Genomic DNA, 230,686 nt, shown 5'->3' on the forward strand with positions numbered 1-230,686 from the left:
AGGACACCGCCGAACTATTCTTTGAGGGTGCAGCCCCGGCCTGTTGGCCGGGGCTCACACGTGTTTAAGCGGGTGTTTCCCGCGCCCGCAGCCCAATAGCGGGTGGGCGGCGGTCAACCGGGGGTTCAGGGGCGGGTCTGTATGCGTAAAAAAAGGGGGCACGGGTCACCGCGATCAACACCGCGCCAGGGCGCGTGTGAAGAGGGCCGGGTGGCCAACGGCTCTCACGCAAGCGCCGTTTCTTATTGGCGCGCGATGTGAACTTGGCCCGAAAACCATTCCATAGTCGAGGCTACGGGGAAGTAGTCCACTAGCGTAGAGCTACGTTGTGTACCGCGAGTTGTCGCGGGACCGCCAACGGACCCTTATTCCTGCGGCCACGTTTACCTTCGTGGCTCGCCCCCTTGGAGGAGTTGCGGATTGTCCGACAACGAGAACTTTGAACCTGACTCGCGTTCTGCGAGCGAAAGCCGCGCCCGTACTCGAGGCGAGTATGGATCGCGAAAGCCGCGCACCGATGGTCGTCGTGGGGAGCATCGTGCGAGTAAGCGTGGTGACCGTGATTCTCGGGGAGAGCGCGGTCGTGACGGTAAGCGACGCTCATACGGTTCGGATCGACGTTCTCGTGACTCCCGTTCGGGACGCGACGGAGCTTGGAAGAATAACCGGAATGGGCGCGATGGCGGCGGCGGTAACTGGCGCGATCGTCGCGAGGGGGAAAAGTCTCGTCGCGATGGTGAACGTCGCTGGTCTAGGGATGACAGCCCGCGTCGTGATGGTGAGCGTCGCTGGTCCAGGGATGATAAGCCGCGTCGCGACGGGGATCGTCGCTGGAAAAAGGGTGAAAACAAGCACCACGATGGTAATCGGCGCCGCGGTGACGCCCAGGGCCGCGGGCAGCGCTTCAGCAAAGGGGAACGCGGCTATCGTGACCAGCGCGATAAGCGGCGTTTCGAGCAGCGTGCGCGGATGTCAAGCGCGGACGGGTTTGAGGCAGATCGCCAAGAACGCCTTCGCGAAGGGCGCGAACCATTCGTCCCGGCAGACATCACTGGAAACGAGCTGGCTCCCGAACTCCGCGCCACCCTCAAGGCCCTTACGAAGGAACAGATGGAGCGTGTGTCGCGCCACCTCGTCGCTTGCGCGATGCTGACCGAGAATGAACCGGAGCGGGCCCTCGAGCATGCGAAGTGGGCTGCGCGTTTCGGCGCGCGAGTCGCATCCGTTCGCGAGCTCTACGGCGCCCTGCTGTACGAGGCAGGCGACTACCGCGGCGCCATTCGGGAAATGCGCGCCGCCATGCGCATGAGCGGAAAAGTCGATCTCCTCCCGATCGTCGCCGACTGTGAGAGGGGCCTGGGGCGCCCTGAAAAAGCGTTCGATATCGCGCAGTCCGAAGAGGCAGCGAAGCTCACGAATGCGGAAACGATCGAGCTCATGATGGTCGTTGCCGGTGCATACGCCGATCTTGGAGATCTTGATACGGCCATCGCGACGCTCGAGATTCCGGCACTGCGCTCGAAGGTCGACGGCAAGTGGCAGTTCAGGCTGTGGCTGGCTTACGCCGACCTTCTCGAAGCCGCAGGGCGCGCCGATGAGGCGAAGAAGTGGGTTACGCTCGCTGCCGACGCAGACGTTAACGAGGAGTCCGATGCCTACGCCCGCCTTGGCCGTGCACCTCGACCGAGGGAAGCGGCCGTGGAACGGACGGAGGAAGAGATTGGCGTGTTCGACGTCGAGGCTGATTTTGAGCGGGCAGAGCGTGAAGCTGCTGAACGAGAGGCGGCGAAAGCCGAGCAAGCGTCGGATCACCACGATGTGAACGACGATCCAGATACGAGCGAGGACAGCGGTCCCTCTGAGCAGTCGCAAGGCGATGTTGACGCTCCGAATATGCCGAGTGGGGCCAACGCTGGCCTTGAGGCCTCGGGCGAGTCCGGCGATGAACCGGATCAAGCAATCGAGCCTCCGGTGCCCCCTCACGAGCCCACCGCACCAGATTCCCCATCCGACAAGGAGTAACGTGAAGCGCCCCGATCCAACGTTCCTCGACCTTTTCGATGCACTCCTGTTCGATATGGATGGGACGTTGATGAACGGTTCCACAGTGATCGAGCACGGGGTCGATGCCGTGGCAGCGGCTCGTGCGAGAGGGCTCGCGATTGCCTTCGCGACGAACAACGCCTCGCGCACCCCGGACATGGTTGTCGAGCACCTCGCGTCGCTCGGCTACGAAGCCCACGCGCACGAGGTCGTGAACTCGCCGATGGTTGCGATGAGCCTCGTGAGGGCGCACGTTGAACCCGGCAGCACAATCCTTGTCGTGGGCGGTCGAGGGCTCGTGGAGGAAGTTGAGCGGAACGGTTACACCGTGACGCGCGAAGACCGTGATGACGTCAAGGCCGTGATTCAGGGCTTCGCGCCGACCGTCGGGTGGGCAGATCTGGCGGAGGCGGCGTACGCGATTCGCCGCGGAGCATTTTTCGTCGCGACGAATATCGATTCGACCCTTCCCACCGAGAAGGGCTTCGCACCGGGCAACGGGTCGCTCGTGCACGCGCTCGAGTTTTCGACGGGGGTCAAGGCTGTAGCTGCGGGCAAGCCTGAGCCTGCGATGTTCAAGGTCGCGGCAGAAATCTCCAGCTCGAGCCGCCCCTTGGCAATCGGGGATCGCCTCGATACGGACCTCGAGGGCGGCAACCGCGCGAACGTTCCAACCTTCCACACGCTCACGGGGGTGTCGAGTTGGATCGATGCGGCACATGCGCCGGCTATTCAACGTCCCGTGTTTGTGCGGCCCAACCTTTCGTTCTTGGCGAAGAGCGCCGCGCACCCTGTCATTGACGCAGAGCGAGCGCATCTCGGCTCTACCGCGGCGCACCTCGAGGGCGGTGACATCGTCGTGACGGGCGACGCGTCGAGCTGGCGCGCGGCACAGGTCGTCCTGTCGCTCGTGAACGCGCGATTCCCCGAAAGCACGTTTGAGGGCGCGATTCGCGCTGCCTCGGGTGAGCTCTTTGGGCCATTTGGCGAATAAGGGTCCGCGCTGTGCCACGCCTCGATGCCGCACTCTTTGCGCGCAATCTCGCGTCCTCACGTACGCATGCGCGTCGCATCGTTGAGGAAGGGCGCGCACACGTCAACGGTAGCGTCGCCTGCAAACCCTCAATGAACGTGGCAGAGGGCGACGTTCTCGAAGTGCTCGGAGTTCCCGAAGGCGGCGAGTTCGCCTCGCGTGCGGCTTTGAAGCTCGAGGGCACGCTTGAGCGCCTTGGTGACCGGGCGCCTCGACTCGAGGGGGCTCGGGTTCTCGATTTGGGGGCCTCGACCGGCGGGTTTTCCGACGTTTGCCTGCGCCGGGGCGCTCGCCACGTGTGGGCTGTGGACGTCGGCCACGGGCAGCTCATTGCTCGCCTTGCAGGGCATTCGCGGCTGGCGAATCTCGAGGGGACCGACGCGCGCTGCGTGACCCGGACCATGCTCGCGGCGTATGAGCCCAGCGGAGTAGGCATTCCCGATGTCGTCGTCACCGACGTCTCCTTTATTTCTCTCACGCACATCCTTGGCGGCGCATCGCGCCTTGTCGAGCCGAATGCGAGCTTGCTCTTCATGCTGAAGCCACAGTTCGAGGTGGGACGAGCGCGATTGCCAAAATCGGGTGTCGTGACCGATCCGCAGGCGTGGCGCGATGCCCTTGTGAGCGTCACCGAGTGCGCGGCAAGCGTCGGCCTCGCGCTCCAGGCCCTGCACCCGAGCCCGCTTCCCGGGCAAGACGGGAATGTCGAGTTTTTTCTTCTGTGCGAAAAATTGCCCGCCGGCGCACGCGATCCAGAAGGCGAATGTGGAATGATCGAGGAGGCCCTCGCCGAAGCCGAGGGTCTTCGTCGTGAGGCACCCGCCGGCTCATGAGTGCCGCGAGTGCTGACCGTAAGGGAGGAGGAGAGCCCTGAGACGCTTTTTGCTGTACGTTCACTCGGGTCGAGGAGTGGCTCTCAAGGCAGCGCGTCAGGTCGCTGAGGACCTGCACGCCGCGGGCGTGAGGCCGATCGTGACCTCCGCGCAAGTGGAAGAAGTCTCCTCGCGGCCGGAAGATCCGGCTGCTCTCGCGCTTCTCGACACGATCCGTGCGGGTCGACTTGAGGTCCTCGACCACGAACAACTGCCGGCGGAAACGGAACTGTGCATTGTTCTCGGAGGCGATGGCACGATCTTGCGGGCGCTCGAGTTGATCCGCCCCTTTAGCATTCCCGTTCACGGTGTCAACCTTGGGCACGTGGGATTCCTTGCGGAGAGCGAGGTAGCGGAACTCGGGACAACGGTGCGCAGGCTTCTAACGCGCGATTACATTCTTGAGGCCAGAAGCGTCATCCGCACGAAAGCATATGCTGCCGATGGTGCGCTCCTGCATTCGGATTGGGCCCTCAACGAAGCGAGCCTCGAAAAGGGCGAACGCGAGCGCATGATTTACGTCGTCGTCGGCATCGACGGGCGTCCGGTATCCGAATTCGGCTGCGATGGGGTGCTCCTGTCGAGCCCTACGGGGTCGACCGCGTACGCGTTTTCGGCGGGCGGGCCCGTCATGTGGCCCGAGGTGGACGCGATGCTGCTCATTCCGCTCGCGGCGCATGCCCTTTTCGCACGCCCCCTCGTGATGGGGCGCTCCTCGGTCGTGGAGATCGAGGTGTCGCCTGAGTCGCCGTCGGCCGCAGTGTTGACGCTCGATGGACGGCGACAGGTTGAGCTTCCGCCCGGATCCAGGCTCGAGACGCACCTGTCGAAGAGTAGCGTTCATTTCGCCCGTTTCGCGGAGACCCCATTTGCCGATCGACTCGTCGAGAAGTTCAAGCTTCCCGTTGAGGGGTGGCGCGGCGGTAATCCCGATACGCGCTACGACTCGAACGCGGGGGAGAGCTGAATGCTGCGTTCTCTGTCGATTCGCCGGATCGGAGTTATTGACGACGCGTCGATCGAATTTGGGCCGGGTTTTACCGCGCTCACGGGCGAGACCGGCGCTGGTAAGACGATGGTTATCACGGGCCTCGGCCTCCTCATGGGGCGTCGCCTCGATTCCCGCCGCGCCGGTGTGTCAAGCACGGTGTCGGGCCGCGTAGGCCTCGCCCCGGGAACGCCCGTGCACGAGCGCCTCGATGAGCTCGGTGCCGAGGTCGAGGACGACGAAATTCTCGTCGTGCGCAGGGTGACAAAGGACGGACGCTCGCGTGCCCACATTGGTGGCGTTCCGGTTCCCGTGGGCACGCTTGGCGAGATCGTTGGCGGGGAGATTACGATTCACGGCCAAAGCGACCAGCTTCGCTTGCGCGAGCCGGCGGCGCAGCTTGGAGCGCTCGATTCGGTGTTGGGGGCGGAGGGCCGACGGTTGCTCGCCGAGCACCGCTTACTCTTTCGGGAGTTCGCTTCGCTCGAACGCGAGCTGAAGGAGCTGTCATCGTCTCTGCGCGATCGCGAGCAGCGCGAGGCGGAGCTCACCGAAATCCTCCAGGAGATAGAGCGGGCGGGCACGTTTGAGGGCGAAGATGACGCGCTGCGCGCGGAAATCGAACGCTTGGATGATACTGCTCAGTCGCTCACTGCCCTCGAAGGTGCGCTCATGCACCTTGCGGGCGACGAAGCCTCGAGCGTCCTGACCCATGCCGATGCCGCCGCGGCATCGCTTACTCAGGCGCCCGGTGCGTCGCAGGTTCTGGACCGCATTATTGCCTTGCGAGACGAGTCGAGCGATATTGCGCGCGAGATCTCGCTTCTGCGAGACGGGTGGGAGGCGTCGCCGGGCCGTCTCGAGGAGGCACAAGAGCGCTTGCACGAGCTCACAGTGCTCGTGCGTGAGTACGGGCCTCGCCTCGGCGGGGCGGAGAACGTGAGTGAGCTTCTGCTCCACTCGCGTGAGGCCCTCGAGGCCTTGCGTGCGCTCGAGGACGGCGCGGCGCGGCTTTCCGAGCTCGACAAGCGTCGCGTAGACCTTGACGCCGAACTCGCACGGATCGCCGATGCACTGAGCGGAGAACGCCACGAGGCCGCGGCGAAGCTTGCAGCCGAAATCGAGAACGAACTTGCCGGGCTCGAGATGCCCGGGGCATCTCTTCGTATTGACGTGACGCCGGCGCCTCGAAGTGCGAGCGGCACCGACGGTGTGTCGTTCACGATGCAGCCGCACCCCGGTGCCGAATACATGCCCGTCGCGACGGGCGCATCAGGCGGCGAACTTTCTCGCGTGATGCTCGCGCTTGAGGTGGCAATCGCCTCTCTTACGGACACTTCAGATGGCGGCACGCCCCCGGTATTCGTTTTTGACGAAATCGATGCGGGTATTGGCGGCCGTGCGGCGCGGGCGGTAGGAGAACGGCTTTCGAGGCTCGCCGAAAGTGCCCAGGTCATTGTCGTGACTCACCTGCCGCAGGTGGCTTCGTGGGCGAGTTGCCACGTCAGGATCGTGAAAGAGACACACAGCGATGGCGGCGAGGACCGCACGGTTTCGAGGATCGAACCGCTCGAGGGAGAAGCGCGGGTTCGCGAACTGGCGCGCATGCTCGCGGGAGATGCAGAAAGTGACGCCGCGCTTGAGCACGCCGCTGAGCTTCTCGCAACGTCAACGGAGGCTCGCGGCGCGTGAAACCTGGATTTACGTTCCCTATTGCCGGTCGAGCAAAGGTGGGCAAACGGACGAAGGACCTGACCAAGCGCGTCGAGGCTGGAGACATCGTGGTGATCGACCACGAGGATCTCGATCGCGTTGCGGCCGAGGCACTCGTTGATCGCGCGCCTGCGGCAGTCCTCAATGCGTCACCGTCGATCTCGGGGCGCTACCCGAACGCGGGCCCCCAGATCCTCGTCGAGGCGGGAATCCCGGTGCTCGATGTCCTGGATCAGGATCTGTTCGCGACGGTTCGCGAGGGGCGCTTCGTTGAGATCGACGAGAGCGGTGTATCTCTCAGCACGGGGGAGCGGCTCGAAGCGGAGCTTTACACGCCTGCGGTTCTCAACGACAAGCTCCACAAGGCGCGTGAGGGGCTCAGCGAGCAGCTTGAGGCGTTTGCCTCCAACACGATGGAATACATGCTTCGTGAGCGCGAGCTTCTCATCAACGGCGTTGGCACGCCGGAGGTCCGTACGCGATTCCAGGGCCGGCCCGTCCTTATTGTTGTGCGCGGCTACCACTACCGCGAGGACCTCGTGGCCCTCATGCCATTCATTCGTGAGAACCGACCTATCATTATCGGGGTCGATGGAGGAGCAGATGCCGTGCTCGATGCCGGCTACGGGCTCGACTTGATTATTGGCGACATGGACTCGGTATCCGATCGGGCGCTTGCGAGCGGCGCCGAGATTGTCGTGCACGCCTACCGCGATGGCCGCGCTCCGGGTATGGAGCGCATCCGTGAGCTTGGACTCGCCGACGATGCCGTGACTTTTGCGGCTTCGGGAACAAGCGAAGACATTGCGATGCTTCTTGCTGACGATCGCGGCGCCGACGTAATCGTCGCCGTCGGCACTCACGGAACGCTCGAGGAATTCCTCGACAAGGGGCGTGCGGGTATGAGTTCGACGTTCCTCACGCGGCTCCGAGTGGGCTCGAAGCTCGTGGACGCGAAGGGCGTCTCTCGCCTCTACAGGCAGCGCATCTCGACTTTCCAACTCGTTCTCCTCGTTGTTGCGGGGCTCCTGGCGCTCGCCGTCGCCATGGCGGTTACCGACGGTGGCCAGACGCTTATCCAGATTCTCGGTGCAAGGCTCGATGACACCTTGCGCTTTTTCACCGCTCTGTTTGTCCAGGGAGGACCGATCCCATGATCGACTTTCGCTACCACCTCGTTTCGCTCGTGGCGGTGTTCCTCGCACTCGCGATCGGCATCGTGCTCGGTGCGGGCCCTCTTCGCGACGGCGTGGGGCAAACCCTAACCGCGCAGGTCGAGCAGCTGAGGGTTGAGCGAGACGAAATGCGAGCCTCGAACGATGCCTTGAGCGCTGAGAACTCTGACCTCGAGGGATTCGTCAAAGCCGCGGGTGCGGGTCTGGTGACGGGCACCATGCACGGTGAGAAGGTCGCGACGATTGCCGATCATTCCTCGATGCATGACGAAGTCGAGGCGACGCGCACGCTCATTGAGGCCGCCGGGGGACAAACCGGACCCCAGATCGAGCTCGGTCAGGCGCTGTGGGATCCCGCGGCGGAAAGCGAACGGCGTTCGGCCCTGACGACAATCACCCAGACGTGGCCAGGCGTGAAGCCGAGTGGAACGTCGACCTCAGAAAAGCTTGCGTCCGTTATCGCGACGATTCTTGCCCCGAGCGAGGATCTTGACGATGCGGCTCGGCTCGAGATCGCAAAGGCTCTGAGCGCAAGCGGCGTTCTCACGCTCAAAGGTGATATTGAAGCGGTGGATTCCGTTTTGGTGCTTTCGGGCGAAGAGTCGCTCTTTTCGGTCACGAGTGACTCGCCGGAGGCGGCTGCGACCCGCTCGGACAACCTTGATAAGTCGCGCCGCGCGCTCGTGACGGCATTCGACGGCGAGGGCGTCACGGTAGCGGTTGGAGGTTCCTCATCCGTGCGCGGAGGTTCGGAGGGCCTAGTTTCGGCTGTGCGCACGAGTGATCTTCATGAGCGAGTCTCGAGCATCGACATGCTGACGTATGCGTCGGGTCCGGCGACGCTTACGCTCGCGCTTGCCGGTGCCCAGGTCGAAATGCCGGGAGCATACGGATCAGCGACCGATGCCGAGGCGCTCGTGCCCGATGCGTCCGCAATCCGCGAGAAGGTCGAAGAACGCAATGGTGATCGAAGCGAAAAGAAGCGCTCGGATGACACGGATGCGAGAGGGCAGACGAACGATGACGGGGCCTCCGCGAGCGACGGCGGTGGACAGTGACAAGTATCCTCCGACCGGTGGGTTTCGGTGCCGCAGCGGCAGCGCTTGCCTCGCGTGCATGCGCTCGCGCCCTCGCCAAGTGCCCTCCGTCGCTTCGTGCATACCTTGACCGCACCAATTTCCGCGGTGAGCCCGTCACTCTCGTCGAGGGGGTCGAGGTGGTCGGCGCGCTCTCGGCGGGTGCACTCGTAGGCCTCGGCGTGCCGTCGAGTGGTGCCGCTGCGCTCGTCGGTGCGGTGGGGCTCGCTGATGACATCGTCGAACCGATGCTCATGCGCAATGCTGAAAGCGCGCCCCCGAAGGGGCTGAAGGGGCATCTCGGTGCGCTTGCGCATGGGCAGCTCACCACGGGGAACATCAAGATTCTCGGGATCGCGGTGGCGGCGAGCGTGCTCGCGCGCGAGTGTGAGCGAGTCCGGGGCAGGGGCGAGTCCGACTCCGGCTTCGCCCGCAGTGCTCTTGCCGTCGTCGATCGTGGCCTCGACACCGTGCTGATCGCGGCCTGTGCAAACCTCGCCAACCTTTTCGATGTGCGGCCTTCGAGGGCGCTGAAGGCCACGAGCATTGGCGTCCTGATCGCCCTGTGTGGGCCCTCGCGCGAAGGAGCCTCGCGCTCTCGCAAGGCTCTCGCCGCCGCGCATGTGGCCGCGACACTCCTTGCCGCTCCGCGCGACTTCGGTGTGCGGGGGATGCTCGGGGATGCGGGAGCAAACGTCCTCGGGGCGAATGCGGGCACCCTCGCCGCGCTGTCGTCCTCGCGTGCCTTCCGCGCTGCGGCAGCCTCTGTGGCCGTGGGGCTCACGCTCGTGAGTGAACGGGTGAGCTTCACACGCATCATTTCCTCCTCGGAATTTCTGAGCGCGATTGACGAATGGGGGCGGTCATGAGCGCTACGTCACGGACACCGTCGCTCGTGCGAGCAACGGGTCTCATCGCTGTCGTCACGGTTCTCGCGCGGCTCGCAGGGTTCGCGCGATACCTCGTTTTCGGCGCGAGCGTGGGAGCGGGTGAGATTGGAACCGCCTATGCGAGTGCCAATCTTGTGCCGAGTGTCGTCTTCGAAGTTGCCGCTGGAGGGGCGCTCGCGAGCATGGTCATCCCGCTTATCGCGGGTCTTCTTGATGAGCCTTCCCGCCCGCGCGAAGGAGGCAGCCGCGTCGCCCCGCGCGAAAACGCCTCGAGCATCGTCTCAGCGTTGCTCACGTGGAGCGTTCTGCTCACGCTCATCCTCGCACTCGTGCTGTGGGCGCTTGCCCCCACACTCGCTCGAGCCATTCTTGGAACCGGTGCGCAAGCCGCCGATGCCGCAGCGATCGATCTTGGCGCTCGCCTCATGCGGGTTTTCGCCCTTCAGCTGCCGTTCTATGCGATTACGATCGTCCTTGGCGCGTACCTGCAGGCGCGACGCAAGTTTCTCTGGCCAGCTCTCGCACCGCTCATCTCGAGTCTCGTCGTCATGGCAACGTACGGCCTCTATGCCCTCACGGTCCCCGTGGGCGTGTCTGCGGGAACGCTCTCGAATCTCTCTGAAGCTGCCCTCGGGTGGGGGACAACTCTCGGGGTTGTCGCGATGGCGGTATGCGTAGTGTTTCCCGCGTTGCGATCGGGGTTTGTGTATACGCCCCAACTCGCCCTCACCAGAGGCGTGCGTGCGCGTGCCTTGGGACTTGCCGGCTCGGGTGTGGCAACCGTCGGCGCCCAGCAACTGACGACCGCCCTGATTCTTGCCCTCTCCGTTCGCGCGGGTGGAACGGGCACCCTTCCGCTGTTCCAGTACGGTCAGGCCGTGTACCTCCTGCCCTACGCGGTTCTCCTCGTCCCCGTTATGACGAGCGTGTTTCCCGAGCTTTCCGAGCTGCGGGCACTCGGTGATAGGGCAAAGTTTTCGGCGCTGACGCTTCGATCCGTCCAGGCGGTCGTGGCATTCGCAGCCGTGGGTGGGGCTGCGCTTTGGGGTGCGGGACTCCCCATCGATAAGTTTTTTGTGGCGATCGATCGCGCGGGGATCCGCGGCGTTGGCGCGGTCACGGCGGCGCTCGCCACAGGGCTGATCGCGTACGGCATCGTGATGCTGACCGCGAGGGTTCTCAATGCGGCGCTGAGGCCCGGGGAGTCTCTCGCGATCGGTGCGACCGGGTGGGGAATCGCGGGCGTGCTTATTCTCGTGACGGTCGTGACGTCCCCACCGCGATCGACGGCCACTGCCGGAGTCCTTTTTGGTCTGTGTATATCTATCGGCATGTGGATCGCGGCGATTGGCGGGCTCAACATCCTTCGCGAGCGGATCATGGTTCGCGAACACGTGCGTCCCCTTTTCACGACGGTCCTCGCCTCGGTTGTGGCGTCGGTCCTCGGCTCAATTGCGGGGCTCGCTCTCGCACAGCTCGCGAGTGACGCTTTTCGTGGCGCGTGGGGCTCGCTCGTGCTTGGCCTCGGGACGGGTACGGCTGGTGCAGCGGTGTGTCTGGGCGTGCTGATGATCGCCGATCGCTCTCTTGCGGCGCCAATCGTGGAGCTCGGCGCGCGAATCGTCAAGGCGACGAAGAAGGGGTAGGGCATGCGGCGTGTGATCCTCGTGCGGCCCCGCGCGGAAGGCGGTTTGCTCGCGCACGTGCGCGATGAGGCATGCGTGCTCGCTCGGGCAGGCGTACACGTTGTGGACGCGGGGGAAGCGCCGTGCTTCGACGACGCCACCTCGCATACCGCTGGGCCCGGAGTCGAACATCGGCACCTCGCGATCGCTTCGGGGGCTTCTCCGCTTGCGGCGCTTCGCGCACGGGCGAATCTGCGCGTGATCATTCGGGATGAACATCGCCGTGCACAGGGCGAACGGCTCACGGTTCATGCCCACGGCGCGCGTGCAGGAGCACTCACTGCCCTTGCGCTCATGACCGGGTTTCGCCCCCGCATTCGGCTCGTGACGACGCTTCATAATCGGATGCCGCGTACCGGCGTTGGCGCAGTCATCGGGCGAGCATTGTTCACGCTTGCCTCACGCCGTAGCGATCTTGTACTCGCGGTCTCGCCTGATCTCGCCGATGCCGCGCGCGCGAGTGGTGCACGCGCGGTTCAAAGGGCTCTCATTCCCGCTGCGCGCCCCGCGAGTTGCGGGTCGTTGCGAGCGTTCGACGGCGATGTCCTCGAGGTTCTGTGCGTCGCGCGCCTTGCTGCTCAAAAAGACCTCGCCTGCCTGTGTGAGGCAGTGCGGCTTGTGGAAGAGCAGTATCCGGGATCTCTTCGCGTAAAGATCGCGGGCGAGGGGCCGGAACGCGCACGGCTCGAAGAGTTTATCGAGAAACATGCGCTTCCCGTGGAGCTGCTTGGGCGTGTAGAGGACACCCGCGCCCTCATGCGCGAGGCGCACGTGGTGGTCCAAACGAGCGTGTGGGAAGGACAGCCGGTCGCGATTCAGGAAGCGATCGGTGAAGGCGCGGCGATCATCGCCACCGATGCCGGCGGGACGCGCTGGGTGACGGGCGAGCGCATTCCTCTCGTCGCGCCGGCGAATGCGCGCGAGCTGGCGGAACGGCTTATTGCCTTCGTGCCCGGACACCCGGGATCTGAGGAACGCCTCGACGAGCTTCGGGCTGCCTCCCGAGCACGCGCCGCTGAACTCCCAACCGAAGAGGACTTGATCGCTCAGCTCGAATCCGCGCTTTTCACGTTCGCCGACGACGAGGAGAACCAGCACTCATGACCACCTCCGAGAATTCGCTCGCCGACGATTTTTGCGCGCGACCCGTCGCTGAGAGTCGGACCGTGTATACGGGGCTCGTGTGGGATGTTGCGCGCGATACCGTCGATTTCGCGGCCGGTGTGAGGTTTACACGCGACTACGTCGCTCACACGGGCGCCGTCGCGATCCTCGCGCTCACGCCAGAGCGTGAAGTCGTCGTGATTCGCCAATATCGCCATCCGGCTCGCGCTCACATGTGGGAGCTGCCCGCTGGTCTACTCGATAAGGCCGGGGAAGACCCAGCCGTGGCAGCCGTCCGTGAACTCGAAGAAGAAACGGGCTACACGGCCGGCGCAGCGCACCACCTTCTCGATTACTACCCGAGCGCGGGCGGCTCGAACGAGAAAATCAGCGTGTATGTTGCGTTCGACTGCACGGAGGCGAAGGGCGTCGACTTCGAACGCGTCGACGAGGAAGCCGAAATCCTCACTCGTACGGTGCCCCTTGACGAGCTCGAGGATGCCGCGCTGTCAGGTCGCCTTCACAACAGTGCGCTGATCATCGCCACGCTCGCCTATACGGCACGCGTGCGCCGCGGCGAGGCCCCCGGCGCTTAACTGCGCGAGCGCGCGTACGAGCGCAGAGATTCGATGATCGCTGGCGTGACTTGAGCGGCTTGCCACGGGCGCGCGCCGACCGCTTCGAGCTCCTGCACGATCTGTTCGGGGCTCGCGTGTGGGATGCGATGCTCGGCCTCTGCACTGAAGTGATTCCACACCCAGTGGCGCATGTGACCGGGGGAGATGAGATTCTCGACGGGCATGTGAAGCTCTTCGGCGCGTGTGAGAAGCCCCTCGCGCACCTGTTTGTAGGCCTCGAGAACCTCGGGGTAGCGCCTAGACCACGAACGATGATTGGGGTAGGGGCCCAGGTCGCGCTTCGACGGCAAGTGAACGCGGGGCAGTTCTCGCGCTTCGCGGACGCATCGCCACCACTGCTCGCGGTGCTTGAGGTTCTTCGGTGCGGCGTTGTCGAACTCCTGGCGTCCCTTGCTCGAGGCTTTTGCCATGGCCACGAGTGCCTTGTCGCGCAGCACCATAAACGGCGCGACGTCCGAATTACGCGCGATTGCATCGCGCCTTTCCCACATCGATCGCGCGACCGCGAGTTGCAGGGGGCTTTTGAGCTGGCCGAGGCCGTGCAGGCCGCGCCACGGCTCGTCGGGAACTTCCGGGTGGGCGAACGTGGCTTCGAAGGTAAATTCCTCACGTGCCCACGACGTCTTGTGAGCGTCGTCGAGCATGCGTGTGAGCACGGTTTTGAGTTCGGCGAGGTACTCGACGTCGAGCGCGGCGTAGTCGAGCCACGATTCCGGAAGTGGGCGCTTGGACCAGTTGGCGCTCGAATGCTCCTTGGCAAGCCGAACTTCGAGCAGTTCTTCCGTGAGAGCCCCGAGACTCACCCTGGGAAGTCCGAGGAGGCGCGCAGCTACCTCGGTGTCGAAAAGTGCGACCGGTTCAAGCCCGAGCATGGCGAGTGAGGGAAGGTCCTGCCTCGAGGCGTGAAGAATCCACGGATGCGAGTTCATGATGTCCGTGAAGGTTCCAGGCAGTTGGCACGCGAGGGGATCAAGCAGCAATATCCCTGCCGCCTCCGTCTTGATCTGCACGAGGTAGGCCTTAGCGGAGTATCGGTAGCTCGAAGCGCGCTCGACGTCGATCGCTAGGTCCTCGTCGGCTTTGACACGCGCGCACCACTCGAGGATGCCCTGAACGGTCGTGACGAGGGGCGGCGTGCCACCCGCGGGCTTTTTAATGAGGGGCGCGCACTCGGGATCCGGCAACTGGTCGTGGGAATCAGTCATGAACGTTCTAGTGATCCTTCGAGGCTGAAAGATGAGGCGCCCTCGCGCGGTGGGACGGATGCAGAGGGCTCACGGAGAGTGGCTGGGGCGGAAGGCCACCTGCGGCGCAGAGGATCGCGGACCACGCGCCGAAATGGGCGCCGAGGTCGAGGGAGTCCGGGCTCCATGATGCGCGCATCTCGATGTCGACCGTCGTGGGGCGGGCGGCGAGTGAACCGTAGCTTTGGGAAACGACGCGCGTCACGGTACACCCAAGTTCGTGGGCTTCGGTCCCCGCAAGCTCAAGCGATTCGGTGACCCAGCTCCACGCCACATCGCCGAGCATGGACTCGAGCGCGAACTCGTGTTCGAGCTGGGCTTGCATCAAGGTGACGATTCGTGCGCGACCGCTCCAGTCCTCCCTGCCCTCAGGGTCGTAGAGCACGATGAACTTTCCGCTCGCGAGATCAGCGTCGTGCATGACGACATCGGCCTCGGCTGCCCACGAAAAGGGAGCGAGTCTGGAAGGAGCGGGAATCTCCTCCCACTTGACCTCGTGGCGAATGGGCGCAGCGGTGAGCGCATCGATCGCGCTCACGAATTCCTCGCGTTCCTGGGGAAAGTGATGAATGGCCACGGCCGCTAACTTATCGTTGACTTACCGCGTCGTGGCGGAGGCGCGCCGCGCCTCCATCAGTGCGCAGCCGGGTCCTCGTTTTCGCTGTGCACGAGGCAAATGGAATTGATGCAATAGCGTTCGTCGGTTGGGGTGGGGAAACCCTCGCCGGTGAAGACATGCCCGAGGTGTGATCCACATGAAGCGCAGCGCACCTCGGTCCGCACCATTGCGAGGCTGCGATCCTCGATAAGTTCCACGCGGTCGCTCTCGGCTGGCGCCCAGAAAGCTGGCCACCCGCAGTGCGCGTTGAACTGTTCGCTTGCGCGGAACAACTCGGCACCGCAGGCCCGGCACGCATACGTGCCTGCCGCGCGCACCTCTTCGTATTCACCCGCGAAGGGCCGCTCGGTCCCAGCCTCACGCAAGACGCGGTACTCATCTGGGCTGAGGCGCTTGCGCCATTCGTCGTTCGTAAACGAGATCGGGTAGCGGCCATCGCCGAGAGGCACGTTCATGGAGTCTCCTTGGGGTGAGTGCGGACGTAGCGTTCGATCTGGGCGCCGGGACTGTGGAAGAGATCCGCGAGGCGCCACGCGAGGTGGTGTGCGCTTCCGACGCTTGCGCGAGGCGCATCGCCTCCCACGGTAATCGCCGAGCGCGTCCAGACAAGTTCATCGAACGCTTCATCCTCGGCAAACATTCCATTTACCCGCGGGCCGCCCTCGACTTGAATGCCGAGAAATCCACGCTCTGCGAGTGCGCGTACGATCTCTTGGGCACGGCCCGCCTCGATAATGGCCTCGCTTTCAAAGCCACTGACACGGGCAACGTGAGCTCCGCGGCCAGGTGGACAGATGAGGAACGTCGGCCAGGCTTGGTCAATGTGCTCGGGAATCTCGCCGCTCGTCGTCACGATCGCGAGTGCGGGGAACTCCGCGCCGCGAGGACGTAGCGCCTCGGTGCGAAGCGCGGGCCTGCCAGAGGGACGACGGTAGTCTTCACTGCGCACCGTATTGGCGCCGCACACGATGATGTCCGCAAGAGCCCGAAGAACAGTGAGAGTGAAGAAATCCCACGGGTTCGAGAGCGAGGCTGACGTCCCATCGGCCCCCGCGATCGCGCCGTCAAGGCTCTGGTTCATCATCGAGCGCACGTGGACGCGGTCCGAGGGAAATGCGAGCAGGCTACCGAGCGCGCGGGCGCCCTCATCGTCGAGGCGAAACTCCTCGGGCGTAACCGGGACACCGGCGCCAATGAGGCGGGTGAGCGGCGTGTTTTTATCGTGAGCGTGTGAAGCCATCAGGCGTCGGACCTTTCGAATACGAGCGCTCCCGCACCGTCGAGCGTGAGCGCGCGACCATCACTTTCCCCACCGAAGGAGGCGAGCACCTGCACGCGGGAGCCTGGCTCCCATGTCACGGGTGCGTCCCCGCGCGAGGCGAGCACGCCGATGCGTCCGCGATGCATGAGGATTGCCCCCTCGCTGAGAACGTCCACCACGATCGAGTCGAATGCGCCTTTCTGGATGTCAGAATTCTTGCGCCGCAGCGAAAGAAGCGCCCGGTAAAACTCGAGCAGCGCCTCGTGTTCGCCGCTTTCGGCTTCACTCCAGTCGAGGAATGACTCCTCAAAGGTTGAGCGTGCCTGCGGATCGGGGACCGCATCGCTCCACCCCATGCGCGCAAACTCTTCCTTTCGACCTGCGCTGACGAGCGGGCCGATCCTTTCCCCGTGGTCGCTAAAGAATGCGAAGGGGGTTCGCGCGCCCCACTCCTCGCCCATGAAGAGCATCGGCGTGCTCGCGCCCAGCAGGTAGAGCGAGGCGATCGCCGCATGCGCGCCATAACCGATTGTGTCGGTGATGCGGTCGCCCGATGCCCTGTTGCCCACCTGGTCGTGGTCCTGGATGAAGGCGACGAAGGCATGAGCATCGTAGTGCGCACTCGCGGCGTCGATCTTTGCCCCCCAGTTCTTCTGCCTGAAGGTCGAATAGGACCCATCGTGCTCAAAGATGCGCTCGAGGGTCTTTTTCACGCCGGCCGCCGCGCCGAAATCGACGTAGTAGCCCGCGCGTTCGCCGGTGGCCCACGCATGAAGATGGTGGTGGATGTCGTCCGCCCATTGAGCGTGCATGCCGAAACCACCTTCGGCGACGGGGGTCACCATCGCGGGGTCGTTCAGGTCGGACTCCGCGATGAGGGTAAGCGGGCGAGCCACCTCTCGGCTCATATCCGCAACCGCGCTCGACAGTTCCGCGAGAATGTGCGTGGGGGAGCGATCTCGAAGGGCGTGCACCGCATCGAGTCGAAGGCCGTCGAGGTGGAAGTCGATGAGCCATTGGCGAGCGTTCTGAACAACAAACGCCCTCACCTCAGCGCTTTCTGCGGCATCGAAATTGATAGCGGGCCCCCACGGGGTGGTATGCGTGTGCGTGAAGTAGGGGCCGAATTCCCCAAGGTAATTTCCGTCGGGACCGAGGTGGTTGTAAACGACGTCGATGATGACGGCAAGCCCGCGCTCGTGCGCAGCGTCGATGAACCGCGCGAACGCTTCGGGCCCGCCGTAGGCCTCATGGGTGGCGAAAAGGCCGACGCCGTCATAGCCCCAACCGCGCTCGCCAGGAAACGCCGCGACAGGCATCACTTCAACGGCGTCGACGCCGAGTTCTACAAGCGCATCCAGGCGCGTGATCGCTGAGTCGAAGGTCCCCGATGCACCGGTTTCTCGATCCGCCGCGAACGTTCCGATATGAAGCTCGTAAATGACTTTCCCACGAAGGTCCATGCCCTCCCACGGAGCCGTGAAGGTGAATGCGCGCGGGTCGACGACCTCGCTTAAGGCGTGGACGCCCTCGGGTTGCGCCAGTGCGCGTGGATCCGGCAGCGCGACGGGGGAGTCGTCGAGAAGAAAGCCGTAGCGATCGCCCGGGTGTGCCTCGACCCCTGGGGCATGCCACCAGCCACCGTCCCCGCGTTCCATGGTGATTTCGCGGCGCTTTTCTTCGAACCGGGGCTCGAGGGCAAGCGTGACCGTGCCGGCCTTCGGCGCCCATACCTCGAAACGCGAATAGTCTCTCATCGGCCTATCCTTCCGAGTGCTCCGGTTTTTCGCGCACAAGGAGCGCGACGGGCCATTCGCGCACGAGGGAGTCGAGTTCGACAGTGCCGCCGTCCACACGCTCCCCGGTGAGGACGTTTGTGTAGCGCCCCTCGTCGACGACGATCCGCGCTTTGGTGCACCCGCGTCCCTGCGAAGCCTCCACGTGCGGCAAGCGCGTGGCGATAACCACGACATCGGCGGGGCTATCCGCGCATCCACGAGCGAAAGCGATCGTATGGGAGGACGTCGTTGGCAGCGGCGTGTAGGTGGCATCCGGGCCGACGAACGACTCGCGGTGGTGCCGTCGCGTGTCAAGAGCGCGTGAGACGAGGAGGAGCTTTTCATCGGCGATGCCCTCTGGTGCAGCACCTGAAAGGAGGTCCTCGAGCCGCGCCGCGTGCGCCGCGTGGTCGACTGGGCGTCGGTTATCGGGATCGACGAGGCTCAAGTCAAGAGTCTCATTGCCTTGATACACATCGGGCACACCGGGCATCGTGAGCTGGAGGAGTTTCTGGCCGAGAATAGCAGCGCGCTGCGAATCGAACGTCAGCGAGGTCCACTCGTCGAGGATCGCCCGCACGTCGTCGTTCCCGAGAGCCCACAGGGCAAAGTCGCGGATTTCGCGCTCGTACTCATCGTTGCCATCGACCCATCCCGTATGGACCTTTGCCTCGCGCATGGCCTTCTCGAGGTACTCCGCCAGGCGTTCCTCGCTCAGCGACGCAAGCCGCGAGCCGGGAAGGTCCCACATCCCCGCAAGTGTCTGCCACACAAAATACTCAAACGGCGCATCGACGAGCGGCCCCCGCTTCTGTGCGCTCACGGCATGAAGGCGAGCCACGTGTGTGGCCCATTCCGACGGATACTCGGTGAGTGCCGCAAGCCTTGCGCGCACGTCCTCGCTGCGCTTCGTATCGTGCGTCGAGAGCGTCGTCATCGATGCGGGGAAAGTGCCGAGCATCCGCTCGCAGAAGTGATGAAACTCTTCGGGATCCACGCCAATGCGGTTCGGGTCGGCAGCCACCTCGTTGACTGCGAGGAGCCGGTGGTACCGGTAGAAAGCTGTGTCCTCAAGAGATTTCGCGTGAACCGGCCCGCACGTTTGAGCGAAACGCGTGACAAACTCCGCGCGCAGCGGATCGAGTGAACCGTCGGACGTGAACTGCCCCTGACCACCCGCAAATGCCGTGACGATCTCGAGAGCGGCACGATCCCCCTCGTCGTCACCGATGGCCAAGGCTGCTCGATCTGCGGCCTCGGCAAGCACCTGGCGCTCACACGCGGGGGCCTTCTCCCCGGGGACTATATAGGCGCGGTAGCGATCCATCGCCATGAGGAGCTGGATGATCGCGTGTTCGAGCTGCCGCTCGGTCGTATCGCGCAGCATTATGTCGGCATCACAGATCCGCCGGGCGAGATTGACGAGACGTGCAATTTCGGCCCACAGCGAGGTGTCGATGACCTCCTTGGCGCTTGCGTGAGTGATCTCGTTGAAGGAACGCGAATCGTGGGTGAATGTCCGCCACGTGTGCGTGAGGGCTGCCGCGCCCGCAGGGTCGTGGAAAAGGCCCTGGACGCGCCAGAGGGCGTCGTAACCCGTCGTTCCGGCGACGGGAAAGTCCGGTGGGAGCGACTCGTTGCCTTCGAGAATCTTTTCGATCACGGTCCATGCGCCACCGGTGGCGCTCTCGAGGCGCCGCAGATACCCGCGCGGGTCGGCAAGGCCATCGGGATGATCGATCCGATACCCGTCGATCACGCCCTCCGATTGCAAGCGCAGGAGGGTCGCGTGAGTCGCGTCGAAGACTGCACGGTCTTCAACCTTGAGGGCCGCGAGAGTCTGGACGTCGAAAAAGCGGCGATAGTTCAACTCGTCATTGGCGACCCTCCAATAGGCAAGGCGGTAGTGCTGGGCCTCGAGAAGATCCACGATTGGCAGATTCTCGGTGCCCTCGGCGAGAGGGAACACATGATCGAAGTATCGAAGGACATGCTCGATTCGCCGCGAGCCATCAGGCTGAGGAACCTCCGCGGTCCCTCGCTTGAGCTCATCGTCGAGAATCGTCGCGCCGACCGGGCGGCCGAGAACCGGCAGGAGAATTCCGTGCTCCGCGTGAGGATCACTATCGAACCACGACGCGTAGGGGCTCGATGCCCCATCCCGCAAGAAAGACCACAGCGCGTGGTTATGCCACATGGGGGTGGGGATCGCCATGTGGTTGGGGACGACGTCGACGATGAGGCCCATGCCTCGCTCATGGAGAGCATCGGCGAGCCCTCGCAGGCCCTCCTCGCCACCGTTATCCATGCTCACGCGGGAATGATCCACGACGTCGTAGCCGTGCATGGACCCCGGCGCCGCCTGCAAGATCGGTGAAATAAACGCGTGACTCACCCCGAGTCGCTCCAGGTACGGCACGAGTCGTGTCGCATCTTGGAAGGTGAATTCAGGCGTGATCTGAAGCCTGTACGTGCTGATCGGCGCGCCGGGCATGGGCCCTCCTTCGTCGTGGGTGCGCTGTGGCTCCGTCAGAGCGCGGGGCCCTCATCGGCGCCGGGGCCAGTCGGTGCGACGGGCGTCAAAACGGACGTGGGTGGAGACAGGGGAGTTGAGAGAGCCGTCGCGTCGTCCTCTTCTCCCGGGGGCGTCATGGGGGCCCTGCCGAGCACGAGCGTCGTGTAGGCGGGGCGAATGAGGACCTCGCCCGCCTTGACGGTATCGCCGGGATTGAGCGACGAAGAGGTTTCTGCCGTGACCGTCCACTCTTCGCCATACTCGCCCTCCGGGATCGTGAACTCCACGTCCGTCTCGGAGGCGTTGAACATGAGGAGCGCGGAATCATCGACGATGTGTTCGCCTCGCGTGTTCGGCTCGGGGATCGCACTTCCGTTAAAGAACACCGTGAGGCACTTTGCCACCGGATCGTTCCATTCCTCATCGGTCATGGGGGTGCCGTCGACTCCGAGCCACGCGACATCGGGCAGGCTCGAGGACGCTCCGTCGCGGACCTCGCCCAAGAGAAAGCGCCGGCGACGGAAAATAGGGTGCGAGCGCCGCAGCTCGATAAGCATGCGCGTGAAGTTCAGCATGTCCTGCTGGCGCGTGCTGATCTCCCAATTCATCCACGCGATCTCGTTGTCCTGGCAGTACACGTTGTTATTGCCCATTTGGGTGCGGCCGAGCTCGTCGCCGTGAAGGATCATGGGAACACCCTGGCTGAGGAGCAGGGTGGCCATCATGTTTTTCATGCGCTGGAGGCGGAGGTCGAGAATCGCCTCGTCATCCGTGGCACCTTCCGCCCCCGAGTTCCACGAGCGGTTATTCGATTCGCCGTCGTTGCCGCCCTCGCCATTGTCCTCGTTATGCCTCTCGTTGTAGCTCACGAGATCTCGCAAGGTAAATCCGTCGTGGGCGGTAAGGAAATTGACGGAGGCGATGGGCGTGCGGCCCGTGTGCTGATAGAGATCGCTCGAGCCAGCAAACCGATTTGCGAACTTTGCGAGCATGCCTGACTCACCGCGGTGGAAGTCGCGCATGGCATCGCGGTATTTACCGTTCCACTCCGACCACAGGGGAGGGAAGCCACCGACCTGATATCCGCCCTCGCCGAGATCCCACGGCTCCGCGATGAGCTTGACCTGCGAAATAATTGGGTCCTGCTGGATGATGTCGAAGAAGCTCGAGAGTCGATCTACCTCGTGCAGCTCGCGGGCAAGAGTCGAGGCGAGGTCGAAGCGGAAGCCATCAACGTGCATCTCGGTAATCCAGTACCGAAGCGAATCCATGATGAGCTGAAGCACGTGCGGGGTGCGCATGCGAAGGCTGTTGCCCGTGCCGGTCGTGTCGTAATAGTGCGTGAGATCGTCGTCGACGAGGCGGTAGTAATTGGCGTTGTCGATTCCGCGGAAGCACAGGGTTGGGCCTAAGTGATTGCCCTCAGCGGTGTGGTTGTAGACCACATCGAGAATGACCTCGATACCCGCCGCGTGAAGGTTCTTCACCATTTGCTTGAACTCTTGGACCTGCTGGCCGGTCTCGCCCGCATACGCGTACTCGTTGTGCGGCGCGAAGAAGCCGATCGTGTTGTAGCCCCAGTAGTTGCGAAGTCCGCGATCCTGAAGGTGACCGTCCTGAACAAACTGGTGCAACGGCAAGAACTCAACCGCCGTGACCCCGAGGGACTTGAGGTAATCGATCGCGACCGGGTGCCCCATCGCCACGTAGGTGCCCCGGATACTCTCGGGGATATCCGGGTGCGTAGCCGTGAAGCCTTTGAGATGCGCCTCGTAAATGATCGAATCGTGGTACTCGTGGGCCGGAGGATGGTCGTTGCCCCAATCAAAGTAGGGCGAGACGACGACTGAATGCATCGTGTGATCCTTCGAGTCCAGGTTGCTCATCTGCGAAGGATCGTCGAGCTCGTAACTGAGCAGGCTCGCGTCCGTGTCGGGCATGCCCGCGATTGCGCGCGCGTACGGGTCGAGAAGGAGTTTCGAGGGATCGCAGCGGTGCCCGGCCGCCGGATCATAGGGGCCATGGACCCTGAATCCGTAGCGTTGACCCGGCTGGACGGCTGGAAGATACACGTGCCACACGAAGGCATCGACTTCCGTCATTTCTACGCGTCGCTCCGAAAAGTCGTCGCCGATGAGACAGAGTTCGACTCTCTCGGCAACTTCTGAGTAGAGGGCGAAGTTCGTGCCGCTGCCGTCGAAGGTTGCACCGAGCGGGTACGGGGAGCCTGGCCAAATCTGCACTGTCGAAGAATCCTTGCGCTGAGGCAGCCGATGGCTGCGCGAAAACACACTTGCATCGACATTGTGGCCCGATGGCCTGGCAGAAGCCCGAAGTTTCGTGGAATGAGAAAGGCCCCGTGCACGTGCACGGGGCCTTGGAGTGGAGCGGATGACGGGACTCGAACCCGCGACCCTCACCTTGGCAAGGTGATGCTCTACCAACTGAGCCACATCCGCGTGGGCGATACTGGGATCGAACCAGTGACCTCTTCCGTGTGAAGGAAGCGCGCTACCACTACGCCAATCGCCCGCATAAGAGCCGGCGGGAACTCGCCTGTTCACTCTTTGCGACTAGACAACAATACACCACCGGCGCGCGGCCCCAAATTGTCGCGGGGTTCGTGACGGTCTTTTGTGGTGAGGCTCGCAAGTGCGGCGCTCGCTCGCGGCTCGCGCTGCGCTATGAAGCTCCTCGCGCTGCGTCATGAAGCTCTATGGCTGGAAAATCGCCCGTCAGGGGCGAGTTGGCACGCTCGCAAAGCTGCTCGAGGTGATTTGAGTCAAAAGCGGGCGGCCTACTTTGCGCGGAACGCGATCCTGACGTAATGTATCTATTCGTTGGTTCGAGAGATCAACCAAAAATGCGGATGTGGCTCAGTTGGTAGAGCATCACCTTGCCAAGGTGAGGGTCGCGGGTTCGAGTCCCGTCATCCGCTCTGGAATCTCAGGTTTCCACGTGGTGGGTTGGCCGAGAGGCGAGGCAGCGGCCTGCAAAGCCGTATACACGGGTTCGAATCCCGTACCCACCTCTCGTGTGGCCCGCAGCCACGCAAAATAGACCGCACGGTCTCATAAGGGCGATTGGCGCAGTTGGTTAGCGCGTTTCCTTGACACGGAAGAGGTCGCTGGTTCGAGTCCAGTATCGCCCACAGATAAAGACGCCCCGCGGGGCGTCTTTTTTATTGTCATCTCTCGTTTCCCTTGCCGTGAGAGAGTACAAGTATGAGCGGACAGCACGCACTCTTTCTCGACTTCGACGGCACACTTGCCGACCACGGAATCGTCCCTAAGGCTCACGTCGACGCACTCGCGCGCGTGCGCGAAGCCGGTCATCTGGCGTTTCTGTGCACCGGCCGCCCGCACTCGCTCATTCCGCGCGACGTCGAAATGGCGCTCGACGGCGTCATCGGCTCGGCGGGAGCCTACGTCAAAGTGGGGGAGTCAATCCTTGAGGATTCGCGCTTCCCCGCGCACCTTGCCCGCCGAACCGTCGACACGCTCCTCGCAGCCGGCGATTTTCCCTTTGTTCTCGAGGCGCCCGAGGCGACCGTCGGAAACGCGACCGCAGAACAGTACATTCGCGAGCGCCTCGCCACGAGCTTTCGCAGCGGCACGGTCTCGCAAAAGGAAACGGGAACGCTCGGGCAGGGATCCGCGGATCTCCTCGGCGCCTTTGAGCGTCACAGTGATCTCTCGCAGGTCTCTTTTGCGAAAGTCGTCGCGTGGCGATGCCCGGTCAGCATTACCGAGATCGCACGGTCAATTGGCCCGGAGGTCCGCGACATGCCCTATTCGATTGGCGAGGATCAGGACACCTCTGGTGAACTGCAACTTTCCGCGATCGACAAGATCGACGGAGTTAAGCGCGTTCTCGAGCACACGGGGATTCCGCTCGAGCGTGCGGTCGGTTTCGGCGATGGCATGAACGATGTCGGCATGCTTCGCGGGGTGGGAGTCCCGGTGCCGGTCGAGGGGTCCGACGCCTCCCGCGCCATCAGCGACCCTGCTTATGTCATGAGTGGGCCGCGCGAAGACGGTCTTGCCGACGCGCTCGAAAAGCTGGGACTCGTGTAGCTCTACTCCAGCTCGAGGCCGAGCTTCTCCTGGATGGCGGAAAGCTGACCAGCCGACGCCCTCAACAGGTGGGTTTCGTGCTCATCGAGCGGGATGTCGAGCACGCGCTCGACACCGCCACGGCCCACGACGCTTGGGACGCTCATCGCCACACTGCTGACGCCACGGTAGTCATTCAGGACCGTCGAGACCGTCAGCACGGCTTTTTCGTCATTAATGATGGCCTCGCAAATCCGAGCCGCGGAAACCCCGATCGCCAGGTTTGTTGCGCCCTTGCCCTGGATGATTTGGTACGCCGAATTTGCGACCTCGTCGCGCACCGCGTCCAATTCGGTCTCAGTGAAGGCGAGGGAACCGTCGGAATTCCTCCACTCGCGAAGCGGAATGCCGCCGATATTGGCGTTTGACCACACGGCAAACTCGCTATCGCCATGTTCACCAATAATGCGTGCGTGCACGCTGCGTGGGTTCACGCCGATCCGCTTGCTCAAGAGCCATTTGAGCCGGCTCGAATCCAGCACGGTTCCCGAGCTAAAGATGCGAGACGGATCGAGCCCCGTGGCCTGCTGGGCGGCAACCGTGAGGACATCGCACGGATTCGTGACGAGCATGAACATCGCTTCGGGCGCCTGCTCGAGAAGCTGCGGCATAAGGGAGCGAAGAATCTTGACATTGGTGCCCGCAAGATCGAGCCGAGTCTGGCCGGGCTTTTGACGCGCACCAGCGGTGATCACGACGACGTCGGCGTCGGCCACGCACGAAATGTCGCTCCCGCCAAGGATCGTCGCTCCTGAGCCGAACTGTGCGCCGTGAGCGAGATCGAGAACCTCGGCCTCGGCCTTAGCGGTCGCGAGGTCGTACAGGGCAATCGTCTGCGCGCTCCCGCGCAGCATCGCGGCGTACGCGACGGACGAGCCCACACTGCCGGCGCCGATCACGGCGATCTTGGTGGGGCGAGTGGAGGGAGATCCAGCTGAAACAAGGGGAGCAGTCATGTTTTTATGGTTCGCTCGCGCGAGGCCCTTTGGCAAGTGAGTGATCCTCTTTTCACACGATCGATTCCCTCTCGCAGGCGCAGAAACCTTGAGACCTCACTCGTTAGACTGGGCGGTGGAGCCGGCAGTGTAGGTCGGTTCGCACCCGAGAACTAAAGGAGTCATCCGTGTCCCAGCTTTCCATCGTCCTCGACGGCTCACCCACCACGATCGAGCAGGGGGCCACGGGAGAATCGCTGTACGAGGGTCGCCGCGAGATCGTCGCCCTGCGCATCAACGGCGAACTGAAGGACCTGTACATCGCGCCCGCCGAAGGCGACACCGTCGAGGGCGTGGACATCGCGAGTGAGGATGGCCTCAACATTCTGCGTCACTCGTGCGCACACGTTCTCGCGCAGGCCGTTCAGCGTCGCGACAGCAACGCCAAGCTCGGTATCGGCCCGTTTATTACGGACGGCTTCTACTACGACTTCGACGTCGCCGAGCCTTTCACCCCCGAAGACCTCAAAGCGATCGAAAAGGACATGCAGCGTATCGTCAAGGAAGGGCAGCGCTTCCAGCGCCGCGACATCGATGACGCCGACGCGCGCGAAGAGGAAAAGGACGAGCCGTACAAGCTTGAGCTGATTGGCCTGAAATCAAATGCCGATACCGCCGCTGAAGGCGCGAGCGTCGAAGTCGGCGACGGTGGCCTCACGATGTACGACAATGTCAATAAGAAGGGCGAGGTCGTGTGGACCGACCTGTGCCGCGGGCCGCACCTGCCCTCTACGCGCCTCATCGGCAATGGCTTCTCCCTCATGCGCTCCGCCGCCGCCTACTGGCGCGGCAGTGAAAAGAACCCCATGCTCCAGCGCATCTACGGAACGGCGTGGGCGACGAAGGACGACCTGAAGGCCTACAAGTTCCGCCTCGAAGAAGCGCAAAAGCGCGATCACCGCAAGCTCGGGAGCGAGCTCGACCTGTTCAGCTTCCCCGATGAAATCGGCTCTGGCCTTGCCGTGTTCCACCCCAAGGGCGCCATGGTACGCATGGAGATGGAAAACTACTCCCGTCAGCGGCACGTCGAGGCCGGGTACGACTTCGTGTATACCCCTCACGCGACCAAAGGGCAGCTCTTCGAAACCTCCGGGCACCTCGACTGGTATCGCGACGGCATGTACCCCCCGATGCATCTCGATGAAGAACGCGATGCTGAAGGCAACGTCACCAAGCAGGGCCAGGACTACTATCTCAAGCCCATGAACTGCCCGATGCACAATCTCGTGTTCGCCGCCCGCGGGCGCTCCTACCGTGAGCTTCCCCTGCGACTGTTCGAGTTCGGCACCGTGTACCGCAACGAAAAGAGCGGCGTGATCCACGGCCTCACGCGTGCGCGGGGTTTCACCCAGGATGACGCCCACATTTACTGCACGCGCGAGCAGATGCGCGATGAGCTCACAACGCTTCTGACCTTCGTGCTCGACCTGCTCAAGGATTACGGCCTCGACGACTTCTATCTCGAACTGTCGACGAAGAACCCCGAGAAGTTCGTGGGTAGCGATGACGTGTGGGAAGAGGCGACGCGAACGCTCGAAGAAGTCGCGACCGCCTCCGGGCTCGATCTCGTTCCCGATCCGGGTGGCGCAGCTTTCTACGGCCCCAAGATTTCCGTTCAGGCGAAAGATGCGATTGGGCGCACGTGGCAGATGTCGACCATTCAGCTCGACTTCAACCTGCCCGAACGCTTCGATCTCGAATACACGGCGCCCGACGGCTCACGCCAGCGCCCCGTCATGATTCATCGCGCGCTCTTCGGCTCCATCGAGCGCTTTTTCGGTGTTCTCACCGAGCACTACGCGGGTGCCTTCCCCGTGTGGCTCGCGCCGGTGCAGGTCGTGGGGATTCCCGTAGCGGGAGAATTCGTGCCCTACCTCGAGGAGGTTGCAGCGAAGCTTCGCGCTCACGGCGTGCGCGTCGAAGTCGATGCGTCTGATGACCGCATGCAGAAGAAGATCCGCAACCACACCAAGGAAAAGGTGCCGTACATGCTGATCGCCGGCGGTGAGGATCGCGACGCCGGAGCCGTGAGCTTCCGCATGCGCGACGGAAGCCAGGACAACGGCATTCCGGTTGACGATGCAGTCGAGCGCATCCTCGAAGCGATCCGCACGAAGGCTCAAGTGTGAACCCGATGAACGGTGAGCAGGAGGCTCGAGTCGGGGAGGCCTTCGAGGACGCCCACGCATTCGCCGGCACCCCCGACTCACTCCAGCGCCTGTGGACACCGCACCGCGTGGCATACATTCAGGGGGAGGGAAAACCCTCGAGCGCGGAGGCTACCGACGAATGCCCGTTTTGCACGGGGCCGGACAAGAGCGATGAGGACGCACTTATCGTTCACCGAGGCGAATACGCGTTCGTGATTCTCAATCTGTTCCCCTACAACTCCGGGCACCTTCTCGTGTGCCCCTACCGTCACGTGAGCGACTACACCGACCTCACGCGCGAGGAATACCTCGAAATCGCCGAGCTCACGCGAACGGCGATGCGCGTGGTACGTGCCGTGTCCAATCCCGCGGGCTTCAACCTCGGGATGAACCAGGGAGAGGTTGCCGGGGCAGGAATCGCCGCGCACCTTCATCAGCACGTCGTACCGCGGTGGCTCGGCGATGCGAATTTCCTTCCGATCGTGGGGCGCACAAAGGCCCTCCCGTTCCTGCTCGCGGACACGCGCGACATGTTTGCTGAAGCGTGGCCCGAGGCAGGAAAGAAAGGCGCAAAGGAGCACACGTGAGCACTACAGGGCAGTCGCGCGGCTACGGCTACGACGTTTACCGCGATGTCCCTGAGGACATCGCCCATGCGATGCCATCGTTCGGGGAACGTGCGAAAAAGAAGCCGCGCGGCAAGGTCGCCACGTGGATCATCTTTTTTCTCGCCTTTCTCGCGCTCGCCATCACCGCACTGCTGCTCTTCTACTTTGTGATCCTGCCGCAGGGGATTGGGACGAGCCTCGTCTCGCTCACGGCCGCCCTCGTACCGTTCGGCATTGTGCTCAGCGCCGTGTGGTGGCTTGACCGTAATACCCCTCAGCCGCGCTTCACAAAGACCTATGCCTATTTGTGGGGATCTATCGGCTCCATTGCCATGACGTATATTTTCGGCACGGCCGTCATCTTTTTGATCGCCATGCAGGCCAAGGATGCAAGCTCTCAGGAATTCCTCGCGGTGGCATTCCAGGCCCCGGTCGTCGAGGAGTCGACGAAGGCGTTTGGGCTCGTGCTGCTCCTCCTTTTCGGGCGGCGCTACATTTCTGGGACGATCGACGGCGTTATTTACGCGATGCTCATCGCTGCTGGCTTCGCCTTTACCGAAAACATCACGTATTTCGCACGGTCATTCGCGGCTGCTCAAGTCGAGGGTAACTCGACTGTTTTCTGGCAGACCTTCTTCTTACGTGGGCTTCTTTCACCGTTTGCGCACGCGAGTTTCACCTCGCTCGTCGGGCTCGGTGTCGGTATCGCGGCGGAGCGCCGGAGCCTTCCTCTCTACTTTTTCTTAGGAGCCGGCGGACTGAGTCTCGGTATGGGCCTGCATGCCCTGTGGAATGGCGGTTCGATGCTCCTCGCACTCAATGGCGTGACGAGTCTGAAAGGGCTTTTGTTCTGGTACGCGATCATCGAGGTGCCGATCTTCCTCACACTTGCGCTGCTCTTCATTTTCCTTCGTTGGCGCGAGAGGCGGATTCTGCGCTGGCGTCTTTCCGACTACGGGCGTGCCGGGTGGTTTACCCCGAGCGAGGTTGACATGCTCGTGGGCCTGCGCCGCCGTCGCCGCGCCGTGGCCTGGGCCGCAAGCTATGGAGCAGTTACCGCTTGGTCGATGAAAGAGTTCCAGCGCGTGGCGCTGCGCCTCGCCGCACAGCGGCAAGCTGCGCTTGCGGGACACACGTCCTCCAGGATCAAGGAATCCGAAGCCATGTTGCTTTCGCAACTGACTGAAACGCGACGAGTGCTGGCCGCGCTCACGTATCCGGTTGCGCCGGCGCGTACAATGGTTCAGCGATAATTTCCGAAGAATGAGGGAAACCGATGTCAGGTCACTCTAAATGGGCAACAACGAAGCATAAGAAAGCTGCGATCGATGCTAAGCGTTCGAAGCTCTTCGCGAAGCTCATCAAGAACATTGAAGTTGCGGCGCGCATTGGCGGCCCCGACCCCGCCGGTAACCCCACGCTCTACGACGCGATCCAAAAGGCTAAGAAGAGCTCCGTCCCGAACGACAACATTGATCGCGCGGTTAAGCGTGGCGGCGGGCTCGATGGCGCTGGAGTCAACTACGAGACTCTCATGTACGAAGGCTATGCCCCCGGCGGCGTCGCGCTTCTCGTCGAGTGCCTTACCGACAACAAGAACCGCGCCGTTTCGGAGGTGCGCGTGGCCTTCACGCGCAACGGTGGAAACATGGCTGACTCCGGCTCGGTGTCCTATCTCTTCAACCGCAAGGGCGTTGTGACCGTCACCAAGGCCGGCCACACGGAAGATGAGCTGCTCGAGATCGTGCTCGACGCTGGTGCCGAAGAGATCAACGACGAGGGCGAGGTTTTCGAGATCATCTCGGAGGCGTCGGACGTCGTCAGCGTCCGCACCGCACTCCAGGAAGCCGGCGTGGACTACGACAGTGCCGAGGCCTCATTCGTGCCGACCATGCGAACTGCGGTGGATCTTGAAGGTGCCCAAAAGGTGCTGCGCCTTATCGACGCGCTCGAAGACAGCGACGACGTGCAGAACGTGTACTCAAACCTCGATATCCCCGAGGACGTTGCCGCGCAGCTCGAGGCCGAATAGTCGGCCCACACGAGGGCTGTATGCGAGTTCTGGGAATTGATCCCGGTCTCACCCGGTGCGGGTTTGGGGTCGTCGATGGCGGCCCCGCCCGATCCGTGCGCCTTGAAGCCGTTGGCGTGATCACATCGGCCCGGGACGCCGGCGTGGATGCACGCCTCCTCGAGATTTATCAGGGACTCGTGCACGTGATCGAGCAGTATGCACCGGATATCGTCGCGGTCGAGCGTGTGTTCTCGCAAAATAACGTTTCGACCGTCATGGGGACGGCGCAGGTGTCGGGTCTCGCGATTGTGCTCGCGGCCGAGAGGGGAATCCCGGTCGCGATGCACACTCCTTCCGAGGTTAAACGCGCGATCACGGGCAACGGCCGCGCCGACAAGGCGCAGATTCAAACGATGGTCCAGAAGATTTTGCATTTGGATGCGCCGCCCAAGCCCGCGGATGCGGCGGATGCGGTGGCGATCGGGATCACGCAGCTGTGGCGAGGCTCAGGTCCGGTCAAGTTAGGTTCCGACGGTGCCCGGCGAACAAGCGCCCAAGCTCAGTGGGCCGAGGCCGAGCGAAAGGCTCGACTCGCCCAGGAGAGGTCGACCTCCCGCCTGTAGTCGTACGCGTGTTCTAAAATCGGGGGCGTGATTGCTTCCCTTCGCGGCGCCGTGAGCGCCATCGCTCTCGATTCTTTCGTCCTCGATGTTGGCGGGGTGGGGTACCTGGTCAACACGTCACCACAAACGCTGTCTGCTGTGCGCACGGGGCAAGAGGTGCTCGTGCACACGGAGCTTGTGGTGCGCGAGGATTCGATGACGATCTACGGCTTCTTGACGAAAGACGAAGCCGATCTCTTCCGCACGATTCAATCGGTTTCGGGGATCGGTCCGCGAATTGCGATCGCCGTGCTTGCAGTCATGGACCCCGCAACATTCGCGCGCGCGGTCCTCAACGAGGACCTCAAAACCCTGACCTCGGTGCCTGGAATCGGAAAGAAGGGGGCTCAGCGCATGACCCTCGAGCTGAAGGACAAGGTCGCTCCCTTCGCGGCGGGCACGTCGGAGGGCGCAGCCCCCGTACCCTCGGCGCCGGAGACCAACGAAAGCTCGGTTCTCGATTCGCGCGCCGCGAAAGACGTCGTGCAGGGCCTTCAGGGCCTCGGATGGCCCGAGAAGGGAGCCAAGGAGGCCGTCGAGGCGGTGCTGCTGAGCTATGAAGAGTCCGAGCAAGGATCGAGTGCGAGCCTCGATTCGGGTGTGCTGCTGCGTCTTTCGCTCCGTCAGCTGGGTGGTCGCTCATGATTGAACATTCCGGGGTGAGCGGCGAGGGAGCTGAGACAGGCGAGACTCTCCAGCGGATCATCGGTGCGGAAGCCGGCGCCCTTGACCGCGCAGCAGAGGGTGCCCTGAGGCCCCGTGAGCTTGCCGACTTCGTGGGGCAGAAGAAGGTGCGCGAACAGCTCTCGCTTGTGCTCGATGCCGCATCGCTGCGGGGAACGCCTCCTGAGCACATGCTCCTCTCGGGGCCTCCGGGCCTCGGGAAGACAACACTCGCGATGATCATCGCGCACGAGCTGGGCTCGCCGCTCAAAATTACGTCCGGGCCAGCCGTCCAACACGCCGGTGATCTCGCCGCCATTCTCTCGTCGCTTGAAGAGGGTGAGGTGTTGTTCATCGACGAAATCCATCGCCTCGCACGCCCCGCCGAGGAAATGCTCTACATGGCTATGGAGGATTTTCGCGTCGATGTTGTGGTGGGCAAAGGGGTCGGGGCCACGGCGATCCCACTCGAACTTCCCCCATTTACGGCGGTCGGAGCGACGACGCGCGCCGGGATGCTTCCCTCGCCTCTTCGCGACCGGTTTGGATTTACGGGTCACCTGGACTACTACACGGCCGAAGAACTCGCCCTTGTCATCGCAAGGAGTGCCGCGCGGCTGGAGATAGATATCGATCCTCAAAGCGCGCACGAGATCGCCTCACGTTCGCGCGGTACGCCGCGTATCGCTAATCGACTTCTGAGGCGCGTACGCGACTACGCCCAGGTGCGCGGCGGCGGCGCGATCACGATGGATTCCACTCTCGAAGCGCTCACGGTGTACGAGGTCGACCCCGGTGGCCTCGATCGCTTGGACCGAGCAGTGCTGCAAGCACTGTGCACAAAGTTTGGCGGCGGACCGGTTGGCCTTTCTACCCTCGCGATCGCGGTAGGGGAAGAAACAGAGACCGTCGAGACCGTCGTCGAACCGTTCCTCGTTCGCGAAGGTCTCCTCGGCCGCACCCCGCGAGGCCGCATCGCGACACCCGCGGCATGGGAGCACCTGGGGCTTGACGTTCCCGCCGTCGACCCCGCGCGTGGCGGAACACTCTTCGATGAGCCCGGACGTGAGGACGGTCGCTTTAACTGAGTGGGGAATAGCGGCCATACGCGGGTACAGTGGAACGGATTGTGACTCCCGATGGAAGGCTCGTCTCGTGCAAAACCCCATGTTTTTGATGATCATCATGCTCGTCGTGATGGCTGTACCGATGTTTCTCATGTCGCGCGGTCAGCGCAAGAGGGTGCAGCAGCACCAGGAACTTGTGAAGTCTCTTGGCGTTGGTGATGAAGTCCGTACCCACTCGGGCTTTTACGGCATGATCGTCGAAGAAGAGGGCGACACGGTGATCCTGGAAACCGAGGACGGCTCGCAGCTCAAGTGGAACCGCAACGCGATCGCCGAGCGTGTCGACAGCTTCGGCGAAAACTCGACCGAAGCGACCTTGAGCGATGCTCCCGCCTCCGATGCCGACCTGCGAAGTGACGCGGAGAAGAGCTCGGACTTCCTCGCTGACGACAGCAAGAACTGAATCGAAGAAGGCGACGCGCGGTACCCACGTGCGTCGCCTTCGTATGACTTAAAGGACCGTTCATGCCAGCACGACGCATAGCGCTTACGACGCTCACCGTCCTGATTCTCGTCCTCGGGGGCATCCTTGGCTTCGGCGTGGCGAACAACGGGTGGAAGGCCGCCCCGAAGCTCGCGCTCGATCTCGAAGGAGGCACTCAGGTCATCCTGCAAGCCAAGTCTCACGGCGGTGAGGCGATCACTCCTGAGCAGATGGAGCAGGCACGCCAGATCATTTCCCAGCGCGTGAACGCGATGGGCGTGGCGGAGACGGAGATCTCCGTCCAAGGCGGCACGAATATTGTCGTGAACGTTCCCGGGAAACTCGATGAGGCTACGAGCGATGCACTGCGGCGCACCGCCACCATGAGCTTCCGTCCCGTGCTTCTGCAGGTGGCGCCCAACGCCGGTGTTTCCGATGCAGGCGGGGCAAGCGACGGGACGAGCGAGGATGCTGCGTCGCTCGGTCCCGTTGCGCAGGACGTTGCACCTGCCTCGGATGGCGGGGGAGAGGGATCCTCATCTTCTGCAAGCAAAGGCGTGAACACCTATAAAGGGGCGAAGGCCTGGAGTCAAGAATGGCTCTCAACGGTCGACCAAAAAGAGTTCGCCAAGCTCGACTGCACCGACCCCGACACGCTCAACAACCATTCGGTTACAGGCCGCGACGACGAGGCGGTCGTCGCCTGCGGAGCCGGTGGAACCTCGAAGCTGATCCTCGGTCCAGTTGTCGTCAGCGGCGAAGCGATCAAGGACGCGAGCGCCGGTGCGGACAAGAACAAAACCGGTCAGGATACGGGTTTCTATGCAGTCAATCTGACCTTTAACGATGCGGCCGGTAAGGCCTTCGGCGAAATGAGTTCGGCGCTCTACGGCGATCAGGGAGCGACTAAGCAGTTCGCAATCGTGCTCGATTCCCTCGTGATCTCTGCACCGCAGGTCCAGGCCGTGACGACAACCCAATCCACGATTACGGGCAACTTCACGGCCGATCAGGCGAAGGAACTTGCGAGCCAGCTCAAGTTTGGCGCGCTCCCGCTCGAGTTCACGGTGCAGTCAGAACAACAGATTTCCGCGACGCTCGGCTCCGATCAGCTCACCTCGGGCCTCATCGCGGGTCTTATCGGCCTTGCTCTCGTCGTCATCTATGCCGCATTCCAATACCGAGTGCTCTCAATCGTGACAACCGCATCGCTTGCCATCATGGGCGTGCTCGCTTACCTCATCATCACGCTCATGTCGAACATGCCTGAGATCGGCTATCGCCTTTCTCTTGCAGGAGTTGCCGGCCTTATCGTGTCGATTGCCTTCACTGCGGATTCGTTCATTGTGTACTTCGAACGTGTTCGCGACGAAATCCGCGATGGGCGCGGTATCGTCGCAGCGATCGACCACGGCTGGGACCGGGCGAAGCGTACGATCCTCGCGTCCGACGCCGTCAACGTCATCGCTGCTGTCGTGCTGTATCTCGTGAGCGCGGGCAGCGTACGCGGCTTCGCCTTCACGCTCGGTCTTACAACGGTTCTCGACCTTCTCGTGGTGTTCTTGTTTACGCACCCGCTCCTGCAGAGCCTTGGGCGCACGAACTTCTTCGGGAAAGGGCACCCAGCCTCGGGCCTCGACCCCGCACTGCTCGGGCGCGACGTTCCAGCGTATGCGGGCCGCGCGCGCTTCCGCAGCTCCGAAGAACGCGGAAAGGGGCGTAAAGCCAAGGGCGGCGATAGGGGCGCGGCTGGCGTCGGAACTGAAACCCTTGCCGAGCGCAAGGCGCGCCTCGCACGCGAAGCCGCGGAGGACTCGCATGGTGCCGACCACAACGCCACTCCTACCGGCTCGCACTCAGCGACCACCGAAGCCTCCTCGCCCGAGGACACAACCCCGAAGGAGGACCGCTGATGTCGCGCTTTTCCACGTTCGGCAACGAACTCCACTCCGGTCAACGCTCAATCCCCATCGTTCCTCGCCGCAAATGGTGGTACTTGGGCTCTGCGATCATCCTGGTGATCCTCGCAGCGATCACGGGGGTGCGGGGCGTGAACTGGGGTATCGAATTCACGGGTGGCAGCGAGTTCCAGATCTCGCACGTGAAGAACCCGGACCAAGCTCTCGCCCGTGATGTTGTGCGCGAACACGTGCCCTCGAACGAGCCGCGCATCTCGCAGGTGGGTGGCAATATTCTGCGCGTTCAAACGGAAGAGCTCTCCACCGATGCGACGAAGGCGCTCAGCGCAGACCTCGCGAAGGCCTACAACGTGCCTGCGGAGGATGTTTCGAGCTCATTCGTCGGGCCCAACTGGGGCGGGGACGTCACCGCGAAGGCTATCCAGGGCATCGTCATCTTCATGCTGCTCGTGACCATTGTGATGGCGCTCTATTTCCGAAACTTCAAGTCATCGGTTGCCGCGATGGCCGCGCTCACCCACGACCTTCTCTTCACAATCGTGGCGTATGGCGCGATCGGATTCGAGGTCACCCCCGCCACGGTGATCGGTTTTCTTACGGTCCTTGGCTACTCGCTCTATGACACGGTCGTCGTCTTCGACAAGGTGCGAGAGAACACTGAGGGCTTCCTCGAGCGCACTGACGCGAGCTTCGCGACCCTCGTCAACCGAGCGACGAACCAAACGCTCGTGCGTTCAATCAATACGTCGGTTGTTGCGCTCTTGCCCGTCGGCTCGATCCTGATTATCGGCGCATTTATTCTTGGAGCCGGAACGCTGAAGGATATTTCGCTCGCCTTGTTCGTGGGCATCATCGCCGGCACCTACTCATCCATCTTCCTTGCGCCGAGCTTCCTCGTGGACCTGCGTAAGGGCGAAAAATCTATCAAGGACCACACACTGCGCGTTGAGCGCACACATGAAAAGGACGTTGTCACGGCATGACCACTACGCCAGTACCCCCCGAAATTGCCGAAATCGAACGCACACACATCGGGCTCTACCAGGATTTTCCGCAGCCCGGCGTCCTCTTTCGCGATATCACCCCGCTTCTGCGTGACCCCAAAGCGATGAAAACCGTCATCAAGTACTGGGCGAGCACCGTTCCCGCCGAGGTTGATCTGGTTGTGGGAACGGAGGCACGTGGTTTCGTTTTTGGTGCCCCGCTCGCGTACGAGATGGACCGCGGTTTTGTGCCTGTGCGAAAGGCAGGCAAGCTTCCGGGGAAGCCGAACTCTCTCACCTACGACCTCGAATACGGTTCAGCAACGATCGAAATCGCGGAAAACGCCGTCCCGAAGGGGGCGCGCGTTCTCGTTCTCGACGATCTTCTGGCAACCGGCGGCACGGCCGCGGCGACTATCCAGCTCGTTGAATCGCTCGGTGCCGAGGTCGTGGCTGCCAGCTTCCTCATCGAGCTTCTCGGACTCGGTGGCCGTGAAAAGCTCGGTGACATCCCGCTGCACACCGTGTGGAGCATCCAGAACTGACTTTGAGTGCCCTGGACATGGCCACGGGCGTTTTTGGGTTTAAACTGGGATAATTCCGACACGAGGAAGGCGGTGAGCGGCATGGATGCGGATCGTGAGGACTCCCGCCCGCGCAAAGTTTGGGGAACGAAAGATGATCCCCTTCTCCTGCCGCTCATCGACGCAATCCGTGAACTTCATCCGGAAGCCGACCTTTCCCTCGTCTATCGCGCGTATAACGTCGCCGAGTACTGGCATCGCCCCCAGTTTCGCAAGAGCGGCGAGCCGTACATTACGCACCCGATTGCGGTCGCGACGATCCTCGCGGGCATGGGTTCCCCGCCCGATGTGCTCGCGGCGGCCCTTCTTCACGACACCGTTGAGGACACCGAATACACGCTTGAAGAGCTCACGACTGATTTCGGCGAGACAATCGCCGTCATGGTTGATGGCGTCACGAAGCTCGACAAAGTGCGGTACGGCGAAGCCGCGCAGGCCGAGACCGTGCGAAAAATGATCATTGCGATGAGCCGCGACATTCGTGTTCTGCTCATCAAGCTCGCGGATCGTCTTCACAACGCTCGCACATGGAAGTTTGTGTCGAGTTCGAGCGCCGAGCGCAAGGCAAAAGAGACACTCGAGATCTATGCACCGCTCGCGCACCGCCTTGGACTTAACGCGATTAAGTGGGAGCTTGAGAATCTGAGCTTCCAGGTGCTCTATCCGAAGCTCTATGACGAAGTGGTGGCGCTCGTTGCCGAGCACGCTCCGGCGCGCGAAGAGTACCTTGCGGGCGTGATCGGCACTATCGAGGAAGACATTAAATCCGCGCACATCGAAGGCACGGTGACGGGTAGGCCGAAGCATTACTACTCGGTCTATCAAAAGATGATCGTGCGCGGGCGCTCGTTCAGCGACATCTATGACCTTGTGGGGATCCGCGTGCTCGTGGACACGGTACGCGACTGCTACGCGGTTCTCGGTATTTTGCACGCGCGTTGGAGCCCTATGCCGGGGCGTTTCAAGGATTACATCGCTCTTCCGAAATTCAACCTTTACCAGTCGCTTCATACGACGGTCATCGGACCTGGCGGCAAGCCCGTTGAAATACAGATTCGCACGTGGGATATGCACCGCCGCGCAGAGTACGGCGTTGCCGCGCACTGGAAGTACAAAGCCGCTACGGCCCGCGGCGAAAAGATCGAGGATTCCCCGCAGAGCTCTGCCGTCGGCGGGGATATGTCGTGGCTTCGCCAGCTTCTTGACTGGCAGAAGGACACGACGGATTCCGATGAATTTCTCGAGTCGCTGCGCTACGAGATGGCCTCGAATGAAGTGTACGTGTTTACGCCCAAGGGCGATGTTGTCTCACTCCCGCAGGGGGCGACTCCCGTCGATTTCGCGTACGCGGTCCACACGGAGGTCGGCCACCGCACGATGAGCGCGCGCGTGAATGGCAAGATCGTGTCGCTTAAATCGGAGCTGAACACGGGCGACGTCGTCGAGGTCTTCACGTCGAAGGCAGAGGGTGCAGGTCCCAGCCAGGATTGGCTGAATTTCGTGGCGTCGACTCGTGCACGCACGAAGATTCGACAGTGGTTCTCGAAAGAGCGACGCGAAGAGGCGCTCGAGCGAGGCCGTGACGAGCTTGCGCTTCAGCTCCGCCGGCAGAATCTGCCGTTGCGCCGCATGCTCACGCACGAGATGCTCACAAACGTCGCGGCGGACCTCAATTACGACTCGGTCGACGCGCTGTATACGGCGATCGGTGAGCACCATGTGAGCGCCGAGAATATCGTGGGTCGCCTCATTTCTGAGGTGGGCGGCGCCGAGGGCGTTCAGGACGACATGGCCGAATCTGTCGTGCCATCGCGGGTGCTCGCGAAGCCGCGCCGCGCCTCACATGCCGATCAGGGCGTCGTTGTGGATGGTCAGCGTGATTTGTGGGTGAAGCTCGCAAAGTGCTGTGCCCCCGTGCCCGGTGATGACATCGTGGGTTTTGTGACGCGTGGCAATGGCGTGAGCGTGCACCATGCAGCGTGCGCGAATGCGGAGCAGATGCGTGAGAAGCAAGCCGATCGCTTCGTGCCGGTGAGGTGGTCTGGCGCGACGAACCAGGCCTACATGGTTCATATCAAGGTCGAGGCACTTGATCGATCACGGCTTCTTACTGATCTCGCTGACGTGATCTCCGAGCTTGAGGTCAATATCCTTTCGGCCTCAGCGCACTCGCTTCCGGATCGTATCGGTGTCGTCTTCTTCTCCTTTGAGCTTGCGGATCCCTCTCATCTTCGTAACGTGCTCACGCAGGTGCGGAAGGTGTCGGGCGTATTCGATGCTTACCGCGTGACGAGCGATGGCAAGCCGATGTGATCTGCGGTCTGATGGTGCGTTTTGGCAGCGCGACCTTCGAGCGTCTTTTCGATCTCTTTAGCGAGTGCTGCGAGCTTTTTGTAGCGGGCTCGCCCCGTCCGTGGTCCCGAGTAACCGTTGCCCCGGCCTGAGCGACACGCGCGATAGGCGATGCGCGTGAGGTCGCTGCTTGTCACCCATCCCTGAGCGACGAGCCTTTCGGCATAGATGCGGGCGGTTTCGTCTGCGCCTTTGCGTGCGAGTTCAGCGAAAGCGCGGTGGGGCGCGAGCGTGGGGATTCCCGCGGGATAGGCGATGTCTCCGGTGGCGAGGGTGATTTTGCGAAGCTCGAGGTCGTCATAGCGTTGGCTGTGCCGTTCTGAGGCGACGATGAGGCGTGAAGGCGAGTAATCGCCGCCGCACCATATCCAAGCCGCTGTGTGATCCGCGATGACTGCTCCCGGGGCGGTCGCGGTAGGGGAAATCCGCTCGATGGCAACGCCGACGGCGGCTGCCCGTTCGCGCACGCCGACTGTGGGAGTGAGGGCCAGGGCAAATCCCGAGCCAAGTGAGGCGAGCGGTAGGTCTCGCGCAAGAAACGGAAGCGATGCACCGGGCTCGAGGAGGAGTGCGTGCCCCACGTCGAAAGCGAACGGCGCGCGGCCTGCTTCGCGAAGGTGAGGCGCGAGGCATGCTGTCGCGGTGGCATGTGTGGGGCGAGTCATGGCACCAGAATCACACGAAAGGCGGGAGCCCGCAGGGCTCCCGCCTTTCATTGTGGAGAACTTTAGTTGTTGAGCAAGTTCAACGCCTAGCCAAGATCTTTAGCGCTACGCTCGATCACTTCGAGCCATTCGCGTCGGGCATCGAGAGCGGCCTGCGCCTTCTCGATTTTCTTTGCATCGCCCGTGGCTTTGGCCTTCTCGAGATCCTCTTCGTAGCTCGCGATGGCTGCGTGCAGCTGCGAGGAGGCGCCCTCGACGCGTGCCTTGGTGCGCGGGTCGGTCCGGCGCCACTCGTCGTCCTCAGCCTTCTGGAACGCGGCGCGAACGGCGCGGATACGGTCCTCGACGCGACGCATCGCGTTGCGGGGGACACGGCCAGCGGCGTCGTAGCGGTCCTCGATCGAGCGGAACTGCTCCTTTGCCTTGTCCAAATCGGTGATGGGCAAAAGAGCCTCAGCCTCGGCGAGGAGGGCTTCCTTCACTTTGAGGTTTTCGGACTGTTCCGCCTCGATTTTCTTGAGGTCGGCGTTGCGGCGATCAAAGAAGGAATCCTGCGCGGCTTTGAACTTTGCCCACTGGGCGTCGTCCTTCTTGCGGTTACCGCGGGGAGCAGCACGCCACTGATCCATGAGCGAGCGGAACTCTCGGGCCGTAGGGCCGAAGTCTTCAGAGTCCCGGATAGCCTCCGCCTGTTCGATGAGGCGTGCCTTGATCTTTTCCGCCTTCGCGTGCTGTTCATCGAGCTCACTGAAGTGCGCCCGGCGCTTGCGGTCAAATTCGCTTCGGGCGGCTGAGAGGCGCTTCCACAGCTTGTCCTCGACTTCCCGTTCGAGCGACACCTCGTTCTTTTGCATCTCTTTCCAATTCGGCACCATCGAGCGCATCGTCTCGGCGGCCTTCTTCCAGGAGATGCGGTGGGAGTCGGTGGCGACGAGCTCCTCGATTCCTTCGACGAACGCGGTGCGCTTCTTAGTCGACTCCTCGCGGGCAGCGAGGCGTGCCTTCTCAAGTTCGCCGATGAGCTCCTTCGCCTTCTCTCGAAGTTCGTGGGCGCGTTCGCGCAGCGCGGGGATGTCGCCGACGACCTTCGGCTCCTTCATGTTCTTACGCATCTGCTCGAGGATGCGGTTGAGGTCTGCCTGGGTGAGCCCGGGAACCTGGAGCTTCTGCTCGACCACGTCGAGGAAGGCGCTCAGATCGAGGTAGGCGTGGGCGAAGGGGGTGAGAGCCTTCTCGCGCTCGGTGCCTTTTTCAACGGTGCCGATTTCGCGGATCTGGGTGCCGTCCTTCACCGTGACGGTGCCTTCGTCGGTCACATCGCCGAACGTGAGGGCTTCGGTGACCTTGGCGTCGTCGTAGCTTGTTGCAGTGGGAACGATAGGAACGAGCGGGGTGCGCGGCGCCTTACCTTTAAGCTGTGCGGGGGAGCCGGGCTTAGGGGCGCTGGGCTTTGGTGCTCCCGGCTTTGGGGCACTGGGCTTAGGTGCCGACGTCTCGGCTGTTTCGTCCGACGCCTCCGCCGCTTTTGGCGCTTCTGCTTCGGTGGCCTGCGCGCTTGCCTCTGCTGAGTCAGGGGCGTGCGTGGCCTGAGGGGATTGAGGGGCCTCAGGCGTTGCAGGGGCCTCGGGCGCGGCGGGGTTCTCGGGGGTGTTCTGGTCGTTCTCGTTCACGAGCTTCTCCTAGGATTCGAGGGCACCGGGGTGCCTCGGACAGGGGACGGGGCATATTGCCTCGCACCAACGGCGGCGCATTAGCCACGGCATTACCTAAAACTGTATCGCGGATAACACTGCGAACGGAATTCGATGCCGCGGCATGGGAAACGCGGCACGATGGTAGGCATGACTGATGTGCGCGCCACCCTCGATTTTGTGCTGTCCCCCTATTTGAGTGCCACGTGCTCGATCCTGAATGACGGAACCGACGCTCTCGTCGTGGACCCCGGGCTCGAGGTCCACGAGGAAGTTACGAACGTGCTTGGGGAGCAGGGCCTCAACCTGCGAGCGATCCTCGTGTCTCACGGGCACCTCGACCACGTTGCCGACGCCGCCCTCCTAGCCTCGCAGTTCAACGTGCCGGTGTACGTGGGTGCTCGCGACGAGTACAGGCTTGAGGACCCTATGGGCCAGCTACCGTCGGCGTTTACCAACCAGATCCGGCCCCGCTGGGACGCGCGCGGCTGGTCTAAGCCCGCGGACGTGCGGCCCCTTGGAGACGGCGATGTTCTCGATGCGGGGAACCTGCGCCTCGTCGCACACGCGTACCCCGGACACACAGAAGGCTCGACACTCTATTTCTTCGACGGTCCCGTGCACATCAATCCGCTCGTCGGTGTGACGCCGCGTGCCCTCACCGCGCCCGCCCTGGCCTTCACCGGAGACGTGCTGTTCAAGGGAACGATCGGCCGCACCGATCTGCCGGGCGGCAACCCTGAGGAGATGAAAGCTTCGCTTACGAAGCTTCGAGGGTTCGCTCTTGGCCATGCTGAGGCAGTGATTGTGCCGGGTCACGGCCCCTTGAGCGTCTTCCGGGACGAACTCGCGGATAATGGATACCTGCGCACCGCCTTCTGAGGCTGAATCAGCGTAGAAGACACCACAACTTGTCAAGGAGAATAGCCCATGGCGAAAGTGACGCCGCTTTCCGGATTTCCCGAATGGCTCCCTGCCGAGCGCCGCATCGAGCAGCACGTGATGGACACGTTCCGGGATGTCGCAGAGCTGCACGGCTTCTCCAATATCGAGACCCGTGCGGTTGAGCCGCTCGACCAACTTCTGCGCAAAGGGGAGACCAGTAAAGAGGTCTACCTGATCTCGCGCCTTCAAGCCGACGATGAGGATCGCGATAAGGAGGGCCAGAAGCTCGGCCTTCACTTCGACCTCACCGTCCCGCTTGCGCGGTATGTTCTCGAGCATCAAAACGATCTCGCGTTCCCCTTCCGCCGTTACCAGATTCAAAAGGTATGGCGCGGCGAACGCCCCCAGGACGGTCGTTTCCGCGAGTTTTATCAAGCGGATATAGACATCATTGGGCAAGATACGCTGCCCTCTCACATGGATGCCGACGTCGCGATCGTGATGGCCGAGGTGCTCGGAAAACTCCCGATTCCTGGCTTCACGATCTCGGTGAACAATCGCAAGCTTTCGCAGGGCGTCTTCGAGGCACTGGGGCTCACCGACATCGAAGGTGTCCTCAGGCAGCTCGACAAGCTCGCCAAGGTTGGCGAAGCGGAGGTGCGCACACTCCTTATCGAGCACGCGGGAGCGAGCGAAGAGCAGGCCGACGGCTGCCTCGCCTTTGCGCGGATCAAGGCGACCCATGAGGACCTTGCCGAGAAAGTCAACGCACTTGGCGTCTCGAGCGAGGCGATTACGCACGCACTCGAGGAGCTGAGCTTCGTGATCCGCACCGTCAACGCCTCGGTGCCGGGTGCTTGCATCGCCGATCTCTCGATCGCGCGAGGTCTCGACTACTACACGGGAACGGTGTTCGAAACCTTCGTAGAGGGCCACGAGGATCTTGGTTCGATCTGCTCGGGCGGCCGGTACGACACGCTCGCAACCGACAACCGCCACTCCTACCCGGGCGTTGGTCTTTCGATTGGTCTTTCTCGTCTTGTCTCGCGGCTCGTGACGCGGTCGCTCGCGACCTCCACGAGGGCGGTGCCGACCGTCGCACTCGTCGCGGTAGCGGACGAGGAGCACCGTGAGGCGAGCGTCGACGTCGCCCGTGTGCTGCGTTCGCGAGGTATTTCTGCCGAAGTCGCACCGAGTGCCGCGAAGTTCGGCAAGCAGATCAAGTACGCGGATCGCCGCGGTATTCCCTTCGTGTTCTTCCCCTCCGAGGATGGCAGGGGAGAAGTCAAAGACATTCGCAGCGGCGAACAGACCCCAGCCGACGCGCATACGTGGCAGCCACCAAAAGACGACATGACCGCGCGTGTGGTGGCGACCACCTCGACCAAATAACCTGAAATAAGAACGCCTTTGAGGGAGTTAGAAACGACATGGCAACCGTAGAAATGACCAAGGAAAACCACGACGAACTCGTCAAGGACGGGATCGTTTTCATCGACTTCTGGGCAGAGTGGTGCGGTCCGTGCCAGCGCTTCGCCCCGATTTTCGAGAAGGCCTCGGAGGAGAACCCCGACGTGACCTTCGCGAAGGTTGACACGGAGGACCAAACCGAACTGCAAATGCAGTACGGCGCAACGTCGATCCCCACCATCGTGGCGTACCGCGATGGCATCCCCGTGTTCGGCCAGCCCGGCGCCCTTCGCCAGGCTGACCTCGACTCGCTTATCTCGCAGGTGCGCGGCCTCAACATGGACGAGGTCCGCAAGGCCTACGAAGAGCAGCAGGCAAAACAGGGCTAGTAAGCACTTGCTCTCCGCAAGAGGGAAGAAGCTCGCCAGGAACGGCGAGCCTCTTCCCTTTTTTGAAAGTGCGAGGTTTTGAAAATGGGGAGCTGTCGGTATAGTGCTGCGCATGATATCGGACAGCGCCGCAGCCCCTCCCCGTGGCAAAACCAAGCGCCAGCAGGCCGTGCTCACAGTTCAGGACAAGACGCAGGTGAGTAAGAACCTCGTGAGGCTCTGCCTTGGCGGCTCTGACTACGTAAAGCTCAACCGCAATTCGTGTACGGACGCATACGTCAAGCTCCTTTTGCCACAGCCGGGAAGCGGTCTAGCAGCACCCTTCGACATGGATCGGCTGCGAAATGAGGCCCCCGAACTCCTGCCCGCACGTCGCACGTATACGGTTCGCCGCTGGGATGATGCGAATGAACGGCTCTGGATTGACGTTGTCGTGCACAACGCTCCGGGTCAGCACGGCCTTGCATCCGACTGGGCCACACGTGCGCACGAAGGTGACCAAATCGCGCTCATGGGGGCTGGTGGTGGCTATTCGCCGCACCCAGAAGCTGATCTCCACGTCCTTGTGGGGGATCACGCAACAGTCCCGGCGATCGCCGCCGCGCTGGAGGTAATGCCGTCGAGCGCACGGGGCCACGCCGTCATTCACGTCGAGGACGAAGCCGATACTCTCTCTCTTTCTCACCCGGAGGGCTTCTCGCTCGAATGGGTTGTTGGCGCGCGCGAGGGGCTGCTCGTGGCTGTCGAAACGCTCGATATTCCACACGACATCATCGACAAGCGCGGTGTCCATGTCTTTTGCCACGCCGAACGCGGCCTCACGAAGCAGTTGCGTGCTCATCTCGTGCGCGAAAGAGGAATTGCGCGCGAAGACATTTCGATCTCGGCGTATTGGGCGCTCGGCCGAGTGGAAGATCGATTCCAGGCAGAAAAGCGCGAAGCGATCGGTCGCATCGACCCCGATTGAGGGCGGTCTTGCTACGGCTCGGGCTCCACACCTTGGTGTTTTCCAAGTCCTTGCACTGCCGAGAACATGCTGCGAAGAACAGTCGCTAGTCTCGAAGCATGAACAGCACTCTCACCACGCTGCCAAGCTGGGCACGCACAAGCGAGCTTATGGAGCACTACTACCTCACCGAGTGGGGAGTTCCCGTCACCGATGAACAGGGCGTATTCGAACGCCTGAGCCTCGAAGTATTCCAATGCGGTTTGTCGTGGAAAACGATTTTGGCGAAGCGCGATGCTTTCCGCGAGGTCTTCCACCAATTCGCGGTCGATCGTGTCGCAGCTATGGGGGAGAGCGACATCGAACGGCTCATGGAGGATGAGCGGATCATCCGCAACCGTCGGAAAATTGAGGCGGTCATCGGCAACGCTCGTGCCGCGCAAGCGCTGCGCCATGACGGCACCGATCTTGCGCGGCTCCTGTGGAGCTATGTCCCAGAACAGACCTACGCGCCCCGAACTCAGGAGGAGATTCCCGCGCGCGATGAGACCTCGGCGCGTATGTCCGCTGATCTCAAGGCGCGCGGGTTTTCATTTGTGGGGCCCACGACCTGCTTCGCCCTCATGGAGGCGATCGGCATCGTCGACACGCACCTCGTCACCTCACCGCGGCGCGGCAGCTCGGGCATATTCGATTCCGACGGTCGCCGCATGGCCGGCGAGGCCGGCTAAGAACGCGTGCGCTCAGGCCGGATTTTTAGAATCGAGATCGACTTCGATCACGCCATCGCTCACGCGTGAGGCGTACACGGGCAGGGTGTAGGCGTCGTTGGCGTAGCACTTGCCGGTTTCGAGATCGTAGACCTCTTTGTAAATGGGGCTCGCGAGTGTCGCACGGCGCGCGCCTTCGACGTCGCGGTCGCCAACGATGCCGCGCGACATGACGCCCTGCTGGGTTCGGGGGTCAACGTTTGACACGACGTAGATCTGCTCGTCCCATGCCTTAACGACGGCGACTTGTTCGGTGCCAAAGAGAGCGGCTTCGGGAAGGTTCGGGTCGATGTCGGTGACCTTGCAGATGCTTTGCCAGTTGCTCATGGGTGTCCTCGCTTGTCGAGCCGCGAGAAGTGCGGCAGTAGGGGCTATAACGGGAATTAGCCGCGGTCATTGTAGGGAGCTGGTCAGCGGTTTTGCAGACCAAAGTCCCCCGCGCGGGGCGCATGACTTCGCTGTGAAATCCCCTCGTTCTTGTGCCTCTACTGTACTCGAATAACCCACCGCTCATTGTGTAGGGTGGGAGGACGTCTACACCCCTAAGTCTTCGAAGTAGGAGCCGACTTGAGCACTGCCGACGTAACCCCCAACTCTGAAGCCGCAGGCGAGGAAACCCTCGTCAAGCACGTCGTTGTCGTGGGCGGTGGCCCAGCAGCCCAACGATTCGCCGAAACTATGCAGGCACGCGACAAGGCCGGCGCTTACAAGATCACCGTGATCTCCGAGGAGAACGTCGAGCCCTACGACCGCGTGAACCTTGCGAAGCGCTGGGACAAGAGCTACGACCTCACCCTCGGCGACCGCTCCCTGTGGGAGGATCCGCGTATTGATCTTCGCCTTGGCGATCGCGTGAACTCGATCGAGCCGGAATCCAAGCTCGTGCGCACCTCTTCCGGCACCGTGTACGGCTACGACGAGCTCGTGCTCGCGACCGGCTCGAATGCCTTTACCCCGCCGATCAACGGCTGGGACACCAAGGGTGTGTTCGTGTACCGCACCGTTGACGACGTCGATGGCATGAGCGCGACGGTTGAGGCGCTCAAGGACGATGAAAAGCGCACGGGTAAGGCCGTTGTTCTCGGCGGCGGTCTCCTCGGCCTCGAAGCAGCCGGTGGCCTCGCGAGCGAGGGCTACGAAGTTCACCTCGTTGAGCTCGCCGGATGGCTCATGCCGGCTCAGCTTGACGAAGGCGGTGGCAACCTTCTCAATCGTCTCATCGAGCAGCGTGGCATCGTGCTGCATACGGGCGTGAGCCTCGAGCAGGTGCTCGCTCGTATCGAGTACCGCAAGGGCAATACTGCAGACGAAGAGGCAATTAACGCCGCAGCCTCGAACGTGCGCGGGGTCAAGCTTTCCGATGGCACCGAGCTCGAAGCTGACCTCGTGTGTCTCGCCGTGGGCATTCGACCGCGAGACGAGCTCGGCAAGGTGAACGGCTTCGAAATGGGTCCGCGCGGCGGCATTATGGTCGGCCAGGATTGCCGCACGTCGGTCGAGCACGTGTGGGCGATTGGCGAATGTGCCGCGATGGAGGGCCGCACCATCGGCCTCGTGGCTCCCGCGAACACGATGGCTGAGGTCGTTGCGGATCAGCTCCTCGGCGGCGAAAAACTCTTCGGCGAAATCGACGGTTCCACCAAACTCAAGCTGTCCGGCATCGACGTTGCAAGCTTCGGTGATGCGAAGGGCGCGGAGAAAGACTCACTCGACGTCGTCTACGCCGACCCCACTCGCGGCATTTATCAGCGACTTGTCATGAGCCCCGATGCGGCCGTGCTGCGCGGCGGCATCCTTGTGGGCGATGCCTCGAACTACTCAACGCTTCGCGCTTACGTTGGGCGCGAGCTTCCGGGCGATCCGGCCGCTTACCTGGCGGCGGGCGGCGGCGAAGTGCCCGATTCAGGCGATATGCCCGATGACGTCATCGTGTGCTCGTGCAACAACATCTCGGCTGGCACCATCAAGGCGGCGATCAATGGCGAGGGAGACTTTGCCGAAGCCTGCCATGACATCGCCTCAGTCAAGGCAGCAACCACTGCCGGCACTCAGTGTGGCTCGTGCGTTCCGCTCATGACGAAGATCCTCAGTGCCGAGCTCGCGAAGTCCGGTATCGCGATGTCGCGCGGGCTGTGCGAGCACTTCTCGATGCCGCGTGCGGAGCTGTTCCAAATCGTCAAAGAGCACGACCTCAAGAGCTTCCCCGAGGTCATCGGCCGCTACGGCAAGGGCAACGGCTGCGATGTGTGTAAGCCCGTCGTCGCGTCGATCCTCGCGTCGCTTCGCGACGATTACATCCTCGGCAAAGGGCTCCAGGAGCTCCAGGATACGAATGACCGCTTCATCGCCAACATGCAAAAGGATGGCACCTACTCGGTGATCCCACGTATGCCCGGCGGCGAGGTCAATCCCGAGGCGCTCGTCGTTCTCGCGGAGGTCGCGCGAGACTTCAACCTGTACACGAAGATCACCGGCGCGCAGCGCATCGGTCTGTTCGGCGCCCGCCTCGAGCAGCTTCCGAACATTTGGACGCGCCTCGTGGAGGCCGGGTTCGAGTCGGGCCAGGCCTACGGCAAGAGCCTCCGCGCGGTCAAGAGCTGCGTGGGAACGGACTGGTGCCGTTTCGGTCAGCAGGATTCCGTCGGCATGGCTGTGCTCCTCGAGAACCGCTACAAGGGCCTGCGCTCGCCGCACAAGTTCAAGCTCGGCGTATCGGGCTGTGCACGTGAATGTGCTGAGGCCCGCGGCAAGGACATCGGCGTGATCGCCACCGATAAGGGCTGGAACCTCTACGTGGGCGGTAACGGCGGCTTTACTCCCCGCCATGCCGACGAGTTCGCGCAAGACCTTAGCGACGAAGAACTCGTGAAGGTTATTGACCGCTTCCTGATGTACTACATCTCGGATGCCGATAAGCTCCAGCGCACCGCATCGTGGGTCGAAGCTAGGGGCATTGACCACGTCAAGGAAGCCGTGCTCGAGGATTCCATGGGCATGGGCGAGCAGTGGGAGCACGAGATGCAGAAGTTCGTGGACAACCACAAGGACGAGTGGGTTGAGGCCGTGAAGGATCCCCAGAAGCTTTCGCGCTTCCGGTCCTTCATCAACGCCCCCGACACGCCGGATCCGCTTTTTGCGCGCGTGCCGATGCGCGATCAGAACCGCCCGGCCACCCTCGAAGAGCGCGAAGAGGTCCTCATTTCGGGCCCGGTAATTTCGTTCCGCGATGCCCATGGCCAGGAGGTTTCCGCCGATCAGGTTCTCGAGCGCAAGTAATTGCGTGAAGGCTTCTGATTTCTCAGTCGCACACCAGTGGCGGGGCCGCGTCGTTGATCTGACGGATCACCGCGGCCCCGCCGGCTGGCGTGCTGCGCAGGCGCTTGCTCGCGAAGGCGCCATTGTTTACCTCGGTGACGCGATCCCGCGCGAGCGCGCGTGCAGTTTCGATCAACGTGCGCGGGAACTCGGGCACGAGTCGCTCGTGCTTCAGTGGGCAAGCGAGCCACGTGGGCAGATTCGTTCCGACGCTTGCCCGCCTCACGCCGAGAAAGTGGCGCTCTCCGAAGACCAGGAACCGTCGGACAATCGCGCCCACGCGCCCGGCGCTGTCACCCTCGTGGGTGGAGGGCCGGGTGAGCCGAACCTCCTGACCGTAGCCGCGCTCAAGGCGACCCTGCGCGCCGACGTCATTCTTCTCGACCGTCTGGGCGTGGCGCTCAATGTCATGGATCTCGCGCCTGGCGCACTCGTTCTCGACGTTGGTAAGGCCCCGGGACGCCACAAAATGTCGCAAGAGCGCATAAACGACACAATGCTCGCCTTTGCGCGCGAAGGGGCGAGGGTGGTGCGGCTCAAGGGTGGCGATGTGTTCATTTTTGGGCGCGGGGGAGAAGAATGGCGGTTCCTCGCCGCTCACGGCATCCGCGTCGACATCGTCCCTGGCATCACGAGTGCGCTCAGCGTTCCCGCCCATGCGGGCGTCTCGGCAACCTATCGCAACGTGACGCGCGCAGTCACGATCATCTCGGGCCACCAGCCGTTTAACAATGCCGAGCTTTCGGCCCTCGTCGCGCTTGGCGGGACGATCGTGATTCTCATGGGAGTGGCAACCTTCCCCTCAACCGTCGCGGGCTTGCGAGCGGCTGGCCTGCCGGATTCCACTGGCGTCGCGCTCTTAGAGCAGGGCTACACCGCCCACGAGCGCCACACATTTACAACGCTCGGCGCTGCGATCGAGGATGCCCGCTCGCGCAACGTGACGAACCCGGCGATCATCGTGATCGGTGACGTCGTCAACGTCCGGGAAACCTCGGCAGAACTCGCCGAAACAACCCCGCTCGCCGCTACCGAATAAGAGGAGTTCCCATGAGCATCCCTAACCCGACCGCCGCAGCCGGACCGACTGAGCGTCCTCTTGCCGGTCTGCGCGTGGCCGTGACCGCTACACGACGTGCCGATGACCAAATCGCTGCTCTCGAGCGCGCCGGAGCCGAAGCATTCCATGCTCCCACGATGCGTATCGTTCCAGTCGAGGACGACACGGCACTGATCGAAGAAACCCATGCTCTTCTCGAGGCAGCCCCGCCGACGTTCTTCGTGACGACCGGGCAGGGCATCAATTCGTGGCTCGACATCCTTGAGGGTCCTCTCAAGCAACGGGTCCTCGACTACCTCTCCACGACACAGATCATTTGCCGCGGATCTAAGGGCCGTGGCACCGTTCGCAAGTGGGGTCTTCCCGACGCTCCGAGCAGCGAGAAAGAAACAAGCACGTCGATGGTCGAGCTCGCGCTCGAACTCGGTATCGCCGATGGGCCAGTGGGGCTTCAGCGCCACGGATACGTCCCAGACAAGGCTCTCGCGCCGCTCGGCGACCGTGAACTCTACGTTGTGGCACCGTATCGGTGGGAACTCGCCGAGGATCTCGCACCGGTCCACACTCTCGTGAACGCGATCATCGCACGAGAGGTCGATGCGGTGACGTTCACCGCGGCGCCAGCCGTAGTCGCGCTCTTCCAAGTCGCGGAGGAATTGGGGGCTCGCACACAGCTTCTCGAAGCTCTCGACAACGACGTGTGCCCAGTCGCTGTCGGACACGTGACCGCCGAGCCGCTCGAAGATGAGGGGCTACGCCCGCTTTACCCCGAGCGCGAGAGGCTCGGCGCAATGGTCAAGCTCATGGGAGAAAAGCTCAGGTCTCGCGAGCGTTGAGCCTGGAAAGCGCACTTTCGTAGCGCGCAGCCACGATCGGGGCTAGGGCGTCGCCGAGATGGTCGAGGACCAGCCAGCCCGCGTCCTGGGCACGCTCGCGCGCCCTATCGAGCAGCAAGCCGGGGGCGGCGAATAGCGGCACCACAGTTCCTGGGTCCTTGGCGTCTTCGAGACGATCGTTGAGGCGCGGCTCGCACGTGGCAAAACGTACGCGAACGCTGCGTCCCGTGCACGCCGCGAGGTCATCGCCGAGCGCTTGAACCGCTTCGTTTGCACCCGGGCGCGACGAGCCAACCGCGAGGAGGATAATCTCGCCGCGTGGATTCTCACCCTCGCCCTGGTCGAGCCGCGTTGCGAGGACGTCCACCATCTCTGCGCCCGTGCCGAGCACCTCGGCCTGCACGAGTTCGATCCCGTGGGCGGCTTTCGCCTCGCGCAGCTCGGTCGGTGCGTCCTCGGTCGCGTGGTAGGCCTCGGTGAATAGAAGCGGCACCGCGACAGCGGAGGAATACCCGTGTTCAGCGAGCATTTTCGCAACCTCGGTAATTGAAGGCGAGGCAAAATCCTCTAGATAGGCTGCGTGAGCCTCAATGCCGAGGCGGGCTCCCGCAGTGGAAACGAGGGACTCGGTCACGGCTGCGGCATCGGGGTTGCGGCTTCCGTGGGCGATACCTATCAATGCGGGGGCGTTCGATAACGTCATGCTAAAAACCCTACCCGACGTGCGTTTCCTTGTTATTCTCGGCTCGCCCCGGCCGGCCGGCGGCAACGGGATCGGATCCCCACATTATGAGTGCTGCCGCGATCGTGCCGGTTGCCATGATGCCCGCGAGCACGAGCAGCTGGAACCGGCCAGCTTCAAGCGGGGAAGCACCCGCGAACACGGCCCCCACGAACGCCCCTGGCATGGTCACAATTCCCGTGACACGGGTTTGATCCACATTCGGGATGAGGGCTTCGCTCATGGCCTTGGACGCGATATCGCGCACCGCCCGGCGATTCGTTGCACCGAGACCGAGCCACCCCTCGATCTCACCCCAATGCTGCGCGACGTCCTGGCTGAGCCTGCGGCCCGAGAGGGTCACGACGCTCATGGCATTACCCGTAATAATGCCGCCGAAGGCAAGGAGGTTTTGTCCCGTGAAGGACAGTGCCCCCGTGAGGAAGACGGTAAGAACAGACACCGCTACAGCCGTGCTCATCGAGATCGCGACGAGCACAACGGTGCGTGCATCACCGCCAAGTCGCCTCGACGAGGTCCAGATGCCAAAGCCGAGCATGACGAGCAGCGCGAGAAAGACGTACGCAACGTTCGTGATCGCGAGGCTAAGGACGCTTGCGAGGATCGCAAGCTGCAAAAGTGCCCGCACGAGGGCCACGGCAGGATCCGCCCACTTGGGAATGCTCCACGCACGCCGGAGCGCGAGCGTCAAAGTGAGGCACAGAGCGAGAGCGAAAGCAGTCGCGAGAAGAACAGATGTGCTCACGCCCAGCTCCCGAACCTACTGTTTATCGACACCGAGGCGCTCGAGTTCCTCTTCGATGATGCTCGGATCGAGCTTGCGGAAGATCGGCTTCGGTTTCGCGACAGGCGCCCCGACCGTGACCGGGCGATGGCCCCACGCAGGAACGTTCGTGTAGTCGCCCGTAATAATCGGGTATGAGCCGTCGGCGTCGAGATCGTCGACCTCTTCGATGCGCGGCATCGGCGCAACCTCAAGAGTGCCGCCCAGCACCTTCTCCACCTCGTTCGCAGAGAACGGCAAGAACGGCGCAAGCATGGTGTTGAGGTCGGTGACGACCTGCGCGAGCACGTGAAGGATCGTGAGCAGGCGGGGCCGTTCCTCCTCCGCTTTGAGCTTGAACGGCTCGGTCGCCGAGACATAAGCGTTTGCCTCACCCACGAGGTGCATAATCTCGCTAATCGCGGCACGCTGGCGGTGGGTACGAATGAGGTTTCCGACGGTGTCAAAGCCCTCGGTGACCTTCGCGAGAAGGGCGTTATCGGCATCCGTGAATTCACCGGCGGCGGGAATCTCACCGACGTTTTTCGCGATCATCGCGGCCGTTCGGTTCACAAGATTGCCCCATCCGGCAACGAGCTCGTTATTCGTGCGTGACACGAACTCGCTCCACGTGAAGTCGGCATCCTGGTTCTCAGGGCCCGCCGCGGAAATGAAGTAGCGCAGTGCATCGGCCTGGTAGCGTTCGAGAACATCGCGCACATAAATAACGACGCCCTTGGAACTCGAGAATTTCTTCCCCTCCATCGTGAGGAACTCCGAGCTCACAACCTCCGTCGGAAGATTAAGCGTGCCAAGCCTGCCGGGCTCACCGCCCTTGCTGCCGCCCCCGTTGTGGGCGATCAACTCGGCCGGCCAGATCTGTGAGTGGAAGACGATGTTGTCCTTGCCCATGAAGTAGTAGGAAAGAGCCTCCGGATCGTTCCACCACTTGCGCCACGCTTCTGGATCGCCCGTGCGGCGCGCCCACTCAATCGAAGCGGAGAGGTAGCCGATCACGGCGTCGAACCACACGTACAGGCGCTTCGTGGGCTGATCCTCCCATCCCGGAACTGGAATGCCCCAGTCGATATCGCGGGTCATCGCACGCGGCTTGATGTCCTTGAGGATGTTCTGGCTAAAGCGGATGACATTCGGGCGCCACAGCCCCGTGGCCTCGCGCTCGTCAAGCCACGCTCCGAGTGCGTCGGCGAGTGCGGGAAGATCGAGGAAATAGTGCGTTGTTTCGATGAACTTCGGGGTCTCGCCATTGATGCGGGAGACCGGGTCGATGAGATCGGTCGGGTCGAGCTGGTTGCCGCACGCATCGCACTGATCGCCGCGGGCGCCCGGCGTTTTACACAGAGGGCACGTGCCCTCTATGTAGCGGTCGGGGAGAGTGCGGCCGGTCGAGGGAGAAATCGCGCCGCGGGTAACCTGCTCGATCATGTAGCCGTTGTCCCGCACGGTCGTGAACATTTCCTGCACGATCGCGTAGTGATTGCCCGAGGTCGTGCGAGTAAAAAGGTCGTAGGAAAGGCCCAAATTAACGAGGTCCTCGACGATCACGCGGTTGTTGCGATCGGCAAGCTCGCGCGCCGTAATTCCTTCTTGATCGGCAGCCACGAGGATCGGGGTGCCGTGTTCGTCGGTTCCCGAGACCATGAGCACGTCGTGCCCGGCCATGCGCATGTAGCGCGAGAACACATCGGAAGGGACACCGAATCCGGCAACGTGGCCGATGTGGCGGGGTCCATTTGCATAGGGCCAGGCAACAGCAGAAAGCACAGTACTCATAGGGCTCCAATTCTACGACTTTTTATGAGGGAAGCGTCCTATCCTGGGGGCATGAGTTACGACAACGACACGAATGCCACCGGACTCACGCTCGCCCAGCAGAAAATGCGCGAGGCGGGCGTGGCGGAAGCTGCCATTAACGTCTTCAGCGACTTTTACCACCAGCTCGAGCAGGGCGTGACCGGTTCGATCCCGGAAGAGACGATCTCGCCGCTCACCGAGGTGGATCGACTCGCCGATGTCGAGGTGGATCCCGAGGTTGCGAAGGATGCTTTCTCGAAGCTCGTTGTCATTAACCTCAACGGTGGCCTTGGCACCTCGATGGGCATGGACCGCGCGAAATCCCTTCTTCCGGTGCGCGATGGTAAGAGCTTCCTCGAGATCATCGTTGAGCAAGTACTCGCGGCCCGTAAGAAGACCGGAGCGCGCCTCCCGCTTCTGTTTATGAACTCTTTCCGCACGCGCGAAGACACCCTCGAGGTGCTCGCCAAATATCCCGATCTTCAGGTGGGGGATCTGCCGCTTGACTTCCTCCAGAACAAGGAGCCAAAGCTCAAGCGCGATGACCTCACCCCCGTGGAGTTCCCGGAAAACCCGGAGCTGGAATGGTGCCCGCCGGGCCACGGCGATATTTATACGGCGCTTCTTACCTCAGGCGTGCTCGATGCGCTTCTTGAGCAGGGCTTTCGTTACGCATCGATCTCGAACTCGGACAACCTCGGCACGGTTCCTTCGCCCGAGATTGCCGGGTGGTTTGCCGCCTCGGGTGCACCGTACGCCGCGGAGCTGTGCCGTCGCACGGCCGCAGACCGCAAGGGCGGGCACCTTGCGATCCGCAAATCCGACTCGCGCCTCATCCTGCGTGATACCGCCCAAACCCCGGCGGAGCAGATGGAGTACTTCACCGATGAACACCGCCACCCGTTCTTCCACACGAACAACCTGTGGTTTGATCTCGTGAAGCTCAAGGAGATCCTCACCGAGCGTGAGGGCGTCATGGGCCTTCCACTCATCCGCAACGAAAAGACTGTTGATCCTTCCGATAAGTCGAGCACCCCCGTCTACCAGATTGAATCGGCGATGGGAGCGGCCATCGAGGTGTTCGAGGGCGCGACCGCGATTGTCGTGGACCGTTCGCGTTTCCTGCCGGTGAAAACGACGAGCGACCTGCTGCTCGTGCGCTCCGACGTGTATGCACTCAGCGACGAGTTCGCTCTTGAGAAGGTCGTGGACAAGGCGCCGCTCGTCAAACTCGCCGACGGCCCCTACAAGCTCGTGGGTGACTTCGAGAAGCGTTTCCCGGGTGGTGCGCCGAGCCTTAAAGACGCGTCTTCGCTGACCGTTGAGGGGGATTGGACTTTCAATGAGGGCGCCCGTATTGAAGGTGACGTGACCCTCGGAGCTGAGGGCGGAATCCTCCCGTAGTTCCCCTCCTCGAATTGCATAGAGGTTGCGGGGGTTTGGTGCCGGCGTATTTCGCCCGCCCAGGCCCCTGTTTCCATGCTACGCCGCCGCCTAATCGTCATTGACGCGTATGGTCGAGGCGAGGCGCCGCTAAGTCGAGCGCATCCCGGCTTGCCAAACTCTCTTCGCCCATGAAGAGCTTCCACAATTTCCAAACACCCGTTGCACAGGCCCTAGCGTTCTGGTTGGCTATGTGACATGGGCCTCGCTCGGGGGAGTGGGGCCTCGTCGAGCTAGATGGGGGAGTGCATGCGGAGCGGGCGGGCACAGGTTCTTGGTGCGTTGAGTGTCGCGGTTGTGGTGGCGGCTGGGTTCGTGGGCTGCGGTGGTGAGTCTGCGGGTGGTCCGACGCCTGCCGCGCAGTCATCCAGTTCTCCCTTGAGCAGTGATGCTGGCGGTGCAGATTCGGGTGGTGGCAGTGATGGCGGTGGTGAAGCGTCCGGCCGCACGCCGAATCTTCCGCCCGAAAACGCGGCGCTCGAGGCTCCTGATTTCAAGGACTACACGGGCATAAAGTACGAAACCGATCAGGGCGCCCAGGAGACAGCTAGGTACTTTGTTGATGGATGTATTACGGGTATGCCACGGGCGATACGGAACCGCTAGGGAACGTGGTTGATTCCCGTCAGTGCGAAAATTGCCAACGTGTTATTGACGGCATAGATCGGTGGCGGAAGAAGTCTAAACATATTTCGCCCGCCGAGATCTCTGAAGATGATATTTGGGTCGTTGAGACTAACGACGACTTCACTCAAGTGGAATATTGGTACACCGTCAACGATGTGGTGGTGACAGAGCCGGGCCTAAGTAGTGAAACGGTTAAATGTGAAAGAAAAGCATCAGCATTTCGCCTCCGTTACCTGAACGGATCTTGGAAGATCCAAGAGGGTGTTTGGAAAGGGGCGGACGGTGTCTCGCGGTAAAATTTTCGGCTTGTTGATTGGTGCGGCAATCGCCATTTCAAGTTGGTCGGCACCGGTCTTAGGTGAAGAGAACTCAGATATTGATTTTGATGGAGTCGCTGAAACTGGATCTTTGATAATCGAGGGTAGAAAACCTGGAGGCCTCATTAATGGCGGGTCAAATGGGCGGGCGCCGGATAAACCTTCGGGCAAGCGTGATGCGGTGACGGATGGCCCGCGGCGGGTGTGGGTGTCGGCGAGTGATCGGGATTTGGGTTGTCGTAGTGGTGGGCCTGATGTGTTTCGGTTGCTTGCTGTGACGTCGTTTTGTCGCACTGCGCGGGCAGCGTGTCCGGTAGCGTTTCCGGGGGCGTCAGTTGTGGTGGGACATGAGGTAGAGGTATCGACGGGGGCGCCGATTTTGGGGACGGAGCGTGTGTCGGGGTGTTCGTCGCCGTCTTCGAGCTCGGGTGGCGGTGGTTCTGTGATGCCGGTGGTGTCGCAGGAGGATTTTCGGTCGCTTGGTGTGGAGCCGCTTGTGGCGCATTTGGGGCCGCCGGGAGAGTGGATTCCGATTGGGTTGGACATGGTGGTGTGGGCGGAGTCTCGGGTGCAGACTTTTGAGGTGGAGATGCTTGGTCGGGCTGTGAGTGTGCGGGCGACGCCGGTGAAATATATCTGGGATTTTGGTGATGGGACGGTGTTGACGACTTTGTTTCCCGGTAGGCCGTTTCCGAGTAAGGATGTGTCGATGGGGTATACCCAGTGCGACAGATGTGTCGCAAAAATGGCGAGACCGAGCCTATTGGCAACAGTAAACTACTGCGCCGTAACTGTCCCGCTGGGGTGCCCCTGTATGGCACTGACTCGACGAGGCCGCGAACGAGCAGCCTCTTGAGAAGGCGAAAGGCAGCGGCAGCGAACCTGGATCGGTTCAGATCTACGAGATGGATGCGCTCATCGGTTCGCCGCGTTGCTCGAGGTTCCGGCTGCGTCCGCAACGGAGTGGGCGAGGTGCTCTGCCAGCGCGGCGCGCAGTTCGGGCGGAAGGGGGGGGCGGCTCCGACGGATTCGCTAAGCCAGAGTCCGTCGGCGGCAAGGTACACGACCATCTTCTGCAGCGCCCGAGGGTCAGTCGGGTCAATCTCGGCAGGGTCGGGTATCCATCGGGAGATGACCCTTCTCCACGGCTTGTTGAGCTCGCTGTCGGTGCTCGCCTCGAGCATGAGCAGCAGCTCGGGGCCAGTGGCGCTGCGAGCGCTCACGCGGGCGTAGGCGGTGACGCGCTCGTCCTGCGTTGCCTCGTCTGGGTCCTTGCCCAGGACGTTGATCATCTCGTGGTCCCAGCGCTCGGCAAGATGCTCGTGCAGCGCGAGCACCAGGGCGTCCTTCGAGGGGAAGTGGTAGAGCAGCCCACCTTTGGTGAGTCCGGAGGCGGCGGCCACCGATTCGTACGTGACGGCCGTGACGCCGTCGGTTTCGACAACGTGGAGGGCGGCTTGGAGGATGGAGTCTCGTTTGCTGGTCCGCATGAGCGGTCCTTTCGTGGTCAGTGCTCGGAGTGCAGCTGTGACTGCGTGCCAGGCAGGTACCGACGCAGCAGCACTCCCGTGATGACAGCGGCCGCTGCCAGGACGCCGGCAACGACTAGCATCACGACGAGGCACGCGGAGTCGAAGGCCGTGGAGGCCGCCTGAATGATGGCGGCGTCTCCCTGCGCCGCCTCCAGTGCCTCGGCGATACCGTCACCAGCCGCCGCCGGTGCACCGTTGGGGAGGACAACACTGGCGGTATAGATGGCCGTGAGCAGGCTTCCGAGCACGGACACGGCGATGAGGCTGCCGAACTCGTAGGAGACCTCTTCGAGGGAAGCGGCCATGCCTGCACGGCGCACCGGCACGTTCCCGATGATGGCGGTGGAGGCGACCGACATGGCAGCTCCGAGACCGGCACCCGTCACCAGAAGGCCGAGAACCAGCACGCCGAAGGATGATTGGAACCCGACTACCGTCACCACGACGCCGCCGGTGGCGACGGCGAGACCACCGGTGATCAGCGCGAGCAGCCCGACACGGTGCAAGAAGGCACCACCCAGGAGCGCTGTCGGCAACGAGGCCACGGCAATCACGGCAAGCAAAAGCCCAGCCTCCAGCGGACTGAAGCCGACGACCTGCTGGAACCGTTGCGTGGTGACAAGCTGGATGCCACCGATGGCGAACATCGCGAACGCCGCGGCGAGCACGCCAGCACTGAACGCCGGGTTGAGGAAGATGGAGAACTCCAGCAGCGGATTCTCCAGGCGCCGCTGACGGCGCACGAAGAGCCAGAACCCGATGGCAGCAACGAGCAGCGCAACAACAATGGTCGCGACAGACGGGGGCGCGTGGCCGATCTCCTTGATGGCCACCACCGTTCCGACGAGCCCGATCATCACCAGTATCGAAGACACGGCATCCCAGCGCTTCGAAGGATCCGGGTCATTGGCCGGGCGGATCAACCAGGTAGCAACCAGCGCCAGCGCCACTACGGGCACGTTCACCAGGAACACCGAGCCCCACCAGAAGAACTCGAGCAGCGTGCCGCCGAGAATCGGACCGAGAGCGGACCCGACGACCGAGAGGCTGCCCCAGATCGCGATCGCAAAATTCCGCTCGCGCTCGACCGTGAAGTACGTGCGGATCAGTGCCAGGGTTGCCGGCATCATCGCTGCCGCACCGACAGCGAGCACAGCGCGTGCACCGATCAGCACCTCGGGCGACGGCGCCAACGCTGCGAGCAGGGACGCCAACCCGAAGATCACCAGGCCGACGACGAACATCCGCGTGTGGCCGATGCGATCACCGAGGGTCCCGCTACCGAGCAGCAGGCCCGCCATCACCAGGGGGTAGGCGTTGATGATCCACAGGCTCTGGGTGCTTGATGCCTGAAGGTCCTCGGTCAGTGTCGGCAATGCCGTGTACAGGATCGAGTTGTCGAGGGTGATCAGTAGGAGCCCCGCTCCGACAGTCACCAGCAGCGACCAGCGTCGCCGTTTCGTCATCGTGGACATGCGCCTCTCCCTAATCGTGAACAACGTAACTGTACCTGATGGATGGTATAGTTATGTCTACTGCGAGAGAGGTCCGCGTCACTCCCTGTTCACGGCGCCTAAGGCCAGTGACTACGAGCGTGGCGCTCATTTGGGTATGCGTTTGAGGGGTGGTATGAGGTGTCGTTGGTGACGGTTTTTAGTGGGGAGTTTTCGGTTGGTGGGGGTGCGTGGCAGCCGATTGATGGCACTGTGCAGGTGAGGTCTGAACCGAAGTGGATGTATTCGGATCTTCGTCAGGCGCGTCTTGTGGGGGATGAAGAGCCAACGGAGTATCTCGGTATTCCCCAGCGGGGTAAGGAAACGCTGGGGCCGTTGAACCCGGACGCGGAGAAGAAAACGTTAACGAAACCGCGCAAGAAGAACTAAATATTAGCCTCCCGTGGGGCAAGGCAAGGGTCGGGAAAAATCAGGCGGCACCGTTTCGGAAATGCTCTCGCCGTTTTTCTCCACCCTCATGACGCGGCGTATGTCGCGCAAGTGCGCTGGAATCAAAGCTTCAGGACCCTATAGAGTCAAAGCCGAAACGACCTAGGAGCCAATATCCCCTAAACCCTGTGGATTCAAACCCCCACAACCCCTATGGAATTCAGTGAGGGAGAGGGTGGGCCTTGAATTTCGTGTCGGGATTGACGAACGCGTCCTGGCTTTCGACGATCAAGAGCTCACGTGCATTGACTTTGAGGGTGCGGTCGATGAGCTCGAACACCGACGCGGCAGTTTTCTCAAGCGCCTCAACGGGGCCGGCACCGCCAAGCAAGTGTGCCGTGAATAGAGCCGTCGTCACATCGCCGCTGCCGTGAACCTTGCGCTTCAGGCGCGGTGTCGAAATAAGGTGAGCGCCGGAAGAATCGGCCACGAGAAGTTCGAGGGTGCCGGGCGTGGTTTTATCGGTGAGTACGCTCGTGACAAGGATGGTCTCGGGGCCCTCGGCGCGCAGTTGTTCGACGGCAGTGAGGGTGCCCTCGAGAGTGGACACATCGGTGTCCGTGAGCACGCCCAGCTCGAAGTGATTCGGAGTCAGCACCTCCGCGGCCGGAACAACCTTGTTCGCCATGAGCGGCGGGATATCGGAATCGACGTAGAAACCTTCGCCCGCATTGCCCATCACTGGATCGGCGATATACACGGCGCGTGGATTGTGCTTCTTGACGCGCTCAACGGCATCGAGGATGACGTCAGTGACGGCAGCGGAGCCCTGATAACCGCTGAGAACAGCGTCGGCTTCGCCAAGAATGCCGAGCTCTTCGATCCCCAAAACGACCTCGTGAACGTCCTTCGCGTCGATGACGGGACCGCGGAAAGTCGGGTGGCCCGTGTGGTTTGAGAAAAGGACGGTGTTGACGGGCCATACTTCGTGGCCGAGCCGCTGCAGCGGAAAAACGGCGGCAGAATTACCCGCGTGTCCGTAGGCTACGGCGGACTGGATCGTCAAAATCTTCATGCGTCTCTCCTTGGAGGCAGTTGAAAGGTGCACATCGCTGTTTAGAAAAGGGCGGGGCCGAGCGCTTTGGCTTTTTCGTCCAGATAGCACGTGCCGCACAGGGACTCGTAGGTCACGCGGCCAGCGCCATCAATCGCCACCTGATCTCCCTCGAATACGAACGTGCCGTTCACGCTGCGGCAATTGAACTCGGCTTGCGACCCGCAGCGGCACATCGTGGGGAGCTTCTCGAAGTTGTCGGCCAGCTCGAAAAGTCGCGACGAGCCAGGGAATTGGCAGGCGAGGAAGTCCGTGCGAAGCCCATAGCAAATCACCGAAATCTGATCGTTTTTCGCGACGAGAAAGAGTTGATCGATTTGGTCGCGGTCGAGGAACTGGCTCTCGTCAACGAGCACCACGTGGAAGTCGCGGTCGGGGCGTGCGGCGATGAACGCTTTGATTTCTTCGCGCAAGTCATGGCCAGACTCGATGAGAACGTCGACGCGTCGTTTTGCGCCTCCGCGGGCGAGCACCCAGTCCTCGCCCTTCGTATCGATAGCGGGCTTCACCGTGATCGTGCCGAGGCCTCGTTCCTCGTAGTTGTAGGCCGTCTTAATGAGGGTGTCGGATTTTCCCGAATTCATCGCGCCGTATTTGAAGTGGAGCTTAGCCATCGGTTCCTCCTGAGCGTCCCTTCGCCGTGCGCGAATCTATCCTCCCCAACCTTAGTGCACCTGGCCTTCCAACCTTAGTGCACCTGGCCTTGCTAGCGTGAAGGCGTGAGCACACGTGAGGATAGCGCCGGCGGCCGAAAAGTATTCACTCGCAAAAATCAGGCGAGGAAAAACTCGGAAGTTTGGCGCGAGAGGAGCCGGGCAGGCGTCGGAATCCGAGAAGCCGGCCCTGGCAACGGAACGGGACGCACAAACGAGGGTGGTGCCCAACCCGAGAGCGCCCACCCGCACCGCGCGATTCCCGTGGGCCTGTCGACCTCTTCGCTTTTCCCGCTTGGCCTCGAGGACACCTTTAAAGCGGCGCGTGAAACCGGCTATGACGGCGTTGAGGTCATGTGTTCTCTCAATCCCGCAACGCGTGACGCAATGCGTCTTCAGACCCTCACTCGCGTGTACGACCTTCCAATCTTGTCGCTTCACGCACCAACTCTCTTCTTTCTGCAGTTCGCGGGTGGCCTTGACCCTAAAAAGAAGCTCGAGGACACGATGCGCCTCGCTGTGGATCTTGGGGTTCCGACGGTTGTCGCCCACCCGCCATTTCGATGGCAGGGACGTTACGCGAAGAATTTCGTGGAGATCGTTGCTGAACTCGAAGAGCGCTACGGAATCGCGCTTGCCGTCGAGAACATGTATCCGTGGCGCCTCGGCGTGCGCGAGGTGCTCCCGTATTACCCCGACCACGACCCCACGGATGAGGACTACGCGCATCTCACGATCGATCTTTCGCACGCGTCGACGGCGGGGGATGATGCGCTCGCGATGATCGAACGCGTGGGGGATCGGCTCAGCCATCTCCACCTCACCGATGGGTCGGGGCGCACCTTGCGCGATGAGCATCTGGTGCCGGGCGATGGCGATCAGCCGGTTGCCGAAATTCTGCAAAGGCTCGCGCTTCGAGGATGGGGCGGGTCTGTCATCGTGGAGATCGCGACGGGCGCGAGCCGGAACTTTGAGGCGAAGCTCGCCCCGATCAAACGCTCGCTCACGCTCGCTCGCAGAGAACTCAGTCACGTTTGAGCCTCGCTGCCCCCTGATCAGGTCAATTTTTCACCAAATCTCCAGTGCTTCGGTGGACAATAATGGGGCGCTTTGAGAGGCGCGAACCGAGACCGAAAGCGAATAGTAGTAGTGATCCCCAACACCGCGTTTGACCATAAAAACGCCGCCATTCTCTCCGTTTCCGCCGTGGAAGCTCAGGTTCCCGTCACTTCCGATTCGATCGACGAGATGCTTTCACCGGCCCGCAAGCGACTTCGCTTGCCGAAGGGCACGCTTCAACGCGTGGCCGGTGTGTACGAGCGGCGATGGTGGAAAGACCCGGAAAACGGTTGGAAACAGGGTGCCGTGATTGCCGCTGAGCGTGCGATGGCGAGCGCGGGCATTACGCGCGAGGACGTCGGGGTCCTCATCAACGCTTCCGTTTCGCGTCAGCATCTCGAGCCGGCGATGAGTGCCCATATTCACGCGGCGCTCGGTATGCCCGCCTCGTGCATGAACTTTGACATCACGAACGCGTGCCTCGGCTTTGTTAATGCGATGACCCTCGCCGCCGGTCTGATTGACGCCGGTCAAATCGACTACGCACTCATCGTGGGCGCGGAGGATGTCGAGGAAGTCCAGCGGCGCACCATCGCGCGCTTGAACGACAAGAATTCGACGCGCCAGGATTTCAACAACCAGTTCGCGTCGCTCACGCTCGGTTCGGGCGCTGCCGCGGCCGTTGTGGGGCGCTTCGATAAGCATCCGGATGGCCACCGGATCGTGCACACGCAAACGCGCGCGGGTACCGAGCACCACGAGCTGTGCATCGGCAACATGGACGACATGCGTACCGATACGGCTGGGCTCCTTGAAAACGGCCTCGAGCTCGTGACGCAAACGTGGCGCGCCGCCGAGGAAAGCGGTCGCAATTATTCGAATAAGCAGTGGTACATCACCCATCAGGTGTCGATGGTGTACACGCGTGCCTTCGCGAAGGCCATGGGGATCAACCCCGAGATCATTCCGGTGACGTTCCCCGAACTTGGCAACATTGCCGCGGAGGCCGTTCCGCTCACTCTCGCCCTCAACCAGGATCGCTTTGCGAAGGGCGATGAACTTCTGCTCCTCGGCGTCGGCTCGGGATTGAACACGGCGATGATGGAGGTCCAGTGGTGAGCGCGAAGACCTTCCAGGACGTGCAGGATGTTCCCGATCTTCCCGGCGTTCAGCCTGAATTGCACCACACGCTGAAGGTGCGGGACTCGTTCGGTGATATGCGCCGCTGGCACTATCTCGATAACGAGCGTCAAATCGCCGAGCGGGGCATTGAGCCCCGCGGCACGCTTCTGTGCGTGCACGGCAACCCCACCTACTCCTTCCTGTATCGCAGCCTGTTCAACGAGGAGATGCTCGAAGCGGGTTGGCGTGTCGTTGCCGTTGACCAGCTCGAGATGGGCTACTCGGAACGCACGGGACGTGAGCGACGCTTGCAGGATCGCATTACCGATCTTTCGTTGTTCACGGATGCACTCGGGCTTTCCGGCAATATCGTGACGGTGGGGCACGATTGGGGCGGCATTGTGTCGATCGGCTGGGCACTCGACAACCGCCACGACGTGATCGGTATGGTGCTCACGAACACCGCAATTCATCAGGAACTTGGCGAGTCGCTCCCGGCTTCACTTCAACTCGCAACGGCCCCCGGTTTTCTGCCGTTCTCGACGTCGCGCACGGATGCGTTCCTTCGCACGACCGTAAACCTCTCGAAGCCGCCGCTGCCGCGCGAGGTGCGGGAGGGCTACTACGCGCCGTATCGCTCGAGAGCGCGCCGTCGAGGCATTGAAACGTTCGTCGCCGATATTCCGGCGAGCGCGGAGCACCCCTCGCGCGCGACCCTTGAGCGCCTTGCGGAGGGCCTCAAGGGCATGGACGTTCCCACCCTCATGGTGTGGGGGCCGCGCGATGTTGTCTTTTCGGACCGATACCTTCGCGATCTTCTTGAACGTGTTCCGCATGCCGATGTGCATCGTTTCGAAGGCGCATCGCATCTCGTGTGGGACGACGCGCCCGTCGCCCCGCTTGTGCGGCGCTGGCTCAAGGAACGGCTCATCAACGGTGCCGACCATCGCGAACGTTCGGTGTCGAGCTTTGCCGAACAGCCCGAGTACCGACGTCTCGGCTCGCTTATTACTGAGCGCGCAAACGATCCGACGACGGCGTATGAACCCGCTGTCGTCGAGATGCTCGCCGAAGGCCCTCGCACGATCACGTGGAGTCTTCTTGAAAAGCGAGTGTCGCAGCTCGCGAGTGGAATGCGTGCGCATGGCATCAAGGCCGGTGATCGTGTGAGCGTTCTCGTGACGCCAGGCGCTGACCTCACGGCGGTACTGTATGCGTGCCTCCGGATCGGCGCGATTGCCGTCGTCGCCGATGCCGGCCTGGGGGTCAAAGGTCTTACGCGCGCAATTGTGGGCGCCCACATCGACTACGTCGTGGGGATTCCGACGGCTCTTGCGGGAGCCCGCGCACTCGGTTGGCCGGGTGAACGTATCTCCGTGCGCACACTGCCCACGATCGATCGCGCTGTGTTTGGTGTAAGCACGTCGATCGATGAGCTCATGCGCGAGGGCGAGCAGATTCACGCTCTTGGAGGCGGCGATGAATGGTCCGACATCGATCCCGATGCGGATGCGCTCGTACTGTTTACATCGGGGTCGACCGGCCCCGCGAAGGGGGCCGTGTACACGCATCGGCAGGCGAGCGCGATGTTCGCGGCGGTGGGGGACACCCTTCAGCTGCGTCCTGAACGCGGGCTCGTTGCCGGATTCGCGCCGTTCGCACTGCTGGGCCCGGCCCTCGGTGCGCCGAGCATTGTGCCCGAGATGGACGTGACGCGCCCCGGCGAGCTCACCGCGAGCGCCCTCGCCGATGCCGTCGATGAGCTCGGTTCGCCGGCAGTCTTCACTGCTCCGGCTGCGCTCCAAAACATTATCGACACGGCTGGCACGCTCGATGAGCGCCAGCGCGAGGCACTTTCGCGAGTGCCGAGCTTCTTTAGCGCGGGGGCACCAATTCCCGCGCCGCTTCTTCGCGTACTACGCGATGTGCTCCCGAACGCGCACTCGTATTCGCCCTACGGCATGACCGAGTGCCTTGCGGTCGCCGCAATTGACCTTGAAGGAATCGAAGCCGCGGGCGAGGGCAGCGGCGTGTGCGTGGGCGCGCCCGTCCCTCGCGTGGAGCTTGCGATTGCGCCGCTTGAGTCCGACGGCCGCGCAGCCTCCACCGTGACCACAGAGCCCGGTGTTGTCGGCGAGATTATGGTCCGTGCCGCGCACGTTCGCGACCGCTACCTCATGCTGTGGGATACGACGCGAGAGTCGATGCGCTGCGAGGGCTATCACGCAACTGGTGATGTCGGTCAGCTCGATGCCGAGGGCCGCCTGTGGGTTGAGGGGCGTCTTGCGCACGTGGTCACGACTGCGGCGGGCCCCGTGACTCCGGTGCAGATAGAGAAGGCCGCGGAAAGTCTCGACTTCGTGCGTCGCGCGGGTGTATGCGGGGTAGGCCCCGCGGGAACGCAGCAGGTCGTGGTGATCTACGAAGACCCGGCGACGTTCCGCCCGGGTAAGGGCCAAACGCCCAAGCCCGCGACTCCCGAGCGCCAGGCCGCGATTCGCGAAGCCGTTGAAGCGGCAACGGGTATTGCCGTGACGGCTGCTTTTGAAACGACGACGCTTCCGACCGACATCCGCCACAACTCGAAGATCGAGCGCGCACGCCTTGGGGCGTGGGCCGCGCGCGAGCTGGCCGGTGAAAGGAGTGCGCTGTGAAGGTTCTCGTGACCGGTGCGAGCGGCATGCTCGGCGGCGAGGTCGCAAAGCGGCTTCGCGATGCGGGCCATGAGGTGAGTGCGTTCCAGCGCCGCCCCGCGGGGATTGAAGGCATCACCGACGTGTGCGGCTCGCTGACCGAGGCGGACCAGGTGCGCCGTGCCGTTGACGGCAACGACGCGGTCGTTCATCTCGCGGCGAAGGTTTCCATCTCGGGTCCGGAGGAGGAATACCGCGCCATCAACATCGAGGGCACTCGCAACGTGGTGAATGCGCTTCGCGCCCAGGGCGGCGGGAAGCTCGTCAACACGTCCTCGCCGTCCGTCGCCCACTTTGGCGAGGCTATCGTCGGGCTCGACGCGACCGCCCCTGAGCCTACGCGCGCCCGCGGACCCTACGCCCGCACGAAGGCCGCCGCTGAGCTCGTGGCGATGGAGGCAGACGGCAACGATGGCATTCTCGTCACGACTTTGCGCCCGCATATCGTGTGGGGCCCCGGTGACACCCAGCTCGTGGAACGCATCGTCGAGCGTGGCCGCAAGGGGACGATGCCCCTTCTCGACCGCGGCATGGCGCTCATTGACACCACCTACATTGATAACGCCGCCGAGGCATTCGTCGCGGCACTCGATCGCATCGAGGACGTGCACGGAGAGAGCTTTGTGATTACGAATGGCGAGCCGCGCACGGTTCGCGACTTCGTGGTGGGGTTGTGCGATGCGGCCGGTGTCTCGCGCCCGCGAATCACGGTTCCTGGCCCGCTCGCACGCGTTGCGGGTCGCGTGATCGAGAAGGCGTGGGAGCTGCGGCCCGGCTACGATGAGCCGCCCATGACCGAGTTCCTCGCGGAGCAGCTGTCGACAGCGCACTGGTTCGATCAGCGCCGCACGTGCGAGCGTCTGCAGTGGAAGCCGCGCGTAAGTATGGACGAAGGCTTCGCGAAGCTCAAAGCGTATTACGATAAGGCGCGTGACTGAAGATTTAACGACTTCTCCTTACGGCGAGAATGATATTGCGGCCATTGATGCTCAGATTCGCGCTGAGCAAGACGCGAAGCCTCGAGCTTCTCAGCGCACCGTTGGGCTCGTGCTGCTCATCGGGTCTGTCCTCGGGATCGTCGCCTCATTCGCGCTTATGCAAGATAAGCTCGCGATTCTCGCGGACGCGAATGCGTCGCTGGCCTGCGATATCAACCCGTTCATCTCGTGCGGGACGTTTATCCAAACGTGGCAGGCTCAGACATTCGGTTTTCCGAACATGTACCTCGGGTTCATGGGATTCTCGATCATGGGTGTCGTCGGCGCTCTGCATCTTTCTCGGCTTGCGCTTCCGCGGTGGTTCCAGTGGGCGACGTTCGGAGGGCTCGCCTTTGCATTTGCCTTCGTTTTGTGGCTCTCGAGCAACGCCCTTTTTGCCATTCGCGCCCTGTGCCCGTGGTGCCTCCTGGTGTGGGCGGTCGTGCCACCCATGTTTTGGTCCTTCGTGACCTTCCTTGTGGAAGAGGGCATCATCGAGGTGCGCGGGCTCGTGCGCACCGTGCTGCGTTCGTGGATCGCGCTTTCTCTCGCGTGGTACGCCGTGGTGATTGTGGCGGCTTTCTTTGTGTTCCTCCCCGAATGGCAGGCGATGTTCTTCTAGGCACCGTGGCGCTCCAGGCTCCACAATCCCCGGTTGTCCCCAGTGGATGGCCGGGGCTTTTTCGTGGGCGGGGCTCGTTCCTAGCGTGGAGGCTATGAACAATACGACGGGGCGCGAGAGGCGACACCGCGCAGATACACAAACGAGTGTGAACACGCGCTCGTGGGATGACCTCGAGGAATGGTCACGCGAAGGATCCGGCGGGCAGCGGGGTCCTCGATGGTCAGCACTCAAGGACCCGCGCGTCATACTCGGGATCCTTACCGCGGGGGCGCTCGTGCTCGGCGGGGCTCACATGGCTACGTCGATGACGCCGAGTGACGACAGGGTCGCAGTCAACGCGCAGCCTCTCGAGGAGGCACCGGAAGTAACGACGGCGATCGCCGAGGGGTCGGCGCCGGAAGGTACCTCACCCGCATCGGCTGTTCCGGCCCCCGACTCCTCGAACGCTCCCGCTGCCGGTAAGCAGACGGTGGTGGTCCACGTCGTGGGGGCAGTGAGGCAACCAAAGCTCGTCGAACTTCCGTCACACGCGCGCGTCGGCGATGCTCTCGAGGCTGCGGGCGGACCAACCGAGGACGCCGATCTGGGCCGCATCAACCTCGCGCGCGTCGTAAGCGACGGCGAACAGGTGTATGTGCCACGCGAAGGGGAAGAAATCCCGTCAGAAATCGCGGGGCCAGCGACCGGCGTCGAGTCTTTCCCCTCGGGCCCAGGAGCGGAGGCCAGCGGGGACGGCGCTCTCGTCAACATCAACACGGCTTCCGAAAGTGAGCTCGACGAGCTTCCCGGCGTGGGCCCCGCGATCGCCGCCAGAATCGTTGAGCATCGCACAACCAACGGCCCATTCTCGAATATCGAACAGCTCCAGGATGTCAAGGGGATTGGTCCTGCCATCTTCGAGGAGCTTCGTGAGCGCATCACTATCTGAGGGCGTGAACGGGTGTGGTGTGAGGCCCGTGAGGGGGCTGAGCCTCATCCCACACGCCGCTGTGCTCTGGCCGGCAACCATTGCGAGCGTGTCTCTCGGACCTGTCGTGCTTCTCGCCGTCGTTATACCGGCGCTTCTCCTGGCCATAGTGCGAGAGAAACGCCTGCGGGCACATGCACTGCTTGCTGTTCTTCTCGGTGCGGCAATCGCAGGGCCAGTTGCACGCGTGCACAGCGAGAACCTGAGCCTCGAGGAAGCTCTTCGCGAAAGAAACGTTGTGACGGAGGTGCAGGTCGCCTTACGCGAGCAACCGTCAGAACCCTTAAAGGTGCGCGCGTGGGATACGACGGTTGCGCGTGCGTCGAGCCAGCCCGAACTTTCGAGGATCACGGTTGGTGCAGGAAACAAAGCGATTTCGAGGCAGATACGAATCGTGCTCACCTGGTCGAAACACACGCGCGGGGGCGATCCCTTCTCGCTTGAACGCGGAGACATACTGCGTGCGCGGGGATACGCCGAAAAGGATGGCTCCACGCTCTTTCTCGAGATTGCCGACTGGCAGCCGGAGCCGTCACGACCTGCTCAGGGTGAGGGGGCGATGGCCGCCGTAGGGCGTGTCCTTGACTCCTGGCGAGAAGAGCGAAAAGAGGTCGTACGGTTAGCCTCCTCGTTTTTGCCTGCCAATGAAGCAGCGCTCGTCGTGGGCATGACCCTTGGCGACGTGACGGGTCTTGCCAGAGAGGTGAAGGATGATATGGCGACCTCCGGGCTCACGCACCTCGTTGCTGCCTCGGGGGCAAACATTGCTCTCACCTATGCTTTTGTCACGCTGCCGCTGCTTGCCGTGGGCGTGCGCCGCAAAGCGCGGGTTCTGGCGGGGGCTGCGGGGATCGCCGTGTACGTGGCGGCAGTGGGCCCGGAGCCCAGCTTGCTGCGAGCCGCACTCATGGCCGTTCCCCTCATGATTGGACGCTATGCGGGTTTTCGCACGCCGCCTCTCAACGCGCTTGCGCTCACCGTTCTCGCATGGTGCGTCGTTGATCCGGCGCTCGTGGGAGAGGTGGGCTTCGTGCTCAGCGTCGGTGCGACGGGCGCTATTCTCGCGCTCTCGGTTCCGCTTGCTGAGGTTATCCGGCAGGTCAGTCGCGAGAGAATTTCCCGCAATCTCGCGCTTGTGGTTTCCGTTCCGACGGTTGCCCAGGCCGCATGCACACCGGTCTTGCTCCTGCTTGCTCCCGAAACGTCAGTGTGGGCTGTGCCTGCGAACATTGCCGCGGAACTCGTCGTGGCGCCCGCAACCGTGAGCGGTTTTGTTGGCATTATTGTCGCGCATGTGTGGGCGCCGCTCGGCGTACCATTCTTCGCCCTTGCGGGGGCAGGTGCGCACGTTCTCGTGCTCATTGCACAGGTGAGTGCCGCACTTCCGGGAGCGCACATCGCGTTGCCCGCCGGCGCGGGAGGTGCACTGGCCACGGCAGGGGTGCTCATCGTCGTAGGGCTCACGCTTTGGTTGCGCACGCGCCGCGAGGTGCGCTGGGCGCTCGTATTCCTCGCAGTGATTGCCCTTTTCGGAGGAGTCTCCACGCTGATCCCCGGGGATGTCGAAGACTGGGATGTCGTGATGTGCGATGTTGGGCAGGGCGATGCAATGCTCGTGCGCGCCGGGGGAAAAACAGTACTCATCGATACGGGACCAGACCCGAACATGCTCGCCCGATGTTTGGACCGTGCGGGAGTCGGGGCGATCGACCTCCTCGTCGTGACCCACCCTCACGCTGATCATGACGGCGGAATACCCGCGTTGACGGGGAAGCGTACGCCGCAGCAGGCGTGGGTGTGCCCGCTGGATACCTCGACGAAAGCAAAGCTCCCTCGGACTGAGGTGGACACCGTGCTCGCGCCTCGTACGGAAACCGTTGGGTCGCTGTCCCTCGAAGTTCTGTGGCCGCGTTCAGCCGAGGAAGCGAGAGCCCTCGGGGCAGGCGAGGGCGGGGGAGAGGAATCGGCACTCAATGATTGTTCGATTTCGATGCTCGTGAAAACGCCCACGTGGAGTGCTCTGACGCTAGGAGACCTAGAGCCTGATGCGCAAGCCGTGCTAGCGAAATCTGGTGCTGTCGAGGCGGTCGAGCTCGTCAAAGTCGCGCACCACGGCTCGCGTCGCCAAGAGCCGGCGCTCTACGATGCGGCGCACGCTTCGATTGCCGTCATTGGTGTAGGCGCGAACACGTTTGGGCATCCTCACCAGCGCACTTTGTCACTGCTAGCGGAGCGAGGAATGGCGGTGAGGCGCACGGATGTTGACGGGATGGTGGTGATGAAACGCGCCGGGGATGGGTGGTTGGTGCGCACCTTACGATAGCGATGTATACAAAAAGTCTCACGATGTGAACTCGCTAGACGAACCGTCCCACACCTCCTACTTTGTATACAACGATTTGGGGAAGTGCCCCGAAAGCTTCTCGGAAGGGAGGTGCGGGATGAAACGCAGAACGATCCTCAGTGCGGGCCTTGTTGCGCTCGCTGGTGTGGGGTGCGTGCCCCGCCAAGAACTGGATGATCCCCCCGAACGCCCCGACATCGTGGATAGTAATTCCACGGGTCAAAACCTGCACAACGGGGGCGATCTCGTCATGGCGCTCTCAGCGGAGCCCGACAAGCTCGACCCCACGACGTCGTCCTCGCTCTATACCCGTTACGTCATGCAAACGATGTGCGAGAAGCTCTACGACCTCAACCACAGAGGTGAGATCGTTCCGATGCTGGCCGCCGCTCTTCCCGAGATCAGCGACGATGGGCGTGAGGTCGTGATCCGCCTACGTGAGGATGCGGTCTTTGCAGACGGTGAGCCGTTTAACGCCGAAGCCGTTCGTATCACGCTTGATCGCCACTTCAATCACGAGCAGTCCTCCCGGCGTTCGGAGCTCGGCCCCATCACCGGCATCGAGGCATTCGAAGAGTTTGCCGTGCGGGTGACTTTCGAAAAGTCATTTTCTCCGTTTACCGCTGCGCTTGCCGATCGTGCGGGCATGATGCTCTCCCCGAAGGCCCTCGAGGAACTCGGAGATGACTTTGCATCGCATCCGGTGGGGGTCGGGGCTTTCAAATTCGTTGAGCGCATTCCGCAAACCTCGATTACCGTCGAACGCGATCCGCTCTACTACGACGCGCGCAACGTGCGACTCGACAGCGTGACCTACCGGATCATGGCCGATGCCAACATCCGCGCCGCGAATATCCAAAGTGGCGACGTGCACGTTGCCGACAGCATCTCGCCGCAGGACATAGAAGCGGTCAAGGCATCGCGTGATATTAACACTCTCCAGGTGCTTTCGCTTGGATACCAAGCCATCACCATCAACCTTGAGCCCAAGGACGACGCTGGTCACCCCCTCGATAAGGGCCTCATAGCGACCGATGAACGCGTGCGACTCGCGTTCACGAAGGCGATCGATCGAGGGGCTCTCGTGAACACGGTGTTCAACGGGTGGTTCGATGCAGCGTGCTCGCCGATCTCGCCCTCGAGTCCGTTCGCGACCGAGGAATCCACTCAATGTCCTGAGTACGATCCGGAGGAATCAAAGCGTTTGCTCGAGCAGGCGGGCGCCCCGGTGCCGTACCCGATCACCCTCAAGGTCTCGAATTCTCAAGATTCGCTCCGCTTCGCCCAGGCCCTGCAGGCCCAAGTAAAGGAAGCGGGGTTCGCCATAAGGGTTGTTCCTACGGAGTACACGGCAATGCTCTCGGCTCAGGATTCGGGTACGTACGAGGCGATTCAGCTCGGCTGGTCTGGCCGTGTGGATCCCCACGGCAACGCGTACAACTTCTGGACCACCGACGCGAACAACAACTACGCGGCCTTCAGCGATCGCACGCTCGACGATCTGCTCACGAAGGCTTCTGAAGTCACCGACCTTGACGAACGCTCCGCGCTGTACGGAGCGTCTGTGAAACGCATGCAGGAAACGAACCCCGTGATCTACCTGTACCGCCAGCGCTCGCTCACCGCCTACAGGGCGAATCTCGTGGGGGTCTCGACCTACGCGGACGGCGTCGTCAAGCTTTCCCACGCGGCTTTTATCGAAGGGAAGCAGCCATGACCCGCTTTATCTCCATACGCTTCCTCGAGTCGCTGTGCACGCTCGTGCTGTCGTCGATCGTGATCTTCGTTGGCGTACGTGCGCTTCCGGGCGATCCCGCCGTCGCAATGGCGGGGGAGGAGGCCTCAAAGGAGCAAATCGAGGCGATTCGGGCAAGTCTTGGGCTCGAAGAACCTCTGATCGTCCAGTATGGCGCGTTCGTGAAGAACACGGTCACACTGAATCTCGGGGAATCGACGCGTACGGGCCAGGACGTTGTGTCGATGCTTGTGACCGCCCTTCCCGTCACGGTCCTGCTTTCGCTGTATGCCATCATCGTCGCGATCGTGATCGGGCTGTTCTTCGGGGTCTATGCCGAGCGTCGCAGGGGCAAAATCGACGAGCTCGGGGCGAATATCGCCGTTCTTTTCGGGCTCTCCGTGCCGAACTTTTGGCTGGGCCTCCTCGCGATTCTCGTGCTTGCCGTCTCGCTCGGGTGGTTCCCCGCCTCGGGATACGTGTCCCTTACGGAGGACCCGCTGAGGTGCCTGTACTACCTCACGCTTCCTGCCTTCGTGCTGGGATCGGGGCTCGCAGCAGTCATCGCGCGCCAAACTCGTGCGAGTCTCATCGACACGATGGCGACGGACTACGTGCGCACGGCCCGGGCGACGGGCATCGCTCCCTCGCGCATCTTGTTTCGATACGGCCTTCGCAATTCGCTCATCGTGCTCGTCACGATCGTCGGTCTCCAGCTGGGCGGTCTGATTTCCGGTGCCGTTGTGACCGAGCGTATTTTCGCGCTCCCGGGAATCGGGCGCATCACGCTCGATGCGGTGTTTTCGCGTGACTATCCCGTGATCCAGGCCGTTGTGCTGCTCGTGACGGTTGCCTACATCGTCATTAATTTCCTCGTGGACGTCCTCTACTCCGTTGTCAATCCGCGAATCAGAACGGGAGGTGCCGCATCGTGACTGCTACCGCGATCTCACACTCATCCGATACTTACGCCCCTACGAAAGGCGTGGGCAAGCGTCTCCTCGCTTCTCCCGCGGGCCTCGTCGGTTCCGTGCTCGTGGCGTTCGTGATTCTCGCAGCGCTACTTGCGCCAGTGATCTCTCCGTACCACTACGCCGACACGAATTTCACCTACCCCTTCCAGGTGCCGTTCACGGAGGGCTTTTGGCTCGGAACCGACGACCTTGGGCGTGACGTACTCTCTCGCTTGCTGTACGGCACCCGAGCTTCACTTCTCGTCGGCCTGCTCGCCGTTGCTCTCGCAGTTGTCGTGGGGACGCCGCTCGGCTTGCTCGCGGGATATTGGCGCAAGGCGGATATGGTCATCTCTCGCTTTGTTGACGTGACTCTTGCATTTCCGTTTCTTGTGCTCGCCGTGGGTCTCGCCGCGATCTCGGGTGCGAGCCTCACCAATGCGGCGATTGCATTGGGCGTTGGCAATATTCCGTCGATGGTGCGCGTCGTGCGCGGCGAAACGATGCGGTTGAAGGGAGAGGCCTTCGTCTCGGCGGCGATTGCTGCCGATGCTTCCCTCGTGAGGATCCTCGGGATGCACATTCTGCCGAATACGCTCAGCGCGATCATTGTGCAGGTCACGGTGATCCTTCCCGCTGCCGTCATCGGCGAGTCGATGCTGTCGTTCCTAGGTCTCGGCATTCAACCGCCAGCGCCGAGCCTCGGCATCATGCTTTCCGATGCGCAGCAGTGCATCTACCGCTCACCTACCGTCGCGATTGCGGCTGGCTTGACCATCGTGCTCATTTGCTTCGCATTCAACCTTTTTGGTGATGCGTTGCGCGATGCACTCGATCCCAACTCGTCGAAGGAATGACCCCATGACGACGTCGTTCACACCCGCCCCGGCTCCGCTCGCCCGTCTCGATCTCAAGGGCACGTTTGGAATGAGCGCATCGACGCACTGGCTTGCGACCGCGAGCGCGCAATCGGTCCTGGAAAAGGGCGGTAACGCGTTCGATGCGGCGGCGGCTGCGGCATTCGTGCTGCACATCGTCGAGCCCCACTTAAACGGTCCCGGTGGTGACATGACGGGGGTATTCGTGACTGCCGAGGACCCGCGCCATCCGCGTGTACTCATGGGGCAAGGCGCTGCTCCCGCCGGTGCGAGTGTCGAAACATATCGGGCGCTCGGGCTCGAGCGTGTGCCCGGTTCGGGTGCGCTTGCGGCCGCGATTCCTTGCGCTGTGGACGCCTGGCTGCTTCTGCTTCAAGAGTACGGAACGCTCACCTTGGGGGAGGTTCTCTCGTACGCGATTGGGTACGCGCGCGAGGGCCATCCTTTGCTCGAACGCGCGGCAGGCGTCATTGAGTCCATGCGCGAGTTTTTTGTGGAGCACTGGCCGACGTCTGCCGATCTCTGGCTGCGCGACGGTATCGCGCCGAAAGCCGGCGACATCGTGAAGAATCCTGCTTACGCGACTGTGCTCGAGGATCTTGTCGATGTAGCCGCGGCGCACGAGGACCGTGCCAGTGGGGTTCGTGCAGCGCGTGAGCGTTGGCGCACGGGCCCCGTTGCCAAAGTGATGGCCGCTTTTGTGCAGGAGCCGCACCGGCATTCCGACGGCGGTGATTACGCGGGGGTGCTGACAGAGGATGACCTCGCGTGCCCGGGTGCGCGCGTGGAGAGTCCGACGGTTGCGTCATTTAGGGGCTTCGACCTCTATAAGACGGGCCCGTGGGGCCAGGGGCCCGTGCTGCTTCTTGCGCTCGGTATTCTCGAGGGCTTTGAGGATGAAGATCTCGATCCGTCGACGGCTCGCGGTATCCACACGATCGCGGAGGCCCTCAAGCTCGCGCTTGCCGATCGCGATGCGTTTTTCGGCGACGACAATAGTGTGCCGCTCGAGGAACTGTTGAGCGAGGAGTACCTCGCCTCTCGCCGCGCGCTGATAGGCGAGAAAGCGTCGGAGGAGCTTCGCCCCGGTCGCCCCGGTGGGCGCGTCCCAACGCTCGTGTGTGCTGAAACTCGTGAGGCATACGATGCGCGCGGCGGCGCGCGCGGTGACGCTGCAGGTGAGCCGACCGTGCGCGTGAACACGGGGGAGGAAGAAACGGATCCTGAAACGGGCGAATTGCGCGGCGACACCGTTCACATCGATGTCGTGGATCGGTTCGGCAATATGGTGAGCGCGACACCTTCGGGTGGGTGGCTCCAGTCCTCACCGACGATTCCCGAACTGGGTTTTTGCCTTGGCACTCGGCTCCAGATGACGTGGCTGGACGAAAGGTCACCGTCGGCCCTCGCCCCCGGGAAACGACCCCGCACGACGCTGAGCCCCACTCTCGTGCTGAAAGACGGTGAGCCTATCCTCGCGACTGGAACGCCGGGAGGGGATCAGCAGGATCAGTGGCAGCTTCTCTTCCTTCTGCGGGTGCTCGTGGGCGGGTACAGCCCGCAAGAGGCGATCGAATCGCCCATGATGCACACGACCTCGATGCTCGAGAGCTTTTGGCCGCGCACGTGGGAACCCGGTCAGCTCGTGGTCGAGGATTCGCTGGGCGATGAGGTCATTGGCGAACTCGAGGCTCGCGGACACCGAGTCGTGCGGGCAGGGACGTGGTCACTCGGGCGTTTGAGCGCCGTGACGCGCGACCCGGTGACAGGAATGCTCGGTGCCGCGGCGAATAATCGCGGCCAGCAAGGATATGCGGCAGGAAGGTGAGGCTCCATGATGCACACAGATGAATTCGTGCTTGAGGTACGCGACCTTGACGTCACGTACGGGAGCGCGGCCAGCCCCACTGTCCGCGGAGTGTCTTTCACGCTTAGACCGGGGGAGAAGCTCGCGCTCGTAGGCGGGTCCGGTTCTGGCAAGTCCACGACGATCGCCTCCATCCTCGGCCTACTGCCTGGCGAAGGTCGCATCACGGGTGGCTCGATCACCTATCGCGGAACCGAGCTCGTGAACGCGTCGCCCACACGATGGCGAGACGTCCGCGGCAAGCGGATCGCGCTCGTGCCTCAGGACCCGATGTCGAACCTCAACCCGACGATGCGGGTTGGCGATCACATTGCTGATGCGCTTCGGGCCTACGGGATGAAGGACAAGAAGGCGATTGAACGCGAGGTTGTGCAGCTCATGGCGGAATCGGGCATCCCGGATCCCGAGCGGCGTGCGAAGCAGTATCCGCACGAATTTTCCGGGGGCATGCGTCAGAGGATTCTCATCGCGATTGCACTCGCGGGTGACCCCGACCTCGTGATCGCGGATGAGCCGACGAGTGCACTCGACGTCACCGTTCAAAAGCACATTCTTGACCACCTCGAATCCCTCGTGGAAGAACGCGGGATGTCGCTGCTGTTTGTGACGCACGATCTTGGCGTCGCGGCCGATCGAACCGACACCGTTCTCGTGATGAGCAAGGGCGAGATCGTTGAAAGAGGGGCGCCGGGGCAGGTCCTCGCGAATCCCCAGCACCCATACACGCGGGAGCTCGTTGACGCGTCCCCCACGCTCGAAGGGACGAAGAAGAGTGCTTCCGCATGCGAGGGGGGAGAAGGCGCGTCGAGCGAAAACGTCCTTGAAGTTGAGAAGGTGACGAAAGTCTTTCGCTTGCGCGGCGCGCGCAAGGGGGAGGTTCGTGCAGTGGACGACGTTAGTTTCACGGTGCGACGTGGATCGACCCTCGCGATCATCGGCGAATCGGGGTCGGGAAAATCGACCCTGGCCTCGATTATCCTCGGTTTGCAGGAAGCGACGGGCGGGGAAGTGAAGCTCGACGGGCGCTCAGTCGTGAACGCGAACGCACAGCAGCGCAAGGAACTGCGCCGCTTCACGCAGCCCGTGTTCCAGGACCCGTACTCGTCGCTCAATCCGATGTGGACGGTCGAACGGATCGTGCGCGAGCCCCTCGACACATTCGGAGTCGGGCACAAGACCGAGCGCCGTGCGCGTGTGCTCGAGGTTCTCGATCACGTTGCACTACCGTCGAGTGCCGCCCGCGTGCTTCCCGGGCAGCTCTCGGGCGGTCAGCGTCAACGCGTTGCAATCGCCCGCGCACTGGCGGCGCATCCCCAACTCCTCGTGTGCGATGAGGCCGTCTCAGCTCTCGACGTTCTCGTCCAAGACCAGATCCTCGATCTCCTCGGAGACCTTCAAAAAGACCTTGGTGTCAGTTGCGTGTTCATCACCCACGACCTCGCGGTGGTGGCAAATCTCGCGGACGACGTTGTGGTGATGAAGGCCGGAAAGGTCGTGGAAAAGGGCTCGGTGTACGATGTCGTGCGAAACCCTCAACACGAGTACACGCGAGGGTTGCTCGATGCCGTCCCCGGAAGGGAGTTCATGCGTGTCTGACGCCGCGGCGAAGACCGTGACCGCCACCCTGCGCAAGCGAATTATCGCTGCCCAGTACGCGGCCGGCACTCCGCTTCGTGAAGTTGCCTTGGCGAAGGAGTTTGAGCTGTCGCGCGTCCCCGTGCGTGAGGCATTGCGCATCCTCACGGCGGAGGGATTCGTTGATACGCGGGCAAACGTCGGATCCCGCGTGGCCCACCCGCCCTTTGACGATGCGCGCGAGCTGTTTGACCTCCGCATCACACTCGAAACTTCACTCGTGCGGGACGCAGCCGCGCGATTTGCCGAGTTTTCCGCTCCCGGAGCCGCCCATGTTGAGCGTTCGCGCCGCCTGTGCACGGAAATTGAGGAAGCCCTCGCGCAAGGCGACGAGGCGTTTGCGAATCGAGACGGTGCTGGAATCGCGGAGGCGAATCTCCGCGTGCACCAGGGACTTGCGGATCTAGCCATGCGCCCTGTGCTGAGCCACATCCTCCAGCAGATCGGTGGGCGCGTGGAGTGGCTTCATAGCGCGCATCGTGGCTTCACGGTTACGCGCGACACGTCTGCCTGGGATCAGCACAAAATAATTTACGACCTCGTGCGCGCGGGGGATGCGCACAACGCGCACGAGCGGATGCGCGCCCACCTGGAGGCATCGCGCGACGCCTTCGTCGCGAGCCTCTCGAGTTTGGCCGACGAGGATCGGTAACGAGCGCCCTCACGTTTTTCTATACGAACTGTCGCACGAGCGCGACGAGTGCGACGACGACGATGGTCGCGCGCAATACCGAGTTCGGTAGCCGCTTCGCAACGTGCGAGCCAACATAGCCACCGATCATCCCGCCCACGGCGAGAATGACGACGCCAACCCACCACACGTGCGCGTCGAAAAACACAAACGCCACGAGGTAGACAATTGCGGCCGTCGCATTGACGTAGAGCTGCATGAGGTTCTTGACCGGGTTGACGTCTTTCATGCTGCGGGACGTGGCGATGCCGAGGATCCCCATGTAGAGAACGCCCTGTGCAGCGGTGAAATATCCGCCATAGACGGCGGCCGCCCCCACGGGCGCGACGAGCCACGGACTTTCGTATGCCTCGCCGACGGGGCCCGTTTGCGTGCCAGGATCGGCCTCGCGCCGTTTATTGAGCCACGCCGTCAGGTAGGGCTGACCGATGACGAGGGCGAGCGCAACGATGATGAGAATGGGCACGACGATGTCGAGAGCGCTCGAGGGGGAGAGGAGGAGCAGTATCGAGCCGGCGCTCGCGCACACGATCGTGGTGAGAGAAAGGGGAGCGAGGTGGCGCTTCTCTGCCGCGATTTCTTTGCGGAAGCCAAGGACGGAGGCGATTGTCGCGAAGGACATTCCGATCGTGTTGGTGCGCACGGCCACGCCGGGCGGGACGCCGAGTGCGAGGAGCACGGGGAGGGTGAGGAGAGAACCGGATCCGACGGCTGCATTGACGATGCCCGCGAGTATGCCCATGACGAACAGCAGCAGCGCGCTCAAACCCAACACGGGTTCCACCTCCAGTTTGTTGTATACATTTAGATGTCATGAGCCACCGTAGCCGCTGACCTCGCGTCAAGCGCAAAGCGTTCGCGATGTGGTCGATAGACTTTCTCCATGGCCGAAGTCCAGTGGCACAGTATCGAACCCGCGCCCGTTGTGCTTATCGCGGGCAAGGAAGCGCTCCTCGCCCAGCGCGCGCTCGAACGCATCGTCCGGCTCAGTCGCGAACGCCACGCCGATCTTGAGATCCACCGTTTCACCTCAACCGAAATTACCAAGAGCAACGTCCTTCAATACACGGCCCCCTCGCTTTTCGGCGAGCCACGCCTCGTCATCATCGATGAGGTGACACGCGGCGCGGAGCCTCTCATCAACGCTCTTATGGAATACGTGCAGAGTCCCGAGCAGGACGTCACGCTCGTGCTCATCAATCGCGGTGATCAGCGCGCCAAGAAGCTCCTCGACGCCGTGAAGAAATCGGGCGCTCCATGGGTGAACGCGGCAGAGATCAAAACCGCGAAAGCAAAGATGACCTTCGCGATGAGCGAGTTTTCACGCGCGCGGCGCCGCGTCAACTCCGATGCGGTTAAAGCTCTCGTCGATGCCTTCGGGGCAGACCTCATGGAACTAGCGGCCGTGAGCACCCAACTCATGCGCGACACCGAGCCCGAGCCGGGTCAGCAGGCTGGCCCCATCACGCTCAGGCACGTCGAGGCTCTTACGGCAGGCCGCGCGGAGACAACGGGATTTGCGATCGCCGACGCCTGCCTCGCCGGCAAAGAACGCGAAGCGCTCGTGCTGCTTCGCCAAGCCGAACTCTCGGGGCTGTCTCCCGTCGCCATCGTCGCGACGATTGTGCGCAAGGCCAGGCAGGTGGCGCAGGCAGCGATTCCCGGTGCGACGGCAAAGAGCACAGGCATGCAGGACTGGATGTTCCGCAACAACGCTCAGCTCGCCCGCCACTACTCGGAGCGCGCGCTCGCCTCGGTGTTCGAATCCCTCGCCGCAGCGGATGCCGCGGTTAAGGGTAATGATCGTGACCCAATGTGGGCGCTTCAACGCCTTATCGTAGAGATTTCGCGCGCGAGGAGGGGGCGGGCATGAATCGTTTCGACTGGCGAACCGCTCTGTGGGTGATTGGTGGTGCGCTTCTCACGCTTCTTCTCGTGCTGACATTCGCGAAGGACCTCATCGCGCAGGTGCGGATCATCTTCGGCTAGGTAGGGCGGCGCACGGGTCGATCCACTGCCGAAGAGGCAACCAAAAAGGCCCCGCCGAAGCGGGGCCTTCCGTCACGCTAAAACGCGAGAATTATGCTCACTTCTCGAGCGTCGCTACAAGCTTTGCGAGACCCGACTTGCGGTTTGCAGCCTGGTTCTTGTGGATGACGCCCTTCGACACAGCCTTGTCGAGCTTGCGCGAAGCCTCACGAAGAGCCTTGGTCGATGCTTCCGCATCGCCGGCAGCGACAGCGGTGCGAACCTTACGCACGTAGGTCTTGAGCTCGCTGCGGTACGCCTTGTTGCGTGCCTGAGCCTTCGCGTTGGTCTTGTTGCGCTTAATCTGGGACTTGATGTTTGCCACGAGGTGCCTTTTCTAGATGTTGAGGTGAAACGCCGCTCATGAGAGGTGCTCGCGCTCGACGGGGACGGGCGGTGGGGTGTCGCCTGGAGACGTCAAACGTTCGCATCACGAACGGAAAAACTCACGCCGGCGCATGCAGCACTCTGCCCCAGAGACACGAAAGGGACGAAAGTGCGCCGCACACAGCGCAGTATGTTCACACATACAGCCGTCAACTTTACCAGCGCTAAGCGTGAAAGCCCAGAGTTAAAACTCACCAGCCATGCGCGTCACGTGTGGCATTAGCCACCCGCTCAAAGCGTGCTTTGTCCAGTTTGCCGCCCTCTCGTCGCACCTTCGCCGCTTCGAGTCTAATGAGCCGATCGACCCGCACCTCGGAGGGGCGATGCCGCGAATCCCACGACCCGGTGCCGATATCGACCCAACGATTGCCGTGCTCATCGGTGTGATCGCCTTTGCCGCGATCGCGCGAGGTGAGCATGAGCGCCACGATTACGCCGCCGCCTTCGTCGGCGATCACGAGAACGGGGCGGTCTTTACCTTGTGAGCGGTCCTCCTCGAACGGGACCCACGCCCACACGATTTCGCCCGGATCCGGATTGCCATCAGCGGCGGGGGCGTACGTGAGGTTCAGGGGAGCGTTGCCCGCACGGTCGGGGAGAGCGGTTCCGGTGTCGCTCGCGCGAGCATCGGTGTGCGAATCTGGCCCGACGCTTGCCCGGCCACCGTCGGAACCCTTCATTTTTCCTTCGAGCGAGCGCACTCCCTCCCGCGCAAGGCGACGGGCGGCGCGTTGCACCTGACGGTTGCGGGCAAGGGAGCCCGCGATGGACCGGAGGGAGGAGAAAAGGCTCATGATGTGACCGTATCAACCCGTGCGCGGGCCCGCGTGAACGAGCCAAAACTGTCCGTGCATGGGACAATGGAATCATCTGTGCCCGTCGAAAGGATTCCCGTTGACTAGCGCCCCCGCGAACATGCGCGAGATTGAGCCAGCCGCGACCTCTATGGAGAGGATCCGTAACTTCTGCATCATTGCGCATATCGATCACGGAAAATCGACCCTCGCTGACAGGATGCTCCAGCTCACCGGGGTCGTCGACGAACGTGCGATGCGGGCCCAATACCTCGACCGCATGGATATCGAACGCGAGCGCGGTATCACCGTGAAAAGTCAGGCCGTGCGCATGCCGTGGGTTGTGGACGGCGAGGCGTACGCACTCAACATGATCGATACGCCGGGTCACGTGGACTTCACCTACGAGGTTTCGCGCTCGCTTGCGGCGTGTGAGGGCGCGATCCTTCTTGTCGATGCCGCGCAGGGTATCGAGGCGCAGACCCTCGCGAACCTGTACCTTGCGCTCGACAACGACCTCGAGATCATTCCGGTGCTCAACAAGATCGACCTGCCCGCCGCTGATCCCGAAAAGTACGCGGCGGAAATCGCTCAGCTCGTGGGTTGCGATCCCTCGGATGTTCTCAAGGTTTCGGGCAAGACCGGCGAGGGCGTCGAGGTGCTCCTCGATCACGTTGTGCGCACGATCCCGAAGCCTCATGGGCAGATTGATGCGCCCTCGCGTGCGATGATTTTCGATTCCGTGTACGACACGTACCGCGGTGTTGTGACGTACGTGCGTGTCGTCGACGGGCAGCTCGACCCGCGCGAAAAGATCCAGATGATGTCGACGGGCGCGACTCACGAGCTTCTCGAGATCGGCGTGATCTCTCCCGAACCGAAGCCCACGAAGGGGCTTGGCCCCGGCGAGGTTGGCTACCTCATTACGGGCGTAAAGGATGTGCGCCAGTCGAAGGTCGGCGATACGGTGACCGCCGCGCTGCGCGGTGCTGAGGAACCGCTACCCGGCTATTCAGAACCGAAACCAATGGTGTTTTCGGGTCTCTTCCCGATCGACGGCTCCGACTACCCCGCGCTGCGCGACGCGCTCGATAAGCTCAAACTCAACGACGCTGCGCTCAACTACGAGCCCGAAACCTCGACAGCGCTCGGTTTCGGCTTTCGCGTGGGCTTCCTTGGCCTGCTCCACCTCGAGATCGTGCGCGAGAGGCTCGAGCGCGAATTCAACTTGGACCTGATATCGACCGCGCCCAGCGTGATCTACCACGTGACGATGGAGGACGGCACCGAAGTCCAGGTACTCAACCCTTCCGATTTCCCCGAGGGCAAGGTCCACGAAATCCGCGAACCCGTCGCGAAATCCACGATCCTCGTGCCCAAGGAATTCGTGGGCACCGTCATGGAACTGTGCCAGTCCAAGCGCGGCACGATGAAGGGCATGGACTACCTGAGCGAAGACCGCGTTGAGCTCCGCTACATTCTTCCCCTCGCCGAGATCGTGTTCGACTTCTTTGATCAGCTCAAGAGCCGTACGAAGGGCTACGCCTCGCTCGACTACGACGTTCAGGGCGAGGAAGCGGCCGACCTGGTCAAGGTTGACATGCTTCTCCAGGGCGAAACCGTGGACGCGTTCAGTGCGATCGTGCACCGCGACAAGGCCTACCACTACGGCGTGGAAATGGCTGGCAAGCTCAAGAACCTCATTCCGCGCCAGCAGTTCGAGGTGCCGATCCAGGCGGCGATCGGCTCGCGCATCATTGCGCGCGAAAACATTCGCGCGATCCGCAAGGACGTGCTTTCCAAGTGCTACGGGGGCGACATCTCCCGTAAGCGCAAGCTTCTCGAGAAGCAGAAAGAAGGTAAGAAGCGCATGAAGTCGATCGGCTCGGTCGACGTGCCGCAAGAGGCCTTCATCGCGGCGCTGCGCTCGGACGGCGGATCGTCGGACGGCAAAAACAAGTAAGGGGACGAACATGAACGTCGAACCACTTTCGGTCGCTATCGCTCAAGGCCCCGCGCGCGTGATTGCGACGTGCACGGTGGAATCACTCTTCCACGTCGAGGAAACGGGCATCCGCTCGGGGATCAACAAGGTCCCGCGCGCGGAGGGCATCAAGCTCCTTACGCACGGCGTGCTTGGCGATGTGCAGGGCGATACCGAACACCACGGCGGTCTTTTCAAGGCCGTGTACGCTTTCGCGCGCGAAACCCGCGACGAACTTGCGCGCCGGGAGGGATTGAGTGGTCTGCCCGACGGTGCCTTCGGCGAAAATCTCGTCACGGAGGGCATTGATACTGACGAGGTTGTCATTGGCTCGCGCTGGCGGATTGGCGGTGCCGAGCTTCAGGCGAGCGTGCCGCGCCAGCCCTGCAAAACTTTCGCCGTGTGGATGGGGCGCTTCGCCGATCAGGCTGGGATCGAGCCCCGAGGAGCATGGGGCCGCCGCTTCAACGCCTACGGCAAGTCGGGCGCGTACTTCCGCGTTGTGCGGGAAGGCGTTGTGCGCCCGGGTGACGAAATCGAAGTGCTTTCGGTTCCCGAGCACGGCGTAAGCATAGGCGAGATCTTCCGCGGTCTCTCGAGCGAGATCGATCCAACGAGCGCCAAGGCACTCTTGAGCTGGGCCCGCGACACGGAAACGCCCGTGTACACCTCGATGGCAAGGGGGTGCCTCGCGGCGCTCGAGAGCGCCGGCATCTCCTTCGAATTCCCTGCCTCGCTCATCACCGATGGCCGCGGGAACTAACGCCGAGCGCCGAGGGCTCTCGGTCTACATTCACGTGCCGTTTTGCGCGGTGCGCTGCGGCTACTGCGACTTCAACACCTACACGGCGAGGGAGCTTGGTGGGGGAGGATCGCAAGCCGAATATCCTGCCAATGCGATGCGCGAAATGGAGCTCACACTCGCAGACGATCAAGCGTCGGACTTCACGTACGACCGCGTGGTCACCGTGTTCTTCGGAGGCGGGACCCCCACGCTTCTGCCTGCAGATGACCAGGCGCGCATGCTCGCCCACCTCGACTCGCTTATCCCTCTCGCCCCGGGCGCCGAGGTGACGACCGAGGCGAACCCCGACTCCGTTACGCGAGACTCCCTGATGCGACTTGCCGAGGCTGGGTTTACACGCGTGAGTTTCGGCATGCAATCGGCGGTGCCGCGTGTGCTCGCGATCCTCGACCGCACCCACAACCCAGAGTCCGTCCCGCGGGCCGTCGCGTGGGCCCGGGAGGCAGGCCTGCAGGTGAGCCTCGACATGATCTATGGAACGCCGGGGGAAAGCCTCGCGGATGTCGAGACCACGATCGACGCGATCACCGAGATGCAGCCGGACCACGTGAGCGCCTACTCGCTCATCGTCGAGGGCAACACCAAAATGGCCCGCCAGCTGCGCCGCGGCGAACTCAGCGAGCCCGATCCGGACTTCATGGCCGATGCCTACGAGCTCATCGCCTACCGCACGCGAGCCGCGGGCTTCGAGTGGTACGAGGTCTCGAACTTCGCGCACGGCGAGGAGTTTCAGTGCCGCCATAACCTCGCCTACTGGCGGGGCCGCGACTGGTGGGGGATCGGCCCCGGCGCGCATCGACACCGCGACGGCTACCGCTCGTGGAACCTCAAGCACCCCTCGCGCTACGCGGCGGCTCTTGCGCAGAACCGGCTTCCCGTGGATGGCTCCGAGCAGGTCTCTGATGAGGATCGCGCGCTCGAACGCCTCATGCTCGAGATGCGCCTTCGCGAAGGATTTTCCGCGGCGAGTAATCCGCTCACCTCGAGCGATGAGGCACGCGAGGTGCTCGAGCGGCACGTGGCAGCGGGGCGGTTGGATGCGAGTGCGTGGGATAGCGGGATCGTGAGGCTTTCCGACGCCGGCCGGCTCATCGCCGATGCCATCACGCGCGATGTTTTGCCTTGAGAGCGCTTTTGAAGCGGCTGAGACTCGGGTGATCCCTACGGTTCATGTTGATCACTTTCGTTGTCCGCTTTCTTATTCCGGGCGACGAATTGTTGAAGAACGGTAAAAATTAGAAAGCCGAGAAGCAGGATCGCCACGATCATCACGACAACAACGAAAATGACCATAAACCACGCGGACCTAAAAATCATGAGATTCCTACGCTTTCGAAAGTCGCCGCTGACTCGATTTTGCACTTACCTGAACCCACCTCGTACTTTCGATCGCGTTCAGTGCAGATGAGGCTCCGGTCAAGCAAACGGTAGAGGTATTGGGTTTATCGAACCCAAGATTACTCAGTGACACGCCATACCCGCCAGAGGGCTTATGTCGTACCAAGTGATTCTTCCTGGTGTGTCTTTAATGTACTCGTACGCAGAGTCGAAGTCTCTCCACACCACCCACTCCGTAGATTCCGGCAGAGGCGGGGACTCGGCCGCTCAGTCGACGCTTCCGGTGGCCCTTGAGCGCGGGCGAGGTAAGCGTCGGATTTGCTCCCGAGCTCAAACCCCCACAACCTCTATGCAATCCGGGGCTGCTCCAGGTCAGGGAGCGGTGACGAAGTCGATGAGCTCCTCGATACGCCCGCTGAGCGTTGGTTCGACATCGGCGTACGAGCGCACACGAGAGAGGATCTTCTGCCAGCCCTCGGCGATATCGGCTTGGGACTCGGCGGGGAGGCCGAGCGCCCTAAGTGATCCCACCTTGATGTCGGTTCCCTTGGGGATGTGGGGCCATTTCTCAAGCCCCACTCGTGCGGGCTTCACGGCTTGCCACACGTCCACGTACGGGTGGCCAAGGATGAGCACGTTGCCCGCAACGCCCTTCTCCCGCATGACGGCCTCGGCGATCCGCGTCTCTTTCGATCCGGGAACGAGGTGGTCCACGAGGATTCCGAGCTTGCGGCCCGGCGCGGGGTTAAATGCCCGCACGCGCTCGAGGAGATTATCGGCGCCATCGAGCATCTCGACGGCGACACCCTCGATGCGCAGGTCGTGCCCCCACACCTTCTCCACGAGTTCCGCATCGTGCTTGCCTTCAACCCAAATCCGGGAGCCGCGCGCGACGCGGGCACGGGCCCCTTCGACATAGGTTGAGCCCGACGCGCTTCGTTTAGGGGCTGACGTTTGCCGAGCAGCCGTCGGACCGCCGCTCGTGGGCGGGGTCAAGCGAACGGGCTTTCCATCGATCAGAAAACCGGGGCCGAGGCGGAACGTGCGAAGGCGCCCGTGACGATCCTCGAGTTCGACGATGTGGATACCGCCCGACTTCTCCACGCGCGTGACGGCGCCGACCCAGCCGGTTTGCACATCCTCGACGACGAGCCCGCGCTCGGCAGGGACATCCCTGCTCGCGGGGCGTTTCGGGTGAAAGGCATCCCCGGTACCGGAAAGGACGTCGTGGCCGTATCGATCGATATTCACGGCGCTTTACGCTACCAGGGGCGTGTTCGCTCACAGGGGATCGCCACACCGTGCAAGGGTCGCGCACTACGCGTAGTATTGGCACTCGAAGCCTGTGACTGCTAACGCGCGAAAGGATGAGAAGTATGGATGAGCGCAAGCTCAGCATCCTCGGCGCGATCGTGGAAGATTACGTGGCGACTCGCGAACCGGTGGGCTCGAAGTCGTTGCTCGAGCGGCACGAACTCGGCGTCAGCGCGGCGACCGTACGCAACGATATGTCCGTGCTCGAAGAAGAGGGCCTCATTATGCAGCCCCACACGTCGGCGGGTCGCATTCCCACCGACAAGGGCTATCGCGTTTTCGTCGACTACGTCGCGCAAGTCAAGCCTCTCTCGGCTCCTGAACGGCGCGCGATTCAGACGTTTTTCGACGGCGCCCACGACCTTGATGACCTTCTTTCGCGCACGGTGCGCCTGCTGTCGCGTCTCACGAATCAAGTGGCGGTCGTGCAGTACCCGGCGCTGCGACAAGCACACGTGCGCCACGTTGAGCTCGTGAAGACATCCGAGACTCTCCTGCTCGTCGTGCTCATCACAGACGCGGGGCGCGTGGATCAGCAGACGATTTCGCTCACACATCCCCAAGAGGCCGCCTATTACGAGAGGCTTCGCGAGCGCATTAATCGGGTATGCACGTCAAGGCCCGTGACCTCCGTGGGCGGGGATCTGGAGGCACTGCTCGATGCGGAATCCGAACTGACCCGCGCGGCGGCGACCGAGGTGCTCGACACGCTCGGTGAGCTGCTCGCCTCGCGCCGCGAGGATCGCATGATCGTCGGCGGAGTCTCGAACCTTGCGCGCGGCGAGCAATTCTCTCGCGAGGTCGGGCCGATGCTTGACCTGCTCGAGGAACAGCTCGTGCTCCTTCGACTCCTCGGCGAGATGCATTCGAACTTCGGCGAGGTCGATGTGTTGATCGGCGAGGAACTCAGTAGCGTTTCGGGCGATGCCCTTCAGCGAGCGGCCCTCGTGGGGAGCGCCTATACCGAAACTGCAGGCGCCGCCTCCCCCTCCTCGCGCATCGCGATCCTCGGCCCCTCGACCATGGACTACGTGACCTCGATTTCTTCCGTGCGCGCTGTCGCGCGGTACATTTCCCGTTTCATCGGTTAAGAACTGAACCCAACTCTCAAGGAACCACACTTCGTGAACGACGACTTTTACGAGACCCTCGGCGTCTCAAAGGACGCAAGCGCGGACGAGATCAAGAAGGCCTACCGCAAGAAGGCCCGCAAGCTGCACCCCGATGTCAATCCCGATCCAGCCGCAGCCGATCAAATGAAGAAGGTCTCTCAGGCATACGAGACCCTCTCCAACCCCGAAAAGCGTCGAATGTACGACATGGGCGGTCAGAACCCATTTGGGGGCGGTGGCTTCGGTGGCTTCGGCGGGGGAGCGACGTTCGATTTCTCCGACCTCTTCGATGTGTTCGCGGGTGCGTCAGGAATGAGCGGACGCGGGCGTGGCCCGATCCCGCGCGAGCGGCGCGGCAACGACATCCTCCGACGCATGACACTCGAGCTCGATGACGTCGTCTTCGGCTCCGAAAAGGAGCTGACATTCGCGACGGCTGTGACCTGCAATCGCTGCCACGGTAACTGCTGTGAGCCCGGAACGGGAACGAAGAAGTGCACCGTCTGTAGCGGAAGCGGTCACGTGCAGCGCACGGTGAACTCTCTGCTTGGTCAGATGGTGCAACTCGCGCCGTGCTCGGCCTGCCAGGGACACGGCACGATCATCGAGAATCCTTGCAGCGAGTGCCAGGGGCACGGCCGTGTGCAGGAGGAGCGCACGATTACGCTGCGCGTTCCCGCGGGCATCGATACAGGTCGCCGCATCCAGCTTCGCGGGGAGGGCGAAGCGGGTGAGGCTGGCGGCCCCGCCGGAGACCTCTTCGTCGAGGTTCGCGTCAAGGAGCACGAGATCTTCCATCGCGAAGGCAACGATCTGCTCGCGCGCCTCACAATTTCCATGATTGCCGCGGCCCTTGGCACGAAGGCCACTCTCACGACCTTCGACGGCGAGCGCGAGGTCGAGATCAAGGCTGGAACTCAGCCCGGTGATGTCATTCGGCTCCGCGACCTCGGCGTCACTGCATTGCGCGGCGACTCTCGCGGCGACATCCTCATCGAGGTGGGCGTCGAGATCCCGAAGAAACTCTCGGGTGCCGAAAAGGATCTCCTCGCGAAGTTTGGCGAGATGCGCAACGAACCCGACCTTCGCTCAGCGGCGAAGAACGCCCAGCACAGCGACGGCGGCGTCTTCGCGAAACTCCGCGAGAAATTCCGCGATCTGTGAGCCTCAAGAACTTCCTTCTCCTCGAGGGGACTCTCGAGGGCGCCACCGCCGGAAGCTCAATCGAGATCGGCGGGGACGAAGGGCACCACGGGGCACGCGTCATGCGGCTTCGCCCGGGCGAGAGCATCCTCCTGACGGACACGCACGGTCACCAGGCGGAGGCTACCGTCACGAACGTCTCGAAGAGTAGCTTCGACATTCAGCTGTGCAGCGCGCCCACGCACGAGCCAGCGCCGGAGACGACATTTGTGCTCGTCCAAGCGCTCGCTAAGGGCGGCCGCGACGAATCGGCGATTGAAATGGCGACCGAACTTGGCGTTGACCGCATCATTCCCTGGCAAGCTGATCGCAGCGTCGTCCAATGGAAAGGTGCGAAAGAGGGTAAGGGACTTGAGAAGTGGCGTGCGCGTATCAACGCCGCAGTTAAACAGTCTCGTCGCGCACGCATCCCCGTGCTCGAGCCCGTCGTCACAAGTGACGATCTCGCTGCCCAAATCGCGCGTGCAGTTGACAGCGGATCGACGGTTCTTGCCCTGCACGAGAGTGCAACCGTAGGACTCGGGGCACACCTACGCGATCTCAATCATGCCGCGGGTAGGCAAGAAGGCATTCCTCGCGACGTGTGGGTCATCGTCGGGCCCGAGGGCGGTATTAGTGACAGCGAGATCGACCGGTTTGCTCGCGCTGGTGCCACGCCGACGCTTCTGGGCACGGAGATTCTTCGGGCCTCGAGCGCGGGCCCCGCGGCTCTTGCGGCCCTGTGCGCAGTAACCGGGCGGTGGCAGTAGCCCCACCGCGATGCTAACTGCCTTCACGGCTCGCGGCCGGCGAGCGTCGGAAGCACAAGCCGCGCGGTACCCTCGACTACTAGACTGGTGGAACCAGCGCACACACGAGCCGCCACGCGCCCATTCCCGGCACCGTGCGGCGGCAGCCCTGAGGAGGAACCGATGACCACGACCGCACCAGATTGTGTCTTTTGCCAAATCGTTGCCGGCGAGATCCCGTCGACCAAGGTTTACGAGGACGCCGACGTCGTGTGCTTCAAAGACCTTGAGCCGAAAGCTTCGGTTCACGTGCTCGCCGTGCCGAAGGAACATTACGCCAACATCGTGGAGCTCTCGGCCAACAAGGACCTGCTTGCCGCGGTCGTCAAGGCAGCGGGCGCGGTCGCGAAGGAACATGCCCGAGGCGAGTTCCGTTTCCTCTTCAATACCGGTGAAAGCGCTGGCCAAAGCGTTTTCCACGTGCACGGGCACATTCTTGCCGGTAAAGCCCAATCCGAAGGAGACCTCTTCTAACCGTGCAGGAGACCACCGAAATCCTCGAACGCTACGTCGCAATCCCCGACCACTTGCGTCCCGTCGCCGTTCTCGGCGCGAATGATCAGGCACTCAATGTCATCGAGAAGATCATGCCCGACATCGACGTGTCGATGCGCGGACACCAGATCACACTGCGCGGCCCCGAAGGCTCTCTCGATCGCGCTGCCGCCATCATGAACTCTCTCATTGAGATCGCCGCAAGCGGCGAAACCGTGACGGGCGGAGCCGTCCACCGCGCCGCAGAACTCTACGGCGATGATCGGCGACGTGACCAGCACGTGTCGGCGATCCTCAGTCAATCAGTTCTCTCCGCACGAGGGCGCACGATTAGGCCGAAGACGATCGGCCAGAAAGAGTACGTGGACGCTATCGATGAGAACACGATCTTGTTCGGCATCGGCCCCGCAGGCACCGGAAAAACGTACCTCGCGGTCGCGAAAGCCGTGCGTGCACTTCTCGATAAGCAGATCAACCGGATCATCCTTACGCGCCCCGCGGTCGAAGCAGGCGAGCGCCTCGGATTTCTCCCGGGCACGCTCAACGAGAAGATCGACCCCTACTTGCGCCCGCTCTACGACGCGCTACACGACATGCTCGACCCCGAGTCCATCCCGCGGCTCATGGGGGCGGGAACGATCGAAGTTGCGCCGCTCGCATACATGCGCGGGCGTACGCTCAACGATGCCTTCATCATCCTCGACGAGGCGCAAAACACGACACCCGAGCAGATGAAGATGTTCCTGACCCGCTTGGGTTTCAACTCGACCATGGTGGTCACGGGCGATGCGACCCAGGTGGATCTTCCCGGAGGCACCAGCAGCGGCCTCAAAGTCGTCGAACGCATCCTCGGTAAGGTCGACGACATTGCCTTTTGCCACTTGAGCTCCAAGGATGTCGTGCGCCACCGACTCGTCAGCGACATCGTCGACGCCTACGCGCGTTGGGATCTTTCCGAGTTCTCACCGAAGAAAAAGGGGAAGCGATGAGCATCGAAGTCAACAACGAAACGACCGCCAAGATCGATGCCCGCGAGTTCGTTGATCTCGCCCGCTACGTATTCGACGCTATGTTCTTGCACCCGGCCACCGAACTGTCGATCACGTTTGTGGACGAGAAGGCCATGAGTGAACTCCACGAGGAATGGATGGACCTCGAGGGGCCCACCGACGTCATGAGCTTCCCCATGGACGAACTTCGCGAAGGACGCGAAGGGGAGCTCGCCCCCGAAGGCCTCCTCGGCGACATCGTCATCTGCCCCACCGTCGCCGCGCAGCAAGCCCGTATTGCCGGCCACAGCTCGGAAGAAGAAATGCTTCTTCTGCTCACTCACGGCATCCTTCACCTGCTCGGCTACGACCACGTCGAGCCCGAGGAAGAGCGTGTGATGTTCACGCTCCAGCGCAAGCTGCTTTTGACGTTTCTCGCGGGCCGTGGCTCTCGCGTGGGCATCTGTGATACCGGCGGCCCCGAGGCATGAGTACAACCGCTTTTCTGGTTCCACTCGCTATCGTCGCGATCGTCCTCGCGGTGTGCTTCTCGGCCGCTGATGCCGCTCTCAGCACGCTTTCGCGCCACAGTATCGAGCGCTACTTTGAAGACGAGGAAAAGAAGCGGGACCGCATCCTCACGATGCACGACGACACCCACACGACGTTCGCAACGATCGCGCTTGGGCGCGTTCTTGCCGAAACGACCTACGCTGTTGTCATCACGGCATTCATGTTCGAACGGCTCGAGGGACTGTGGCTACCACTCCTCCTCGCGATTACGGTGACCTTCCTCGTGTCGTTCATGGGAGCCTCCGTGTCGCCCCGCACGCTAGGCAGGCGTGCCCCAGAGAAAACGATCTCGGCTCTTTCCCCGCTTGTCCGTTTCGCTCGGGTCGCCCTGGCCCTTCCTGCGAAGGTCCTCATCCACATCTCGAACGCCTTCACTCCCGGCGGGAAGGTCGCGGGCGGACCGTTCGCGACGGAGGAGGAGCTTCGCCACTTCGTGGATCGCGCGAGTGAAACGGAAGCGCTCGAAGACGACGAGCGCAACATGATCAAGGGTGTGTTTGATCTTGACGACACGATGATCCGCGAGGTCATGGTGCCCCGCACCGACATGGTGACGATCGACGCGGACGCGACCGCGAACAAGGCCATGCGCCTGTTCGTACGCTCGGGGTACAGCCGAATTCCCGTCATCGGCGAAGAGGGCGTCGACGACCTGCTCGGCATGCTGTACTTCAAGGATGTGATGCGTGCGATCCATTCGCCGTGGGATCCCGGCGGCGATCGGCCCGTCACAGAGATCATGAGGCCCGTGAAGTTCTACCCGGAGTTCCTCACTGCCGATCGCGTCATGGAAGCCATGCGTACCTCTCGCGTGCACGTTGGTATCCCCGTTGATGAATACGGTGGTGTTGCCGGCATCGTCACGATTGAGGACATCCTCGAAGAGATCGTGGGGGAGATTGCCGACGAGCACGACCGCCGCGAGCAAGAGGCCGAGAAGGTCGCCGAAGGCGAATACCGCGTTCCCGCGCGCATGACCATCGTCGAGGTCGGCGAGCTTTTCGATCTCGAGATCGAAGACGACGATGTTGACACGATCGGTGGTCTCCTCGCGAAAACCATTGGAAGGGTGCCGATCGTGGGCGCCGAGGGCACCGCCCACGGCCTACACATGGAAGCCGATCGCACGAGTGGCAGGCGCAAGCAGGTCTCGGCAATTCTCGTCAGTCGCGCCCCGCGCGATACCGGTGACGAGTCGCACGAGAGCGACGATTAGGAGAGCAAAAGTGGAAACCGTGCATCGAAGTGGCTTCGTCGCTCTCGTCGGCAGGCCCAACGTCGGCAAATCGACGCTCACGAATGCGATGGTGGGGGACAAGGTCGCGATTACGAGCTCGAAACCTCAAACGACGAGGCGAGCCATTCGAGGGATCGTCAGCCGCGAACACGACCAGATCATCATCGTCGATACCCCGGGCGTCCATCGCCCCCGCACCCTTCTTGGTAAGCGCCTCAACGATCTCGTGCGCGAAACCCTGGCCGAGGTTGATGTCGTGGGCTTTTGCCTTCCGGCTGACCAGAAGATCGGGCCTGGCGATCGCTTTATCGCCGAGGACCTTCGACAGTTGCGTGGCAACCGTCGGAGCCCGGCGATCGTGGCGATCGTGACGAGGGTGGATCTCGTGAGCCGAGACGAGCTCGCCGCTCACCTCATGGAGGTTGAGCGTTTTGTCAATGCTGAAGACATCGTGCCCATCTCCGCGCTCGAGGGTGAGCAGATCGACGTGCTCATGGATGTCATTGCCTCGCATCTTCCCGAGGGCCCAGCGCTCTATCCGGATGATCAACTCACCGAAGAGAGCGTGAGCGACCGTATCGCGGAGCTCGTGCGCGAGGCTGCGCTCGAGGGCGTGCGCGATGAACTGCCGCACTCCCTCGCCGTTGTGGTCGAGGAGATCGTGGAGGAGTCGCTCGACGGTGATCCGTTCGCGGAGGTGGCGCCCGGCGAAGGCCGGCTCGTGGTGCGCGTTTCGCTCTTCGTTGAACGCGACTCCCAAAAGGGAATCGTGATCGGCAGGGGCGGTAAGCGTCTCAAGCAGGTCGGTACGCGGGCGCGTCGTGGCATCAGGGATCTTATGGGTCGCCCGGTCCATCTCGATATTCGGGTGAAGGTCGCCAAGGATTGGCAGCGGGACCCCAAGCAGCTCGGTCGCCTGGGCTTCTAGTTTTTGGATCGGCTCCGTCTCACATTTCGAGTGTCCGACGGTTGCCGCTCTCGCATTGCTTGCCCCAGGTGTAAGGTGACGGCCATGAACCGAGACGCTCGTATTGTTGCCGCAACCGAAGATCCGCGCACGCCAGTTCTCGGCCAGCATGGGGATGCGCCCCAGGTGCCCTCTGGTATGCCAGTCAAGCGGTATCTCCCGTTTCACGAGCAGATTCCCTTCACGCTTGAGGGGCGCGAGTGGCCAAACCGCGTGATTACCCGTGCGCCGCGCTGGTGTGCGGTGGATCTTCGCGATGGTAACCAGGCACTCATCGACCCCATGAACACCGAGCGGAAGCTCAGAATGTTCAACCTTCTCGTGGGGATGGGATTCAAGGAGATCGAGATCGGGTTTCCTTCGGCGTCGCAAACGGACTTTGACTTCTGCCGCACCCTTATCGAGCAGGATCTCATTCCGGATGACGTGACGATTCAGGTGCTTGTCCAGTGTCGTGAGCACCTGATTGAGCGCACGTACGAGGCGCTCCAGGGCGCCAAGCGCGCAATCGTGCATTTTTACAACTCGACATCGATCGTGCAGCGCGATGTCGTATTCCGCGCGAACGAGGACGAGGTTCTCGACATAGCCGTGCAGGGGGCGTTGCTCGCGAAGAAATACGAGGAGTCGCTCGATGGCTGCGACATCACCTACGAATACTCGCCCGAGTCATTCACCGGCACGGAGCTCGAGTACGCGGCACGCGTGTGCAACGCGGTCATCGACATCATCAAACCGACCCCCGAGAAGAAGATCATTATCAATCTTCCGGCGACGGTCGAGATGGCGACCCCAAATGTGTACGCGGATTCCGTCGAATGGATGGATCGCCATTTGCACGCACGCGAGAGCGTCGTGCTTTCGCTTCATCCCCACAATGACCGCGGCACGGGGGTCGCGGCGGCCGAGCTCGGCTACCTCGCGGGTGCGGACCGCATCGAGGGGTGTTTGTTCGGCAATGGGGAGCGAACGGGCAACGTTGATCTCGTGACGCTCGGCCTCAATCTAGCGACGCAGGGCGTTGACCCTCAACTCGACCTGTCGAATGTGCCGGAGATTCGCCGTACGGTCGAACACTGCAATCAAATCGGGGTCCACGAGCGCCACCCGTACGGCGGCGACCTTGTGTTTACCGCTTTTTCGGGCTCGCACCAGGATGCGATCAAGAAGGGCCTTGAGCGCATGGACACCGATGCGCAGCGCGCGGGCGTCGAGGTGGGCGAGGCGACGTGGCGCGTACCCTATTTGCCCGTTGATCCCAAGGACATCGGCCGCAGCTACGAGGCGGTTATCCGGGTGAATTCGCAGTCCGGCAAGGGTGGCATGGCGTACCTCCTGCGCACCGAGCACGGACTCGATCTTCCTCGCCGCCTGCAGATCGAGTTTTCGACCATCGTGCAACGCCGCACCGACACTGCCGGTGGTGAAGTGACTCCAGCCCAGCTGTGGGAGGCGTTCGTCGACGAGTACCTTCCCAACCCCGATGCGTCCAAGCGCTGGGGACGCTACGGCTTCAGGGGGCTCACCCAGCACTCTGAGGGCGAAGGGACAGACAGAATTGCTGTGCAGCTTCGCGTCGAGGATCACGAGAGCACGATCGAGGGCCTCGGTAACGGCCCGCTCGATGCGTTTGTGAAGGCGCTCGCCTCGCGCGGGGTCAAGGTACGGATTCTTGACTACGCCGAGCACGCTCTGAGCGAGGGTGATGACTCGCTCGCCGCAGCGTACATCGAGGCTGAGATTGGCGAGTCAATCTATTGGGGCGTGGGTATCGACGGCTCGATTACCAGGGCCTCACTTCAGGCGCTAATTTCGGCGCTCAATCGTGCCGCACGCGCGGGGATTCTTTAGGGCCGCTCGCAGGTGGCATCGAGGCTGTACCGCGACGATGCGATCGTCCTTCGAACCCAAGACTTGGGGGAGGCCGATCGCATCGTTACGCTCTATTCGAAAAACCACGGGAAGATCCGCGCGGTCGCGAAGGGAGTGCGGAAAACCTCCTCCCGCTTTGGCGCGCGCCTCGAGCCTTTCCAGCGTGTCGACGTGCAGTGTCATCGTGGACGCTCCCTCGATACCGTTTCGCAGGTCATGACGATCACCGCGTACGCCGAGCAGATCGCTGGCGACTACGCGCGCTACACGGCAGCGGCGGCTATGGGCGAGCTCGTGGAGAGACTCACGAACGAAGGATTCGACCCTACGAGCGCGCACTACATGATGCTCGTTGGGGCACTGCACGCGCTCGTGAATTCCGGGCGGCCGCCCGTGCTCGTCCTTGATGCCTTTTTGCTGAGGAGCATTGCGATGGCGGGTTGGCGCCCGGAGCTTCGCAACTGCGCTGTGTGCGGGGCAGAAGGGCCGCACCAGGCATTCGATGTGAGCCAAGGTGGCGTCGTGTGCCGAGAATGCCGGCGCCCCGGCGCCGTGGCAGCGCGACCGAGCGTGACCGAACACATGATCTTTTTACTCGCGGGAGACTGGGACGAGGCCCTCGCAACCGACCCTGCTGCGCAGGCAGAAGCGGGCCGTCTCATCGCGCGTATTCTTTCCTATCACCTTGAGCGGCCGCTTGCTGCCCTAGAATTGGTGGATCGATCCATCGAAAGCGCGCCGGCGCTAAAGGAGAACGCGTGAAAGCCAGCTACGTGAACCCGCCCGAACACCCCTCGGGGGAGAAGGCCCCGGTTCTCGAGGAACGCTTCATCCCGAAACACGTCGCTGTCGTCATGGACGGCAACGGACGCTGGGCTAATAAGCGGGGTTTGCCTCGCACAGAGGGCCATGCCGCGGGCGAGGCGGCGCTTCTTGACGTTGTTGCCGGGGCGATTCAGGCGAACGTGACGCACCTGAGCGCCTACGCGTTTTCGACGGAAAACTGGTCGCGCTCCCCGAGCGAAGTCCGTTTTCTCATGGGCTTTTCGCGGAGCGTCTTGCGGCGACAGCGAGACACGCTCCATTCGTGGGGAGTGCGCATAAAGTGGATCGGCCAGGCAAAACGGCTGTGGCCTAGCGTGATCAAAGAGCTGCGTGAAGCGGAAGAACTCACGAAGCACAACACGGGGCTCACGCTGTATATGTGTGTCAATTATGGCGGTCAGGCGGAGCTCACGGATGCGGTCCGTGAGATCGTGACAAAGGTCAAGAACGGCAAGCTTTCGCCGTCGCGCGTCAACGAGAAGACGATTCGCGCCCACCTCTACGACCCCGACATGCCCGACGTCGATTTGTTCATTCGCACCTCGGGCGAGCAACGCACCTCGAACTTCCTCCTGTGGGAGGCCGCCTACGCCGAGATGCTCTTCGTTCCCGAGCTGTGGCCGGACGTCGATAGGCGAACCCTCTGGCGCGCCATTCTCGACTACGCCAAACGCGACCGTCGATTCGGCGGGGCGATAGACAAGGTTGCGACGTCCGAAGGGTTCGGCGAATAGGGCGCGCTAGCTGTCGCGCTCGGCTTTGCCGCCCTCCGTTTCGGGGAGCAGCGGGGCGCGCTCGCCCGTCACGACACGTTCGTGCGCGAGCTCTCTCGTGGCGCGGTTTCGCTCGGCGCGTTTGCGAAGGATGTAGTACGTCAGTAGTCCGACGGCTGCCACGGCTATCGCCACCGCCACGTAGGGATTGCTGAGGGCCACCCTCCACCACAGGGCAAATGCGGCAAGACCTACGGTTGCGTAGATAACGGCCCACGCAAACCCGCCGATCAGGAGGGCCGGGACGTAACGAGCGAGTGGCATGCGTGTCACTCCCGCCGCGAGGTTGGCGGCCGTTTGGAAGCCGATCGTGAGGAAGCTGAGCGCGACGATCGGCGCGCCCCATTTGTTGACTTTTTCTGCGGCGTTTTCAACCCGCGGGCTCGTGAGGATCGCGTGGAAGCGGCCGCGGTCCGCGAGTTTATAGGCGAATCTTCCCAGGAGATACGTGCCCCCGGCGCGGCAGTAGATCACGACCATGAGGAAAGCGATCGCGGGAAGAAGGGGAAGGGAGTTGATCCAATCGAGCATTCCAGCAGGAGACGCCTACTTCGCCGCGGACGACGCCGAGCAATCGGGGCATAGACCAAAGATTTCGAGCGTGTGCTCGATCTGGGTGAAGCCATTCTCCTCAGCGACCTTATTCGCCCACCTTTCAAGCTCGGGCGGAAGGAACTCGATGGTCTTGCCACATGTGCGGCACACGAGGTGATGGTGGTGTGATTCCGTCGTGCACTGACGATAGATTGCTTCGCCCGAATCGGTGATGATGACGTCCACGAGACCAGCGTCGACGAGCGGCTGCATGTTCCGGTACACGGTTGCGAGCCCCACCGACTCTCCGTCGGCTCGTAAAAGATCGTGCAGCTGCTGTGCCGTCATGAAACCCTGTGCAGATTCGAGCGCGCCCAAAATCGCGGTGCGCTGTTTAGTGGTGCGGAGTGGTTTTGCCACGACAATCACGTGCCCTTCGGTTCGTGCGAGATTCTCGCGCGGCCAATACTTGCCTGCGCGAGAACTCCCAGGATATAGAACCCAATCGCAATCAGCACGATCACGCCACCAGGCGGAAGATCCACGTACACGGTCAGTAGAAGCCCGCTGACGGCACAGACGACGCCAAGAAGCATACTCACGCGCATCGTGCGCGTGAATCCGCGAACGACCTGTTGCGCTGCCGCGACCGGCACAATCATGAGAGCGGACACCATCAGGGCACCGACGATTCTCATCGCGAGGGTCACGGTGAGCGCAGCCATAATGGCGATCAACACGTTCACGGCACGTACGGGAAGACCGATCGCTCGCGCGTGCTCTTCATCGCTCGTGACGGCGAACAGAAGTGGGCGCGCGCCGACGCCGACGAGAAGAATGACGAGTGCAAGAGCGAGCGCAACCCACAGATCGGAGTGCGTGACCGTCGCGAGTGACCCGAAGAGATATGCCATGAGGCTCTGCGACGTGCCCCCAGCAAGTTGAATGATCACGACGCCGCCGGCGATGCCGCCGTAAAAGAGGATCGCGAGGGCTGTGTCGCGGCTCGTATGGCCGACCTCGCGCACGTACTCGATGAGCACGGCACCTATGACACTCGCGGCAAGCGCTCCCGGGATCGCGAGCGCATCGCTACTGGAAAGCTGGAAGATCGAGCTAGCAAGCCACCCGATTGCCACACCCGTGAGCGCGACGTGGCCAAGCCCGTCGCCGAGAAGCGAAAGCCGCTTTTGCACGAGATAGGTGCCCACGACGGGCGCTGTAAGCCCCACTAGTACCGCGATGATGAGGGGGTAGCGGACGATCGGCGAGAGAAGAAGGTCGAGGGGGCTCACGGGTGAATCTCGTTCCCTAGGCACTGGTCGATGGTCTCGTTCACGTGGTGCTTTCCGTCCTCGCTCTCGCTTGCATCCGCATGCAGATCGTCGTGGGGGAGTGGGCCGTCGTGAACAATTCGACCTTCCTCCATCACGATTGCGCGCGTAATGAGGTCGCGCAGCGGGTCGAGATCATGGAGCACGACAACGACAGTCGTCCCGCGCTCGTGGAGCTTGCCGATGAGTTGAGAGATGTTCTCTTGAGTCGCGGCATCAACCCCGGTAAAGGGCTCGTCGAGGACAAGAATGCGTGGCTCCCGCACGAGAGCGCGAGCGATCATGACGCGCTGACGCTGACCACCGGACATTTCCGTGACGGCGCGGCTCGAAAGAGCACCGAGCCCCACGAATTCGAGGGCACGCTGGACCTTGGTCTTCGGCGCCCGGGTGAACAGTCGCGTGCTCGTGAGCAGGCCGCTCGCGGTCGTCTCGTACGCGCTTGCCGCAATATTTCCGCTGAACGCGGCCATTTGTGGCACGTATCCGATCGCGTCGTGCACACCCCGCGTGGTCGAGGGGCGGCCGAGGATCTGGGCGCTTCCACCCGAAAGGGGCAGCACCCCGATCATGGCCTTGAGTAGCGTCGACTTACCCGAGCCGTTCGGCCCGAGAATCGCGACTACTTCGCCCTCGTTAATGCGGGCTGTGACGTCCTTGAGGACGACGTTGCCGCCGCGTTTGAGGCTCACATGTCGAACCTTAAACGCGGCGGCGTCGTGAGTGGTGGCGCTACTCACTGCCAGGAAGCAACGAGTTTGTCGGCGTTGTCTCGCATGACCTGAGCATAATCTTCCTTCTCATCGAGCTGCGTCTCAAGATTGTCAAGTTCCTCCGCCTTCGCGCCCGTGCGGCTCGCGAGCGCCTCAGCGACGGCGGGGGTCGCCGAGGTCTCGAAGAAGACGGTCGTCAGCTTCTCCTTCTTGACGAGATCAGCGAGCTCGAGCAGACGTTCGGTCGAGGGCTCGTTTTCAGGGTCAATGCCCGCGATGCCGATTTGATGAAGGTCGTAGGTCTTTGCGAGGTAGGCGAACGCGGTGTGGCTCGTGATAAAAGCCTTCTCTCGCGTCACGGAGTCGTACTTTTCGTGGAGTTCTTCGTCGAGTTTCGTGAGCTCCTTTTCGAGCGATTCGTAGTTCTTCGCGTAGTCCTTGGCGTGATCTGCGTCGATCTCGGAGAGAGTGTCGGCGAGTACCTTTGCCGCCTTGATCATGCGGTGCGGGTCCTGCCAAAAGTGCGGGTCGATGCCGCCGTGATCGTGATGATGTTCGTGGCCACCGTGCTCGTGATCATGCTCGTCAGAGTGCTCATCGTGTTCGTGTTCGTGTTCGTGTTCGTGCTCGCCGCCGCCGTCACTCGCCTCATGCTCGTGATCGTGTTCGTGTTCATGCTCGTGAGCATGCTCATCGCCGTGTTCGTGCTCGTGCTCCTCACCGCTTGCGGGCAGAATGTCCACAAACTCGTTGAGGTTCAGAAGCTTCTTCGGCTTGTGAGCCTTGATGGCATCGTCGACGGCTGTTTGGTAGTGCTCGATCTGCACCACGAGGTCAGCATCGGCCATTTGCGCAACCTGCTGCACCGAGAGCTCGAGGCCGTGAGGGTCGATGCCCGGCTTCACCGGGTTGATGATTGAGACGTGCTTTCCGCCAATCTTCTCGGCGAGGTACTGGGTGGGGTAGCAGGTGATCATGACCGAAACATCGCCGGAACCCGAGGAGGCGTCGGACCCCTTTGCACCACCCGACGTGCCGCCACACCCGGCAAGAACTGCCGCAAGCGAAAGCCCGCCGCCGAGCGTGAACGCGCGGCGAGAAATGGGGGAAGGCATGCCTGAAAGTGAGCGTGAATCATTCATGAGAACTATTATCAATGATTGTTGTGGTGTGCGGCAAATCTTCACCTACCCGCGTGCAAGAAGGATCAACCTTTCGGCGGTTTCTGGTTAGGGTGGAACAAAGCACGCAAGTCATGCGTGCCCATCGTTCCAAGGAGATCTCGTGGCGAAGCCCCAACCGTCGAAGCTCGATAACGTCATCGCCCTCGCGAAGAAGCGCGGATTCGTGTTCCCCGCCGGCGATATTTACGGCGGCACGCGTTCGGCGTGGGACTACGGCCCCCTCGGTGTTGAGCTCAAGGAGAACATTAAACGCCAGTGGTGGCGCACGTTCGTGACTTCGCGCGCCGACATGGTGGGCCTCGACTCCTCGATCATCCTGCCTACTCGCGTATGGGAGGCCTCGGGGCACGTCAAGACCTTCACGGACCCGCTCATCGAATGCCGCAGCTGCCACAACCGCTTCCGCGAGGATCACCTCGTGGAGGAGTTCGAGGAACGCAAGGGGCGTAAAGCCGAGGGCATGAGCGAAATCCCATGCCCGAACTGTGGCACCAAGGGCGAGTACACCGAGCCCCAGCAGTTCTCAGGCCTCATGAAGACCTACCTCGGCGCAGTCGATAACGAGGAAGGCCTGCACTACCTCCGCCCCGAAACAGCGCAGGGCATTTTCGTCAACTTCCTCAACGTCGTCACCGCTGCGCGCGTGAAGCCGCCTTTCGGCATCGGCCAGGTCGGCAAGTCCTTCCGCAACGAGATCACTCCGGGCAACTTCATTTTCCGCACCCGCGAATTCGAACAGATGGAGATCGAGTTCTTCACCCAGCCCGAGCGTGCCGGCGAATTTTTCGACGAGTGGGTCGAGGCATGCGAGAAATGGTTTTTCGATCTCGGTATCAAACCCGAAAACATCCGTCGCTTTGATGTTCCGGAAGAGGAGCGTGCCCACTATTCGGATGCCACCATCGACCTCGAGTACCGCTTTGGTTTCCAGGGCAGCGAATGGGGCGAACTCATGGGCGTCGCTAACCGTACTGACTTCGACCTCGCAAGCCACACGGAAGCTTCGGGCACGAAGATGCAGTACTTCGACCAGGCAAGCGGCGAACGCTACACCCCCTACGTCATCGAGCCGTCGTTTGGCCTTACGCGTTCGATGATGGCGTTCCTTATTGACGCCTACGAAGAAGACGAGGCTCCCAACACCAAGGGCGGAGTCGATAAGCGCACCGTTCTCAAACTTGATCCGCGCATCGCGCCAGTCAAGGTCGCCGTGCTTCCGCTATCCAAGAGTGAGGACCTTCAGCCCACCGCGCACAACCTTGCCTCGGAGCTTCGCGGGCTGTGGAACATCGAGATGGACCTCTCTGGTGCGATCGGTCGACGCTACCGTCGCCAGGATGAAATTGGCACGCCTTACTGTGTCACGGTCGACTTCGACACGCTCGACGATCAGGCCGTGACCGTGCGCGATCGAGACACCATGGCGCAAGAGCGCGTAGCCCTCACCCAGATCAAGGGCTACCTCGCCGAGCGCCTTGCGGGATGCTAGGGAGCCGCTTTCGCGCATGAGCCGTTCCCTCACGATTGGTCCTCACACGAGCGACACTCCCGTGGTTCTCGCCCCGATGGCGGGCGTGACGAACATGCCGTTTCGTCTCCTGTGCCGCGAGTTCGGCGCGCTTCACTCGGAAAACGACGGTGGGTTTTTCGTCTCCGAAATGGTGACGAGCCGCGCGATCGTCGAACGCCACCCGGAAACAATGCGTCTCGTGACGATGGGGGAGCGGGAGACGCCTCGCTCGGTTCAGCTATACGGCGTTGATCCCGCGACCATCGCCGCTTCGATTCGCGTGCTGCGCGAGCTTGATCTCGTTGACCACATCGACCTCAATTTCGGTTGCCCCGTTCCTAAGGTCACCCGCAAGGGCGGCGGTGCGGTGCTTCCGTGGAAGACGGAACTGTTCACCCGTATCGTGACCGAGGCCGTGAAGGCCGCCGAGGACGTCCCCGTGACGGTCAAGACCCGGATGGGAGTCGATGACTCGCACCTCACCTATCTCGACGCGGGACGCATCGCGGAAGAGGCCGGTGCTGCGGCGATCGCGCTCCACGGGCGCACGGCCAATCAGCACTATTCGGGGCATGCTAGGTGGGACGCGATCGCGGAGTTGAAGCAAGCGGTCACGAGCATTCCGGTGCTCGGAAACGGGGATATCTGGAGCGCTGAAGACGCTTTGCGTATGGTCGAGCAGACGGGGTGTGACGGCGTGGTCGTCGGCCGAGGCTGCCAGGGGCGGCCGTGGCTCTTCGCCGATCTTGCCGCGGGATTCGCCGGCAAACCTGATCGAGTGAAACCGACACTCGGGGAGGTTGCCCAGGTGCTCATTCGCCACGCCGAACTTCTGATCGAGTTCTTTGAGGACGAAGGCCGAGGCGTGCGTGACCTGCGCAAGCATGTCGGCTGGTACTTCAAGGGATACCCGGTGGGTGGCAAAGCACGGCACGCCCTTGCGACCATGGAATCGCTCGAGGACCTCAAGGAGAAGCTTGCTGGTCTCGACTGGGACGCACCGTACCCGGGTGAGCCGGTTGAAGGCCCCCGCGGGCGGGCAGGGCACCCGAAACGCACCCACATGCCCGACGGCTGGCTCGATTCGCGCGAGATCTCAGAAGAGCACCGCGCTCGTTTGCACGAGGCGGAACTTTCCGTCTCGGGAGGTTGAGACGTGCCACCACACATTCCTGCCCCGTACCATTCGCGCGACATTGAGCGTTTTTTCGCGGAGCCACCGAAGTCCCAGGCACGCACGCCGTTTCAACGCGATCGCGCGCGAGTGCTGCACTCGTCGGCGCTCAGGCGCCTCGGTGCAAAGACCCAGGTGCTCGGGGCTGGCTCGAACGATTTTTCCCGCACCCGGCTGACCCACTCGCTCGAGGTCGCACAAGTGGGCCGCGATATCGCCCATGAACTCGGCTGCGACCCCGATATCGTGGACGCCGCGTGCCTCTCACACGACCTGGGGCACCCGCCGTTTGGGCACAACGGCGAGCGGGTGCTCAATGAACTCGCGCGTGACATCGGCGGATTTGAGGGGAACGCTCAAACACTTCGCCTGCTCGCGAGGCTCGAACCGAAGGTCCTTGGTGGCGAAAAGAGCTACGGCCTCAACCTCACGCGGGCGGCGCTCGATGCAGCGATCAAATACCCGTGGCGGCGCGGTGAAGGGCCGAATCCCAACTCGCCTAAGTTCGGGGTCTATGAGGATGATCTGCCCGTGTATGAGTGGGCGCGCGAAGGCGCGCCCGAGCACCGTAAGTGCCTCGAGGCACAGGTCATGGATATTGCTGACGATATCGCCTATTCGGTGCACGATATCGAGGACGCGATAACGGGCGGAACCATCACGCTGCGCGCACTGAAAGACCCGCAAGAGCGCGAAGCTGCGCTCTATGTTGTCCAGGACTGGTACACCCCGCATCTCGAAATTAGTGACCTTGATGTCGCCCTCACGCGGCTCGAAAACGAAACGGTGTGGCAGTGGGAGCATTCGGGCGATCCGTTCTCCGCGGCGGCATTGAAGGACATGTGCTCTCAGCTCATCGGTCGCTTCGTGGGATCGGTTGTCGAGGCGACTCGTCAGGCACACGGGCAGCACGCACTCGCACGCTTCGAAGGAAGCGTCGTGATTCCCGAGGACACCGAGCGAGAGATCTGCGTTCTCAAAGGTCTCGCGGCCGCATACGTCATGTCGAGCAGGGCTCAGCAGGGCGTGTATGCCCTCCAGGAGCAGATCCTTACGGATCTCTTTGCGCTCTTTCGCCGCACGGGAGCGGCGCACCTGGATCCCATCTTTACCGTGCTGTACGAGCGGGCGAACACGCTTCAGGAGCGCGAGCGAGTTATCGTGGATCAGATCGCGTCGCTCACCGATGTCTCCGCAGTGCGACTGCACTCCGAGTTCTTCTCTGGCGCCTACTCGGATGCATTGGCGGGCGATGTGCCACTTCCCGGGTTCGGCCCGGAAATCCCGTTTAACTGAGCGAGGAAGGTGCGCGTGAAAGGCCTCATCAAACGCGAGGACATCGTGGCTGTGCGCGAGCGCGCGAACCTCGAAGAGATCGTCTCCGAGCACGTCTCCCTCAGGAGCGCGGGCCTAGGTTCGATGAAGGGCCTGTGCCCTTTCCACGACGAAAAAACGCCCTCGTTCAACATTCGTCCCGCGATCGGCCGCTACCACTGCTTCGGCTGCGGCGAGGGCGGAGACGTGATCGAATTCGTCCAAAAAATCAACCACATGAGCTTCACCGAAGCAGTCGAATACTTGGCGTCGCGCTACGGTATCCATTTGCGATATGAAGAATCCTCTTCCCGCGCTGATCGCGATTCCGGGCCGCGCACGGATTTCGGCACCCGACAGCGTTTGCTCGCCGCGCACGAGGTCGCGGAGGCGTTCTTCCGTGAACATCTGACGAGCCCCGAGGCGGAGATCGGCCGCAGGTTCCTCGCTGAACGTGACTTCGGCCCTCGCGCCGCCGCGCACTTTGGCATCGGCTTCGCTCCTCAGGGCTGGGACAATCTCGCGAAGCATTTGCGTGGGCGCGGATTTACGGAAAAGGAACTGACACTGAGCGGGCTTGTTTCTGAGGGGCAGCGCGGCGTGTACGACCGATTCCGCGGCCGCCTCGTGTGGCCGATTCGGGATGTGACGGGCAAGACGATCGGCTTTGGAGCGCGGCGCCTTTTTGACGACGACAAGGGCCCGAAGTACCTCAACACACCCGAGACCCCCATCTACAAGAAATCGCAGGTTCTCTACGGTCTCGACCTTGCGCGCAAAAACATTTCCTCGAAACGCCAGGTGGTCGTCATGGAGGGCTACACCGACGTGATGGCAGCCCACGCAGCCGGTATTGACACCGCCGTCGCCTCGTGCGGAACCGCCTTCGGCTCCGAGCACGTTACCCTCGTGCGCCGGATTATGGGCGACACTTCTGCGCTCAGCTCGCTGAGCCTTGCCAGCGGTAGCGGAACGTTCGCGGGGGCCGGGGGAGAAGTCATCTTCACGTTCGATGGCGACGAAGCGGGGCAAAACGCGGCTCTCAAAGCATTCCGCGAAGACCAACGCTTCGTTGCCCAAACGTATGTCGCCGTCGATCCCCAGGGGATGGACCCGTGCGACATTCGCGTCAAGCGCGGTGAGGAAGCGCTCAAAGACGTCATTGCTGCCCGCATTCCCATGTTCGAGTTCGCTATTCGAGCAGCGCTGCGTTCCGTCGACCTCGACACCGCCGAAGGCCAGATCGCCGGCCTGCGAATGGCCGCCCCTGTCGTTGCACAGATCAGAGATCACGCGCTTCGCCCCGAATACGCGCGCAGGCTCTCCGGGTGGCTCGGCCTCGACGAACGAACCGTTCAACGGGCGGTTCAGGACGCCGGCAAGGCGGTATATGAGCAGCGCAGGATCGCGCAGCAAGCGTCGGAACACCCCCCGGAGAGCCCCGGCGCGGGCGGTTCCGACGCCACCCACGCACCCACCGATGCCGAACCCCTCCTGTCGCCCATCCGCCTGCGAGATATAACGCAGACGCACGACCCGATCGAGACGGCCGAAGTGCAGGCACTGTCCCTCCTGCTTCAAGCGCCCTCATGCGTCAGTATCGAGGATGTGCATGCGCTGCCCGACGAGCCATTTCGCACGGTGACCCTGCAGAGCGTGTGGGACTGCGTGATTGCGACCGGCCTCTTCGAGGAAGCGGCGCACAAGAACGTGAGCGTGCGCGCGTTTGTCGAAGCGGTCATGGAAATTGCAGGCGATTCCTTGCGCCCGCTCATCGGCGACCTTGCCTCCTACCCGCTTCCCGCGCGCGATGAGCAGCAACTGAACCGTCTGGGGCCCGCGCTCATACGCCGACTGCAACAGCTGAGCTTCACGCACGACATTTCCGAGCTGCGTCGCAAACTCGGTAGGCTCACCCCCGATCGCGACGCCGAGGAGTACCGGGCGACCATGAATGCCCTTCAAGAGGCGCAGCAAAAACTCCGCGCCCTCAAAGACTAGAGGCACGCGGAGTTTTTGAAAACGGTCCGTCAGCCGACGAGGTGAAGGCGGCGCGGTTCCTCACCGCTCGCGGCCACGCGGAATGCCTCGAGCTCGCGATCCCACGCCTCGCCAAGAGCCTTGCCGATCTCCTGTTCGATGCGCGCGGCGTCGCCGGCACCAGAGGCAATGCAAAAACGAATACGGTCTTCGGTTAGCGTGACGTTGCCCGCCGCATCGATCGCGGCGTGATGGATGCCGAGCGAGGGTGTATACATCCACCGCGCACCCTCTTCGCCGCCTCCCGGCTCTTGCGTAACTTCGAAGCGCACGCTGTCCCAGCCGCGCAGCGCGGTCGCGAGGCGTGCACCAAGGCCTTCGGGTCCGGTCCAGTTGATCGCCATGCGTAGCTGCGAGGGATCACTTTCGTGGCGATGCCACTTCACGCGTACGGGCACACCGAGAACTCCGCTGACGGCCCATTCAAGATGAGGTGCGAGGGCACGCGGCACGGAGTGGATTGTGAGGGTTCCACGAGCCATGGGCTTACCTTTCGTATCAATCGAAACGTCTTCCCCACGATTCGCGTTGATACTTGCGGTGGCCAAGCTCGGGCCTTACGACAGTTTAGAGGTTTGCGCGGATAGCCCGCAACGCCTTCTTCTTCTCGCTCTTCTCGAGACCGTCGATATAAAGCGCACCGTCGAGGTGACCCACCTCGTGCTGGATCAAGCGCGCGACAATTCCATCGCCCTCGAGCACGACTTTGTTTCCGTCAAGGTCAATGCCCTCGCACGCCGCCTTCGCGGCGCGTTCGCGCGGAAACCACAGGTCCGGAACCGAAAGGCAGCCTTCGTCACCGCCCTGCTTTTCCTCAGAAAGGTAGGTGATGACCGGATTCAGGATGTAGCCGAGCTCACCGTCGATGTTCCAGGAGAACGCGCGCAAGCTCACCCCGATTTGATTCGCGGCAAGACCGGCGCGCCCCTCCTCGTTGACGTTCTCCAGGAGATCCTCGACAAGGCCGCGAACGCCAGGGGTGATGTCCTTAATCGGATCGCACTCGGTGCGCAGAACCGGGTCGCCAACAATGCGAATGTCGCGCTTGGCCATTACTTCTCCTCCTCGTGCGATGCAGCCGCGCCAGCGGAATGTGCATCGGTAATCGTGTGGCGCACTTCGGCCCCAGGAACGACAGTGCGCTGAATCGTGCACGCCGCATCAATGACGCGATCGATGACGGCGGCGAGCTTTTCCCGCTCTCGCTCCTCAAGACCGGAGAGATCCAGCTGAATCGTCTCGTCAATCTCATGGTAGCGGTCGTCCTTTTCGTCGGACGTACCGTGCGCGTAAAGTCGCGCCGCAAAGTCCTCGCCGAGGCGCCGCGCAACCGAATGATCCATCGACATTCCCGCGCACCCAATCAGAGCGAGCTTCAAAAGCTCCCCGGGGCTGACGCGGCCTTCTTCGAGACCAATGGGGATCTCCACACCCGACTGAGTGTGACCCACGTACTGGCGAGTGGCGACTCGATCGACCCAGACGCTGCCCGGTCCGAAATCCTCGGGCCGCTCAAATGACTCGGGCGAGTGAACACTCATGGATACCTTCCTCCAGGCCTGGGGGCTCAACGCCACCGTGAAAAGTGAAGGCCCCGGGTTTCCCCGGGGCCTTCTGTTGCTCCCCCAATTGGACTTGAACCAATAACCCTTCGATTAACAGTCGAATGCTCTGCCGATTGAGCTATGGGGGATCGACTCGAAATACATTAGCAGCGCCCCGGCCTATCTCGCCAATTCAGAGGCCCAATTTGGCGCAGATGTGCCAAAGGCCACGCTCATGGCGCTCGGGCCGCGTCAACTTTTCTTCCGAGGCATGAACCGGCGATAATGGAACCCATACGCGGGCCCGTAGCTCAGTCGGTTAGAGCACCGGACTCATAATCCGTCGGTCGCGGGTTCAAGCCCCGCCGGGCCTACCATATGCCTAGGTCACACCGTGTTTTTGGGCCTATTTTCGTTCTAGTTTTTCACGGACAAAGTGGCGATTTCCCGTTTATTGTCCGTTTTGGTTTAGCCTGCAATGCTTCTAGGGCGCTGTGTGGGTCTCAGCGTCGTCGCGACCTTTCGGTGTGGGCCCGTCCGGCAGAGGCGCCCGCTGGGGCTTCAGCTGAGGTTTGGGGTATCAACGCCATATTGGCCCAATTATGTACAGTCCACCAAAGCTGTCATGGAGACTGGTGACTCGACTCTCGTCGCCGATCTCGCAGCTATAGTCGCGGTCAAGCAGTGAGGTTATCGCCGATAGCGGGTAAGCTCGCGGCCAAGCTCTGGTGCAGAGCAAACGGGGCCCGACAACCGTCGGACCCCGTTGCGCTTTACTCGTGAGTTCTCGTTACGCGCTTGCGAACACGACTGACATGTCGTGGCCGCCAAAGCCGAAGGCGTTGTTGATAGCGGCGATGTCCCCACTTGGGAGTTCGCGCGGCTGGCCGTTGGCGATGTCCATCGTGACGCCTTCATCGAGATTTTCGATGTTGATGGTCGGTGGCGCCAGGCGGTTGTGGAGGGCAAGGATCGTGAAGATAGATTCGACAGCGCCCGCGCCGCCGAGGAGGTGACCGGTCATCGACTTCGTCGAGGTGACGACGACCTGATCGGTCTCGCCTTCGAGAGCGATCGAAATGGACTCAAGTTCGTTGAGGTCGCCGAGCGGGGTGGAGGTGCCGTGCGCGTTGACGTGAACGACGTCGCGTGCGGCAAGGCCGGCGTCGGTGAGCGATTCGCGGATCGCACGCGCCTGGCCTTCGGTGCTCGGTGCCGAAATGTGGTGGGCATCGGATGCCATGCCGCGGCCGGCGAGGTAGGCGTAGATGTGGGCGCCGCGTGCCTTCGCGTGCTCCTCGGTTTCGATCACCATGATGCCTGCGCCCTCGCCTAGAACGAAACCGTCGCGATCACGGTCGTAGGGGCGGGAGGCTGTCTCTGGGGAGTCCGTGCGGGTCGAGAGCGCACGGATATTGGCGAAGCCGGCAAGGGGGAGCGGGTGCACGCAGCCCTCGGTGCCGCCGACGATTGCGATGTCTGCGCGGCCGCTGCGAATGAAGTCAAGGCCGTGCGCGAGTGCTTCAGCGCCCGAGGCGCACGCCGAGACGGGAGTGTGGGCACCAGCCTTCGCCCCGAATTCAATTTCGATATGCGCGGCCGCGGAATTCGCCATGAGCATGGGGACCGTGAACGGATTCACGCGGCGCGCGCCGCGCTCTTTCACGGTGTCCCACTGGTCGAGGATTGTCCACACGCCACCGATTCCGGTACCGACCACAACGCCAAGGCGCAGAGGATCGACCTCGGGGTTGCCCGCGTCCTTCCAGGCCTCACGTGCGGCAATCATCGCGTACTGGCCGTTGGGGTCGAGCTTTTTGGCTTCTGGCTTCGACAGGTAGTCGAGGGGATCGCCCGCAACCGTGCACGCAAAGTCGACGGCGAGTCCGTAGCGCTCGGCCCAATCGTTCTCGAGTGTGTGGGCGGTCGATTGTCCCGCAAGGGCGGCGTTCCAGGAGCTTTCAATGTCGACTCCAAGCGGGTTGAACGTGCCTAGGCCGGTAACAACTACGCGAGGGCTCTCGCTCATGGGTTCTCCTTGCGGGCGTGATGGAAAAGGGCGAAAAGATTAAAGTGCGCGCTCGCCGCTAATGGGCGAGCGCGCATCGGTAACAATCAGGCCTGAGCGTTCTGGATGAACTTGACGGCGTCGCCAACGGTCACGAGGTTCTTGACCTCTTCGTCGGGGATGCGCACGTCGAACTTCTCCTCAGCGTTCACGACGATGGTCATCATCGAGATCGAGTCGATGTCGAGGTCGTCGGTGAAGGACTTATCGAGCTGAACGTCAGCGGTTTCAACACCGGTTTCCTCGTTTACGATCTCGGCGAGGCCAGCGAGGATGTCTTCTTCGGTGTGTGCCATGAGGCTCTCCTTTGTGCTTTACGAATTAAATCAGCGGCATAAGCCTACAGGCATAAACCTGAAGGTTCTGGTTCCGACGGTTGCAAGTTTGACGTGTGTCTCGCTTTGCTCGATCGTGGCTTGTTCTGCGCTCGTGCGCATGAGACCGTCCCGCGGGGTAGGTCCGGACCGGGCAAGCGCAGCACAACCTACGGCAAGACGACGATCTGGCAAGCGTAGGCGAGGCCAGCGCCGAAACCTATCTGCACGCACACGTCGCCAGATTTCGCTTGGCCTTCTTCGAGGAGCCGGTGCACGGCGAGCGGAACCGATGCCGCCGACGTATTACCCGTGTCGGCAATGTCGCGGCCGATCACTACGCTTTCCGGAAGCTTCAGCTGCTTTGCGAGCTCGTCAATGATGCGCATGTTCGCCTGGTGGGGAACGAACACGTCGATGTCATCGACGGTTAGCCCCGCCTCGTCGAGCGCTTTGCGGACGATTTCGGCGGTGTGCCATACCGCCCACCGGAAGACGGTGCGCCCATCTTGTTCGAGGGTCGGGAAACCGAGTTCGGGGTTGTCCCGGTACTCGAGCAGCGAGTGGGTCATGCGGATCGTGTCCCAGTTCTCGCCGTCGCTACCCCAAATGGTGGGGCCGATCTTTGGTTCGTCGCTCGCGGATACGATCGCGGCGCCCGCCCCATCTCCGAGGAGGAACGAGATCGAACGGTCGGTGGGGGAGATGAGGTCTGAGAGCTTCTCTGCACCCACGATGAGCACGTTCGTTGCGGCGCTCGAGCGCACGAGGGCGTCGGCTTGTCCGACCGCGTAGCAGAAGCCTGCACACGCCGCCGAAATGTCGTAGGCGACTGCATCTTCAATCCCGAGTCGGGCCGCGAGGAGGGTTGCGGCCGAAGGCGTTTGATATTCAAACGAAATCGTCGAGACGATGACCGCGTCAATGGCCGAAGCGTCGAGCCCGGACTTGTCGATTGCTTCCCGCGAGGCCTCTTCGGCGAGGTCGATGACGTGAATGCCTTCGCTCGCGCGCTTGCGGGTCACAATGCCCGTGCGGCGGCGGATCCATTCGTCGGACGAGTCGATAGGGCCTGCGATGTCATCGTTCGTGACAACGAGGTCGCCGCGTGCGGCGCCGTAGGCGAGAATCTGTGAGCCCGCAACGGGCTTCGAGGGGCGAAGAGTGACCACCGAACCTATGCCTCCTTCGGGGTCTGGCCGGCATGCTCGCGCACGAAATCGCGCGCGGCATCGAGCTGATCGGGAGTATTGAGATCGAACCGAGCGATCGACTTTGCGTCCCGCTTGACGAGACCGGTGAGGGTGCCTGCAGGTGCAAGTTCGAGGATGCCGGTGACACCCTCGGCCTCAAACGTGCGCATGCACGCGAGCCAATCGACGGTATGGGCGACTTGCGTGACGAGCGACTCGAGGAACGCCTGACCGTCGTGGACGACGGCGCCATCGGCGTTCGAGACCACGGGAATCTGGGGGGTGCGCACCGAGTAGTCGCTTACTCGAGTGGCGAGCGCTTCTCGCGCGCTTTCCATGAAAGGGGAGTGGAACGCGCCGGCCACCTGCAGCGGGATTACGCGAGCCTTTGCCGGCGGATTTTCCTTGAGGCTCTCGAGCTGCGCGAGCGAGCCGGCTGCGACGACCTGAGCCGCTCCGTTGATGTTTGCGGGAACGGCACCGGCGGCTTCGATCTTCGCGAAAACGTCCTCGCGCAGACCGCCCACGACTGCCGCCATCCCGGTTTCTTCTGCCGCGGCGGCTTCTGCCATGGCCCGCGAACGATCACGGACGAACTCCATCGCGTCCGTCTCCGTGAGGGTCCCGCTCAGACCAGCCGCGGCAACCTCACCGACCGAGTGCCCCGCGTAAAAATCGGGGCGCGGCATGTCGAGCGCGCCGAAAAGTACGCTGTGCACGATCAGGCTCGAGGCAACGAGAAGCGGCTGGGCAATCGCCGTGTCACGTATCGTGTCGGCATCCGACACGGTCCCGTGCTTCACAATGTCGACGCCAGCGGCTTCGCCGAGGGAGCCCGCATATTCCGCGACGCTATCGATGTCCAGCCACGGGGCGAGAAACCCCGGTTTCTGAGCGCCCTGGCCGGGCGATGCAATGACGAGCACGCCACTGTCCTTTCACACTGTCGAACGAGAGGAGGCCGCTTCCGTGCGGAGCGCGGCCTCGAACATCGCGAGGGAGGCGTCGGCCCCAACCCCCGATGAAACTGCCAGGCGCGCGGCATGCGCAAGAGCCTCTTGAAGCGAGCGTTCCACCTCGCCCCAGGGTTTTATGCGCGTGCCCCGGCGCCCATCGGTTTCCACAATACCTGCCGCCGCAAGTGACTTAATGGCCTTCGCCGCCGTGTTCGGTGCGACGTGGCAGACTTCCGCGAGTGCACGGACGGAGGGCAACTTCTCACCCGGGGCGAGAGTGCCCTCCGCCGCGGCATTCGCGATTGAATCATGGAGCTGCGCGGCGGCGTTCGGCGCGGACGCGTCGACTCGGAGCCACGGCAGTTCAGCGACCATGATGCTCAGGCGTCCCCGCCTGCGCCACCGGACGAACCGGCGTTGACGTTCAGCAGATCGTACTTGTCGATGGCCTGCTTGACGATCGACCGGTCAATCGTGCCCTGATCCGCGAGCGACTTGAGAGCGCGCACGACGAGCGACTCGCGGTCGATGTGCAGGTAGCGGCGGCCCGCAGCTCGCGTGTCTGAGAATCCCCAGCCTTCGGCGCCAAGAACGGCATAGTCGTTCGGCATCCAGGGGCGGATCATGTCGGGAACGAGGTAGTCGAAGTCCGTGGTCGCCACGAACGGGCCCTCGGCGTCCTTGAGCTTCTCGACCATCCACGGCGTCCTTGGTTCCTCTTCGGGGTGGAGGAAGTTGTGCTTGTCCGCGGCGAGTGCGTCGTTGCGCATCTCGCTCCACGAGGTCACCGACCATACAGCCGAGCGAACGCCCCAGTCCCTGTAGAGAAGATCGCGTGCTTCGCGAGTCCACGGGACTGCAACGCCCGAGGCCATGAGCTGGGCAACGGGGCCGTCGCCCTCTTGAACATCATCGACCTTGTACATGCCCTTGATGATGCCCTCGACATCGACATTCTCGGGCTCAACGGGCTGGTGGATCGGCTCGTTGTACACGGTCAGGTAGTAGAAGACTTCCTGGAGGCGCTCTTCGTTCTCCCCGTACATGCGCTGCAGGCCATCGCGCACGATGTGCCCGATCTCGTAGCCGTAGGCGGGGTCGTAAATAACCGCACCGGGGTTCGTGTACGCGAGCAGCGGGGAGTGGCCATCCATGTGCTGGAGACCTTCACCCGCGAGGGTCGTCTTGCCAGCCGTTGCGCCGATCACGAAGCCCTTGGCCATCTGGTCGCCGGCGGCGTAGAAGAAGTCGCCGGTGCGCTGGAAGCCAAACATCGAGTAGAAGATGTAGAACGGCACGAGAGGCACCTCGTGCGTCGAGTAGGCCGTACCCGCAGCAGTGAAGGCGCTCGTCGAGCTGATCTCGTTAATACCCATGTGCTTGATCTGACCCTGCGAGGATTCCTTGTACGCAAGGAGGAGATCGCGGTCCACCGAAAGGTAATTCTGGCCCTTCGGATTGTAGATCTTCGCGGTCGGGAACATCGCGTCGAGGCCGAACGTGCGGGCCTCATCGGGAATGATCGGAACCCAGTACTTGCCGGTTTCCTTGTCGCGCATGAGGTCCTTGAGAAGGCGCACGAGCGCCATCGTCGTGGCGACCTCCTGCTTGCCGGAGCCGCGCTTCGCGACGGCCCAAGTCTTCTCGCCGGGAACCGTGAACGTCGCCTTCTTATGGCGGTTATCGGGAACAACACCACCCAGTTCTGCACGGCGCTCTCGCATGTACTGCATTTCCGGCGAGTCTTCGGCCGGCATGTAATACGGCTGGTTGTAGAGATCAGCCTCGAGCTGCTGATCGGTGAACGGAATGTGCAGCGTGTCGCGCAGCTGCTTGAGGTCATCGATCGTGAACTTCTTCATCTGGTGGGTCGCGTTACGGCCCGCGAAGTTCTTGCCGAGCACGTATCCCTTAATGGTGTGCACGAGGATGACGGTCGGCTTGCCGTTCTTGACTGTCGTGGCATGCTTGAACGCCGCGTAGATCTTCTTGGGGTCGTGGCCACCGCGCTTGAGACCCCACCAAATGTCGGCATCGCTCATGTCTTCGACGAGGGCCTTCGTGCGCGGGTCGCGGCCGAAGAAGTTATCGCGGATGAAGCCGCCCGATTCGGCGCGGAATGTTTGGAAGTCGCCGTCGGGGGTCGTGTTCATGAGGTCCACGAGGGCGCCGTCGGTGTCTGCGGCGAAGAGCTTGTCCCAACCCTCGCCCCACACGACCTTCACGACATTCCAGCCCGCGCCGCGGAACTGGGCTTCAAGCTCCTGAATGATCTTGCCGTTGCCACGCACGGGCCCGTCGAGGCGCTGGAGGTTGCAGTTGACGACGAACGTGAGGTTGTCGAGTTGCTCGTTGGCGGCGATGTGGAGGGCGCCTCGCGACTCCACCTCGTCCATTTCACCGTCGCCGAGGAACGCCCACACGTGCTGCTCGCTCGTGTCCTTCAGGCCACGATTGTGGAGGTAGCGGTTAATGGAGGCTTGCTCAATTGCGTTGACGGGGCCGATGCCCATCGAAACGGTGGGGAACTGCCAGAACTCCGGCATCGCGCGCGGGTGCGGGTAGCTGGGGATTCCCTGCGGGTTCGACTTTTCCTGGCGGAAACCGTCGAGATCCTTTTCATTCAGGCGCCCCATGAGGAAGGCTCGCGAGTAGATACCGGGGGAGGCGTGGCCCTGGAAGAACACCTGGTCGCCACCGCCGCGGTGTTCGCGACCGCGGAAGAAGTGGTTGAAGCCAACCTCGTAGACGGTGGAAATGGAGGCGTAGCTCGAGAGGTGGCCACCGACGCCGATTTCGGGACGCTGTGCGCGATGAACCTGCATTGCTGCGTTCCAGCGCACGGCCCGTCGGATTGACTTCTCGATATCGAGATAGCCCGGATACTCGGGCTCGTCCTTCGCGGCGATGGTGTTGACGTAGTCGGTGTTTTCCACGCTAGGAACGTCAACATTCTTTTCGCGTGCGCGCGTGAGGAGGTTGCCAACGATGTGCGAGGCACGCTCCGCGCCGCTGTTCGCTACGACCGCGTCGAGCGATTCGATCCACTCCCTCGTTTCTTCGGGATCCACGTCGTTCGCGTGGCTGGGAAGACCGATCCCATGACGCCCGGTGATGTCGTTCGAGTTCACGCTGTTGTTCTCCCTCATGGTGTGAGTGAAAAGGGCTGTGCCTTAAGGCCCGCCATTGTGCCGTCCTAGCGTATAGCGTGCGTCCGAAAGAGAGGTGAGCGCGGAGCGGTTAAAGGTGCCGCGGGTCTCACACTTCGGGCATGGTTTCACGTCGTGTTTTTGTGAGTGACACCGCCGGAGTCCTTAGGTACAGTTGGAGCGTCCCGAGATCCTCCATCTCATTTCCGACCTCCGAAGGAGTCGCCCCTTGTCACCGGTTGCAGCTTCGAGCGACAACCTTGCCGAAGTTTTTGAGTTCCACGAAGGCCAGCTCGTGCAGGAATTCGGGTATGACGACGATGTAGATCTCGACCTTCGCGATGCTATCGAGGACCTTATCGACGCCGACCTCGAAGATGAGTACTCCCGCGAGATCGTGGACGGTGTCATTATGTGGTGGCGCGATGGTGACGGTGATCTCACCGATGCGCTCGTCGATTGCCTGTCGAGCCTCGTCGCCGGAGGGCCCGTGTGGCTGCTCACGCCGAAGCCTGGCCGCCCGGGTCACGTGGATCCCGCCGATATCCAGGAAGCAGCGAACACCGCCGGTTTGCGCGGAATGAATGCGGTTTCGCTTGCACCGGATTGGTCTGGCACGCGGTTGGCCTCGCGGTCGTAGTTTTCGTCTAAGAGTTTTCCGACGCCTTCCCGCCTCCCGTTTTGCCGAATCCGGCCGCTCGTGCGACGATAGTCCGCGCGGGTCTTTAGCTCAGTTGGTTAGAGCGCCACGTTTACACCGTGGATGTCGGGGGTTCGAGTCCCTCAAGACCCACCATCACACCCTCGCTCTTCACGAAGAGCGGGGGTGTTTCTGCGTTGTGGTCCGGTTACTTAATCGCCACCTGCGCGGCGCGTCGCCCAATGCGCGCAGTGCTTGTAGTGTCGGTCTTGACGAGCGGTTTGGCCCGGGCCCCGAGCGGATCGTGTGAGACTCTGGCATATTCCCCACAGATTTGCGCTTTCGGTTTTGCAAAATTCCTATACTGGAGGTCGCACGCTCGAACGGTCGACAAGGAGCATTCATCCATGACACCTGAAGTGTCCGCGCAGCATCCCGGACTCGACGTCGAGGCTATCCGCCGCGACTTCCCGATTCTCCATCAGAACCTCGCGGATGAAAGACCGCTGGTGTATCTGGACTCGGGGGCGACGAGTCAGCGCCCCCAGAGCGTGATCGATGCTGAAGTCGCGTTTCTCACGGCAAGCAACGCGGCGGTTAAACGCGGCGCCCACCAGCTCGCGGAGGCGGCAACGGATCGTTACGAGGGGGCGCGCGAATCCATCGCTAGTTTTATTGGTGCGACGGACCCTCGGGAACTCGTCTTCACTAAGAATGCGACCGAGGCACTCAACCTCGTGGCGTATGCACTCGGTAACGCAGACTCGTCAACGCCGGAACACCTACGCGTGCACGAAGGCGATGAAATTCTCGTCACCGAGATGGAGCACCATTCGAACCTCGTCCCCTGGCAGGAGCTTGCCCGTCGCACGGGAGCGACGCTACGCTACATCCCCCTGACGGACGATTTCGAGCTCGACCTCACCGATTTAGATTCGCTGCTGAACGAACGCACGAAGGTTTTCGCCTTCGCACATCAATCCAATGTGCTCGGCACGATCAATCCGGTTCCCACTCTCGTGGCGCGTGCCCGCGATGTCGGTGCCCTTACAGTGCTCGACGCATGCCAATCCACACCTCACATGCCGATCGATGTCGCGGAGCTCGGCGTCGACTTTCTCGCGTTCTCGGGGCACAAGATGCTCGGGCCCACGGGCATCGGCGCACTGTGGGGGCGCTACGAACTGCTCGCCGAGCTCCCACCCTTCTTGCTCGGAGGGTCCATGATCGAAGTTGTCCACATGGATCACACGACGTTTGCGGAGCCTCCGGCCCGTTTTGAGGCGGGAACCCCGATGATCTCCCAGGCCATTGGGCTTGAGGCGGCCGTCGGATACCTCCGGAACCTGGGCATGGCGAACGTTGCCGCCCACGAAGCTGACCTGACCGCGAGGGCCCTCGACAACCTCTCACAGATCGACGGCGTACGGATTATCGGCAAGGGGCCGAGCACCGGACGCGTGGGTGCTGTTGCCTTTAGCGTCGAGGGGCGGCACCCGCACGACATCGGCCACGTTCTCGATTCCCTCGGGGTTGAGGTACGCGTGGGGCATCATTGCGCGTGGCCGCTTCATCGTCGATATGGTGTTCACGGAACGACGCGCGCAAGTTTCAGCGTGTACAACACACTCGACGAAGTTGACCGCCTCGCCTCTGCACTCGAGGAAGCCATCTCGTTTTTCAAAGGATTTGATCGATGAACCTCAATGCGATGTACTCCGAGCTCATTTTCGAGCACGACAAACGCCCCCAGAATTTTGGGCTTCGCGAGCCGTTCCAATCCGAAGTTCACCACGTCAACCCGACGTGTGGGGACGAGATCACGCTGCGCCTCCAGCTTGATGGCGACGCGGACAACCCGACGATCACGGATCTGTCCTATGACGCGACGGGGTGCGCCATGAGCCGCGCCTCCGCCTCCATCATGAGCGATCTGCTCATCGGCGAGAGCCTCCAGGATGCACAGAAGACGTTTGACCACTTCGACGAGGTCATGCACTCTCGCGGCAAAAACGAAGGCGACGAAGACATCATTGGTGATGGGATCGCACTCGTGGGCGCAGCAAAGTTTCCCGGCCGCGTGAAGTGCGTACTCATGCCGTGGAAGGCCTATCAGGCGGCCCTCGCCGAAGCTCAAGCCGCGCGTGGATCGCAATCCTGACTCTCGTTCACCGACAACCGCCGAGGTACAACCCATGACGACCATCGACCGCGTGACCGCTCTGCTCGAAAGCCTCTACCCGCTCCAATGGGCGGAAGAGTGGGACCGCGTGGGCCTCGTGCTCGGGGACCCCACCTGGGAGGTCCAGCGGATACGCCTCGCGGTGGATCCGACGGTTGCCGAGGCTCGCGAGGCTGCGAAGCGTGAAGGAACGCTCCTCATCACGCACCACCCGTTGCTGCTACGGGGCGCGAGCTTTCTGCCGGCAACGACGGGTAAGGGGGCGGTGGCGACCGAAATCCTCCGCTCGCGCGGAGGGCTGTGGTGCGGGCACACCAATAGCGACCGTTCGCAAAACGGCACCGTCGGGGCATGGCTTGAGCTGCTGGGCCTTTCCGATGCCAGGGCGCTTGAGCCGGGTAAGCCCGCGGACGATGAGTCCTTCTTTGGCCTAGGTGCCGTGGGAGAGTGTGCCGAGCCTTCGACGGTCGGTGACGTGGCCCGGCTTATCGCGAAGAGCGTGCCCGCCACTGCTCAAGGGGTCCTATTTACCGGCGAAGCGGATCGCGAGGTGCGCCGTATTGCGGTGTGCCCGGGCGCCGGGGACTCTTTTCTTGAGGCCGCAACGAACGCGGGGGTGGATCTTTACATCACATCGGATCTTCGCCACCACCCCGCCCTAGAGCACCTCGAATCGCGTGCGGATCACTCTCGCGTGCCCGCGCTCATCGACCTTCCGCACTACGCGAGTGAATACCTCTATCTGCCGCGTCTCGCCTCGATTGTGTGCGAAGAATTCCCCGATCTTGAGGTCGAGGTCTCAACTCTCTCAAGCGATCCCTTCACGGAGGCAGTGAGATGAAACGCCTTGTCAAGCCCACGCCGGTCCACGAGGGCGACAAGGTTGCCGTACTCTCGCCCGCGTGGGCGGCTCCCGCGTACTTTCCCGCGATCCACGAGCAGGCGATGAGACGGCTCGAAGAGATCTTCGGGCTCGAGGTCGTCGAATACCCCACGACCCGTGCACTTGGCGCGAGCCCCGAGGAACGTGCCCGCGACGTGAACGCCGCTTTCGCTGATCCCGAGATCCGGGCGCTTATCTCGACTATTGGCGGTAACGATCAGATCCGTATTCTTCGTTACCTCGACCCAGAACTTCCCGTCGCTGATCCAAAGCCGTTCTTCGGTTATAGCGATAACACCAATCTCCACTCGTGGCTTTTCGCGCACGGGCTTGCAAGCTTCTATGGCGGCTCGACCATGGTCCATCTCGGGAGTGGTCCGACGGTGGATTCCGAACATGTCACCTCACTTCGCGCGGCGCTCTTTGGTGAAGGGGACCTGACCTACACTCTTCCCGCCGATAGCCAAGATTACGGGTTCGATTGGAGCGAAGAGCGCGCCCTCACGGAAGCCTCGCCTCGCGAGGCCGCAGTTCCTCTCGAGTTCTACGGATCACGAACGCGCGTGCGCGGTCGCACATGGGGTGGATGCCTCGAGGTGCTCGACCAGCTCGCGTGGGCAAACCGACTTCCGGATCTCGCAGACCTCGAAGGCGCGATACTTATCTTCGAAACATCCGAGTTTCTTCCGGGCCCCGACCTCGTAGGCCGCTGGATCCGTGGAATGGGGGAGCGCGGCTACCTCGAAGCCGCCGCCGGGATGCTCGTCGCGCGGCCCGTCGTCGACGACCGGGACAATCCCGCTCCCGAGAATGTGCGCGCGGCTCGTCGTGCGGCGCAGCGTGATTACGTGCTCGCCGAACTTTCGCGATACGCGCCGGATCTTCCCGTGTGCTTCGGTGTTCCTTTCGGGCACACGCGCCCTCAATACGTCATTCCCTACGGTGGAGACGTCACCATCGATACGGGCCGGGAAGAGGTCGTGGGCCACTACGGCCAGTGAACGTCAGCGGCGCTCCCAATCGTCGATCACGGTGAGCGTCCGCCGAGTTTTACCATCGGTGATCTCGAAATCCAGTGCATCGCCGAGGGCGGAGGTGAGCACGTCGAGGACGCCCTCAGCTGTTGTGGCGGCCTCTGGCGCCTCGCAAAGAGCGCGCGCGACGAGGCCTCGATAACGCTTAGCGTCGTGGCTGATCACCTGGCGCGTACCCTCGCGCACCGCCACCGGGGACACCTCGAGAACCTGCGCGCCCTTAAGCGGCATCATCGAGCGATACGCACCGGAGCGGCAATCGATCACGATCTCGCCGCTACGCTCGATTGCTGCGCCAATGTCTTTGAGATGCTGCTTCCACCATGTCGAGACTTTTCCGAGTCCCAACACTTCGCTTCCCGCTGAAAGACGATAGGCAGGGATGAGGTCCTCGGTGCAGTCGACCACCCCAAAGAGTGCGGACTGGACGAGAAGCCGGCAGCCGTCGGACACGGAGACCGTGCCGAGGGCATCGTAGAGAACTCCCGAATACACCTCGAGTGGCGGCGCGACCGGTTCGCGCTCAAGGTGGGCCATGCGCTCGCGCAGCTCCGGCTGAGTAGTCGGGATTTTGAGTGCGCTCATCGCGGTGTCGCTCTCGGCAGTGAGCTTTGCCGCGCGCAGCATGTCCTCACGAGCTTCACGTAGTTCACCCCACGACATCGAGGCGAGATCGAGACTCGGTGCCTCGAGGGCGGCGGGGCGAGTTTTCGTTTCCGACGGTGGTAAGAGAATTAACATCTCGCGCGTGCTCCTGTTGGTCGGGCGTGGAGTAAAGTTGAGGACTGGACCAGTCAGCTGGACAGTCGCGAGGTATTGCCTCGAGGAAAGTCCGGGCTCCCCCTGGCACGGTGGTGGGTAACACCCACCCGGAGTGATCCGCGGGCCAGTGCCACAGAAAGCAAACCGCCTGCTGCGCAGGTAAGGGTGAAAGGGTGGTGTAAGAGACCACCGCGGCACCAGCGATGGTGCCGGCACGGTAAACCCCACCGGGAGCAAGGTCATGCAGGAGGCGCCAAGGCTGCCAGGCCGAGTCTCCGGGTAGGCCGCTCGAGGTCGTCGGCAACGGCGATCCTAGATAGATGACTGTTGAAACAGAACCCGGCTTATAGGCTGGCTGGTCCGCGCCTTAGGCGCCCCCGATGCCCTCCGCCTCAGGCCTCTTCGACCGACTCAGCAGCGAGTTCCGCCGCCGACTCGTTCTTCTTGTCTTTTTTGGCCTTCTTCTCGCCCTTGTCTTTTTTCACTTCGAGCTTACGCTCGGCGTGAGCAAGTGCGGCCGCACCGATGATGCCTGCTTCGTTGCGGAGTTTTGCGGGCACGATCTCGGTTTTGAGATCGAGGAAGTGAAGGTACTTCTTCGCGTCTTTCGACACGCCACCGCCCACGATGAACAAATCGGGGGAGAAAAGGAACTCAACGTGGCCGTAGAACTTTTGCAGACGTTCTTTGGCCCATTCCTCGTAGCTGATGCCGGCCTTCTCGAAAACCGAACTCGCGGCGAACTTCTCAAAGCTCTTTCCCTCGTACGTGAGGTGACCGAGTTCCGAATTAGGAATGAGCTTGCCGTCCATAAACATCGCCGAGCCGATTCCGGTGCCGAGGGTCGTCATGATGACAAGGCCGGACTTGTCCTTGCCTGCGCCAAACTCCATTTCGGCGATGCCGGCGGCGTCAGCATCGTTGACAACGAAGACCGAGTGGCCCGTGACCTCAGACAGGAGGGTGTCGACATCGGTGCCGATCCACGAATCGTCGACATTTGCCGCAGACTTCGCGACACCGTGCTGAATGATCGCGGGGAAGGTCACGCCCACGGGCATGTCCGCGGGAACATCAAAGGAGTCGATGAGTTCCTTGACCGTTTTCGCGACCGCATCGGGGGTTGCCGGTTGAGGCGTGGGGATGCGCACGCGCTTCTGGGCGAGCTCACCCTTCTTAAGGTTGACGGGCGCACCTTTGATGCCGCTGCCGCCGATATCGATTCCGAATGCTTCCTTGGCCATGGTGAAAGGTTTCTCCTTGCGGGGTGACAATGTCCTTTAGTCTACGCGGAAATCTCAGCGTCCGGATCGGTCAGAATCTCGTAGCCGTCCTCGGTAATGAGGAAGGTGTGCTCAAACTGCGCCGTATAGCCCTTATCGCGTGTCGTGACCGTCCAGCCGTCGTCCCACTGATCCCACTCACGTGAGCCGAGCGTCACCATTGGCTCGACCGTGAAAATCATGTTGGGTTCGATGACATCGTCGTAATGAGGCGCGGAATCGTAGTGAGGGATGATCAGACCGTTGTGGAAACCCTCGGCGACACCGTGCCCCGTGAACTCCCGCACCGATTCGTAGCCGAAGCGGCCCACATACTTCTCGATCACGCGGCCCACGACATTGACCTCGCGGCCGATCTTCGCGGCTCGGATCCCGCGGAACATCGCCTCCTCGGTACGGTCGATTAGATCCGCTGCCTCCGGAGCGATCTCGCCGACGGGGAATGTCGCGTTCGTATCGCCGTGCACGCCATCGAGGTACGCGGTGACATCGACGTTGAGAATGTCGCCCTCTTCCATGACGGTGGAGTCGGGGATACCGTGGCACACCACTTCGTTGAGGCTCGTGCAGCACGACTTCGGGAAGCTCAAATATCCAAGCGTCGAGGGGTAGGCGCCGTGATCGAGGATGACCTCGTGGACGATGGCATCGATTTCGTCGGTCGTGATCCCCGGTTGTGCTGCCTTGCCCGCTTCTCGCAGCGCGATTGCGGCGATGGCGGAGGCGCGGCGCACGCGCTCGATGATCTCCGGGGTTTGCACGTAGGGGCCGCAATTATCGGACTTGGCCTCGTCTTTGAACGCGTATTCAGGTCGCGCGATCGACGAGGGAACCTGTCGAAGGGGGCCGATGGTGCCCGGTTCAAGCACGGAACGGTTTTCGGGACGAAGCCAGTGGTCTACAGTCATGGTTACCAGTTTGACAGGTTCATCTGGATAACGACTAACGAAAGGCCGTGTGATGAGCGAGTTCTATTACAACACCAAGACCTCTGAGATCGAAGAAGGTATGCAGAGCCCGGCGATTGAGCTCATGGGCCCGTACCCGACCCGTGAAGCGGCTCAGCACGCGCTTGAAAGCGCGGCCGAACACAACGAACAGTGGGAGGAAGCAACCGAGGAGTGGAACGAGTACTACCGAGACGACGATCAGGACGACGAAGACCGGTAGTGCATCGACCTCGCTAGTGTTCAAAGGTGTGCTCGGGCGCGGGGAAGCTTTTCGCGCGCACAGCGTCGGCGTACTCTCGTGCCGCCCTTGACAGTTCGGAGCGCAGGTCGGCAAACGCCTTGACGAATCGGGGTTCGAAGCCGCTCAGCCCCGCCATGTCTTGCCACACGAGGACCTGACCATCGCATCCTGCCCCCGCGCCGATGCCGATCGTTGGTACTTCGAGCGTTTCGCTCACGCGTGTCGCGAGAGGAGCCGGCACGAGTTCGAGGACGACGGCGAAGGCGCCCGCCTCTTCGAGAGCAACCGCGTCGGCCAGGAGAGCGTCGGCCCCCTCCCCGCGGCCCTGCACCTTAAACCCACCGAGCTGATTGACTGACTGAGGCGTGAATCCCACGTGCCCGCACACGGGGATTCCCGCGTTGACGAGCGCCTCAACCTGGGGAAGGATTTCACGGCCGCCCTCGAGCTTGACCGCGTGTGCCCCCGCCTGCATGAGTTCGACACCGTGACGAACCGCGTCCTCAACACTCGCTTGGTAGGTCCCAAAAGCGAGGTCGGCAAGGACCAGGGGGCGCGTGCACGAGCGAGCAACGGCCCCTGTAAAGCGCACGATGTCTTCATGCTTTGTGTACACGGTCGAGTCGTACCCGAGCACGGTGTTCCCCGCCGAATCACCCACGAGAAGCACATCGATACCGGCCTCGTCGAAGATACGGGCGCTGAACGTGTCGTAGCTCGTGAGCATCGTGATCGCTCTGCCCTCCTTCTTGAAATCGCGAAGGGTGTGGGTGCGGACCTTGCGCGGTGTGGCGCTCTCGCTCACGGGAATTCCTTTCGTGCGTGTCCAATGCAGCGGGTGCGACCTCAGCGTAGTCGGCGCGGCGGGGGACTTCTGGGGCGTAGCGGGCGTGGGGCACAATTGATGTATGGAACGCCACCAGGATTCAGTGCTCAGGCAGGTCGAGGAACAGGGGATTGACTACATCCGCCTATGGTTCAGTGATGTCGTGGGGCGGCTCAAGTCGATCGTGATTTCCCCCCACGATCTCGACAAAGCCTTTGACGAAGGGATCGGAATTGACGGGAGCGCGATCGAGGGCCTGACCCGCTCCTATGAATCCGACATGCTTTTGCGCCCGGATCCCTCGACCTTTCGGGTCATGGGGGCGCCGCGCGGCGGCGAAGCGGGCGTCATGATCTGTGATGTCTTCACGCCCGATTCCGAGCCGGCAGCTTCGGATCCTCGCCGGGTTCTTCGCGATGCCCTCGCGCGTGCCGAAGCCAAGGGCCTCGAATTCTTTACCCATCCCGAAGTGGAGTTTTACCTGTTCGAACGGGCCTATGAACAGGGGGTTGGCCTTACTCCCGTCGATCAGGGCGGGTATTTTGACTACGTGCAGCGAGTTGACGGTAGTCGGTTTAGACGCGACGCAATGCGAGAGCTCGAGCGCATGAACATTCACGTCGAGTACTCCCACCATGAGGGCGGGCCGGGCCAAAACGAGATTGACCTTCGCTACGCGGACGCACTCACGACCGCAGACAACCTCCTCACGCTTCGCGCCGTCGTGAAAGGCATCGCGCTCAGCGAAGGAAAATTCGCGAGCTTCATGCCGAAGCCCATGATTGAACACCCGGGTAACGGCATGCACACTCACCTGTCCCTTTTTCAAAATGGCACGAACATTTTTCACGAACCGGGCGCCGAGTACGGGTTGTCGCGAACAGCGCGCCACTTCATCGCAGGCTTGCTTGTGCACGCTCGCGAGTACTCGATCCTCACGAACCAGTTCGTCAATTCCTACAAGCGTCTGTGGGGAGAACAAGAAGCCCCGAGCTACATCGTGTGGGGGCACAACAACCGCAGCGCCCTCGTGCGCGTTCCGTTCCATAAGCCTACGAAAGGCACGAGCTCGCGCGTCGAGTTCCGCGGTCTCGATTCGGCCGCCAATCCCTACCTCGCATTCGCGGCGCTTCTATCCGCGGGCCTCAAGGGCATTGAGGAGGAATATCCGCTGCCAGAGGGGGCAGAAGACACCGTGTGGGAGCTGACCGAACGGGAAAGAAAAGCCATGGGTATCGAGCCGCTCCCGTCGGATCTTCTGCGCGCGATCGAAAGCTTCGAAACCTCCGAACTTATGGCTGATGTCCTCGGCGAGCAGGTCTTTGAATACATCCTGCGCGATAAGCGCCGTGAGTGGGAGGGGTACCGCCGCCAGGTCACCGACTCCGAGCTGCGCACGACCTTCGATATTTAGACCGCGCATGAGACTCGAGACCGGCGCGATTCAGGCGCTCCAGGCGGGCACAGACGAAGGCGAATTCAGCCATTTCGATCTGGCGCGCCTCGGTTTCGTCCGCACTAAAAGAAGCGCTGCTCTCCTCGCGAGCGATGCTCTCTCTCGGGTTCCTCCCGCGCTTGTGCGCGACATGGGCGCGTCGGCGGACCCTGACGAAGCGCTCCTTGCTCTGATGCGCCTTGCCGAATCTGCAGCGGAAGCCGGCGAAAGCGCGCAGTTTGACAGGGTCGTTGCGGATGAAGCACTGGCGCGCAGGCTCGTGAGGGTCCTCGGCAGTTCGGTCGCGCTCGGGGATGCGCTCGCACGTCACGTGGATGCACTCGAAGAAATCCTCGAGTGTCCGACGCTTGCCGGCCCCACACGCGAGCGTTTTCGCGATGTGATGCTCGCCGCCGTCGGCTCCCACCCGGATGCTGCCGTGGCCGTGGCGAAAGAGGGGCCCGCGCCGCGTCATGCTTTCCGCCGCGCGTACTATTTTCTCCTCGCTCAAATCGCGGCTCTCGATGTGTGCGCAACCGATCCGTTTGCGCATCAGGAAGAGATCTCGACGCTCCTCAGCGACCTCGCCGACGCAGCCCTCGAGGGGGCGCTCGCCCTTGCTCGAGCGGCAACACCCGAGCACGACAAGGTGCGACTCGCGATCATTGCCATGGGTAAAGCCGGCGCGCGCGAGTTGAACTACATTTCAGATGTTGACGTCATGTATGTCGCTGAACCCGCTCGTGGCGGCGTGAGTCAAGAAGAGGTCACCGCCATTGGAAGTGCCCTCGCGCGTGAGGTCGCGCGCGTGTGCGCGGAACGGACAGCGGAGGGAAGCCTGTGGCAGATTGACGCCAACCTGAGGCCGGAGGGGCGTGACGGCGAGCTCGTGCGAACGCTCGAATCGTATGCCCAGTACTATCGAAAATGGGCTCATTCGTGGGAGTTCCAGGCGCTTTTGAAAGCCCGCGCATGCGCGGGCGACTCCGAACTCGGAGCGGAGTTTGAGCGCCTCACCGCGCCGCTCGTGTGGCAGGCTTCGACGCGTGAGGGTTTTGTTGAGGACACTCGCGCGATGCGCGCCCGCGTGCTTGCCAGGGCCGATGCTGACCGGGATCTCAAGCTTGGGCGCGGGGGACTGCGCGATATTGAGTTCACCATCCAGCTGCTCCAAATGGTGCACGGGCGAACAGACGAGCGCATCCGCGAAGCTGGCACCCTGAGCGCACTGGACGCGCTCACGCGGGGTGGGTACGTGGGCCGAGAGCACTCGGTCGAGCTCGCCGATGCCTACCGCTACTTGCGCGTATGCGAGCACAGGCTCCAGCTTTGGCGCCTTCGGCGCACACACATGCTGCCGTCAACCGAGCCCGACGAGCGGCGCCTCGCCCGCGGCATCGGCACGCGGGTGGAGAACCTTCGCGCCGATATCGATGCCGTGCGCAGGCGCGTGCGCCAGCTACACGAGGAGATCTACTACCGCCCGCTCCTCGTGACATCGGCGCGCCTGAGCGATGGCCAGATTGCGCTGAGTCCCAAAGAGCAGCGCGCCCGCCTCGAAGCGATCGGCTACCGAGATCCGAAGCGCGCACTTCACCACATCGATGCGCTCACCAAGGGGCTCAGCCGCGCATCCGCGATTCAAAAACAGCTGCTGCCCGCCTTCCTCGAATGGTTCGCGAACGGTGTCGATCCCGACCTCGGCCTCCTGTCCTTCCGGCGACTTTCGGATACCCTCCGCGAAACGCACTGGTTCCTTGGAATGTTGCGCGACTCCGGCGCAGCCGCCGAGCGTCTTACGCGCATTCTCTCGAGTTCTCGATACGTCGGTGAACAGCTCGTCCTGCATCCCTATGCCGTGCGGTGGCTCGCGAACGATGCTCAACTGACGCCCCTGAGCCGCACACAGCTTTCGGGCGAGCTTGACGCGATCGCGGGGCGCGCGGACAGCGAAGACGACGTGATTGACGCCCTTCGAACCGTGCGCGCGCGAGAAATCGTCCGTATCAGCATCGCGCACCTATGCGGTCTACTCGACCTGCCGTCGCTAGGGGAGTCTCTGACGACCCTTGCCGAGGCAATCCTCACCTTCACGGTTGAATTCGTGCAACGGGATACAGATGTCGAGCTCTGCGTCGTCGCGATGGGGTCGTTCGGCGCTCGTGAAATGGGTTTTTCCTCCGATGCAGACATCCAGTTCGTGTGCGCGAGAGACGCGGAAGAAGCGATTGCCGCTGCCTCACGCGTGCAGAAAATACTCAACGCCCCTGCCTCGGGCATCAACATGCGCGTCAACGCCGACCTCCGCCCCGAAGGACGCTCCGGCCCGCTCGTGCGCACCCTCGCGAGTTTCGACGACTACTACGCCCATCACGCCGAACGGTGGGAAAGCCAAGCACTGCTGCGTGCCCGCGTCATCGCAGGCTACGAAGACACGAAGGCAGCCGTGACCGCCGTCATGGACCGCGCGAGATACCGCGCGGGAGGTATGGACGATCGCGATCGGCGCGATTTCGCACGGATGAAGGCCCGCATCGAAGGGGAAAGGCTCCCGCGAGGCGTGAAATCGACGCACCACCTCAAACTCGGTCGCGGCGCGACGACCGACGTCGAGTGGAGCGTCCAACGCCTTCTTCTTGAATACGCGGGGGACGACGTAAGCCTCCGAGCCGTCGGAACCCTCGACGCGCTTGCCGCCCTCGAGACCGCCGGGCACCTGAGTAGCGCCGACGCAGAGGCGCTGCGTCGAGCATGGCTCCTCGCATGGGAGCTACGCCGCGCACTCTTTTTGTGGCGGGGGCGTGAAACCGACGCACTCCCTACCGACCTGGTCGACTTGCGCGCGCTCGCAGCGCTCGTGCACGAACCCGTGGACAACGCCAGGGCAATCGAGGAGAGATACCTCAAAGTCACGCGCCACTCGCGCCAGGTCGCCGAACGCCTGATCTTCGGCGAGTAGCCTGAAGAGGTTATGACCTCACCCGAATTGAGCGCCCAAACCGCACGCGGACGCATGTATCGCATGGAGCCCGGAGGAAAACTCATCCATCCCTCCATCACCACGGTCGCCGGGATGCGCGCAAAAGATCACCTCAACGGATGGTACGCGCGCATGGCCTCGAAGCGCGCCCTCGAGATGTTCTCGTACCTCGACCGCAACCCGTCGCGTGCCTTCGACGAGATTCGCCGCGTCAACCGCAACAGCTGGACCACCCAAAAGCGCATCGCAGAAGCCGCCCCCGACTATACGAAAACGACGGCAGACTTCGGCACCTACGTCCATGCCTTGTGCGAGGCATGGGAGCGCTCAGGCGAGCGCCCCACTGATGCCGACATGCGCGATCTTGCCAACGAGATGCGCAGCGGCGGTGACCTGTTGAGCATGGAGACGAACCTCGGCGAGCTCGTTCGGCGCGCCAACGTGCGCCTCGATGGCTTCGCCGGCTTCCTCGACGATTTCCAACCGGAGTTCATCGAGATCGAACAAACCGTGGTGAACCGCACGGTGGGTTATGCCGGCACGACGGACGCGATCGTCAAAATCGGCAACACCCTCCTCACCGGCGACATCAAAACCTCCAAAAAGGTGCGCGGAGACTACGCGCTGCAGGCAGTCGCGGTCATGAATGCCGAGAACCTCCTCGACAATGACGGAACCCTTCGCGACATGCCAGAGCTTACGGGCGCCTTCATCATCCACCTGCCCGAGTCCGGCGGGTACAGCGCCGTTCCGCTGCGCACGTCACAAGCCGAGTGGGAAACCTTTAAAGCCTTGCGAAAGGCGTGGGACTTCGCGCCAGATGATTGCGCGCTCAACGAGGCACAGAGTCCAAAAGAACTCTTGCTCACGCTCTTGAACGCCAAGCTTTAGCACGAAGCCCCACGGCGCTTTATCCCCTTACAGGTCGTAGTAGAGCTCGAACTCGTAGGGGTGGGGGCGCAGCCTAAACGGCTCGACCTCAAACTCACGCTTGTACGCGATCCAGGTCTCGATGAGATCCTCCGGGAACACGTCCCCTTCGGTGAGGAAGTCGTGATCGCGTTCGAGCGCGTCAAGCGCCTCCTCGAGCGAAGCGGGAAGAGTCTTGATCTCCGCGTGCTCCTCCGGCGGAAGTTCGTAAAGATCCTTATCAATCGGCTCGGGCGGCTCGATACGGTTCCTGATGCCGTCGATCCCCGCCATGAGCTGAGCCGCAAACGCCAGGTAGGGGTTTGCCGAGGGGTCCGGCGCACGGAACTCAAGGCGCTTCGCCTTCGCCGAATTGCCCGTCACGGGAATGCGGATGGCGGCGGAGCGATTGCGGGCCGAATACACCATGTTGACCGGAGCTTCGAAGCCCGGCACGAGGCGCTTGAAAGAATTGACGGTGGGGTTAGTGAACGCCGTGAGTGCGGGGGAGTGTTCGATCAAGCCACCGATGTACCAACGGGCGAGGTCCGAAAGTCCGCCGTAGCCGCGCTCATCGTAGAAGAGGGGCTCTCCGTTCTTCCACAGTGACTGGTGGCAGTGCATACCCGAACCGTTATCGCCAAAGATCGGTTTCGGCATGAACGTCGCCGTGCGGCCGTTCTCCCACGCAACATTCTTGATGACGTACTTGAACTTCATGACGTCGTCGGCAGCCTGAAGAAGCGTCGAGAATCGATAGTTGATCTCCTGCTGGCCGCCCGTGCCAACCTCGTGGTGGGCGCGCTCGACCTCGAGCCCGACCTCGTCCAGGACACGCACCATTTCGTCGCGTAGATCAGCCATTTGATCCACGGGAGCAACGGGGAAGTACCCGCCCTTCATCGCGGTCTTGTAGCCCTGATTACCGAATTCTTCCTCGCGCCCCGTGTTCCAGGCAGCCTCGTTCGAATCAATCTCGTAAAAAGCGCCTTTGGCTTCGGTCTGGTACCGAACGGAATCGAAAATGTAGAACTCGGCCTCGGCGGCAAAGAAGGCGGTATCGGCGATGCCGGTCGAGCGAAGGTATTCCTCTGCCTTTGCGGCGACCGTTCGCGGGTCACGGCTGTAAGGCTCATCGGTGAACGGGTCAACGATGGCGTAGTTGATGACAAGGGTCTTTTGGTCGCGGAATGGATCGACGTAGGCGGTGCTCAGATCGGGGATGAGCTTCATATCGGACTCGTGGATTGCCTGAAAGCCGCGAATCGACGAGCCGTCGAACAACTGTCCCTCAGCGATCGCCTCTTCGTCGAACGTCTTTGCCGGAACATTGAAGTGCTGCATCACGCCTGGCAGGTCGCAGAAGCGGATGTCGATGAATTTGACGTCCTCTTCCTCGATAAACTTCACGGCTTCGCTGGGATTGCTGAACACGTATCCTCCGTCCGTGCTGGGTGCACGATTGCTATGAGTGTTTTGCGCGTCCTAGTTTACGGCCCCACATTGGACGGTTTGCGCACTGCGGGTGCTCGAACGTACGGTTCAGGGATGAATAGCAGCCGCAATAGTGACGAGTCAGTCTCCAGCGCGAGTAAGTCTGACTCTTTCTCGGGTGCGGGTCTTGGCCTGCCAGACCAAGGGTCCGGCTCGCTCGCGCCCATCCCGCTTCGCTTCTTATCCACGTGCATCGATTGGGCTGCCGCGGCGGCGGTGTCGGCCGCTGTTTTTCACTACGACCCGCTCGCCACCCTTCTACTTTTTCTCGCGCAGATCATCCTCATGCAAACGCTCTTCGGAGCGAGTATCGGGCAGTTCGTCACCTCACTTCGAGTTCTTCCGATCACCGGGCGCTCACCCATGATCGCCCGTGCCGTCGTGCGCAGCGCGGTCATGCTCAGCATCATCAGTGCTTTCGTCGTGAATGATAATCGGCAGACCCTTCACGATCTCGTTGCAGGTGTCGTTGTCGTGCGTGCATAAGCGCTCATGTCCACATAAAAGTGGCCCCGCAAGTCAAGACTTGCGGGGCGCACATGTGAATGGGTGCCGCTCTAGCGGCCGCGCATCGCTTTGCGATTCGGGCGCGCACGCATGGGATCCACGCCCTTCGGGATCGCCTGGCGGACGGGGTTGGGCAGAGCGTGGAGACGGCGCCCAATCTCGCCCGCCTCAGCCTTCGTGAGCTCGTTCTTCATTCCCGTGAGGTGGCGGTTGAGCTTCGGAAGCGGAACCTCCCCCTCGCCGTGGCCAACGAAAACCGCGTGAACGGGCACATTCGGGAACATGCGGTTCATGCGCTTGACTTCTTTCGCCATGAGCTTTCGCGAGCCGCCGCCGGAACCCTCAGACACCAGCGCGATGCCTTTACGGCCGCTCGCCCGGAAAAGCATCGATCGACTACGCGCATCGAAAGCAGCAGGCTCCTGCTCGACGTTCCACCCCCGAGAAATTTGCTGCATCACCGCGATCGAAGCGCCGGGCTGATCCTCGATCTTTGCGTACGTTGCTTTCTGTGCCTTCCGGCCAAGGATGATCATCGCGATGAGAATGCCGAAACCGAGCCCGATGAAAGCGCCGTAGATCGGGTGACCGAAAGCACCGAACACCAGGGCGAGCACGACGGGGAGCCCCACGATTGAGAGAACCATGAGCGGGGCTGTCGAGCGATCGTACGCCTGTGTCTCCTTGAAGACGTCGATCGTCTGCCGGATGCGGCCGGGCTTTTTCGCCTGAGCGGGGGCGTCGGTCGTATTCTTGCGTGCCATTAATCCTTGTCCTTAACGCGATGCGAGTGATCCGAAGACCACCCCTAAGCATAGCGGGGTTGAGTACCTAGGCGTTCGCCGCAGCCTTGCGCGCAGCGCGCTCCTTGTCACGCTTTTCACGCGCCGCCTGACGCTCCACAACGCTCGTCGCTTCCTGAAGGGCAGGCGCCGAGGAATTGAGGTGAGAAAGTTCCTCGGGGATCTCCCGCCCCAGCTTCTCCATGGCTTGTGCCCACAGGCGGCCGGCGCGATACGACGAGCGCACCATGGGCCCCGCCATGATGCCTGCGAAGCCCATCTCGTAACCGGCCTCGGATAGCTCGAGGAATTCCTGAGGCTTGACCCAGCGGTCGATCGGATGATGAAGCTTCGACGGTCGCAGGTACTGAGTGAGGGTGAGGATATCGCAGCCATGATCGCGAAGGTCCTGCATCGCGGCAAGGATCTCCGCGGTGTCTTCGCCCATGCCGAGGATGAGGTTCGACTTGGTGATCATGCCGTTGTCTTTTGCGTCGGCGATCACTCCGAGGCTGCGCTCATAGCGGAAGGCGGGGCGGATCTTTTTGAAGATTCGAGGCACGGTCTCGAGGTTGTGGCCGAACACTTCTGGCTTCGAGTCGTACACCTGTTGCATCGCGCTCGAGTTGCCTTTGATGTCGTCGATGAGCAGCTCGACCCCGGTGCCGGGGCTGATCGCGTGGATCTGGCGGCACGTCTCGGCAAAGAGGCCTGCGGCTCCGTCTTCGAGGTCATCGCGTGCCACGCCGGTCACGGTTGCATACTTCAGCCCCATCTCCTTGATGGACGTCGCCACCTTAAACGGCTCGGCGGGATCGATGGCTTGCGGCTTGCCGCTTGCGATATCGCAAAAATCGCACCGACGTGTGCACGTATCGCCACCGATGAGGAACGTCGCCTCGCGATCCTCCCAACACTCGAAGATGTTGGGGCATCCAGCCTCCTCGCACACCGTGTGCAAACCGCGCGAGTGCACGCGCTTTTTCATGTCGGTGTACTCGGGGCCCATGTTCGCCGTGGTTTTGATCCAGTTGGGCTTGCGTTCGATCGGGGTTTCCGCGTTGCGGGCCTCGACCCTGAGCAGGCGGCGTCCTTGAGGTTCAACTGCCACGTCACACTCTCCTTGCGAATAGGGGTCTCAAGATTCTAGTGGGCTTCACTGCCCGGGCCGCACAGCATTGGTGTGATCTCCGCGGCCCAATGGTGTTTAGTTAAGGCCGCGTTCGGCCTCGAGCTCTCTCATGACGTCTTCGACATCGGCGAGAACATCTCGGGGACGCACGGTGCGTCCGCTTTCGACGGAAAGCGATGTCACGCCCGCATCGTCGATGCCGCAGGGAATGACATTCAACGCCCATGAAAGATCGTTTTCACAGTTCAATGCGAAGCCGTGCATGGTGCAGCGCTTAGCGACCCGCAAACCGATCGCACAGACCTTGCGGTCCATTCCAAGCTCATCGAGCACCCAGACACCGCTACGGCCCTCCACAGGCGCGGTTGCAACTCCGGCGCGAGTGCAGACCTCCATGATGGCTTGTTCAATGCCACGCACGAAGCCCACCACATCGATTGGGGCGGGAAGCTTCACGATGGGGTAGCCCACGAGTTGGCCCGGGCCGTGCCAGGTAATCTTTCCGCCTCGATCGACATCGACGACGGGGGCGCCATCGCGTGGACGTTCGATATCGAGTGTGCGGCGACCCGCGGTGTACACGGGCTGGTGTTCAAGGAGCAGAAGCGTGTTGGGGCGCTCGCCCGAAATCACTTCAGCATGAATTTTCTTTTGAACATCCCACGCTGCGTTGTAGTCAACGGGGCCCGGGGGAAGATCAAACTCTTCGTGAGCGGATTCGATCCCGGAATCTTCTGAAAACGCGAGGTGGATGATGTCAAGCACCACCCCATGCTAGTTCGCCAAGGGCCTGCACAAAAGTTTCCTATGAGCGATCGAACGAGTGCCGGCACCGACTTATCCACAATTTCGGATATCCACTGAAAAGGTACCGGAATGTGGATCGAATAGAGACATGAGCCTTCACCCATCGCGCCTCAGTTCCATCGTCAGTAACGGTCTGCGTCCCGTGCGCCTCATCCGCAGCGAGGAGGGCCGGCAGGTGTGGCACGCCCGCGATCACAGGGGCCGACGGTTGACGCTTGTCCGTGCCCGCTCATTTCGCGCGCTCAAGAAGGTGCGCCAAGAAATCGGGCTGCTTCGCACGTTGGGCGCCCGCAACATCCCAGCTGTGCCAGCTCTTAAATGGCGCGGAGTCGCGGCCTATGCGATAGCGGAAGGACCGAGCGCTCTCGCCCCGCCGCGAGGCAAACGAGCCGAGCGCGGCTCGATTGCCGGTGCGGGCGCAGGCGAAGCGCAGGCAGCGTCGGATCTCACCGCGCTTTTGTCCACCCTTCACTCGCAGAATCTGGCCTTGGGCCTCCAGGGCGTCCGGGGGCTTGAACTTGCGCCAAACGGGCGCGTCGTTGTCACGGATTTTTCACGCGTGACGAACCTGACGCCTGTGAGCAAAAGACATGATGAGCAGTGGCGCGCGCGGCTCACTAGCGGAAGTGGAACCTACCGATACGCCCATCGTCGGGCCGGGGGCGTGACCGAAGCTCCCTCCTCAAACCCACAAGAGCGGGCTACTTTGCCGACGCGTTCCGAGGCCGCGCGTGCGGATCGCGCCGGAAGGGTTGCGTCGCGTACTCGCCACCGCGACGGGCGTTCGCGGCGAAGCGGCCGGAACTTTCGACGGCTTTCCTTCGGGCTCGGAGCGATCGCCGTTGTTGCATGCGCCTTACTTGTAGGGGCTACCGCGCCGGCGACGGCGCCCCAATCCTCGGCAACGGCGGCCTCACAGCACGCGGTAATGGAGGATCCCGCTAGCGTCATCACGGCTCTCGCCGCCGCGCGCCACCGCTACCTCGTGGGTGCGACGAGCGAAAACACCTCTGCCGCTCCCGGAAGCGAGGCGGAAGCGGCCGATGAGAAACTTCGCGCAGCCATCGCACACGCACACGTCGATGGTGGGGACATTCGCATCCTCAACGCCCGGACACTTGATTGTCGCGATAACAGGGCCCGTGTGCGTGTTCGTGTGATCGACTCGGGCGCCCGCATAACGGGTGCAGAGGAGTCTCGCGAGCTGTCCGAAAGCGAGCCCTACGAACTCGACGTGCAGCTTGAGCGTGTGCGCGGTGCATGGCGTATTTCCTCGACAGCGCCCGTGAGCGGCGGTCAGCGCCGCTTGACGTGAAAGCCCGGGCCATACTTTCCTGCGAAAGTATGGCCCGGGCACATTCAGCGTGTCAGGCTCAGAGGCCGAGGTCTCCCTCGAACGCGCCGTCCTCAAGCCGCTTCTTCATCGTCGAGAGGAATCGAGCAGCGTCGCCGCCATCCACGAGGCGGTGATCGTAGCTGAGGAACAGGTACATCATCGAGCGGATCCCGATCGTCTCGTTACCGTCCGCGTCCTTCACGACAGCCGGGCGCTTTACGATCGTGCCGCAGCCGAGAATACCCACCTGCGGGTTCGGAACGATCGGCGTATCGAACAGAGCGCCGCCCGAACCGGTGTTGGTGATCGTGAACGTCGCACCCTGCAGGTCGTCCGGCGTGAGCTTGTTGCCCTTCGCCTTCGCACCGAGCTCGCCGATCTGGCGAGCGAGACCGGCGAGGTTGAGATCCCCGGCGTTCTTGATCACCGGCACGACGAGTCCGCGTTCGGTGTCCGCGGCCATGCCGATGTTCTCGACGCCGTGGTACTTGATCATGTCGCCCGCGATCTCCGCGTTGAGCTTCGGGTGCGCCTTGAGGGCCTCGACAGCCGCCTGCATGATGAACGGGAGGAACGTGAGCTTCGCACCCTCGCGCGCGAGGAAGTCGTTCTTTGCGCGAGCACGCAGGGCGGCGATACGCGTCATGTCGACTTCGACGGCGGTCGTGAGTTGTGCCTGAGTCTGGAGCGACTCCACCATGCGCGACGCCACAATCTTGCGCAGGCGGCTCATCTTCTCCTCGGTTCCGCGAAGCGGGGACACCTCGACCTTGGGCGCTTCCTTCTTCGAGGGGGCTGCGGCGGCAGTCGGCGCGGCTGCAGGCGCGGGAGCCTCGGCCTTTGCCTTCGCGTCGATCGCATCCTGCACATCCTGCTTGCGGATGCGGCCACCGATTCCCGAGCCCTTCACCGAAGCGAGATCGATGCCGTTGTCGGCAGCGAGCTTACGCACGATCGGCGTGACATACGCCTGGGAGTTGTTGCTGGAGGAAACGGTCTGCGAGGCGCTCGCCGCTGGGGCGCTGCTCTCTTCGGCCTTGGGGGCCGGCGCATCGCTCGAGGCCGCGGGTGCGGCCGGAGCCGGGGAAGCGTCGGACGGTGCACCCGAACCGATCACGGCAATCGCCGCGCCGACCTCTGCCTCTTCGTCTTCCTGCACGAGGATCTTCTGGAGCGTGCCGGCGATGGGGGAGGGGACCTCGGTGTCGACCTTGTCGGTGGACACCTCAAGGAGTGGCTCATCGGCCTCAACCTCGTCGCCTACCTCCTTGAGCCAGCGCACCACGGTGCCCGAATCAACGGATTCACCGAGTGCGGGCATCGTGACTTCCTGCCCGTCAGCCGCACCCGAGGCCTTCGCGGCTTCAGCAGGTCGCTCGCTCTCGCCGGCGGGAGTCTCCTCAGCGGTCGATGGAGCCACCGTCTGGTCCGAGGCGAGGTTGTCGCCATCGCTAGGCGCTTCAGCACCGGAGCCATCGCCAACAACGGCGAGATCAGCGCCGACTTCCGCGTCCTCATCTTCGTTCACGAGGATTTTCTCGAGGACACCCGCAACGGGTGAGGGAACCTCGGTGTCGACCTTGTCGGTGGAAACCTCAAGGAGGGGCTCATCGACGGCGATCTCCTCACCGACTTCCTTGAGCCAGCGGACAACGGTGCCCTCGGTGACGGACTCACCGAGCGCGGGCATCTTAACGATTTCAGACATGTTCGTTTCTCCTCGTGATCAGGCGTGGGCGTGAAGCGGCTTGCCAGCGAGAGCGAGCGCGGCCTCGCCCATCGCCTCGTTCTGGGTGGGGTGGGCGTGGATGAGCGAAGCAACATCCTCGGGCTCCGCCTCCCAGTTGACGATGAGCTGCGCCTCGCCGATCTGCTCGGACAAGCGTGCGCCGATCATATGGACACCGACGATGGGGCCGTCCTTCTCGCGCACGAGCTTGATGAAGCCCTGCGTGCCGAGAATCTGCGACTTACCATTGCCGCCGAGGTTGTAGTCGTATGTCGCGACATTGTCCTCGCCGAGCTTCTCCTTGGCCTGCTTCTCGGTGAGACCGACGGAACCGATGTTCGGCTCGCAGTAGGTCACGCGCGGGATGCCGGATTCGTCGATCGGCTGGGGATTGAGGCCGGCGATCTGCTCGGCTACGAAAATGCCCTGCTGGAAGCCGCGGTGAGCGAGCTGAAGGCCCGGAACGATGTCGCCGACGGCGTAGATACCGGGAACGTTCGTTTCGAGGGTCTCTTTGTTCGCGAGCACGAACCCGCGGTCCATCTCGATCCCCTGCTCTTCGTAGCCGAGGCCCTTCGTCTGCGGGCCGCGGCCCACGGCGACGAGAAGGTAGTCACCCTCGTAGGTCTTACCGTTGGCGAGCGTGACCTTGACGCCGGTCTCGGTCTGCTCGGCCTTTTCGAAGAAGACGCCGAGCGAGTACGCGATCTTGCGCTTCTTGAAGGCACGCTCGAGGTTCTTCGAGATGGCCTCGTCTTCGTTTGCAACGAGGTGCGGCAGGCCTTCGATGATCGTGACCGATTCAGCGCCGAGCGACTTCCATACCGACGCGAACTCGACGCCGATCACGCCGCCGCCGAGGATGATGGGGTGCTTCGGGACCTCGGGGAGCTGAAGCGCAACCTCGGAGTCGATGATGCGGCCACCGAGCTCGAGTCCCGGGAGGGTCTTCGAGAAGGAGCCGGAGGCGAGGATAATGTTGTCACCGGTGAGGGTCTGCTTTGAGCCGTCCTCGGCTTCAACTTCGATCGTGTTCGGGCCAGTGAGGCGACCGAAACCGTTCACGAGGGTCGCGCCGGAGGCGCCCACGAGGCCCTGAAGGCCCTTGTAGAGGCGGCCGATGACCTTGTTCTTGAAGTCGAGCATCTTTTCGGTGTTGACCGCGGAGGCAGTCATCTCGATGCCCACGGCCTTAGCTTCGGCCGGCGTATCGGCGATCTCGCCTACGTGAAGCAGGGCCTTGGTGGGCACGCAACCGCGGTGCAGGCACGTGCCGCCGAGCTTGTCTTTTTCGACGAGGGCGACGCTCTTTCCAAGCTGGGTGGCGCGCAGCGCGGCCGCGTAGCCGCCGCTGCCACCTCCCAGAATCACGATGTCGAACTTCTGGTCTGTGGAGGTATCCGCCACGTTCAGCTCCCTAACTGTTGAGGATTGGGGGCATGTCGCCGAAAGTCCCGGCCTCGAACGCTAAGCCAGCCGGTGCGGCATGCACGCCCATTATCGTAAGACACGCCCCTGGATGTCGCCGTGGGTCGGCCGTGAGCGGGGCCAGAGTGTGGGAAAGCCCCCAACTTCGCCCGCGGCTGCGGGGCAAAAGCGGGGGCTTTCCGACGATTGCTGCGCGTGAATCGCGCAACGTTTTACTTGGCGGCTTCGCGCTCAATAACCTCAACGAGAGTGCGCATGCTCATGCCGGTTCCGCCCACATTCGAGTACCCAAATGCTTTCTGGGTGAAGGCAGGCCCGGCAATGTCGACGTGCGCCCACTTGGTCTCGCCGACGAACTCCTTGAGGAAGATGCCCGCGCTGAGGGCGCCACCGGGGCGCTCGCCGATGTTGCTGAGGTCGGCAACACGGCCGTTGAGGCCTTCGCGCAGCTCTTCGGGGAACGGGAGCGGCCACATGGGTTCGCCAACCGCCTTCGATGCTTCCCATACCTCGTCGCGAGCATCGTCGGTGCCCATGACGCCGGCGGTGCGGTTGCCAAGCGCGACGATGGCGGCACCCGTAAGCGTCGCAACGTCGATGAGGAGATCCGGTTCGAGAGCGGCGGCGTCCACGAGGGCGTCTGCCATGACCATGCGGCCCTCGGCGTCGGTGTTGAGTACTTCGACGGTCTTGCCGTTACGCATCGTGACGACGTCGCCGGGGCGCTGCGCTCCGCCACCGGGGAGGTTCTCGGCGAGCGCGAGGAACGTCGTGACGTTGACGTTGAGTTCGAGCGCGGCTGCGGTGACGGTCGCGGCCAGAACGGTTGCGGCACCGCCCATGTCCATCGTCATCTCATCCATGCCGGCGCCGGGCTTGAGGGAAATGCCGCCCGAATCGAACGTGATGCCCTTGCCGACAAAGGCGACGTGGCGCTTGGCGCGCTTGGGTGCGTACGAGAGCTTCACAAGACGTGGTGGGCGAGTCGAACCCTGGCCCACGCCCACGATGCCGCCGTAGCCGCCGTCGGCGAGTGCCTTCTCGTCGAGGACCTCGATCGTCACGGGGAGCTTCTTCGTGAGCTCCTTTGCCCGCTTCGCGAAAGACTCGGGGTACAGAAGATTCGGCGGGGTGTTGACCAGGTCGCGAACGAGGTGAACGCCTTGGGCAATCTTTTCAGCGCGATTCGCCGCGCCTTCGAGGGCCTTGAGTTCCTTCTTATCGGCGACGGCGAGAACGATCTCCTCAACGGGCTTTTGGTCGTCCTTGAGGTCACTCTTGTATTCGCCGTAGGCGTAGGCGCCGAGAGCTGCACCTTCGAGAGCCGCAGCGATGTGTGCCTCGGAGGCGGCCGGGAAGGCAAGGGCGATGCTTGTGTGGCCGGTGAGGGTTCGCGAAGCGGAACCAAAGGCGTAGCGGATGTCTTCGCACGTGACATCTTCAAGTGCCTCGGCGCCGAGGCCAACGCCGACGATTGCGTGAGCGCGGTAGGCAGCGGGCGCCGGGATCGTCGTGAGCGCTCCCTTGGCGCCACTGGCCTTGACGGCAGTGAAGGATTCTTCGAGCGATGAAAGCCCAACCGGGCTTGCCGGTGCATCCTTTGCGCTCTTAAGGAGGGGGACCACGAGGACGTCCGTCGTGATCGAGTCAACGTTGCTGATGCTCAGAGTTATATGTGCCATGTGCTTATCGTAGGGGAGTCACTCGAGTTTGAGGTGGGAGTGGGCAAATGCTGATCGCCCTGTACGTTGTTGCGGCTCTCGTAGCCGTTCTCGGCGCGGTCTATGTCATCAAGGATCTTGCAGCAGACCTGTTGCTCATGGGGGCTTCGCTCGCCCTAGCGCTCGTGTGGCTTATCGGAGCTCTTGCGTGGCTCCTCGCTCCGGTGAGCCCTGGCGATGCCGTGATCTTTTGGGGCTATGTTGCCACCGCAATCGCACTGCCGATCGCGGGCGTGTACATCTCGTTCCTCGAACGTACCAAGTGGGGCTCGTTCGCCATTGCCGCCATCGCGCTCACATGCGTCTTCCTCGCCTACCGGCTACCCCAGATCTGGCCCGCGGGGTTCGCGAAATGACGCCCGCCGGTTCCACGAAGTCGTCGATGACGCAGGAGAATCCACGCGGCTTCCGCATGGCCCTGTTCGTGGTTTACGGCGTGTTTGCCGTATCGGCGACGGCGCGCGCACTCGTGCAGTCGATTCGCGATTTTTCCGAGGCACCGCTCGCCTTTTCCCTCAGCATTGTTGCTGCGCTTACGTACGTCGCGATCGCGGTCTTGCTGATTCGGAAGGCTCCCCACTGGCGAGCGATCCTCATTCTCGTCGGCGTCGAACTCGTCGGCGTTGTCGGCGTGGGCGCTTTGAGTTTCGCCCAGCCCGAATGGTTCCCGAAGGCGACGGTCTGGTCGCACTTCGGCGAGGGGTATGGGTATGTTCCCCTCGTGTTGCCCCTTGTCGCGGGGATCTCGATCATCGTTGCTCGGCGGCGCGAATCTCGCGCGCCCTCGCTACGCTAGACGTGTGGACGACGATCTTTTTTCTCTCAAGCCAGGCGTGGAGGCCCCGAAGACTCTCGCGGACCGCAACGTCGATCACCGTGCGCCGCTAGCAGCCCGTATGCGGCCGCGTTCGCTCGAGGAGATCGTCGGTCAAAAGAACGCTCTTGCCGACGGCTCACCCCTGTTTCGTCTCGTGGGAGAGGACGATTCGCATACGGCCCCGAGCTCAATCATCTTGTGGGGCCCACCCGGAACGGGCAAGACGACGATCGCTTACGCCGTCGCGCGAGAGGGCGATCGCGAGTTCGTCGAGGTTTCAGCCGTGCTTGCGGGAGTCAAAGATATCCGTGCCGTCGTTGATGCGGCGCGCTCGCGCCTGCGCACGACTGGTCGCGAAACGATTCTCTTCGTCGATGAGGTGCATCGGTTTAATAAGTCGCAGCAAGATGCGCTCTTGCCGTCGGTTGAGAACCGGTGGGTGACCCTGATCGCCGCGACGACCGAGAACCCCTATTTTTCAATCATCACCCCGCTGATCTCGCGCTCGATTGTGCTCACCCTCGATTCGCTCGGTGGCGAGGAGATTGATGCACTGCTGACGAGAGCGCTCGCCGAGGAGCGGGGGCTCGGCGGTTCGGTCGAACTTGAGAGTGATGCCCGCGAGGCGCTCGTGCGTCTCAGCGGAGGCGATGCCCGCAAGGCCCTCACAGCGCTCGAGGCTGCTGCTGCTTCAGCACTGAAGACCCCAGAGAAGCGGATCACGGGCGACATCCTCGCCCACGCGATCAACCGTTCGATGTTGACCTACGATCGCGAGGGCGATCAGCACTACGACGTCATCAGCGCGTTCATTAAGTCGATGCGGGGAAGCGATCCGGATGCGGCCCTGCACTATCTGGCCCGCATGATTGAGTCGGGCGAAGACCCGCGGTTCATCGCGCGGCGAATCGTGATCGCAGCGAGTGAGGAGGTCGGCATGGCCGACCCGACCGCGCTTCAAGTTGCCGTGGCCGCAATGCAGGCAGTCCAAATGATTGGGATGCCCGAGGGGCGGATCCCGCTCGCCCAAGCGGTCGTGCACATCGCAACGGCCCCAAAGTCCAATGCGAGTTACGCGGGAATCAATCGAGCGATCGCCGATGTGCGCGAAGGAAAAGGGCGTTCGGTTCCCGCACATCTTCGCGATGGGCATTACAAGGGCGCCGAAAAGCTTGGCCACGGCGTTGGCTACGTGTACGCGCACGACGAGCCGCGGGGAGTGGCACGTCAGCAATACGCCCCCGACGACCTCGTCGGCGTTAACTATTACGAACCAACGGATCGCGGTTTTGAAGCGCGCGTGAAGAGCTCACTTGCGATTTTGCGTTCGCTCACGCGCGGCGCGGGTGGGGTGCAGGGGTCCGACGGTTGACGCGCGGTGAGCGATCCCACAGAGGCTTGTGTCTCCCAAGCCTCTGAAACGCTTGAGGCTCGGCACTCGGCACGGTAAAGTTTTGCGCTGAATCCGCGGCTGCCAAATGGATTCATCGCATCGAAACTGAGGTAACTTACGTGACCAGTGTCACCAAAGCACGTCGTACCGCACGCCTTTCGCGTGCGCTCGGTCTTGCGCTTACCCCGAAGGCCGTCAAGTACTTCGAGAAGCGCCCCTACCCGCCGGGCCAGCATGGTCGTGGCCGCCGTTCGAACTCGGACTACGCGGTTCGTCTGACCGAGAAGCAGCGCCTTCGCGCTCAGTACCAGCTTCGTGAGAAGCAGCTCCACCGCGCCTACTTCGAGGCCAAGAAGCTCCCGGGTCTGACCGGTGAGTCGATGATCGAGCTTCTCGAAACTCGTCTCGACGCCCTTGTTCTTCGCGCGGGCTTCGCTCGCACGATCCTTCAGGCTCGTCAGTTCGTCTCGCACCGCCACATCCTCGTGGACGGCGAGATCGTGAACATCCCCTCGTACCGTGTGAAGCCGGGCCAGACCATCCAGGTCAAGCCGAAGTCGCAGACTCTCGAGGCTTTCGCGGACGCCGCTGAGGGTTCGAACTCCGACGTTCAGGCGTCGGTTCCTTCGTACCTCTCGGTGCAGCTCGAGGAACTCAAGGCTCAGCTCGTTGCTCGCCCGAAGCGCTCCGAGGTCCCCGTGACCTGCGACGTCGCGCTCGTCGTCGAGTACTACGCTCGCTGATTTCTTTATGGAGGAGGCCTCACGGCCTTCACTTCATGCGGCTCCGACCAGTACGAGAACGTACACTTGGTCGGGGCCGCTTTTCGTTAAAGGCCCAGCCCAGTCCACGCCCGTGAGGGCTTAGGGAAGGAAGAACCCATGCAGACAGCCGAGGTTTCACGCCGGTGGCTCGAATTCTTCAAGAGCAAGGACCACGAGATTGTCCCGAGCGACTCGCTCGTCTCCTCTGATCCTTCGATCCTTTTCACGGTTGCCGGCATGGTGCCGTTCATTCCCTACATTGTTGGCACGGATACGGCTCCGTGGCCACGTGCGGCGAGCGTCCAAAAGTGCATCCGAACGAACGACATCGACAATGTCGGCAAGACCACGCGTCACGGCACGTTCTTCCAGATGGCCGGCAACTTCAGCTTTGGGGATTACTTCAAGGAAGGCGCGATCGACTTCGCGTGGGAGCTTCTCACGACGAGTGTGGGTGAAGGCGGGTACGGACTGGAGGGCGATCGGCTGTGGATCACCCTGTGGGAGAACGATCAGGAAGCCTACGACCACCTCACGCGCGTGATCGGCATCGATTCTCGCCACATTGTGCGCCTTCCGAAGGAAGAAAACTTCTGGTCGACCGGCCAGCCTGGTCCGGCCGGCCCATGTGCTGAATGGCATTACGATCGTGGCCCCGAGTTCGGCCCCGAGGCCGAAGGAGGCAGCGTCGACCCGGGCGGCGATCGCTACCTCGAGATCTGGAACCTTGTCTTTGACCAGTACATGCGAGGCGAGGGCAGCGGGAAGGATTACCCGCTGATCGGTGAACTCGACCGCAAGGCGATCGATACCGGTCTCGGCGTTGAGCGTCTCGCCTATCTTTTGCAGGGCAAGAACAACATGTATGAGACCGATCAGGTCTTCCCCGTCATCGCGCGCGCGGAGGAGTTGACGGGGCTTCGGTACGGGACGGGCGACGAGCAATCGGATGTGCGCATGCGCGTCGTTGCCGACCACGTTCGCAGCGCCATGATGCTTGCGTCGGATGGCGTGCGCCCAGGTAATGAGGGGCGCGGTTACGTGATGCGCCGGCTTATTCGGCGCGCGGTGCGCTCGATGCGTCTACTTGGGTTTGATAAGCAGGCGCTGCCGGAGCTGCTGCCAGTCTCGAAGAACGCCATGGTGGCGTCGTATCCCGTTCTCGAGGAGAAGTTCGCGAAGATCGAAGAGGTTCTGTACACGGAAGAGGATGCCTTCCGTCGCACGCTCTCCAACGGCACGCAGATTTTCGAGGGTATGAGCGCGAACCTCAAGAAGAGCGGATCGGATCTGCTCGCGGGGGATGATGCCTTCACGCTCCACGACACGTACGGCTTCCCGATCGACCTCACCCTGGAAATGGCTGCAGAGGCAGGTCTGCGCGTTGATGAGGCTGGCTTCCGGGCAGCGATGCAGGAGCAGCGAGAGCGCGCCCGCGCCGATGCCCAGGCCAAGAAGGCAGGGCATACCGATACAGCACTGTTCAATGACATCGTGAACACCAACGGCCTCACACGCTTCGTGGGGTACACGGACGACACGGTCTCGACGACAGTCGGCTCGATCCTTGTCAACGGCGCCCTCGCAGAAACCGTCAGTGCCCCCGCCGACGTGGAAATCGTCCTTGCAGACACGCCGTTCTATGCAGAGATGGGCGGTCAGCTCGCCGACCAGGGCACGATCAGTCTTGCCGGCGGCGGCATCATCGAGGTTGACGACGTCCAGGCGCCCGTCAAGGGGCTTTCTGTCCACCGTGGTCGCCTCATCGAAGGGGCTGCCCGTACCGGCGAGTCTGCGATCGCACGCATTGACACAGAGCGTCGCGGCGCCATTGCCCGTGCCCATACGGCAACGCACATGGTGCACCAGGCGCTGCGCGAAGAACTTGGCGAAGGCGCGACCCAGGCCGGTTCCGAGAATTCGCCGGGCCGCATGCGCTTTGATTTCCGCTACGGCCAGGCCGTTCCGCAGAGCTCCCTCGCGCAGGTCGAGGGCAAGGTCAACCAGATGCTGCAGCAGAACCTCGAGGTGACAGACGCGCAGATGCCGATCGACGAGGCGAAAGCGCTCGGCGCTCAGGCATTGTTCGGTGAGAAATACGGCGACATCGTGCGCGTCGTGTCGATCGGTGGCGACTGGTCGCGCGAGCTGTGCGGCGGCACGCACGTGCCCGTCACCGGCAGCCTCGGCTCAGTCCAGCTCGTTTCGGAGGCTTCGATCGGTTCGGGCGTCCGTCGCGTTGACGCGCTCGTTGGCGAAAGTGCCTATAAGTTCCATTCGAAAGAGCACGCACTTGTCTCGCAGCTCGCGGAGATTTTGAAAGTGTCTACGGACGACATTCCGGGGCGTGTGCAGGCGCTTACGAAGCGTGTGAAGGAGATGGAGAAAAATCTTCAGCAGATGCGAGGTCAGCAGCTGCAGGCCGAGGCAGGCAAGCTCGTGGAGTCCGCCGCTCCCGTCGGCGGCGTGCGCGTGATCGCCCATGACGCTGGCGAGGGAGTGGCAGCGGGGGACTTGCGTACTCTCGCGACAGATTTGAGGGCGCGCCTTGGAGAATCAGAGCCCAGCGTGGTGGCACTCGCAGGGGAGTCCGATTCTCGCGCAGCGCTCGTTGTCGCCACCAATGCCGCGGCGCGCGAGGCTGGCATCAAGGCCGGGGCGCTCTTGCGCGACGCTGCCGCAGCGATGAACGGTCGAGGGGGCGGCAAGGACGACCTCGCTCAGGGCGGTGGCGGCGAGCCGTCGCTCGTGCCCGTTGCGCTAGAGACGATTACCGCAGCCCTTCGCGCCCGCGTATGATGCCTCGGCGATTTGTGCGGATCGGCGTCGACGTGGGCGATGCCCGCGTCGGTGTCGCCCGCAGTGACGCCGACGGCATCCTCGCGACGCCAGTCGACACGTTCCCGCGCGAGGAAGCCGCACCAAAGCTCCAGGCTCTCATCGCCGAACTTGGCGCCGAGCGACTGTATGTCGGCAAGCCTCGCTTGCTGAGCGGCGAATGCGGCACGGCAGTTGAGAAAGCTCAAGCGTTCATCGCCGAACTCGCGGAACTCGAACCGATTGAGTCGGAACCCGAGTACGACGTGTACCTTGTAGACGAACGCATGAGCACCGTGAGTGCTCACCGTGCACTGAGCGATTCGGGGCGCCGACATCGCACACACCGACCGGTGATAGACCAGGTCGCTGCAGTCATGATTCTTCAGACTGCTCTTGATTTCGAACGCGCGCGTGGAGCTGCGGCTGGAGAGCCGTGGAGCCACAGCGATCCCCAGTAAGGAGTATTCGTGCCAGATTCTTCCCTTGAGGACCTGCTGGGTTCGTCGGGTCATCATGAGACTCGATCGGGGCGTGGAAAGCGTCGGAGCCCGAAGCCGAGCCTGTTGAAGCGGTTCTTGCCCGCTGTGCTGGTGCTGGTCGTCCTCGGAGCGCTCGTGGGCGGCGGATACTTCGGCTACTCCTGGATTTCCACCAACGTGGATGTGTCAAGCTCAGCGAAAGACTACGAGGGCGAGGGATCCGGCGAGGTCGAGATTGTCGTGAAGGATGGCGACAGTGGCTCGGACATCGCGGCAACTCTCGTCGACGCTGGCGTGATCAAAACGAAGGGCCCGTTCGTCAACGCCTTTGCGGCGAGCCAGGATGCCCCGAACATTACGCCCGGCACCTACAAGCTGCGTAAACAGATGAGCGGAGCATCAGCGCTAAGCCTGCTGCTCGATCCTTCGAGCCGCGTGGGGATTCGCGTGACTATCCCTGAGGGACAGACCACTCGAAAGATGTACGAACGGTTGAGCAAGGCAACGGGCATCCCCGTCAAAGAGTTTGAAAAGGCCGGAGCTGATTATGAGGCACGCGGCGTGCCGAAGAACCCAGCGAAGTCAATCGAAGGGTACCTGTGGCCCGGTACCTACGATTTTCACGAAGACGATTCAGCCGCCGATATTCTCGACACGATGGTCTCCCGTATGACCACGAGGCTCAAGAAGAAGGGGATTCCCGAGGACAAGTGGCACGAGACCCTCACGATTGCCTCGATCGTGGAGAAGGAAGCACGCAATCCCGAGGACTACGGGAAGGTCGTGCGGACGATCGACAATCGTCTTGCCGGCGTTGGCGAGGCGGGCGGTAAGCCCATGAATCTCCAACTGGATTCGACGGTCGCCTATTTCAGCAAGAGCGAAACGATCTCCACGACACCGGAGCAGCGGGCGACTGACTCGCCTTACAACACGTACAAGCACCCTGGGCTTCCCATCGGCCCTATCTCCAATCCCGGCGATGCCACCCTCGATGCCGTGAAGAATCCGCCAGAAGGGCCCTGGCTCTACTGGGTGACCGTCAATACGGATACCGGGGAGACGAAGTTCGCGGCCACTAAGGCAGAGCACGACAAGAATGTGGCGCAGTGGCGCGAATGGGCGAAGAAAAAGTAAGCGGTCATCGACTGAGGTTTGCCGTGATCGGGGATCCGATCGCGCACTCGCGCTCGCCCGAACTGCATGAGGCGGCCTATCGCGCGCTCGGGATCGAGCACGCGAGCTACGAGCGGGTTCACGTGCCACGCGGAGAATTTGCGCGTTTCGCACGCAACATACTCCCGCTCTACGACGGCGTGAGCGTGACGATGCCTCACAAGGCTCATGCACACGAGCTCGCCGTGGCTCACGGTACCCACTCTGAGCTCCAGATCGCGAATACTCTGCTCCCGATCGGCTCGGGCCGCAAGCGACGATACGTCGCCTTCAACACCGACGTCGCGGGAATTCAGGGAGCGCTCGATTCTGCGGGAATCGCGGGGATCGAAAGTGCGACGCTTCTTGGATCAGGTGCGACTGCCCTTTCACTGGCCGTGGCCCTTCATGAGGCAGGGTGCACGCGTTTTACCCTGCTCGCGCGCTCACGCCAGAAACTCACGTCCCTCGAATCACTTCTCAAGAGCCGGGGCGTTCACGTGCGCGTGGGGGACTGGGATCATCCCGCACGAAGCTTCGATACTGACATCGTCGCGAGCGCGCTCGCACTCGAGGGGGCTAAAACAATTGCCAACCGCGTCCTTGCCCACCTGGACGAGGTAGCGCGAGTGCCGTCGGCCTTTTTCGATGCGCTGTACTTCCCGGACCCCACCCCGCTCGCGCGAGTTCGCACGGCTTTCGCCGACCGCATGGATTGCGCGACCGCCCCGGCATTCGCGACCGGCGCCCACATGCTCGCGCATCAGGCCGCCCGGCAAGTCGAACTCATGTGCGGAGTTGAGGCCGCTCCCGCCGAAGGGATGTACGAAGCAGTATTCGGAGTCGGGATCTAGAGTGCTCCGGAGTAGCCAAGCTGACGCCACGCCTCATATACGGCGATCGAAGCGGAATTAGCGAGGTTCAGCGAGCGGCGCCCCTCGAGCATAGGAATACGGACGCACTTCGTGATGCGGGGGTGCTGCAGTACCGACTCGGGAAGACCTGTGTCCTCCCTCCCAAAGAGGAGAACATCGCTTTCGCGGTAGGTGATGTCGTGGAAATGCGCATCTGTATGTCCCGTGAATGCGAATACCCGTGAATCCGGGAGGGCGGCGAGGGCATCGTCGAAGCTCTCGTGAACTGTCATGACCGCGAGATCGTGGTAGTCGAGGCCCGCGCGGCGCAAATGCGCGTCGTCAAAGTTGAAGCCGAGCGGCTTAATAAGGTGAAGCGGCGCCCCCGTCACGGCGGAGAGCCTGATGGCGTTGCCAGTGTTACCGGGGATGAGAGGTTCAAAAAACATGATGTGGGGCATAGGTTCGAGTCTCTCACGTCGCTCATTCTTACCCGAACCTCCGTCGGCGCGTGATTCCGTTCACGAATCCGCAAAAAACGAGCTCTGAATTTCCTCCGACGTGCGCACGGTGGTAATCTCATTGAGTCGCAAACGAAGAAGCGACAAAAACCCGGTCCGGGTGGCGGAATAGGTAGACGCGCTAGCTTGAGGTGCTAGTGCCCGCTTAAGGGCGTGGGGGTTCAAGTCCCCCCTCGGACACCGTGGAGAAACCCTCCGTGCGCAATCGCAGCACGGAGGGTTTTCTGTTGCGTGTAATCACCCCCTGCAGCGCGCGCGTTCGGGAGTTTTGCATCCGCGAACGTTTACCGAAAGTTATTTCTTGTTCAAGCGGAAGTCTTGTTGCCGTTTGTCCGCTCTGCTTTGATTGTGATGGGCGTCTCGCGGGGGCGGAGAGACGAGTTCCAACCATGCGGAGCGGGCATGCGCTAACGCACCTGCGGTGCGAAGGCAAGGCGGGGGCCTTCCTTCTCCACTTACGCTGCGGCATGAATGACGACCGGTTGGAACCGCGGGCGAAGCCGTGCATAGCGATATGAACGGAGCTTCGCCCGCCCCGCCCGCACCACTGCGCCTCTCCTCTGCCGTTCACTCGCACGCGAGTCGAGGTTTGTGACCGAGGTGCGGCTCGGGCCGGAAAATCCGAAAGTAAGGGCAGTGGCCAGCCCTGGCTTCTTTAGTTCAAGCGGCGCTAAAAAAGACCGAGGATCGCGAGTCCAAGGCCCCCGTAGGGAGCGCTCAGAATGATCGGGCCGAATGCGAAACGGGCCTTGGTGCTTCTCGTTCTGACAAGCACCCAAAGTGCTGCGAGTGCCCCGGCGCCGCATATCCACGCCAAAGATCCCAGAAGGACCGGTATACCGCCGATCCCCGCGAGTACAACGGTGGCCGGGGTGACTTTCGCATCGCCCATTCCGATACTCCCGGGGGAGAGGAGCGCAAAGACAAATACCAATGCGCCAACAATGACGGCCATGGCACATGCTCCGAGCACGCGCTTCTCGACCGCCGGAATCATAAGGGCGGTCACCGCCGCCGTACAGGTCACTGCACCGGTGATCGCGAGCGTGAGTTTGTTGGGTAAGCGGTGTTCGCGGATGTCGATGTACGACAGGGGGATCGCAAACGTGAGGTGCGCTAAAGCCACGATTGCAAAGAGCACCGTTGTATCGGCCGAGTCGAAAATACTGATCACGCTTCTCAGTTCACCACATGACATCAGGCATTGCTGCCTGGACGCCTTTTCTGTGGACAACCATTACGGTGCGGTGACACGCATGATGCGTCGGCGCAGCCACACCTTTTTCCCGCCGCCGATGAACTTCTGCGTCCGGGCAAGTTCCCAGCGCCCGTACTCGGCCTCGTCCGTGAGGGCCTCGCGGGCCTGACCAATCGACGTACCCTTCGGGATCGTGAGCACCTGAAACTCGTAGTCGCGCGCCGAGCGTCCCTTCGCCACCGGAGCGTGAAGCAGGCTGGAGGGGGTGGAGACCTTCCACTGAGGAGGAAGGATCGATGTGCGTGATCGGTCCGGAATGTTTGTCATGAGCGCTCCTTTCCTCGAGCGAGTCTGCCACCTTGCGTGCCGCACAAAAAATTGCCGCCAATTTCCGGGCATTCCGCTACCTTTTGCGGGGGTTTCGCGGTATTTTCATTGCATGAACACGAAAGATCCTCGCGCCGCACTGACCGCACTGATCGCCGCCCTTGAGCGCCACTTCGATGTCATCGCCGCCACGAATGGCGAGGATGAAGACCAACTCGACGTTGCCACCGAACGTCTCTCGCTCGCTTTTGAGAATTACGACGACGCACTTTTCGATGCCTACAACGTTGCGACCCCATTCATTATCTTTGACGACGATGAGGACGACTACGACGAGGACGACGATTTCGACGACTTCGACGATCTCGACCTCGACGATGACGACGACTATGACGACGAGGACTGAGCGCTCGGCGCCGATCCCGTAATCGATCACACACTACGCGGTGCCTTCCAGGTGGGGAGGTGCCGCGTAGTGTCGCATTGTGGCGAAATCGCCCGGCGTGCCGCGCATGGATCTGGTGCCCACGCAACCTGATAAGGAGTCGTTGAGTTGAGTTTCCTCGATGCGGTGATCCTAGGCATTGTCCAGGCGCTCACCGAGTTTCTTCCCGTGTCATCGAGCGCTCACGTGCGCGTCGTTGGTGAACTTCTGAACCCAGGGCAGGATCCCGGGGCGGCATTTACGGCAATCATGCAGCTTGGAACTGAGCTCGCCGTCCTCATCTACTTTTTCAAGGACATCGTCCACATCATCGCGCAGTGGGCGAAGTCGCTCGTAGGTAAGGTTCCGCATTCGGATCCGGATGCCCGCATGGGGTGGTTTGTCATCCTCGGATCGATTCCAATCGGAGTTCTCGGGCTCTTGTTCGAGAAGCAGATCGACCACGCGCTTCGTAATCTGTACATCACGGCAGCGATGCTGATCCTCTTCGCGGTGTTTCTCGCGTATGCAGATGCACGCGGTGCGCAGGAGAAGAATCTGGAGGACTTGAGCCTCAAAGACGCGATCCTCTACGGCCTCGCGCAGGCTCTCGCCCTCATCCCTGGCGTGAGCCGCTCCGGTGGCACGATCACGATGGGCCTCATCCTGGGTTACAGCCGCAAAGCCGCGGCGCGTTACGCATTCCTGCTCGCGATTCCGGCGGTGTTCGCGTCTGGCCTGTACAAGGCGTACAAGGAGGTGCCGGCCCTCTTGAGCCCCGAGGGGCGTGCCGCCGCTATGGCAGCGGGGGAGCCAAGCCTTTCGGCGATCATCGTCGCCACGCTCGTGGCGTTCGTGCTCGGCTATGCGGTGATCGTGTGGTTCATGCGCCTCATCGAGAATCACTCGTACTCGGTGTTTGTGTGGTACCGCCTCATCGCAGGTACGGTTCTTCTTCTCCTGCTCGTGTTCGGGGTGGTGTCCCCGCTCGGGGGCGCGTAAAGCTTCCAGAACCGACGTAAGACGGCGGCGCGCCTAGTGCGTGTCGCCGTCTTCGCGTCTGCGAAGGAATTGCTCGAACTCGGAAGCGATTACATCGCCCGATGCCTCCGGCAGTTCCGTCGCATCCCTCATCTGTTCGAGTTGCTCAACGTACTGCTTGATGTCCTCTTCTTCGTTGGCCATGGCGTCCATACCTCGCTCCCACGCGCGTGCATCCTCCGGAAGCTCGCCGAGGGGAATGTGCAGGTCAAGTTCGCGATCGAGTGCGGTAAGGAGTGCGAGGGTGGCCTTGGGGGCGGGGTTTTGGCCGACGTAGTTCGGGACCTGGACCCACAGGGAAAGGGTTCCGACGCCAGCAGTGTGGGCGGCGTCGTTCAAAATGGCGGGGATACCGATGGGGCCCTCGTAATCGTCGGCGTCGGCAACCCTCGGGGTTTGCGAGCCCCACGTTGTCGATGTTGGCAGCGGCCGCGTGTGCGGGGTGTCGGCGAGCAGGGCCCCCAGTGTCACGAGAAGCGTGCACTGAGCGGATGTCACGTGCGTGAGGATGTCTTCGCAGTAGCCCGTCCAGTTGAAGGAGGGCTCGGGGCCGGTGATGATGAGGATCCGCGTGCCGCGGTGGGGCTTGAGGGGAATGATGTGCGTGTGCGGCCAGGTCACGCGACGTTGGCCTTCGCTATCCCTGGCCAGGAGTGGGCGGTTGATCTGGAGGTCGACGTAGTGATTAGCGTCGATGGTGTGAGGTGGGCGTTCCTCATCGACGCCGATCGTGTTCATCAGGTGGGTGAGGGCTTCACTACTGCCGGTGCCTGCATCGTTCCAGCCGCCGAAGGCTGCGATGGCTATTGTGCGGTTGACCTCGTCGTGAGCGGGGTTTTCGGGCACGCATTCCTCCTTCAGCTACGCCGTTAGGCGTGTCGTGCAAGTATAGTTCTCGACGCTGCAAGGTCGAAACGAGGCGGGTATGGGAGCTGAGCTGGAACGGACGATGCCAAAGGTCTCCGTCGGGGCCGGAAGTATTCTTTTTGCGGTGTTGCTTGCGGTGATGATTCAGCCGCAGTTCGCCCAGTACTTGCCGGGGGCCTTTGCTATTGGCGCGGCAGCCATCGCAGCAGTGCTCTTTTTGCTCTCGGTTGCTTTGCACGAGCTCGCACACGCGTGTGTCGCGCGTGCCTTCGGGGCTCGGGTGCGTGAAATCGCCCTGACCTTGTTTGGCGGGCACACGACGTATGAGGGACCGCGTCTGAGCCCTTCGCGCTCGATGCTCATCTCACTTTCGGGACCGGCCACGAATGCCATCCTTGCCCTCATCCTGAGCGCCGTCGCTCGGGCCCTGACGCCCGTGCTCCTGAACGCCGATTTGGGAGCACTCGCGATGTGCGTGCTTGCGTGCCATTTTGCCTCGACCCTCAACTGGGCGCTCGCGATCTTCAATGTCCTCCCGGGGCTGCCCATGGATGGCGGGAGGGCTCTGGAAGCGATCCTTCGTGCATGCGGAATGAACTCCGCACGGGCAACGATCATCACGGGGTGGGTAGGCCGTGTGATCGCCGTCGGCGTCGTGGTCGTCCCTCTCGCGCTCTCCGCCGTGCGCGGAGACCTGCCGTCCCCGCTATGGACGGTGTGGAGCATTCTGATCGCGCTATCGCTGTTTCAGGGAGCCTCGCAGGCTATCGCCCACGCGCGCTTTCTCGAGAGCGCCGATATGCTCCACATCGCGCACGTGTCGCAAGAGGTCCGCGTGCTTTCGAACGCGGCAACGGTTGAGCGGGAACGATCCTACCTCGAACGCGGTGGGCTCTACGTCGATCCCGACGGCGTCGTCCTCGCCCCAGCTGCCGCGATCGCTGAGGCGCCTGCGGACTATCCGGTTCACGCGGTGCTCTCACCCGTGGTGAGGGCAACGGTGCTCGATGGGCGTCCCGAGGGGAGCGACCTTCTCGCTGCCATGCAGGCTGATGAGGCGCCCGCCTATCTCGTGCGCAACGACGCAGGTCAATTTGTGAGCGTGATTTTTGCGCAGGATGTAGCCCGCGCGCTCAACGCTCGCGGGTGAGGTGCGCAAAAGCCACGTAGACTCACTGTCATGACTTCGCCGCACGAAACCGACCCCACCGTCACCGCACGCCTCGACCGTACGGGGCCCTTCGTTGTGGGGGACAAGGTCCAGCTCGCCGACCACAAGAATCGCCTCAACACGATCACGCTTAAAGAGGGCGGGGTGCATCATTCCCACCGCGGGTTCCTTCGCCATGGCGACCTGATCGGCAAGAGCGATGGCACGGTTGTCGAGAACAGCGCTGGCGTCGCCTTTCAGGCGCTGCGCCCGCTCTACAACGACTACATGATGGCGATGCCTCGCGGCGCGGCGATTATCTACCCGAAGGATTCCGCGCAGATCCTCATGTACGGGGATATTTTCCCGGGGGCACGCGTTCTTGAGGCAGGGGTGGGCTCGGGCGGGCTCACGATTGCGCTTTTGCGGGCGCTTGGGCCCGACGGCTCTTTGCGCTCCATCGAACGCCGCGAAGATTTCGCCGAGGTCGCGAAGGCTAATGTCGAAAGTTTCTTCGGTTCCGTGCCCTCGTGGTGGGACTTGAGCATCGGCGATTTCCAGGACGGCGCGCATGAGCTCGCGCAGCAGGGCGAGCGCGTCGACCGTGTCGTGCTCGATATGCTCGCGCCGTGGGAGTGCGTGGACAGTGCGGCAGAGGTGCTTGAAGACGGCGGCGTGTTTCTCGCGTACGTCGCGACGGTGACGCAGCTGTCTCGTACGGTCGAGGCGCTTAGGGATCACGGCGAGTTCACCGAGCCCTATGCGTGGGAAACGATGATGCGCCCGTGGCATCTCGATGGCCTTGCGGTGCGCCCTGAGCACCGCATGAACGCCCACACAGGGTTCTTGTTGACGTCCCGCCGCACGGCTCGCGGCTGCAAGGCACTGCTTCGCAAGCAACGCCCGGCCCCTGGTTCGCGGGATGAGGCGGAGCTCAACGACCCCGCAAACGAGGGCTTCGGTGGCTCGAGTCATGAATGGACGAGCGAGGACTTCCACGAACGCAACGTTGCGCCACGCAAGACGAAGCGGGCACTCCGAGACATTAGGCAGGGGAGGACGCGGTGAAGACCTATCAGGAGCTGAACGAGGAACTGTCGAAGCTTGCTCGCAGTAACGAGCAGCTCGTGAAGTCGCTGTCGAAAGCGCGCGAACAGATCGTGCAGTTGCGAAGTGATCTCGAGTCACTCGCGGATCCGCCGTCGTCTTTCGGCACGTTCGTTGCGAAAGTCGAGGACAACCAGATCGATATCCTCCACAATGGTCGAAAGCTGCGCGTACTGGTTGCCCCCGACGTTGACGTCGAAGCGCTTACACAAGGCCAAGAGGTGCGCCTCAATGAGAACCTCATAGCCGTTGAAGCATTGACGCACGAGACGACAGGTTTTGTCGCGACCGCCGTAGAGCAGCTTGAGGATTCTCGTGTGCTCGTTCAGGTTCACGCCGATGAACAGCGCGTCATGAACGTCGTTCCGGAACTTCTGGATAGTCGTATCAATAGGGGCGATCACCTCATGGTTGACCCGAAATCCGCCCTCGTTCTCGAGGTTCTTGAACGCAAGGAAGTTGCGGACCTCATCCTCGAGCACATTCCGGATGTGTCCTACAGCGATATCGGTGGCCTTGGTGACCAGATTGACGCAATCCGCGACGCCATCGAGATGCCGTTTCTGCATCAGGAGCTCTTTCATGAGTATGGTCTTCGCCCGCCAAAAGGCGTGCTCCTGTATGGCCCGCCCGGGTGCGGAAAGACCATGATTGCCAAGGCTGTTGCGCACGAACTCGCCCTCAAAGCGGCACGTCAACGCGGCCAGGATCCGAGTGAGGTTGTGAATCGCTCGTGGTTCCTGAATGTCAAGGGACCGGAAATTCTCAACAAGTATGTGGGCGAGACGGAACGCTCCATTCGGCTCGTGTTCGAGCGCGCCCGAGAGAAGGCAAGCTCGGGCAATCCGGTCGTCGTGTTCTTCGACGAGATGGACTCGCTTTTCCGCACGCGCGGGTCGGGGGTGAGCTCGGATGTCGAGTCAACGGTTGTGCCACAGCTTCTTGCCGAGATCGACGGAGTTGAAAGTCTCGAGAACGTCATCGTCATCGGGGCCTCAAACCGCGAGGACATGATCGATCCGGCGATCGTTCGGCCCGGGCGACTCGACGTCAAGATCCGCATCGAACGCCCTGGCCCCAAGGCGGGCGCGGAAATCCTGCGGCTCTACCTCACGCATGACGTCCCGCTTGCCGAAGAACTCGACGTTCTCGTGGATTGCGCTATCGAGCGTATTTACGCGCGCGACGACGATATGGCCTATGTCGACCTCGAGTATGCGGATGGGACAGCCGAGGTGCTGTATTTTGCGGAGTTCATGTCCGGCGCGATGCTTCGCAACATTGTGGACCGCGCGAAGAAGCTCGCGATTAAGGCGGAGCTTTCCGACGGTGAGCGGGGGATTTCTCGCGCTCACCTTCTCGAAGCGATCCACACAGAGTTCAAGGAGAATGAGGACCTTCCCTCGACTGCAAATCCCGATGATTGGGCCCGAGTTTCGGGTCGTCGCGGCCAGCGTATTACCCGCATGACGCCGCGCCGCGCGGCGAGCAGCGAGGAGGTTGCGGCACCGTGAGCTCGGTCATTCCGTCCCTGACGACTCGGCGCCCAATGGGCATTGAAACGGAATTCGGCATCGTTCACACGTCTGATTCCGAGCGTGAACGTTCCGGGGCGAACGCGTCAATTCGCCTCTCGCACTATGCCGTCGCGGCTTATGCCCTGCTCGAGGACTCACCGAAGCGCCGTGTTCGCTGGGACTACGGCGACGAAACCCCTTTGCGTGACGCGCGTGGGTTTGAAGTTCAGCGCGCTGCCGCACACCCTACTCAGCTCACCCATGAAGCGCACGATGCGCACGTTCCAAGCGTCGACGCGGATTTCGAGATCACGGTCGGTGACGATATTCCGCTCGACCTCGACGATGCCGCGACCCTGCATTTTGCGGAACGCCGTGCGATCGGAAACGCGGTACTGACCAACGGTGCTCGACTCTACGTCGATCACGCCCATCCCGAATACTCTTCGCCAGAGGTCATGACCGCCCGCGAAGCGGTCGTGTGGGATAAGGCGGGGGAGCGTATCGCTCGGCTCGCCATGGCTCGCATCGAGGAGGCCGACGGTATCCCGGCCCTCGCGCTGTTCAAGAACAACACCGATGGCAAGGGTCAAAGCTATGGGACGCACGAGAACTATCTCGTGGACCGGGGTGTCCCTTTTGAGCGCCTTTGCGAAATTCTGATCCCCTTTTTCGCGACGCGCCAGATTCTCGTGGGGGCGGGACGCGTCGGGATCGGTACCCGCGGTGAGATCGACGGCTTTCAGATCAGCTCACGCGCCGACTTTTTCGAAAACGAGGTGGGGCTCGAGACGACACTCAATCGGCCAATCGTCAACTCTCGCGACGAGTCCCATGCGGATTCCTCGCGATTTCGCCGGCTGCACGTCATTATTGGCGATGCGAACCTCTTCGAGACCTCAACGTTCCTCAAGCTCGCGATGACTTCCCTCGTTTTGAGCCTTGCGGAACGGGAACACGCGACAGGAAAGTCGCTCCTTCCGGACATTCAGCTCGTCGATCCTGTCAGCGCCGTCCACGAGATTTCGCATGATCTGGGCTTCGCGAAAACCTATGCCACCACGGATGGTAGGCAAGCGTCGGCCCTGGATATTCAACGCGCCTACTTGAGGGCCGTGAAGAATTCGCTCGAGGGAGACGAGGCCGATGCAGAGACCCTCGAGGCGATCGCGCTGTGGACCGAGCTTCTGGAGGTGCTCGAGCGTAATCCACTGGAAGCCGCGGATCGCATCGAATGGGTGGGCAAGTATGCCCTTGTTAAGGCGTTTCGGGAGCGGCACGGACTGGAGTGGTCCGACCCTCGGCTCGCGGCGCTCGATCTCCAATTCGCGGATGTGCGCGAGGATAAATCCATCTACGAGAAGCTTGCGAAGGCGGGGCGCGTGCGCCGGCTCGTGCGCGATGACGAAATCTCGCACGCGGTGACACACGCTCCAGAATCGACCAGAGCGTACATACGAGGCGGCCTTGTCACGCACCACCGCGACGATCTTGACTCGGCCGGGTGGGACGTCGTTACGGTGCGACACGAGGGTGCGGCCATGCGCGTGCGTCTCGCCGATCCAACGGTCGCATCGAAACAGTGGTGCGAGGCCCACGGGGTCGATCCAAGCGGGGCGATTGAGACTCTCCTTGAAAGTTTTCGGAAGGCCGCTGATGAGATGCGGTGATGGCGCGCCCCGCCGCGGGGCGCATGTAGCGTGGACACGAATGAAGAGAAAGGACGTCGCAGCATGACACAGTCGCAGATTCACGGTTCCGGTGGCGGCGATGAGAATGACGAGCCGCTTATCGACCAGAACTCCGGCCAGATTCAAGCGTCGATCGCCTCAAGCGACGATCTCCTCGACGAGATCGACCTTGTGCTCGAATCCAACGCGGAGAGTTTCGTGAAGTCCTTCGTGCAAAAGGGCGGTCAGTGACCAACCTTGGCGACCCCCTCACCTCGCTTTCGGCGCATTTGAAGGCGGAGGGCCTTCTGGCCCCCGAGCTTTCAGGCGTAAACAGCGCTCATGTGACTGTTGCCGAGGCGACGACGATCATTGCCGTCCGCCATACGGGTGGGAAGGCCGTCACGCTCGCCGCTGATCGACGTGCGAGCGCCGGCCACCGGATCGTCAAGGACGACATGATGAAATTGTTCCTTGTCGATTCTCACTCGGCCATCGGTATCGCGGGCACCGCCGGACTCGGCATTGAGTTCGCGCGCTTGTTCGCCCTCGAACTCGAGCACGTCGAGAAAATCGAAGGGCACGCGCTTAGTCACGAAGGCAAGGTTCGAAGGCTGAGCATTCTCGTGCGCGCGCACCTCCAGCTTGCCCTGCAGGGCCTCGCCGCCGTCCCACTGCTCGCCGGCTTCGATGAGCGCCTTGGCTTGGCGCGTGTGCACACCTTCGATGCAACCGGAGGCTCCTACGAGGAGGAGGAGACGGCGGCCATCGGCTCGGGCAGCGACATCGCGCGGGCGGTTCTCGATGCACGGCGAAACATTCTCGACTGCGACCGCGACGAGGCCCATTGCCTTACCCTTCAGGCACTCGCGTCCGCTTCCCGTCGAGACTCGGCAACATCGGGTCTTCGCGGCGAGTCACTTCCCGTTCTTGTCGACGTCGATGCTGACGGCGCGCGCTTCGTGGATGCGGATCGGATCCTTGAGCTCTCTAAGGAGCTTTCATGAGCATGCCGTTTTACGTCGATCCCGAACAGCTGACGAAGGATCGGGCCGATTTCTCTCGTCGCGGAGTGTCGCGTGGTCTGCCGGTCATCGCCGCGAGCAGCGCCGATGGCATTGTCATCATCGCCCTCAATTCATCGACGTCTCTCATGAAAATTGGCGAGGTACACGACCACATCGCCTTTGCCGGCGCAGGAAAGTTCCACGAGTACGAGGCGCTCAGGCTCGCGGCCGTGCGGTGGGCCGATACTCGCGCCTACCAGTATTCCCGCCGTGATGTTTCGGCTTCCTCCCTCGCCAACGCTCTCGCCCACGCCATTGGCGAGGCGTTCGTCTCCGCACCAAAACCGCTGGAGATTGCGCTCTTGCTGCCGGAAGTCGGGCAGGCGCCAAAGTTGGATCGTATTTTCTCTTTGAGCTTCGATGGATCTTTGAGCGATCACGGCACATTCGCCGCGATCGGCGGTGTTCCCGATGGGCTCGCACAACGCGCCTTCGACAGCGCTCTTCATGAGCGCGAAGCCGAGGCCGTGATCGATTTTTGCGTACGCGAGCTTGCGCGAACCCACGCCGATGACAGCATTCATGCCGAGATTGCCCTGCTTCGACGTGGAGTTGAGTTGCGTTCGTTTGAGAGGCACACTCCTGTCAGTATGGCCAGGGTGGAAAGGTCGCATCTATGAAACGGCGCGTAGGCGGATTAGAGACAGAATTTGGGCTTCTCGCGGTAACCGCCGATGGGCGGCAAGCCCTCGAACCTGAAGCCGCCGCGAGGGAACTGTTCCGGCCGGTTGTCGCGTGGGGGCGTTCCTCGAACGTGTTTCTGACGAACGCGGGCAGGCTCTATCTCGACGTTGGCTCCCATCCCGAGTATGCGACCGCGGAATGCGATGACCCGTGGGACATTGTCGCCCAGGAGCGCGCGGGCGAGCGGGAGCTTCACGCCCTCGTCCACGAGGCCAACGCGCGATTGAAATCCGATGGCCGCGACGCACGCATTCATCTGTTTAAAAACAATGCTGATTCTCAGGGCAATTCCTTCGGAAGCCACGAGAACTACCTCGTGGAGCGCAAAGGCGAATTCACACGCCTGCCAGCATTGCTGCTGCCATTCCTCATTACGCGGCAAATCGTCACGGGGGCCGGGGGAGTTCTCGAAGGCGAGGGCGGGCCGGTTTTCGGCTTCTCGCTGCGGGCCGACCACATGTGGGAGACGGTTTCGTCCGCGACGACCCGTGCACGCCCGATCATTAACACGCGCGATGAACCCCACGGCGATCCATCGCGCTACAGGAGACTGCACGTCATTTCTGGAGACTCGACCATGAGTGAAGTCTCCACCTGGCTGAGGTTCGCGATGACGTTCGCCGTGTTGCGATTTATTGAAGACGGGCACGCTTTTGCAGACTTCGAGCTCGCAGACCCGATCAGCGATATTCGCCGAATTGCGCGAGACCTCACGGCGAGCGAACCACTCCAGCTGAAGAACGGCGGCGTAAGCACGGCGCTTTCGATTCAGCGCGCCTATTTCTCCGCTCTCGAACGCACATACGATGACCTCGACCCTCGAATGATGGACACGTGGGACCGAGGGTTGCGAGCGCTCGAAACGGGCAATTTCTCGCTCGTCAATCGCGAACTTGACTGGGCGATTAAGCACGAGCTGTTTACGACGGTGGCGGATCGGCGTGGGCTCGCGCTCAACGCGCCCGAGATTCAGCGCCTCGAACTGGCCTATCACGATATTGATCCTGATCGAGGCGTGTTCTATGCACTCGAGCGCCGCGGACTTGCGACGAGCGTCCTGAGCGACGAGCGAATTGAGGCCGCCCGTCGAGTGGGTCCGGCTACGACTCGCGCGCACTTGCGTTCAAGAGTCTTGACACTCGCACGGGAAAAGGGGATCGACGTTGCGGTGGATTGGACAACCGTGCGACCGAACACACCCGGCGCTCTTCCCATCACACTGCTCGATCCGTTTGAGGTCGAAAACCCGGAAATCGACCGCTTGCTCGATAGTCTTGACGAGTATTCATCGGCACCCGCCGAGCTGAAAGGACTCCAGTGATCAACCGTCGCTCGCTGCTCGCTGCAGCTGCTTCCACTTCCGCCCTTGTCACCCTTGGGGCGTGCGCGAAAAAGTCGTCACCTACGGCGAAGGGCGCTGCTCAAGCATCGGACTCGGGCGCATCCACGGCCTCGGATGGCGGCGGTAGTGCGGCCGACGAGGCCAACCTTCTTGACCGCGTGAAGGTCACAAGTGCGTTTGGTGAGGATCCGACTGTCGATTTCGACGCCCCGCTGAAGTTTTCTAACTTCCACTCAACCGTGGTGAGCAAGGGCGACGGCCCTGCAATCGCCGAGGGCGATTTCATCGTGACCCGTTCCGCCTACTTTGATCCGGAAAGCGCGGAAGTGCTTGCTTCGCAGTGGAAGGAGGGGACGTTCTCTCCTTTCAAGGTGGATAAGCAATCCGTGGGCCAAACGGCGACCGAATTCTTTACGGGGTTGACCTCCCATTCGCGCTTTCTCATGGCCGGCGTGGCCGGGACCCAAAAACAAAAGGTGCTCCAGGTCGGGGACGTCGTCGGCGTTGCATTGAAGCGAGCTGAGGGCGACGCACAGAAGCTTCCCGCGGAGGTTCCCGGTTTCGCCCTCGGTGAGGACGGCGCTCCAAATCTCACCGCCAAACCGAACGGTACCGCTCCCACTAAGCAGGTTGTCGCCCCCGCGATCAAAGGCCACGGACCGGCCGCGAAGAAGGGCGACACGCTCATCATGCACTACCGCGGTTGGGACTGGGCAACCGGAGAAGAGTTCGACTCGTCGTGGGGGCGTGGCACCCCGTTCTCGTTCAAGCTAGGCGACGGCCAGGTCATTAAGGGCTGGGATGAGGGGCTCGAGGGTGCAACGCAAGGTAGCCAGATTGCTCTGATTCTTCCGCCGGCGTCGGCCTACGGGGAAGCCGGCGAAGGCAATCAGAATCCTCTCGCCGGCAAGACCCTGCTCTTTGTCGCCGATGTTCTGTACGTGGCCTCGCCCGAGGCCTAAGCACTAAATCTCAGGAGAATCATGTCAAAACCAGTTGTGAGCGTTGAAGGGTGCGAGGCGCCCGAGGAACTCGTCATCATCGATGAGAAGGTCGGTGACGGTGACGAAGCCAAGGCCGGCGACGTTGTCGACGTCCACTACGTGGGGGTAGGCCTCAGCGATGGCAAACAGTTCGATGCGTCGTGGGATCGAGGTGAGCCGCTGCGCTTTACGCTCGGCGTAGGCCAGGTCATTCCCGGCTGGGACCGCGGAGTGCAGGGAATGCGCGTGGGCGGGCGCCGACGTCTCGAAATCCCCTCGTCGCTTGCGTACGGTCCCCGCGGTATCCCGGGCGTTATTAAAGGCGGGGAAACCTTGATCTTCGTCTGCGATCTCGTTGGGGTGACCGGGCGCTGACCCAAGAGCCACCGGCGCTCTTTGACTCCGCGACACCCAAGAGCGAGGACAGCAGTCGCAACGGACGACCGTTCGAAACCACCGCGGGCTTCTCGCTCGCGACGGATCGGCCGGTCGTCTCTGTTCACGTGCTCGGTACTCTCGCGCACCTCGATCGCCTCTTCGAATACGCGGTCCCCGCGGCTCTCGATGCTGTTGAGCCCGGGATGAGGGTGCGTGTGCGATTCTCCGGCCGCGAGCACGAGGCGCTCGTACGGGCACGCTACGAAAGACCCGACACTATCCGGCCGCTCGCACCGCTCGTGTCCGTCGTAAGCGAGGACGTTCTCCTTTCGGAACACATGTTTCGGGTGTGCGAGGACGTTGCGCAGCGGTACGCGGGATCGCTCAGCGACGTGCTGCGACTCGCCGTTCCCGCGCGCAGCGCAGGCGCGGAAAAGGCACACCGGGCGCGCATGGAACGCCATGCACGCGAAAAATCTGGCGCACCTGATAAGAAAACTGCTTCGACCGGTGACGCTAACCCTCAGTGTGAGAAGTACCGTTCCAAATTCGCGGGGCTCGGGGCTTTCCTCGAGCACTCATGCGGTGGAGACCGCACTCCGCGAGCGTCGATCGTTCTCGATCCGGTGGATTCGTGGATTGAACTCGTGCTCGAATGCCTGTCGGGACTTGAGGATAATGCGGGAGCGATCATCCTCGCGAGTGATCAGCGCGACGTCGATCGACTGGCAAAGGCTCTCACGGCGCATGCGATCGACCACGTCCAATTCGGTAGCGCACAGGGCCCCCATGCGCGGTACACGGCGTTTCTGTCCACACTCCAGGGGCGCTCACGCCTCGTCATCGGGACGCGCAGCGCTGTTTTTGCTCCCGTGGCAAACCTCCGCATGATCCTTGTATGGGATCCGGATGACGACCTCTACGAAGAACCACGAGCGCCATACCCCCACGCGCGCACGGTCGCCCTCACGCGAAGCTTCCACGAAAGCTGTTCCCTGCTCTTCGTTTCGCGGGCACCGTCGGAATTCGCCCGCTACCTCACCCTGGCCGGCACTCTCGCGGCTCTTGAACCCGTGCCCGCCGCCCATGCCCATACTCACCCACGTATCGAGCTCATGGACGCGTACTTGCGTGAGAGAGAGGGGGCAAGCGGGTTTTCACGTTTGCCGTCGCACGCCCACGCGGTTATACGCCGAGGGCTCGCGGAAGGGCCCGTTCTGGTCCACGTGCCGCGGGCGGGATACGCCCCGGCACTCGCGTGTCGATTTTGTGGGACCAAGGCGACGTGCGTGCATTGCCACGCGACGCTCGCTGCGCCCGGAAGAGGGGAACTATCGTGCAGCGTGTGTTCTCGTCGGTACGGCCACTATCGGTGCCAGGAATGCGGGGGAGCGGATCTGCGCCCCATAGTCCTCGGCCAAGAACGCACCGCTGCCGATTTGAAGCGCTCCTTCCCGAACGCAACGCTTCACGTATCGGGCGGGGCCTCCGGAATTGTGGAGGATTCTGACGTTCGCGACGGCGACCTCGTGATTGCAACGCCGGGCGCAGAGCCGCAGCCCGAGGGCGGATACGCGGCGTCGGTGATCATCGACGCGGCCGCCTCCCTCGGCAGAGCCGCCTACAACGCCGACTGCGAAACAATCCGCCGTTACTCCCATGTGATCGGCCAGACCCGCACGTTCGACAAGGGCGGGCAGGTGCTGATCGTTGGTCCCGATCAGCACCCCGCACTTCGTTCGCTCGTTCTCGTGCGCTCGAACGCATTTATAGACCGAGTGTTGGAAGAACGCGCCGAACTCGGGCTTCCCCCTGCGTTTAAGGTCCTTGAGGTGCGAGGAGACCGAACGGCGTGCACCGATTTCCTCGAACGGCTCGATGCGCCACTAGGCGTCGACATTTTTGGCCCCACGGAGGTCGAGTCTTCCACCATTGACGCCGAAGCGCGCGTCGTGCTCCGGTGCCCGGTCAAGCACGCGCCTGCATTGGTGGAGGCAGCGCGGGCGGTCATGCTCGTGCGTAGCGCGAAGAAGCATCCGGGCTCCCTTCGCCTTCAGGTTGACCCCCCGCATGTCTTCTAGGCGTGGCCGCTAGACTTGGGCATCATGCGAATTCTTTTTGCCGGAACGCCCGACGTTGCCGCAACCTGCCTCTCCGCCCTCGCCGAATCCTCCCACGAAGTCGTCGGCGTACTCACGCAGCCCGATGCCCGCGGCAAGCGGGGGAAGAGCCTGGTGCCGTCTCCCGTTGCGGTCCTCGCGCAAGAGCTGGGAATCCCAACATTCAAACCCGCTGACGCGCGAAGTGCCGAAACTCGCGAGTGGGTCCGCGAGAGCGGTGCCGAGGTAGCGGCCGTCGTCGCTTACGGTCAGATTCTCGAGCGCCCCGTGCTCGAGTCCCTTCCCGGCGGATTTTTCAACCTTCACTTTTCGCTGCTTCCCGCGCTTCGCGGCGCGGCACCGGTACAGCGCGCGATTGAGCAGGGCCTTCAGGAGACCGGCCTTAGCGTGTTCAAACTTGACGAAGGCCTCGACACGGGCGCGTTGGCGCGCCAGGAGCCGCACTCGATTGCCCCGCTTGCGACTGCGGGAGAGCTCCTCGAAGACATGGCCGAGCATGGCGCCCGGCTTCTTGTCGAGGTCATGGATGGACTCGGCCGCGGTACTTTGACTCTCACCGCGCAAGAAGAGGAGGGGGCGAGCTACGCGCGCAAACTTCGAGCCGACGAAGCACGGATTAACCCGGCGCGCCCCGCGCGGGAGGTTGCCGCTCACATTCGCGCGTTTGCCCCCAATCCTGGCGCATTCACGAGCGTGAGAGGTTCGAGGCTCAAGGTTCTCGGCGTAGGAAACACAGAGGCGCCCGAGGGCATGAGCCTCGCTCCCGGCGAATTCGGTGTCACGAAGAAGCACGTGTTCCTCGGCACCGCCACCGAGCCTCTCGAGCTGACGCTCGTGGGACCGGCGGGCAAGAAACGCATGGCCGCTGCTGATTGGGCGCGCGGCATACGACTGGAAACGGGCGAGCGCATGGAAGAGGAGAGCGCGGCATGAGCGAGGAGCGACAGAAGCGTCGCGGAGGACATACCCAGCGTCACCGGAACGACGCGGGTCACGAGCGGAGCGGTTCGCGCGGCAGGGGCGGCCCTCGACGCGGTTACTCGCGCAAGCGCCCGAGCGAACGCCGCCGCGAAACGACCCCCTCAAGGCTCGCCGCATACGAGGCAACGCGACGTGTGAGCGAGGAGGATGCCTACGCGAACATCGTGTTCCCCACCGTTCTTCGTCGCCATCGTGTGGAGGGACGCGATGCCGCTTTTGCCACGGAGCTCTTCTACGGGTCGCTTAGGGCACAGGGTCGGCTCGACGCAGTTCTTGCGGAATGCGTGGATCGCCCGCTTTCGAAAATCGAGCCTGCCGTTCTTGACGTTCTTCGCCTTGGCGCATACCAGATGCTTGATATGGGGGTCGCGGCGCACGCTGCTGCCTCTGAGACGGTGGGCCTTGCACGTGAGGTGACCGGGGCAGGCTCGGCAAGCCTAGTCAATGCCGTGCTTCGCCGCGTGGGGAAAAAAACACTCGAGGAATGGCTTGCCATTGTCGTTCCGGCCCGCGAGGACGACGAGGACCGTTTCCTTGCGATCACCTATTCGCATCCGGAATGGATCGTGCGCGCGCTGCGGGAGGCCCTCAAAGCTCACGGGCGGGATCCACGCGAGATCGACGCCCTGCTGGCCGCCCACAATGACGCGCCTTCGGTCAGCCTCGTCATGCGGCCCGGTCTAACCGACGAAAACGAGCTTGCCCAAGCCGGTGCACAGCCCGGCCGCTGGTCGTTGTTTTCGATGGCGTGGCCAGGCGGCGATCCGGGGACGATTCCCGCGGTTAATGAGGGACGTGCCGCTGTTCAAGACGAGGGCTCGCAGCTTGTCGCACTCGCGCTTGCCCTCGGCGCGGATAGCCTCGTCGTGGAGCCCGACCATCACTGGCTTGATCTCTGCTCGGGGCCCGGGGGTAAAACCGCGCTTCTCGCCGGTGCGAGCATCACCCACGACGCCGAGGTGCTGGCGGTCGAGCTACAGGAACACCGCACGCGCCTCGTCGAGCGTTCGGTCCACACGCTCGTAGAAGCGGGTGCGGAGGTCGAGACGCTCACCGCCGACGGCCGCTCGATCGGCGAACGTTTCCCCGAACAGTTTTCGCGCGTCCTCGCCGATGTCCCGTGTTCGGGCCTCGGCGCGCTGCGGCGCAGGCCAGAATCGCGGTGGCGTAAGCAGCCCGGTGACCTCGGTTCTCTTGGGCGTTTGCAACGCGAGCTTCTCGACAGCGCGGTAGCGGCCACCCAGGTAGGGGGCGTGATTGCCTACGTCACGTGCTCGCCGCACGCTAATGAGACGCTCCTCGTGGCAAAGGCGGCGCAGCGCCGACACGGGGATCTCGAAGTTCTCGACGCTCGTGAAGCGCTGCGTGCCGGGCTTCGTAGCGATGCGGATGACATCGACCTCGGCGACGGCCCCTTTGTGCAGTTGTGGCCGCACGTGCACGGCACAGACGCCATGTTCCTCGCGCTGTTTCGCAAAACCGATCCAGAATCCTAACCTTCCACCACGATAGGAGAGCCTCCCGTGTACTCGACGTCGTCAACGAGCATCCACCCGTCCATTCTCAACAGCGACTTCATGCACATCGGTTCCGAACTCGACAAGATTTCCAATGCCGAGGCCGCCCACATCGACGTCATGGACAACCATTTCGTGCCCAACATGACGTTCGGCGTCAGCATGGTTGAGCAGATCGCGAAGCGCTCACCGATCCCGCTCGATGCCCACCTCATGATCGATTCGCCTGACCGCGATGCCGTGGTGTACGCCGAGGCTGGAGCACAGTCGGTGACGTTCCACCTTGAGGCCTCGAGTGCTCCCGTGCGACTCGCGAGGGAGCTTCGAGCGAAGGGTGTGAAGGCCGGCGTTGCGCTGCGCCCAGCGACACCGGTCGAGCCTCTCGTGGACATTCTTGGAGAGTTCGACATGCTCCTCGTGATGACGGTAGAGCCCGGCTTCGGTGGGCAATCGTTTATCGACTCGATGCTCCCCAAGGTTCGACGAGCGCGTCGCGCCATCAGTGACCAGAACCTCGAAGTGTCGATTCAGGTTGACGGCGGCATCTCACGCGCGACGATCGAGGGAGCCGCTGAGGCCGGGGCGAACGTGTTCGTCGCGGGAAGCGCGGTCTATAAAGCAGCCGATGCGGCGGCTGAGATCGACGTCTTGCGTGAACTCGCGCGCACGCATCGTCACGATTAATCCCCCATGCCTGCCGCTTCGCACATCCCAGAACTGCCGCTCACGTATCGCCCCCGTGCCGTACGCAGGTGGGGGTACATCGTCGCCGCGGTGTTCGCCCTTGCGTGCCTCGTGATGGCCGTGTCGCTTCCGCTTCTAACCCACAGGTTTCTCGATTCGCTGGGTTTCGTGCTGCTCGCGCTCGCAGTGGGGTGGCTTTGCCACCGGCACGCTAGCGTCCAGGTGCGAGCCGACGCCGCCTGCGTGACGGTGCGCAATGCTTTTTCGACGCGCCGCTTCGAATGGGCCGAACTGATCGGGGTGAGCTTCCCCGAAGGAGACCCGTGGGCACACCTGGATGTGGCCGATGGCGACACGTGTGCCGTCATGGCCTTTCAACGGGCCGATGGCGAAAGGGGCGTCGTCATGGCGCGCGAGTTCAATGCGCTCATCGACACGCACTCGCTTAGGCCGTAGGCGCCTCGGCGGCAAGTCGTCCTGCAAGGGCGCTGTACAGGAAACTCGCCCGATCCTCCTCGAGCCCGCGGCCCATGGTCGACACGCGTACCGGCAGCGCCCGTATCGCCTTTTCGAGGCCCTCACCTGACGTTGCGGTGACTCGATGGGCAGGCACCCCGTGGGCAGACCGCACCGAGTTAATGTGTGCGTAGCTTTCGGCTATCTCGAGATCGATATCGCTGCGCTCGGATGGGGATAGGCTCGGTAGCTCGACTCCCGCAAAAAGCATGCGCTCGAGCACGGTCCTCGAGTGGTGGGAGAGGCCCACGTGGCGCGAGCGCGGGTCAGCCTCGGATACGCGTGGCGCACAAATGGCTCGCGCCCCCATCGCAGCTGCGGCGTGGAGGGCATCCGCGACGGCGATTGAACCAAAGCCCCAGCGTGTACCGGTCCCGAGGTTTCCAGGCCCTTGCGCAACGATGACGGCGTCGGCCTCGAAGTGTGCGCGTGCCGCGGCAAGAGCCGAGGGCACGGACACCGCTTCGGCGTCGCCCCCGAACGACTGCCCGGCGCTGATGGTGGCTGAAAGAATTCCCTCCTCGCGAAGGCGGGCATTAGCACGCGAGTATGCCACGGGTAGCGCAGCCCAATCCGTGTGGACATACACGAGCCGCGCCCCGGGCCGCACCGCGTGAAAGCCCGCGGCGATGGGGCCGACGGCTGAATGCAAACCGGCGACGATGACGCTCATCCCGTCGAGGCTCTCCACGGCGTCAATCGCCTCGTGGGCCGGGGAAGCAGGGTCGTCGATGGCATCGACCATCATCTGCTGCGGGGTATAGCGGGCCTTCATCATGTGGCCTTCGGGAAGCTCTCCGCGCTCGCACGCATCAAGATTGGCGATGATGAAAGCGTCGCCTCCCGTTCCGAGGCTCTTTCGAAGGGCATTGGTGTTGAGCAGGAGGCGATCGCCCACCGCCGGCGCCGCGACCATGTCGAGATAGGCGAGGGCGCTCACGCGGGTACCGTCGGAATCGAGCGCGGCCCACACGCGGCAGACACCCGGCCATGCATCTCGGTGCTCGAGCACCGTTCCCGTTTCCTGCGCGATCATGGTCCCAAGCTTACCGAGCCGGGACGCTAGGGTTGAGATGTGCCACCTACGCAGAATGTCGAGCGACTCCTGAGCCTCGCACTGACCCTCACGTCGAGCACACGCGGCCTCACGCGGGAGGAAGTGACGGAGCTTGTGCCGGGGTACGAGCGCATGAATCCCGCGAGTGTCCGCCGTCAACTCACCCGCGATCTCGCTCGACTAGCCAAGCTCGGAATCGATGTCGATTCCACCCCCGACCTCGTCAATCCCTCCACGCTCAGGTATACGGCCTCCGTGCGCGATGCTGCGTCGTCGACCGGCACGTTTGACGCACACGAGCGCCTCATGCTCGGCGCTGCGGCAGCGATGTGGAGCACTCAGTCCGCGGGAAGCCTCGGAGCCCGCATTCGCGCAAAGCTCGCCTCGCTGGGAGTTCCGCCAGTCTCGGGCATTGCGCGCGGAGCGCTCGGCTCCTCGCCCGCAAGCACCCCGCTCCTCGAGGCCCTTGAGTCCGGCAAAACCGTCACCTTCGCCTATCGTTCCTCGGCGGCGGCGGCCGCCCATAAACGACGCGTGGAGCCGTGGGCTTTCGACGTGGCTCGCGGGCGCGAATATCTCTACGGCTATGATCTCGACCGGGAGGCTCCTCGACTCTTTCGCGTCAGCCGCATCGAATCGATCCCTGTTGAAGGGCCGTCCGCGAAGCACGCGCGTGAGCCGCATCCGCCGATCCGATCGCTCCTTTCGAACGATCGGACGCGCGCCGGCCAGTCGAACGAGAGCGCCGAACAATTGCGCGTGCGCATCGCGCCCTACAAAGCGCTCGACTTGCGCTCTCGACTCGGCATGGACGCTGGGAGTCCGCTTGCCGAGGTCCCACCGAGCAAGGCCGACGGAATCCTCAGCGCAGCATGGGCCGAGCCTCTATGGGTGGCACTGGAAGGAGACCACTCTCTCGCTACGACGTGGGCGCTGACGAGAGCAAGAATCGCCGCCCTCCATACCGGGCCCGCCTCACTGACGTGGGAGCACGCCTCCACGTTCGACACCGTCAAACAAAAGCGCGCACGCGACGTAGGCACGGGCGATGGCGAACTGACACGACTGAGTGCAGAGATCGCCTACCTCCATTCGTTCGGAGACGTTGCCGTAGCCGACATGGCCCGCGATTTTGGGCTCACGGTAGACGAGCTCAATGCCGACCTCGACATCATCTACAACGCGGGGGATTACTCGCGGGGGTACGACGAACTCGTCGAAGTCACGCGCGCTGACGGATACGTCTCCATCGCCGGAGCCGACCCGCTCGCGCGTCCCATGACCTTCACCGCTAGTGAAATCAGCGCACTCCTCATCGGCCTCGAGGCCGTCGCCGACTCGCGCAGCGGATTTTCGGTATCCGGAATCGAAGCCCTTAGGACCAAGCTTGCCGCGATGGTGCCCGAGGGGGCCGCTCAAGGCGGGCAACCGTCGGAGTCCTCTCGTGACCACGAGAATCCCACCCTCACGCGCATCCTCGATGCGCACGCCACGAAACACCCCGTGCGCATCATGTATTCGCCTGCCGCTCGGCACGGCATCAGCGTTCGCGACATCGAGCCACGCGAGGTCACATCAAAGTACGGCGCTCTGTATGTACGCGCGTATTGCCGGCTCGCGGGGGCCGAAAGGGAGTTTCGCTCCGACCGCATCGTTGACTCGTGGGAATGCACCGATCCCGCCGCTCCCGCAACCGGTGATTTCACGACACCGCTTGATGTCGCGCTCGAAAACTGGCCGACTGTCACTCTCGCCATCGGCCCCAAAGCGAGATGGATTCTCGATGTCTTCAACGCGAGCGAGCTTCGCGTCGAGCCCAACTCCGCGAGAGTGATCGCGCGCATCACGCCTTCGTCGAGCCATGCACTCCTCGCCGCGATCTTCGAAACCGACGGCGAAGCAGAAGTTCTTGACCCGGATCACATTCGATCCGCAATCAGGGGCGTGGCTGAGACCAAGGTCGCGCGTCTAGGGGAGTAGGCTGGAGCGGCCGAGACGATCCGGATTGACCGGTGGTGTCTATGCGAAAATTTTGTATAGTGTCGGTTTCCTCGACACACACATCACACGCTTTGGATGGTGATTACACATGGGTACAGGTTTCTTTCGGAGCCCTTGGCCGATCTTGATTCTCCTCGTTCTTGTCGTGCTGCTTTTTGGCGCGAACAAGCTTCCGGGCCTTGCACGCAACATGGGTGAATCCATGCGCATTTTCAAGAACGAAGTTTCTGAAATGCGCAAAGAGGACGACGACCATGCCGAGGCGTCCATCAACGTCAAACGCGATCGCGAAGGTGCGCGTCGCGACGACCGTTCCTACGACGCCCGCGATGATCGCGACCGCGACTACCGACGTGACGATCGCGAGTACCGCCGCGACGACCGCGACGACTTCCGCCGCGAAGAACGCGTGCACGACTCCCGCGACCGAGAAGATTTCCTGAGCGAGGATCGTTCCGACGATCTCTACCGCCGCGACTGACGCGACACACAAGTAGCACGCCCGGCCCTCTGCCCACGAGGGCCGGGCTGAGATTAGGGCTAGGACGACACACGTGGCAAAGAAGAAGAAACGCCCCCGCGACCCAGAAGGGCGCATGAGTCTTGGCGAGCATCTCGCCGAACTTCGTGACCGCATCTTCATCGTCGCGGTATTCGTGGTCCTCTTTTCCATCGCCGGCTGGTTTCTTTACTACCCGCTTTACGAAGCACTCGCCGTCCCGTTCCGAGAGCTCAAGGGGCTCGGATACAACGTTGCGATCAATATCGGTGGTGTCGCCGGCACGTTCGAAACGCACCTGAGACTCGCCGCCTACATTGGCGTGGCGCTGAGCATCCCGGTGATCGTGTACGAGGCGTGGGCATTCATCTCACTTGGGCTCAAAAAGAACGAGAAACGGTGGGCTCTTGCTTTCCTGTTCTCTTCGGGGCCGCTCTTTCTCGCCGGCGCCATTTTCGGGTACTTCGCGATCACAAGAGCGATCCCGATCCTCATGACTTTCGGTCCTAACAAGGAAGTTCTTCAGCTCGTCGAGTTTCGCGACTACATCGAGCTTGTCGTCAAGACCTGCATGGTTTTCGGCGTCGCCTTCATCTACCCGGTATTCCTCGTCGCGCTCAATATCGTGGGGATCCTTCCGTGGCGCACAATCCTCAAGGCCTGGCGCTGGGCTATCCTCCTCAGCTTCATTTTCACCGCCGCGATGGTGCCGACGCCTGAGCCAATCACGCTTCTTCTCGTGACCTCTCCCTTCCTCATTCTCTTCTTTGGTGCCGTGCTCGTCGCCTACGTCCTTGAGACGCGGCGCGAGAAGCGCCTCAAGAAGCAGGCAGCCTTCACGGAATCCGGCGAATACGTGCCGTCCCAAATTGCGCTTCCCAAGTCGCTCGATGACGCCTACGCCGACTCCCACAAGGACACCGGCGGTTCCTCAGAATCATGAGCCGCCTCCGAGTAGGTGTTATTGCGAACCCCTACGCAGCCAAGCGCCGCTCAGGGAATATCGGCCACGACGTCTGCGCACTGCTCAGCGCCGCGGGTCTGTCGGTGATCGATCTTTCTGCCTCCGATGCCCTCACGGCGAAGCGGCGTGCCGAAGCCGTCATCGACACCCTTGACGCTCTCGTGGTCGTCGGGGGTGACGGCACCGTGGCTCTCGGGGCCTCTCTCGTGTGCGGCACGAATATTCGCCTCGGCATCGTGCCGGCAGGCTCTGGGAATGACTTTGCACGCGCGATCGGGCTTCCCCTTGATGATGCCGACGCCGCCGTGCGCGTGATCGTCTCCGCGCTCGCACGGGGCGAGCAACGTATTGACGCGATCGAGGTGCACTTTGAAGGCGGGTCCGAGGGCAGCAGCGTCATCGCCCTCGGCAATCTCAACATGGGCTTCGACGCGATTGTTAATGCGCGCGCGAATCGTTCCCGCTACGGCTATTCAGGTGCCGTCGCGCGAGAGCTCCTTTCGTACAGGCCGCGCCGATACTGGGTCGAACTCGACGGCGGCGAACGTCAGTACATCGACGCTTCACTCGTGACGCTCAGCAATGCTGGCTACTTCGGTGGCGGGATGAAGTACTGCCCCGTCTCAAAGGTCGACGACGGAGTGCTCGAGTTCGTCACTGTTTCGGGCCTGAGTAGAACCGGGCTCGTGCGCTTTTTCCCTCGCGTGTTCTCGGGCACGCACGTGTCCCTGCCTCACTACACGGTCACTGCTTGCACTTCGCTCACGATCGGCTCGGACGATCCTATTGAGGTGTGCAGCGATGGGGAAACACGCGCCTTTCTCCCACTTCGCGCTCGAGTTTTGCCCGGGGTGGTGAGCATCCTCGCCCCGCAGCTTCACGACGACCAGATTCAGGAGGCAGCATGAACGACGCTCCAGATACCGGCCTTCGCGGGCACTTTACCGAGCGCTTTGCGTTTGACCTCGATCCGTTCCAGCTGAGCGCCATGGACGCGCTGGACCGAGGAAGCTCCGTTCTCGTTGCCGCTCCCACGGGCGCCGGCAAAACCATCGTTGGCGAGTATGCCGTTCACCGGGCCATGGCGCACGGCGTCAAGGTCTTCTATACGACTCCGATCAAGGCCCTGAGCAATCAGAAGTACCAAGAGCTTGTGGAGTGGCTTGGGCACGAATCGGTCGGACTTGTGACGGGCGACGTGAACGTCAATTCGGAAGCCCAGGTCGTCGTGATGACGACCGAGATCCTTCGCAACATGATGTACGCCGATTCGCCGACTCTTCATTCGCTCGGCTATGTCGTGATGGATGAGGTCCACTATCTCGCGGATCGAATGCGAGGGCCGGTGTGGGAAGAGATCATTATTCACTTGCCGCGAAGCGTGCAGCTCGTTGCCCTGAGCGCGACCGTTTCGAACGTTGAAGAATTTGGTGCGTGGATAGAGGAAGTGCGCGGGAGTACGGAAGTGATCGTTTCCGAGCGCCGCCCGATCCCGCTGTGGCAGCACGTGCTCAACGACCACGAGCTCATCGACGTGTTTCTTGACGAAGACGGGCGGGCAACGCCCTCGCACGGGCCGTTTGCCCATCGGCGCTATCGCGAGGTCAATCCCATGCTCGCCGAAATCGGTAAGGGGACATGGGACGACGTGCCAGACGATCACCGCTACGGCGGCAAACGTCACGGGCGGGGGCGGAAGAGTGGCAGGTCGGGCCGCCGGGGCTATCGGGATCGGCGCAACGATCAGCGTGGTCCGCATCGTTCGCATCGCCACGAGCAGAGGATGCGGCCACGGGCGATGAGCCGAGCCGACGTCGTCTATCTCCTCGAGGAGCGCGGCATGCTCCCCGCGATCTTCTTTATTTTTTCTCGGAGCGGCTGCGATCAGGCAGTGGCACAACTCATGCGAGCGAACGTGCGGCTCACGGATGACGCGGAGCGCTCGCAGATCAAAGAAGCCTTTCGCGCCGCGCTCGGGGATTTGCGTGCTGACGATTACGACGCGCTCGGGATTGGCAGGATTGAGCGGGCGGCGATGAACGGCCTCGCGGCCCACCACGCAGGTCAGCTTCCCGCTGTTAAGGCTGTGATCGAGGATCTTTTTGCTCGTGGACTCATCAAGGTCGTGTGCGCAACGGAGACCCTCGCCCTCGGCATCAACATGCCGGCGCGCACCGTCGTCCTGGACAAGCTGACGAAGTTTAACGGGACTGAGCACGCGAAGATCACGCCGGGGGAGTACACGCAGCTCACGGGGCGGGCGGGACGCCGCGGCATTGACGTCGAAGGGCACGCTGTCGTCGTTGTTGGCTCCTCGATCGCGGCACAGGACGTCGCCGGCCTCGCCTCGACTCGAACGTACAAACTGCACTCTGCCTTTAGGCCCACGTACAACATGGCCGTGAACCTCCTTGGTCGATTCAGTCTTGACGAAGCGTACGAGACCCTTGAAAGCAGCTTCGCGCAGTTTCATACGGACCGAAGCGTCGTGGCGCAGGCGCGCAAGGCGCGCGAGAAGCAAGAGGTGGCCGAGCAATACCGCGAGGCGATGCACTGCTCGAAGGGCGATATCGCGCAGTACGCGGACATCCTCGAAAAGATCTCGGCTCGCGAAAAAGAGCTGAGCCGAACGCGTGCCGATAAACAGCGCGAGCGTACTCGCTCAATCGTCGGGAAGCTCCGTCGGGGTGAGGTCATTGCCATCCCAGGGGGACGCCGCTCAGGTTTCGCGGTTGTCATTGACCATGACAAGACGGTTCGCGGACCACGCGTGTGGGTCATCACGCGTGAGGGCCAGCTTCGAGATCTCTACACCGAAGATTTCACCGCGAGTCCCATGGTGCTCACGACCATGCGGGTGCCCTCGCTCGACCGGGTACGTAGTGCGAGGGTGCGAAAGGACACGGCATCCGCTCTGCGGGAAAAGCTCCGAGGTGAGGACTCTCCTCGCGCGGCGGTGAGGGCCCGCTCGAGTGAGAAGAGCGCGAACCCAAACCATGACTCTCTCCTCGTGCAGCTCCGCGAGGCCCTGCGAGAGCATCCGTGCCACCACTGCGACGATCGCGAACAGCACATGCGGTGGATCTCGAGGTACCGGAAAGCCGCTCGCGAGGCGGCGCGGGCGGAGCGAACAATTGCGCAGCGCACGTCGCAGCTCGTGCGGCAGTTCGATCGGGTGCGCGCGGTTCTTGAGGCACTCGGGTACGTGGGAGAATCCGACACCAGCCGGCACGTCACCGTCACCGCAAAAGGCGAGTTGCTCAAGCGCATCTATTCGGAGCGTGACCTCATCGTGTGCGAGGCCCTCGACCAGGGAGTGCTCGACGGGCTCTCGCCGGCAGCACTTGCGGCTGTCGCGAGCGCGCTCAGTTACGAACCGCGTCGCGAAGAGGGGGGAAGCGAAGACCACGACGACCGTTCCGTCTCCCGCGCCCTGTACGCGCTGTCCGTTCTGGCCGACGACATTAATGTGCAGGAAAGGCGGGCGGGACTCGATCAAACTCCCGCCCCCCATCCCGGTCTGTGCTCGGCGGTGTACCGCTGGGCAAAGGGGGAGGGGTTCGCGCAGTCGATCGGAAACGCGGCCGTCGCCCCTGGCGATTTCGTTCGTCACGTGCGTCAGGTCATCGATCTTCTCGATCATCTTGCTCATGTCCCCGGGCAGTCCCACGCGGGCGTTGCGGCGACAGCGCGGAAGGCTCGCCTTCAGCTTTTGCGCGGGATCGTGGCCCAGGATATGTAAAAGTGCTGTTTGGAGAAACAGTGTGGGTCGAGTGATCGGTGAAGGCGAGGAATGTCGGTACAGCAAACGCATGTGGCGGTGATTTCCGCGTCCACTCCACGCCGCCGACTCTGCGCTTTGCCGGTGCAAGGAGACCGTTGTGAAGGATAACCCCTCGGCGGCCGACGACATTCGTGAGGTCCTCGTCCCTCATTTCGAGGGAGAGAAATTTACACCGCCGATTATCGCGCTCCTCAGTGCCATCGCCGGCGGGGTCCTGTTCCACTTCTCTTTTGACCCCTACGGGCTCTGGGGTCTGCTGCCCGCTGCTCTTGGCGGGCTTATTTTTGCATCGTTCACGCGCCGCTGGATCACGGCTGTGGTTGCGGGCCTCACCTTCGGCGTGAGCGCATTCATCCCGCTTTTTTCCTGGGCCAATATTTATGCGGGACTCGGGCCGTGGCTCGCCCTTGCCGCCTTTGAGGCTCTCTACATCGCTGTATTTAGTTTTCTCACGCGGCTCATACTCGTCCGCCGCGGCATTCGCTTCTCGAGCAGCGTCGGGATCGCGTGCCTGTGGGCGATCATGGAATTCGTGCGTGCAAGTGTTCCGTGGGGCGGCCTCTCGTGGGGAATGAGCGCGTTTGCCTTCTCGAACTCCCCTCTCTTGAACTTTGGCCCGTGGCTCGGTATTACCGGGCTTGGCGCTGTTTCTGGGTTGCTGGGGGCACTCGTGTTTAGCGCCCTGTGTGCGCTGACTTTTCGGCGGGCGAGGGGGCGAAACGGCATGCACGCCGTGTGGCCCGCATCCGTGGCGATCATTATTGTTCTGTGCGCCCTTGTGACGCCTCGGCCAGCCAATTCCGTTGACTCGGGCCATCACTCGATTCATATCGCCGGTATTCAAGGCAATATCGAGCGCCCCAAGGCCGGCTCGTACTACATTCCCGACACCATGTTCGACAATCACGTCGAACGCACCCGCGAGTTCCTCGCCACGAATGAGAGTGCACGCCTCATCGTCTGGCCAGAGGATTCAACCGGATGGGACGTGACCGCTCATCCAGAACGCATGGCAAAACTCAAGGACCTCGCGCGCGAATCGGGAGCGCCAATTCTCGTGGGCACTCAGCGGCCCAACGGTGAGAAAGCGCGCTTCAACACGTCAGTTTTGGTTGACGACAACGGTCTCACGGGCCAGGAATACACGAAACGCCACCCGGTGCCTTTTGGCGAATACATCCCTCAACGAAAGTTCTTCGCAAAGATTACCGACAAGGTTTCGCTCGTCGAGCGCGATATGACACCGGGGGATAAGCCCGGAATAATCGACCTCTCGGGAGCGAAAATTGGCGTGCTCATTTGCTTTGAGATTGCCTACGAGCAAAGTGTCGCCGATACCGTGAACGCGGGGGCTGAACTGCTCGTCGTCCAATCCAACAATGCGCTCTTCCTCGATTCTCACGAGTCCGTTCAGCAGCTCGCACAAGCGAAGGTCTTCGCCGTCATTTCGGGACGGAGTGTCGTGCATATTTCCACCGTGGGAGATTCCGCGATCTTTACTCCCGAAGGTCGCAAGCTTGCGGGCCTTGGCCACTGGACCGCAGGCACCATGACGGCAGACGTTCCCGTTCGCACGGGGCTCACCCCCGCCATGCAGCACGGTGTCGCGATTCGCGGAATCATCGCGGCATGTGCAGGCGTTGTCCTACTAGGGAGCATTATTGCTCCGCCGCGTACCATCAAGGAAAGGCGTTCCCGTCCGTGACAACGCTCGTCATCATTCCCACCTACAACGAGATCGACGCGCTCCCGCCCACGCTCGAGCGCCTCAGGTCTGCAGTTCCCGAGGCGCACGTACTCGTTGTTGACGATGGATCGCCGGATGGGACTGGCCAGTGGGCCGATCGCCTCGCCGAACGCGATGAGCAGGTCCACGTCCTGCACCGTACCCAAAAGGGCGGCCTCGGGCCCGCATACCTCGCGGGTTTCGCATGGGGTCTCGAGCACGGCTATGACGTGCTGTGCGAGATGGATGCCGATTCCTCCCATAGGCCCGAGCAACTCGGAACGCTCCTCACGGCGCTCGAACGTGGCGCCGACCTCGCGATCGGCTCGCGTTGGGTCCCTGGGGGAGCGGTCCACAATTGGCCCCTCAATCGCGAGCTTCTCTCGCGTGGCGCAAACACCTACGTAAATCTCGCTCTTGGGCTAGGCGTGAAAGATGCGACGGCAGGCTTTCGAGCCTTTCGCGCACCCATCCTCACACGCGTTCTCGCGGGCGAGGACATCGCAAGCCAGGGCTACTGCTTCCAGGTCGATATGACTCGCAGGGTCCGTGCCGCGGGCTTCGTGATCCGGGAAGTTCCGATTGACTTCGATGAACGCGAATACGGTGAATCCAAAATGAGTTCCGCAATCATCAAAGAGGCCATGCTTCGAGTGACGCAGTGGGGTATTCACCACCGTCTCTCACAAGCCCGTTCGCTCGTGAAAAAGGGTGCATGATGAACGACGCTCGCCTCTCTCGTTCCCTTCCGGCATGGCTGCTGCCCGTCGGCGCAATCCTGCTCGGCATCGTCGAGATCGCGATCCTCATCTGGATCGGTTCTGCGACTCACTGGTGGGTACCTCTGCTCCTTATTGCCCTCGGGTGGGTCGTCGGCTTCGCTCTCATACTGTCCGCTGGACAGCAGTCGATCACGCGAATCATCTCTCTGTGGCGCGCCGCCACTGGCCGCGGTGAACGTAAGAAGCACCTGTCTCGCCCAGCCTTCACGCTGATCTCCGCCATGCTGTTCTTTTTCCCCGGTGTCCTCACCGACATCGCGGGACTCATCCTCTTGTTCACGCCCGTGCAGCAAAAGACGCTCGATACCGTAGGGCTTGGCTCCGGAAAGTCTTCGCGCCGAGTTCTTTTCACTTCGCATCGGGGTTCGGTCATTGAAAGCGAGATTGTGATCGATACGACCGGGCAAGCGTCGGACCCCCAAGGCTCCCGCCCGGACACCACCGCACACCCGAGCGGCCAGCTCCCGCCTGCCCCCGAGAATGATCGCTCAAGCAGTGAGGGCGGAAACGGAAAAACGCCGCCCCCTTACGAGGGCGACGTTCTCTAGGATCTACGGTGGCGGGGGACAGGCCGCCGCCACGGCCACTACAGGAAGTGGCGGTTCGAGTGAAGCTTACCGGCGCGAAGAAGCTCCAGGCGCTTGTCGAGAAGCTCCTGCAACTCTTCTTCTGAGCGGCGCTCGAGGAGCATGTCCCAGTGGGTGCGCTGAGGCTTACCGGGCTTGCCTTCGGGCTTTTCGTGATCGCGAAGAACGGCGGTCTCACCGCAGCGGCACTCCCACACGAGCGGTACATCGGCCTCTACCGAAAACGGGAGGATGATGATGTGCTTGTTGGGGCAGTCATACTTTGCTTCCTGGCGCGGAGCGGCGAGAACGCCGTCATCCGTTTCCATCGAAAGCGAACCGAGTCGGGTGCCTCGCAGTGAGCGAGAGTTCATCGAGCGACCTTCTTCCCTACATTGTCCGTTGTGGGCGCCTTTGGCGAATCTTCGCCAGCATTCACGACCTATGAACGCCTCGGCCGGTGGTGTTATTCCCTTCCGGGCCCCGTGCGGTGATTGGCACGAGCCTCGCGAACCTTCACGAGCCGATCAACACGGTTACTTACGATACCATCCACGCCCATGTCGAGGAGGGCGTGCATGGCCGGCTCGTCATCGATTGTCCACGCGTGTACCTCACACCCAGCCCGGTGTGCGGCGGCCACGAAACGGGGCGTAAGGATCGGGAGCCCCCTATAGCGAATGGGGACCTGGAGGGCCGCATAACGTGCGAGCACCCTTGTGCTCAGCCGCTCGGCCCCCAACCACGAGGCTGCAAGGAACGCCGCGACCGTCGTGCGAGAAGCGCTAGCCATGACCTGATGCCCGCAGGCGCTGCTCGCTCGTGACACGACTTCATGTGCGACCGCGGGATCAAAGCTTGTCAGGCACACCCGCCGACCGGCGCCCGTTCGCGCGATGGCTGCGACGGTGGGCTCTATGGCAGAGGCCGCCTTCACATCGATGTTGAAGGGGAGGTCGGGGAACGACGCGAGTGCATCATCGAGGCGTGCGATCGTGCCACGATCGTGCACACGGACCGTGCTCAGACGCGACCACGGGGTTTCGGCTATCGCGCGTGGGTCGCCGCCCGCGACTCGCGCAAGCGTAGGGTCGTGGAAGGTCAGCGCCACGTTGTCACTGCTCGCGCGTACGTCGGTTTCCATGACGTCCGCCCCGTGCGCGCAGGCGGCTGCAAAGGCCTCAAGTGTATTTTCTCCACCTTCAGGCGCGAAACCGCGGTGGGCTATCGCGCGGGGAAGCGGTCCCGAAAAGTATCGACGCACTGGCGAGCTCACGACCCGTACCCTTCGTCGAGCAGCGAATCTTCCTCGTCCTCATCTGTGCCGCGCGAGCGGTGTCGGGTGTGACGAGTGGCGCCGTACCGCCGCACAGAACCGCGAGCAGGCGCCGCGGCGACATCGTTGGCGACGGTGGTGGCTAAGGCGGCGTCGGACTCCTCCTCGCCCTCGTAGTCGCGAAGCGTACGACGTGCCGCCACCACAAAACCGAGCACGAAAAACGCCGAAAAAATCCACCACTGAAACGCGTAGGACAAATGCGGGCCAAGCGAGGTCGAGGGTTTTTCCAGGGCGGAAAGCCCTTCCGGAGCTACCCCGTTCTCGCTTACGACTTCGCCGTAGGCGCCCTCGAGGACATTCTCGAGCTGCGGTACTTGAGAGAGGACGTCAGTCGCATTCACCGAGTGGAGCTGCCCCGGGACTTCTGGTCTGTCGGAGAGCCGGGGTTCGCGCGGCCTCAAGCGCGCGACGAGCTCGACCTCGCCGGAGGGAACTTTCGGTCGGGACGCAGGAACCGAGTCCGTCTGCCCCGTCGTGACCCAGCCGCGTACGGCCAGAAAAGTACTGCCGTCGTTCGTCTCGAACGGGACGAGCTGCCAAAACCCCACGCTCGAACCCTCAACACGGTTTCTCACGTACAGCACACATTCGGGGCGCGAGCAATAGTGGCCGCGGGCGCGCACGACGGTGTAGTCATCGGCTGCGGCTAATTTCGACCGAGCCGAGGAGGGCGCGTCAGCGAGCGCAATCGGCTCGGCATCGTAGTGTTGCTCGATCACCGCCGCCCGGGCCCGCTTTTCCTCAAAACGATTCAATTGCCAGATGCCAAGCCGCACGCACGTAAGCGTCGCGAGCGCGACAAAAAGGAATGCGAGCGCCCACCGCCACGTCACAATTGGGCGAAGATCGACGCGCCTCACAGGTGCTCACCGCCCCATGTCTCGCGGACCGTGCCGTCCTCGTCAACCGTGATGAACGGCTGAGAAGGCTCTGCCGTAAGAACAAAGGGAACGGGCTGATCATCGAGGCGCTGCTCCCGGTTCGGTGGTGTGGGAACCGCCTGGTCGTTGGCAACGAGGACCGCGAAAAGGGGCAGGACAACCGCTCCGATCAACGCGACAAGCTTCCATACGCCAGGCACAACGATCAGCAGGGCGAGGCACACCATGCGTATCGCCATGGCGAGGATGTACGTCCGTGAACGGCGCGACACATCGGCAGAGCGCGCAATGGGAATCGCCGCGGGTGGCGCCGAAAAAGACGTGTGAACGCTCGCGGGAGGGACGGAGTTCTCGAGGGGATCAGAGGGCATGAACGCCTGACAGCGAAGACGAGTGCAGCAACGATGCCGCGGCGCTTTCACCCTTCGGCAGCTCGTTCATCGCAAAGGAGAACAGTTCCGAGAATCCATAGACCGCGGCAGCCACGAGGAGCGCGCCCACCACGCACAGGCACACGTTCACGATGATCCGCCTGCGGCGAGCGTGCGGATCGTAGGGGCCAAACGCTCGCGGCTTCTCCGGGGGAAAGCCATTGATGAGCGAAGAGCCGGCTTCGCTTGCACTCACGTGCCCAGGAAGTTCAACGGTCGCGGGGTACTGCCGGATACGCTCAGCCACGATCGCACTTGCGTGGACGTTTTCGCTGCGCACAACGGGAGCGGGAACAGTGGGGGAAGGTCCGACGGTGGAAGTGTCATAGTCAAGACGCCATCCCGCGGGGACTTCCGGCCACTGAGGGTTCGGTTGCCACGACTGCGGAAGCGTCCCGGTACCCTCGGGAGGCTCGGGCCATGACGGAGGCGGATTAAAGCGTGACGTCACCGGTGCTCTCCTCCCGCGTGCCAATCGTGTCTTATGACGTGCCGTCCTACCATCGTAGGCTATGCGCCGCCGCGCAATCTTTAGCGATAGGCTTGGGCCGAACCTCATTCTTCCACAGCGTGAAAGGGCAACTGTGACCTCTCGAAGCGTGTTGATTACCGGCGGCAACCGTGGCATTGGCTACGCGCTCGCCGAACACTTCCTTTCTCTCGGCGACAAGGTGGCCGTCACCTCGCGATCGGGGGAGGGCGGCCCCGAAGGTGCGCTCACCGTTAAAGCGGACGTCACCGACCCGTCATCGCTCGATGCGGCCTTTGCCGAAGTCGAGGAAGCACACGGGAGCGTCGAGGTACTCATTGCCAACGCGGGTATCACTGACGACCAGCTCATGCTGCGCATGAGCGACGACTCCTTCGACAATGTCGTCAATACAAACCTGAACGGTACGTTCCGCACCGTAAAGCGGGCCATCAGGGCCATGATGCGTAAGAAGAAGGGCCGCATCATTCTCCTGTCGTCAGTGGTGAGCCTCCTCGGCTCGCCCGGCCAGGTGAACTATGCCTCGTCGAAGGCTGGCCTCATCGGTATGGCACGCTCGCTCACGCGCGAACTTGGCTCGCGCGGCATCACGACCAACGTCATTGCCCCCGGCTACATCGAGACGGAAATGACGCGCGGGCTCGACGAGGCTCGCAAGGAGCAGTACCTCTCGCAGATTCCCGTCGGTCGCTTCGCAGCACCCTCTGAGGTCGCAAAAGTTGCGGCGTTCCTCGCGAGCGACGATGCGTCATACATTTCGGGCGCCGTCATTCCTGTCGACGGCGGCCTCGGCATGGGACACTAAAACTGCGCACTTCCACAACGAGAATTAATGTCGAGCGCGCCTTGGGCGCAGAACGGGTGAAATCGCGTGAGTGATGAACCTCCTAGTCGCATCCTCCTTTTGATGCGGCATGGAAAAGCAGAATCGGATGCCGCAAGCGATATGGAACGCGTGCTCACTGATCGAGGGCATTCGCAGGCCAGGCTTATTGGTGACTATCTATGCGCGCAGGGGGTACGGCCGAGCTGTGTGCTCGTCTCCTCTGCGGCGCGTACGCAAGAAACGTGGAGCGATGTCCACGCGTCACTCGGGAGCCCTGAATGCAGCGTGAGTGTGCTCGACGAGCTGTACCACGGAGGTGTTCGGGATGTGCTCTCACTCATCCGGGACGTCGATGATTCTTGCCGGGTTCTCCTCGTCGTTGGGCACGAGCCCACCATGAGCCAACTCGCTGCTTACCTCGGCAATGACGATGACTCTGATCCCGCCTCCCTAGCCCAGGTGCGCATCGGTGTGCCGACCGGCTCCATGAGCGTCCTTACCTCGAGTGTCGATTCGTGGAAAGACGTCGCAGAAGAGGAGCTCAATCTGCTCACCCTCGTGCGGGGCTAGCGCGGCTCACGCAAAAAGGGAGGGGCCCCGACGGGCACCCTCCCTTTTTCTTTCAGGTCAGTGCTGCGGCGCGATGATTGTGCCCTTGCCAATCACCGTGATTCCTGAATCCGTCACGGTCCATCCGCGAGCGAGGTCTTCCTCGCGGTTGAGGCCGATTTGGGTCCGCGGAGGAATCACGATGTCTTTGTCGATGATCGCGCGGTGGATTTGCGAGTGACGGCCAACTGTCACATTGTCCATAATCACCGAATCGGAAATAGAGGACCACGAGTGGAGTTGGGCCCCCGGCCCGATGACGGAGTTGGAGATTTGCGCGCCCGACACCACGACGCCTGCCGAAACGATCGAATCGACCGCGGTTCCCACACGACCCGGGCCGGCGTGAACGAATTTCGCGGGTGCGAGGGCCGATCGCGATTCCGTAAACACCGGCCACGCGGTGTTGTACAGATTGAAGATCGGGTGGATCGAGATGAGATCCATGTGTGCTTCGTAGAAAGCATCGAGCGTTCCGACGTCTCGCCAGTAGTCGCGGTCGCGGTCCGTAGAACCAGGCACGTCGTTGCGAATGAAGTCGTAGACTCCCGCGTCGTTGAGGTTCACGAAGTGGGGCACGATGTCGCCCCCCATGTCGTGGTTTGACTCGCCATCTTCTGCGTCCCTCGTGACGGCCTCAACGAGGGCGTCGGCGGTAAACACGTAGTTCCCCATCGAGGCAAGCACCGAGTTCGGATCATCCGGCAGGCCCTGGGTCTCCTTGGGCTTTTCGACGAACTGCGCAATGCGAGTGGGATCTTCGGGATCGACTTCGATCACGCCGAACTGATCGGACTGCTCGATGGGCTGCCTGATCGCTGCCACCGTGCACGAACGACCCGATTCGATGTGGGCCTCTACCATCTGCGAAAAATCCATCCGGTAGACGTGGTCTGCACCCACCACCACGATGTAGTCGGGCTTGGAATCACCAATGATGTTGAGGTTCTGATAGATCGCATCGGCGCTCCCGAGGTACCAGTGCTTACCCATGCGCTGCTGAGCAGGCACGGGGGCGACGTAATTGCCGAGCAGTGAGCTCATGCGCCATGTCTTTGCGATGTGTGTGTCAAGCGAATGCGACTTGTATTGAGTAAGGACGACAACCTGGAGATAACCGGAGTTCACGATGTTGGAAAGCGCAAAATCGATTAGCCTGTGGGAGCCTCCAAACGGCACGGCGGGCTTTGCGCGATCGAGTGTGAGCGGCATGAGGCGCTTGCCTTCACCGCCGGCGAGAACAATTGCGAGGACCTTCGTTGCGACCATGCTTCAATCGTACTGCACAGTTAGGTGCATCACGTCCTCGTTTACCGCGTGCTCATTTCGGAGCCGCTTAGCTTTTGTTTCGCGGGAACGTACCGGCCATGCGAGCTTTCGTACGTGTGACTATCATGACAATGCGGAGGGCGAACAGCCAGCAGGTGCAGCGCCCAGCCCGTTTCGCCCTTGACGTCTCACCTAGGTAGGCAGTTCCGTAATGCGCGTTGACATCCTGACGAAGGAATACCCACCCGCGATCTATGGAGGCGCCGGCGTTCACGTCGATGAGCTCAGCAAGGTTCTTCGAAGCCGCATCGACGTACGCGTACGCTGTTTCGGCGAGGAACGTAGCGAAGCCGGCGTCCAGGCCTATTCCGTCCCCGAAACCCTCGCCAGCGCTAACTCCGCCCTCCAGACCTTCGGTGTCGACCTCGCCATGGCGCAAGACTGCGCTGGTGCGGACCTCGTACACTCCCATACCTGGTACGCAAACTTTGCCGGGTTCACCGCGCAGCAACTCCACGCGATTCCGCACGTGCTATCTGCTCACTCCCTCGAACCACTGCGCCCCTGGAAAGCCGAGCAGCTGCAAGGCGGGTACAGGCTTAGCTCTTTTGCGGAAAAAACCGCTTACGAGAACGCCGACGGCATCATCGCCGTCTCCGGAGGAATGCGCGAGGACATCCTCCGCTCGTACCCGAAAGTAGATCCGGCGCGCGTCCACGTCGTGCATAACGGCATCGATGTCACCGCGTGGAAGCCGAATCCCTCGACCGATGTTCACGAGCGATACGGCATCGACCCTCATGCCCCCACCGTCATCTTCGTTGGACGAATCACGCGCCAAAAGGGGCTGCCGTTCCTGCTGCGCGCCCTCGCCACCCTCGATCACAGCGTCCAGGTCATTCTGTGTGCCGGCGCTCCAGATACTCCGGAAATCGCCGCCGAAGTCGAGCAGCTCGTCGCCACGCTCAAATCTAAACGAGAGGGCGTTTTCCTTATTTCGGAGATGCTCCCGCGTCACGAACTCACGCAGCTACTCTCGCACGCCACCACATTCGTGTGCCCGTCTGTGTACGAGCCGCTCGGCATCGTTAATCTCGAAGCAATGGCCTGCGGTATCCCCGTCGTGGGCACCGCCACCGGCGGTATCCCCGAAGTGATTGTCGATGGCGAAACCGGCATTCTCGTGCCGATCGACCAGGTGAATGACGGCACCGGCGCGCCCGTGAATCCGGATAAGTTTGTTGGGGACCTCTCCGACGCCCTCAACGAGATCCTCTCGAACCCGCAGCGCGCCCGCACGTGGGGCGCTGCCGCACAAAAGCGCGCACGCGATCACTTCTCGTGGGAATCCATCGCCGATCGCACCGTTGAGGTTTACAACGCCGTACTTGGCGCAGATGCGTAGCTGAGCGTGAGGGCAAGCACCTCGCGCCCCTCCCGTGCAAGAATTCGCAACTCCTCTAAAGCCTTCTGCGCTCCTGCATCTGACGAAGTCGTTGCCTGCGCGATCGCGGCCTCGGCAAGAGACACCATGCGCCCGGCGAGCCTCGCAGCGTGCGCATGTGTATCGGGCATGCCCTGTGGAGGCTCGACTAAAACAAACCCCTGAGGGAGCGCCTCCGGCCTCACGGGCTCCTCGGGAATGAGGTCGTATTCGACAAGCCGTTCGTGGGTGTGTGAAAGAGCGCGATAGAGGCGCTCACGCGCGCTGGCTGCATCCGATGCCGCAACGGGAATCGGTGTCGGCGACACGTCGAGCCTTGCGATGTCGAGAGTGCGCGCCTCAGCATGCCGGGCAGGGGCGACGGTCAGCAGATGCTGTGCGATAGCGCCGTCTCCAACCGTGAGGGCCTGCCCGCCCGCGAGCGCTGCCATCACACCTCGCGGGCCGCCGGCGATTCCGGCGATCCTTCCGGGCTCGGGCAAGACGACCGTGAGCGTGGGCATGGCGAGGGCACGCACGTCGAGAATCCACGCAAGCGTGTCGAAGTGCGCGCCACCGAAAGGACCAACGCCCGCATCAAGGAGATCAGCGGCCTCCTCGATCGGCATGTCCCGGCGCAGTGCCGCTCCCGCAAACAGCGACAGCGCACCGAGGTAGGGCGCCGGAATGAGGTTCTGCAGAGACGTAGGCGCTTTCGATGTCGAGGCGATGATTCTCATGCGGGCGTCGGATCCTGCGAACCGTCCGTGCCACGCGCGCGACCTGCGCTCACGACCGAAAACTCCGCCCAGTTCCGAGACTCTTCCACCCGTTCAAGGCGCGCTTTCACGCGCGTGCCTATCGGAAGGTTCTCCCCGTCAATCCACCGCGCCACCGGGGGATTGCTGAACTGAACTTCGATTCGATCGGGGCGAGCATTCGAGGGGTTCGATCCGCCATCGGTCGCAGGCCTGAAGTCGAGCACCGTCCCCTCGAATTCACTTCCCACAAGCGTCGAGAGAACACCGATTTCGGCGATTTCGCGCGCCTTCTTCTCCACTGCCGAGTGGCGTTGCTGGGCGCTGTGCATGAGCGAGGGAAGCTCCGGCAACGCCGCACGAACGCGATCATCGAGCGGTGCTCCCGTCTTGAGGCTGTGGCAGACATGGAGAACGAAACGGTCGACGAGACGGCGCAGGGGCGCGGTGGTGTGCGCATACGGGGCCGCTATCGCCGATTGTTCGAGAACCTCCGGAAGCGTGCCGTCGAACGCCTCGTATCCCGCCCCTCGAAAGAGTGATGTCGCCTGGTCAAGGAGGGCAAGGTGGCGCCCCTTGCGCCAGTCGAGCGTGCGAAGGAATTCACCATAGGGGAGATCCTGTGGCCACGGCTCTTTCAGGGCTGCAGCTTGCGCGCGGAAGCGCTCGATCGCCTCGGGAGCTGCCGGAGGCATCGTGCGAAGAATGCCGAGCTTGCCCTCGATCATGATCTGTGCGGCGGCCATCCCCGTCATGAGGGAGATTTGCGCGTTGTGCTCTTCGATTGGCTCGGGCAGGCGCCACTGGAGGTGCACGGAATCGGCTTCGGTCACGACTTCCTGTTCGGGCGAGTTAAGCGAGGCTCCTCCGCGTTCAATTTCGAGCGCCGCCCGTTTTTCTCCCACCTCGACGAGCAGCTGCATCACACTGCCCGCTTCTCCGCGTTCGAGTGCGCGCTGAACCGCGGTGTAGGCGAGTTTTTCACGATTGCGCACGATGGCGCGCGTAAGGTTCACGTGCGTGACGCTTGCGCGCTCGTCGAGGGAGAAGTCCCAGACGAAGGCCGGAGTGTCTTTGCCCGGTAGGAGTGAGGCTTCGTCTTCGCAGAGGACGACGGGGTGCAGCGGGATGCGCCGATCGGGTAGGTAGAGCGTGAGGCCACGCTCACGAGTCTCGGCATCAAGAGGTCCGTGAGGCTCGACGAAGAGGGGGACATCGGCAATCGCGTAGCGCACTCGATAGCCCGTGCCGTCGCGTTCAATGTGGAGGGCCTGATCGAGATCCGTTGAGCTTTCGGGATCAAGGGTCACGAACTCGATTGCGGTGAGGTCCTCGTGCTGTGCCGCATGCTCTCTCCAGGTGTGAGCTGCACTCTCGGCCTCGGCGAGGGCGGCCTCGGGGTACGTGGCATCGATGCCAGACTTTTCGAGTGCCTCATCGATTCGTGCCGCGACTGTGGTGAGCGGCGCTTTCTTGCGGTCGCCGGGCATTGAGAGGCGTTGAACGGGCACAGTTCACTCCTTGGAATAACGGTCCGTTTTAGTGTAGTGAGCATCGCCTGCCGTAGGCTGGAGGCATGGTTGCTGTGTGCTCATTGAGCGATGTTGTAGTGCGCCGTGGCGCAAAGACTCTTCTGGATCACGTCGACTTCCGTGCCCGTGAGGGGGAGCGGTGGGTCGTGCTTGGCCCGAATGGTGCGGGCAAGTCCACCCTCATTCGCCTGCTCGCGTCGCGATTGCACCCCACAAGCGGGAGCGTGCAGATTCTCGAGGAAAAGCTCGGGCGCGTTGACGTGTTCGAGCTTCGACCCCTGATTGGCCTCTCCAGCCAGGAGCTCGCCGAGACGATTCCCGCACAGGAGACGTGCCTCAATGTTGTTATGACGGCCGGCTACGCGGTCGTGGGCCGCTGGCGCGAAACGTACGAGAGCGAGGATGAACAGCGTGCCCGCATGCTCCTTGGCGCGTTTGGGGTGGCCCCGCTCGCTGAGCGCACGTTTGGCTCTCTCTCCACCGGGGAGAAGAAGCGCGTGCTTTCCGCCCGTGCGCTCATGACCGATCCCGAGCTGCTTCTCCTCGACGAGCCCGCTTCAGGCCTCGATGTGGGAGGCCGAGAGGAACTCGTGCGCTCACTCGGGGCTCTCGCAAAGGATCCCGCGACCCCCGTCACGATCATGGTGACGCACCACCTTGAAGAGATCCCCACGGGGTTCACCCATGCACTTTTGCTGCGCGAGGGACGGGTTGTCGCCTCGGGGCCAATCGCCGAGACCCTTACTTCGCAGAATCTCACGCGCACTTTCGGCCTCCCGCTCGCTCTTGAAGAGCGCGGTGGTCGTTATTTCGCGACGGCAGTTCCGCTTACGCAATGAGCCTCGTCTCGATGAGCGCGCACGCGGATCATCCGCTGCTCGCCGATTACGTGTCGATGACCGACGTCAAGCTGCGCTCGTGCCTCGAGGTTGAGCGCGGCTTGTTCATGGCTGAAAGCTACAACGTGATCGAACGGGCCCTCGAGGCAGGCGCCACGCCACGATCGTTCATGATGAGCGAGAAGTGGCTCGAAAAATTCTCGCCTCTTTTTTCGCGCTTCCCTGATGCTCCCGTTTTTGTGGGCAGCGAAGCTGAGCTCGAGGAGACGACGGGCTTTCACGTGCATCGCGGCGCTCTCGCTTCGATGCAGCGACCGAAGGAGCGCTCCGTCGAATCCGTCATTGAGGGGGCGCGCACCGTCGCCGTGCTCGAAAACATCGTGGACCACACGAACGTCGGCGCGATGTTCCGCAGTGCGGCCGCCCTCGGCGTGGATGCGGTTCTCGTCACGCCTTCTGCAGCGGACCCGCTGTACAGGCGCGCGATTCGAGTCTCGATGGGCACGGTCTTTCAGGTGCCGTGGGCGCGCTTTGAGTCATGGCCTCGCGGGGGAGTGGACCTCCTGCGTGCGCGCGGTTTCGATACGCTCGCACTTGCACTCACGGAGAATTCTCGCCCGCTGCACGAGGTTGATCTTTCGGCTTCACGAAAGGTGGCCTTCGTTCTTGGCACCGAGGGGCATGGGCTCACCGAGCAGACTCTTCGCGCCGTAGATGAGAGCGTGATTATCCCCATGAGCGGTGGCGTCGATTCACTCAATGTCGCCGCAGCGAGCGCAGTCGTGTTCTGGCAGCGCGAGGTATCTATGCGCGCGTGAGGTGCGTGCAAGTTTAAATGTCTCACCCCTCCCCACAATGGGAACATGTGTTCGATACTGACGCAAGGACCCCCGGATCACTCTTGATCCCGCACCCTTTTCGCTCTAGTATTCGAACACGCGTTCTATTTTGTGTGAGTGGAGAGGGCAATGTCCGTACAGGTTTCTGTAGCGCCGCGCATCGCGGCGGATCCGCAGCGCCTCGCGCTCGCACAGTCAGTCCTCGGTCAGGCAGAGGCGAAAACTCAGCGCGAGCGCGGCCCAGTGCGTGGGGAGGAACTCGAGCGCAGCGGGCACTCGTTCCCCGTTCCCCGGGCTCTCGAGGAACTCATTTCGCGAGGTGAGGTGCGGGCGGGTAGCAGCATCGAGGTGACGGGGCCGTGCGGAACGTCGCTCGCCCTTGCACTCGCGGCGGCCGCCATGGGGGAGGAGTCCTGGTGTGCCCTCGTGGGTATGCCCCACGTGGGGATCGCCGCGTGCGCCGATATCGGCGTAGATCCGCGGCGCACCGCTCTTATCCCCGATCCAGGGGCGCAACTTTCTTCCGTGCTCTCCGCGCTCATCGATGGCATCGAGGTGATTGTTCTCGGTGCTGATCTCGCTCTCACACCCGCGCAGTGGCGCACGGCAAAAAATCGCGCGCGCACACAGGGGTCCCTACTCATTCGCCTGGGGGAAGCACGCTGCGACCTCGCCGTGCAGTCCTCCTCGCCACGCTGGGTGGGGCTTGCGCGCGGCTCGGGCAGGCTCAGGTTTCGCAGCGCTCGTGTCGCGGCGTGTGGCAGGGGTGCTGCGGGTTCCGGTTCAGCAATGGAGATTCGTATTCCGACGCCTGCCGGGGTGCTCGCGAGCGCACCGCGCACGGCGGTGCCCACCTCACGCAGGGGCAAAGCACCCTCTCGGGCGCGCGCGACGCTCACACTCGTGCAATCGGGGAATCGATGATGGCGCAGTCCACGCGCACCGCATGCGTGTACATCGATAATTGGCCCGTCCTTGCCGCGATTGAGAGGTACGAGCGCGCCGGCGAGAAAGTGCCGAACGAGATCGCGATTATGGAGCATCATCGTGTTGTCGCTGCCAGTCCCTCGGCCATGCACGCCGGTGTCGCACTTGGCATGAAGAAGCGTTCTGCCGAGGCCTTGTGCCCGCACATCGCGGTTGCAGAGCGCGATCTCGATGCCGAGTGGCGCGTTTTTGAAAGCGTGTGCGCCGCCGTGGATACGGTTGCCTCGGGGATCGAACCTCTTGGGCCGGGAACGCTTTTGCTTCATGCGCGAGGTCCATCTCGACACGCCGGGGGAGAACACGCTCTCGTCCGTGCTCTCCTCGATGCCGTCGCCGATCATACGGGCTGGGAGAGCTCCGTGGGAATCGCCGACGGCCCACTCGCCGCCATTCTTGCCTCTCGCTCCGGGCGCATCATACTTCCGGGAGAATCGGCGCGTTTTCTCGCCCCCTTCCCCATAGAAGCGCTCGAGCACGCCCCCGTGGGGGCGGGGAAACGCTTTTGCACACCCGGGGTTTTCGAGGGGCCCGCGCACGTAGCTGAGTTCATCAGCGTGCTTCGCCGCCTCGGCATCACCTCTCTCGGCGCGCTGAGCAAGCTTCCGCGCTCCTCGGTGAGTGAGCGTTTTGGGCCGCTCGGCGCGCTCCTGCACATCCTCGCGTGCGGAGGTGAACCGGGCGAAGGGGAGCGCGTGCGGCCAGCTCAGCCAATCCTCGTCGAGCGTCACCTCGATCCGCCGCTCGAGCGCGTCGATCAGGCTGCGTTTATCGCGCGCCCCCTTGCCGAGGAGCTCGCCGAAAAGCTGCGAAAACACGGCCTTATGTGCACGCGGCTTCGCATTATCGCGCGCGGTGAGAACGGGAGCGAAGTTGAGCGCACGTGGCGCCATGAGGGCGCCTTGAGCATCGATGACGTCGTGGATCGCGTGCGTTGGCAGTGTGACGGGTGGATACTCGCTGCCGAACGGGGCGCCTCACGCCCGGGCGATCCTCGCGAGGGCCGCACAACAGCTGCGCCCATCGTTCACGTGCAACTCATTCCCGTGCACACCGAAAGTGCGGGGGAGTACGCGCAGCGGCTGTGGGGGCACGCAAGCACGGCCGAAAAGCGCGCCGCGCGGGCCCTCACGCGTGTGCAATCACTAGCGGGGGAGGAGTCCGTTCTTGTCCCTGCCGAAAAGGCAGGCCGTTTTTTGAGCGAGGCGATCACGGTGCTGCCCTTTCGCGCGGTACGCGTACGCGAGCACCGCGAGGGGCCGTGGGTGGGCTCTTTTCCGCGCCCCTTGCCTGCCACGGTTTTTACTGAGCGGATCACCGCGCGTCTCCTATGCGAGGGGCAAGCGGTCTACGTGAGTGCGCGGGGACTGCTCACCGGCACCCCTGCACACCTCGTTCTCACGCATGCGGAAAATGGCGTGAGCGCCGAGGGCGCGACACACGCGAACGCCTGCGCGCACGATGCAGCAGGATCCAGGAGCGCAGCCGTAGCCGCGAAAGGCGACGTTGGACGTAGCCGGAAAGGGGAGGAGCCTGCGCCGCTTCCCGCCGCGCTTCGCCACCTCGGCTACGAGAGGCTGCTCCCCATCGCGCACTACGGCCCTCCCATCCTCCTTGATCAGCGGTGGTGGTCCGAAGGCGCGGGAAGCCGTAGGAGCGCGCGGCTTCAGATCGTGCTCGAGGGAGGGGAGGCACTTGCCCTACTCTCACGCGAGCGCGCGTGGGAGGTGGAGGCACTCTATGACTAGGGCTGTTTTGATGACTGCGGGTGTCGTGACGGGCGACTGTTTTGCGTGGGTCCTATGTGACGCACGTGAACGTGGTGGATTGTGCGTCTTGCCGGGTGAACATGAGTGCAGGGACAGGCATGAGTAAGTGGTTTCTTGGCCCGCCATCGTGGCGCGACCTCGAGGCGGTGTTGAGCGATCGGCCGGTTCCCGTGCGTCCCACGGTGACGGTTGTGAACGCGGGCACTCCACACGAAAGGGAACACCCGCGAGGGCAAAGCTCACGCCTGCATGCCCCAGCCCTCAATGCCGAGCTCGACATCCCCTTTGCCGAGCTTCACGCGCATTCGCACTTCAGCTTTCTCGACGGAGCCTCGAGCCCGGAGGACATGGTTGCCGAAGCTTCACGGCTCGGTCTGCGCGGCCTCGCACTCATCGACCACGATGGATTTTACGGAGCCATCCGCTTCATGAAGGCGGCGTCGGAAGCCGGCCTGCCCACGATCTACGGCGCTGAACTGACGCTTCCCACAGGGTTTACAGCCGGACTCCCGGGGCCGTCCGCATGCCCCTCTCCGCTTCGTGCGGCTGCGGCAAGCGCGCCACGCACGGGCAGCGCTGATCCCGAGGGCGAACACCTCGTGCTTCTCGCGCGTGGGGTGGCGGGGTACCGAAGGCTTTCGTCCCTCATAGCGCGTGCGCACCTTGCCGGCCCCGGCAAGGGCACGCCGCTCTACAGTGCTGCAGGCGTGGTCGAGGCGCTCACAAGCGGCGACATCGTCGTTCTCACGGGGTGCCGAAAATCCCCATTCACGCAAGAGCTCCTTGCTCTCCTCCCGCAAGGCGACCTAGAGCAATCGGCGTATGCAGCCGCGCGCGGAATCGAGGCCGCACTTCGCGCAACCGGCACGCTTGAAGCCGCGGGTACTCCCGCCCGCGATGGCGGAGCCCCGCGTGTGATCGTGGAACTTCCCCTCACAGGCGATTCCCTCGAATCCGAACTTCACGACGCGCTCGTGCAAGGTGCACGCATCGTGCGAGAAGAACACGGTTTAAGCGAAGCCGAGTTGCCCGTCGCTCTCACCTCCAACGCGCACTACGCACGCCCGGAACACAAGCACCTCGCGGATGTCCACGCCGCACTTCGCGCACGGCGCAGCCTCGCTGACGCGGACCCTTTCCTCCCATCGCGTCTGGCCCATCTCAGAAGCGGAGCGGAGCTTGCACAACTCGTGCCGCGCTACCCGCGCGCGATCACGACCGCCGCGCATCTCTCCTCGAGCCTCGCGTTCGATCTCTCCCTCGTCGCTCCACACCTTCCTCCTGCGCCCACCCCCGAGGGCCACAGCGAGGAAAGCTGGCTTCGGGCCCTCACCGAACGTCTCGGCGAGGCGCGCTACGGGCCGAGGGCGAACCCGCGCCTCGAGGGAGCGTGGGAACAGATCGATCATGAGCTTCGCATCATCACTGAGCTCGGCTTTCCCGGCTATTTTCTTATCGTCTACGACATCGTCGAGTTTTGCCGCGCACACGAGATTCTGTGCCAGGGGAGAGGCTCGGCCGCGAATTCCGCCGTGTGCTACTGCCTCGGTATCACGTCGGTTGATCCGGTCTTTCACGGACTACTGTTCGAGCGTTTTCTCGCTCCCGAGCGCGATGGCCCACCGGATATCGACGTCGATATCGCCGCGGACCGGCGCGAGGAGGTCATCCAATACGTCTTCACACGCTACGGGCGCGAGAACGCCGCGCAGGTCGCGAACGTCATCTCGTATAAGGCGAGGCTCGCGGTCCGCGATGCGGCACGAGCACTCGGCTATAGCGTGGGGCAGCAGGATGCCTACGCAAAAATGATCGAACGATCCTTTTCGTCTTTACGCGAGGCGAATATCCCCGAGGACGTGAAGACCCTTGCCGCCCAGCTTCGGGATGCTCCGCGACACCTCGGGATCCACTCGGGCGGGATGGTGCTGTGCGATCGGCCCGTCATTGATGTCGTGCCGATCGAACACGCGCGCATGCAAGGCCGAACGGTCGTGCAGTGGGACAAAGACGATTGCGCGGATGCGGGACTCGTGAAATTCGATCTCCTTGGCCTCGGTATGCTCACGGCCATTGACCACGCTTTCTCGATCATCGAACAAGCCCACCAAGAGTCGTTGACCCTCGCGAGCATCCCGCAAGAGGACCCGGCGCTGTACGACATGCTGTGCAGGGGCGATGCCGTGGGGGTGTTCCAAGTGGAGTCGCGCGCACAAATCGCGACTCTGCCTCGCCTCAAGCCGCGTGAGTTTTATGACCTCGTCGTCGAGGTCGCCCTCATTCGCCCTGGGCCCATCCAGGGTGGAAGCGTGCACCCGTACTTGCGCAGGCGTTCCGGCGCCGAGGACGTCACCTATCTTCACCCTCTTCTCGAGAAATCCCTCGGCCGCACTCTCGGGGTGCCGCTCTTCCAGGAGCAGCTCATGCAGATGATGGTCGACCTCGCGGACTTTACGCCTTCGCAAGCCGACCAGCTACGCCGCGCGATGGGGTCGAAGCGTTCAACTCAAAAGATGGCGGCGATGCGCGAGGCAATGTTTGACGGAATGGCGAAAAACGGCCTTACCGCCGAGCAATGCGAGCTTGTTTACCGCAAAATTCTCGCATTCGCGAGCTATGGCTTTCCCGAGTCGCATGCGTACTCTTTCGCCTACCTCGTGTATGCGAGCGCTTTCCTCAAGTGCCACTTTCCTGCAGCCTTCACGGCCGCGCTCCTGCGGAGTCAGCCGATGGGGTTTTATTCACCTCAGTCGCTCGTCTCGGACGCACGCCGACACGGCGTTGAGGTGAGGGGAGTGGACATCGCCTACAGCGACGCCTGGGCAAATCTCGAGGTCGATGCCGAGCACTCAGCCGCAACTTTCGCCGAGCGCGCAGAGGCGTGCGAGGGCGGGCATCCACCGCAGGTCTGTGGCAGCGAGGCCGCGCGCGGGCCGGTGATTCGCCTTGGACTCGAGTCGGTGCGCGGAATCTCGCGCGCATTCGCCAAGGAGATATGCGAGGAGCGTGCGCGCGCTCCCTTTCGGTCAATTGCCGATCTTGCGCATCGCACGGGCGTGAACACACATCAGCTCGAGGCGCTTGCGACGGCGGGGGCGCTTGACTCACTCGCCCCCTCAAGGCGCGCAGCTTTGTGGAGTGCGGGTGCGGCGGGAGGCGTGAAACCCGGGACGATTCCCGGCCTCGCCCTCGCGCACAACGCTCCCACGCTTCCCGGAATGAGCGATGCCGAACTCATGGCAGCAGACACGTGGGCCACGGGAGTCTCTCCCACGCGCCACCCGTTCACGCTTGCTCGCGAGGAACTCCTCGAAAGCAGCGTGCTTCGCATCGAGGACGCCAAGAAAGTCGAGCACGGCACGCGGGTATGGACGGCAGGACTCATCACGCATCGCCAGCGTCCCGCGACCGCCACGGGCATCACGTTCCTTGGCCTCGAAGATGAAACCGGGATTCTCAACGTCGTGTGCTCACACGGCTTCTGGAGGGCCAACAAGGCACTCCTTCGCACGGCGCCCGCGGTCCGTTTGCGCGGCCTCGTGGAGCGCAATGAGGATGGCGTCGTAAGCTTCCTCGCCGATGCCGTCGAATCACAGTCGCTCGACGCGACCACGACCTCGAGGAACTTTTGCTAGCCCGCGGTGCGTGCAACCCCTATGCTCGGCGACTGATGGGGGGCCGAAGAAGGCTTCACTCGGCGAGCCCCGCGCGAAAACACGAGCGTCACTGCGAAGCTTACGGCGGCAAAGAGGGCGAGTTCCGCGAGTGTCGTTCCGGTCGAGACGATCGCACCACCGAGGGCAGCACTCACGAGGCCCTGGGAGGCAACGGTGAGCGGCATGAACGCGGTGAGAGATTGCAAGAGCGAGGGGGCGCTCTCGAGGGGGAGGATCCCCACGAGGGAAACGACCTGGAGCACGAGGACGATGATTGACACAACTCGGCCTGCTCGCGCGCCAAACACGGTCAGGAGCATCTGATGCACGATCGCGAAGCACAGAGCCGCGGCAATCGTGATGGCAGCAACTGAAGCGAGCGAGGCAACGGGGACGCCAAAGACCACGAGCAGGCCGATCACCAAAAGCGCTTGGAGAGCGGCAAGGACGAGGGGCCACAGAAGCGAGAGCAGCGCCACCCGCCACATGGGACGAGCCGAATTGAGGAACCGCTCGCGAAGCGCCGGCCATACAAGGAAGATCCCGAATGCTCCGAGCCACAGGCCGAGGGCCGCGACAAACGGGAACGTGGCCACCGCGCCGCCATCGGCTTCATTTTCACGCGAGGTCGAAAGCGTCACAGCCTTCGTGCTCACCTCTGCGAGATGCGTACGTTCACTTTCGGAGTAGCTCGGCACCTGATCGGCACCGTCCCGAAGTCCAGTCGAGAGTTCGCCGCTGCCGTCCGCGAGGCGGCGAGTGCCGTCGGAAAGCTGAGTTGTTCCCTCGGCAAGACCATGCGCACCTTCTGAAAGGGGGGCAGTGCCCCTGGCGAGCTTCGAGGTACCGTTCGCGAGCTCGTCGGCGCCGTCGGCAAGCTGGCCCGTGCCCGAGGAAAGCTCACTCGTGCCCTCTGCGAGCCCCTTGGCTCCCTCATCGACCTGGGCGGCGCCAGTCGAAAGCTTTGCGGCACCGTCAGCAAGTTGCGCTGCCCCGCCGCGAGAGGCATCTACGCCATCGGCGACCTGCGCCGCTCCAGGGGCGAGCTGCGCCGCGCCATCTCCGAGCTTCGCGATCCCACCGTTCAGCTGATTGATGCCGTCTACGAGCTGAGGTGCAGCGTCGGCGGAGGCCATCGCACCGTCGGCGAGCATTTGCGCGCTTGGTGTAAGGCCCGGGTTTTCGCGTGATCCGTCGCCCTCGAAAACGGTGTCGACGGCCTTTGGAACAACGTGATCGGACAGTGCCGACCGCACTCCGTTCACGCCTTCCTCACTCATCTGAGTGAGCCCGCTACACATGTCCTCCAGTCCCGCGACACGCGGGTCCCCGCTCAAGCGTGGGTCGACGCTAAAGGCCTGTTCGAGTTCCGTACAGCTCGCGGCGAGTGTGTTCATCGATTCCGCGAAGCCCGGTTGACCGTCGCGCCCCGTGTCGAATGCTTGATCGATACCGTGCTGAAGACCCTGCGTGAGTCCCTCTTGGGCTTGGGGGAGTCCTGAAGCGTACTGATCGAGGCCTTCCGCCAGCTGCTGCGCGCCCTCGGCGAGTCCGGGGTTTTCCGCGCTCCCGTCGCCGTTGACCCCCGACGCGAGCTTTTCGGCGCCTTGGCGAAGCCCGGGCTGCGCGTCGGTGCCGTTGAGTCCGTCGGCAAGCTGGGCAACGCCTCCAGAAACTTTGTGCGCGCCTTCGGACAGCGCACCTAGACCGTTCGAAAGGTCATCCGCACCACCGGAAAGATCATCTGTTCCAGAAGCGAGTGCGCCTGTACCGCCCGTAAGCTTGTGCGCTCCATCAGAGAGTTTCTTCGTTCCCTGATCAAGCCCGCGCACGCCATTGGCAAGCTCCCCGGCTCCGTCGTCGAGCGCGACCACGCCGCGGTTCAGCTCATCGACTCCTGTGGCGAGCTTACCTGCGCCGTCGTCGAGCCCTTTCGCACCGTCCGCGAGTTCGTGGGCGCCATCGGACAGTTCCCCCGCGCCGTCGGCGGACTTGGTGAAGCCGTCCTTGAGACTGTTAAAGCCCACGTACACGCCATCGAGGTATTGCTTCGCCATCGTGCCGTTAAACTCGCTCGCGATGACCTGAGTAATGGCCTGACCCACCATCGAGTCGAGCATGCCCGAGGAGTCATTCGTGTTGACGATCACGGTAGCCTGGCGAGCATCGGCCTTACCCATGGTTCCCACAGCGTCGCTGAAGTCCTTGGGGATCACCACGACCGCGGAATAGGTGCCGTTCTCAAGCCCGGATTCAGCGTCTTTCTGGGTGGTGAGCTGCCAATCAAAGCCCGCGGAGTCGAGGTTCGCCAAGCTGCCGTCGGAATTCTCGTTCTTCATGGTACCCGGCTGCGTGAGTGCGCCCGCGAGAAGCCTTCCGAAGGGGACGGTCTGCGTTTTGCCGTCCACCTCCATTTCCGTTCCTTCATCGAGGTTCACCACGGCAGCGGGGACGTTGTCGAAGCCTTCCGCGCGGTCTTTGAGCGCCCAAATACCCACGCTCGCGACAAGGAGCGGCAAAAGCACAACGATGAGGAGGGGCTTTGGGAAGCGAGCGAGAGTTTTCATGCGTATGCCTCCGCATCTGTATTCAATGGCAGGGGGTCGGTGTGGTCGGTGACGAGGGCTGTCAGGGGCAGGACCTGTACACGCGCGGGATCCCGCAGGCGTTCGGTGAAGCTCGCGGTAAGAGCGTCTTGGCCAATCACGATTGTCGCCCCGTGCGCAGCGAGCAATTCGAGCCGCTGCGGCGTCGCGTCATCGGCCTCAAGAAGGTCGGAAAGGGATTCGATGACAATAATCCGCGAGTCTCGTTCTCGCACGAGTGCGTGGGCACTTGCGCCTCCGCGGCCTTCGGGGTAGAGCTCAACGTGTGATTGGGCCGCTCCCGTTTCGCCGGGAACCTGACGGTCATAGACGAAGAGTGTGCCTGCTGAGGGCTCGAGGCGCGCCGAGAATAGCGCAAGCACACTTGCGCGCGCGTCCACATCTTCGCTTGCGATGAGAGTGATCGATCCCGGGGAGATTGCACCCGAGAGAGGGCCGAGCTGCCCGCGGCCGCTCATGCGCGGAATTTCAACGTCGCGAAGCCGAAGCGCACTGGTGCCCTTCGCTGCCGTCCATTCACGGTGCTCGAGGGCAACCCCGAGTCCCTCACCTTCGACGTCAAGGTGGGGGAGAAGGCGGTCGAGCACAGCGGGGAAGTGCCAAGCGCGATCGCCGAGAAGCGCGAGAACGGCCGGTACGAGTGTCATGCGCACAACGAAAGCGTCCACGAAGACACCGACAGCAAGGGAGAGGGCGATCGGTTGAATCATGTACATCGACCCGGGAATGAAACCCGCGAAGATGAAGATCATGATTGCCGCGGCCGCGATCACCACGGGCGCCGATGCCGTGAACCCTCTCATGATGGCCTGACGGGCATCACGGGTGTGCATGTACTCCTCACGCATGCGGGTCACGAGGAAAACTTCGTAGTCCATCGCGAGGCCGAAGAGCACGCCGAGCGTCATGATCGGCAAAAACGCAATCACGGGGCCCGTGGCTTTCGCCTGAAGGAGGTCCGCACCCCATCCGTAGGTGAACACCATGGAGGTCACGCCGAAGGCAGCACCTGCGGAAAGAAGGAATCCGGCCGCAGCCTTGAGGGGCACCCAGATACTTCGGAACACCATCGCGAGAAGCACGAGGGAGAGCCCCACAACGAAGATCGTGAAGGGCAAGAGCGCCTTGTCGAGGCGGTCGGCAATGTCGATCGCAACGGCGGTGGAGCCCGTGACTTTGATGTCGGAGATGCCGAGGTCCTTTTCCCACTGAGGTGCATCGGCACGGAGCTCATCAACGACGCTCTTCGTGCGCTCCGAAGTGGGGCCTTCCGTCGGTCGAAGTACCACGACCCCCATGTCGGCACCCATGTTGGGCGTGGCGATCTGCACGCTATCAACGCCGTCGATCGCGAGAACATCACGTTTGAGCTCATCCATGACGCCGAGTGGGTCCTCGGTGTTGATGATGTCTGCCGTGAGCATGATCGTCGCGTTATGACCCGCGCCGAACTTCTCGGTCACAATGTCGTAAGCTTCGCGGCCGTAGGAGCCCGGGTCTTCCGTGCCCTGGTCGGGAAGCGCGAGCTCGAGATCTTTGAAGGGAAGGGCCACCGCGCCGAGTCCCACGATCACCACGAGAATCGTCACGAGAGGGAAGCGAATGGCGGCACGAACCCAACGCTCGAGTAGGGGCGTGCGGCGAGGGCGTGCGGAGGGGTCCGACGCTTGCGTGGCTGTGCGTTGACGCTGACGTTTGGGGCGAATCCGCTCACCGAAGAGCCCAAGGATGGCGGGCAGCAGTGTGAGCGCGGCGAGCACGTTGCAGGCAACCGCGACGGCGGAGACAACGCCCATGACGGTGATGAACGGGATGCCTGTGATGAAAAGGCCCACGAGGGCGATGACGACGGTGAGGCCTGCGAAGATCACGGCGCTTCCGCTTGTAGCGGTCGCGCGTGCGATGGATTCATACGGGTCGAGGCCGCTTCGCAGTTGATCGAGGTGACGCGACACGATGAACAGCGAGTAGTCGATGCCCACGGCGAGACCGAGCATGAGTGCAAGCGTCGGGGTCGCCGAGGAAATGGTGAAGATGCTCGTACCCATGAACATCACGATCATCGAAACGATGATGCCCGTGATGGCGGTGACGATCGGGATGAATGCGGAGCGAACTGCACGGAACACGATGCTGAGCACGATGAGGGCCGCAATAACGCCGAGAACCTCCATGATGCTCATCCCCATTTCGGGGGTCATCGTGACCTGGCCTCCGATGTAGGCATGGAGGCCGTTGTCCGCCTCGGTCGTGGAATCGACGATGTCGGTGAGAGAGTCCAGGGTCTTTTTGGGGACGGCATCAAGGTCAGGATCGAGTTGAATGTTCGCGATGATCGCTGTGCCGTCGTCGCTTTTTTCGCCCGGCGTATCTTTATCGAAGGGGTTCGTCGCTGTTTCTACCCCCTGGACATGACGGGCCTCACCCATCGCATTCGCGACCTCTTTTTCATGCGCGTCGATGGGGGAGCCGTCTTCACTCACAAAGATGATTTGGCCACCCGTACCACCGAGCTGCGGGAAGCGCGTCGCGAGAGAGTCGAGCCCCTCTTGCGCTTCGGTGCCCGGAACACTGAAGGCGTCGTCGAGCCCCTTTCCGGCCGTGATTGCGCCCGCCGCTGCAAGAACAATGATGGCCAACCAGGCACCGATGACCTTCCACGGCGAACGCGAGGCCCACAGGCCGAGGCGATAGAGAGTCGATGACACGCGGGCTCCTCCACATGGTCAAGGTCCGTCAATACGATTTCGTATCGAGTTTGATATTAGAATGTCTCAGCTGGCCATCCAAAGACCCTGCGGAGCCCCTATTGTGAACCTCACAACACCCAATGACACCCCACAGCTGCGGTCAAAAACCCATACCCGCCGCAAGCTGATTGAAGCCTCGATTGAGGTTTTCACCCAAAAAGGCGCCCAGGGCGCGACCGTTGACGACCTCACGCGAGCGGCAGGCTTCACGCGCGGAGCGTTCTACTCGAACTTCACGTCCAAAGAGGAAGTCTTTTGGGAGGCCTTCGCCGTCGTCACGAGTCGTTCACTGCAGGCAACTTCCTCCGTGCCATGAAACACCGACAGGCAAGTACAGGGGCTCTTTGAAACTCTTGAAGCGCTTCGCCCGCTCGGCCTCGCCTGGTACCTCATGCACACCGAGGCGGTCGCCCTTGCGCTCCATGACGAAAGTGCGAGGCCCCGGCTCGCGCGCGAGCGTGGCCGGCTTATCACGGGAATCGCCGATACTTTTCGTGAGCTCGAAAAAACGGAACCCATCGCGCTTTCGGCACAGCCTGAGGCAATTGCTGAAACACTCCTTGGCGTATATCTCAATCGCATGGTTGCAGAGTTAGCCACAGGGGAGAGGCTCGAGAAAGAAACCTCCACCATTATTGAGGCCATCCTCGAAACGTTTGTGCACGGGCATGATGGCCACGGCCACCGCACGCCGTGGAACCCGTTTTCCGTGAAAAAATCTCTGGAGTGAGGCAATGAACGAACACCTTCCACAAGCGGGAGATCGCTCTGCGCGCGGCAAGGCCGTGTATGCGACACGAGGGAACTCCCACTATGACGTCCTGAGCGCGCTCATGGCAGTCGTCGTCGTCATTTCCGGCATTGGCGCCGCCAAGGGCGTCACGATCGGATTCGTGATTACCGACGCGGCGTTCTTCCTTTTTCCTCTTGCCTATATCCTCGGCGACATCATTACCGAGCTGTATGGACCGAGTGCAGCGCGCCGCGCCATCCTAACGTCGTTCGCCCTCAACGTTTTTGCGGTCGTGTGTTACGCCGTCATCATTTGGCTCCCGGGCTTCGATGACGACTATGGAGTTGCGAAACAGGGAGCGCTCGAGCTCGCGATTGGGCCTGTATGGCAGATCGTTCTTGCTTCTCTGTGCGGCTTTCTTGCCGGGCAGAGCCTGAACTCGTTCATTGTGAGCCGAATGAAGCGCCGCACGGGCGAGCCCGGCATCGTCGCTCGACTACTCATGTCAAGCGGCACGGGCGAGCTCGTCGACACGATCAATTTCTGCACGATTGCTGCGCCGGTGCTCGGGATTACGACATTCGGCCAGTGGCTGAACTACACGGCCTTCGGCTTCCTGTACAAGGTCATCGTGCAGTACGCGGCAATTCCCGTCACGGCTTACGTGATCGCGCGGCTCAAGAAAGCGGAACCTAGCTACCAAGAAGCCCTCACGCGAATTGCATAGAAGTTGTGGGGGTTTGGCATCGGCGCAGTTTCGCCCCACCACATGCATTACGCCGATAATGTACGTTATGTAAAGTCGGTGCGGAAAGCGCCTCACGGGTCTAGGTCCGACGGCTGCTCATCAATCGTCGGACCCCTACCCCGCACAACGACACCAGCCCTCACCGCGCCGGTGACGCACAAAGCTATTGTTCACACTGACCACACGCGGGAGCGAGACCTTTGCTCGTGCACGCCTCACAGCGCAAGAACTGCTGGCGGCACGCCGGATTCACGCAATTGACATACACCGGCGTTTTTTCTCCGCACGCAACGCATGACCCAAGCGACTCGGCACCGCCGCCGAACTCCATGTGCATGCGCCCATCGAAGACATACAGGGAACCGTCCCACAGGCCATCATTGCCGTATTTTTCCCCGTAGCGGACGATCCCGCCGTCGAGTTGGTACACCTCGCTGAAGCCGCGATTCTTCATGAGTACCGTGAGCACCTCGCAGCGGATTCCGCCCGTGCAGTACGTGACCACGGGGCGATTCTTAAGGTCGTCGTACATGCCGGATTCGAGCTCGCCGACGAAATCGCGCGTCGTTTCCGTCTGGGGAACAACGGCGCCGCGGAAACGGCCAATTTCCGCCTCCATGCGGTTACGACCATCGAAAAAGACGACGTCCGACCCTCGGGCGTCGACGAGGGCGTGCAGGGCCTCGGGACTCAGGTGCTCTCCCCCGCCAATGACGCCCTCAGCTCCCACCTTGACTTCCTCGGGAACGGTGAACGTCACGAGTTCTTCCCTGACCTTCACGGAGAGCTTTGGAAAGTCGCGGCCTGTCCCGTCGGACCATTTGATGTCGGCGGCTCGGAACGGCGCGTAACCTCGCGTACGCTTGACGTACTGCTTCACCGCGCCGATCTCACCGCCCACCGTCGCGTTAATGCCGTCTTTCGAGACGATCACGCGGCCCTTGAGGCCCAGCGAATCGGCGAGTGCAAACTGCCACAGCTTCACTGCCTCCGGGTCGGCAAGCGGAGTAAAAACATAAAAGAGAACGATTTTGTGAACAGCCACGTCACAAGTCTAATCGGCAGCGGAATAACTCTTCGCCAGCCGGGCGTTCTAGGGTGTATAAACCGTGCACATTAGGAGGTTTTCCGTGCTCGATCCCACCACGCTCTTCAGCTATGAACGCGATGTCGACTCACGTTCCCTTCACGCGAGCACGCTCGTCGTGACTCTCGGCTCTTTTGTCGACTCCGGGCGTGTCCAGGAGAAACTCGACGAGTTCATCACGGACAACTATCCCAATCGCATCGTGGGGACGTTCGACTCCGATCAAGTCATCGACTACACGGCGGTGCGGCCGCCCATTTCGCTCGAGCAGGATCACCTCACGGGGTACTCCTCCCCCGCGCTCACTCTTCGCGAGGTCTCGCCCGAGGGCGAGGCGCCGTTCCTGCTTCTCAGCGGCCCCGAGCCTAATTTCCAGTGGGAGCGCGTGGCGCACGCGGTCAGGATCATCGTTGAACAGCTCGGCGTGACGCGCACGCTCGTCGCCACGAGTTTTCCCGGCGCTACACCGCACACGCGCCCCGTCGCGGTAAGCAGGTACGCGGGCGATCCCAAGGACCTGGTTCTCGCAAGCCCGTTCCCGGGCACCATCGAGATGCGGGCGTCCTTCCCGGCTTTGCTCATTGTACGCATGGCTGAGGCTGGCCACCCCATCATCGGCCTCGCCGCTCACGTGCCGTCCTATGCGCACGAGATCGAGTACTACCCGGCTCTCCCTGCGCTATTTACGGCGCTCGATATTGAAGGCGGCCCAGCTTTTACGCCAAACAAGAAGCTCGAGGAAAAGATTGCCGAGGTGCGCGAAGCCCTCGACCAGAGTGCGGCTGAGAACGAGCAGCTTGCCTCACTCATCAAGGGATTCGAGGACAACTACTCGCGTATGGACGGCATGGTGCAGCACCTCACTCCCGGTGCCGACACTCCCCTCCCCGGCGCCGAAAACCTCACGACCGAAGTCGAGGACTTCCTCAAAGAAATCCTCGATGAGCCGGAAAACACGGACGAGGAAGGCGAAGACCCCGGCCCGGATTCGATAGGCTAAATAGCGTGTTTGTCGTCAGCGTATATTCACTCAAAGGCGGCGTCGGAAAGACCTCCGTCACTCTCGGTCTCGCGTCCGCGGCCCTCAACCAGGGCGTGAACGCACTTGTCCTCGATCTCGACCCTCAGGGCGATACCACTCTCGGCCTACTCGGGCACCCGGGAGGTGAGCCCGACATCGCCGAGGTGATTGCGTCAGGGCGAACCGAGACTGTCGACCGTGCCATCGTGCAATCTCCGTGGGTAGCTGGCGAAAACGGCGAGGCTTCTGCCTCGAGCCACCTCGACATCATCCCGGGCAGTCATCGCTCGTCGAGGCTCGACTCCCCCGCCCTCGCGCAACGGAGCGTAAGACGCCTTCGGGAGGCGCTGAACAAGCGTTCCTACCACTACGACATCGTCCTGGTGGATTGCCCGCCCTCGCTCAACGGCCTGACGCAAATGGCTCTCGCAGCCTCGGATCGCTCCATCGTCGTCTCCGAACCCGGGTTCTTCGCCGTTTCCGCTGCCGACCGAGCACTCAAGCTCGCCGATGAACTCCATGACAACGGCATCGCTCCCCGTTTGCAACCGCTCGGGATCCTCGTGAACCGCTATCGCCCCCGCAGCGTGGAACACCAGTTTCGCCTCAACGAGCTGCGCGAACTCTTCGGGGATCGCGTGCTCGACCCCGTTCTCGAAGAACGCGTGGGGCTTCAGCAGGCACAGGGCGGGGCCATCCCCCTCCACGCGTACGAAGGTTCAAGCGCGAAGCAGCTCACCGAGGATTTCGATCGCCTCCTCGCGACGATCATGGACTCGCGTCAGAACTCCTAGGGCTTCCGGTGCGAGGGGCCGCGGCCTTTCGCGGGGCCCGTTCCCCTCGTTGCCTCAATGTCAAACGCCCCTCTACGCATGTCGATAAATCCCGACGTGACATGCATAAAGGGGCGCCAGTAGGCGTGACGGCTCGGCTCAACGTCGAGGCGTCGATGTTCTTTTAGCTGGCTTTACGCGCGCGGCGTGCGGCGAGTTCGTCGCGAAGAGCCTCAGCGGCGTCGTGCTGCGGGTCGACGCTCGGAAGAATCGCAAGATCGGTTTCAACCTCGCGCGCCACTCGACCAACAGCGATACCGAACACACCCTGGCCGCCCTGGACAAGGTCGAAGACATCTTCGGCACTCGTACATTCGTAGACAGAGGCACCGTCGCTCATGAGAGTGATCTGTGCGAGATCGTCGGCGCCGCGCGCACGCATGGCATCGACGGCGACACGAATCTGCTGGAGCGAAACACCCGTGTCGAGGAGTCGCTTGACGACCTTGAGCACCAGGATGTCGCGGAAGCCGTAGAGGCGCTGCGAGCCCGAGCCCGTGGCTGAACGGACGCTCGGCTCAACGAGTCCTGTGCGCGCCCAGTAATCAAGCTGCCGGTACGTAATGCCCGCAGCTTTGCACGCCGCCGGGCCACGGTAGCCGAGTTCGCCGGGAGTATCGACGAGATCGTCGAAAAGGACTCCCTGCGCTTCGGTTGCCGGGACTGTGCTCTGCGCACCAAAGGTGCTGCTATCGCGCTTGCTCACGTGTGCCTCCAGTAGGACTTTCGTGTCGGGGAAGGGAGAAAGTCTCGAGGACAGAATACCCATCCCTGCAAGCTTGCGGGATTAAACGCGCCGAAGTGTGGCGAGAATTTTTTCTCGCCGCGGGTTCACGAGAGCGTGAAGAACGTGAAACGGTACTTGCCGATCTGGATCTCGTCGCCGTTACTCAGGTGGGCTTCCTCGGTCAGCTCGCGGTTCACATAGGTGCCGTTGAGAGACCCCATGTCGAGAATCAGGAAGCCCCCTTCGGTGCGCACGAACGTCGCATGCTTACGGGACACAGTGACGTCATCGAGGAAGATTTCCGATTCCGGGTTGCGGCCGGCCACGGTGCTTTCCGAGTCGAGCAGGAAGCGCGCCCCCATATTCGGGCCCTTGCGCACGATCAGGAGGGCCGTGCCTGCGGGCAGCGCCTCAACAGCCTGGCGATCCTGGGCAGAGAGACCGTGCTCGGCGTCTTCGGTGAACTCCACCTTGCCGTCGATGGGAGAAATTTTGGTGGTCTGCTCGGGGGTGGAGTCAAACACGTGTTCATTCATGTTGCAGACCTTCTTTCTTCACACGCCCCATCCCGCGAACCGGCATGAGAGTCCAAAACTTCCGATCCCATTTTGCCACCGCGTTTTGCGCATATGTTCGTTTTTTGGCCCAACACTGCGAACCTTTTAGCTGTTCTTGACCAAGCGGCAAGCGTGGCACGCCTCACCCTTGTGAATTCGCGATTCGGCAAACACCTCGGCTATAGTGGACAAGTCGAAAACCGCGGGCTGTGGCGCAGTTTGGTAGCGCACACGACTGGGGGTCGTGGGGTCGCAGGTTCAAATCCTGTCAGCCCGACGCGGATCAATGGGCGAGGCACTTCGGGTGCCTCGCCCATTTCTTTGTATTTCGCCCGATGTCTCTGACTTATAGTCGAGAGCAAAATGAGGCTTATGGAGGTTGGTGCAATGCCCACATTTTTCGGTCATGTGACTCACGAAGGGGACATCAAGGCGTGGCCAGAGGTCATCGAAAGCGGAAGGTGTGCACTCGAGGGGTACGTATTGCCGTCAGGGGCACGCTGCGCTCTCACGGGCTCCGAAGGGTCCGACACTACGTCGCGTCTCATCGAGGCGGAGGGTGTAGGCAGCCTCGCCACGCTCAACGGCGAGTTTGCTCTGGCTTTCATGGACGCTGACTCCTCGCTCGTCCTCGCGCGAGACGTTTTCGGATCGCGGCCTCTTTATTACGCGCGCACGTCAACGGGAATCGCGTTTGCCTCCACGATCGCCGACCTCCTTCGTCACACGGATATCCCGCGCGAGCCCAACACCGACGTGCTGCGCCGCTACCTTCTCGGCGATACTCAGCGCGGTAGTGAAACATTCTTCTCTGGCATCGCTCGCGTATTGCCGGGAGAGTCGGTGAAATTCGCACGCGAGGGGCTCGTGCGCACTCCTCTCCTGGATGCGCATCAAGACGTTTTCGCTGCTCCCTCGAACCCGCGCCGCGCCGACCACTCATGCATTGAAGAGTTCCGGACGCGGCTTACAGATGCGGTCACGCGACGCGCCACCGGCGAGGGGGCGGCCCTCGTGAATGAGCTCGATCCGGTTGCTTCACAAGCCCTCGAGCATGCCGTTCGCTCAACGGATTCGCCGCTTGAGGTCCTGCGCTGTGTACCTAGCGCGGGTGGCCCATCCAGCGATGCCCGCGAGCACCAGGGCGTCGTGACGGGCACGCCACAAAGCTTGAAGAAGGATCTCCCGCTTGTGCTTCGCACGTATGAAGAACCTCCGGTCTCGCTCGAGTCCTACTTTGCGTGGCTTCATCTTCGCGCGTGCATTCAGGGTGAACAGCAGCTCGCTCTCGATACCTATGGCGCCTCGGCGCTCCACAGGGCTTCCGACACTGGATCCTCACTTCTGACCCGCGTTGTGGGTGCGGTGCGAGGGAGCGCACGTTATCGATGCGAATCCCTCCTTGGCCCCTCGCTGCGAAGCGGCGAAAGGGAACGGGCGATTGGCTTCGAACCCTCTCCCGAATACGAGGGCCCTCTCGCACCCCTGGCGACCTCCGGGTCTCATGAAGCGGAGCAGCGCGCAAAAGCCGCGCACGCGCTTGGCGGTCACGTCATGGTGCGCTCCCCGTTCACCGATCTCGAAGTTCTCCGTTTCTATGCGTCGCTTGAGGAGACCGCCTTCGGGGGCGCAGGGACACGCTCCCTCATCGAGGCGGCCTACGACCAGGCACACGAAAAAGCCCCGTCGCTTTCCATGCAGGAGCGAGAAACAGCCTGGTTTAAGCGCATTAAAGGCACGTACTTTTCTTTGTTCTCGTCGCAGACCTTTGGCACCCGCGGATGGTTTGACCAAGCCGAGGTTCTCAAGGCTTTCGATGCGCACATCAATGGCCGTTCGAGCGTCAGCGCCGCCCAGTTGTGGCGCTTCGCGTGTGCGGAACTGTGGGCGCGCGTTTTCTTCGACGCGGATGACCTCGAGGCTCTCGACGCGCATGAGGATTCCGACGTGCTGGCCGACGATAACGGTCAGTCGCTGCCGCCCGATCCGCACACCCCGCTCACCGCTAACGCGGGCAAACAGCTCGATCTCGAGCTGAACGACGGGACGCTAGCACGCCGCTACCCGATTCAGACGGCGAAGTTCTCCAAGGATTCGCGCATGGATGAGGAAATTGCGGGCTACGTCAAGCAGTTCTTCAAGGACCTTGACGAGCGGGGCACGAACGAGGATCGTCACGCAACCGAGAACCGCCGCTGGAATTTCACGGTGTCGGAGAAAATCATTGCGATCATGCAGGGCCGTTCGTGGTTCGTATGGGAAATCAAGCCGTCTTTCGCCGCCAAGCAACTGTCACGGTTCGTGACACGCACCCCCGCGGGGATCGGCCTCGGTGACCCGGTCACGATGCAGCTCGCGATCAATGAGGCTGGGCTTGCCCGCATCACGTATGCCGCGGCCCTCGGTGCCCTCGGGAAGCTGCGAGGCAAACGCGGCGTGTTTTATGAGCACGCGGGAGCCGATGTCCGGGCGATCGACGGTCCAACTGAATACTCGGTGTACCCGTCGAACGTCTCGGCAAAACTTCCGCCAAAGGATCCGGATCTCGTTGCAGCTCACCTCGTGGATGTTATTCGCGAGGTCGTCCCTGCGCGTTTCGTCGAGACTTTCGACGGCGTCGTCGTGATGGATGCGAACGATATCGGGCGCAACGTTCTGGGCCTTGCGGCTTCACGCGAGCGGGAGCACTACGAGGCGCAGTTCGCGGATAACCCACTTGGGCAGGGGTCGCAGCAGACCCCCATGGCCGTCGTGTTCGAGCGCCCCGTGCACGAATGCTGAAGGCTTTTACCGTTTGAAATACGCCGCGCGGTCACCGCTGAAGAGCTGGTCGATCGCGCGGCGCAGGCCTGCCCGAAAGCGACGGTTGAGCTCGGGCATGTCGTCGATCGGAAACCACGCGGCTTGGAGATTCTCACCATCGGCCGGGTGCGGTTCTCCCCTGACGTGGGTGGCCACAAAGGCGAGATCGAGGTAGCTTGCGAGGTCGCCGTTGGCATGCGTGACGGGCCCGACGGCCCCCACATTCGAGAGAAACTCGATCGTGCACGCGCATCCCGTTTCTTCCAGGACTTCGCGTACCCCTGCACGGGCGGGCTCCTCCCCCGGGTCGATAATGCCCGTAACAGGCGTCCACTGGTGGGTGTCGGCGCGCTGAACGAGGAGGCAATGAGTTCTGTCGTCGTCGAAGACGAAGACCGTCACACCCGAGAGCCACAGGTGGTCGTGACCGATCTTCTCGCGGAGCTTAAGAACGAAGTCGGGCGTGGGCATCGCGTCCCTCCTTACCTGTTCTTTCTCTTTTCGCGAACGCGAACGCTGATCTCCACGGGGGAACCGTCGAACGAGAAGTCCTCGCGCAGACGACGCTCGATAAAGCGGCGGTAGCCGTGTTCGAGGAAGCCTGAAGCGAAAATCACGAAGCGGGGCGGACGCGTACGGGCCTGCGTCGCAAAGAGAATGCGCGGTTGCTTGCCGCCTCTCAATGGGTGCGGGTGCGCCGCAACTAGCGTTCCGAGGAAGGCATTTAGGCGCGAGGTCGGGATGCGCGTGTCCCACGATTCGAGCGCGAGATCGAGCGCGGGGACGAGCTTGTCCGTGTGTCGCCCGGTGAGAGCGGAGATGTTCACACGGGGAGCCCATCGAACGTGGGAGAGGTCCTTCTCGATCTCCCATTCGAGCTGGGCCCGCCGCTCTTCATCGATCAAGTCCCACTTATTGAACGCGAGCACGAGTGCGCGGCCGGATTCGAGGACCATGTCGATGATCTTGAGGTCCTGGGTCGAAATCGGTTCTGATGCTTCCAGGAGAACGACGGCGACCTCGGCGCGATCGAGCGCGGCCTGGGTGCGGATCGATGCGAAGAAGTCGGCCCCCTCACTTTGGCGCACGCGGCGACGGATGCCTGCCGTGTCGACGAAGGTCCACTCGCGTCCGTCGAGTTCGATGACTTCGTCGACCGGGTCTCGTGTCGTGCCGGCGGTCGGGTCGACGACGACGCGGTTCTCGCGCGCAAGCTTGTTCAGTAGGGAGCTCTTGCCGACGTTGGGGCGACCGATGAGAGCCACGCGGCGCGGGCCACTTGGCTTGGCACGCGTTTGCCCCTCTGCCGGAAGGATGTCGAGGATACGGTCGAGCACATCTCCTGAGCCGCGTCCGTGGAGGGCCGAAACGGGGTGCGGTTCGCCGAGCCCCAGATTCCAGAGAGCGGCGGCCTCGAGTTCACCTCGCTGGTCGTCGACCTTGTTAGCGACGAGGAGCACGGGCTTCTTGGAGCGTCGGAGAACACGCACGAGCTGCTCGTCGGTGTGAGTGATGCCCACGTTCGCATCAACGACGAACATCACGGCATCGGCAAGGCCAATGGCGAGTTCAGCCTGTTCGGCGACCCGGTAGGCGATGCCTTCAACCTTGTCTTCCCAACCACCCGTGTCGACGAGCATAAAGTCACGGCCAGCCCAGTTCGCTTCGTAGAACACGCGGTCACGGGTCACCCCGGGGGTATCTTCGACGACCGCTTCGCGGTGCCCGAGGATGCGATTGACGAGGGTAGATTTTCCGACGTTTGGCCGGCCAACCACGGCGAGGACCGGGAGCATTCGTTCATCGTCGGCGCTCGCAACGGGGGCGTACTCCTCCGTCAGGAGGCTGCGATCCTCCTCGTCGAGGCCGTAGTCTTCGAGGCCGGCGCGCAGTGATGCCGTGCGAGCCTCGTCGTCGAGGTTGCTGTCGTCGAAAGCCGCGGGGTTTTCCCCCGAAAGAGATTCGTCGTTCTCGGGCTCATCATCGATGAGTTCGATTCCGGGAACGAGCTCGAGCACGGTGTTGATGACCTCGTCGATGTCGAGATCGGTCGTGTCGATAAGGTGCACGCCTTCGGCTGCTTCCGTAAATTCGGAAACCGTCGAATCATCAGCATCGCGGCGAAGAACCTGGTCGCGCATACGCTCGCGCACGGCTTCAGTTTCCTCAAGACCGAGCTGGCCCGCCCTGCGCCTCAATCGAGCTTCCGGGCTTGCCGTCAGCAGCACGCGTACGTCGGCATCGGGGGCGACGACCGTTGTGATGTCGCGGCCTTCGGCGACGCAAAACCCGAGTTCGTTAGCGGTGGTAAACAGGACGGCGCGCTGGCGTTCCTGAAGGATGGCCCGGACGTCCGTGTTGGTTGCCACTCGACTCACGCACGTCGAGATTTCCTCGGAGCGGATCTGGTCTGAAATCTCCGTACCGCCAACGAGAATCGCCGGATCATCGGGATTGGTGGACACCACGAGGTCGAACTCAGCGACGTGGGCCGTCACAGCTTCGCGATCGTCGAGGTCGACACCGCTGTTAAGGCACGACCACGCTGCCGCGCGATACATGGCCCCCGTATCGAGATAGCCCCCCTGAAGTGCTCGCGCTACCTCTTTCGACACCGTCGACTTCCCCGAGCCTGCGGGGCCATCGATCGCGATGGTGACGCCGTTCATGTCTTTCCTCCCCTGTCGCTGGTCAAATTCCAAGTCTAGTCGTCGGACGCGCCCACACGCGCGCCGGCAGATCACTCTGTGCCCGCGCGTGCCCAACCTCTCTTTTCAAGCATCGCGGTGAGGCGAGGTTCGTCGGCCCGCGTGACACTCACGTGCGCAAGCCCCATTCTTTGCCCAAGAGAGTGTTCGAGGCGCAGATCCTCGAGGTTGATGTTCTCCTCCCCCATGTGCGTGAGGAGACGCGCAAGCTCGCCCGGCTCGTCAGGAACGAGCACCGTGACCCGGCAAAAGCTCTCCGCTCCCCCACCGTGCTTGCCCGGGATCCTGGCGACGCCGTCGTTGCCCGCAGCGATCGCCCGGGCGATACAAGCGCGCGAGCCCGGTTGCGGGTCCATGTCGTCTAGCGTCTCGAAGGCCCGTGTAAGCCCATCGAGATCCTCGCCTAGAGCCTTGAGGATTGGTGCGATGCGCCCCGCGTTGGCTGAGAGGATCTCGACCCACAGCCTCGGATCGCTCGCGGCGATGCGCGTCGTATCCCGCAGGCCCTGTCCCGACAGCCCTAGAGCTGCTTCACTCGCCGCGGTCAGTCGACTTGCGAGCACGCTCGAGACGATCTGCGGAACGTGCGAAACATAGGCGACGGCCTCATCGTGCACATCGGGTTCGATCTCCACGACCGTCGCTCCGAGTTCGACGCCGAGCAGCCGTGCGAGGGCGAAACTTCGAGGGCTGGTCGCAGGCGTCGGAACCACCACGAAGGCCCTGCCCCTGAACAGGTCTCCCCTCGCGGCGACCACCCCTGCCACTTCCCGGCCGGCCATCGGGTGCGTACCCACGTAGCGAGAGGCGTCAAGCCCTCTCGCCGCCGCCCCGTCGAGCACCCCCTGCGCAATGGGCTGCTTCACGCTCGCAACATCGAGCACGCATGCCCCGGGAAACTCCTCGAGAGCGTCGAGTGCCACCGATGCGCACACATCGGGTGGTGTCGCGACAATGACCATTTGCGGCTCGTCGCCCTCGCGGACCTCGCGCCCCACCCCGAGTTCGCACGCGAGCCTGGTCGTTCCCGGGGACGAATCGCGAACGAGAACGTCGAGACCGGCGTGGCCGAGAGCCATGCCGATCGATCCGCCAATCAATCCCGCACCTATGACGAGAACGGGGCCCTCGAGCGCTACAGCTTCGCGACTGGCGCCAATGCTCACAGGCCGACCTCCGCCATCAGGGTGCCGAGTTCTTTTCGGGTCAGTTCACGCGTAGCACCCGGTTCAAGATCGGCGAGAACGACGGGCCCGATTCGCGTGCGCACGAGACTCGTAAGTTCATACCCGAGCGCAGCGAACATGCGGCGAACGATCCTGTTTCGCCCCTCGTGAAGGGTGACTTCGACTATTGCCTCTCGCCCATCGTGGGCAACGAGGCTTGCGCGGTCGGCCCGCGCCGGGCCATCGTCAAGTTCGAGGCCGGCGCGCAGCTTCGCCAGAATCGACCGAGGGAAGGATCCCGGGCAGTCAAAACGACACACGTAGGTTTTTGACACCTCAAAGCTCGGGTGCGTGAGGCGGTGCGTCAGCTCCCCGTCGTTGCTCAGGAGAAGGAGCCCCTCGGTTTCATAGTCGAGCCTGCCGACGTGGTACAGGCGCACCGGGTAGCGCGCCGCAAACTCCTCGAGAGTTCGGCGCCCCTGTGGATCCTCCATCGCGCTCATCACCTTGCGCGGCTTATTGAGGGCAACCGTCAATTTCGCCTCGTCGAGCTGCACGCGACGCCCGTCGACGTGGATGACGGCAGTGCGCGGATCGACGCGGACTCCCTGCTCTTGCACGACCTCACCCCCAACAGAGACACGCCCCTGCGCGATAAGCGCTTCGCACGCACGGCGCGAGCCAAAACCCGCGTTCGCGAGCACTTTCTGAAGGCGTACACCGTCATGGGGAACAGGCTCCGACGGTGCCTGCGAGGAGTTATCCCGACGTGCTCGCGGCGCACCGGCGGAGTCGCGAAGCCGAACCTTTTTCGGCGCGGTGAAGTCGCTCTTGCGCCGTTTCGGCCTGCGCCCCGGCCGATTCGGGCCCGTCAAGCCGCTGCCCCGCGCGCGAGGAGTTCGCGCGCAAGCTGGCGGTAGGCGTCGGCACCCTTGTTGTTCGAGGCAAACGTCGTAATCGGTTCGGCCGCAACCGAAGCGTCCGGGAACTTCACGGTGCGGTTGATTGCCGTATGGAACACCTTGTCGGGGAAGGCCTCAACGACTCGGGCCACAACCTCGCGCGCATGCAGCGTGCGCGGATCGAACATCGTGATGAGAATGCCATCCATTTCGAGGCGCGGGTTGATGCGGTCCTGAACTTTTTCAATCGTTTCAACGAGCAGTGCAACGCCACGCAGCGCAAAGTACTCGGCCCCAAGCGGGATGATGACGCCGTCGCTCGCCGCAAGCGCATTGACGGTCAGAAGACCGAGCGACGGTTGGCAGTCGATGAGAATAATGTCGTAGTCACCGACGACGGGGCGAAGCACACGGGCAAGAGCCATTTCGCGCGCGACCTCGTTGACAAGCTGGACTTCTGCCGCCGACAGATCGATGTTGGCCGGAAGAATCTCCATGTTTTCCGTCGTCGTCGGCTGGATCGCCTCGCGAATGTCGTGATCGCGCTCCAGAAGCAAGTTGTAAACGGTGAGGTCGAGTTCGTAGCTGTTAATGCCCGTTCCGGCGCTCAGCGCGCCCTGGGGATCGAGGTCTACGAGAAGAACCTTGCGGCCAAGCTCAGCGAGTGCGGCACCGAGATTAATGACCGAGGTCGTCTTCCCCACGCCGCCCTTCTGGTTCACCATCGAAATGATTCGCGCGGGTCCGTGAGAGTCGAGTGCCTTCGGCTCGGGAAAGTCCGGAAGCGGGCGCCCCGTGGGGCCGTAATTGAGGTTCAAATCAAGCTCGCTCTTTGTCACGTGTACCTGTCCCTACGTCGTTGGTGTTCGCGGGCTTTCGCGTGCACTCACTGCACGCGGCCCATGAAAATAAGTCTAACCGGCAGCCCTGGATACGAATTCCACCCGCGCCCCGCTACAGCGCTCGCGGATGAGAGCTCGCGTGTATTTCTCGAAGCGCCTGTTGGCCTAGGTGTGTGTAGCGCTGGGTCGTCGTGATTGAGGCGTGTCCGAGCAGCTCCTGCACCGTGCGGACGTCGGCCCCACCTTCCAGAAGATGCGTCGCATAGCTGTGACGCAGCGTGTGAGGACTCACGTGCGCCGTAATCTTCGCATCCTCGGCTGCGGTCTTGACGATCGCGAAGGCGGCTTGCCTCGTCAGGCGCGTGCCCCTGTTGCCCAGAAAGATCGCAGGGCTTCCGCTCCCCTTCGCGAGAAACGTTGGACGAGCCCGAGTGAGGTATGCCTCGAGTGCCTCGAGGGCGTAGCGCCCGAGCGGGATAAGACGCTCTTTATTGCCTTTTCCGCGCACGCGAATGATCTGATCGGCTAGCGCAGTGTCATCAACGTCGAGCGCGAGCCCCTCGCTGATGCGGCAGCCAGTGCCATAGAGCACCTCGACGAGGGCCCGGTTGCGAAGGGCGCGCTCGGAGGCAAGTCCCCCGGTGAAAGGCCCCGACGCCGCATCGATAAGCGCGGTTACCTCCTCAACGCTCAAGGCATCGGGAAGGCGCAAAGGACGGGAGGCTTCGCGTACCCGCGCCGCCGGATCGCCCGTTCGCGTTTCGTTCTCTTCATCAAGGAAGCGGTGGAAGGCACGGATCGAAGCGAGCGCTCGCGCCGCTGACGAAGGCGCAAGGGGAGCAGTTCCCGCGCTCCCCTCCCGCAGAGCACCGATATACCCCGCAATCGTGGGCGTTTGAACATCGCGCACATCGATCGCGCTCTCGTCGAGATACGACAGGTACCGCGTGAGATCACGGCGGTACGCAGCGACGGTGTTGGGGCTCAATCCTCGTTCGATGCGAAGGTGCGTGAGGAAGGATTCGGCAAGGCGTGTAGCGCTGTCGACGCGCTGGGGCATGAGGTCTCTCTACAGCACCACGAAGGGGTCGATGGCAAGCGCAACGAACACGAGCGTGAGGTACGTGATCGACGCGTGGAATACCCCCATGGGGTTGAGCTTTGAACCGGTCATACCGCGCCGCACGCGAACCGCGTATCGCACAACCAGGAACAAGAACCAGCCGCCGAACACGATCGAGCTCACCGTGTACACGATGCCGGTGGGTGCGAGGGGGATAATCGCAAATGAGCACAGCAGCATCATGACCGTGTGGAACACCATGTGCTTCGCGACGGTCGTGCGCGAGCTCACGACAGGGAGCATAGGAACCTCGGCGCGCGCGTAGTCCTGCGTAAAACGCTCGGCGAGCGGCCAGTAGTGCGGCGGCGTCCAAAAGAAGATCACGAGGAAAAGAAAGAACGCGCTCCATGAAACGCCCCCCGTGACAGCTGACCAGCCGATCAATACCGGCATGCAGCCCGCAATCCCGCCCCACACGATGTTCTGACTCGTGCGGCGCTTGAGGATCATCGTGTAAAACACGACGTACAGCAGGATCGCGCCGAGCGCGAGGAGTGCCGAAGGCGCGTTGACAAACGCCCACAGGTACACCACCGAGAGCGCGCACAGGGCGAGCCCGAACGCGAGAGCAGCCTGCGGCGAAACCTCACCCGTGACGAGCGGGCGGTTCTTCGTGCGCTTCATCTTCGCATCGATGTCGCGGTCCAGATACATGTTGAGGACGTTCGCGCCACCGGCGGCGAGGTAGCCGCCCACCATCGTGTTGAGGATCAGCAGCCACGACGGGAAACCACCGGCCGCGAGAAACATCGTGGGGATAGTGGTGATGAGCAAGAGCTCAATAATGCGCGGCTTTGTGAGAGCAACGTACGCGAGGAGGGTACGGCGGAGCGAGCGGTCACTTCCGCCTCCATGCTGCGCCGTCGCCTCATGGGAAAGGGTGGTCGTGCCGGGGCTCTGATTCACTCGCGTTCCTCGATTGCGTGGACGAAAAGGCTGGGGAGGGCCTTGTGATCGGGATTGACCACAGCGAAGGGCCTAACGTCCCTCCACAATAGTCGCCCGGGAGGCCGGGAGCCAGGATCTCTCGGGTAAGTCACGCCACTAGATGTACTGCTCGGGGACGTTGATCAATCGTGAGAACGGCGGCTGGTTGTCGCAGGCCGTGTGCGGGCGGTGCTGGTTGTACTGGTGCAGCCAATCCGGCAGGGCGTCGCGTCGTTCTTGCTCGCTGGTGTAGCAGCGGGCGTAGGCCCACCCGTCGGCCATGGTCCGGTGGAAGCGCTCTACCTTGCCGCTGGTCTGCGGCCGGTACGGACGCGTCCGCATCGGGGGGATCGAGAGGGCCTCGCAGGTGTCCCGCCACAGGTGCGAGCGATAGGCGCCACCGTTGTCGGACAGCACCCGCTCTACGGAGACGCCGCGATCGGCAAACCACGCCACAGCCCGATGCAGGCCCCCGACCGCGGTGACGGCGGTCTCGTCGTCGTGGACCTCGGTGTACGCGACGCGGGAGTGGTCGTCAATGACGGTGTGCACGAACGCGTACCCGAGCCTGGGGTTGTGCCACTTGCTCTTCGGCTTACCCGGTGTCGCCGTTCGGTTGTGGTCGCCTTGGCGGCGGCCGACGTAGCGCCAGCCGCCACCGTCGGGGATGTTCCCGAGCTTCTTCACGTCCACGTGGACCAGGGAGCCGGGGTGGGGTGTTCGTACCGGCCGATCGGTTCGCCACTCTCGCGGTCCACGTAGGAGAGCCGGTTCAGTCGGGCACCGGCCAAGATGCGGTGGACGGTTGAGGGCGCGATGCCGAGTCGGGCGGCGAGCTGCACGGGGCCCTCACGCAGCCGTATCCGCAGGCTGACGCACCGCTTCGTCGTCGCCTTGTCCGTCTTGTTCGGTGAGGTCTTCGGCCGGGACGAGCGATCCTGCATCGACTCGCCGGCGCGATAGCGGTCGACCCACCTCTTCACGGTCGGCCAGGAGACCTTGAAGCGAGCGGCGACTTCGCTGATGGGCCTACCGTCGTCGACGACGAGCTGAGCCACCTTGAGCCGGTGGCGAGGTGTCAGGGTGGCGTTGGCGTGCATCACTCCTCACCTGCTGCGACGGGCGTCGTCCGCGGCGTTCGGAGTTGCCCAAGGACTGCAAGGAGGATCGTCGTGGCGAGCGGCACGAGTCCGGCGGCGATGAACAAGCTGGCAGCGGCGATGTGTCGGCTGAGGAGTCCGGTGAGTGCGATGGACAGTGGCATGAAGGCGATGGAGATGAAGAAGTCGAGGCTGGCGACTCGGCCGAGCATCTCCAGCGGTACGTGTTCCTGCAGGACCGTGCCCCAAATGACCATCCCGACTCCGATCGACGCACCGTAGACCGCCAGTCCGGCGCTGATGATCCACGGATTGTTGGTGAATGCGGAGATGGCCAGTGGAAGGCAGCCGAGTGCCCATGCGCCGACCATTACGGGCAGGAAGTGTGAGGGGGTGGGCCATGAGCCGGCGACGAGGGAACCCACCAGGCCGCCGACGCCCAGAGCTCCGAGGACGACTCCGTACACAGCCGGACCGTTGTCATGGGTCGAACGTACAAGCGCGGGCAGGAGAACTTCCAGCGGGCCGGTCACGGCCAGGCCCATGGCGGCCGCCAACAGCACGCTGGAGCGAACCCAGCGCGTGCGGGCGACGTAGCCGAACCCGTCGAGCAGGTCCCGCAGCGCAGAGGTGGCCGGAGCTTCGGCGTCGGTCTCGGCTGAGCAAGGGGCAGGAAGCCGCAGGGCGGCGATCAGGGCGAGTCCGACCGCGCCGGCGATGAGGTACCCGCCCGCGGCGGGCACGCTCGCGCCGATGACGGCACCGACGACACCGGGGGCGAGGGTCTGTCCTACCAGCGGCCGGGTGGTCCCTTCGAGCCCATTGACGGCCATCAGGTCGTCGCTTCCCACGAGGACGGGCACGAGCGCGGTGTAGGCCGGGAAGAAGAAGGCGGTCGAGACGCCGATGATGAACGCGGACACTGCCAGCATCCAGAAAGTGGCCGCGTCGAAGATGGCGGCGGTGGAGGTCGTCGTCGAGGTGGCGAGGTTGACAGTGAGGACGCCGACGATGACGGACTTCTTGGCGACGCGGTCCGCAAGTACCCCGGCGGGCAAGGAACCTGCGAGCAGGCCGATGCCGCTCCACGCCACGACACCCGACAAGGTGGCCGCCGTGGCGCCCAGGTCGAGGGTCTGCATGGCTAAGTAGAGGGCCCAGGCACCCTGGGCGAAGACGGTGAGCACCATCGCTGCAAACAGCGGTCGGTAGCCGGGGACGGACAAGGGGCGAAGGGGGTTCATGGCAGGTCCTTTGGGGCAAGGCTGAGGTGGGGCCAGTCGGTGAGGTCGTCGAGCATCTGCCGGTCGTGCGTGGCGACGATCGTGGCGCAGGAGGTCCGCAGGAGCTCGGTGGTGATGTCGTCGACGAGGCTCGATGACAGATGGTTGGTGGGCTCGTCCAGGAGCAACAGGTCCGGGTCCACCGCCAGGCACATGGCCAGATGGAGGCGGCGTTGTTGCCCTTGCGACAGGTGCCCCACGGGTGTGCGGGTTGCCGCGGGCTCAAGCAGCCCGAGTGAGCCGAGGGAGGGTGCCTGTGATCGGCGGCCCTGCGTGGCCAGGTACGTCTCGTAGACCACGTGTGCGGGGAGGGCGTCGTCCCAGTCAGGGACCTCTTGAGACAACAGGGCGACGCGCACCCTCGGGTTCACCCGCAGCTGGCCTGTACTCGGGGCCAGTCGCCGACCGAGAAGCCCCAACAGTGTGGACTTCCCAGCACCGTTCGGCCCGGTGACCACCAACCGGTCTCCACCGCTGATGTCCACCGAGACCGGGGTGGTCAACTGGTCAGTCACGGTGAGCATGGAGGCGTTGACGATGTTCTGACCGGTCCGCGCTGACGATATGGGCCATGCCAACCGCAGCGGTGGCTCTGGCACGTCGATCTGATGACGCTCTAGGTCCACGATGCGGCGGTTGAAAGCCTGGACCACCCCGGCAGCGCGCGTAGCCCGTTGGTGCTTGCCCGTTCCCTTGTCGGGTCGCCAACCGCCTTGCGACAGGCGGGAGCGTGCGTCGTCGGCGGCGCGGGTCAGTTCCTGATGCCGGGCGACCTGGGCGGCATAGTCTTGCTCCCAGGCGGCCCGTTCTCGTTGCCGCCCTTCGATCCAGCCCTCGTAACCGCCCGCGTAGGTGCGCGGAAGGCCATCGCGGGTCGGGTCGAGGTCCAGGAAGCTGGTCGCCACGTCGCGCAGCAGGGCGCGGTCGTGGCTGACTAAGGCCAGGCCACCGGGGTGGTGCCGCAGGCGCTCAGTCAGGAACGACAGCCCTGCCGCGTCCAGGTGGTTGGTGGGCTCGTCCAGCAGCAACAGGTCAGGGGTCGATCCGAGGGCGACCGCCAGCCGTACCCGGTACCGCTGACCGACCGACAAGGTCGACAGGACCCGATCGCGGTCGCTACAGGCGTCCAGGCCCGCCAGGGCGATGTCAACACGGCGGTCTGCATCCCAGGCGTCCAGCCGCGTGGCCGCCTCGAGTGCGGCGGAATAGGCGTCGGCCGCGTCATCGCCCGCGGCCAGCGCCGCGGTAGCCACGTCGAGGGCCTGCAGAGCGGCCCTGGATGGGGCGGTAGCCTCGGCAATGAGGTCACCGACCGTGCGATCGCCCTCGGTGGCCATGTCCTGTTTGACCAGGACGAGGGAACCCACCCGGGTCACCACTCCCGAGTCGGGTTTCAAGATCCCCGCCAGTATGTGGAGCAAGGTGGTCTTGCCCCGGCCGTTGTCGCCGACGATCGCCAGTCGCGACCCGGTGGAGACGGTGACGTCAGTCCCACTCAGCAGCGGCCTGTCGCCGAGTGTCAGGTGGAGTGATTCAGCGCGGATGTGTGCAGCGGATCCTTGGGATGTCCCGATCCAAGCACATGACTGTAAAGGTTCTGTGGTTGGCATTGTGTACTCTCAGCTCGTCATGGAGCCGGGCACCACGAAGCGGCCGCCCGGCAGATGGCCAGGACGGCAGACGAGAGGTCATAAGGGGTCCCGCCGCCGTCAGCGGACGGAACGCAGCTTCATCGAGGCGATGCCTGAGTACATGCGGCCGAGGATACAGAGACCGGGCGATGCCACGCAAGTCAACTAACGTCCCCGGTCAGTGCAACTAGACGTCCAGGTCCGACGCTTGCCGAGCAGCCGTCGGACCCACACGGCACAGCTGCGTGCCGGCGCCGCCGCTGAGCCCTTGTTTCCTGCATTTCCTGAGACAGCAGTCACCTATCCTCCAATTTCGCGCGATACTATCAACACGATTTTGGCCCCTCGCGCCGATCCGGTCCCGCCCTCGGCGCTTGAGATGGATCAACCGATGGAAGGGAAAGAACTTTCGTGAGTAGCAATTTCGTAGCCCCCGAGGGCTGGAGCGATCTCGACAAGCGTGCCATCGACAACGCGCGGATCCTCGCCGCGGAAGCCGTACAGAAGGTCGGCAATGGGCACCCGGGCACGGCTGTGAGCCTCTCCCCTGCTGCCTACCTCCTGTACCAGGACATCATGAACCACGATCCCAAGGATCCGGACTGGTTCGGCCGAGATCGCTTCATCCTCTCGTGCGGTCACACGAGCCTCACGCAGTACCTCCAGCTCTTCCTCGGCGGCTTCGGCCTCGAGGTTGAAGACCTTCAGGCGCTGCGCACCGAGGGCTCGAAGACCCCGGGCCATCCCGAAAACTTCCACACGGCCGGTGTCGAAATGACGACGGGTCCGCTCGGCCAGGGAATTGCATCGTCCGTAGGCTTTGCCATGGCGCAGCGCCGCGTTCGGGGCCTCCTCGATCCCACCGCCCCCGCCGGCGAGAGCCCGTTCGACACCTTCACCTACGTGATTGCATCCGACGGCGACCTCGAAGAGGGCGTGAGCCACGAAGCCTCCTCCCTCGCCGGCACGCAGCAGCTCGGCAACCTCATCGTCATTTGGGACGACAACGAGATCTCCATCGAAGGCGATACCAACATCGCCTTTACCGAGGACACCGCCGCCCGCTACCAGGCCCTCGGCTGGGATGTGCGCACCGTGGACTGGACCAATGGCGGCACCGAGTACGTCGAAAACCTCAAGGAGCTGAAGGACGCAATCGTCGCCGGCCAGCAGGTCACTGACAAGCCGACCTTCATTCGCCTCCGCACCGTGATCGCATGGCCGACCCCCGGCAAGTCCGGAGACCACGCTGCTCACGGATCCGCACTTGGCGATCAGCCCATCGCCGGGCTCAAGGACATCCTCGGTTTCGATACCGAAAAGACCTTCGAGATCGACGAAGAAGCTCTCGCACACGCCCGCGCCCTCATCGAGCGCGGTGCCCAGAAGCATCGCGAATGGGATGCCAAGGTGGAAGAGTGGCGCGCCGAGAATCCCGATGCCGCGGCGCTGTACGACCGCTTGATCGCCCGCGACCTTCCCACGGATCTCGACGAGGCGCTGCCGGTCTTTGAGGCCGACGAGAAGGGCCTCGCGACCCGCGCTGCCTCCGGCAAAGTCCTCTCTGCCCTCGCTCCCGTTCTTCCTGAACTGTGGGGTGGATCGGCTGACCTCGCGGGCTCCAACAACACGACTATGGCGGGCGAGCCGTCGTTCATTCCTGAGGCCAACCAAACCAAGGACTTTTCGGGCAGCCCGTACGGCCGCACCCTCCACTTCGGTATTCGCGAGCACGCGATGGGCGCCATCCTGAGCGGAATCTCGCTCTACGGCCTTACACGCCCGTATGGCGGCACGTTCTTCCAGTTTGCCGACTACATGCGCGGCTCGGTGCGCCTCGCCTCGCTGTGCAAGACTCCCGCGATCTACGTGTGGACACACGACTCAATCGGCCTCGGCGAAGACGGCCCCACCCACCAGCCTGTCGAGCACCTCGCCGCCTACCGCGCAATCCCGAACCTCTCGATCGTGCGACCGGCTGATGCGAACGAGACTGCTCAAGCGTGGAAAGCGGTCCTCAAGCGCGACGAGGGTCCCGCTGGTCTGATCCTCACGCGCCAGGGTGTTCCCACCTTTGACCGCGAGGAGTATGCGAGCGCGGACAACCTCGACAAGGGCGCCTACGTCATGAAGGACGCTTCCAACGGTGAGCCCGAGGTCATCCTGATCGCGACGGGTTCCGAGGTCCAGCACGCTGCAGGCGCGCAGAAGCTACTTGAAGCCGAAGGCATTCCCACGCGACTCGTGTCGATGCCCTGCGTCGAGTGGTTTGACGAGCAGAGCGAGGAGTACCGCGAATCGGTTCTTCCCAGCACCGTCAAAGCGCGCGTGAGCGTCGAAGCCGGGATCGCGATGCCCTGGTATCGCTTCCTCGGTGACGCAGGACGCGCAGTCTCGCTCGAGCACTACGGTGAGTCGGCATCGGGCTCGCTCCTGTTCGAGAAGTACGGTTTCACGGCCGAAAACGTTGCGGCGAAGGCGAAAGAATCCCTCGCTGCAGCTCGTAAGTAACCGCCAATCAATCGGATACTCAGCTCAACCGAACACCTCCCGAAAGGTTTTGCCATGACCGAACTGACGCAAAAGCTCAGCGACCTTGGCGTCTCCCTCTGGCTCGACGATCTCTCCCGTGCACTCATCGACACCGGAGACCTCGAAAAGCTCATGAGCGAACGCAACATCGTCGGTGTCACCACGAATCCCGCGATCTTCAAGGCGGCCATCGCGGGCAAGTCGGATTACGACCGTGCAATCGCCGACGCGGCTTCGCGCGGCCTCGATGCCGATGCAATCATCACGGAGCTGACGACGCGCGATGTGCGCGATGCATGCGACGTATTCGCGCCGACCTACAAAGCTTCGAACGGCTTCGACGGTCGAGTGTCGATCGAGGTCGATCCGCGCCTCGCGCACGAGGAGGACGCGACCGTCGAGCAGGCGAAGTCCCTTAGCGCACTCGTGGACCGCGAGAACGTGATGATTAAGATCCCCGCGACCGACGAGGGCCTCCCGGCGATCACCCGTGCGATCGCTGAGGGCATTAGCGTGAATGTCACGCTCATCTTCTCGCTCGAGCGCTACCGCCAGGTGATCGATGCCTACCTCAGCGGACTCGAGAAGGCAGCAGAAAACGGCGTGGATCTCTCACGCATCCACTCGGTGGCCTCCTTCTTCGTGTCCCGCGTGGACAGCGAAATCGATAAGCGCCTCGAAGCCATCGGCGGCGATGCCCTCGACCTTCTCGGCAAGGCCGGCCTCGCCAACGCGCAGGCTGCGTTTGCCGAATACCTCGAGTATGTCGGCTCCGATCGTTTCGCCGCCCTCAAGGAAAAGGGCGCGAATCCGCAGCGCGCCCTGTGGGCATCAACCGGCGTGAAGAACGAGGCCTATCCCGACACGATGTACGTGGACCGCCTCGTCGGCAATCCGGTCGTCAATACGGTTCCAGGTAAAACCCTCGAAGCCGTTGCCGACCATGCCCGTATCGAGGGCCCCCTCACCGAGAGCGACCTCTCCGCCGCACGCGAGACCCTCGAAACCATCAGCGCCGCCGGAATCGACCTCGACGATGTCTTCGCCGTGCTCGAACGCGAAGGCGTCGAAAAGTTCGAGGCCGCTTGGGAGGACCTCCTCTCGGCGGTTCGTGACGCCGCCTCGGCCGCACAGTAACACCCCTTTACGCGCCGTGCCCGCGCCCCGTCCTTTGGGTGCGCGGGCACGGCCGCGACAGAAGTCAATACCTACCAAAGGACCATAGTGAGGCAGAACGAAGCTGCACCAGGCAACCCTCTGCGCGATTCGCGCGACCGTCGCCTCCCCCTCATCGCTGGACCGTGCTCGGTCGTCATGTTCGGAGTCACGGGCGACCTCGCCCGCAAAAAGCTCCTTCCCGCAATCTATGACTTGCACAATCGCGGTCTACTCCCCCCGGCGTTCGGCCTCGTGGGCTTCGGTAGACGCGACTGGAGCCACGACGACTTCGCCGATTACATGCGCGAAAGCGTAGAGAAGTACGCACGCACCCCCTTCAACGAGCACGCGTTTGAACAACTCAGAGGCGGCCTTCGATTCGTCACGGGTGCCTTTGATGACACTGAAGCCTTCGAAGAACTCACGCGAGTGGTAAGCGAGCTCGACGACTCGAGGGGAACGGGCGGCAACCATGCCTTCTACCTCTCCATCCCGCCCAGCGCCTTCCCTCAGGTCGCGGAACAACTCGCACAATCGGGCCTCAACACTCCCTCCGAACATTCGTGGCGGCGCGTCGTCATCGAGAAGCCCTTCGGGCACGACCTCGAAAGCGCACGAGAGCTCAACGACATCGTCGAAAAAGTCTTTAAGCCCGAAGAAATCTTCCGAATCGACCATTACCTCGGTAAGGAAACGGTGCAGAATCTGCTCGCGTTCCGATTCGCGAACCAGATGTTCGAGCCCGTGTGGAACTCGCGCTATGTCGACCACGTGCAGATCACGATGGCTGAGGACATCGGGATCGGCACCCGCGCCGGGTACTACGACGGTATTGGAACCGCGCGC

General features: G+C 62.6%; 203 protein-coding genes, 10 tRNA genes, 1 other RNA gene and 1 pseudogene (1 of these 215 cut by a window edge). 136 read left to right on the forward strand and 79 right to left on the reverse strand.

Going from position 1 to position 230,686, the window contains the following annotated elements:
* Positions 1 to 969: 969 nt before the first annotated feature.
* Genes HMPREF3157_RS07080 through HMPREF3157_RS07130 form a run of 11 tightly spaced genes read left to right on the forward strand, consistent with a single transcriptional unit; the run spans position 970 to position 13,175 of the window.
* Complete coding sequence (locus HMPREF3157_RS07080; RefSeq protein WP_141740651.1) at positions 970 to 2,022, forward strand: hypothetical protein; 1,053 nt, start codon at positions 970 to 972, stop codon at positions 2,020 to 2,022.
* A 1-nt stretch (position 2,023) separates the two neighbouring features.
* Entirely contained in the window at positions 2,024 to 3,037 is a 1,014-nt protein-coding gene (locus tag HMPREF3157_RS07085) for an HAD-IIA family hydrolase (RefSeq protein WP_246816551.1), read from the forward strand.
* An 11-nt stretch (positions 3,038 to 3,048) separates the two neighbouring features.
* Entirely contained in the window at positions 3,049 to 3,909 is an 861-nt protein-coding gene (locus HMPREF3157_RS07090; protein ID WP_070435965.1) for a TlyA family RNA methyltransferase, read from the forward strand.
* A gap of 37 nt (positions 3,910 to 3,946) precedes the next feature.
* Positions 3,947 to 4,915 carry an NAD kinase gene (locus tag HMPREF3157_RS07095; protein WP_070435966.1) on the forward strand — a complete coding sequence of 323 codons (969 nt, stop codon included), beginning with the start codon at positions 3,947 to 3,949 and terminating at the stop codon, positions 4,913 to 4,915.
* Complete coding sequence (recN, locus tag HMPREF3157_RS07100) at positions 4,916 to 6,628, forward strand: DNA repair protein RecN (protein ID WP_034372883.1); 1,713 nt, start codon at positions 4,916 to 4,918, stop codon at positions 6,626 to 6,628. It abuts the gene before it with no gap.
* Positions 6,625 to 7,806: a putative cytokinetic ring protein SteA gene (gene steA, locus HMPREF3157_RS07105; RefSeq protein ID WP_070435967.1), complete on the forward strand. Its 1,182-nt coding sequence runs from the start codon at positions 6,625 to 6,627 to the stop codon at positions 7,804 to 7,806. Before recN ends, steA begins: the two co-directional genes overlap by 4 nt.
* Positions 7,803 to 8,882, forward strand: a complete 1,080-nt coding sequence (locus HMPREF3157_RS07110; RefSeq protein WP_070435968.1) for a copper transporter — start codon at positions 7,803 to 7,805, stop codon at positions 8,880 to 8,882. The genes steA and HMPREF3157_RS07110 overlap by 4 nt, the downstream gene beginning before the upstream one ends.
* On the forward strand, positions 8,879 to 9,769 hold the full coding sequence (locus HMPREF3157_RS07115) for a hypothetical protein (protein WP_210386283.1): 891 nt from the start codon (positions 8,879 to 8,881) through the stop codon (positions 9,767 to 9,769). The genes HMPREF3157_RS07110 and HMPREF3157_RS07115 overlap by 4 nt, the downstream gene beginning before the upstream one ends.
* Positions 9,766 to 11,436 carry a murein biosynthesis integral membrane protein MurJ gene (murJ, locus tag HMPREF3157_RS07120; protein ID WP_070435969.1) on the forward strand — a complete coding sequence of 557 codons (1,671 nt, stop codon included), beginning with the start codon at positions 9,766 to 9,768 and terminating at the stop codon, positions 11,434 to 11,436. The genes HMPREF3157_RS07115 and murJ overlap by 4 nt, the downstream gene beginning before the upstream one ends.
* 3 nt (positions 11,437 to 11,439) lie before the next feature.
* Complete coding sequence (locus HMPREF3157_RS07125; protein WP_016664391.1) at positions 11,440 to 12,579, forward strand: glycosyltransferase; 1,140 nt, start codon at positions 11,440 to 11,442, stop codon at positions 12,577 to 12,579.
* Positions 12,576 to 13,175, forward strand: a complete 600-nt coding sequence (locus HMPREF3157_RS07130; RefSeq protein WP_070435970.1) for an NUDIX domain-containing protein — start codon at positions 12,576 to 12,578, stop codon at positions 13,173 to 13,175. The genes HMPREF3157_RS07125 and HMPREF3157_RS07130 overlap by 4 nt, the downstream gene beginning before the upstream one ends.
* Here the strand turns inward: HMPREF3157_RS07130 and HMPREF3157_RS07135 are convergent.
* The 9 genes from HMPREF3157_RS07135 to HMPREF3157_RS07175 form a co-directional block, all read right to left on the reverse strand.
* Entirely contained in the window at positions 13,172 to 14,422 is a 1,251-nt protein-coding gene (locus tag HMPREF3157_RS07135) for an HRDC domain-containing protein (protein WP_070435971.1), read from the reverse strand. The genes HMPREF3157_RS07130 and HMPREF3157_RS07135 overlap by 4 nt on opposite strands.
* A 7-nt stretch (positions 14,423 to 14,429) precedes the next feature.
* Complete coding sequence (locus tag HMPREF3157_RS07140; protein ID WP_070435972.1) at positions 14,430 to 15,038, reverse strand: DUF3000 domain-containing protein; 609 nt, start codon at positions 15,036 to 15,038, stop codon at positions 14,430 to 14,432.
* 56 nt (positions 15,039 to 15,094) lie between these two features.
* Positions 15,095 to 15,535, reverse strand: a complete 441-nt coding sequence (gene msrB, locus HMPREF3157_RS07145; protein ID WP_070435973.1) for a peptide-methionine (R)-S-oxide reductase MsrB — start codon at positions 15,533 to 15,535, stop codon at positions 15,095 to 15,097.
* A complete protein-coding gene (locus HMPREF3157_RS07150; RefSeq protein WP_070435974.1) occupies positions 15,532 to 16,320 on the reverse strand; it encodes a dihydrofolate reductase family protein in 789 nt (262 codons plus the stop codon). Before HMPREF3157_RS07150 ends, msrB begins: the two co-directional genes overlap by 4 nt.
* A complete protein-coding gene (gene treZ, locus HMPREF3157_RS07155) occupies positions 16,320 to 18,098 on the reverse strand; it encodes a malto-oligosyltrehalose trehalohydrolase (RefSeq protein WP_070435975.1) in 1,779 nt (592 codons plus the stop codon). The genes HMPREF3157_RS07150 and treZ overlap by 1 nt, the downstream gene beginning before the upstream one ends.
* Positions 18,099 to 18,102: 4 nt before the next feature.
* A complete protein-coding gene (treY, locus tag HMPREF3157_RS07160; RefSeq protein WP_070435976.1) occupies positions 18,103 to 20,613 on the reverse strand; it encodes a malto-oligosyltrehalose synthase in 2,511 nt (836 codons plus the stop codon).
* A gap of 35 nt (positions 20,614 to 20,648) precedes the next feature.
* The gene (gene glgX / locus HMPREF3157_RS07165; RefSeq protein ID WP_070435977.1) at positions 20,649 to 22,877 is read right to left on the reverse strand and encodes a glycogen debranching protein GlgX; all 2,229 of its coding nucleotides are present in this window, start codon (positions 22,875 to 22,877) and stop codon (positions 20,649 to 20,651) included.
* Positions 22,878 to 23,017: 140 nt separating this feature from the next.
* Positions 23,018 to 23,093, reverse strand: a tRNA-Gly gene (locus HMPREF3157_RS07170).
* Between the two features lies 1 nt (position 23,094).
* Positions 23,095 to 23,166: transfer RNA gene (locus tag HMPREF3157_RS07175), tRNA-Val, on the reverse strand.
* A gap of 333 nt (positions 23,167 to 23,499) precedes the next feature.
* Between HMPREF3157_RS07175 and HMPREF3157_RS07180 the strand changes: the two genes are divergently transcribed.
* The 4 genes from HMPREF3157_RS07180 (at position 23,500) to HMPREF3157_RS07195 (ending at position 24,710) form a co-directional block, all read left to right on the forward strand.
* Positions 23,500 to 23,572 (forward strand) — tRNA-Gly (locus tag HMPREF3157_RS07180).
* Positions 23,573 to 23,594: 22 nt separating this feature from the next.
* Positions 23,595 to 23,665: transfer RNA gene (locus tag HMPREF3157_RS07185), tRNA-Cys, on the forward strand.
* A 46-nt stretch (positions 23,666 to 23,711) separates the two neighbouring features.
* Positions 23,712 to 23,785 (forward strand) — tRNA-Val (locus HMPREF3157_RS07190).
* A gap of 73 nt (positions 23,786 to 23,858) precedes the next feature.
* Positions 23,859 to 24,710 carry an HAD hydrolase family protein gene (locus tag HMPREF3157_RS07195; RefSeq protein WP_070435978.1) on the forward strand — a complete coding sequence of 284 codons (852 nt, stop codon included), beginning with the start codon at positions 23,859 to 23,861 and terminating at the stop codon, positions 24,708 to 24,710.
* A 2-nt stretch (positions 24,711 to 24,712) separates the two neighbouring features.
* Here the strand turns inward: HMPREF3157_RS07195 and HMPREF3157_RS07200 are convergent, their stop codons facing one another.
* Positions 24,713 to 25,705: an L-lactate dehydrogenase gene (locus tag HMPREF3157_RS07200; RefSeq protein WP_070436249.1), complete on the reverse strand. Its 993-nt coding sequence runs from the start codon at positions 25,703 to 25,705 to the stop codon at positions 24,713 to 24,715.
* A gap of 167 nt (positions 25,706 to 25,872) precedes the next feature.
* On the opposite strand from HMPREF3157_RS07200, the gene thrS reads away from it, so the two are divergent.
* From thrS to HMPREF3157_RS07260, 12 genes are all read left to right on the forward strand, one after another.
* Positions 25,873 to 27,873, forward strand: coding sequence for a threonine--tRNA ligase (thrS, locus tag HMPREF3157_RS07205; RefSeq protein WP_070435979.1), 2,001 nt, complete (start codon positions 25,873 to 25,875; stop codon positions 27,871 to 27,873).
* Between the two features lie 5 nt (positions 27,874 to 27,878).
* Positions 27,879 to 28,481 carry an HIT family protein gene (locus HMPREF3157_RS07210; RefSeq protein WP_070436250.1) on the forward strand — a complete coding sequence of 201 codons (603 nt, stop codon included), beginning with the start codon at positions 27,879 to 27,881 and terminating at the stop codon, positions 28,479 to 28,481.
* Complete coding sequence (locus HMPREF3157_RS07215) at positions 28,478 to 29,755, forward strand: PrsW family intramembrane metalloprotease (RefSeq protein ID WP_016664404.1); 1,278 nt, start codon at positions 28,478 to 28,480, stop codon at positions 29,753 to 29,755. Before HMPREF3157_RS07210 ends, HMPREF3157_RS07215 begins: the two co-directional genes overlap by 4 nt.
* 23 nt (positions 29,756 to 29,778) lie before the next feature.
* Positions 29,779 to 30,534 (forward strand): YebC/PmpR family DNA-binding transcriptional regulator, encoded by a 756-nt coding sequence (locus HMPREF3157_RS07220; protein ID WP_016664405.1) that lies wholly within the window; start codon positions 29,779 to 29,781, stop codon positions 30,532 to 30,534.
* Between the two features lie 20 nt (positions 30,535 to 30,554).
* The gene (ruvC, locus tag HMPREF3157_RS07225) at positions 30,555 to 31,139 is read left to right on the forward strand and encodes a crossover junction endodeoxyribonuclease RuvC (protein ID WP_016664406.1); all 585 of its coding nucleotides are present in this window, start codon (positions 30,555 to 30,557) and stop codon (positions 31,137 to 31,139) included.
* Between the two features lie 27 nt (positions 31,140 to 31,166).
* Positions 31,167 to 31,823: a Holliday junction branch migration protein RuvA gene (ruvA, locus tag HMPREF3157_RS07230; RefSeq protein WP_016664407.1), complete on the forward strand. Its 657-nt coding sequence runs from the start codon at positions 31,167 to 31,169 to the stop codon at positions 31,821 to 31,823.
* Positions 31,820 to 32,929 (forward strand): Holliday junction branch migration DNA helicase RuvB, encoded by a 1,110-nt coding sequence (gene ruvB / locus HMPREF3157_RS07235; protein WP_016664408.1) that lies wholly within the window; start codon positions 31,820 to 31,822, stop codon positions 32,927 to 32,929. The genes ruvA and ruvB overlap by 4 nt, the downstream gene beginning before the upstream one ends.
* Positions 32,930 to 32,996: 67 nt before the next feature.
* The gene (gene yajC, locus HMPREF3157_RS07240) at positions 32,997 to 33,371 is read left to right on the forward strand and encodes a preprotein translocase subunit YajC (protein WP_051120645.1); all 375 of its coding nucleotides are present in this window, start codon (positions 32,997 to 32,999) and stop codon (positions 33,369 to 33,371) included.
* Between the two features lie 62 nt (positions 33,372 to 33,433).
* Complete coding sequence (secD, locus tag HMPREF3157_RS07245) at positions 33,434 to 35,305, forward strand: protein translocase subunit SecD (RefSeq protein WP_016664410.1); 1,872 nt, start codon at positions 33,434 to 33,436, stop codon at positions 35,303 to 35,305.
* Entirely contained in the window at positions 35,305 to 36,294 is a 990-nt protein-coding gene (secF, locus tag HMPREF3157_RS07250) for a protein translocase subunit SecF (protein WP_070435980.1), read from the forward strand. The genes secD and secF overlap by 1 nt, the downstream gene beginning before the upstream one ends.
* Positions 36,291 to 36,839, forward strand: coding sequence for an adenine phosphoribosyltransferase (locus tag HMPREF3157_RS07255; protein WP_016664412.1), 549 nt, complete (start codon positions 36,291 to 36,293; stop codon positions 36,837 to 36,839). The genes secF and HMPREF3157_RS07255 overlap by 4 nt, the downstream gene beginning before the upstream one ends.
* A gap of 81 nt (positions 36,840 to 36,920) precedes the next feature.
* Positions 36,921 to 39,191 (forward strand): RelA/SpoT family protein, encoded by a 2,271-nt coding sequence (locus HMPREF3157_RS07260; RefSeq protein WP_016664413.1) that lies wholly within the window; start codon positions 36,921 to 36,923, stop codon positions 39,189 to 39,191.
* Here the strand turns inward: HMPREF3157_RS07260 and HMPREF3157_RS07265 are convergent.
* Positions 39,158 to 39,895, reverse strand: a complete 738-nt coding sequence (locus HMPREF3157_RS07265; protein WP_141740653.1) for a hypothetical protein — start codon at positions 39,893 to 39,895, stop codon at positions 39,158 to 39,160. The genes HMPREF3157_RS07260 and HMPREF3157_RS07265 overlap by 34 nt on opposite strands.
* Positions 39,896 to 39,981: 86 nt before the next feature.
* Complete coding sequence (locus HMPREF3157_RS07270) at positions 39,982 to 41,565, reverse strand: DUF349 domain-containing protein (protein ID WP_070435982.1); 1,584 nt, start codon at positions 41,563 to 41,565, stop codon at positions 39,982 to 39,984.
* A 171-nt stretch (positions 41,566 to 41,736) separates the two neighbouring features.
* Here HMPREF3157_RS07270 and HMPREF3157_RS07275 point away from each other — a divergent pair, with 171 nt between their 5' ends.
* The 5 genes from HMPREF3157_RS07275 to HMPREF3157_RS07295 all read left to right on the forward strand — a co-directional run bounded on the left by HMPREF3157_RS07275 (position 41,737) and on the right by HMPREF3157_RS07295 (position 45,947).
* Complete coding sequence (locus HMPREF3157_RS07275; protein WP_070436252.1) at positions 41,737 to 42,468, forward strand: MBL fold metallo-hydrolase; 732 nt, start codon at positions 41,737 to 41,739, stop codon at positions 42,466 to 42,468.
* 48 nt (positions 42,469 to 42,516) lie between these two features.
* A complete protein-coding gene (gene hisS / locus HMPREF3157_RS07280) occupies positions 42,517 to 43,863 on the forward strand; it encodes a histidine--tRNA ligase (RefSeq protein WP_070435983.1) in 1,347 nt (448 codons plus the stop codon).
* A gap of 38 nt (positions 43,864 to 43,901) precedes the next feature.
* On the forward strand, positions 43,902 to 44,270 hold the full coding sequence (locus HMPREF3157_RS07285) for a thioredoxin family protein (protein WP_070435984.1): 369 nt from the start codon (positions 43,902 to 43,904) through the stop codon (positions 44,268 to 44,270).
* 112 nt (positions 44,271 to 44,382) lie between these two features.
* Complete coding sequence (locus tag HMPREF3157_RS07290) at positions 44,383 to 45,237, forward strand: siderophore-interacting protein (RefSeq protein WP_070435985.1); 855 nt, start codon at positions 44,383 to 44,385, stop codon at positions 45,235 to 45,237.
* 98 nt (positions 45,238 to 45,335) lie between these two features.
* Positions 45,336 to 45,947 (forward strand): DNA-3-methyladenine glycosylase I, encoded by a 612-nt coding sequence (locus HMPREF3157_RS07295; RefSeq protein WP_070435986.1) that lies wholly within the window; start codon positions 45,336 to 45,338, stop codon positions 45,945 to 45,947.
* A gap of 12 nt (positions 45,948 to 45,959) precedes the next feature.
* Here HMPREF3157_RS07295 and nirD read toward each other — a convergent pair whose 3' ends face one another.
* Complete coding sequence (nirD, locus tag HMPREF3157_RS07300; RefSeq protein WP_070435987.1) at positions 45,960 to 46,313, reverse strand: nitrite reductase small subunit NirD; 354 nt, start codon at positions 46,311 to 46,313, stop codon at positions 45,960 to 45,962.
* A gap of 240 nt (positions 46,314 to 46,553) precedes the next feature.
* Between nirD and nirB the strand changes: the two genes are divergently transcribed.
* The 3 genes from nirB to HMPREF3157_RS07315 are packed head-to-tail and all read left to right on the forward strand — an operon-like array spanning position 46,554 to position 51,197.
* A complete protein-coding gene (gene nirB / locus HMPREF3157_RS07305; RefSeq protein WP_070435988.1) occupies positions 46,554 to 49,262 on the forward strand; it encodes a nitrite reductase large subunit NirB in 2,709 nt (902 codons plus the stop codon).
* A 4-nt stretch (positions 49,263 to 49,266) separates the two neighbouring features.
* A complete protein-coding gene (gene cobA, locus HMPREF3157_RS07310) occupies positions 49,267 to 50,340 on the forward strand; it encodes a uroporphyrinogen-III C-methyltransferase (RefSeq protein ID WP_168161697.1) in 1,074 nt (357 codons plus the stop codon).
* Positions 50,341 to 50,351: 11 nt separating this feature from the next.
* A complete protein-coding gene (locus HMPREF3157_RS07315; protein WP_070435989.1) occupies positions 50,352 to 51,197 on the forward strand; it encodes a uroporphyrinogen-III synthase in 846 nt (281 codons plus the stop codon).
* On the opposite strand, the gene HMPREF3157_RS07320 is transcribed toward HMPREF3157_RS07315, so the two are convergent.
* The 3 genes from HMPREF3157_RS07320 to metG are packed head-to-tail and all read right to left on the reverse strand — an operon-like array spanning position 51,178 to position 54,496.
* The gene (locus tag HMPREF3157_RS07320; protein WP_070435990.1) at positions 51,178 to 51,900 is read right to left on the reverse strand and encodes a sirohydrochlorin chelatase; all 723 of its coding nucleotides are present in this window, start codon (positions 51,898 to 51,900) and stop codon (positions 51,178 to 51,180) included. The two genes, HMPREF3157_RS07315 and HMPREF3157_RS07320, sit on opposite strands and share 20 nt — an antisense overlap.
* A 10-nt stretch (positions 51,901 to 51,910) precedes the next feature.
* Complete coding sequence (locus HMPREF3157_RS07325; RefSeq protein WP_070435991.1) at positions 51,911 to 52,684, reverse strand: ABC transporter permease; 774 nt, start codon at positions 52,682 to 52,684, stop codon at positions 51,911 to 51,913.
* A 15-nt stretch (positions 52,685 to 52,699) separates the two neighbouring features.
* Entirely contained in the window at positions 52,700 to 54,496 is a 1,797-nt protein-coding gene (metG, locus tag HMPREF3157_RS07330) for a methionine--tRNA ligase (RefSeq protein WP_070435992.1), read from the reverse strand.
* Positions 54,497 to 54,547: 51 nt separating this feature from the next.
* Here metG and HMPREF3157_RS07335 point away from each other — a divergent pair, with 51 nt between their 5' ends.
* Together HMPREF3157_RS07335 and HMPREF3157_RS10935 are read left to right on the forward strand one after the other, a co-directional pair.
* A complete protein-coding gene (locus HMPREF3157_RS07335; RefSeq protein ID WP_070435993.1) occupies positions 54,548 to 55,921 on the forward strand; it encodes a UTP--glucose-1-phosphate uridylyltransferase in 1,374 nt (457 codons plus the stop codon).
* Between the two features lie 605 nt (positions 55,922 to 56,526).
* Positions 56,527 to 56,883, forward strand: a complete 357-nt coding sequence (locus HMPREF3157_RS10935; protein ID WP_371440682.1) for a DUF6318 family protein — start codon at positions 56,527 to 56,529, stop codon at positions 56,881 to 56,883.
* 146 nt (positions 56,884 to 57,029) lie between these two features.
* Here HMPREF3157_RS10935 and HMPREF3157_RS10815 read toward each other — a convergent pair whose 3' ends face one another.
* Positions 57,030 to 58,394, reverse strand: coding sequence for a TetR family transcriptional regulator (locus tag HMPREF3157_RS10815; protein ID WP_246816554.1), 1,365 nt, complete (start codon positions 58,392 to 58,394; stop codon positions 57,030 to 57,032).
* Between the two features lie 17 nt (positions 58,395 to 58,411).
* A complete protein-coding gene (locus tag HMPREF3157_RS07345; RefSeq protein WP_070435995.1) occupies positions 58,412 to 59,911 on the reverse strand; it encodes an MFS transporter in 1,500 nt (499 codons plus the stop codon).
* 168 nt (positions 59,912 to 60,079) lie between these two features.
* Between HMPREF3157_RS07345 and HMPREF3157_RS07350 the strand changes: the two genes are divergently transcribed.
* Entirely contained in the window at positions 60,080 to 60,319 is a 240-nt protein-coding gene (locus HMPREF3157_RS07350) for a hypothetical protein (RefSeq protein WP_016664433.1), read from the forward strand.
* 220 nt (positions 60,320 to 60,539) lie between these two features.
* Here HMPREF3157_RS07350 and pdxY read toward each other — a convergent pair whose 3' ends face one another.
* Together pdxY and HMPREF3157_RS07360 are read right to left on the reverse strand one after the other, a co-directional pair.
* Positions 60,540 to 61,394: a pyridoxal kinase PdxY gene (pdxY, locus tag HMPREF3157_RS07355; protein WP_070435997.1), complete on the reverse strand. Its 855-nt coding sequence runs from the start codon at positions 61,392 to 61,394 to the stop codon at positions 60,540 to 60,542.
* Positions 61,395 to 61,435: 41 nt separating this feature from the next.
* Positions 61,436 to 62,047 (reverse strand): thymidine kinase, encoded by a 612-nt coding sequence (locus HMPREF3157_RS07360; RefSeq protein ID WP_070435998.1) that lies wholly within the window; start codon positions 62,045 to 62,047, stop codon positions 61,436 to 61,438.
* A gap of 105 nt (positions 62,048 to 62,152) precedes the next feature.
* Between HMPREF3157_RS07360 and HMPREF3157_RS07365 the strand changes: the two genes are divergently transcribed.
* The 13 genes from HMPREF3157_RS07365 (at position 62,153) to HMPREF3157_RS07425 (ending at position 79,593) form a co-directional block, all read left to right on the forward strand.
* On the forward strand, positions 62,153 to 63,124 hold the full coding sequence (locus HMPREF3157_RS07365) for a sugar phosphate isomerase/epimerase family protein (RefSeq protein ID WP_070435999.1): 972 nt from the start codon (positions 62,153 to 62,155) through the stop codon (positions 63,122 to 63,124).
* A 114-nt stretch (positions 63,125 to 63,238) separates the two neighbouring features.
* Positions 63,239 to 64,264, forward strand: coding sequence for a 3-oxoacyl-ACP synthase III (locus HMPREF3157_RS07370; protein ID WP_061211985.1), 1,026 nt, complete (start codon positions 63,239 to 63,241; stop codon positions 64,262 to 64,264).
* Entirely contained in the window at positions 64,258 to 66,921 is a 2,664-nt protein-coding gene (locus tag HMPREF3157_RS07375) for an alpha/beta fold hydrolase (RefSeq protein ID WP_070436000.1), read from the forward strand. Before HMPREF3157_RS07370 ends, HMPREF3157_RS07375 begins: the two co-directional genes overlap by 7 nt.
* Positions 66,918 to 67,898, forward strand: a complete 981-nt coding sequence (locus HMPREF3157_RS07380; protein ID WP_016664439.1) for an NAD-dependent epimerase/dehydratase family protein — start codon at positions 66,918 to 66,920, stop codon at positions 67,896 to 67,898. The genes HMPREF3157_RS07375 and HMPREF3157_RS07380 overlap by 4 nt, the downstream gene beginning before the upstream one ends.
* Positions 67,891 to 68,559 (forward strand): vitamin K epoxide reductase family protein, encoded by a 669-nt coding sequence (locus HMPREF3157_RS07385; RefSeq protein ID WP_070436001.1) that lies wholly within the window; start codon positions 67,891 to 67,893, stop codon positions 68,557 to 68,559. The genes HMPREF3157_RS07380 and HMPREF3157_RS07385 overlap by 8 nt, the downstream gene beginning before the upstream one ends.
* A gap of 94 nt (positions 68,560 to 68,653) precedes the next feature.
* Positions 68,654 to 69,490, forward strand: coding sequence for a ComEA family DNA-binding protein (locus HMPREF3157_RS07390; protein ID WP_070436002.1), 837 nt, complete (start codon positions 68,654 to 68,656; stop codon positions 69,488 to 69,490).
* Positions 69,471 to 71,852 (forward strand): ComEC/Rec2 family competence protein, encoded by a 2,382-nt coding sequence (locus HMPREF3157_RS07395; protein WP_168161698.1) that lies wholly within the window; start codon positions 69,471 to 69,473, stop codon positions 71,850 to 71,852. The genes HMPREF3157_RS07390 and HMPREF3157_RS07395 overlap by 20 nt, the downstream gene beginning before the upstream one ends.
* A gap of 118 nt (positions 71,853 to 71,970) precedes the next feature.
* Positions 71,971 to 73,590, forward strand: a complete 1,620-nt coding sequence (locus HMPREF3157_RS07400; RefSeq protein WP_070436004.1) for an ABC transporter substrate-binding protein — start codon at positions 71,971 to 71,973, stop codon at positions 73,588 to 73,590.
* The gene (locus tag HMPREF3157_RS07405) at positions 73,587 to 74,543 is read left to right on the forward strand and encodes an ABC transporter permease (RefSeq protein ID WP_016664444.1); all 957 of its coding nucleotides are present in this window, start codon (positions 73,587 to 73,589) and stop codon (positions 74,541 to 74,543) included. Before HMPREF3157_RS07400 ends, HMPREF3157_RS07405 begins: the two co-directional genes overlap by 4 nt.
* A complete protein-coding gene (locus tag HMPREF3157_RS07410) occupies positions 74,540 to 75,418 on the forward strand; it encodes an ABC transporter permease (RefSeq protein WP_016664445.1) in 879 nt (292 codons plus the stop codon). Before HMPREF3157_RS07405 ends, HMPREF3157_RS07410 begins: the two co-directional genes overlap by 4 nt.
* A gap of 4 nt (positions 75,419 to 75,422) precedes the next feature.
* Positions 75,423 to 77,267: a gamma-glutamyltransferase family protein gene (locus HMPREF3157_RS07415; protein WP_016664446.1), complete on the forward strand. Its 1,845-nt coding sequence runs from the start codon at positions 75,423 to 75,425 to the stop codon at positions 77,265 to 77,267.
* Positions 77,268 to 77,276: 9 nt separating this feature from the next.
* Positions 77,277 to 78,902: a dipeptide ABC transporter ATP-binding protein gene (locus tag HMPREF3157_RS07420; RefSeq protein ID WP_070436254.1), complete on the forward strand. Its 1,626-nt coding sequence runs from the start codon at positions 77,277 to 77,279 to the stop codon at positions 78,900 to 78,902.
* A complete protein-coding gene (locus HMPREF3157_RS07425) occupies positions 78,895 to 79,593 on the forward strand; it encodes a GntR family transcriptional regulator (protein ID WP_052126890.1) in 699 nt (232 codons plus the stop codon). The genes HMPREF3157_RS07420 and HMPREF3157_RS07425 overlap by 8 nt, the downstream gene beginning before the upstream one ends.
* A gap of 19 nt (positions 79,594 to 79,612) precedes the next feature.
* On the opposite strand, the gene HMPREF3157_RS07430 is transcribed toward HMPREF3157_RS07425, so the two are convergent.
* Complete coding sequence (locus HMPREF3157_RS07430) at positions 79,613 to 80,416, reverse strand: sulfite exporter TauE/SafE family protein (protein ID WP_246816556.1); 804 nt, start codon at positions 80,414 to 80,416, stop codon at positions 79,613 to 79,615.
* 99 nt (positions 80,417 to 80,515) lie between these two features.
* Between HMPREF3157_RS07430 and holA the strand changes: the two genes are divergently transcribed.
* Positions 80,516 to 81,505 carry a DNA polymerase III subunit delta gene (gene holA / locus HMPREF3157_RS07435; RefSeq protein WP_070436005.1) on the forward strand — a complete coding sequence of 330 codons (990 nt, stop codon included), beginning with the start codon at positions 80,516 to 80,518 and terminating at the stop codon, positions 81,503 to 81,505.
* 213 nt (positions 81,506 to 81,718) lie between these two features.
* Here the strand turns inward: holA and rpsT are convergent, their stop codons facing one another.
* A complete protein-coding gene (gene rpsT, locus HMPREF3157_RS07440; protein ID WP_016664452.1) occupies positions 81,719 to 81,985 on the reverse strand; it encodes a 30S ribosomal protein S20 in 267 nt (88 codons plus the stop codon).
* Positions 81,986 to 82,238: 253 nt separating this feature from the next.
* On the reverse strand, positions 82,239 to 82,841 hold the full coding sequence (locus tag HMPREF3157_RS07445; protein WP_070436006.1) for a type II toxin-antitoxin system PemK/MazF family toxin: 603 nt from the start codon (positions 82,839 to 82,841) through the stop codon (positions 82,239 to 82,241).
* Between the two features lie 121 nt (positions 82,842 to 82,962).
* On the opposite strand from HMPREF3157_RS07445, the gene lepA reads away from it, so the two are divergent.
* Genes lepA through hemW form a run of 3 tightly spaced genes read left to right on the forward strand, consistent with a single transcriptional unit; the run spans position 82,963 to position 86,756 of the window.
* A complete protein-coding gene (gene lepA, locus HMPREF3157_RS07450; RefSeq protein WP_070436007.1) occupies positions 82,963 to 84,804 on the forward strand; it encodes a translation elongation factor 4 in 1,842 nt (613 codons plus the stop codon).
* A gap of 10 nt (positions 84,805 to 84,814) precedes the next feature.
* Positions 84,815 to 85,588 (forward strand): MOSC domain-containing protein, encoded by a 774-nt coding sequence (locus tag HMPREF3157_RS07455; RefSeq protein WP_016664455.1) that lies wholly within the window; start codon positions 84,815 to 84,817, stop codon positions 85,586 to 85,588.
* Positions 85,572 to 86,756, forward strand: coding sequence for a radical SAM family heme chaperone HemW (hemW, locus tag HMPREF3157_RS07460; protein WP_016664456.1), 1,185 nt, complete (start codon positions 85,572 to 85,574; stop codon positions 86,754 to 86,756). Before HMPREF3157_RS07455 ends, hemW begins: the two co-directional genes overlap by 17 nt.
* Positions 86,757 to 86,791: 35 nt before the next feature.
* Here the strand turns inward: hemW and HMPREF3157_RS10555 are convergent, their stop codons facing one another.
* Together HMPREF3157_RS10555 and HMPREF3157_RS07465 are read right to left on the reverse strand one after the other, a co-directional pair.
* The gene (locus HMPREF3157_RS10555) at positions 86,792 to 86,947 is read right to left on the reverse strand and encodes a hypothetical protein (RefSeq protein ID WP_016664457.1); all 156 of its coding nucleotides are present in this window, start codon (positions 86,945 to 86,947) and stop codon (positions 86,792 to 86,794) included.
* A gap of 393 nt (positions 86,948 to 87,340) precedes the next feature.
* A complete protein-coding gene (locus HMPREF3157_RS07465) occupies positions 87,341 to 88,219 on the reverse strand; it encodes a DUF3097 domain-containing protein (protein WP_016664458.1) in 879 nt (292 codons plus the stop codon).
* A 125-nt stretch (positions 88,220 to 88,344) separates the two neighbouring features.
* Here HMPREF3157_RS07465 and hrcA point away from each other — a divergent pair, with 125 nt between their 5' ends.
* From hrcA to HMPREF3157_RS07520, 11 genes are all read left to right on the forward strand, one after another.
* The gene (gene hrcA / locus HMPREF3157_RS07470; RefSeq protein ID WP_034372998.1) at positions 88,345 to 89,373 is read left to right on the forward strand and encodes a heat-inducible transcriptional repressor HrcA; all 1,029 of its coding nucleotides are present in this window, start codon (positions 88,345 to 88,347) and stop codon (positions 89,371 to 89,373) included.
* A gap of 33 nt (positions 89,374 to 89,406) precedes the next feature.
* On the forward strand, positions 89,407 to 90,558 hold the full coding sequence (gene dnaJ / locus HMPREF3157_RS07475; RefSeq protein WP_070436008.1) for a molecular chaperone DnaJ: 1,152 nt from the start codon (positions 89,407 to 89,409) through the stop codon (positions 90,556 to 90,558).
* Entirely contained in the window at positions 90,555 to 91,346 is a 792-nt protein-coding gene (locus HMPREF3157_RS07480) for a 16S rRNA (uracil(1498)-N(3))-methyltransferase (protein WP_070436009.1), read from the forward strand. The genes dnaJ and HMPREF3157_RS07480 overlap by 4 nt, the downstream gene beginning before the upstream one ends.
* Before the next feature lie 162 nt (positions 91,347 to 91,508).
* Entirely contained in the window at positions 91,509 to 91,859 is a 351-nt protein-coding gene (locus tag HMPREF3157_RS07485) for an HIT domain-containing protein (protein WP_016664462.1), read from the forward strand.
* 2 nt (positions 91,860 to 91,861) lie between these two features.
* Positions 91,862 to 92,869: a PhoH family protein gene (locus HMPREF3157_RS07490; RefSeq protein WP_070436010.1), complete on the forward strand. Its 1,008-nt coding sequence runs from the start codon at positions 91,862 to 91,864 to the stop codon at positions 92,867 to 92,869.
* Complete coding sequence (ybeY, locus tag HMPREF3157_RS07495) at positions 92,866 to 93,360, forward strand: rRNA maturation RNase YbeY (RefSeq protein WP_070436011.1); 495 nt, start codon at positions 92,866 to 92,868, stop codon at positions 93,358 to 93,360. Before HMPREF3157_RS07490 ends, ybeY begins: the two co-directional genes overlap by 4 nt.
* Complete coding sequence (locus HMPREF3157_RS07500) at positions 93,357 to 94,658, forward strand: hemolysin family protein (RefSeq protein ID WP_070436012.1); 1,302 nt, start codon at positions 93,357 to 93,359, stop codon at positions 94,656 to 94,658. The genes ybeY and HMPREF3157_RS07500 overlap by 4 nt, the downstream gene beginning before the upstream one ends.
* Positions 94,659 to 94,668: 10 nt before the next feature.
* Positions 94,669 to 95,607, forward strand: coding sequence for a GTPase Era (era, locus tag HMPREF3157_RS07505; RefSeq protein WP_070436013.1), 939 nt, complete (start codon positions 94,669 to 94,671; stop codon positions 95,605 to 95,607).
* 177 nt (positions 95,608 to 95,784) lie between these two features.
* On the forward strand, positions 95,785 to 97,497 hold the full coding sequence (leuA, locus tag HMPREF3157_RS07510) for a 2-isopropylmalate synthase (protein WP_070436256.1): 1,713 nt from the start codon (positions 95,785 to 95,787) through the stop codon (positions 97,495 to 97,497).
* Positions 97,498 to 97,509: 12 nt separating this feature from the next.
* Positions 97,510 to 98,280 carry a DNA repair protein RecO gene (gene recO, locus HMPREF3157_RS07515; RefSeq protein ID WP_070436014.1) on the forward strand — a complete coding sequence of 257 codons (771 nt, stop codon included), beginning with the start codon at positions 97,510 to 97,512 and terminating at the stop codon, positions 98,278 to 98,280.
* Positions 98,277 to 99,077, forward strand: a complete 801-nt coding sequence (locus HMPREF3157_RS07520) for an isoprenyl transferase (RefSeq protein ID WP_070436015.1) — start codon at positions 98,277 to 98,279, stop codon at positions 99,075 to 99,077. The genes recO and HMPREF3157_RS07520 overlap by 4 nt, the downstream gene beginning before the upstream one ends.
* 6 nt (positions 99,078 to 99,083) lie before the next feature.
* Here the strand turns inward: HMPREF3157_RS07520 and HMPREF3157_RS07525 are convergent, their stop codons facing one another.
* The 5 genes from HMPREF3157_RS07525 to HMPREF3157_RS07545 are packed head-to-tail and all read right to left on the reverse strand — an operon-like array spanning position 99,084 to position 102,839.
* Positions 99,084 to 99,647: a DedA family protein gene (locus tag HMPREF3157_RS07525; RefSeq protein WP_070436016.1), complete on the reverse strand. Its 564-nt coding sequence runs from the start codon at positions 99,645 to 99,647 to the stop codon at positions 99,084 to 99,086.
* A 15-nt stretch (positions 99,648 to 99,662) separates the two neighbouring features.
* The gene (locus tag HMPREF3157_RS07530) at positions 99,663 to 100,079 is read right to left on the reverse strand and encodes a Fur family transcriptional regulator (RefSeq protein WP_070436017.1); all 417 of its coding nucleotides are present in this window, start codon (positions 100,077 to 100,079) and stop codon (positions 99,663 to 99,665) included.
* Positions 100,076 to 100,945: a metal ABC transporter permease gene (locus tag HMPREF3157_RS07535; protein ID WP_016664472.1), complete on the reverse strand. Its 870-nt coding sequence runs from the start codon at positions 100,943 to 100,945 to the stop codon at positions 100,076 to 100,078. Before HMPREF3157_RS07535 ends, HMPREF3157_RS07530 begins: the two co-directional genes overlap by 4 nt.
* Complete coding sequence (locus tag HMPREF3157_RS07540; RefSeq protein ID WP_070436018.1) at positions 100,942 to 101,676, reverse strand: metal ABC transporter ATP-binding protein; 735 nt, start codon at positions 101,674 to 101,676, stop codon at positions 100,942 to 100,944. Before HMPREF3157_RS07540 ends, HMPREF3157_RS07535 begins: the two co-directional genes overlap by 4 nt.
* A gap of 44 nt (positions 101,677 to 101,720) precedes the next feature.
* A complete protein-coding gene (locus tag HMPREF3157_RS07545; protein WP_083288113.1) occupies positions 101,721 to 102,839 on the reverse strand; it encodes a metal ABC transporter substrate-binding protein in 1,119 nt (372 codons plus the stop codon).
* A 142-nt stretch (positions 102,840 to 102,981) separates the two neighbouring features.
* Between HMPREF3157_RS07545 and HMPREF3157_RS07550 the strand changes: the two genes are divergently transcribed.
* Genes HMPREF3157_RS07550 through dnaG form a run of 4 tightly spaced genes read left to right on the forward strand, consistent with a single transcriptional unit; the run spans position 102,982 to position 108,880 of the window.
* Entirely contained in the window at positions 102,982 to 104,370 is a 1,389-nt protein-coding gene (locus tag HMPREF3157_RS07550; RefSeq protein ID WP_070436019.1) for a glycine--tRNA ligase, read from the forward strand.
* A 16-nt stretch (positions 104,371 to 104,386) separates the two neighbouring features.
* Entirely contained in the window at positions 104,387 to 105,544 is a 1,158-nt protein-coding gene (dusB, locus tag HMPREF3157_RS07555) for a tRNA dihydrouridine synthase DusB (protein ID WP_016664476.1), read from the forward strand.
* A gap of 3 nt (positions 105,545 to 105,547) precedes the next feature.
* Positions 105,548 to 106,861, forward strand: a complete 1,314-nt coding sequence (locus HMPREF3157_RS07560) for a deoxyguanosinetriphosphate triphosphohydrolase (protein ID WP_034373020.1) — start codon at positions 105,548 to 105,550, stop codon at positions 106,859 to 106,861.
* Between the two features lie 15 nt (positions 106,862 to 106,876).
* Positions 106,877 to 108,880, forward strand: coding sequence for a DNA primase (dnaG, locus tag HMPREF3157_RS07565; protein WP_034373023.1), 2,004 nt, complete (start codon positions 106,877 to 106,879; stop codon positions 108,878 to 108,880).
* Between the two features lie 29 nt (positions 108,881 to 108,909).
* On the opposite strand, the gene HMPREF3157_RS07570 is transcribed toward dnaG, so the two are convergent.
* The 4 genes from HMPREF3157_RS07570 to HMPREF3157_RS07585 all read right to left on the reverse strand — a co-directional run bounded on the left by HMPREF3157_RS07570 (position 108,910) and on the right by HMPREF3157_RS07585 (position 110,612).
* Positions 108,910 to 109,401, reverse strand: a complete 492-nt coding sequence (locus tag HMPREF3157_RS07570; RefSeq protein ID WP_070436258.1) for a DUF3145 family protein — start codon at positions 109,399 to 109,401, stop codon at positions 108,910 to 108,912.
* 85 nt (positions 109,402 to 109,486) lie between these two features.
* Positions 109,487 to 109,972 (reverse strand): peptide deformylase, encoded by a 486-nt coding sequence (locus HMPREF3157_RS07575; RefSeq protein ID WP_016664480.1) that lies wholly within the window; start codon positions 109,970 to 109,972, stop codon positions 109,487 to 109,489.
* Entirely contained in the window at positions 109,972 to 110,460 is a 489-nt protein-coding gene (locus tag HMPREF3157_RS07580) for an OsmC family protein (RefSeq protein ID WP_016664481.1), read from the reverse strand. Before HMPREF3157_RS07580 ends, HMPREF3157_RS07575 begins: the two co-directional genes overlap by 1 nt.
* A 79-nt stretch (positions 110,461 to 110,539) precedes the next feature.
* Positions 110,540 to 110,612 (reverse strand) — tRNA-Asn (locus HMPREF3157_RS07585).
* Between the two features lie 151 nt (positions 110,613 to 110,763).
* On the opposite strand from HMPREF3157_RS07585, the gene HMPREF3157_RS07590 reads away from it, so the two are divergent.
* A tRNA-Ile gene (locus HMPREF3157_RS07590) sits at positions 110,764 to 110,840 on the forward strand.
* 413 nt (positions 110,841 to 111,253) lie between these two features.
* Here the strand turns inward: HMPREF3157_RS07590 and HMPREF3157_RS07595 are convergent.
* The 6 genes from HMPREF3157_RS07595 to aceE all read right to left on the reverse strand — a co-directional run bounded on the left by HMPREF3157_RS07595 (position 111,254) and on the right by aceE (position 118,143).
* Positions 111,254 to 112,492, reverse strand: coding sequence for a beta-ketoacyl-[acyl-carrier-protein] synthase family protein (locus tag HMPREF3157_RS07595; RefSeq protein ID WP_070436020.1), 1,239 nt, complete (start codon positions 112,490 to 112,492; stop codon positions 111,254 to 111,256).
* 86 nt (positions 112,493 to 112,578) lie between these two features.
* Positions 112,579 to 112,827 (reverse strand): acyl carrier protein, encoded by a 249-nt coding sequence (locus tag HMPREF3157_RS07600; protein ID WP_016664495.1) that lies wholly within the window; start codon positions 112,825 to 112,827, stop codon positions 112,579 to 112,581.
* A 188-nt stretch (positions 112,828 to 113,015) separates the two neighbouring features.
* Positions 113,016 to 114,017: a beta-ketoacyl-ACP synthase III gene (locus tag HMPREF3157_RS07605; RefSeq protein ID WP_070436021.1), complete on the reverse strand. Its 1,002-nt coding sequence runs from the start codon at positions 114,015 to 114,017 to the stop codon at positions 113,016 to 113,018.
* A 5-nt stretch (positions 114,018 to 114,022) separates the two neighbouring features.
* A complete protein-coding gene (locus tag HMPREF3157_RS07610; protein ID WP_016664497.1) occupies positions 114,023 to 114,964 on the reverse strand; it encodes an ACP S-malonyltransferase in 942 nt (313 codons plus the stop codon).
* 12 nt (positions 114,965 to 114,976) lie between these two features.
* Positions 114,977 to 115,369, reverse strand: a complete 393-nt coding sequence (locus HMPREF3157_RS07615) for a GntR family transcriptional regulator (protein WP_070436022.1) — start codon at positions 115,367 to 115,369, stop codon at positions 114,977 to 114,979.
* A 5-nt stretch (positions 115,370 to 115,374) separates the two neighbouring features.
* Positions 115,375 to 118,143: a pyruvate dehydrogenase (acetyl-transferring), homodimeric type gene (gene aceE, locus HMPREF3157_RS07620; protein ID WP_246816558.1), complete on the reverse strand. Its 2,769-nt coding sequence runs from the start codon at positions 118,141 to 118,143 to the stop codon at positions 115,375 to 115,377.
* 229 nt (positions 118,144 to 118,372) lie between these two features.
* On the opposite strand from aceE, the gene HMPREF3157_RS07625 reads away from it, so the two are divergent.
* The 6 genes from HMPREF3157_RS07625 to HMPREF3157_RS07650 all read left to right on the forward strand — a co-directional run bounded on the left by HMPREF3157_RS07625 (position 118,373) and on the right by HMPREF3157_RS07650 (position 122,849).
* The gene (locus HMPREF3157_RS07625) at positions 118,373 to 118,783 is read left to right on the forward strand and encodes a DUF3052 domain-containing protein (protein WP_016664500.1); all 411 of its coding nucleotides are present in this window, start codon (positions 118,373 to 118,375) and stop codon (positions 118,781 to 118,783) included.
* Between the two features lie 79 nt (positions 118,784 to 118,862).
* Positions 118,863 to 118,939: transfer RNA gene (locus tag HMPREF3157_RS07630), tRNA-Val, on the forward strand.
* A gap of 251 nt (positions 118,940 to 119,190) precedes the next feature.
* On the forward strand, positions 119,191 to 120,483 hold the full coding sequence (locus HMPREF3157_RS07635; RefSeq protein ID WP_016664503.1) for an aminotransferase class V-fold PLP-dependent enzyme: 1,293 nt from the start codon (positions 119,191 to 119,193) through the stop codon (positions 120,481 to 120,483).
* A complete protein-coding gene (gene sufU, locus HMPREF3157_RS07640; protein WP_016664504.1) occupies positions 120,480 to 120,944 on the forward strand; it encodes a Fe-S cluster assembly sulfur transfer protein SufU in 465 nt (154 codons plus the stop codon). Before HMPREF3157_RS07635 ends, sufU begins: the two co-directional genes overlap by 4 nt.
* Positions 120,945 to 120,978: 34 nt before the next feature.
* Entirely contained in the window at positions 120,979 to 121,806 is an 828-nt protein-coding gene (locus HMPREF3157_RS07645) for a Nif3-like dinuclear metal center hexameric protein (protein ID WP_016664505.1), read from the forward strand.
* Positions 121,803 to 122,849, forward strand: coding sequence for a S66 family peptidase (locus tag HMPREF3157_RS07650; protein ID WP_070436023.1), 1,047 nt, complete (start codon positions 121,803 to 121,805; stop codon positions 122,847 to 122,849). The genes HMPREF3157_RS07645 and HMPREF3157_RS07650 overlap by 4 nt, the downstream gene beginning before the upstream one ends.
* Positions 122,850 to 122,852: 3 nt before the next feature.
* Here the strand turns inward: HMPREF3157_RS07650 and HMPREF3157_RS07655 are convergent, their stop codons facing one another.
* Positions 122,853 to 123,623 carry a YaaA family protein gene (locus HMPREF3157_RS07655; RefSeq protein ID WP_070436024.1) on the reverse strand — a complete coding sequence of 257 codons (771 nt, stop codon included), beginning with the start codon at positions 123,621 to 123,623 and terminating at the stop codon, positions 122,853 to 122,855.
* A 49-nt stretch (positions 123,624 to 123,672) separates the two neighbouring features.
* Here HMPREF3157_RS07655 and rnpB point away from each other — a divergent pair.
* Positions 123,673 to 124,007: RNase P RNA component class A (gene rnpB, locus HMPREF3157_RS07660), an RNA gene on the forward strand.
* 29 nt (positions 124,008 to 124,036) lie between these two features.
* On the opposite strand, the gene ppgK is transcribed toward rnpB, so the two are convergent.
* Together ppgK and map are read right to left on the reverse strand one after the other, a co-directional pair.
* Complete coding sequence (ppgK, locus tag HMPREF3157_RS07665; RefSeq protein WP_070436025.1) at positions 124,037 to 124,888, reverse strand: polyphosphate--glucose phosphotransferase; 852 nt, start codon at positions 124,886 to 124,888, stop codon at positions 124,037 to 124,039.
* Positions 124,889 to 124,929: 41 nt separating this feature from the next.
* Positions 124,930 to 125,835: a type I methionyl aminopeptidase gene (gene map / locus HMPREF3157_RS07670; RefSeq protein ID WP_070436026.1), complete on the reverse strand. Its 906-nt coding sequence runs from the start codon at positions 125,833 to 125,835 to the stop codon at positions 124,930 to 124,932.
* A 52-nt stretch (positions 125,836 to 125,887) separates the two neighbouring features.
* Between map and HMPREF3157_RS07675 the strand changes: the two genes are divergently transcribed.
* Entirely contained in the window at positions 125,888 to 126,097 is a 210-nt protein-coding gene (locus HMPREF3157_RS07675) for a hypothetical protein (protein WP_070436260.1), read from the forward strand.
* A gap of 13 nt (positions 126,098 to 126,110) precedes the next feature.
* Here the strand turns inward: HMPREF3157_RS07675 and panB are convergent, their stop codons facing one another.
* The gene (panB, locus tag HMPREF3157_RS07680) at positions 126,111 to 126,923 is read right to left on the reverse strand and encodes a 3-methyl-2-oxobutanoate hydroxymethyltransferase (RefSeq protein WP_070436027.1); all 813 of its coding nucleotides are present in this window, start codon (positions 126,921 to 126,923) and stop codon (positions 126,111 to 126,113) included.
* Positions 126,924 to 127,026: 103 nt separating this feature from the next.
* On the opposite strand from panB, the gene HMPREF3157_RS07685 reads away from it, so the two are divergent.
* The 3 genes from HMPREF3157_RS07685 to HMPREF3157_RS07695 are packed head-to-tail and all read left to right on the forward strand — an operon-like array spanning position 127,027 to position 132,250.
* On the forward strand, positions 127,027 to 128,358 hold the full coding sequence (locus tag HMPREF3157_RS07685; protein WP_070436028.1) for a glutamine synthetase family protein: 1,332 nt from the start codon (positions 127,027 to 127,029) through the stop codon (positions 128,356 to 128,358).
* A 7-nt stretch (positions 128,359 to 128,365) separates the two neighbouring features.
* The gene (locus HMPREF3157_RS07690; RefSeq protein WP_070436029.1) at positions 128,366 to 131,338 is read left to right on the forward strand and encodes a bifunctional [glutamine synthetase] adenylyltransferase/[glutamine synthetase]-adenylyl-L-tyrosine phosphorylase; all 2,973 of its coding nucleotides are present in this window, start codon (positions 128,366 to 128,368) and stop codon (positions 131,336 to 131,338) included.
* A 12-nt stretch (positions 131,339 to 131,350) separates the two neighbouring features.
* Positions 131,351 to 132,250 (forward strand): hypothetical protein, encoded by a 900-nt coding sequence (locus HMPREF3157_RS07695; protein WP_070436030.1) that lies wholly within the window; start codon positions 131,351 to 131,353, stop codon positions 132,248 to 132,250.
* A 27-nt stretch (positions 132,251 to 132,277) separates the two neighbouring features.
* Here HMPREF3157_RS07695 and glnA read toward each other — a convergent pair whose 3' ends face one another.
* Positions 132,278 to 133,702 carry a type I glutamate--ammonia ligase gene (glnA, locus tag HMPREF3157_RS07700; RefSeq protein WP_070436031.1) on the reverse strand — a complete coding sequence of 475 codons (1,425 nt, stop codon included), beginning with the start codon at positions 133,700 to 133,702 and terminating at the stop codon, positions 132,278 to 132,280.
* Positions 133,703 to 133,816: 114 nt separating this feature from the next.
* On the opposite strand from glnA, the gene HMPREF3157_RS10275 reads away from it, so the two are divergent.
* Entirely contained in the window at positions 133,817 to 134,248 is a 432-nt protein-coding gene (locus tag HMPREF3157_RS10275) for an RDD family protein (protein ID WP_168161699.1), read from the forward strand.
* 71 nt (positions 134,249 to 134,319) lie between these two features.
* Here the strand turns inward: HMPREF3157_RS10275 and HMPREF3157_RS07710 are convergent, their stop codons facing one another.
* The 3 genes from HMPREF3157_RS07710 to lipB all read right to left on the reverse strand — a co-directional run bounded on the left by HMPREF3157_RS07710 (position 134,320) and on the right by lipB (position 136,948).
* Positions 134,320 to 135,033, reverse strand: coding sequence for a DUF4191 domain-containing protein (locus HMPREF3157_RS07710; protein WP_034373100.1), 714 nt, complete (start codon positions 135,031 to 135,033; stop codon positions 134,320 to 134,322).
* 67 nt (positions 135,034 to 135,100) lie between these two features.
* Positions 135,101 to 136,162, reverse strand: coding sequence for a lipoyl synthase (lipA, locus tag HMPREF3157_RS07715; protein WP_070436033.1), 1,062 nt, complete (start codon positions 136,160 to 136,162; stop codon positions 135,101 to 135,103).
* A 96-nt stretch (positions 136,163 to 136,258) separates the two neighbouring features.
* Entirely contained in the window at positions 136,259 to 136,948 is a 690-nt protein-coding gene (lipB, locus tag HMPREF3157_RS07720; protein WP_168161700.1) for a lipoyl(octanoyl) transferase LipB, read from the reverse strand.
* Between the two features lie 130 nt (positions 136,949 to 137,078).
* Here lipB and HMPREF3157_RS07725 point away from each other — a divergent pair, with 130 nt between their 5' ends.
* Positions 137,079 to 138,305 (forward strand): hypothetical protein, encoded by a 1,227-nt coding sequence (locus HMPREF3157_RS07725; protein ID WP_070436034.1) that lies wholly within the window; start codon positions 137,079 to 137,081, stop codon positions 138,303 to 138,305.
* A gap of 58 nt (positions 138,306 to 138,363) precedes the next feature.
* Here HMPREF3157_RS07725 and sucB read toward each other — a convergent pair whose 3' ends face one another.
* The 3 genes from sucB to HMPREF3157_RS07740 all read right to left on the reverse strand — a co-directional run bounded on the left by sucB (position 138,364) and on the right by HMPREF3157_RS07740 (position 143,165).
* Positions 138,364 to 140,034 (reverse strand): 2-oxoglutarate dehydrogenase, E2 component, dihydrolipoamide succinyltransferase, encoded by a 1,671-nt coding sequence (sucB, locus tag HMPREF3157_RS07730; protein ID WP_070436035.1) that lies wholly within the window; start codon positions 140,032 to 140,034, stop codon positions 138,364 to 138,366.
* Positions 140,035 to 140,052: 18 nt separating this feature from the next.
* Positions 140,053 to 141,462, reverse strand: a complete 1,410-nt coding sequence (gene lpdA, locus HMPREF3157_RS07735; protein WP_070436036.1) for a dihydrolipoyl dehydrogenase — start codon at positions 141,460 to 141,462, stop codon at positions 140,053 to 140,055.
* Between the two features lie 233 nt (positions 141,463 to 141,695).
* The gene (locus HMPREF3157_RS07740; RefSeq protein WP_016664523.1) at positions 141,696 to 143,165 is read right to left on the reverse strand and encodes a leucyl aminopeptidase; all 1,470 of its coding nucleotides are present in this window, start codon (positions 143,163 to 143,165) and stop codon (positions 141,696 to 141,698) included.
* A 47-nt stretch (positions 143,166 to 143,212) separates the two neighbouring features.
* Here HMPREF3157_RS07740 and HMPREF3157_RS07745 point away from each other — a divergent pair, with 47 nt between their 5' ends.
* The 8 genes from HMPREF3157_RS07745 (at position 143,213) to HMPREF3157_RS07780 (ending at position 151,486) form a co-directional block, all read left to right on the forward strand.
* On the forward strand, positions 143,213 to 143,560 hold the full coding sequence (locus HMPREF3157_RS07745) for a hypothetical protein (RefSeq protein WP_016664524.1): 348 nt from the start codon (positions 143,213 to 143,215) through the stop codon (positions 143,558 to 143,560).
* Positions 143,557 to 144,000 carry a hypothetical protein gene (locus tag HMPREF3157_RS07750; protein WP_016664525.1) on the forward strand — a complete coding sequence of 148 codons (444 nt, stop codon included), beginning with the start codon at positions 143,557 to 143,559 and terminating at the stop codon, positions 143,998 to 144,000. The genes HMPREF3157_RS07745 and HMPREF3157_RS07750 overlap by 4 nt, the downstream gene beginning before the upstream one ends.
* Before the next feature lie 4 nt (positions 144,001 to 144,004).
* Complete coding sequence (locus HMPREF3157_RS07755) at positions 144,005 to 145,393, forward strand: replication-associated recombination protein A (RefSeq protein ID WP_016664526.1); 1,389 nt, start codon at positions 144,005 to 144,007, stop codon at positions 145,391 to 145,393.
* A gap of 140 nt (positions 145,394 to 145,533) precedes the next feature.
* Positions 145,534 to 146,157: a 30S ribosomal protein S4 gene (rpsD, locus tag HMPREF3157_RS07760; protein WP_016664527.1), complete on the forward strand. Its 624-nt coding sequence runs from the start codon at positions 145,534 to 145,536 to the stop codon at positions 146,155 to 146,157.
* A 138-nt stretch (positions 146,158 to 146,295) separates the two neighbouring features.
* Complete coding sequence (gene alaS / locus HMPREF3157_RS07765) at positions 146,296 to 148,977, forward strand: alanine--tRNA ligase (protein ID WP_070436037.1); 2,682 nt, start codon at positions 146,296 to 146,298, stop codon at positions 148,975 to 148,977.
* On the forward strand, positions 148,977 to 149,456 hold the full coding sequence (gene ruvX, locus HMPREF3157_RS07770) for a Holliday junction resolvase RuvX (protein ID WP_338127957.1): 480 nt from the start codon (positions 148,977 to 148,979) through the stop codon (positions 149,454 to 149,456). Before alaS ends, ruvX begins: the two co-directional genes overlap by 1 nt.
* A 9-nt stretch (positions 149,457 to 149,465) precedes the next feature.
* Positions 149,466 to 150,614: an endolytic transglycosylase MltG gene (gene mltG, locus HMPREF3157_RS07775; protein WP_016664530.1), complete on the forward strand. Its 1,149-nt coding sequence runs from the start codon at positions 149,466 to 149,468 to the stop codon at positions 150,612 to 150,614.
* Entirely contained in the window at positions 150,596 to 151,486 is an 891-nt protein-coding gene (locus tag HMPREF3157_RS07780; protein ID WP_040386539.1) for a shikimate dehydrogenase family protein, read from the forward strand. The genes mltG and HMPREF3157_RS07780 overlap by 19 nt, the downstream gene beginning before the upstream one ends.
* On the opposite strand, the gene HMPREF3157_RS07785 is transcribed toward HMPREF3157_RS07780, so the two are convergent.
* Positions 151,483 to 151,947, reverse strand: a complete 465-nt coding sequence (locus HMPREF3157_RS07785; RefSeq protein WP_016664532.1) for a tRNA (cytidine(34)-2'-O)-methyltransferase — start codon at positions 151,945 to 151,947, stop codon at positions 151,483 to 151,485. The genes HMPREF3157_RS07780 and HMPREF3157_RS07785 overlap by 4 nt on opposite strands.
* A gap of 154 nt (positions 151,948 to 152,101) precedes the next feature.
* Here HMPREF3157_RS07785 and HMPREF3157_RS07790 point away from each other — a divergent pair.
* Positions 152,102 to 152,187: transfer RNA gene (locus HMPREF3157_RS07790), tRNA-Leu, on the forward strand.
* A 490-nt stretch (positions 152,188 to 152,677) separates the two neighbouring features.
* Here the strand turns inward: HMPREF3157_RS07790 and HMPREF3157_RS07795 are convergent.
* Together HMPREF3157_RS07795 and HMPREF3157_RS07800 are read right to left on the reverse strand one after the other, a co-directional pair.
* Positions 152,678 to 153,181 (reverse strand): prepilin peptidase, encoded by a 504-nt coding sequence (locus HMPREF3157_RS07795; RefSeq protein WP_168161701.1) that lies wholly within the window; start codon positions 153,179 to 153,181, stop codon positions 152,678 to 152,680.
* Between the two features lie 63 nt (positions 153,182 to 153,244).
* Entirely contained in the window at positions 153,245 to 153,532 is a 288-nt protein-coding gene (locus HMPREF3157_RS07800; RefSeq protein ID WP_061211917.1) for a DUF5703 family protein, read from the reverse strand.
* A 112-nt stretch (positions 153,533 to 153,644) separates the two neighbouring features.
* Here HMPREF3157_RS07800 and HMPREF3157_RS07805 point away from each other — a divergent pair, with 112 nt between their 5' ends.
* Both HMPREF3157_RS07805 and HMPREF3157_RS07810 read left to right on the forward strand, forming a co-directional pair.
* Positions 153,645 to 153,938: a hypothetical protein gene (locus HMPREF3157_RS07805; RefSeq protein ID WP_016664536.1), complete on the forward strand. Its 294-nt coding sequence runs from the start codon at positions 153,645 to 153,647 to the stop codon at positions 153,936 to 153,938.
* Positions 153,939 to 154,085: 147 nt separating this feature from the next.
* A complete protein-coding gene (locus tag HMPREF3157_RS07810) occupies positions 154,086 to 154,958 on the forward strand; it encodes an undecaprenyl-diphosphate phosphatase (RefSeq protein ID WP_016664537.1) in 873 nt (290 codons plus the stop codon).
* A 33-nt stretch (positions 154,959 to 154,991) separates the two neighbouring features.
* Here the strand turns inward: HMPREF3157_RS07810 and HMPREF3157_RS07815 are convergent, their stop codons facing one another.
* On the reverse strand, positions 154,992 to 155,843 hold the full coding sequence (locus tag HMPREF3157_RS07815; protein ID WP_016664538.1) for a PAC2 family protein: 852 nt from the start codon (positions 155,841 to 155,843) through the stop codon (positions 154,992 to 154,994).
* A gap of 79 nt (positions 155,844 to 155,922) precedes the next feature.
* On the opposite strand from HMPREF3157_RS07815, the gene HMPREF3157_RS07820 reads away from it, so the two are divergent.
* From HMPREF3157_RS07820 to HMPREF3157_RS07890, 15 genes are all read left to right on the forward strand, one after another.
* Entirely contained in the window at positions 155,923 to 157,014 is a 1,092-nt protein-coding gene (locus HMPREF3157_RS07820) for a M50 family metallopeptidase (RefSeq protein WP_016664539.1), read from the forward strand.
* A gap of 30 nt (positions 157,015 to 157,044) precedes the next feature.
* Positions 157,045 to 158,082, forward strand: a complete 1,038-nt coding sequence (locus HMPREF3157_RS07825; protein ID WP_070436040.1) for a tRNA (adenine-N1)-methyltransferase — start codon at positions 157,045 to 157,047, stop codon at positions 158,080 to 158,082.
* Positions 158,079 to 159,635, forward strand: a complete 1,557-nt coding sequence (gene arc, locus HMPREF3157_RS07830; RefSeq protein ID WP_070436041.1) for a proteasome ATPase — start codon at positions 158,079 to 158,081, stop codon at positions 159,633 to 159,635. The genes HMPREF3157_RS07825 and arc overlap by 4 nt, the downstream gene beginning before the upstream one ends.
* Positions 159,632 to 161,308 carry a depupylase/deamidase Dop gene (gene dop, locus HMPREF3157_RS07835; protein ID WP_083288116.1) on the forward strand — a complete coding sequence of 559 codons (1,677 nt, stop codon included), beginning with the start codon at positions 159,632 to 159,634 and terminating at the stop codon, positions 161,306 to 161,308. The genes arc and dop overlap by 4 nt, the downstream gene beginning before the upstream one ends.
* 63 nt (positions 161,309 to 161,371) lie before the next feature.
* Entirely contained in the window at positions 161,372 to 161,560 is a 189-nt protein-coding gene (locus tag HMPREF3157_RS07840; protein ID WP_016664543.1) for a ubiquitin-like protein Pup, read from the forward strand.
* Positions 161,557 to 162,315 (forward strand): proteasome subunit beta, encoded by a 759-nt coding sequence (gene prcB / locus HMPREF3157_RS07845; RefSeq protein ID WP_070436042.1) that lies wholly within the window; start codon positions 161,557 to 161,559, stop codon positions 162,313 to 162,315. Before HMPREF3157_RS07840 ends, prcB begins: the two co-directional genes overlap by 4 nt.
* The gene (prcA, locus tag HMPREF3157_RS07850) at positions 162,312 to 162,995 is read left to right on the forward strand and encodes a proteasome subunit alpha (RefSeq protein WP_070436043.1); all 684 of its coding nucleotides are present in this window, start codon (positions 162,312 to 162,314) and stop codon (positions 162,993 to 162,995) included. Before prcB ends, prcA begins: the two co-directional genes overlap by 4 nt.
* Positions 162,992 to 164,380, forward strand: coding sequence for a Pup--protein ligase (gene pafA, locus HMPREF3157_RS07855; RefSeq protein ID WP_016664546.1), 1,389 nt, complete (start codon positions 162,992 to 162,994; stop codon positions 164,378 to 164,380). Before prcA ends, pafA begins: the two co-directional genes overlap by 4 nt.
* The gene (locus tag HMPREF3157_RS07860; protein WP_070436044.1) at positions 164,377 to 165,363 is read left to right on the forward strand and encodes an FKBP-type peptidyl-prolyl cis-trans isomerase; all 987 of its coding nucleotides are present in this window, start codon (positions 164,377 to 164,379) and stop codon (positions 165,361 to 165,363) included. Before pafA ends, HMPREF3157_RS07860 begins: the two co-directional genes overlap by 4 nt.
* Positions 165,364 to 165,384: 21 nt before the next feature.
* Positions 165,385 to 165,759 carry an FKBP-type peptidyl-prolyl cis-trans isomerase gene (locus HMPREF3157_RS07865; protein WP_016664548.1) on the forward strand — a complete coding sequence of 125 codons (375 nt, stop codon included), beginning with the start codon at positions 165,385 to 165,387 and terminating at the stop codon, positions 165,757 to 165,759.
* Between the two features lie 128 nt (positions 165,760 to 165,887).
* Positions 165,888 to 167,843 carry a primosomal protein N' family DNA-binding protein gene (locus HMPREF3157_RS07870; protein WP_070436045.1) on the forward strand — a complete coding sequence of 652 codons (1,956 nt, stop codon included), beginning with the start codon at positions 165,888 to 165,890 and terminating at the stop codon, positions 167,841 to 167,843.
* 24 nt (positions 167,844 to 167,867) lie between these two features.
* Positions 167,868 to 168,815, forward strand: coding sequence for a methionyl-tRNA formyltransferase (fmt, locus tag HMPREF3157_RS07875; protein WP_070436264.1), 948 nt, complete (start codon positions 167,868 to 167,870; stop codon positions 168,813 to 168,815).
* A complete protein-coding gene (locus tag HMPREF3157_RS07880) occupies positions 168,812 to 170,359 on the forward strand; it encodes an RsmB/NOP family class I SAM-dependent RNA methyltransferase (protein ID WP_070436046.1) in 1,548 nt (515 codons plus the stop codon). Before fmt ends, HMPREF3157_RS07880 begins: the two co-directional genes overlap by 4 nt.
* A 27-nt stretch (positions 170,360 to 170,386) precedes the next feature.
* Positions 170,387 to 171,064 (forward strand): ribulose-phosphate 3-epimerase, encoded by a 678-nt coding sequence (gene rpe / locus HMPREF3157_RS07885; RefSeq protein ID WP_070436047.1) that lies wholly within the window; start codon positions 170,387 to 170,389, stop codon positions 171,062 to 171,064.
* A 6-nt stretch (positions 171,065 to 171,070) separates the two neighbouring features.
* Positions 171,071 to 171,520: a PH domain-containing protein gene (locus HMPREF3157_RS07890; RefSeq protein ID WP_070436048.1), complete on the forward strand. Its 450-nt coding sequence runs from the start codon at positions 171,071 to 171,073 to the stop codon at positions 171,518 to 171,520.
* Here HMPREF3157_RS07890 and HMPREF3157_RS07895 read toward each other — a convergent pair.
* Positions 171,510 to 172,616, reverse strand: coding sequence for a DUF3866 family protein (locus HMPREF3157_RS07895; RefSeq protein WP_070436049.1), 1,107 nt, complete (start codon positions 172,614 to 172,616; stop codon positions 171,510 to 171,512). The two genes, HMPREF3157_RS07890 and HMPREF3157_RS07895, sit on opposite strands and share 11 nt — an antisense overlap.
* A 39-nt stretch (positions 172,617 to 172,655) precedes the next feature.
* Here HMPREF3157_RS07895 and HMPREF3157_RS07900 point away from each other — a divergent pair, with 39 nt between their 5' ends.
* From HMPREF3157_RS07900 to HMPREF3157_RS07935, 8 genes are all read left to right on the forward strand, one after another.
* Entirely contained in the window at positions 172,656 to 174,617 is a 1,962-nt protein-coding gene (locus HMPREF3157_RS07900; protein ID WP_070436050.1) for a WYL domain-containing transcriptional regulator, read from the forward strand.
* Positions 174,618 to 174,726: 109 nt separating this feature from the next.
* Complete coding sequence (gene tatA, locus HMPREF3157_RS10890; RefSeq protein WP_016664556.1) at positions 174,727 to 175,119, forward strand: twin-arginine translocase TatA/TatE family subunit; 393 nt, start codon at positions 174,727 to 174,729, stop codon at positions 175,117 to 175,119.
* 73 nt (positions 175,120 to 175,192) lie between these two features.
* Entirely contained in the window at positions 175,193 to 176,080 is an 888-nt protein-coding gene (tatC, locus tag HMPREF3157_RS07910) for a twin-arginine translocase subunit TatC (RefSeq protein ID WP_070436051.1), read from the forward strand.
* On the forward strand, positions 176,077 to 177,009 hold the full coding sequence (locus HMPREF3157_RS07915; protein WP_070436052.1) for a diacylglycerol/lipid kinase family protein: 933 nt from the start codon (positions 176,077 to 176,079) through the stop codon (positions 177,007 to 177,009). The genes tatC and HMPREF3157_RS07915 overlap by 4 nt, the downstream gene beginning before the upstream one ends.
* Positions 177,006 to 179,843 (forward strand): DEAD/DEAH box helicase, encoded by a 2,838-nt coding sequence (locus tag HMPREF3157_RS07920; protein WP_070436053.1) that lies wholly within the window; start codon positions 177,006 to 177,008, stop codon positions 179,841 to 179,843. Before HMPREF3157_RS07915 ends, HMPREF3157_RS07920 begins: the two co-directional genes overlap by 4 nt.
* A 139-nt stretch (positions 179,844 to 179,982) precedes the next feature.
* A complete protein-coding gene (gene lnt, locus HMPREF3157_RS07925; RefSeq protein ID WP_083288118.1) occupies positions 179,983 to 181,590 on the forward strand; it encodes an apolipoprotein N-acyltransferase in 1,608 nt (535 codons plus the stop codon).
* Positions 181,587 to 182,330, forward strand: coding sequence for a polyprenol monophosphomannose synthase (locus HMPREF3157_RS07930; protein WP_070436054.1), 744 nt, complete (start codon positions 181,587 to 181,589; stop codon positions 182,328 to 182,330). The genes lnt and HMPREF3157_RS07930 overlap by 4 nt, the downstream gene beginning before the upstream one ends.
* Positions 182,327 to 182,941 carry an FxsA family protein gene (locus HMPREF3157_RS07935; RefSeq protein ID WP_083286243.1) on the forward strand — a complete coding sequence of 205 codons (615 nt, stop codon included), beginning with the start codon at positions 182,327 to 182,329 and terminating at the stop codon, positions 182,939 to 182,941. Before HMPREF3157_RS07930 ends, HMPREF3157_RS07935 begins: the two co-directional genes overlap by 4 nt.
* Positions 182,942 to 182,979: 38 nt before the next feature.
* Here the strand turns inward: HMPREF3157_RS07935 and HMPREF3157_RS07940 are convergent, their stop codons facing one another.
* The 5 genes from HMPREF3157_RS07940 to HMPREF3157_RS07960 form a co-directional block, all read right to left on the reverse strand.
* Positions 182,980 to 183,333 carry an RNA polymerase-binding protein RbpA gene (locus tag HMPREF3157_RS07940; protein WP_016664563.1) on the reverse strand — a complete coding sequence of 118 codons (354 nt, stop codon included), beginning with the start codon at positions 183,331 to 183,333 and terminating at the stop codon, positions 182,980 to 182,982.
* 92 nt (positions 183,334 to 183,425) lie between these two features.
* On the reverse strand, positions 183,426 to 184,235 hold the full coding sequence (locus HMPREF3157_RS07945) for a glycerophosphodiester phosphodiesterase family protein (protein ID WP_040386541.1): 810 nt from the start codon (positions 184,233 to 184,235) through the stop codon (positions 183,426 to 183,428).
* A complete protein-coding gene (locus HMPREF3157_RS07950; RefSeq protein ID WP_016664565.1) occupies positions 184,232 to 185,158 on the reverse strand; it encodes an SURF1 family cytochrome oxidase biogenesis protein in 927 nt (308 codons plus the stop codon). Before HMPREF3157_RS07950 ends, HMPREF3157_RS07945 begins: the two co-directional genes overlap by 4 nt.
* Positions 185,155 to 185,550 (reverse strand): DUF3099 domain-containing protein, encoded by a 396-nt coding sequence (locus tag HMPREF3157_RS07955; RefSeq protein ID WP_016664566.1) that lies wholly within the window; start codon positions 185,548 to 185,550, stop codon positions 185,155 to 185,157. Before HMPREF3157_RS07955 ends, HMPREF3157_RS07950 begins: the two co-directional genes overlap by 4 nt.
* Positions 185,540 to 186,061 carry a hypothetical protein gene (locus HMPREF3157_RS07960; protein ID WP_016664567.1) on the reverse strand — a complete coding sequence of 174 codons (522 nt, stop codon included), beginning with the start codon at positions 186,059 to 186,061 and terminating at the stop codon, positions 185,540 to 185,542. Before HMPREF3157_RS07960 ends, HMPREF3157_RS07955 begins: the two co-directional genes overlap by 11 nt.
* Positions 186,062 to 186,122: 61 nt before the next feature.
* On the opposite strand from HMPREF3157_RS07960, the gene fabG reads away from it, so the two are divergent.
* Entirely contained in the window at positions 186,123 to 186,905 is a 783-nt protein-coding gene (gene fabG, locus HMPREF3157_RS07965) for a 3-oxoacyl-ACP reductase FabG (RefSeq protein ID WP_016664568.1), read from the forward strand.
* A 102-nt stretch (positions 186,906 to 187,007) separates the two neighbouring features.
* Complete coding sequence (locus HMPREF3157_RS07970; RefSeq protein WP_051120652.1) at positions 187,008 to 187,496, forward strand: SixA phosphatase family protein; 489 nt, start codon at positions 187,008 to 187,010, stop codon at positions 187,494 to 187,496.
* Between the two features lie 57 nt (positions 187,497 to 187,553).
* On the opposite strand, the gene glgC is transcribed toward HMPREF3157_RS07970, so the two are convergent.
* Positions 187,554 to 188,804 (reverse strand): glucose-1-phosphate adenylyltransferase, encoded by a 1,251-nt coding sequence (gene glgC / locus HMPREF3157_RS07975; RefSeq protein WP_070436056.1) that lies wholly within the window; start codon positions 188,802 to 188,804, stop codon positions 187,554 to 187,556.
* Positions 188,805 to 189,015: 211 nt separating this feature from the next.
* Here glgC and glgA point away from each other — a divergent pair, with 211 nt between their 5' ends.
* Positions 189,016 to 190,209 carry a glycogen synthase gene (gene glgA, locus HMPREF3157_RS07980; RefSeq protein WP_070436057.1) on the forward strand — a complete coding sequence of 398 codons (1,194 nt, stop codon included), beginning with the start codon at positions 189,016 to 189,018 and terminating at the stop codon, positions 190,207 to 190,209.
* On the opposite strand, the gene HMPREF3157_RS07985 is transcribed toward glgA, so the two are convergent.
* Both HMPREF3157_RS07985 and HMPREF3157_RS07990 read right to left on the reverse strand, forming a co-directional pair.
* Positions 190,179 to 190,967 (reverse strand): hypothetical protein, encoded by a 789-nt coding sequence (locus tag HMPREF3157_RS07985; protein ID WP_070436058.1) that lies wholly within the window; start codon positions 190,965 to 190,967, stop codon positions 190,179 to 190,181. The two genes, glgA and HMPREF3157_RS07985, sit on opposite strands and share 31 nt — an antisense overlap.
* Positions 190,964 to 192,496 (reverse strand): ribonuclease catalytic domain-containing protein, encoded by a 1,533-nt coding sequence (locus HMPREF3157_RS07990; RefSeq protein ID WP_070436059.1) that lies wholly within the window; start codon positions 192,494 to 192,496, stop codon positions 190,964 to 190,966. The genes HMPREF3157_RS07985 and HMPREF3157_RS07990 overlap by 4 nt, the downstream gene beginning before the upstream one ends.
* Positions 192,497 to 192,561: 65 nt before the next feature.
* Between HMPREF3157_RS07990 and HMPREF3157_RS07995 the strand changes: the two genes are divergently transcribed.
* The 5 genes from HMPREF3157_RS07995 (at position 192,562) to HMPREF3157_RS08015 (ending at position 200,583) form a co-directional block, all read left to right on the forward strand.
* Positions 192,562 to 193,356 carry an ABC transporter ATP-binding protein gene (locus HMPREF3157_RS07995; RefSeq protein ID WP_034373196.1) on the forward strand — a complete coding sequence of 265 codons (795 nt, stop codon included), beginning with the start codon at positions 192,562 to 192,564 and terminating at the stop codon, positions 193,354 to 193,356.
* A gap of 11 nt (positions 193,357 to 193,367) precedes the next feature.
* Positions 193,368 to 194,174: a TrmH family RNA methyltransferase gene (locus HMPREF3157_RS08000; RefSeq protein ID WP_016664575.1), complete on the forward strand. Its 807-nt coding sequence runs from the start codon at positions 193,368 to 193,370 to the stop codon at positions 194,172 to 194,174.
* A 150-nt stretch (positions 194,175 to 194,324) separates the two neighbouring features.
* Positions 194,325 to 195,119, forward strand: a complete 795-nt coding sequence (locus HMPREF3157_RS08005; RefSeq protein ID WP_016664576.1) for a hypothetical protein — start codon at positions 194,325 to 194,327, stop codon at positions 195,117 to 195,119.
* Positions 195,119 to 196,927, forward strand: a complete 1,809-nt coding sequence (locus HMPREF3157_RS08010; RefSeq protein WP_016664577.1) for a DNA polymerase Y family protein — start codon at positions 195,119 to 195,121, stop codon at positions 196,925 to 196,927. The genes HMPREF3157_RS08005 and HMPREF3157_RS08010 overlap by 1 nt, the downstream gene beginning before the upstream one ends.
* Positions 196,928 to 197,046: 119 nt before the next feature.
* Entirely contained in the window at positions 197,047 to 200,583 is a 3,537-nt protein-coding gene (locus HMPREF3157_RS08015) for an error-prone DNA polymerase (protein WP_016664578.1), read from the forward strand.
* Here the strand turns inward: HMPREF3157_RS08015 and HMPREF3157_RS08020 are convergent.
* A complete protein-coding gene (locus HMPREF3157_RS08020; protein ID WP_016664579.1) occupies positions 200,580 to 203,171 on the reverse strand; it encodes a YhgE/Pip domain-containing protein in 2,592 nt (863 codons plus the stop codon). The genes HMPREF3157_RS08015 and HMPREF3157_RS08020 overlap by 4 nt on opposite strands.
* Positions 203,168 to 205,918: an MMPL family transporter gene (locus HMPREF3157_RS08025; RefSeq protein ID WP_016664580.1), complete on the reverse strand. Its 2,751-nt coding sequence runs from the start codon at positions 205,916 to 205,918 to the stop codon at positions 203,168 to 203,170. The genes HMPREF3157_RS08020 and HMPREF3157_RS08025 overlap by 4 nt, the downstream gene beginning before the upstream one ends.
* A 103-nt stretch (positions 205,919 to 206,021) precedes the next feature.
* On the opposite strand from HMPREF3157_RS08025, the gene HMPREF3157_RS08030 reads away from it, so the two are divergent.
* The 3 genes from HMPREF3157_RS08030 (at position 206,022) to HMPREF3157_RS08040 (ending at position 207,420) form a co-directional block, all read left to right on the forward strand.
* Complete coding sequence (locus HMPREF3157_RS08030) at positions 206,022 to 206,276, forward strand: TetR/AcrR family transcriptional regulator (protein ID WP_016664581.1); 255 nt, start codon at positions 206,022 to 206,024, stop codon at positions 206,274 to 206,276.
* A 75-nt stretch (positions 206,277 to 206,351) separates the two neighbouring features.
* On the forward strand, positions 206,352 to 206,690 hold the full coding sequence (locus HMPREF3157_RS08035) for a hypothetical protein (protein ID WP_016664582.1): 339 nt from the start codon (positions 206,352 to 206,354) through the stop codon (positions 206,688 to 206,690).
* Positions 206,691 to 206,694: 4 nt separating this feature from the next.
* Positions 206,695 to 207,420, forward strand: a complete 726-nt coding sequence (locus HMPREF3157_RS08040) for a queuosine precursor transporter (protein WP_070436060.1) — start codon at positions 206,695 to 206,697, stop codon at positions 207,418 to 207,420.
* A 184-nt stretch (positions 207,421 to 207,604) separates the two neighbouring features.
* Here HMPREF3157_RS08040 and HMPREF3157_RS08045 read toward each other — a convergent pair whose 3' ends face one another.
* A complete protein-coding gene (locus HMPREF3157_RS08045; RefSeq protein WP_070436061.1) occupies positions 207,605 to 208,486 on the reverse strand; it encodes an oxygen-dependent tRNA uridine(34) hydroxylase TrhO in 882 nt (293 codons plus the stop codon).
* 85 nt (positions 208,487 to 208,571) lie between these two features.
* On the opposite strand from HMPREF3157_RS08045, the gene HMPREF3157_RS08050 reads away from it, so the two are divergent.
* Positions 208,572 to 209,528, forward strand: a complete 957-nt coding sequence (locus HMPREF3157_RS08050) for a PAC2 family protein (RefSeq protein ID WP_034373208.1) — start codon at positions 208,572 to 208,574, stop codon at positions 209,526 to 209,528.
* Between the two features lie 5 nt (positions 209,529 to 209,533).
* A complete protein-coding gene (locus HMPREF3157_RS08055) occupies positions 209,534 to 210,343 on the forward strand; it encodes a ParA family protein (RefSeq protein ID WP_016664586.1) in 810 nt (269 codons plus the stop codon).
* Between the two features lie 163 nt (positions 210,344 to 210,506).
* Here the strand turns inward: HMPREF3157_RS08055 and HMPREF3157_RS08060 are convergent, their stop codons facing one another.
* Positions 210,507 to 211,088 carry a MerR family transcriptional regulator gene (locus HMPREF3157_RS08060; protein ID WP_016664587.1) on the reverse strand — a complete coding sequence of 194 codons (582 nt, stop codon included), beginning with the start codon at positions 211,086 to 211,088 and terminating at the stop codon, positions 210,507 to 210,509.
* Between the two features lie 125 nt (positions 211,089 to 211,213).
* Positions 211,214 to 211,645, reverse strand: coding sequence for an FHA domain-containing protein (locus HMPREF3157_RS08065; protein WP_061211961.1), 432 nt, complete (start codon positions 211,643 to 211,645; stop codon positions 211,214 to 211,216).
* 224 nt (positions 211,646 to 211,869) lie between these two features.
* On the opposite strand from HMPREF3157_RS08065, the gene HMPREF3157_RS08070 reads away from it, so the two are divergent.
* Positions 211,870 to 211,943 (forward strand) — tRNA-Pro (locus HMPREF3157_RS08070).
* A 110-nt stretch (positions 211,944 to 212,053) separates the two neighbouring features.
* Complete coding sequence (locus HMPREF3157_RS08075) at positions 212,054 to 214,447, forward strand: hypothetical protein (protein ID WP_168161703.1); 2,394 nt, start codon at positions 212,054 to 212,056, stop codon at positions 214,445 to 214,447.
* Between the two features lie 6 nt (positions 214,448 to 214,453).
* Here HMPREF3157_RS08075 and HMPREF3157_RS08080 read toward each other — a convergent pair whose 3' ends face one another.
* The 10 genes and pseudogenes from HMPREF3157_RS08080 to HMPREF3157_RS08125 form a co-directional block, all read right to left on the reverse strand.
* Positions 214,454 to 214,939 (reverse strand): NUDIX hydrolase, encoded by a 486-nt coding sequence (locus HMPREF3157_RS08080; RefSeq protein WP_016664590.1) that lies wholly within the window; start codon positions 214,937 to 214,939, stop codon positions 214,454 to 214,456.
* 11 nt (positions 214,940 to 214,950) lie between these two features.
* Entirely contained in the window at positions 214,951 to 217,137 is a 2,187-nt protein-coding gene (gene der / locus HMPREF3157_RS08085; RefSeq protein WP_070436063.1) for a bifunctional cytidylate kinase/GTPase Der, read from the reverse strand.
* 71 nt (positions 217,138 to 217,208) lie between these two features.
* Positions 217,209 to 218,342, reverse strand: a complete 1,134-nt coding sequence (locus HMPREF3157_RS08090; RefSeq protein WP_070436064.1) for a prephenate dehydrogenase — start codon at positions 218,340 to 218,342, stop codon at positions 217,209 to 217,211.
* Positions 218,339 to 219,046 carry a pseudouridine synthase gene (locus HMPREF3157_RS08095; protein ID WP_034373220.1) on the reverse strand — a complete coding sequence of 236 codons (708 nt, stop codon included), beginning with the start codon at positions 219,044 to 219,046 and terminating at the stop codon, positions 218,339 to 218,341. Before HMPREF3157_RS08095 ends, HMPREF3157_RS08090 begins: the two co-directional genes overlap by 4 nt.
* 167 nt (positions 219,047 to 219,213) lie before the next feature.
* Positions 219,214 to 220,083: a ParA family protein gene (locus HMPREF3157_RS08100; protein ID WP_016664594.1), complete on the reverse strand. Its 870-nt coding sequence runs from the start codon at positions 220,081 to 220,083 to the stop codon at positions 219,214 to 219,216.
* Positions 220,084 to 220,198: 115 nt separating this feature from the next.
* A complete protein-coding gene (locus HMPREF3157_RS08105) occupies positions 220,199 to 221,146 on the reverse strand; it encodes a site-specific tyrosine recombinase XerD (protein ID WP_070436065.1) in 948 nt (315 codons plus the stop codon).
* A 9-nt stretch (positions 221,147 to 221,155) separates the two neighbouring features.
* Entirely contained in the window at positions 221,156 to 222,115 is a 960-nt protein-coding gene (locus HMPREF3157_RS08110; protein ID WP_070436066.1) for a heme o synthase, read from the reverse strand.
* A gap of 138 nt (positions 222,116 to 222,253) precedes the next feature.
* Positions 222,254 to 223,239 (reverse strand): annotated as a pseudogene (locus tag HMPREF3157_RS08115) (IS481 family transposase).
* A complete protein-coding gene (locus HMPREF3157_RS08120) occupies positions 223,236 to 224,480 on the reverse strand; it encodes an MFS transporter (RefSeq protein ID WP_016664599.1) in 1,245 nt (414 codons plus the stop codon). The pseudogene HMPREF3157_RS08115 and the gene HMPREF3157_RS08120 overlap by 4 nt, the downstream one beginning before the upstream one ends.
* A complete protein-coding gene (locus HMPREF3157_RS08125; protein WP_016664600.1) occupies positions 224,477 to 226,129 on the reverse strand; it encodes an ABC-F family ATP-binding cassette domain-containing protein in 1,653 nt (550 codons plus the stop codon). Before HMPREF3157_RS08125 ends, HMPREF3157_RS08120 begins: the two co-directional genes overlap by 4 nt.
* A 432-nt stretch (positions 226,130 to 226,561) precedes the next feature.
* Here HMPREF3157_RS08125 and tkt point away from each other — a divergent pair, with 432 nt between their 5' ends.
* The 3 genes from tkt to zwf form a co-directional block, all read left to right on the forward strand.
* Positions 226,562 to 228,661 carry a transketolase gene (gene tkt / locus HMPREF3157_RS08130; RefSeq protein WP_016664601.1) on the forward strand — a complete coding sequence of 700 codons (2,100 nt, stop codon included), beginning with the start codon at positions 226,562 to 226,564 and terminating at the stop codon, positions 228,659 to 228,661.
* A 54-nt stretch (positions 228,662 to 228,715) separates the two neighbouring features.
* The gene (tal, locus tag HMPREF3157_RS08135; RefSeq protein WP_016664602.1) at positions 228,716 to 229,819 is read left to right on the forward strand and encodes a transaldolase; all 1,104 of its coding nucleotides are present in this window, start codon (positions 228,716 to 228,718) and stop codon (positions 229,817 to 229,819) included.
* An 87-nt stretch (positions 229,820 to 229,906) separates the two neighbouring features.
* On the forward strand, positions 229,907 to 230,686 hold the 5' portion of the coding sequence (gene zwf, locus HMPREF3157_RS08140; protein WP_016664603.1) for a glucose-6-phosphate dehydrogenase. 759 nt of this gene lie beyond the right edge of the window; 780 of the gene's 1,539 nt are visible here — the first part of the coding sequence; its start codon is at positions 229,907 to 229,909; its stop codon lies off the right edge, out of view.

This window comes from Dermabacter sp. HMSC06F07 (genome assembly GCF_001807345.1).
GTDB lineage: Bacteria > Actinomycetota > Actinomycetes > Actinomycetales > Dermabacteraceae > Dermabacter > Dermabacter hominis.

Bases quoted from the DNA above. Each gene is read 5' to 3' on its own strand.
- fmt (WP_070436264.1), top strand. From the start codon at position 167,868: ATGCGAATTCTTTTTGCCGGAACGCCCGACGTTGCCGCAACCTGCCTC.
- HMPREF3157_RS08080 (WP_016664590.1), bottom strand. From the start codon at position 214,939: ATGCCCACGCCCGACTTCGTTCTTAAGCTCCGCGAGAAGATCGGTCAC.
- HMPREF3157_RS07570 (WP_070436258.1), bottom strand. From the start codon at position 109,401: ATGGCTCGTGGAACCCTCACAATCCACTCCGTGCCGCGTGCCCTCGCA.
- ruvB (WP_016664408.1), top strand. From the start codon at position 31,820: ATGATTGAACATTCCGGGGTGAGCGGCGAGGGAGCTGAGACAGGCGAG.
- dusB (WP_016664476.1), top strand. From the start codon at position 104,387: ATGAGCCGTTCCCTCACGATTGGTCCTCACACGAGCGACACTCCCGTG.
- msrB (WP_070435973.1), bottom strand. From the start codon at position 15,535: ATGAACGTGCCTCTCGGCGATGGCCGCTACCCGATCTCGTTTACGAAC.
- HMPREF3157_RS07255 (WP_016664412.1), top strand. From the start codon at position 36,291: ATGACCACTACGCCAGTACCCCCCGAAATTGCCGAAATCGAACGCACA.
- HMPREF3157_RS07110 (WP_070435968.1), top strand. From the start codon at position 7,803: ATGATCGACTTTCGCTACCACCTCGTTTCGCTCGTGGCGGTGTTCCTC.
- HMPREF3157_RS08105 (WP_070436065.1), bottom strand. From the start codon at position 221,146: ATGCCCCAGCGCGTCGACAGCGCTACACGCCTTGCCGAATCCTTCCTC.
- der (WP_070436063.1), bottom strand. From the start codon at position 217,137: ATGAACGGCGTCACCATCGCGATCGATGGCCCCGCAGGCTCGGGGAAG.
- HMPREF3157_RS07285 (WP_070435984.1), top strand. From the start codon at position 43,902: ATGGCAACCGTAGAAATGACCAAGGAAAACCACGACGAACTCGTCAAG.
- tatA (WP_016664556.1), top strand. From the start codon at position 174,727: ATGGGTACAGGTTTCTTTCGGAGCCCTTGGCCGATCTTGATTCTCCTC.
- prcA (WP_070436043.1), top strand. From the start codon at position 162,312: ATGAGCATGCCGTTTTACGTCGATCCCGAACAGCTGACGAAGGATCGG.
- HMPREF3157_RS07970 (WP_051120652.1), top strand. From the start codon at position 187,008: ATGCGGCATGGAAAAGCAGAATCGGATGCCGCAAGCGATATGGAACGC.
- HMPREF3157_RS07405 (WP_016664444.1), top strand. From the start codon at position 73,587: ATGACCCGCTTTATCTCCATACGCTTCCTCGAGTCGCTGTGCACGCTC.
- HMPREF3157_RS07080 (WP_141740651.1), top strand. From the start codon at position 970: ATGTCAAGCGCGGACGGGTTTGAGGCAGATCGCCAAGAACGCCTTCGC.
- ruvC (WP_016664406.1), top strand. From the start codon at position 30,555: ATGCGAGTTCTGGGAATTGATCCCGGTCTCACCCGGTGCGGGTTTGGG.
- HMPREF3157_RS07725 (WP_070436034.1), top strand. From the start codon at position 137,079: ATGAGCCTTCACCCATCGCGCCTCAGTTCCATCGTCAGTAACGGTCTG.
- HMPREF3157_RS07525 (WP_070436016.1), bottom strand. From the start codon at position 99,647: ATGCTCGATTGGATCAACTCCCTTCCCCTTCTTCCCGCGATCGCTTTC.
- HMPREF3157_RS08010 (WP_016664577.1), top strand. From the start codon at position 195,119: ATGGCGCAGTCCACGCGCACCGCATGCGTGTACATCGATAATTGGCCC.
- HMPREF3157_RS07685 (WP_070436028.1), top strand. From the start codon at position 127,027: ATGGAACGCCACCAGGATTCAGTGCTCAGGCAGGTCGAGGAACAGGGG.
- HMPREF3157_RS08075 (WP_168161703.1), top strand. From the start codon at position 212,054: ATGCCCACATTTTTCGGTCATGTGACTCACGAAGGGGACATCAAGGCG.
- HMPREF3157_RS10275 (WP_168161699.1), top strand. From the start codon at position 133,817: ATGAATAGCAGCCGCAATAGTGACGAGTCAGTCTCCAGCGCGAGTAAG.
- HMPREF3157_RS07220 (WP_016664405.1), top strand. From the start codon at position 29,779: ATGTCAGGTCACTCTAAATGGGCAACAACGAAGCATAAGAAAGCTGCG.
- HMPREF3157_RS08040 (WP_070436060.1), top strand. From the start codon at position 206,695: ATGAACGAACACCTTCCACAAGCGGGAGATCGCTCTGCGCGCGGCAAG.
- ybeY (WP_070436011.1), top strand. From the start codon at position 92,866: ATGAGCATCGAAGTCAACAACGAAACGACCGCCAAGATCGATGCCCGC.
- HMPREF3157_RS08015 (WP_016664578.1), top strand. From the start codon at position 197,047: ATGAGTAAGTGGTTTCTTGGCCCGCCATCGTGGCGCGACCTCGAGGCG.
- HMPREF3157_RS07615 (WP_070436022.1), bottom strand. From the start codon at position 115,369: ATGGTCGCTGAACTGCCGTGGCTCCGAGTCGACGCGTCCGCGCCGAAC.
- HMPREF3157_RS07135 (WP_070435971.1), bottom strand. From the start codon at position 14,422: ATGACTGATTCCCACGACCAGTTGCCGGATCCCGAGTGCGCGCCCCTC.
- HMPREF3157_RS08035 (WP_016664582.1), top strand. From the start codon at position 206,352: ATGCACACCGAGGCGGTCGCCCTTGCGCTCCATGACGAAAGTGCGAGG.
- metG (WP_070435992.1), bottom strand. From the start codon at position 54,496: ATGAGTACTGTGCTTTCTGCTGTTGCCTGGCCCTATGCAAATGGACCC.
- hrcA (WP_034372998.1), top strand. From the start codon at position 88,345: ATGGATGAGCGCAAGCTCAGCATCCTCGGCGCGATCGTGGAAGATTAC.
- HMPREF3157_RS07650 (WP_070436023.1), top strand. From the start codon at position 121,803: ATGAAACGCCTTGTCAAGCCCACGCCGGTCCACGAGGGCGACAAGGTT.
- HMPREF3157_RS07400 (WP_070436004.1), top strand. From the start codon at position 71,971: ATGAAACGCAGAACGATCCTCAGTGCGGGCCTTGTTGCGCTCGCTGGT.
- HMPREF3157_RS07710 (WP_034373100.1), bottom strand. From the start codon at position 135,033: ATGGCACGCAAGAATACGACCGACGCCCCCGCTCAGGCGAAAAAGCCC.
- HMPREF3157_RS07125 (WP_016664391.1), top strand. From the start codon at position 11,440: ATGCGGCGTGTGATCCTCGTGCGGCCCCGCGCGGAAGGCGGTTTGCTC.
- HMPREF3157_RS07940 (WP_016664563.1), bottom strand. From the start codon at position 183,333: ATGAACTCTCGCTCACTGCGAGGCACCCGACTCGGTTCGCTTTCGATG.
- leuA (WP_070436256.1), top strand. From the start codon at position 95,785: ATGCCAGTCAAGCGGTATCTCCCGTTTCACGAGCAGATTCCCTTCACG.
- HMPREF3157_RS07265 (WP_141740653.1), bottom strand. From the start codon at position 39,895: ATGACTCGCCCCACACATGCCACCGCGACAGCATGCCTCGCGCCTCAC.
- hisS (WP_070435983.1), top strand. From the start codon at position 42,517: ATGGCGAAAGTGACGCCGCTTTCCGGATTTCCCGAATGGCTCCCTGCC.
- HMPREF3157_RS07745 (WP_016664524.1), top strand. From the start codon at position 143,213: ATGCTGATCGCCCTGTACGTTGTTGCGGCTCTCGTAGCCGTTCTCGGC.
- glgA (WP_070436057.1), top strand. From the start codon at position 189,016: ATGCGCGTTGACATCCTGACGAAGGAATACCCACCCGCGATCTATGGA.
- ruvX (WP_338127957.1), top strand. From the start codon at position 148,977: ATGCCTCGGCGATTTGTGCGGATCGGCGTCGACGTGGGCGATGCCCGC.
- HMPREF3157_RS07485 (WP_016664462.1), top strand. From the start codon at position 91,509: ATGACCACGACCGCACCAGATTGTGTCTTTTGCCAAATCGTTGCCGGC.
- HMPREF3157_RS07200 (WP_070436249.1), bottom strand. From the start codon at position 25,705: ATGACTGCTCCCCTTGTTTCAGCTGGATCTCCCTCCACTCGCCCCACC.
- treZ (WP_070435975.1), bottom strand. From the start codon at position 18,098: ATGAGAGACTATTCGCGTTTCGAGGTATGGGCGCCGAAGGCCGGCACG.
- HMPREF3157_RS07780 (WP_040386539.1), top strand. From the start codon at position 150,596: ATGGGCGAAGAAAAAGTAAGCGGTCATCGACTGAGGTTTGCCGTGATC.
- HMPREF3157_RS07260 (WP_016664413.1), top strand. From the start codon at position 36,921: ATGGATGCGGATCGTGAGGACTCCCGCCCGCGCAAAGTTTGGGGAACG.
- glgC (WP_070436056.1), bottom strand. From the start codon at position 188,804: ATGGTCGCAACGAAGGTCCTCGCAATTGTTCTCGCCGGCGGTGAAGGC.
- HMPREF3157_RS07915 (WP_070436052.1), top strand. From the start codon at position 176,077: ATGAGCCGCCTCCGAGTAGGTGTTATTGCGAACCCCTACGCAGCCAAG.
- HMPREF3157_RS07210 (WP_070436250.1), top strand. From the start codon at position 27,879: ATGAACGGTGAGCAGGAGGCTCGAGTCGGGGAGGCCTTCGAGGACGCC.
- HMPREF3157_RS08065 (WP_061211961.1), bottom strand. From the start codon at position 211,645: ATGAATGAACACGTGTTTGACTCCACCCCCGAGCAGACCACCAAAATT.
- HMPREF3157_RS07360 (WP_070435998.1), bottom strand. From the start codon at position 62,047: ATGGCTAAGCTCCACTTCAAATACGGCGCGATGAATTCGGGAAAATCC.
- HMPREF3157_RS07865 (WP_016664548.1), top strand. From the start codon at position 165,385: ATGTCAAAACCAGTTGTGAGCGTTGAAGGGTGCGAGGCGCCCGAGGAA.
- HMPREF3157_RS07150 (WP_070435974.1), bottom strand. From the start codon at position 16,320: ATGGCTTCACACGCTCACGATAAAAACACGCCGCTCACCCGCCTCATT.
- HMPREF3157_RS07595 (WP_070436020.1), bottom strand. From the start codon at position 112,492: ATGAGCGAGAGCCCTCGCGTAGTTGTTACCGGCCTAGGCACGTTCAAC.
- tal (WP_016664602.1), top strand. From the start codon at position 228,716: ATGACCGAACTGACGCAAAAGCTCAGCGACCTTGGCGTCTCCCTCTGG.
- sufU (WP_016664504.1), top strand. From the start codon at position 120,480: ATGAACCTCAATGCGATGTACTCCGAGCTCATTTTCGAGCACGACAAA.
- HMPREF3157_RS07580 (WP_016664481.1), bottom strand. From the start codon at position 110,460: ATGAGTGTTCACTCGCCCGAGTCATTTGAGCGGCCCGAGGATTTCGGA.
- HMPREF3157_RS07500 (WP_070436012.1), top strand. From the start codon at position 93,357: ATGAGTACAACCGCTTTTCTGGTTCCACTCGCTATCGTCGCGATCGTC.
- HMPREF3157_RS07880 (WP_070436046.1), top strand. From the start codon at position 168,812: ATGAGCGAGGAGCGACAGAAGCGTCGCGGAGGACATACCCAGCGTCAC.
- secF (WP_070435980.1), top strand. From the start codon at position 35,305: ATGTCGCGCTTTTCCACGTTCGGCAACGAACTCCACTCCGGTCAACGC.
- HMPREF3157_RS08005 (WP_016664576.1), top strand. From the start codon at position 194,325: ATGTCCGTACAGGTTTCTGTAGCGCCGCGCATCGCGGCGGATCCGCAG.
- sucB (WP_070436035.1), bottom strand. From the start codon at position 140,034: ATGTCTGAAATCGTTAAGATGCCCGCGCTCGGTGAGTCCGTCACCGAG.
- secD (WP_016664410.1), top strand. From the start codon at position 33,434: ATGCCAGCACGACGCATAGCGCTTACGACGCTCACCGTCCTGATTCTC.
- treY (WP_070435976.1), bottom strand. From the start codon at position 20,613: ATGCCCGGCGCGCCGATCAGCACGTACAGGCTTCAGATCACGCCTGAA.
- pdxY (WP_070435997.1), bottom strand. From the start codon at position 61,394: ATGAAGATTTTGACGATCCAGTCCGCCGTAGCCTACGGACACGCGGGT.
- HMPREF3157_RS07600 (WP_016664495.1), bottom strand. From the start codon at position 112,827: ATGGCACACACCGAAGAAGACATCCTCGCTGGCCTCGCCGAGATCGTA.
- murJ (WP_070435969.1), top strand. From the start codon at position 9,766: ATGAGCGCTACGTCACGGACACCGTCGCTCGTGCGAGCAACGGGTCTC.
- recN (WP_034372883.1), top strand. From the start codon at position 4,916: ATGCTGCGTTCTCTGTCGATTCGCCGGATCGGAGTTATTGACGACGCG.
- HMPREF3157_RS07800 (WP_061211917.1), bottom strand. From the start codon at position 153,532: ATGACAAACATTCCGGACCGATCACGCACATCGATCCTTCCTCCTCAG.
- HMPREF3157_RS07955 (WP_016664566.1), bottom strand. From the start codon at position 185,550: ATGCCCTCTGATCCCCTCGAGAACTCCGTCCCTCCCGCGAGCGTTCAC.
- HMPREF3157_RS07675 (WP_070436260.1), top strand. From the start codon at position 125,888: ATGAGCGAGTTCTATTACAACACCAAGACCTCTGAGATCGAAGAAGGT.
- pafA (WP_016664546.1), top strand. From the start codon at position 162,992: ATGAAACGGCGCGTAGGCGGATTAGAGACAGAATTTGGGCTTCTCGCG.
- HMPREF3157_RS07695 (WP_070436030.1), top strand. From the start codon at position 131,351: ATGACCTCACCCGAATTGAGCGCCCAAACCGCACGCGGACGCATGTAT.
- ppgK (WP_070436025.1), bottom strand. From the start codon at position 124,888: ATGGCCAAGGAAGCATTCGGAATCGATATCGGCGGCAGCGGCATCAAA.
- HMPREF3157_RS07820 (WP_016664539.1), top strand. From the start codon at position 155,923: ATGGGAGCTGAGCTGGAACGGACGATGCCAAAGGTCTCCGTCGGGGCC.
- HMPREF3157_RS07345 (WP_070435995.1), bottom strand. From the start codon at position 59,911: ATGTCCACGATGACGAAACGGCGACGCTGGTCGCTGCTGGTGACTGTC.
- HMPREF3157_RS07545 (WP_083288113.1), bottom strand. From the start codon at position 102,839: ATGAATGATTCACGCTCACTTTCAGGCATGCCTTCCCCCATTTCTCGC.
- HMPREF3157_RS07645 (WP_016664505.1), top strand. From the start codon at position 120,979: ATGACGACCATCGACCGCGTGACCGCTCTGCTCGAAAGCCTCTACCCG.
- HMPREF3157_RS08120 (WP_016664599.1), bottom strand. From the start codon at position 224,480: ATGAACCCCCTTCGCCCCTTGTCCGTCCCCGGCTACCGACCGCTGTTT.
- HMPREF3157_RS07840 (WP_016664543.1), top strand. From the start codon at position 161,372: ATGACACAGTCGCAGATTCACGGTTCCGGTGGCGGCGATGAGAATGAC.
- HMPREF3157_RS07635 (WP_016664503.1), top strand. From the start codon at position 119,191: ATGACACCTGAAGTGTCCGCGCAGCATCCCGGACTCGACGTCGAGGCT.
- HMPREF3157_RS07290 (WP_070435985.1), top strand. From the start codon at position 44,383: ATGATATCGGACAGCGCCGCAGCCCCTCCCCGTGGCAAAACCAAGCGC.
- HMPREF3157_RS07935 (WP_083286243.1), top strand. From the start codon at position 182,327: ATGATGAACGACGCTCGCCTCTCTCGTTCCCTTCCGGCATGGCTGCTG.
- HMPREF3157_RS07415 (WP_016664446.1), top strand. From the start codon at position 75,423: ATGACGACGTCGTTCACACCCGCCCCGGCTCCGCTCGCCCGTCTCGAT.
- HMPREF3157_RS10555 (WP_016664457.1), bottom strand. From the start codon at position 86,947: ATGATTTTTAGGTCCGCGTGGTTTATGGTCATTTTCGTTGTTGTCGTG.
- HMPREF3157_RS07655 (WP_070436024.1), bottom strand. From the start codon at position 123,623: ATGTTAATTCTCTTACCACCGTCGGAAACGAAAACTCGCCCCGCCGCC.
- HMPREF3157_RS07750 (WP_016664525.1), top strand. From the start codon at position 143,557: ATGACGCCCGCCGGTTCCACGAAGTCGTCGATGACGCAGGAGAATCCA.
- HMPREF3157_RS08125 (WP_016664600.1), bottom strand. From the start codon at position 226,129: ATGCCAACCACAGAACCTTTACAGTCATGTGCTTGGATCGGGACATCC.
- HMPREF3157_RS07420 (WP_070436254.1), top strand. From the start codon at position 77,277: ATGCACACAGATGAATTCGTGCTTGAGGTACGCGACCTTGACGTCACG.
- HMPREF3157_RS07455 (WP_016664455.1), top strand. From the start codon at position 84,815: ATGAACGTCGAACCACTTTCGGTCGCTATCGCTCAAGGCCCCGCGCGC.
- HMPREF3157_RS10935 (WP_371440682.1), top strand. From the start codon at position 56,527: ATGTATTACGGGTATGCCACGGGCGATACGGAACCGCTAGGGAACGTG.
- holA (WP_070436005.1), top strand. From the start codon at position 80,516: ATGGCCGAAGTCCAGTGGCACAGTATCGAACCCGCGCCCGTTGTGCTT.
- HMPREF3157_RS07130 (WP_070435970.1), top strand. From the start codon at position 12,576: ATGACCACCTCCGAGAATTCGCTCGCCGACGATTTTTGCGCGCGACCC.
- HMPREF3157_RS07315 (WP_070435989.1), top strand. From the start codon at position 50,352: ATGAGCATCCCTAACCCGACCGCCGCAGCCGGACCGACTGAGCGTCCT.
- HMPREF3157_RS07740 (WP_016664523.1), bottom strand. From the start codon at position 143,165: ATGGCACATATAACTCTGAGCATCAGCAACGTTGACTCGATCACGACG.
- HMPREF3157_RS07690 (WP_070436029.1), top strand. From the start codon at position 128,366: ATGAGACTCGAGACCGGCGCGATTCAGGCGCTCCAGGCGGGCACAGAC.
- aceE (WP_246816558.1), bottom strand. From the start codon at position 118,143: ATGAGGGAGAACAACAGCGTGAACTCGAACGACATCACCGGGCGTCAT.
- HMPREF3157_RS07785 (WP_016664532.1), bottom strand. From the start codon at position 151,947: ATGCCCCACATCATGTTTTTTGAACCTCTCATCCCCGGTAACACTGGC.
- HMPREF3157_RS07995 (WP_034373196.1), top strand. From the start codon at position 192,562: ATGGTTGCTGTGTGCTCATTGAGCGATGTTGTAGTGCGCCGTGGCGCA.
- HMPREF3157_RS10815 (WP_246816554.1), bottom strand. From the start codon at position 58,394: ATGCGGACCAGCAAACGAGACTCCATCCTCCAAGCCGCCCTCCACGTT.
- HMPREF3157_RS07825 (WP_070436040.1), top strand. From the start codon at position 157,045: ATGACTTCGCCGCACGAAACCGACCCCACCGTCACCGCACGCCTCGAC.
- HMPREF3157_RS07295 (WP_070435986.1), top strand. From the start codon at position 45,336: ATGAACAGCACTCTCACCACGCTGCCAAGCTGGGCACGCACAAGCGAG.
- HMPREF3157_RS07195 (WP_070435978.1), top strand. From the start codon at position 23,859: ATGAGCGGACAGCACGCACTCTTTCTCGACTTCGACGGCACACTTGCC.
- map (WP_070436026.1), bottom strand. From the start codon at position 125,835: ATGACTGTAGACCACTGGCTTCGTCCCGAAAACCGTTCCGTGCTTGAA.
- fabG (WP_016664568.1), top strand. From the start codon at position 186,123: ATGCGCCGCCGCGCAATCTTTAGCGATAGGCTTGGGCCGAACCTCATT.
- HMPREF3157_RS07275 (WP_070436252.1), top strand. From the start codon at position 41,737: ATGACTGATGTGCGCGCCACCCTCGATTTTGTGCTGTCCCCCTATTTG.
- nirD (WP_070435987.1), bottom strand. From the start codon at position 46,313: ATGAGCAACTGGCAAAGCATCTGCAAGGTCACCGACATCGACCCGAAC.
- HMPREF3157_RS07320 (WP_070435990.1), bottom strand. From the start codon at position 51,900: ATGACGTTATCGAACGCCCCCGCATTGATAGGTATCGCCCACGGAAGC.
- HMPREF3157_RS07390 (WP_070436002.1), top strand. From the start codon at position 68,654: ATGAACAATACGACGGGGCGCGAGAGGCGACACCGCGCAGATACACAA.
- HMPREF3157_RS07445 (WP_070436006.1), bottom strand. From the start codon at position 82,841: ATGAGCCTTTTCTCCTCCCTCCGGTCCATCGCGGGCTCCCTTGCCCGC.
- HMPREF3157_RS08020 (WP_016664579.1), bottom strand. From the start codon at position 203,171: ATGAAAACTCTCGCTCGCTTCCCAAAGCCCCTCCTCATCGTTGTGCTT.
- HMPREF3157_RS07920 (WP_070436053.1), top strand. From the start codon at position 177,006: ATGAACGACGCTCCAGATACCGGCCTTCGCGGGCACTTTACCGAGCGC.
- HMPREF3157_RS08000 (WP_016664575.1), top strand. From the start codon at position 193,368: ATGAGCGCGCACGCGGATCATCCGCTGCTCGCCGATTACGTGTCGATG.
- hemW (WP_016664456.1), top strand. From the start codon at position 85,572: ATGGCCGCGGGAACTAACGCCGAGCGCCGAGGGCTCTCGGTCTACATT.
- HMPREF3157_RS07895 (WP_070436049.1), bottom strand. From the start codon at position 172,616: ATGATCGCGCAGGAAACGGGAACGGTGCTCGAGCACCGAGATGCATGG.
- HMPREF3157_RS07985 (WP_070436058.1), bottom strand. From the start codon at position 190,967: ATGAGAATCATCGCCTCGACATCGAAAGCGCCTACGTCTCTGCAGAAC.
- alaS (WP_070436037.1), top strand. From the start codon at position 146,296: ATGCAGACAGCCGAGGTTTCACGCCGGTGGCTCGAATTCTTCAAGAGC.
- HMPREF3157_RS07335 (WP_070435993.1), top strand. From the start codon at position 54,548: ATGAGTTACGACAACGACACGAATGCCACCGGACTCACGCTCGCCCAG.
- HMPREF3157_RS07890 (WP_070436048.1), top strand. From the start codon at position 171,071: ATGCCTGCCGCTTCGCACATCCCAGAACTGCCGCTCACGTATCGCCCC.
- HMPREF3157_RS07575 (WP_016664480.1), bottom strand. From the start codon at position 109,972: ATGGCCAAGCGCGACATTCGCATTGTTGGCGACCCGGTTCTGCGCACC.
- lepA (WP_070436007.1), top strand. From the start codon at position 82,963: ATGCGCGAGATTGAGCCAGCCGCGACCTCTATGGAGAGGATCCGTAAC.
- HMPREF3157_RS07805 (WP_016664536.1), top strand. From the start codon at position 153,645: ATGAACACGAAAGATCCTCGCGCCGCACTGACCGCACTGATCGCCGCC.